Origin of the sequence: Paraburkholderia tropica (assembly GCF_900109265.1) — a bacterium.
Classification (GTDB): domain Bacteria; phylum Pseudomonadota; class Gammaproteobacteria; order Burkholderiales; family Burkholderiaceae; genus Paraburkholderia; species Paraburkholderia tropica.
In genome coordinates, this window is the sequence record NZ_FNZM01000001.1 from 1 (window position 1) to 230,686 (window position 230,686).

Annotated in this window: 199 protein-coding genes and 1 tRNA gene (1 of these 200 cut by a window edge); 97 read left to right on the forward strand and 103 right to left on the reverse strand. The window is 66.0% G+C overall.

Going from position 1 to position 230,686, the window contains the following annotated elements; genetic code table 11:
• Together sdhC and BMY06_RS00010 are read right to left on the reverse strand one after the other, a co-directional pair.
• Positions 1-406: succinate dehydrogenase, cytochrome b556 subunit (sdhC, locus tag BMY06_RS00005; protein WP_074981342.1), on the reverse strand; the 406-nt coding region annotated here is incomplete at its 3' end.
• Between the two features lie 148 nt (positions 407-554).
• Positions 555-1,358 (reverse strand): GntR family transcriptional regulator, encoded by an 804-nt coding sequence (locus BMY06_RS00010; protein ID WP_373681571.1) that lies wholly within the window; start codon positions 1,356-1,358, stop codon positions 555-557.
• A 554-nt stretch (positions 1,359-1,912) separates the two neighbouring features.
• On the opposite strand from BMY06_RS00010, the gene BMY06_RS00015 reads away from it, so the two are divergent.
• From BMY06_RS00015 to acnA, 5 genes are all read left to right on the forward strand, one after another.
• Positions 1,913-2,896 carry a malate dehydrogenase gene (locus BMY06_RS00015; protein ID WP_074980945.1) on the forward strand — a complete coding sequence of 328 codons (984 nt, stop codon included), beginning with the start codon at positions 1,913-1,915 and terminating at the stop codon, positions 2,894-2,896.
• A 239-nt stretch (positions 2,897-3,135) separates the two neighbouring features.
• Positions 3,136-4,152, forward strand: coding sequence for an HpcH/HpaI aldolase/citrate lyase family protein (locus BMY06_RS00020; RefSeq protein ID WP_074980947.1), 1,017 nt, complete (start codon positions 3,136-3,138; stop codon positions 4,150-4,152).
• Between the two features lie 314 nt (positions 4,153-4,466).
• Complete coding sequence (locus BMY06_RS00025; RefSeq protein ID WP_065065352.1) at positions 4,467-5,003, forward strand: hypothetical protein; 537 nt, start codon at positions 4,467-4,469, stop codon at positions 5,001-5,003.
• Between the two features lie 19 nt (positions 5,004-5,022).
• On the forward strand, positions 5,023-6,477 hold the full coding sequence (locus BMY06_RS00030) for a bifunctional 2-methylcitrate dehydratase/aconitate hydratase (RefSeq protein ID WP_074980949.1): 1,455 nt from the start codon (positions 5,023-5,025) through the stop codon (positions 6,475-6,477).
• Between the two features lie 87 nt (positions 6,478-6,564).
• Entirely contained in the window at positions 6,565-9,282 is a 2,718-nt protein-coding gene (acnA, locus tag BMY06_RS00035) for an aconitate hydratase AcnA (RefSeq protein ID WP_074980951.1), read from the forward strand.
• A gap of 214 nt (positions 9,283-9,496) precedes the next feature.
• Here acnA and BMY06_RS00040 read toward each other — a convergent pair whose 3' ends face one another.
• Entirely contained in the window at positions 9,497-10,099 is a 603-nt protein-coding gene (locus tag BMY06_RS00040) for a response regulator transcription factor (protein ID WP_065065349.1), read from the reverse strand.
• A gap of 270 nt (positions 10,100-10,369) precedes the next feature.
• On the opposite strand from BMY06_RS00040, the gene BMY06_RS00045 reads away from it, so the two are divergent.
• Genes BMY06_RS00045 through BMY06_RS00065 form a run of 5 tightly spaced genes read left to right on the forward strand, consistent with a single transcriptional unit; the run spans position 10,370 to position 15,716 of the window.
• Positions 10,370-11,110 (forward strand): TetR/AcrR family transcriptional regulator, encoded by a 741-nt coding sequence (locus BMY06_RS00045; RefSeq protein WP_080180863.1) that lies wholly within the window; start codon positions 10,370-10,372, stop codon positions 11,108-11,110.
• Positions 11,107-12,111 (forward strand): HlyD family secretion protein, encoded by a 1,005-nt coding sequence (locus BMY06_RS00050; protein WP_065065347.1) that lies wholly within the window; start codon positions 11,107-11,109, stop codon positions 12,109-12,111. The genes BMY06_RS00045 and BMY06_RS00050 overlap by 4 nt, the downstream gene beginning before the upstream one ends.
• A 26-nt stretch (positions 12,112-12,137) precedes the next feature.
• A complete protein-coding gene (locus tag BMY06_RS00055) occupies positions 12,138-13,091 on the forward strand; it encodes an ABC transporter ATP-binding protein (RefSeq protein ID WP_065065357.1) in 954 nt (317 codons plus the stop codon).
• Complete coding sequence (locus BMY06_RS00060) at positions 13,088-14,230, forward strand: ABC transporter permease (protein WP_074980957.1); 1,143 nt, start codon at positions 13,088-13,090, stop codon at positions 14,228-14,230. Before BMY06_RS00055 ends, BMY06_RS00060 begins: the two co-directional genes overlap by 4 nt.
• A 7-nt stretch (positions 14,231-14,237) precedes the next feature.
• Positions 14,238-15,716 (forward strand): efflux transporter outer membrane subunit, encoded by a 1,479-nt coding sequence (locus BMY06_RS00065; RefSeq protein WP_074980959.1) that lies wholly within the window; start codon positions 14,238-14,240, stop codon positions 15,714-15,716.
• A gap of 22 nt (positions 15,717-15,738) precedes the next feature.
• On the opposite strand, the gene tcuC is transcribed toward BMY06_RS00065, so the two are convergent.
• The 6 genes from tcuC to BMY06_RS00095 all read right to left on the reverse strand — a co-directional run bounded on the left by tcuC (position 15,739) and on the right by BMY06_RS00095 (position 22,142).
• Entirely contained in the window at positions 15,739-17,049 is a 1,311-nt protein-coding gene (gene tcuC, locus BMY06_RS00070) for an MFS transporter (RefSeq protein ID WP_074980961.1), read from the reverse strand.
• A gap of 82 nt (positions 17,050-17,131) precedes the next feature.
• Complete coding sequence (tcuB, locus tag BMY06_RS00075; protein WP_074980963.1) at positions 17,132-18,394, reverse strand: tricarballylate utilization 4Fe-4S protein TcuB; 1,263 nt, start codon at positions 18,392-18,394, stop codon at positions 17,132-17,134.
• Positions 18,381-19,862 carry an FAD-dependent tricarballylate dehydrogenase TcuA gene (gene tcuA, locus BMY06_RS00080; protein WP_080180843.1) on the reverse strand — a complete coding sequence of 494 codons (1,482 nt, stop codon included), beginning with the start codon at positions 19,860-19,862 and terminating at the stop codon, positions 18,381-18,383. Before tcuA ends, tcuB begins: the two co-directional genes overlap by 14 nt.
• A 141-nt stretch (positions 19,863-20,003) precedes the next feature.
• Positions 20,004-20,927, reverse strand: coding sequence for a LysR family transcriptional regulator (locus tag BMY06_RS00085; RefSeq protein WP_065065341.1), 924 nt, complete (start codon positions 20,925-20,927; stop codon positions 20,004-20,006).
• Positions 20,928-21,118: 191 nt separating this feature from the next.
• The gene (locus BMY06_RS00090) at positions 21,119-21,418 is read right to left on the reverse strand and encodes an AzlD family protein (RefSeq protein WP_065065340.1); all 300 of its coding nucleotides are present in this window, start codon (positions 21,416-21,418) and stop codon (positions 21,119-21,121) included.
• Complete coding sequence (locus tag BMY06_RS00095; protein ID WP_065065339.1) at positions 21,411-22,142, reverse strand: AzlC family ABC transporter permease; 732 nt, start codon at positions 22,140-22,142, stop codon at positions 21,411-21,413. The genes BMY06_RS00090 and BMY06_RS00095 overlap by 8 nt, the downstream gene beginning before the upstream one ends.
• A 393-nt stretch (positions 22,143-22,535) precedes the next feature.
• On the opposite strand from BMY06_RS00095, the gene BMY06_RS00100 reads away from it, so the two are divergent.
• Positions 22,536-24,011, forward strand: a complete 1,476-nt coding sequence (locus BMY06_RS00100) for an amidase (RefSeq protein WP_074980965.1) — start codon at positions 22,536-22,538, stop codon at positions 24,009-24,011.
• Between the two features lie 65 nt (positions 24,012-24,076).
• On the opposite strand, the gene BMY06_RS00105 is transcribed toward BMY06_RS00100, so the two are convergent.
• The 4 genes from BMY06_RS00105 to BMY06_RS00120 form a co-directional block, all read right to left on the reverse strand.
• Complete coding sequence (locus BMY06_RS00105; protein WP_065065337.1) at positions 24,077-24,916, reverse strand: ABC transporter permease; 840 nt, start codon at positions 24,914-24,916, stop codon at positions 24,077-24,079.
• A gap of 13 nt (positions 24,917-24,929) precedes the next feature.
• Positions 24,930-26,207, reverse strand: a complete 1,278-nt coding sequence (locus BMY06_RS00110; RefSeq protein WP_065065336.1) for an ABC transporter permease — start codon at positions 26,205-26,207, stop codon at positions 24,930-24,932.
• Positions 26,208-26,320: 113 nt separating this feature from the next.
• Positions 26,321-27,346, reverse strand: coding sequence for an ABC transporter substrate-binding protein (locus BMY06_RS00115; RefSeq protein WP_231957773.1), 1,026 nt, complete (start codon positions 27,344-27,346; stop codon positions 26,321-26,323).
• An 87-nt stretch (positions 27,347-27,433) separates the two neighbouring features.
• The gene (locus BMY06_RS00120) at positions 27,434-28,537 is read right to left on the reverse strand and encodes an ABC transporter ATP-binding protein (RefSeq protein ID WP_065065334.1); all 1,104 of its coding nucleotides are present in this window, start codon (positions 28,535-28,537) and stop codon (positions 27,434-27,436) included.
• Between the two features lie 177 nt (positions 28,538-28,714).
• Between BMY06_RS00120 and pdxR the strand changes: the two genes are divergently transcribed.
• The 4 genes from pdxR (at position 28,715) to ubiT (ending at position 32,929) form a co-directional block, all read left to right on the forward strand.
• Positions 28,715-30,253: a MocR-like pyridoxine biosynthesis transcription factor PdxR gene (gene pdxR, locus BMY06_RS00125; protein ID WP_110325665.1), complete on the forward strand. Its 1,539-nt coding sequence runs from the start codon at positions 28,715-28,717 to the stop codon at positions 30,251-30,253.
• 232 nt (positions 30,254-30,485) lie between these two features.
• A complete protein-coding gene (ubiU, locus tag BMY06_RS00130) occupies positions 30,486-31,520 on the forward strand; it encodes a ubiquinone anaerobic biosynthesis protein UbiU (RefSeq protein ID WP_110325667.1) in 1,035 nt (344 codons plus the stop codon).
• Positions 31,521-31,554: 34 nt separating this feature from the next.
• Positions 31,555-32,442, forward strand: a complete 888-nt coding sequence (gene ubiV, locus BMY06_RS00135; RefSeq protein ID WP_074980968.1) for a ubiquinone anaerobic biosynthesis protein UbiV — start codon at positions 31,555-31,557, stop codon at positions 32,440-32,442.
• A 25-nt stretch (positions 32,443-32,467) separates the two neighbouring features.
• Positions 32,468-32,929 (forward strand): ubiquinone anaerobic biosynthesis accessory factor UbiT, encoded by a 462-nt coding sequence (ubiT, locus tag BMY06_RS00140; RefSeq protein ID WP_065065330.1) that lies wholly within the window; start codon positions 32,468-32,470, stop codon positions 32,927-32,929.
• Positions 32,930-33,047: 118 nt separating this feature from the next.
• On the opposite strand, the gene BMY06_RS00145 is transcribed toward ubiT, so the two are convergent.
• On the reverse strand, positions 33,048-36,887 hold the full coding sequence (locus BMY06_RS00145; RefSeq protein WP_074980969.1) for a DUF748 domain-containing protein: 3,840 nt from the start codon (positions 36,885-36,887) through the stop codon (positions 33,048-33,050).
• Positions 36,888-37,221: 334 nt separating this feature from the next.
• Positions 37,222-38,655 (reverse strand): DUF1254 domain-containing protein, encoded by a 1,434-nt coding sequence (locus BMY06_RS00150; RefSeq protein ID WP_065065328.1) that lies wholly within the window; start codon positions 38,653-38,655, stop codon positions 37,222-37,224.
• A gap of 287 nt (positions 38,656-38,942) precedes the next feature.
• Here BMY06_RS00150 and BMY06_RS00155 point away from each other — a divergent pair, with 287 nt between their 5' ends.
• Entirely contained in the window at positions 38,943-41,543 is a 2,601-nt protein-coding gene (locus BMY06_RS00155) for a heavy metal translocating P-type ATPase (protein WP_074980973.1), read from the forward strand.
• Between the two features lie 416 nt (positions 41,544-41,959).
• Complete coding sequence (locus BMY06_RS00160; RefSeq protein ID WP_074980975.1) at positions 41,960-43,990, forward strand: methyl-accepting chemotaxis protein; 2,031 nt, start codon at positions 41,960-41,962, stop codon at positions 43,988-43,990.
• 165 nt (positions 43,991-44,155) lie between these two features.
• On the opposite strand, the gene BMY06_RS00165 is transcribed toward BMY06_RS00160, so the two are convergent.
• Positions 44,156-45,037, reverse strand: coding sequence for a peptidylprolyl isomerase (locus BMY06_RS00165; RefSeq protein WP_074980977.1), 882 nt, complete (start codon positions 45,035-45,037; stop codon positions 44,156-44,158).
• A gap of 695 nt (positions 45,038-45,732) precedes the next feature.
• Between BMY06_RS00165 and BMY06_RS00170 the strand changes: the two genes are divergently transcribed.
• The 17 genes from BMY06_RS00170 to hypE all read left to right on the forward strand — a co-directional run bounded on the left by BMY06_RS00170 (position 45,733) and on the right by hypE (position 60,928).
• A complete protein-coding gene (locus tag BMY06_RS00170; RefSeq protein ID WP_065065356.1) occupies positions 45,733-46,779 on the forward strand; it encodes a HoxN/HupN/NixA family nickel/cobalt transporter in 1,047 nt (348 codons plus the stop codon).
• 163 nt (positions 46,780-46,942) lie between these two features.
• The gene (locus tag BMY06_RS00175; protein WP_074980979.1) at positions 46,943-48,061 is read left to right on the forward strand and encodes a hydrogenase small subunit; all 1,119 of its coding nucleotides are present in this window, start codon (positions 46,943-46,945) and stop codon (positions 48,059-48,061) included.
• Entirely contained in the window at positions 48,058-49,848 is a 1,791-nt protein-coding gene (locus BMY06_RS00180; protein ID WP_065065324.1) for a nickel-dependent hydrogenase large subunit, read from the forward strand. Before BMY06_RS00175 ends, BMY06_RS00180 begins: the two co-directional genes overlap by 4 nt.
• Before the next feature lie 20 nt (positions 49,849-49,868).
• Complete coding sequence (cybH, locus tag BMY06_RS00185; RefSeq protein ID WP_065065323.1) at positions 49,869-50,600, forward strand: Ni/Fe-hydrogenase, b-type cytochrome subunit; 732 nt, start codon at positions 49,869-49,871, stop codon at positions 50,598-50,600.
• A 1-nt stretch (position 50,601) separates the two neighbouring features.
• Complete coding sequence (locus BMY06_RS00190) at positions 50,602-51,288, forward strand: HyaD/HybD family hydrogenase maturation endopeptidase (protein WP_074980981.1); 687 nt, start codon at positions 50,602-50,604, stop codon at positions 51,286-51,288.
• Between the two features lie 5 nt (positions 51,289-51,293).
• A complete protein-coding gene (locus BMY06_RS00195) occupies positions 51,294-51,641 on the forward strand; it encodes a HypC/HybG/HupF family hydrogenase formation chaperone (protein WP_244144342.1) in 348 nt (115 codons plus the stop codon).
• Entirely contained in the window at positions 51,638-52,075 is a 438-nt protein-coding gene (locus BMY06_RS00200; protein ID WP_065065320.1) for a thioredoxin domain-containing protein, read from the forward strand. Before BMY06_RS00195 ends, BMY06_RS00200 begins: the two co-directional genes overlap by 4 nt.
• Entirely contained in the window at positions 52,072-52,950 is an 879-nt protein-coding gene (locus BMY06_RS00205) for a hydrogenase expression/formation protein (protein WP_065065319.1), read from the forward strand. The genes BMY06_RS00200 and BMY06_RS00205 overlap by 4 nt, the downstream gene beginning before the upstream one ends.
• On the forward strand, positions 52,932-53,168 hold the full coding sequence (locus tag BMY06_RS40035) for a rubredoxin (protein WP_237181397.1): 237 nt from the start codon (positions 52,932-52,934) through the stop codon (positions 53,166-53,168). Before BMY06_RS00205 ends, BMY06_RS40035 begins: the two co-directional genes overlap by 19 nt.
• Complete coding sequence (gene hybE, locus BMY06_RS00210) at positions 53,155-53,676, forward strand: [NiFe]-hydrogenase assembly chaperone HybE (RefSeq protein WP_244144341.1); 522 nt, start codon at positions 53,155-53,157, stop codon at positions 53,674-53,676. The genes BMY06_RS40035 and hybE overlap by 14 nt, the downstream gene beginning before the upstream one ends.
• On the forward strand, positions 53,673-54,758 hold the full coding sequence (locus tag BMY06_RS00215) for a hypothetical protein (protein ID WP_065065316.1): 1,086 nt from the start codon (positions 53,673-53,675) through the stop codon (positions 54,756-54,758). Before hybE ends, BMY06_RS00215 begins: the two co-directional genes overlap by 4 nt.
• On the forward strand, positions 54,751-55,092 hold the full coding sequence (hypA, locus tag BMY06_RS00220) for a hydrogenase maturation nickel metallochaperone HypA (protein WP_074980985.1): 342 nt from the start codon (positions 54,751-54,753) through the stop codon (positions 55,090-55,092). Before BMY06_RS00215 ends, hypA begins: the two co-directional genes overlap by 8 nt.
• Before the next feature lie 63 nt (positions 55,093-55,155).
• The gene (gene hypB / locus BMY06_RS00225) at positions 55,156-56,031 is read left to right on the forward strand and encodes a hydrogenase nickel incorporation protein HypB (protein ID WP_074980987.1); all 876 of its coding nucleotides are present in this window, start codon (positions 55,156-55,158) and stop codon (positions 56,029-56,031) included.
• 28 nt (positions 56,032-56,059) lie between these two features.
• Positions 56,060-58,450 carry a carbamoyltransferase HypF gene (gene hypF, locus BMY06_RS00230; protein WP_074980989.1) on the forward strand — a complete coding sequence of 797 codons (2,391 nt, stop codon included), beginning with the start codon at positions 56,060-56,062 and terminating at the stop codon, positions 58,448-58,450.
• Positions 58,451-58,462: 12 nt separating this feature from the next.
• Complete coding sequence (locus BMY06_RS00235; protein WP_065065312.1) at positions 58,463-58,702, forward strand: HypC/HybG/HupF family hydrogenase formation chaperone; 240 nt, start codon at positions 58,463-58,465, stop codon at positions 58,700-58,702.
• Positions 58,699-59,856 (forward strand): hydrogenase formation protein HypD, encoded by a 1,158-nt coding sequence (hypD, locus tag BMY06_RS00240; RefSeq protein ID WP_074980992.1) that lies wholly within the window; start codon positions 58,699-58,701, stop codon positions 59,854-59,856. Before BMY06_RS00235 ends, hypD begins: the two co-directional genes overlap by 4 nt.
• A gap of 7 nt (positions 59,857-59,863) precedes the next feature.
• A complete protein-coding gene (gene hypE / locus BMY06_RS00245) occupies positions 59,864-60,928 on the forward strand; it encodes a hydrogenase expression/formation protein HypE (protein WP_074980995.1) in 1,065 nt (354 codons plus the stop codon).
• 87 nt (positions 60,929-61,015) lie between these two features.
• Here the strand turns inward: hypE and BMY06_RS00250 are convergent, their stop codons facing one another.
• From BMY06_RS00250 to BMY06_RS00290, 10 genes are all read right to left on the reverse strand, one after another.
• Positions 61,016-63,601, reverse strand: coding sequence for a penicillin-binding protein 1A (locus BMY06_RS00250; RefSeq protein WP_390968673.1), 2,586 nt, complete (start codon positions 63,599-63,601; stop codon positions 61,016-61,018).
• A 92-nt stretch (positions 63,602-63,693) separates the two neighbouring features.
• The gene (locus tag BMY06_RS00255) at positions 63,694-63,990 is read right to left on the reverse strand and encodes a hypothetical protein (protein WP_065065309.1); all 297 of its coding nucleotides are present in this window, start codon (positions 63,988-63,990) and stop codon (positions 63,694-63,696) included.
• A 115-nt stretch (positions 63,991-64,105) separates the two neighbouring features.
• Entirely contained in the window at positions 64,106-64,720 is a 615-nt protein-coding gene (locus tag BMY06_RS00260) for a flavin reductase family protein (RefSeq protein ID WP_065065308.1), read from the reverse strand.
• 501 nt (positions 64,721-65,221) lie between these two features.
• Positions 65,222-65,491 carry a hypothetical protein gene (locus BMY06_RS00265; RefSeq protein ID WP_065065307.1) on the reverse strand — a complete coding sequence of 90 codons (270 nt, stop codon included), beginning with the start codon at positions 65,489-65,491 and terminating at the stop codon, positions 65,222-65,224.
• Positions 65,488-65,832, reverse strand: a complete 345-nt coding sequence (locus BMY06_RS00270; RefSeq protein ID WP_124263091.1) for a hypothetical protein — start codon at positions 65,830-65,832, stop codon at positions 65,488-65,490. Before BMY06_RS00270 ends, BMY06_RS00265 begins: the two co-directional genes overlap by 4 nt.
• A gap of 58 nt (positions 65,833-65,890) precedes the next feature.
• Positions 65,891-69,166 (reverse strand): type VI secretion system Vgr family protein, encoded by a 3,276-nt coding sequence (locus tag BMY06_RS00275; RefSeq protein ID WP_080180842.1) that lies wholly within the window; start codon positions 69,164-69,166, stop codon positions 65,891-65,893.
• Between the two features lie 8 nt (positions 69,167-69,174).
• Positions 69,175-69,429, reverse strand: coding sequence for a PAAR domain-containing protein (locus tag BMY06_RS00280; RefSeq protein WP_074981001.1), 255 nt, complete (start codon positions 69,427-69,429; stop codon positions 69,175-69,177).
• 541 nt (positions 69,430-69,970) lie between these two features.
• Positions 69,971-70,126, reverse strand: coding sequence for a hypothetical protein (locus BMY06_RS39420; protein ID WP_167371389.1), 156 nt, complete (start codon positions 70,124-70,126; stop codon positions 69,971-69,973).
• A gap of 226 nt (positions 70,127-70,352) precedes the next feature.
• A complete protein-coding gene (locus BMY06_RS00285) occupies positions 70,353-71,279 on the reverse strand; it encodes a hypothetical protein (protein ID WP_074981003.1) in 927 nt (308 codons plus the stop codon).
• Between the two features lie 331 nt (positions 71,280-71,610).
• The gene (locus BMY06_RS00290) at positions 71,611-72,297 is read right to left on the reverse strand and encodes an MgtC/SapB family protein (protein WP_065065691.1); all 687 of its coding nucleotides are present in this window, start codon (positions 72,295-72,297) and stop codon (positions 71,611-71,613) included.
• 193 nt (positions 72,298-72,490) lie between these two features.
• Between BMY06_RS00290 and BMY06_RS00295 the strand changes: the two genes are divergently transcribed.
• The gene (locus BMY06_RS00295; RefSeq protein WP_074981004.1) at positions 72,491-73,597 is read left to right on the forward strand and encodes an AGE family epimerase/isomerase; all 1,107 of its coding nucleotides are present in this window, start codon (positions 72,491-72,493) and stop codon (positions 73,595-73,597) included.
• Positions 73,598-73,679: 82 nt separating this feature from the next.
• Here the strand turns inward: BMY06_RS00295 and BMY06_RS00300 are convergent, their stop codons facing one another.
• Positions 73,680-75,305 (reverse strand): methyl-accepting chemotaxis protein, encoded by a 1,626-nt coding sequence (locus tag BMY06_RS00300; protein ID WP_074981348.1) that lies wholly within the window; start codon positions 75,303-75,305, stop codon positions 73,680-73,682.
• A gap of 277 nt (positions 75,306-75,582) precedes the next feature.
• Here BMY06_RS00300 and BMY06_RS00305 point away from each other — a divergent pair, with 277 nt between their 5' ends.
• On the forward strand, positions 75,583-76,020 hold the full coding sequence (locus tag BMY06_RS00305; protein ID WP_065065688.1) for a PaaI family thioesterase: 438 nt from the start codon (positions 75,583-75,585) through the stop codon (positions 76,018-76,020).
• Positions 76,021-76,123: 103 nt separating this feature from the next.
• Here the strand turns inward: BMY06_RS00305 and BMY06_RS00310 are convergent, their stop codons facing one another.
• The 9 genes from BMY06_RS00310 to BMY06_RS00350 form a co-directional block, all read right to left on the reverse strand.
• Entirely contained in the window at positions 76,124-76,972 is an 849-nt protein-coding gene (locus BMY06_RS00310) for an ureidoglycolate lyase (RefSeq protein ID WP_074981006.1), read from the reverse strand.
• 102 nt (positions 76,973-77,074) lie between these two features.
• Positions 77,075-77,818 carry an SDR family oxidoreductase gene (locus BMY06_RS00315; RefSeq protein WP_074981008.1) on the reverse strand — a complete coding sequence of 248 codons (744 nt, stop codon included), beginning with the start codon at positions 77,816-77,818 and terminating at the stop codon, positions 77,075-77,077.
• A 246-nt stretch (positions 77,819-78,064) separates the two neighbouring features.
• The gene (locus BMY06_RS00320; protein WP_074981010.1) at positions 78,065-78,934 is read right to left on the reverse strand and encodes an amidohydrolase family protein; all 870 of its coding nucleotides are present in this window, start codon (positions 78,932-78,934) and stop codon (positions 78,065-78,067) included.
• Positions 78,931-79,980, reverse strand: a complete 1,050-nt coding sequence (locus tag BMY06_RS00325) for an aldo/keto reductase (RefSeq protein ID WP_074981011.1) — start codon at positions 79,978-79,980, stop codon at positions 78,931-78,933. Before BMY06_RS00325 ends, BMY06_RS00320 begins: the two co-directional genes overlap by 4 nt.
• Before the next feature lie 66 nt (positions 79,981-80,046).
• Positions 80,047-81,393: a UxaA family hydrolase gene (locus BMY06_RS00330; RefSeq protein WP_065065683.1), complete on the reverse strand. Its 1,347-nt coding sequence runs from the start codon at positions 81,391-81,393 to the stop codon at positions 80,047-80,049.
• Positions 81,394-81,407: 14 nt separating this feature from the next.
• Positions 81,408-81,737: a UxaA family hydrolase gene (locus BMY06_RS00335; RefSeq protein ID WP_065065682.1), complete on the reverse strand. Its 330-nt coding sequence runs from the start codon at positions 81,735-81,737 to the stop codon at positions 81,408-81,410.
• A gap of 15 nt (positions 81,738-81,752) precedes the next feature.
• Positions 81,753-82,793 (reverse strand): ABC transporter permease, encoded by a 1,041-nt coding sequence (locus BMY06_RS00340; RefSeq protein WP_065065681.1) that lies wholly within the window; start codon positions 82,791-82,793, stop codon positions 81,753-81,755.
• A complete protein-coding gene (locus tag BMY06_RS00345; protein WP_074981350.1) occupies positions 82,783-84,318 on the reverse strand; it encodes a sugar ABC transporter ATP-binding protein in 1,536 nt (511 codons plus the stop codon). The genes BMY06_RS00340 and BMY06_RS00345 overlap by 11 nt, the downstream gene beginning before the upstream one ends.
• 59 nt (positions 84,319-84,377) lie before the next feature.
• Entirely contained in the window at positions 84,378-85,325 is a 948-nt protein-coding gene (locus BMY06_RS00350; RefSeq protein ID WP_231957798.1) for a sugar ABC transporter substrate-binding protein, read from the reverse strand.
• Between the two features lie 461 nt (positions 85,326-85,786).
• Here BMY06_RS00350 and BMY06_RS00355 point away from each other — a divergent pair, with 461 nt between their 5' ends.
• Together BMY06_RS00355 and BMY06_RS00360 are read left to right on the forward strand one after the other, a co-directional pair.
• Complete coding sequence (locus BMY06_RS00355) at positions 85,787-86,653, forward strand: IclR family transcriptional regulator (protein WP_080180841.1); 867 nt, start codon at positions 85,787-85,789, stop codon at positions 86,651-86,653.
• Between the two features lie 157 nt (positions 86,654-86,810).
• Positions 86,811-87,287, forward strand: coding sequence for a VOC family protein (locus BMY06_RS00360; protein ID WP_074981013.1), 477 nt, complete (start codon positions 86,811-86,813; stop codon positions 87,285-87,287).
• Between the two features lie 19 nt (positions 87,288-87,306).
• On the opposite strand, the gene BMY06_RS00365 is transcribed toward BMY06_RS00360, so the two are convergent.
• Positions 87,307-89,352, reverse strand: a complete 2,046-nt coding sequence (locus BMY06_RS00365; protein ID WP_074981354.1) for an O-linked N-acetylglucosamine transferase, SPINDLY family protein — start codon at positions 89,350-89,352, stop codon at positions 87,307-87,309.
• A 204-nt stretch (positions 89,353-89,556) separates the two neighbouring features.
• Here BMY06_RS00365 and BMY06_RS00370 point away from each other — a divergent pair, with 204 nt between their 5' ends.
• Positions 89,557-90,102, forward strand: coding sequence for a hypothetical protein (locus BMY06_RS00370; protein ID WP_065065678.1), 546 nt, complete (start codon positions 89,557-89,559; stop codon positions 90,100-90,102).
• 100 nt (positions 90,103-90,202) lie between these two features.
• Here BMY06_RS00370 and BMY06_RS00375 read toward each other — a convergent pair whose 3' ends face one another.
• Together BMY06_RS00375 and BMY06_RS38340 are read right to left on the reverse strand one after the other, a co-directional pair.
• Complete coding sequence (locus BMY06_RS00375; RefSeq protein WP_074981014.1) at positions 90,203-92,563, reverse strand: bifunctional acetate--CoA ligase family protein/GNAT family N-acetyltransferase; 2,361 nt, start codon at positions 92,561-92,563, stop codon at positions 90,203-90,205.
• A 54-nt stretch (positions 92,564-92,617) separates the two neighbouring features.
• Positions 92,618-92,797 carry a hypothetical protein gene (locus tag BMY06_RS38340; RefSeq protein ID WP_124260685.1) on the reverse strand — a complete coding sequence of 60 codons (180 nt, stop codon included), beginning with the start codon at positions 92,795-92,797 and terminating at the stop codon, positions 92,618-92,620.
• A 117-nt stretch (positions 92,798-92,914) separates the two neighbouring features.
• Here BMY06_RS38340 and BMY06_RS00380 point away from each other — a divergent pair, with 117 nt between their 5' ends.
• Positions 92,915-94,105, forward strand: coding sequence for a GGDEF domain-containing protein (locus BMY06_RS00380; protein WP_074981356.1), 1,191 nt, complete (start codon positions 92,915-92,917; stop codon positions 94,103-94,105).
• A 126-nt stretch (positions 94,106-94,231) separates the two neighbouring features.
• On the opposite strand, the gene BMY06_RS00385 is transcribed toward BMY06_RS00380, so the two are convergent.
• From BMY06_RS00385 to BMY06_RS00395, 3 genes are all read right to left on the reverse strand, one after another.
• A complete protein-coding gene (locus BMY06_RS00385) occupies positions 94,232-95,833 on the reverse strand; it encodes a peptide chain release factor 3 (RefSeq protein ID WP_065065676.1) in 1,602 nt (533 codons plus the stop codon).
• Positions 95,834-96,312: 479 nt separating this feature from the next.
• On the reverse strand, positions 96,313-96,609 hold the full coding sequence (locus BMY06_RS00390; protein WP_065065675.1) for an H-NS histone family protein: 297 nt from the start codon (positions 96,607-96,609) through the stop codon (positions 96,313-96,315).
• 141 nt (positions 96,610-96,750) lie between these two features.
• Entirely contained in the window at positions 96,751-96,978 is a 228-nt protein-coding gene (locus tag BMY06_RS00395; RefSeq protein ID WP_074981360.1) for a hypothetical protein, read from the reverse strand.
• Between the two features lie 378 nt (positions 96,979-97,356).
• On the opposite strand from BMY06_RS00395, the gene BMY06_RS00400 reads away from it, so the two are divergent.
• The gene (locus BMY06_RS00400) at positions 97,357-98,595 is read left to right on the forward strand and encodes a helix-turn-helix transcriptional regulator (RefSeq protein ID WP_074981016.1); all 1,239 of its coding nucleotides are present in this window, start codon (positions 97,357-97,359) and stop codon (positions 98,593-98,595) included.
• Between the two features lie 67 nt (positions 98,596-98,662).
• Here the strand turns inward: BMY06_RS00400 and BMY06_RS00405 are convergent, their stop codons facing one another.
• Together BMY06_RS00405 and BMY06_RS00410 are read right to left on the reverse strand one after the other, a co-directional pair.
• On the reverse strand, positions 98,663-98,986 hold the full coding sequence (locus BMY06_RS00405) for a hypothetical protein (RefSeq protein ID WP_231957797.1): 324 nt from the start codon (positions 98,984-98,986) through the stop codon (positions 98,663-98,665).
• A gap of 55 nt (positions 98,987-99,041) precedes the next feature.
• Entirely contained in the window at positions 99,042-99,545 is a 504-nt protein-coding gene (locus tag BMY06_RS00410) for a BON domain-containing protein (RefSeq protein WP_065065694.1), read from the reverse strand.
• 285 nt (positions 99,546-99,830) lie between these two features.
• Between BMY06_RS00410 and BMY06_RS00415 the strand changes: the two genes are divergently transcribed.
• Entirely contained in the window at positions 99,831-101,231 is a 1,401-nt protein-coding gene (locus tag BMY06_RS00415) for a GntP family permease (RefSeq protein ID WP_065065672.1), read from the forward strand.
• Positions 101,232-101,671: 440 nt separating this feature from the next.
• Positions 101,672-102,130, forward strand: coding sequence for a DUF2846 domain-containing protein (locus BMY06_RS00420; RefSeq protein ID WP_074981018.1), 459 nt, complete (start codon positions 101,672-101,674; stop codon positions 102,128-102,130).
• Positions 102,131-102,133: 3 nt separating this feature from the next.
• Here BMY06_RS00420 and BMY06_RS40600 read toward each other — a convergent pair whose 3' ends face one another.
• From BMY06_RS40600 to BMY06_RS00435, 4 genes are all read right to left on the reverse strand, one after another.
• The gene (locus BMY06_RS40600; RefSeq protein ID WP_373681575.1) at positions 102,134-102,226 is read right to left on the reverse strand and encodes a hypothetical protein; all 93 of its coding nucleotides are present in this window, start codon (positions 102,224-102,226) and stop codon (positions 102,134-102,136) included.
• A gap of 12 nt (positions 102,227-102,238) precedes the next feature.
• Positions 102,239-103,771, reverse strand: a complete 1,533-nt coding sequence (locus tag BMY06_RS00425; protein WP_074981020.1) for a filamentous hemagglutinin N-terminal domain-containing protein — start codon at positions 103,769-103,771, stop codon at positions 102,239-102,241.
• Entirely contained in the window at positions 103,771-103,905 is a 135-nt protein-coding gene (locus tag BMY06_RS40605) for an ESPR-type extended signal peptide-containing protein (RefSeq protein WP_080180839.1), read from the reverse strand. Before BMY06_RS40605 ends, BMY06_RS00425 begins: the two co-directional genes overlap by 1 nt.
• Before the next feature lie 435 nt (positions 103,906-104,340).
• Positions 104,341-106,050: a dihydroxyacetone kinase family protein gene (locus BMY06_RS00435; RefSeq protein WP_074981022.1), complete on the reverse strand. Its 1,710-nt coding sequence runs from the start codon at positions 106,048-106,050 to the stop codon at positions 104,341-104,343.
• 256 nt (positions 106,051-106,306) lie between these two features.
• Here BMY06_RS00435 and BMY06_RS00440 point away from each other — a divergent pair, with 256 nt between their 5' ends.
• Both BMY06_RS00440 and BMY06_RS00445 read left to right on the forward strand, forming a co-directional pair.
• Positions 106,307-107,989 carry a hypothetical protein gene (locus tag BMY06_RS00440; protein ID WP_074981024.1) on the forward strand — a complete coding sequence of 561 codons (1,683 nt, stop codon included), beginning with the start codon at positions 106,307-106,309 and terminating at the stop codon, positions 107,987-107,989.
• Positions 107,986-109,482, forward strand: coding sequence for a hypothetical protein (locus BMY06_RS00445; RefSeq protein ID WP_202035001.1), 1,497 nt, complete (start codon positions 107,986-107,988; stop codon positions 109,480-109,482). The genes BMY06_RS00440 and BMY06_RS00445 overlap by 4 nt, the downstream gene beginning before the upstream one ends.
• A gap of 57 nt (positions 109,483-109,539) precedes the next feature.
• Here BMY06_RS00445 and BMY06_RS00450 read toward each other — a convergent pair whose 3' ends face one another.
• The 7 genes from BMY06_RS00450 to BMY06_RS00480 all read right to left on the reverse strand — a co-directional run bounded on the left by BMY06_RS00450 (position 109,540) and on the right by BMY06_RS00480 (position 117,575).
• A complete protein-coding gene (locus tag BMY06_RS00450; protein WP_074981365.1) occupies positions 109,540-110,424 on the reverse strand; it encodes an alpha/beta fold hydrolase in 885 nt (294 codons plus the stop codon).
• Between the two features lie 61 nt (positions 110,425-110,485).
• Complete coding sequence (gene mhpT, locus BMY06_RS00455; RefSeq protein WP_244174693.1) at positions 110,486-111,733, reverse strand: 3-(3-hydroxy-phenyl)propionate transporter MhpT; 1,248 nt, start codon at positions 111,731-111,733, stop codon at positions 110,486-110,488.
• 149 nt (positions 111,734-111,882) lie between these two features.
• The gene (dmpG, locus tag BMY06_RS00460) at positions 111,883-112,908 is read right to left on the reverse strand and encodes a 4-hydroxy-2-oxovalerate aldolase (RefSeq protein WP_074981028.1); all 1,026 of its coding nucleotides are present in this window, start codon (positions 112,906-112,908) and stop codon (positions 111,883-111,885) included.
• Between the two features lie 12 nt (positions 112,909-112,920).
• Positions 112,921-113,871: an acetaldehyde dehydrogenase (acetylating) gene (locus tag BMY06_RS00465; protein ID WP_074981030.1), complete on the reverse strand. Its 951-nt coding sequence runs from the start codon at positions 113,869-113,871 to the stop codon at positions 112,921-112,923.
• A gap of 25 nt (positions 113,872-113,896) precedes the next feature.
• On the reverse strand, positions 113,897-114,685 hold the full coding sequence (gene mhpD, locus BMY06_RS00470) for a 2-keto-4-pentenoate hydratase (RefSeq protein WP_065064299.1): 789 nt from the start codon (positions 114,683-114,685) through the stop codon (positions 113,897-113,899).
• Between the two features lie 62 nt (positions 114,686-114,747).
• The gene (locus BMY06_RS00475; RefSeq protein WP_065064301.1) at positions 114,748-115,707 is read right to left on the reverse strand and encodes a 3-carboxyethylcatechol 2,3-dioxygenase; all 960 of its coding nucleotides are present in this window, start codon (positions 115,705-115,707) and stop codon (positions 114,748-114,750) included.
• A 17-nt stretch (positions 115,708-115,724) separates the two neighbouring features.
• Positions 115,725-117,575 (reverse strand): bifunctional 3-(3-hydroxy-phenyl)propionate/3-hydroxycinnamic acid hydroxylase, encoded by a 1,851-nt coding sequence (locus BMY06_RS00480; protein WP_074981032.1) that lies wholly within the window; start codon positions 117,573-117,575, stop codon positions 115,725-115,727.
• Positions 117,576-117,815: 240 nt separating this feature from the next.
• Here BMY06_RS00480 and BMY06_RS00485 point away from each other — a divergent pair, with 240 nt between their 5' ends.
• Both BMY06_RS00485 and BMY06_RS00490 read left to right on the forward strand, forming a co-directional pair.
• On the forward strand, positions 117,816-118,613 hold the full coding sequence (locus BMY06_RS00485) for a DNA-binding transcriptional regulator (RefSeq protein WP_074981034.1): 798 nt from the start codon (positions 117,816-117,818) through the stop codon (positions 118,611-118,613).
• A gap of 95 nt (positions 118,614-118,708) precedes the next feature.
• Positions 118,709-118,785 (forward strand) — tRNA-Val (locus tag BMY06_RS00490).
• A gap of 154 nt (positions 118,786-118,939) precedes the next feature.
• Here the strand turns inward: BMY06_RS00490 and BMY06_RS00495 are convergent.
• The 3 genes from BMY06_RS00495 to BMY06_RS00505 form a co-directional block, all read right to left on the reverse strand.
• Entirely contained in the window at positions 118,940-119,857 is a 918-nt protein-coding gene (locus BMY06_RS00495; RefSeq protein ID WP_065064439.1) for a glutamate/aspartate ABC transporter substrate-binding protein, read from the reverse strand.
• Between the two features lie 47 nt (positions 119,858-119,904).
• Positions 119,905-121,161 (reverse strand): D-amino acid dehydrogenase, encoded by a 1,257-nt coding sequence (locus tag BMY06_RS00500; RefSeq protein ID WP_074981036.1) that lies wholly within the window; start codon positions 121,159-121,161, stop codon positions 119,905-119,907.
• 170 nt (positions 121,162-121,331) lie between these two features.
• Entirely contained in the window at positions 121,332-122,969 is a 1,638-nt protein-coding gene (locus BMY06_RS00505; RefSeq protein WP_074981038.1) for a methyl-accepting chemotaxis protein, read from the reverse strand.
• Positions 122,970-123,549: 580 nt separating this feature from the next.
• On the opposite strand from BMY06_RS00505, the gene BMY06_RS00510 reads away from it, so the two are divergent.
• Both BMY06_RS00510 and BMY06_RS00515 read left to right on the forward strand, forming a co-directional pair.
• Positions 123,550-125,184 carry a hypothetical protein gene (locus tag BMY06_RS00510; protein WP_124263089.1) on the forward strand — a complete coding sequence of 545 codons (1,635 nt, stop codon included), beginning with the start codon at positions 123,550-123,552 and terminating at the stop codon, positions 125,182-125,184.
• A gap of 4 nt (positions 125,185-125,188) precedes the next feature.
• Positions 125,189-126,322, forward strand: a complete 1,134-nt coding sequence (locus tag BMY06_RS00515; RefSeq protein WP_065064313.1) for a coiled-coil domain-containing protein — start codon at positions 125,189-125,191, stop codon at positions 126,320-126,322.
• A 96-nt stretch (positions 126,323-126,418) separates the two neighbouring features.
• Here the strand turns inward: BMY06_RS00515 and BMY06_RS00520 are convergent, their stop codons facing one another.
• Positions 126,419-127,327 carry a LysR family transcriptional regulator gene (locus BMY06_RS00520; RefSeq protein ID WP_065064315.1) on the reverse strand — a complete coding sequence of 303 codons (909 nt, stop codon included), beginning with the start codon at positions 127,325-127,327 and terminating at the stop codon, positions 126,419-126,421.
• Between the two features lie 147 nt (positions 127,328-127,474).
• Between BMY06_RS00520 and gltP the strand changes: the two genes are divergently transcribed.
• Positions 127,475-128,800, forward strand: a complete 1,326-nt coding sequence (gene gltP, locus BMY06_RS00525) for a glutamate/aspartate:proton symporter GltP (protein ID WP_074981042.1) — start codon at positions 127,475-127,477, stop codon at positions 128,798-128,800.
• Between the two features lie 57 nt (positions 128,801-128,857).
• Positions 128,858-130,147 (forward strand): aminotransferase class V-fold PLP-dependent enzyme, encoded by a 1,290-nt coding sequence (locus BMY06_RS00530; RefSeq protein WP_065064319.1) that lies wholly within the window; start codon positions 128,858-128,860, stop codon positions 130,145-130,147.
• Positions 130,148-130,231: 84 nt separating this feature from the next.
• Here the strand turns inward: BMY06_RS00530 and BMY06_RS00535 are convergent, their stop codons facing one another.
• The 10 genes from BMY06_RS00535 to BMY06_RS00580 form a co-directional block, all read right to left on the reverse strand.
• Entirely contained in the window at positions 130,232-130,744 is a 513-nt protein-coding gene (locus BMY06_RS00535) for an HPP family protein (RefSeq protein WP_074981044.1), read from the reverse strand.
• A 6-nt stretch (positions 130,745-130,750) separates the two neighbouring features.
• Positions 130,751-131,953, reverse strand: coding sequence for an NAD-dependent formate dehydrogenase (locus BMY06_RS00540; protein WP_065064322.1), 1,203 nt, complete (start codon positions 131,951-131,953; stop codon positions 130,751-130,753).
• A gap of 156 nt (positions 131,954-132,109) precedes the next feature.
• Positions 132,110-133,054 (reverse strand): LysR family transcriptional regulator, encoded by a 945-nt coding sequence (locus BMY06_RS00545; RefSeq protein WP_074981046.1) that lies wholly within the window; start codon positions 133,052-133,054, stop codon positions 132,110-132,112.
• Positions 133,055-133,313: 259 nt separating this feature from the next.
• A complete protein-coding gene (locus tag BMY06_RS00550) occupies positions 133,314-133,901 on the reverse strand; it encodes a BPSL1445 family SYLF domain-containing lipoprotein (protein WP_065064326.1) in 588 nt (195 codons plus the stop codon).
• 210 nt (positions 133,902-134,111) lie between these two features.
• Positions 134,112-135,074 (reverse strand): DUF2950 domain-containing protein, encoded by a 963-nt coding sequence (locus BMY06_RS00555; RefSeq protein ID WP_065064328.1) that lies wholly within the window; start codon positions 135,072-135,074, stop codon positions 134,112-134,114.
• A gap of 20 nt (positions 135,075-135,094) precedes the next feature.
• Positions 135,095-136,543 (reverse strand): DUF3300 domain-containing protein, encoded by a 1,449-nt coding sequence (locus tag BMY06_RS00560; RefSeq protein ID WP_065064330.1) that lies wholly within the window; start codon positions 136,541-136,543, stop codon positions 135,095-135,097.
• Positions 136,544-136,832: 289 nt separating this feature from the next.
• Positions 136,833-138,191, reverse strand: coding sequence for a TAXI family TRAP transporter solute-binding subunit (locus BMY06_RS00565; protein ID WP_074981048.1), 1,359 nt, complete (start codon positions 138,189-138,191; stop codon positions 136,833-136,835).
• A gap of 161 nt (positions 138,192-138,352) precedes the next feature.
• Positions 138,353-138,784: a MarR family winged helix-turn-helix transcriptional regulator gene (locus BMY06_RS00570; RefSeq protein ID WP_065064334.1), complete on the reverse strand. Its 432-nt coding sequence runs from the start codon at positions 138,782-138,784 to the stop codon at positions 138,353-138,355.
• Between the two features lie 119 nt (positions 138,785-138,903).
• Positions 138,904-140,136: a thiolase family protein gene (locus BMY06_RS00575; protein WP_074981050.1), complete on the reverse strand. Its 1,233-nt coding sequence runs from the start codon at positions 140,134-140,136 to the stop codon at positions 138,904-138,906.
• Positions 140,137-140,354: 218 nt separating this feature from the next.
• A complete protein-coding gene (locus BMY06_RS00580; RefSeq protein WP_065064337.1) occupies positions 140,355-140,891 on the reverse strand; it encodes a carboxymuconolactone decarboxylase family protein in 537 nt (178 codons plus the stop codon).
• Between the two features lie 159 nt (positions 140,892-141,050).
• Between BMY06_RS00580 and BMY06_RS39425 the strand changes: the two genes are divergently transcribed.
• Positions 141,051-142,019, forward strand: a complete 969-nt coding sequence (locus BMY06_RS39425) for an AraC family transcriptional regulator (RefSeq protein ID WP_234775079.1) — start codon at positions 141,051-141,053, stop codon at positions 142,017-142,019.
• A gap of 40 nt (positions 142,020-142,059) precedes the next feature.
• On the opposite strand, the gene BMY06_RS00590 is transcribed toward BMY06_RS39425, so the two are convergent.
• The 7 genes from BMY06_RS00590 to BMY06_RS00620 form a co-directional block, all read right to left on the reverse strand.
• Positions 142,060-143,535, reverse strand: coding sequence for an efflux transporter outer membrane subunit (locus BMY06_RS00590; protein WP_074981053.1), 1,476 nt, complete (start codon positions 143,533-143,535; stop codon positions 142,060-142,062).
• Positions 143,536-143,598: 63 nt separating this feature from the next.
• A complete protein-coding gene (locus BMY06_RS00595; protein ID WP_074981366.1) occupies positions 143,599-145,134 on the reverse strand; it encodes a DHA2 family efflux MFS transporter permease subunit in 1,536 nt (511 codons plus the stop codon).
• Positions 145,135-145,252: 118 nt separating this feature from the next.
• Positions 145,253-146,344 (reverse strand): HlyD family secretion protein, encoded by a 1,092-nt coding sequence (locus BMY06_RS00600; RefSeq protein WP_074981368.1) that lies wholly within the window; start codon positions 146,342-146,344, stop codon positions 145,253-145,255.
• Positions 146,345-146,417: 73 nt separating this feature from the next.
• Positions 146,418-146,945 (reverse strand): MarR family winged helix-turn-helix transcriptional regulator, encoded by a 528-nt coding sequence (locus tag BMY06_RS00605; protein ID WP_074981055.1) that lies wholly within the window; start codon positions 146,943-146,945, stop codon positions 146,418-146,420.
• 124 nt (positions 146,946-147,069) lie between these two features.
• Positions 147,070-148,029 (reverse strand): LysR family transcriptional regulator, encoded by a 960-nt coding sequence (locus BMY06_RS00610; RefSeq protein ID WP_080180861.1) that lies wholly within the window; start codon positions 148,027-148,029, stop codon positions 147,070-147,072.
• Between the two features lie 100 nt (positions 148,030-148,129).
• The gene (locus BMY06_RS00615; RefSeq protein WP_080180837.1) at positions 148,130-148,477 is read right to left on the reverse strand and encodes a helix-turn-helix domain-containing protein; all 348 of its coding nucleotides are present in this window, start codon (positions 148,475-148,477) and stop codon (positions 148,130-148,132) included.
• An 11-nt stretch (positions 148,478-148,488) separates the two neighbouring features.
• The gene (locus tag BMY06_RS00620) at positions 148,489-150,015 is read right to left on the reverse strand and encodes an aminotransferase-like domain-containing protein (RefSeq protein WP_110326008.1); all 1,527 of its coding nucleotides are present in this window, start codon (positions 150,013-150,015) and stop codon (positions 148,489-148,491) included.
• A 224-nt stretch (positions 150,016-150,239) separates the two neighbouring features.
• Between BMY06_RS00620 and BMY06_RS00625 the strand changes: the two genes are divergently transcribed.
• The gene (locus BMY06_RS00625; protein ID WP_074981059.1) at positions 150,240-152,561 is read left to right on the forward strand and encodes an FdhF/YdeP family oxidoreductase; all 2,322 of its coding nucleotides are present in this window, start codon (positions 150,240-150,242) and stop codon (positions 152,559-152,561) included.
• Between the two features lie 127 nt (positions 152,562-152,688).
• On the opposite strand, the gene BMY06_RS00630 is transcribed toward BMY06_RS00625, so the two are convergent.
• The 5 genes from BMY06_RS00630 to BMY06_RS00650 all read right to left on the reverse strand — a co-directional run bounded on the left by BMY06_RS00630 (position 152,689) and on the right by BMY06_RS00650 (position 157,862).
• A complete protein-coding gene (locus BMY06_RS00630; protein ID WP_065064350.1) occupies positions 152,689-153,054 on the reverse strand; it encodes a response regulator in 366 nt (121 codons plus the stop codon).
• 41 nt (positions 153,055-153,095) lie between these two features.
• A complete protein-coding gene (locus BMY06_RS00635; RefSeq protein WP_074981061.1) occupies positions 153,096-154,100 on the reverse strand; it encodes a chemotaxis protein CheX in 1,005 nt (334 codons plus the stop codon).
• 78 nt (positions 154,101-154,178) lie between these two features.
• Positions 154,179-154,721 (reverse strand): hypothetical protein, encoded by a 543-nt coding sequence (locus BMY06_RS00640; protein ID WP_074981062.1) that lies wholly within the window; start codon positions 154,719-154,721, stop codon positions 154,179-154,181.
• Positions 154,718-155,488, reverse strand: a complete 771-nt coding sequence (locus tag BMY06_RS00645; RefSeq protein WP_074981064.1) for a methyl-accepting chemotaxis protein — start codon at positions 155,486-155,488, stop codon at positions 154,718-154,720. Before BMY06_RS00645 ends, BMY06_RS00640 begins: the two co-directional genes overlap by 4 nt.
• Positions 155,489-155,507: 19 nt before the next feature.
• Positions 155,508-157,862: a HAMP domain-containing protein gene (locus tag BMY06_RS00650; RefSeq protein ID WP_074981065.1), complete on the reverse strand. Its 2,355-nt coding sequence runs from the start codon at positions 157,860-157,862 to the stop codon at positions 155,508-155,510.
• Between the two features lie 241 nt (positions 157,863-158,103).
• Between BMY06_RS00650 and BMY06_RS00655 the strand changes: the two genes are divergently transcribed.
• Positions 158,104-158,946 (forward strand): AraC family transcriptional regulator, encoded by an 843-nt coding sequence (locus BMY06_RS00655; protein WP_074981067.1) that lies wholly within the window; start codon positions 158,104-158,106, stop codon positions 158,944-158,946.
• Between the two features lie 13 nt (positions 158,947-158,959).
• On the opposite strand, the gene BMY06_RS00660 is transcribed toward BMY06_RS00655, so the two are convergent.
• Positions 158,960-159,547 (reverse strand): LysE family translocator, encoded by a 588-nt coding sequence (locus tag BMY06_RS00660; protein WP_074981069.1) that lies wholly within the window; start codon positions 159,545-159,547, stop codon positions 158,960-158,962.
• On the opposite strand from BMY06_RS00660, the gene BMY06_RS39430 reads away from it, so the two are divergent.
• Together BMY06_RS39430 and cobF are read left to right on the forward strand one after the other, a co-directional pair.
• Complete coding sequence (locus BMY06_RS39430; RefSeq protein ID WP_146229917.1) at positions 159,534-159,776, forward strand: hypothetical protein; 243 nt, start codon at positions 159,534-159,536, stop codon at positions 159,774-159,776. The two genes, BMY06_RS00660 and BMY06_RS39430, sit on opposite strands and share 14 nt — an antisense overlap.
• Positions 159,773-160,543: a precorrin-6A synthase (deacetylating) gene (gene cobF / locus BMY06_RS00665; protein ID WP_074981071.1), complete on the forward strand. Its 771-nt coding sequence runs from the start codon at positions 159,773-159,775 to the stop codon at positions 160,541-160,543. Before BMY06_RS39430 ends, cobF begins: the two co-directional genes overlap by 4 nt.
• A gap of 9 nt (positions 160,544-160,552) precedes the next feature.
• Here the strand turns inward: cobF and BMY06_RS00670 are convergent, their stop codons facing one another.
• The gene (locus tag BMY06_RS00670; RefSeq protein WP_074981073.1) at positions 160,553-161,476 is read right to left on the reverse strand and encodes a DMT family transporter; all 924 of its coding nucleotides are present in this window, start codon (positions 161,474-161,476) and stop codon (positions 160,553-160,555) included.
• A gap of 139 nt (positions 161,477-161,615) precedes the next feature.
• On the opposite strand from BMY06_RS00670, the gene BMY06_RS00675 reads away from it, so the two are divergent.
• Positions 161,616-162,527, forward strand: coding sequence for a LysR family transcriptional regulator (locus tag BMY06_RS00675; RefSeq protein ID WP_074981075.1), 912 nt, complete (start codon positions 161,616-161,618; stop codon positions 162,525-162,527).
• 33 nt (positions 162,528-162,560) lie between these two features.
• Here the strand turns inward: BMY06_RS00675 and BMY06_RS00680 are convergent, their stop codons facing one another.
• The 3 genes from BMY06_RS00680 to BMY06_RS00690 form a co-directional block, all read right to left on the reverse strand.
• Entirely contained in the window at positions 162,561-163,244 is a 684-nt protein-coding gene (locus tag BMY06_RS00680) for a PepSY-associated TM helix domain-containing protein (RefSeq protein ID WP_065064368.1), read from the reverse strand.
• Positions 163,241-163,924, reverse strand: a complete 684-nt coding sequence (locus tag BMY06_RS00685) for a Fe2+-dependent dioxygenase (RefSeq protein ID WP_074981077.1) — start codon at positions 163,922-163,924, stop codon at positions 163,241-163,243. The genes BMY06_RS00680 and BMY06_RS00685 overlap by 4 nt, the downstream gene beginning before the upstream one ends.
• A 312-nt stretch (positions 163,925-164,236) precedes the next feature.
• Complete coding sequence (locus tag BMY06_RS00690) at positions 164,237-166,468, reverse strand: TonB-dependent receptor (RefSeq protein ID WP_074981078.1); 2,232 nt, start codon at positions 166,466-166,468, stop codon at positions 164,237-164,239.
• 933 nt (positions 166,469-167,401) lie between these two features.
• On the opposite strand from BMY06_RS00690, the gene BMY06_RS00695 reads away from it, so the two are divergent.
• The 5 genes from BMY06_RS00695 (at position 167,402) to BMY06_RS00715 (ending at position 174,369) form a co-directional block, all read left to right on the forward strand.
• Entirely contained in the window at positions 167,402-169,051 is a 1,650-nt protein-coding gene (locus BMY06_RS00695) for a methyl-accepting chemotaxis protein (protein ID WP_074981080.1), read from the forward strand.
• A 575-nt stretch (positions 169,052-169,626) separates the two neighbouring features.
• Positions 169,627-169,872 (forward strand): hypothetical protein, encoded by a 246-nt coding sequence (locus tag BMY06_RS00700; RefSeq protein WP_065064376.1) that lies wholly within the window; start codon positions 169,627-169,629, stop codon positions 169,870-169,872.
• Positions 169,873-170,216: 344 nt separating this feature from the next.
• On the forward strand, positions 170,217-171,206 hold the full coding sequence (locus BMY06_RS00705) for a DedA family protein/thiosulfate sulfurtransferase GlpE (RefSeq protein ID WP_065064378.1): 990 nt from the start codon (positions 170,217-170,219) through the stop codon (positions 171,204-171,206).
• 111 nt (positions 171,207-171,317) lie between these two features.
• Entirely contained in the window at positions 171,318-173,105 is a 1,788-nt protein-coding gene (locus tag BMY06_RS00710; protein WP_080180836.1) for an FAD-dependent oxidoreductase, read from the forward strand.
• Positions 173,098-174,369 (forward strand): winged helix-turn-helix domain-containing protein, encoded by a 1,272-nt coding sequence (locus BMY06_RS00715; protein ID WP_080180835.1) that lies wholly within the window; start codon positions 173,098-173,100, stop codon positions 174,367-174,369. Before BMY06_RS00710 ends, BMY06_RS00715 begins: the two co-directional genes overlap by 8 nt.
• A gap of 49 nt (positions 174,370-174,418) precedes the next feature.
• Here BMY06_RS00715 and BMY06_RS00720 read toward each other — a convergent pair whose 3' ends face one another.
• A complete protein-coding gene (locus BMY06_RS00720) occupies positions 174,419-174,694 on the reverse strand; it encodes a hypothetical protein (protein ID WP_065064380.1) in 276 nt (91 codons plus the stop codon).
• A 622-nt stretch (positions 174,695-175,316) separates the two neighbouring features.
• On the opposite strand from BMY06_RS00720, the gene BMY06_RS00725 reads away from it, so the two are divergent.
• Positions 175,317-176,120: a class I SAM-dependent methyltransferase gene (locus BMY06_RS00725; protein ID WP_065064382.1), complete on the forward strand. Its 804-nt coding sequence runs from the start codon at positions 175,317-175,319 to the stop codon at positions 176,118-176,120.
• A gap of 83 nt (positions 176,121-176,203) precedes the next feature.
• The gene (locus tag BMY06_RS00730; RefSeq protein ID WP_221415612.1) at positions 176,204-176,515 is read left to right on the forward strand and encodes a thioredoxin family protein; all 312 of its coding nucleotides are present in this window, start codon (positions 176,204-176,206) and stop codon (positions 176,513-176,515) included.
• A 34-nt stretch (positions 176,516-176,549) separates the two neighbouring features.
• On the opposite strand, the gene hpaR is transcribed toward BMY06_RS00730, so the two are convergent.
• Positions 176,550-176,945: a homoprotocatechuate degradation operon regulator HpaR gene (gene hpaR, locus BMY06_RS00735; RefSeq protein WP_074981377.1), complete on the reverse strand. Its 396-nt coding sequence runs from the start codon at positions 176,943-176,945 to the stop codon at positions 176,550-176,552.
• A 214-nt stretch (positions 176,946-177,159) separates the two neighbouring features.
• Here hpaR and BMY06_RS00740 point away from each other — a divergent pair, with 214 nt between their 5' ends.
• Genes BMY06_RS00740 through hpaI form a run of 7 tightly spaced genes read left to right on the forward strand, consistent with a single transcriptional unit; the run spans position 177,160 to position 183,159 of the window.
• Positions 177,160-177,936 carry a fumarylacetoacetate hydrolase family protein gene (locus tag BMY06_RS00740; RefSeq protein WP_074981082.1) on the forward strand — a complete coding sequence of 259 codons (777 nt, stop codon included), beginning with the start codon at positions 177,160-177,162 and terminating at the stop codon, positions 177,934-177,936.
• Entirely contained in the window at positions 177,933-178,715 is a 783-nt protein-coding gene (locus BMY06_RS00745; RefSeq protein ID WP_074981083.1) for a fumarylacetoacetate hydrolase family protein, read from the forward strand. Before BMY06_RS00740 ends, BMY06_RS00745 begins: the two co-directional genes overlap by 4 nt.
• A 7-nt stretch (positions 178,716-178,722) precedes the next feature.
• The gene (hpaE, locus tag BMY06_RS00750; protein ID WP_074981085.1) at positions 178,723-180,180 is read left to right on the forward strand and encodes a 5-carboxymethyl-2-hydroxymuconate semialdehyde dehydrogenase; all 1,458 of its coding nucleotides are present in this window, start codon (positions 178,723-178,725) and stop codon (positions 180,178-180,180) included.
• 38 nt (positions 180,181-180,218) lie between these two features.
• Positions 180,219-181,082 (forward strand): 3,4-dihydroxyphenylacetate 2,3-dioxygenase, encoded by an 864-nt coding sequence (gene hpaD, locus BMY06_RS00755; protein WP_074981087.1) that lies wholly within the window; start codon positions 180,219-180,221, stop codon positions 181,080-181,082.
• Between the two features lie 30 nt (positions 181,083-181,112).
• Entirely contained in the window at positions 181,113-181,514 is a 402-nt protein-coding gene (locus tag BMY06_RS00760) for a 5-carboxymethyl-2-hydroxymuconate Delta-isomerase (protein WP_074981089.1), read from the forward strand.
• A 25-nt stretch (positions 181,515-181,539) separates the two neighbouring features.
• Positions 181,540-182,343 carry a 2-oxo-hept-4-ene-1,7-dioate hydratase gene (gene hpaH, locus BMY06_RS00765; RefSeq protein WP_074981091.1) on the forward strand — a complete coding sequence of 268 codons (804 nt, stop codon included), beginning with the start codon at positions 181,540-181,542 and terminating at the stop codon, positions 182,341-182,343.
• A 39-nt stretch (positions 182,344-182,382) separates the two neighbouring features.
• Positions 182,383-183,159: a 4-hydroxy-2-oxoheptanedioate aldolase gene (gene hpaI / locus BMY06_RS00770; protein WP_074981093.1), complete on the forward strand. Its 777-nt coding sequence runs from the start codon at positions 182,383-182,385 to the stop codon at positions 183,157-183,159.
• Positions 183,160-183,188: 29 nt separating this feature from the next.
• Here the strand turns inward: hpaI and BMY06_RS00775 are convergent, their stop codons facing one another.
• Positions 183,189-183,632: a MarR family winged helix-turn-helix transcriptional regulator gene (locus BMY06_RS00775; protein ID WP_065064395.1), complete on the reverse strand. Its 444-nt coding sequence runs from the start codon at positions 183,630-183,632 to the stop codon at positions 183,189-183,191.
• 175 nt (positions 183,633-183,807) lie between these two features.
• On the opposite strand from BMY06_RS00775, the gene BMY06_RS00780 reads away from it, so the two are divergent.
• Together BMY06_RS00780 and BMY06_RS00785 are read left to right on the forward strand one after the other, a co-directional pair.
• The gene (locus tag BMY06_RS00780; RefSeq protein ID WP_074981095.1) at positions 183,808-184,581 is read left to right on the forward strand and encodes a class II aldolase/adducin family protein; all 774 of its coding nucleotides are present in this window, start codon (positions 183,808-183,810) and stop codon (positions 184,579-184,581) included.
• Positions 184,582-184,593: 12 nt separating this feature from the next.
• Complete coding sequence (locus BMY06_RS00785; protein ID WP_080180833.1) at positions 184,594-185,619, forward strand: 2-dehydropantoate 2-reductase; 1,026 nt, start codon at positions 184,594-184,596, stop codon at positions 185,617-185,619.
• Between the two features lie 37 nt (positions 185,620-185,656).
• On the opposite strand, the gene BMY06_RS00790 is transcribed toward BMY06_RS00785, so the two are convergent.
• A complete protein-coding gene (locus tag BMY06_RS00790) occupies positions 185,657-186,988 on the reverse strand; it encodes an MFS transporter (RefSeq protein ID WP_074981098.1) in 1,332 nt (443 codons plus the stop codon).
• Positions 186,989-187,370: 382 nt separating this feature from the next.
• Between BMY06_RS00790 and BMY06_RS00795 the strand changes: the two genes are divergently transcribed.
• The 5 genes from BMY06_RS00795 (at position 187,371) to BMY06_RS00815 (ending at position 195,104) form a co-directional block, all read left to right on the forward strand.
• Positions 187,371-188,564 (forward strand): CaiB/BaiF CoA transferase family protein, encoded by a 1,194-nt coding sequence (locus tag BMY06_RS00795; protein WP_065064403.1) that lies wholly within the window; start codon positions 187,371-187,373, stop codon positions 188,562-188,564.
• Positions 188,552-189,853, forward strand: a complete 1,302-nt coding sequence (locus BMY06_RS00800; RefSeq protein ID WP_065064405.1) for a CitMHS family transporter — start codon at positions 188,552-188,554, stop codon at positions 189,851-189,853. The genes BMY06_RS00795 and BMY06_RS00800 overlap by 13 nt, the downstream gene beginning before the upstream one ends.
• Positions 189,854-189,895: 42 nt before the next feature.
• The gene (locus BMY06_RS00805; RefSeq protein WP_074981100.1) at positions 189,896-191,062 is read left to right on the forward strand and encodes an acyl-CoA dehydrogenase family protein; all 1,167 of its coding nucleotides are present in this window, start codon (positions 189,896-189,898) and stop codon (positions 191,060-191,062) included.
• 69 nt (positions 191,063-191,131) lie between these two features.
• Entirely contained in the window at positions 191,132-191,884 is a 753-nt protein-coding gene (locus BMY06_RS00810; RefSeq protein WP_074981102.1) for an IclR family transcriptional regulator, read from the forward strand.
• A 469-nt stretch (positions 191,885-192,353) separates the two neighbouring features.
• Complete coding sequence (locus tag BMY06_RS00815; RefSeq protein WP_074981103.1) at positions 192,354-195,104, forward strand: mechanosensitive ion channel family protein; 2,751 nt, start codon at positions 192,354-192,356, stop codon at positions 195,102-195,104.
• Between the two features lie 298 nt (positions 195,105-195,402).
• On the opposite strand, the gene BMY06_RS00820 is transcribed toward BMY06_RS00815, so the two are convergent.
• The 7 genes from BMY06_RS00820 to BMY06_RS00845 form a co-directional block, all read right to left on the reverse strand.
• A complete protein-coding gene (locus BMY06_RS00820; RefSeq protein WP_124260649.1) occupies positions 195,403-196,170 on the reverse strand; it encodes a hypothetical protein in 768 nt (255 codons plus the stop codon).
• Between the two features lie 283 nt (positions 196,171-196,453).
• A complete protein-coding gene (locus tag BMY06_RS00825) occupies positions 196,454-197,788 on the reverse strand; it encodes an ABC transporter ATP-binding protein (protein WP_065064415.1) in 1,335 nt (444 codons plus the stop codon).
• Positions 197,789-197,804: 16 nt separating this feature from the next.
• On the reverse strand, positions 197,805-199,556 hold the full coding sequence (locus tag BMY06_RS00830) for an ABC transporter permease (protein WP_065064417.1): 1,752 nt from the start codon (positions 199,554-199,556) through the stop codon (positions 197,805-197,807).
• 208 nt (positions 199,557-199,764) lie between these two features.
• Positions 199,765-199,938 (reverse strand): hypothetical protein, encoded by a 174-nt coding sequence (locus BMY06_RS39435; RefSeq protein WP_161495606.1) that lies wholly within the window; start codon positions 199,936-199,938, stop codon positions 199,765-199,767.
• Positions 199,939-200,820: 882 nt separating this feature from the next.
• Positions 200,821-201,285: a hypothetical protein gene (locus BMY06_RS00835; RefSeq protein ID WP_065064419.1), complete on the reverse strand. Its 465-nt coding sequence runs from the start codon at positions 201,283-201,285 to the stop codon at positions 200,821-200,823.
• Positions 201,286-201,507: 222 nt separating this feature from the next.
• Entirely contained in the window at positions 201,508-201,960 is a 453-nt protein-coding gene (locus tag BMY06_RS00840) for a zinc-finger-containing protein (RefSeq protein WP_074981106.1), read from the reverse strand.
• 416 nt (positions 201,961-202,376) lie between these two features.
• A complete protein-coding gene (locus BMY06_RS00845; RefSeq protein ID WP_065064423.1) occupies positions 202,377-203,645 on the reverse strand; it encodes an MFS transporter in 1,269 nt (422 codons plus the stop codon).
• 274 nt (positions 203,646-203,919) lie between these two features.
• On the opposite strand from BMY06_RS00845, the gene BMY06_RS00850 reads away from it, so the two are divergent.
• Both BMY06_RS00850 and BMY06_RS00855 read left to right on the forward strand, forming a co-directional pair.
• Entirely contained in the window at positions 203,920-204,522 is a 603-nt protein-coding gene (locus BMY06_RS00850; RefSeq protein WP_074981108.1) for a hypothetical protein, read from the forward strand.
• Positions 204,523-204,758: 236 nt separating this feature from the next.
• Positions 204,759-206,093 carry a DUF2325 domain-containing protein gene (locus BMY06_RS00855; RefSeq protein ID WP_074981110.1) on the forward strand — a complete coding sequence of 445 codons (1,335 nt, stop codon included), beginning with the start codon at positions 204,759-204,761 and terminating at the stop codon, positions 206,091-206,093.
• Between the two features lie 32 nt (positions 206,094-206,125).
• Here the strand turns inward: BMY06_RS00855 and BMY06_RS40610 are convergent, their stop codons facing one another.
• The 3 genes from BMY06_RS40610 to BMY06_RS00870 form a co-directional block, all read right to left on the reverse strand.
• Complete coding sequence (locus BMY06_RS40610) at positions 206,126-206,449, reverse strand: winged helix-turn-helix domain-containing protein (RefSeq protein WP_065064456.1); 324 nt, start codon at positions 206,447-206,449, stop codon at positions 206,126-206,128.
• Positions 206,450-206,679: 230 nt separating this feature from the next.
• Positions 206,680-207,315 (reverse strand): nitrogen fixation protein NifQ, encoded by a 636-nt coding sequence (locus BMY06_RS00865; RefSeq protein ID WP_244144340.1) that lies wholly within the window; start codon positions 207,313-207,315, stop codon positions 206,680-206,682.
• A 75-nt stretch (positions 207,316-207,390) separates the two neighbouring features.
• The gene (locus BMY06_RS00870; protein WP_065064460.1) at positions 207,391-207,819 is read right to left on the reverse strand and encodes a TOBE domain-containing protein; all 429 of its coding nucleotides are present in this window, start codon (positions 207,817-207,819) and stop codon (positions 207,391-207,393) included.
• Positions 207,820-208,025: 206 nt separating this feature from the next.
• On the opposite strand from BMY06_RS00870, the gene BMY06_RS00875 reads away from it, so the two are divergent.
• Positions 208,026-208,910: an extracellular solute-binding protein gene (locus tag BMY06_RS00875; protein WP_065064429.1), complete on the forward strand. Its 885-nt coding sequence runs from the start codon at positions 208,026-208,028 to the stop codon at positions 208,908-208,910.
• Positions 208,911-208,920: 10 nt separating this feature from the next.
• Complete coding sequence (locus tag BMY06_RS00880) at positions 208,921-210,774, forward strand: ABC transporter ATP-binding protein/permease (RefSeq protein ID WP_074981112.1); 1,854 nt, start codon at positions 208,921-208,923, stop codon at positions 210,772-210,774.
• A gap of 646 nt (positions 210,775-211,420) precedes the next feature.
• Here BMY06_RS00880 and BMY06_RS00890 read toward each other — a convergent pair.
• Positions 211,421-212,455 (reverse strand): hypothetical protein, encoded by a 1,035-nt coding sequence (locus BMY06_RS00890; protein WP_074981116.1) that lies wholly within the window; start codon positions 212,453-212,455, stop codon positions 211,421-211,423.
• A gap of 809 nt (positions 212,456-213,264) precedes the next feature.
• Between BMY06_RS00890 and BMY06_RS00895 the strand changes: the two genes are divergently transcribed.
• The 11 genes from BMY06_RS00895 to BMY06_RS00945 all read left to right on the forward strand — a co-directional run bounded on the left by BMY06_RS00895 (position 213,265) and on the right by BMY06_RS00945 (position 226,832).
• Positions 213,265-214,632, forward strand: a complete 1,368-nt coding sequence (locus BMY06_RS00895; RefSeq protein ID WP_074981118.1) for a DUF2957 domain-containing protein — start codon at positions 213,265-213,267, stop codon at positions 214,630-214,632.
• 123 nt (positions 214,633-214,755) lie between these two features.
• Positions 214,756-216,030, forward strand: a complete 1,275-nt coding sequence (locus BMY06_RS00900; RefSeq protein WP_065064437.1) for a DUF2957 domain-containing protein — start codon at positions 214,756-214,758, stop codon at positions 216,028-216,030.
• A 193-nt stretch (positions 216,031-216,223) separates the two neighbouring features.
• Positions 216,224-217,048: an OmpW/AlkL family protein gene (locus BMY06_RS00905; protein ID WP_080180860.1), complete on the forward strand. Its 825-nt coding sequence runs from the start codon at positions 216,224-216,226 to the stop codon at positions 217,046-217,048.
• Positions 217,049-217,177: 129 nt separating this feature from the next.
• On the forward strand, positions 217,178-218,089 hold the full coding sequence (locus BMY06_RS00910; RefSeq protein WP_080180832.1) for a MerR family transcriptional regulator: 912 nt from the start codon (positions 217,178-217,180) through the stop codon (positions 218,087-218,089).
• A gap of 351 nt (positions 218,090-218,440) precedes the next feature.
• Positions 218,441-219,997 (forward strand): flavin-containing monooxygenase, encoded by a 1,557-nt coding sequence (locus BMY06_RS00915; RefSeq protein ID WP_074981122.1) that lies wholly within the window; start codon positions 218,441-218,443, stop codon positions 219,995-219,997.
• 29 nt (positions 219,998-220,026) lie between these two features.
• Positions 220,027-220,965: an SDR family NAD(P)-dependent oxidoreductase gene (locus BMY06_RS00920; protein ID WP_074981124.1), complete on the forward strand. Its 939-nt coding sequence runs from the start codon at positions 220,027-220,029 to the stop codon at positions 220,963-220,965.
• Complete coding sequence (locus BMY06_RS00925) at positions 220,962-221,864, forward strand: metal-dependent hydrolase (RefSeq protein ID WP_074981126.1); 903 nt, start codon at positions 220,962-220,964, stop codon at positions 221,862-221,864. The genes BMY06_RS00920 and BMY06_RS00925 overlap by 4 nt, the downstream gene beginning before the upstream one ends.
• 6 nt (positions 221,865-221,870) lie before the next feature.
• Positions 221,871-222,791: an alpha/beta fold hydrolase gene (locus BMY06_RS00930; RefSeq protein ID WP_074981128.1), complete on the forward strand. Its 921-nt coding sequence runs from the start codon at positions 221,871-221,873 to the stop codon at positions 222,789-222,791.
• Positions 222,792-222,875: 84 nt separating this feature from the next.
• The gene (locus BMY06_RS00935) at positions 222,876-223,931 is read left to right on the forward strand and encodes an alpha/beta fold hydrolase (RefSeq protein ID WP_074981130.1); all 1,056 of its coding nucleotides are present in this window, start codon (positions 222,876-222,878) and stop codon (positions 223,929-223,931) included.
• Between the two features lie 140 nt (positions 223,932-224,071).
• The gene (locus BMY06_RS00940) at positions 224,072-225,832 is read left to right on the forward strand and encodes an AMP-binding protein (protein WP_074981131.1); all 1,761 of its coding nucleotides are present in this window, start codon (positions 224,072-224,074) and stop codon (positions 225,830-225,832) included.
• Between the two features lie 58 nt (positions 225,833-225,890).
• Entirely contained in the window at positions 225,891-226,832 is a 942-nt protein-coding gene (locus BMY06_RS00945; protein WP_074981133.1) for a DUF1571 domain-containing protein, read from the forward strand.
• 320 nt (positions 226,833-227,152) lie between these two features.
• Here the strand turns inward: BMY06_RS00945 and BMY06_RS00950 are convergent, their stop codons facing one another.
• Together BMY06_RS00950 and BMY06_RS38345 are read right to left on the reverse strand one after the other, a co-directional pair.
• The gene (locus BMY06_RS00950) at positions 227,153-227,767 is read right to left on the reverse strand and encodes a thioredoxin fold domain-containing protein (protein ID WP_065061689.1); all 615 of its coding nucleotides are present in this window, start codon (positions 227,765-227,767) and stop codon (positions 227,153-227,155) included.
• Positions 227,768-227,775: 8 nt separating this feature from the next.
• Positions 227,776-228,039, reverse strand: a complete 264-nt coding sequence (locus BMY06_RS38345; protein WP_124260641.1) for a hypothetical protein — start codon at positions 228,037-228,039, stop codon at positions 227,776-227,778.
• A gap of 444 nt (positions 228,040-228,483) precedes the next feature.
• Between BMY06_RS38345 and BMY06_RS00955 the strand changes: the two genes are divergently transcribed.
• From BMY06_RS00955 to BMY06_RS40040, 4 genes are all read left to right on the forward strand, one after another.
• The gene (locus BMY06_RS00955; RefSeq protein ID WP_065061688.1) at positions 228,484-229,161 is read left to right on the forward strand and encodes a Crp/Fnr family transcriptional regulator; all 678 of its coding nucleotides are present in this window, start codon (positions 228,484-228,486) and stop codon (positions 229,159-229,161) included.
• Positions 229,162-229,259: 98 nt separating this feature from the next.
• On the forward strand, positions 229,260-229,814 hold the full coding sequence (locus BMY06_RS00960) for an RNA polymerase sigma factor (protein ID WP_065061687.1): 555 nt from the start codon (positions 229,260-229,262) through the stop codon (positions 229,812-229,814).
• Between the two features lie 144 nt (positions 229,815-229,958).
• Entirely contained in the window at positions 229,959-230,195 is a 237-nt protein-coding gene (locus tag BMY06_RS00965) for a RebB family R body protein (RefSeq protein ID WP_065061686.1), read from the forward strand.
• A gap of 22 nt (positions 230,196-230,217) precedes the next feature.
• Positions 230,218-230,686, forward strand: the 5' portion of a protein-coding gene (locus BMY06_RS40040; protein ID WP_065061685.1) for a hypothetical protein. It continues 242 nt past the right edge of the window; the window shows 469 of its 711 coding nt (coding positions 1-469); the start codon lies at positions 230,218-230,220; the stop codon falls past the right edge of the window.

The following is a 230,686-nucleotide window of genomic DNA, read 5'->3' on the forward strand; positions in this document are numbered from 1 at the left end:
CGAAGAGTTTTGCCGCGAAGGCGATCGTGAGGATCGTGGAGATGACGACGACGACGAGCGAGGTCGACTTGCCCTTTTCTTTGGCCGCGAGGTCATGGTTGAAGTCCATGAACAGGTGGCGCACGCCGGCGCAGAAGTGAAAGAGGAAGGCCCAGCCGAGCACGAGCACGACGAGCTTGACGATGATGTTCGAGAGGAAGCCCTTGAAGACCTCGAAGCTGAGTTCGGAGGTAAGGCTCTGGTCAAACAGGAACAGGATGAAAGGGAGGAACAGGAATAGAAGTGCACCGCTCACGCGGTGACCGATCGATACGCGACCGGCCAACGGCAGGCGGTATGCGAACAATATCTGCCCAATCCCGATGTTCCGGTATTCCGGCCTCGGTTTTTTTGCGGCTTCTGCCATGCTAGACCCCTACTATGTGTTAACACTAATACGCAATTTTACCGCCTTTTCATTTCGCGCTGCAGCGAAATCCGCCTTCGGAAACCGCAGTTGCGCGCGAACGCAGGCACGTGGGGAAGGCCGCCCGCACCGGTGCGCGGGCATCCTTTCAACTCAAATCATTGTGATAGTAGTACCCGGTTGTGACATACCAACCGCGGCGCACTTCGACTGGCCGGTCCCCATAGGTATAGGACACCCGATCAACCGATAGCAAAGGAAAACCTGCCGGAACATTGAGCAGATCGGCCACCGCAGGCTCGGCGCCCACCGCGCGGATCTTCTCAGTTGCCCGAATCATGCGCGTGCCGAAGTCCGCTTCGAACATGGCGTAGAGCGGTCCTTTATACTCGGCGAGGCGCTCGGCCGTCAGACCGCGGAACACGCCGCCGGGCAGCCAGATTTCGTCGAGCACGGTGTTTTCGCCGTCGAACTGCAGCAGGCGCTTGATCAGCACCACCGGGTCGGCGGGCTTGAGGTCCAGCTGGCGGGCGATCTCGGCCGACGCGCGCAGCCGCCGGCACTCCAGCAGCCTGCTGATGTGCGGATGTTCGGCGCCGTCATCGGCCAGCAATCTGAGAAAGCGAAACTGGGCGCGATCTTCGTTGTGCGTCGCAACAAACGTGCCTTTGCCCTGGCGGCGCACTAGCAGGTTGTCGGCGGCCAGTTCGTCGATCGCCTTGCGTACGGTCCCCTGGCTCACCTTGTAACGGGCGGCCAGTTCGACTTCGCTAGGGATGATTTCGCCGGGCTTCCATTCGCCGGACTCGAGACTCTGGGTAATGAGCCCCTTGATCTGCTGATAAAGCGGACTGAAGGTCGGGGACGGCGAAGCGGGCGCAGACGCCGAAGGGCCGCTCTCTGGAGCGGTGGAATTCGCGTTGCTGACCGGGTTCGCACTCATGGCGCGCATTTCAACATAAAGCCCCCCGGAAATCTACCCTTTCGCTTCAATAGATATGTCTTATATAAGACATAAGATACTGTTGACTTTGGCCCTTACGGCTCCTACACTGCCGATCGAGCAAGGGTTTGCGGGCGACTCATGGGAGCCGCCGGCAGCATCCACCTCGTGGCCAACTGCGCCGCGGGCCGCCTTGCACATGCTGTTCCTTCATGCAGTAGAGGTTTCGATCCGCCCCGCCCGCGCCGCTGCCTGATTCAATAGCGCCCGCGCCGCGCCCGCGGACCTTCCGAAGCGAGCTGTGGCAGGAGCCGGCACACGCGAAGCGGCCAGCGTCAGGCGTCCCTGTCCAGGGTGTCCCCGTCATTCCCTTGAGCATTGTCGCACCGGTAACGGTCCGCGGCCCCGCCTCCCGGCGTGCGGTGCGGCGCTTGCAACCCGCTTGCATCCGCCGCGCGCGTGCGTTCGGCAAAAGGACCGCCTGATTCCTGAACGCTTCGCGTAACGCGCATATAGAATGGCGTTTTACCCTGGCGTCTAACGCATCTTCCTGGAGATTTTCAATGGCTAAGCCCGCAAAGCGCGTTGCCGTCACCGGCGCCGCAGGTCAGATCGCATATTCCCTGCTGTTCCGCATCGCGAACGGCGACCTGCTCGGCAAGGACCAGCCCGTCATCCTGCAACTGCTCGACCTGCCGCAGGCACAAGCCGCCGTCAAGGGCGTCGTGATGGAACTCGACGACTGCGCATTCCCGCTGCTCGCGGGCGTGGTCATCACGGACGATCCGAAGGTCGCGTTCAAGGACGCCGACGTCGCGCTGCTCGTGGGCGCACGTCCGCGCTCGAAGGGCATGGAGCGTAAGGATCTGCTGTCGGCCAACGCCGAAATCTTCACGGTTCAGGGCAAGGCGCTGAACGACGTCGCCAGCCGCGACGTGAAGGTGCTGGTCGTCGGCAACCCGGCCAACACGAATGCGTACATCGCCATGAAGTCGGCGCCGGATCTGCCGAAGAAGAACTTCACGGCCATGCTGCGTCTGGACCACAACCGCGCGCTGTCGCAACTGGCCGCCAAGTCGGGCAAGCCGGTCGCGTCGATCGAAAAGCTCGCCGTGTGGGGCAACCACTCGCCGACGATGTACCCCGACTTCCGAGTCGCAACCGCCGAAGGCGAGTCGCTGACGAAGCTGATCAACGACGACGTGTGGAACCGCAACACGTTCATCCCGACGGTCGGCAAGCGCGGCGCAGCGATCATCGAAGCGCGCGGCCTGTCGTCGGCGGCTTCGGCTGCCAACGCGGCGATCGACCACGTGCGTGACTGGGTCCTCGGCACGAACGGCAAGTGGGTCACGATGGGCATCCCGTCGGACGGCTCGTACGGCATCCCCGAAGACATCATCTACGGCGTGCCCGTCACCTGCGAAAACGGCGAGTACAAGCGCGTCGAAGGCCTCGAAATCGACGCGTTCTCGCGCGAAAAGATGGACGGCACGCTCAACGAGCTGCTCGAAGAGCGCGAAGGCGTCGCTCACCTGCTCAAGTAATCGGGCAGACCGGCCGGCCTCCCGTCGCCACGCGGCGGGCACCGGCCTCGCGCGCGCCATGCCACATGGCGCGCGAGCGTGAGCGCGGCGCGGTTCGTCGCGGGTCGCATGCGGCGCACGCCGCCGCGCACCCGTACCCCGCCGCCTCGCGCCCCAGATCCGCACGCGCCTTGCCTCGAGTTTCGCAGGACGCATCCGAATCCGGTTCCCCCTCCAATATTCGACACCCGCCGCCGAAGATGCGCGCCATCACACCCGCCGAAGTGCTGTTTGACGGCGAAGCGCCGCCGACCATCCTGCCCGCGTGCGACCACTACGCCGGCAGCGAGAAGCTGATGCTGAAATCGCTCGCGCTGCAGCAGCAGCTCGGCCCGGTATTCGACATCACGCTCGACTGCGAAGACGGCGCCCAGGTGGGCCGCGAGGCCGAACACGCCGAACTCGTCGCCTCGTTCCTCGGCGGCGAACACGACCGCTTCGGGCGCGTCGGGGTGCGCATCCACGACTTCCACCATCCGCATTGGCGCGACGACGTCCGCCTGATCCTGCGCGCCGCCCGCCGGGCGCCGGCGTTCATCATGCTGCCGAAGGTCCGCGCTGTGGGCGACGCGGCGGAAATGACGGCGTTCATCGAAGCCACGCGCGTCGAGATGGGCATCGACCAGCCGATTCCCGTGCAGTTGCTGATCGAAACGCATGGCGCGCTCGCGCGCGTGTTCGATCTCGCGGCGCTGCGCGGCGTGCAGTCGCTGAGCTTCGGTCTGATGGACTTCGTCTCCGCGCACGACGGCGCGATCCCCGACACCGCCATGCGCTCGCCCGGCCAGTTCGATCACCCGCTCGTGCGGCGCGCGAAGCTCGAAATTTCGGCGGCCTGCCACGCGTTCGGCAAGGTTGCGTCACACAATGTCAGCACGGAAGTGCGCGATATGGAGGTCGTCGCCAACGACGCTCGTCGCGCGCGCAACGAATTCGGCTACACGCGCATGTGGAGCATTCATCCCGCGCAGATTCCGGCCATCGTGGCGGCCTTCGCGCCGCGCGACGAGGAAATCGCCACCGCTGCCGAGATCCTGCTCGCCGCGCAGAGCGCGCAGTGGGGTCCGACGCGTCACGGCGACACCTTGCACGACCGCGCGAGCTACCGCTATTACTGGTCCGTGCTGCGCCGCGCGCGCGCGACGGGCCGCGCCGTACCGCAGGACGCCGCGCCGCTGTTCGCGCCGGGCGAGCTGGCGCAGGCCGCCGCGTCGTGAGCGCGGCCCGGGCTCGGGTTAAGGTCAGGCTTGGGGCCTGAAAACGTTTTCGGCGGCCGCGCACGCCTCTTGCGCGCCGTGCCGCCCAGTGAGTCATCGAGGAGATGCTTTGCGATGAGCAACACAGTCGACGGAAGCCTGACAAGAGCCACGGCAAGGCAATTTGCAACAGACCGCAAAATCTGCAGTTCGTACCGATAAATAGGTGAAAATAGCGTTCGCTGCGTGCTTTCGGGGCGCGCGCAGTGCATCCGGCGGCTGCAAGGCGCAGCCGCGCACTGTTCAACCGATTTGAGAGATAAAGGTCTGACTCCATGAAGAAATTGCTGATCGCTGCCGTTATCGGCGCGCTGTCCTCGACGATGATGCTGGCTGCGACCGACGCCGCCGCACAAACCTCGTCGACCACGGCCAAGAAGGCTACGCCGAAGAAGCCGGCTCCGAAGCATCGCATCATCAAGCGCAAGGCCAATCCGGCCAAGGAAGCGAAGGTCGACCCGATCCCGGAAGGCTCGGAACACTGGAACTGCGCGGAAGGCATGCAGTTCGACCTGAAGGGCGACATGGCGCGTGACCAGATCGTCACGGTTCACTGGGCGAACAAGAACTACAACCTGCCGCGTCAAACGACGACGACGGGCGCCGACCGCTTCCACGATGCCGCCACCGGCCTCGACCTGGTCGTGATCCCGACGAAGGCCATGCTGTTCTCGGACAAGGACAGCTCGCGTCTGGCCGACGAGTGCAAGACGACGGCCATGCAGCAAGGCGCACCGGCGCCGACCCAGGCTAACGCGCTGAACCGCAACGCCGCTCCGGCTGCGGGCGCGAGCGCCGCTTCGGGCCAGTAAGAACGGCCGGGACGCCTCGATGTCCGCGCCGAATCCCCATGTCAGGCCACAGCCGGATCAGGTCCTCGTCGATATCGTCGACTACGTCCTGAACGGCTTGCCCGGCGACAGCGCCACCGCGCTGACGACGGCGCGCTACTGCCTGCTGGACACCCTCGGCTGCGGACTCGAGGCGCTCTCCTATCCCGCCTGCACCAAGCTGCTCGGGCCCATCGTGCCGGGCACGATCGTCCCGCACGGCGCGAAGGTGCCGGGCACCGCACTCCAGCTCGACCCGGTTCAGGCCGCCTTCAACATCGGCGCCATGATCCGCTGGCTCGACTTCAACGACACCTGGCTCGCCGCCGAATGGGGCCATCCGTCGGACAACCTGGGCGGCATACTCGCGACCGCCGACTGGCTCTCGCGCACGGCTGTCGCCGCGGGCAAACCGCCGCTCACCATGCAGCACGTGCTTGAAGGCATGGTGAAGGCGCACGAAATCCAGGGCTGCATCGCGCTGGAAAACGCGTTCAACCAGGTCGGTCTCGACCATGTGCTGCTCGTCAAGCTCGCCTCGACCGCCGTGGTCGGCCAGTTGCTCGGGCTCACGCGCGACGAACTCATCAACGCCGTGTCGCTGGCGATGGTCGACGGCCAGGCGCTTCGCACCTATCGCCACGCGCCCAACACCGGCTCGCGCAAGTCTTGGGCCGCCGGCGACGCCACCGCGCGCGGCGTGCACCTCGCGCTGATCGCGAAGACCGGCGAAATGGGCTATCCCTCGGCGCTCACGGCGAAAACGTGGGGCTTCTACGACGTCTCGTTCAAGGGCCGCCCCTTCACGTTCCAGCGCCCCTACGGCACGTACGTGATGGAGAACGTGCTGTTCAAGATCGCGTTTCCCGCCGAATTCCACGCACAGACCGCCGCCGAAGCGGCCATGACGCTGCACGCCCTGCTCGTTCAGCGCGGCAAGAGCGCCGAAGACATCGCGCGCATCACGATCCGCACGCACCAAGCGGCGATCCGCATCATCGACAAAACCGGCCCGCTGGCGAATCCGGCGGACCGCGATCATTGCATCCAGTACATGGTGGCCGTGCCGATCCTTTTCGGACGACTGACGGCCGCCGATTACGAAGACGATGTCGCGCGCGACCCGCGCATCGACGCCCTGCGCGCGAAGATCGTCTGCGTGGAAGATCCGCAGTTCACGCGCGATTATCACGATCCCGACAAGCGTTCGATCGCGAATGCGCTGACCGTCGAGCTGAACGACGGCACGACGCTCGACGAAATCGTGGTGGAGTATCCGATCGGCCACAAGCGACGCCGCGAAGCCGGCATCCCGCTGCTGATCGAAAAGTTCAGGACCAACCTCGCGCGGCGCTTCGCCGCGAAGCAGCAGCAGGCGATTCTCGATGTCTCGCTGGATGCGGCACGGCTCGAAGCCATGCCCGTGCACGAGTACGTCGACTTGTATGTGACATGAGCGTGATCCGATCAGTCTTGTACCTGTAAGTACCCGCAGCAAACGTGCAGTAAGCGTTATTTCCGCGATTAAACGAAGGAAAATACCATGGCCCACAACCTCCACAAAACGCTAAAGGAATTCGACAGCGGTTCCGGTAAAGGCAAGTTCTACTCGCTGCCGCAACTCGGCAAGCAGCTCGGCGTGAAGATCGACCGCCTGCCGGTGTCGATCCGTCTCGTGCTTGAGTCCGTGCTGCGCAACTACGACGGCAAGAAGATCGCGGAAGAGCACATCGAGCAGCTCGCGAACTGGAAGCCCACGGCTGCGCGCGTCGATGAAATCCCGTTCGTCGTCGCCCGCGTCGTGCTGCAGGACTTTACCGGCGTGCCGCTGCTCGCCGACATCGCGGCCATGCGCGGCGTCGCCAAACAGGTCGGCAAGGACCCGAAGGTCATCGAGCCGCTGGTGCCGGTCGACCTCGTCGTCGACCACTCGGTGCAGATCGACTACTTCCGCCAGAAAGACGCGCTCGACCTGAACATGAAGCTGGAATTCCAGCGCAATAACGAGCGCTACCAGTTCATGAAGTGGGGCATGCAGGCGTTCGACACGTTCAAGGTCGTGCCGCCGGGCATCGGCATCGTTCACCAGGTGAACCTCGAATACCTCGCGCGCGGCGTGCACAAGAAGGCCGACGGCGGCGACACGGTCTACTACCCGGACACGCTCGTGGGCACCGACTCGCACACCACGATGATCAACGGCATCGGCGTGGTGGGCTGGGGCGTGGGCGGCATCGAAGCGGAAGCCGGCATGCTCGGCCAGCCGGTCTACTTCCTCACGCCCGACGTGGTGGGCGTGGAACTGAAGGGCAAGCTGCGCGAAGGCTGCACGGCCACCGACCTCGTGCTGACGATCACCGAAATGCTGCGCAAGGAGAAGGTCGTCGGCAAGTTCGTCGAGTTCTTCGGCGAAGGCACGGCGTCGCTCTCGCTGCCGGACCGCGCGACCATCGGCAACATGGCGCCGGAATACGGCGCGACCATGGGCTTCTTCCCCGTCGACGACAAGACCATCGACTACTTCAAGGGCACGGGCCGCACCGAAGCCGAAATCTCGGCGTTCGAGAACTACTTCAAGGCGCAGGAACTGTACGGTGTCCCGAAGGCCGGCGACATCGACTACACCAAGACGCTCACGCTCGACCTCGGCACGGTGGCGCCGTCGCTGGCCGGTCCGAAGCGCCCGCAGGACCGCATCGAAATCGGCAACGTGAAGTCGACCTTCAGCGACCTGTTCTCGAAGCCGGTCGCCGAAAACGGCTTCAACAAGAAGTCCGCCGACCTCGCCGCCGAATACTCGGCGGGCGAGAAGGTCAAGCTGCATAACGGCGACGTGCTGATCGCCGCGATCACGTCGTGCACGAACACGTCGAACCCGAGCGTGCTGCTCGCGGCCGGCCTGCTCGCGAAGAAGGCCGTGGAAGCGGGCCTGACGGTCGCGCCGCACATCAAGACCTCGCTCGCGCCGGGATCGCGCATCGTCACCGAATACCTGACGAAGACGGGCCTGCTGCCGTTCCTCTCGAAGCTCGGCTTCGAACTCGCGGCTTACGGCTGTACGACCTGTATCGGCAACGCGGGCGACCTCACGCCGGAGCTGAACGAGTCGATCGTCAAGAACGACGTGGTCGCGGCGGCGGTGCTCTCGGGCAACCGCAACTTCGAAGCGCGGATTCACCCGAACATCCGCGCGAACTTCCTGGCCTCGCCGCCGCTGGTGGTTGCGTACGCGATCGCGGGCACGATCACGCGCGACCTGATGACGGAACCGGTCGGCAAGGGCAAGGGCGGCCGCGACATCTATCTCGGCGACATCTGGCCGACGAGCGAGGAAGTCAACGCGCTGCTCAAGTTCGCGATGGACGCCGACGTCTATCAGAAGAACTACGCGCAGCTCACGAAGAAGGGCGACCTGTGGAGCAAGATCGAGGGCGAGGAAGGTCAGGTCTACGACTGGCCGAAGTCGACCTATATCGCCGAGCCGCCGTTCTTCGGTTCGGACTTCTCGATGACACCGTCGTCGACGGTGGCCGAAGTCAAAGGCGCGCGCGCGCTGGGCATTTTCGGTGACTCGGTCACGACCGACCACATCAGCCCGGCCGGTTCGATCAAGGAAGACTCGCCCGCCGGCAAGTGGCTCAAGGAAAACGGCGTGCAGAAGGCCGATTTCAACAGCTACGGCTCGCGCCGCGGCAACCACGACGTGATGATGCGCGGCACCTTCGCGAACGTGCGGATCAAGAACCTGATGATCCCGGCGAAGGCCGACGGCACGCGCGTGGAAGGCGGTCTGACCATTCATCAGCCGAGCGGCGAACAGCTGTCGATCTACGACGCCGCCATGAAGTACATCGACGCCGGCACGCCCACGATGGTGCTCGCGGGCGAAGAGTACGGCACGGGCTCGTCGCGCGACTGGGCGGCCAAGGGCACGCAGTTGCTGGGCGTGAAGGCCGTGGTCGCACGCAGCTTCGAGCGTATCCACCGCTCGAACCTCGTGGGCATGGGCGTGCTGCCGCTGCAGTTCAAGGGCACGGACAGCGTGCAAACGCTCGGCCTGACCGGCGAGGAAACGTTCGACATCGAAGGTCTCACCGACGACTTCAAGCCGCAGCAAGACCTGACGCTCGTGATCCATCGCAAGGACGGCAAGGACGAACGCGTACAAGTGCTGCTGCGTATCGACACGCCGATCGAAGTCGACTACTACAAGCACGGCGGTATCCTGCCGTTCGTGCTGCGCTCGCTGCTGGCCGCGTAAGCAGGCCGCGACGCATCGCAGTTTTTGCAGGTACCGCGCCCGGCAACGGGTGCGGTTACACTTGGAGCCCGACGCGAGTCGGGCTTTTTTTTCGGCTGGATTTGCGCTGCGTGGTGTTCCGGACCGGGTTCCGGACCGGCTTCGCGCGGCCAATAAAAAAGCGCGCCACACGCGACGCGCTTTGCCCTCCATGCGCCTGAACGCGCACAGCGACTCAATCGATCAGTTTGTTCAACGTAGCAAACTCGATCAGCGCCGCCAGCGACGACACGCCCAGCTTGTCGAGCACGCGCGTCTTGTAGGTGCTCACGGTTTTATCCGACAGACCGAGCCGCGCCGCGACGCCCTTGTTGCTCATGCCGCGCGCGAGATATTGCAGCACCTCGACCTCGCGCGGCGACAGCCCGTTGAGCGCGACGTCGCGGCCGCCGCCGCAACTGCCCGCCGGGAAGCAGTCGTAACCGAGCAGCACCGCCTTGACCACGCCGCACAACTCCTCCACGCCCCGGCTCTTGCTCACATAGCCGTTCGCGCCCGCGATGCGCGTGTGGTTCGCCATGACCTGCTCCGGCTTGGCCGACAGCACGATGATGCGCGTGGCGGCCTGCTTCGCGCGGATGCCGCGAATGACCGACAGCCCGTCGAGCTTCGGCAATTCGAGGTCGAGGATCACCAGGTCGGGTTGCAGCGTCTGGACGAGATGGAGGCCCTCTTCGCCGTCACCGCATTCGCCCACGAGCGCGTATTCGGTGTTCAGCACGTTGGCGAGCATCTTGAGGACGATTGGATGATCGTCGATGACCACGATGCGCTTCATTTGTTGTTCCATTTTCTTTTTGGGGCGTGAACCGGGCGTACCTTGCGGCACAAACCCACAGACTGAACGACACCCTCTTCTTTTTGTATAGGAAAGTTCCGAAAGGGGGCCCAATTCGATAAACGGGTTAACCCCTTGCGCTAACGCATTGGATTTAACTAATGCGTGAATTAGACTGAAACGATGAAGACGCGTGCCGTCACCGCCGCATCGCCCAGCCGGGCCGCCGTGAAACCACGCGGCCGGCGTCGCCATGATCCCGACCTGCATATGCGCGAGCGCCTGCTGGCCGGCGCCACGCAACTGTTCGCCGACCAGGGCATCGCCACCACCACCATGACGCAGATCGCCGCAGCCGCCGGCGTCACGTCGGCCATGGTGCATTACTACTTCACCAATCGCGAAAAGCTGCTCGACGCCGTGGTCGACGAGCGCATCGCGCCCGCCATCGCTTACGTGTGGGGCGGCGAAGCCAGCGAGGTCGGCGAGATCAGCGGAATCAGCGGAGGCGGAGAACGCCCCGCCCATCCACAGGCGCTCGTGCAGGCGCTCGTCGAACGGCTATTCGACGTCACCGCGCAACTGCCGTGGCTGCCGCCGCTCTGGCTGCGCGAGATCGTCAACGAAGGCGGCCTGCTGCGCGAGCGCATGCTCAAACGCCTGCCCATCGAGCAGTTGCAGCGCTTCACCGCGCAGATCGGCGCGGCGCAGCAGGCGGGCGCCGTGAATCCTGGCCTCGAAGCGCCACTGCTGTTCATGTCGATCCTCGCGCTCGTCATGCTTCCGCTCGCGACTTCGAAGCTCTGGCAAAGCACGCGCGGCCTGCCGAAAGTCGAGCGCGAGGCGCTGCGCCGTCACGTCACCGCGCTGCTCGCGGGCGCGATGCGCATGCCGGAAGGCGCAGGCGCGCCGGCGGCCGACCGCGCGAACCTCGAACACGGCGGCCCCGAAGCCGCCACCCGCACGAGCACGCGCGCGCGCTCACGCCGCGCGCCGGGAGCACGCTCATGAGCCCGCGCATCGCCATCGCCCATCGCCGGGCAGCCCATCGCCGGGCAGCGCGCGCCGCGGCCGTCGCCCTCACTCTCGTTGCGGTCGCTGCGCTGCCCGCCTGCTCGCGCCACGAAGCGCCGGTCTATCAGGGTTATGTCGAAGGCGAGTACGTCTATCTCGCCTCGTCGCAAGCCGGCACGCTCACGGAACTCGACGTCCGGCGCGGCCAGCAGGTCGCCGCCGCCGCGCCGGTATTCGCGCTCGAATCCGTCAGCGAAACCGCCGCGCTCGACGAGGCGCGTCACCGGCTCGTAGCGGCGCAGGCGCAGTTCGCCGATCTGCAAACGGGCAAGCGCCCGCCCGAAGTGCGCGTGACCGAAGCGCAGCTCGCGCAGGCCGAAGCCAACGCGCACAAAGCCGCGCTCCAGCTCACGCGCGACGAGGCGCAGTGGCGCGCGGGCGGCATCGCCCAGGCACAGCTCGACGACTCGCGCGCGCAGGCCGCCAGCACCGCCGCGCAGGTGCGCGAGCTGCGCAATCAGGTGCGCGTCGCCAACCTGCCCGGCCGCACGGCGCAGATCGCCGCACAGGCCGCCGACGTCAAGGCCGCGCAAGCCACGCTCGCGCAGGCGCAGTGGAAGCTCGACCAGAAGCGCGTGGCCGCGCCGCGCGACGGGCTCGTCTACGACACGCTCTATCGTGTCGGCGAATGGGTGCAGGCGGGCAGTCCGGTCGTGCAGATGCTGCCGCCGCAAAACGTGAAGCTGCGCTTTTTCGTGCCGGAAAGCGCGGTCGGCGCGCTCGCGCCGGGCCGCAAGATACTCGTGCATTGCGACGGCTGCGCGGCCGACGTGCCCGCCACGCTCAGCTATGTCTCGAACGCCGCCGAGTACACGCCGCCCGTCATCTACAGCAACGAGAGCCGCAGCAAGCTCGTGTACATGATCGAGGCACGCCCGAGCGCCGCCGACGCGCCGAAGCTCCATCCGGGCCAGCCGGTGGAAGTGCGGCTCCAATGAACAGAATGAGCAGCAATGAGGCGGCGATGAGCGACCCGGCCCGCTACGCGATCGACGTGCGCCATCTGAACAAGCGCTTCGGCGACAAGCACGTGGTCAACGACGTCTCGCTGCGCGTCGCGCCCGGCGAGATTTTCGGCTTTCTGGGGCCGAACGGCAGCGGCAAAACCACCTCGATCCGCCTCATGTGCGGTCTGCTCACGCCCGACTCGGGCGAAGGCACCTGCCTCGGCTACGACATCGTGCGCGAGAGCGCGCAGATCAAGCGGCGCGTCGGCTATATGACGCAACGCTTTTCGTACTGGGACGACCTCACGATCCGCGAAAATCTCGACTTCGTCGCGCGCATCTATCAGATGCCGAACCGTCGCGAGACCGTCGACCGCGCGCTCGAATCGCTCGGCCTCGCCAGCCGCGCGAGCCAGCTCACCGGCGCGCTCTCGGGCGGATGGAAACAGCGTCTCGCGCTCGCGGCGTGCATGCTGCACGAACCGCAACTGCTGCTGCTCGACGAACCCACGGCAGGCGTCGATCCCACCGCGCGCCGCGACTTCTGGGAAGAATTGCATCGACTCGCCGCGCGCGGCATCTCCGTGCTCGTGAGCACGCACTACATGGACGAGGCCGAGCGCTGCCACAAGCTCGCCTATATCGCCTACGGCAAGCTGCTCGCGCAAGGCACGGCCGCCGAGGTGATCGCTTCGCAGAACCTCGAAACCTGGGCGATTCACGGCGACAAGCTCAGCGAACTCTCCACGCAATTGCGCGCGCAACCCGGCGTCGATCAGACGGTGGTGTTCGGCTCGTCACTGCATGCGAGCGGGCGCGATCACGCCGCGCTCGCCGCCGCCATCGAACACGCCGTCAAGCACGCCGCCGCGGGCAAGCCGCTGCGCGCGGAGCGCATCGACACGGGACTCGAAGACGTCTTCATCTACATGATGAGCCACGCTCAGGATAACTATGGAGGCGCGACATGAAGTTCGCGCCCGTGTTCTCCGTCTCGCGCTGGTGGAGCATCGTGCTCAAGGAGTTTCTGCAACTCAAGCGCGACCGCGTGACTTTCGCGATGATCGTCGGCCTGCCGATCATCCAGTTGACGCTGTTCGGCTATGCGATCAACACCGACCCCAAGCATCTGCCCACGGCCATCGTGATCCACGACGACAGTCCGTTCGCGCGCAGCTTCGTCGCGGGCATGAAGAACTCGGCCTATTTCGACGTGATCGAAACGCTGCCCGACGAAGCCGCCGCGCAACACGCGCTCGCGCGCGGCAGCGTGCAGTTCGTACTGAGCGTTCCCGTCGACTTCTCGCGGCGTCTGCTGCGCGGCGAGCGCCCTGCGCTGCTCGTCGAAGCCGACGCCGCCGATCCCACCGCCATCACCACCGCGCTCGCGGCGCTGCCGGGCCTCGTCGCGCCCGCCGCCGCGAAGGATCTCACGGGACCGCTCGCGCGCCTGAACGGCACGCCCGCCGCCTTCGACGTGCGGATCCACCGCCTTTACAACCCCGAGGGCATCACGCAGTACAACGTCGTGCCCGGCCTGATGGGCGTGATCCTCACGATGACGATGGTGATGATGACCGGCCTCGCCATCACGCGCGAGCGCGAGCGCGGCACCATGGAGAATCTGCTCGCGACGCCCGTGCTGCCCATCGAAGTGATGACGGGCAAGATCGTGCCTTACGTGGCGATCGGGCTGGTGCAGGCGAGCATCATCGTGCTGGCCGCGCGCTACGTGTTTCATGTGCCGTTCGCGGGCAGTCTCGTCGCGCTGTATCTTTCGGCGCTGCTGTTCATCGCCGCCAATCTCACGGTGGGCATCACGCTCTCCTCGCTCGCGCAGAACCAGTTGCAGGCCATGCAGCTCACGGTGTTCTATTTTCTGCCGAGCCTGCTGCTGTCCGGCTTCATGTTCCCGTTCGCGGGCATGCCGCGCTGGGCGCAGTGGATCGGCGGCGTGCTGCCGCTCACCTACTTCAACCGCCTCGTGCGCGGCATTCTGCTCAAGGGCAACGGCTGGGCCGATCTGTGGCCGTCGGTGTGGCCGCTCGCGGTCTTCACGGCGATCGTGATGGCGATCGCCGTGCGCTTCTACCGGCGCACGCTCGACTGAGACGACGATGACGACGCCCGCCCGCTCTCTTGTCCTCGCGTCGAGTTTCGTGCTCGCGGCGTGCGCCGTCGGTCCCGATTTTCACGCGCCCGCCGCGCCCGATACACCGACCTACACGCGCGAGGCGTTGCCCTCCGCCACCGCCTCCGCGCCGGGCACGGGCGGCGCGCCGCAAACCTTCGCGAGCGCCGATCACGCGCCGCGCGCCTGGTGGACGCAGTTCGGCAGTCCCGCGCTCGACGCGCTCGTCGACGAAGCGCTGCGCGCGAGTCCCACGCTCGAATCGGCGCGCGCGAAGCTCGTCGAAGCGCGCGAGAACTACAACGCGCAAGCGGGCGCGACGCTGTTTCCTTCCATCGACGCCAAGCTGAGCGGCACGCGCCAGAAGATCGACCTGGCCGCGTTCGGCATCACGCAGGTGCCGAATCCGGGCCCGTTCACGCTCTACGATGCGTCGGTCAGCATCTCCTATGTGTTCGATATTTTCGGCGCGAACCGGCGCGCGCTCGAAGCCACGCTCGCGCAAGTGAATTATCAGGAATACGAACTGCAAGCGGCGCAGCTGAGCGTGGCGGGCAACGTCGTCGCTGCCGCGCTGCGGCGCGCGTCGCTGCGCAGTCAGATCGACACGACGCAGCAACTGATCGACGCGCAAACGCGTCAGTTCGCGATCATCGAAGCGCGGCTCGCGGCGGGCGGCGTCGCGCGCCTCGACGTGCACAGCCAGCGCACGCTGCTCGCGCAAACGCGCGCCACGCTGCCGCCGCTCACGACGCAACTCGCGCAGACCGATCATCAACTGGCGATCCTGCTGGGCGCGCCGCCGTCGAGCGATGCCTACGCGCAAGCACGCGATGCGCTCACGCTCGACGCGCTGCATCTGCCCGACACCGTCGCGCTCACGCTGCCCGCCACGCTCGCGCGCGAGCGGCCCGACATCCGCGCGTCGGAGGCGCTGCTGCATCAGGCGAGCGCGAATATCGGCGTGGCGACGGCGAATCTCTTTCCGCAGATTTCGCTCTCGGCGAGCGTGGGTTCGGAGCGCACGCGCGTCGCCGATGTGATCGGCGGGCTGAATATCTGGAACGTCGGGCTCGGTCTCACGCAGCCGATTTTTCACGGCGGCGAGTTGCGCGCGAAGCGGCGCGCGTCGCAAGCGGCTTACGACGCGGCTTTCGCCGATTATCGGCAAACCGTGCTGCTCGCACTGCAACAGGTCGCCGATACGCTGCACGCGCTGCAGGACGACGCGCTCGAGCTGCAGGCGCGCGACACGGCCGCGCGCGAGGCGCAGGCGAGCGCCGATATCGCGCGCGCCAGATATGCGGCGGGCGGCGTGAGCGAGTTCGATCTCGTCGATGCGCAGCGCCAGGCGCTGCAAACCGCGCTCGACCGCACGCGCGCGCAGGCCACGCGTCTCGCGGATACCGCCGCGCTCTATCAATCGCTCGGCGGCGCGGCGCTGCCTGGCGACGCCGCGCCATAACGCCCGTCGTCGCGATCAATATCTACGATTGTGCGACCGCGAGCGGCGCGCCGCGCCGGTACAGCGCCAGCGTCGCGCCCAGCCCGCACGCCGCCGCGAAACACAGCCAGTAACCGGGTGCGGCCTTGTCGTGCGTGACCTGAATCAGCCACGTCGAGACCGCCGGCGTGAAGCCGCCGAACAGCGCCGTCGCGAGACTGAACGCGAGCGAGAAACCTGCCACCCGCACCTGCGCGGGCATCACTTCCGTGAGCGCCGCGACCATCGCACCGTTGTACATGCCGAAGAAAAACGAGAACCACAGCAGCACCGCGAGCATGCGCGCGAAGCTCGCGCTCGCCACCAGCCAGGACAGCGCCGGATACGCCGTGAGCAACGCGAGCACGGTGATGCCGATGAGAATCGGCTTGCGGCCGATGCGATCGGAAATCGCGCCGCCCACCGGCAGCCAGAAGAAGTTCGAGACGCCCACGCACAGCGTCACGATCAGGCTCTCGGCGGTCGTGAGCTTGAGCACGGTCTTGCCGAACGTCGGCGTATAGACGGTGATCAGATAGAACGTCGTGGTCGTCATCGCGACGAGCAGCATGCCCGCGATCACGATGCGCCAGTTGGCGAGCAGCAGCGCGAACACTTCACGCGCGCGCGGATGATGCGTGCGCGCCGCGAACGCCTCGGTTTCCGCGAGCGTGCGGCGCAGCAGAAACAGGAACGGCACGATCGCGCAGCCGATCAGGAACGGAATGCGCCAGCCCCACGCGGCAATCGCGCTCGCGCTAAGCCACGAGTTGAGCGCATAACCGAGCGCTGCCGCCACGACGATCGCCACCTGCTGACTCGCCGACTGCCAGCTCGTGTAGAACCCTTTGGTGCCTGGCGTCGCGAGTTCGGCGAGATAGACCGACACGCCGCCCAGTTCCGCGCCCGCCGAAAAGCCCTGCAGCAAGCGCCCGAGCAACACGAGCAAAGGCGCGGCCACGCCGATGGCCGCGTAGCCCGGCACCGCCGCGATCAGAATCGTGCCGCTCGCCATGATCGCCAGCGTGACGATCAGGCCGCGTCGGCGGCCCACTTTGTCGATATACGCGCCAAGAAAAATCGCCCCGAGCGGCCGCATCAGAAAGCCCGCGCCGAATACCGCGAACGTGAGCATCAGCGAGGCGAACTCGCTGTCGGCGGGAAAGAACACGCGTGAGATCGAGGTCGCGTAAAAGCCGAACAGAAAGAAGTCGAATTGCTCGAGGAAGTTGCCGCTCGTCACGCGCAGCACGGCGGCAGCCGTCGATGCGCGCGTGCGGGCCGGGCGCGTCCCGGCGACGGTGGACGGGGTCACGATGCGTGTCTCCTTGTGGTTTTGTGGGGTGCTGCGGGTGCTGCGGGTTTTGCTTGTGCTGCTTGTTTTTCGGGGGCTCGCGTCAGTCCGATGCCGTGGCGGGCGCCTTCGCCGTACGCCTTTCGATGGCCGCTTTCACGAGCGCCGCGCTGCGAAAAATGCCGTGCGCGAACTTGCCGTAGGGCATGGTCGCGAACAGCGCCATCACCGCGCCCAGATGCACGACCAGCAGCCCGGCCATCGCGGCGGTGTCGCGCCAGGCAAGCAGCGCGAGTCCGCTTGCGCTCGTCATGATCAGCAGGGCGATGAACGCGCGGTCCATCGGACGCTGACGCAAGTCCGTGCGCGCCGGATCGCGATGCAGATTCAGCCACAGCAATCCCGATGCTCCCGCCAGCAGGCTCACGCCGCCCACCGTGCCGAGCAGCACCGGCGCGCTCAGCAACGGATACGGCGCTTCCAGCCCGAACGCGTAGTGATAGAGCGTGGCGACCGCCGTGGCCGCGAAGCACAGCATGAAGCCGTAGAACGTCAGATGATGGAAGCGGCGGCGCGCGAGCGTGAAGCGGTCGTCGGCCTCGTTGCAGCCTTCGCCGTGGCCGCCGTCGAGATACTTGAGCGTGAGCGCATCGTGCGCCGCTTCGACGAGTGCGCCCGGCGTGGCGTCGCCGGTCGAGACGTCGCGCAGAAAACGCGTGACGCCGACGCCCAGCGCGAGCATCGCGAACAGAAACACCGCGCCGAACAGCGTCGCGAGCACGTTGTGCGGAAAGATCGCGTAGAAGTTGGCGCCAGGAGTCGCGCTGCCGAATGCGCGTCCGAGTGTGCGTCCGACTGCGGGACCGCCGAGCACCGCGCCCAGCGCGATGAACAGCGCAAGGCCGAGCGCCAGCGCGAACGCGACCGTTAAACCGTTGCGCTTGTAGAGCGCGCCGAACGCGCGCGGCCACGCATATTCCGTGTAAGTGTCCATGCGCACCTGCGCCATCGCCTTCGGCATGTTCACGGCGAATTCGTGCGGCGGCGCGTACTGGCACGCGTGATAACACGCACCGCAGTTGTGGCAGAGATTGGCGAGATAATTGACGTCGGCTTTCGCGAACGAGAGGCGCTTCGTCATCGCCGGAAAGACCGCGCAAAATCCCTCGCAATAGCGGCACGCGTTGCAGATCTGCATCTGCCGCGCGACTTCGCTTTCGTGCGCGGTCATGGCTTGCGGCGCGAAGCGGATCGCCTGTTCGCGCAGCGCCGGTTGCGGCGCGCCTGCGTTCGTTGCCGTGTCGGCGCGCGCGCCGGACGCGGCCAGTTCGCGCGCCTCGCGCGTCAATGCTTCAAGCTGCTGCACGTGCTGCTCCCTTCGATTCGAATGCGGCCCGCGCCGCCTGCGTGCCCGCGATGCGCCCGAACGCGGTGCCGATCGACATCCCCACGCCCGCCGCATAGCCCTTGCCGAGCACGTTGCCCGCCATCATTTCGCCCGCCACATAGAGGTTCGCGCTCGGCTCGCCGCCGAAGTGCACCTGCGCGTGCGCGTTCACCTTGAGCCCGAGATACGTGAACGTGATGCCGGGCCGCAGCGCATAACCAAAGAACGGCGGCGCGTCGAGCGGCAGCGCCCAGTGCGTCTTGGGCGGCTGCAAGTGCTCGGTGTGACAGTCGTCGAGTGTCGTGTGATCGAACGTGCCTACGCGACACGCCGCGTTATAGCGCTGCACGGTCTCGACGAAGCGCGCCTCGGGCAAGCCGAGCTGGCGCGCGAGTTCGGGCAGCGTGTTCGCCTGCACGCCCGGAAACACCGGCGGCATGAAGCGGCCCACGGCCTTCGAGTCGATAATCGAATAGCCGATCTGGTCCGGCTGCTGCGCGACGAGACGTCCCCAGATCGCGTAACGCTTGGGCCAGAAGTCCTCGCCTTCGTCGTAGAAGCGTTCGGCGTCGCGATTCACGACCACGCCCAGCGACACGCAGTCGATCCGCGTGCAGATGCCGCCATCGTAGAGCGGCGCGCGTGCGTCGATGGCCACGCAATGCGATTGCGACGGGTCGCCGATCGCGTCCGCGCCCGCCTCGATCATGTGCTTGAGCAGCACGCCTTCGTTGAAGCGCGTGCCGCGAATCAGGAAGTTGTCGGCGGGCCATTCGCCGCGTTCGTTTTGCCCCCACGCTTCGCGCAGCCACGCGCGGTTCGACTCGAAGCCGCCCGCCGCGAGCACGCAGGCGCGCGCCGCGAAACGCTGCGCGCCGCTGTACGCCGCGACGAAACGCGTGCCATCCATCTCGATGCGATCGACGGGCGTTTCATAGCGGATCTGCACGCCGAGCGCTTCGGCGCTGCGGTAATACGCGTTGACGAGCGCCTTGCCGCCGCCCATGAAGAACGCGTTGGTGCGCGCCACATGCAGCGCGCCGGAAAGCGGCGGCTGGAAATGCACGCCATGCTTGCGCATCCACGGACGACACGTCGACGACGCGCGGATCACGAGGCGCGCGAGCGGCTCGTTCGTGATGCCGCCCGTGACCTTGAGCAGGTCCTGCCAGTATTCTTCCTCGGGATAGGCGTCGACGAGCACGTCTTGCGGCGCGTCGTGCATGCAGCGCAGATTGCGCGTGTGCTGCGAATTGCCACCGCGCCATTCACGCGGCGCGCTTTCGAGCAGCAGCACCGAGGCGCCGGCTTCGCGCGCCATCAACGCGGCGCATAGCGCGGCATTGCCGCCGCCGATCACGAGGACATCGGCGACGCTATCTGCGGGGGTCGCGGTGGGGATCGCGCGGTGGGTCGCGCTTTGGATCGCGTTGGATACTTCGGCCATCTTCGTATGTCTCCTTCGAGACGCACTCTAGAGGGCACGCGCCGCGCGCGCCAGCAGGCCCACGGCAACAGGGCTTCACGATTCGTGAAGGGTCGCGGCGAAGCGCTGTGACGAACCGCTGCGGCAACCCCGACCGCGACGTTATGCGCGCAACGCAGCGCCGGGCCAGCGCCCGGCCTGCACGAGTTCGCGCGCAACGTCGGCGAGCACGACGCGGGCCGCAAGCGCGGCGGGCGAGAGTTCGTCGTCGGAAACACTGGCGAGCAGATTGGGGCGCAATGCGTCGCGGTCCGCAACGCGCACGCTCGCGAGCGCGCCTGGCGCGACGCGCGCGAGGGCCGCGCCAGGCTGGATCGTCGCGGCGAGGCCGTGGCAGACGGCGTCCATCAGCACGGCGAGACCGTCGACTTCCGCGACCACGTTCGGTGCGCTGCGCGCGCGCTCGAACGCCTTCGAGAGCAGGCTGCGCAAACCATGCGACCCGCTCGGCAAGATCAGCCGCAGATCGCCGAGCTTCGCGAGCGCGACGCGCGAACCCGTCGGCATGCCCGCGAGATCCTTCGCGCCGATCACGAACAGACGCTCGTCGAGCAGCGGCATCACGCTCCAGCGCTGCGCGGGCTCCTCGCGGAAAATCACCGCGAGATCGATCTGCCGCGCGCCGAGCATCGACCCAAGATAACCCGAGAGACTTTCGACGATACGCAGACGCACATCGGGATAGCGCTCCTGCATCGCGCGCATGAACGGCACCGCGAGCACGCCGCTCGTGCTGGGCGCGAGGCCCACGCTCACCTGCCCCGAGAGGCGCTTTTCGCGCGCGGCGGCCGCGGCGGCATCGACGTGACGCAGCGCGAGCTGCGCCTGACGCCAGAATGCGAGACCCGCGTCGGTGGGCACGACGCCGCCCGAAGTGCGCTGCAGGAGACGCGTCGAGAGTTCGCTTTCGAGCCGGCTGATCTGCTGGCTCAGCGCCGAGGTGACCATCCCCAGTTCGAGCGCCGCACGGCCCATGCTGCCGTGCTCGATCACGCTGACGAAATAGCGCAGTTGGCGTAGCTCCATGTTCTCTCCGCTCGCGGCTCCGGTGGCGACAGACGCTATTGTCGATAGCGACGCCGCAAAACGCAAACACGGCGCGCAACGAAGCTGCTATGCGGACGCATCAGCAATCATTTGGCATCCGAACTATCTTGCTCGAACGGCGAGTGATTCAAGGACGGCGCGCGCTCAGCGCGACGACGCTCCCCTCACGATCAGCCGACGAAGTGCCGCAACAGCCCCGTCGCCACTACGCCGATCACCACGGTCGGCAGCAGCGAAAGCCGCATGGCGGCGGCGAGCGTGACCGCGAGGCCGAGCAGATCGGCGGGACGGCTGGAAACAAACGCGGGCGCGATCACCGAGATCAGCACGCAGCCCGGCACGTTCTGCATGATCGCCTGCATGCGCGGGCTCAGCGTGCGATCGCGCAGCACCACGAAGCCGACCACGCGCGTGGCATAGGTCGATGCCGCCATCAGCACGATGACAAGTACGGTGGTCCAGTCAAGCATCGCGCTTCTCCATGGCAACCGCCGCGAGCAGACCGGCGCACGCGCCCGCCGCAACATACCACGCGCCCGGCACGAGGCGGTACGTGACGCCCGCCACCACGAGGCTCACGAACCACGGGCTCGACGCCCGCGCGCCCTTCCACATGCCCTTGAGCAGCACGAGGAAAACGGCCGTGAAGGCCATGTCGAAGCCGTAGCGCTCGACATCGCCGAGCACCGGGCCGAGCACGGCGCCAAGTGCCGTGAACGCGACCCACGTGAGCCACAGGTTGACGGCCGCGCCGAGGTAGTAAGCGAGGCTGATCGAGTCCTGCTTGCGGCCGTTGGCGTCGGCGAGCGCGAGCGCCCAGCTCTCGTCGCACATCAGGAACAGCGCGGCCAGCGCGCGCGGCAGCGGCACGTGACGCAGGCGAGGCGCGAGCGCGGCGCCCATCAGGATATGGCGCGCGTTCACGAGCAACGACATCAGGACGATCAGCGCGATATGCGGCGGCGAGGTCCACAGACGGACGGCTGTGAACTCCGAGCCGCCCGCAAAGTTCATCCCCGTCATCATGGGCACTTCGAGGACGCTGAGGCCCTTCTGGGCGGCCTGCGCGCCCAGCACCAGCGCGAACGGCACGAAACCCAGCATGACGGGCAGCGCGGCGCGCATCCCTCGGGCCATTTCGGCGCGGACCTGCGAGCCGCGCGACGCCATCGAGGGCGAATACAAACTGCTCATTACCTTTCCTTCAACCAGATCTTCAATCAAGCGACGAGCACGAAGCCTACCGCGCCAACCGGGCGTCGGGCTTGAACGTTCCTGCGGTCGGCGTGTGGCCGTACGGCGCTCGGGGCGGCGCATATCCGGCGCATATCCGGCGCATGGTCGGCACGAATGCGCCCTGAATACCGCCGACATGCACCCCGGCGCGCGAGAGGCGCTATTGTCGTCATCGCGCTTACAAAAAGCAAACGCCGCATATCGACGACGCACAAGCAACGCACCCAAGGCGGCAACCGCTGATTCACGCGGCAACCAGCCGTTCGCTTTCGCGCGCGCGCAGGCCAGGCGACAATAAACCGGAGCCCGCTCCAGCCGCCCATCCGTCACCATCTTCACCGAGAGTCACGCATGAATCAGGCATTGCCCCCGTCCGCCCCGCTCGCGCCCCACGACATCGTCGCCGCCGACGCGCTCGAACTCTCGCAGTGGATCCGCCTGCGCAAGGTCTCGTGCCGCGAAGTGATGCACGCCTTCCTCGACCACATCGCGCGCGTGAACACGCCGGCCAACGCCATCGTGTCGCTGCGCGAACGCGGCGCGCTGCTGGCCGAAGCCGACGAACGCGACGCGCAACTCGCGCGCGGCGAGTATCTCGGCTGGCTGCACGGCATCCCGCAGGCGCCCAAGGATCTTTCGGCGACGGCCGGCCTCGCCTCGACGCAAGGCTCGCCGATCTTCCGCAACGAAGTGCCGAAGACCGACGCGCTGATGGTCGCGCGGCTGCGTGCGCAAGGCGCGATCTTCATCGGCAAGACCAACTCGCCGGAGTTCGGACTGGGCTCGCACACCTACAACACGGTGTTCGGCACCACGCTCAACGCGTACGATCCTGGCCGCAGCGCGGGCGGCAGCAGCGGCGGCACGGCCGTGGCGCTCGCGCTGCGCATGCTGCCGGTCGCCGACGGCAGCGACATGATGGGCTCGCTGCGCAATCCCGCGGGCTGGAACAACGTGTTCGGCTTCCGGCCTTCGCAGGGCCGCGTGCCGGCCGCGCCCGCCGTCGATCTCTTCTACAACCAGCTCGGCAGCGCGGGGCCGATGGGCCGCAGCGTGCCCGACCTCGCCATGCTGCTGGCGACGCAGGCGGGCTACGACGCGCGCGCGCCGCTCTCGCTCGGCGACGATCCCGCGCAGTTCACGGCGCCGCTCGCGCGCGAGTTCGGCGGCACGCGCATCGGCTGGCTCGGCGACTACGGCGGCTATCTGGCGATGGAAGACGGCGTGCTCGCGCTCTGCGAGACGGCGCTCGGGGACTTCGGCGCGATCGGCTGCTCGGTCGAGGCCGCGCGCCCCGACTATCCGATGGAGAAGCTCTGGGAATGCTGGCGCACGCTGCGCCATTTCTCGGTGGCGGGCACGCTCGGCGCGCTCTGGCGCGATCCCGCGAAACGCGCGCTGCTCAAGCCGGAAGCGCAATGGGAAGTCGAAGGCGGCCTCGCGCTCTCGGGCGAGGACGTGTGGCAAGCCTCGGTCGCGCGCAGCCAGTGGTACAACGCGCTGCTCGCGCTGTTCGAGCAGTACGACTACCTGGCGCTGCCGAGCGCGCAGATCTTCCCGTTCGATGCGAACGAGCATTGGCCGAAGTCGATCGCGGGCCGCGCGATGGACACCTATCACCGCTGGATGGAAGTGGTGATCGGCGCGAGTCTCGCCGGGCTGCCCGTGGTGAGCGTGCCGGCCGGCTTCAACGCGCAAGGGCTGCCGATGGGTCTGCAACTGATCGGCAAGCCGCGCGCGGACTTTTCCGTGCTGCAACTGGCGAACGCCTATGACGAGGCGACGCGCTGGGTGAAGCGGCGCGTGCCCGCGAGCGTCGCGGTTTAAACACAACGAGTGGACAAGAAAAAAGCGGCGCAGATGCGCCGCTTTTTCATTTGAGCCGAAGGACTTCAGGCCTTGATCGCACGCGCCGCATTCCTGCCGCGCAGCCATTCGAGCGCCAGCAGCAGACAGGTCGAAAACACGATCAGGATCGTCGCGAGCGCGGCAATCGTCGGACTGATGTTTTCGCGGATGCCGGTGAACATCTGGCGCGGCAGCGTCGTTTGATCGGCGCCCGCGAGGAACAGCGTGACGACCACTTCGTCGAACGACGTCGCGAACGCGAACAGCGCACCCGAAATCACACCCGGCGCGATCACGGGCAGCGTGATGCGGAAGAAGGTCGTGACCGGATTCGCGCCCAGCGAGAGACTCGCGCGCACGAGATTGTGATTGAAGCCCGCGAGCGTCGCCGACACCGTCGTCACCACGAAGGGCACGCCCAGCGACGCGTGCGCGAGAATCAGCCCGATATACGTGTTGGCGAGGCCGAGCGGCGCGAAGAACAGATACATGCCCACGCCCACCACCACCACGGGCACGATCATCGGCGAAATGAGGATCGCCATCAGCAGCGACTTGCCGCGGAAATCAGCCTTGTTCAGACCGATGGCCGCGAGCGTGCCGAGCACCGTGGCCACCACCGTCGCGAGCGGCCCGACGATGAAGCTGTTCTTCGCGGCCATGCGCCACTCGTCGGACATCACGAGGTTTTCGTACCAGCGCAGCGACCAGCCCGGAATCGGATAGACGAGAAACGTGCTCGACGAGAACGACAGCGGCACGATCGCCAGCACGGGCAGGATCAGATACAGCAGCGTGAGCACGGCAAGGCCGCGCAACGTGAAGTACCAGATGCGTTCGATGCCCGAGGTATGCGGCGCAAACAGCGGTTTCGCGAATTTCATGACGTGGCCTCCGTTAGCCGAGGCTCAGGTTCGTGCGCGTGAAGCGCACGTAGACGAAGTACAGCACGGTCGTGGCGGCGAGCAGCAGCGCGCCGAGCGAGCACGCCATGCCCCAGTTGATCGACACGTTCGTGAAGTACGCCACGTAGTAGCTCACCATCTGGTCGGCCGGACCGCCGAGCAGCGCGGGCGTGATGTAGTAGCCGATCGAGAGGATGAAGACGAGCAGCACGCCCGCGCCGATGCCCGGATAGGTCTGCGGCACGTACACGCGCCAGAAGGCCGCGAACGGATGGCTGCCGAGCGAGACGGCCGCACGCTGAAACGTCGGCGGAATCGATTTCATCACGCTGTAGAGCGGCAGCACCATGAAGGGCAGCAGAATGTGCGTCATCGAGATATAGACGCCCACGCGGTTGAACAGCAGCGCGAGCGGCGACGAAATGATGCCGGTGCCGATCAGCGCCTTGTTTACGAGCCCTTCGCTTTGCAGGATCACGATCCACGCGGCCACGCGCACGAGAATCGACGTCCAGAACGGAATCAGCACGAGGATCATCACGAGATTCGCGCGGCGCTCGGAGAGCGTCGAGATCCAGTAGGCGAGCGGATAGCCGAGCGCGAGCGCGAACAACGTGACGAACACGCTGATCACGAAGGTGCGGCCGAAGACGGCGAGATAGATCTGCTGCTCGGGATCGGCGGCCACGATGCTGCCGAATGCGTCCTGCTTGTGATCGAGCGACGCGAGCAGATAGAACGGCGAATAGCGGCCGCTGTTCTTCGCGATGGCTTGCCAGTACGCGACGTCGTTCCAGCGGTCGTCGAGTTCGACGATTTTGGCGCGCGTCTGTGCGGGCGTGAGTGTGAGCGGCTTGCCGTCGTCGTCGGCGAGCGGCATGGCGCGCGCGGTCTTGGCGACGAGCGAGCGGTAGCCCGCGATTTCCACGTTCAGGCGGCGCGCGAGCGCGCCCATGGCGTCGCCGTCCTGCACCGCGGTGAGGTCCTGCGCGAGCGCGGCATACGCCGCGTCGGGCGGCGCGCTCTTGCGATCCCAGCCGTGCAGCGCCGCGACCGTGTGCGGCAACGCGGTGGCCACTTCGGGATTCTGCACGGCGCGCGTGAGCAGCGCCGCGATCGGCACGACGAAAATCAGCACCAGAAAGATCGCCAGCGGCGCGATCAGCAGCAGCGCCATCGTGCGTTTCTTCGCCTGCGCGAGGCGCAGCTCGCGCTTGAGGCGCGCGCTCGATTCGCCTGCGTTGTCGGCGACTTGGGTCGCGGTCGTCATCGTTGTCACATCAAGTCTCCTGCACTGCCTCCGTTGCCGCGCGGCGCGCCCCGCGAAAAACGAGGCGCGCCGCGCAACGGATACTTCAACGGTTCATGCGTTGATTCAGGCGCTTACTTCGCGGCCCACGATGCGAAGCGCTGCTCCAGTTCGTCGCCGTGGTCGGTCCAGAACGTGAGGTTCTGCTGCACCGCGTTCTTGCCGTTGGCCGGCGAGTTCGGCAGGTTTTCCAGCGTCTTCTCGTCGAGCGCCTTGATGGCGTTCTGGTTCACCGGACCGTAGGCGATGTGCTTCGCGTACTCCTGCTGCGGCTTCGGCGAGAGCGTATAGGCGATGTACTTGAGCGCGGCGTCCTTGTTCGGCGAGCCCTTCGGAATCGCCCAGTAGTCCAGATCGTAGATGCTGCCGTTCCAGACGACCTTGAGGTTCTTGCCTTCGCGCTGCGCGGCGTCGATGCGGCCGTTGAAGGCCGTGGACATCACCACGTCGCCGGCCACGAGGAACTGCGGCGGCTGTGCGCCCGCTTCCCACCACTGGATGTTCGGCTTCAGTTCGTCGAGCTTCTTGAACGCGCGGTCCTGACCCGCCTTCGTCGAGAGCACCTTGTAGACGTCCTGCGGCGCGACGCCGTCGGCCATCAGTGCGAATTCGAGGTTGTACTGCGCGCCCTTGCGCATGCCGCGCTTGCCCGGGAATTTCTTCGTGTCCCAGAAGTCGGCCCAGCTCGTGGGCGCGGTCTTGAGCTTGTCGGCGTTATAGGCGAGCGCCGTCGACCACACGAAGAAGCCCGCGCCGCACGGCTGCTGCGCGGCCTTGATGAAGTCGCTCTTGTTGCCGAGCTTGGACCAGTCGAGCTTTTCGTACAGGCCTTCGTCGCAGCCGCGCGCGATGTCGCCCGTTTCGACTTCCACCACGTCCCAGTTGACGTGCTTCGCCTCGACCATCGCCTTGACCTTGGCCTGCTCGCCGTTGTACTCGACGGTGGTGATCTTGGTACCCGATTGCGCCTGGTACGGCTCGTTGAAGGCCGCCTTCTGCGCGTTGCCATTCGCGCCGCCGAAGTTCACGACCGTGAGTTCCGCCGCGTGCGCCGCGCCGAACGAGAGTGCGAGCGTGGCCGCGACCGCCGCAACGCGCATGTTGCCGATCTTCTTCATGGTGAGTCCCTTCTCCTTGGTGGTTGTCTTGCCGGGCCCTTCAGCACGCAAGGCGTGGCCCGGTCGTCTTCACGCGAACACGCGCAGATGTTCGGGCGCAAACTCGAGCGCGACCGGCTGACCGGGCGCGAAACCGGCGAGCGCCGCGGTGCCGAGCGGCACCTTCACGAAGCACTCGTCCTGCTGGGGCAGACCGCAGCGCATGCGCACGTGGTCGCCGTAATAGATCAGACTGCGGGCCTCGCCCGCGATGGCGTTCGCACCGTTCAGCGCGCCATTCGACAAGCCGTTCGCGGCGAGCTTCATGCGCTCGGGACGGATGCACGCGATGGCGTCGGCGCCCGCCTGCGCGCCCGCAACGTTGCGGCCCTTGAGACGCGTGCCGTCGGCCAGATGGATTTCGCAGAACTCGCCTTCGACGGAGGCGATCTTGCCGCGCAGGCGATTGCTGTCGCCGATGAAGTTCGCGACGAACTCGTTGCACGGCGACTCGTACAGGCGGTCGACGCTGTCGAGCTGCTGCACGATGCCTTTGTCGAACACCGCGACGCGGTCCGACATCGTGAGCGCCTCGCCCTGATCGTGCGTGACGTAGACGAAAGTGACGCCAAGCTTCTCGTGCAGCGACTTCAGTTCGTACTGCATATGTTCTCGCAGTTGCTTGTCGAGCGCGCCGAGCGGTTCGTCCATCAGCACGAGCTTGGGCTGGAACACCAGCGCGCGCGCCAGCGCGATACGCTGCTGCTGACCGCCCGACAATTGCGCCGGGTAACGCTTCGCGAAGCTTTCCATGCGCACCATCTTGAGCGCATCGTTCACGCGCGCGGCGCGCTCGCCGGCGGGCACCTTGCGCACGCCCAGCGGATACGCCACGTTCTGCTCGACCGTCATGTGCGGGAACAGCGCGTAGTTCTGAAACACCATGCCGATGTCGCGCTTGTGCGGCGGCACGTTGTTGAGCAGCTTGCCTTCGAGACGGATCTCGCCGCCGGTGGGAAACTCGAAGCCGGCGAGCATCATCAGGCACGTGGTCTTGCCCGAGCCGGACGGCCCCAGCAGCGTCAGGAACTCGCCCTGATAGATGTCCAGATCGAGTTGCTTCACGACCAGCGTTTCGCCGTCGTAGGTCTTGCGCACGCCGCGAAAGCTGACGATCACGTCCGAGTGCTTCATCGCCCAGTCTCCTGTCTCTATTCCCGTATTGCCGCGAGCCCGTATTGCCGCGAACCGCCGATCCGGCGCGATTAAATAAATTCTGTCGCTTGCATTAACCAGATCTGACGTGCGGATTACTATAGTCTGTCCCGGCTCTATCCAATGGAGCCATTTCATTATTCCTGATGGAACCACTTGGTCATGGTCATCTTGTCCGACTGGCTGGCCGCGCAGCTTGACAAAAACGACGTCGAACCCGTCTACCGGCAGCTCCTGCGCCTGATGCAGCAGGCCATTCTGACCGGAAAACTCGCGCCCGGCACCAAGCTGCCCAGCTCGCGCACGCTGGCCGGCGATCTCGGCATCGCGCGCAATACGGTGCTGCACGTCTACGACCAGTTGAGCGCCGAAGGCTACGTGCTCTCGACCACCGGCAGCGGCACCTATGTGGCCGACACGCGCCCGGATTCCGCCGCGGTCGGCCCGCGCGCGACCGCGGCCACGCCGGACGGCGCCGACGCGTCGGCCGCGAATGCCGCGAATGCCGAACCGGCGGCGTGCCCGCGCGGCGACATGTCGGTGCGCGGGCAGCGCCTGATCGACGAAGCGGGCGTCTCCGCCAAGCAATGGGGCGCGTTCATGCCCGGCGTGCCGGACGTGGCCGAGTTTCCCGCGCGCACCTGGAGCCGCCTGCAATCGCGGCTCTGGAAGTCGGCGAGCCACGATCTGCTCACCTACGCGCCGGGCGGCGGCTATCGGCCTTTGCGGCGCGCCTTGTCGGACTATTTGCGCGTCGCGCGCTCGGTGCGCTGCACGCCCGACCAGATCATCATCACCACGGGCATTCATCAGTCGATCGATCTCGCCGTGCGGCTGCTCGCCGACCACGGCGACCGCGCGTGGGTCGAGGAACCGTGCTACTGGGGCGCGCGCAGCGTGCTGCAGGCCTCGGGCATCAAACTCGCGCCGATTCCTGTGGATGCCGAAGGATTGAATCCGCGCGAATCGGACCTGCGCCATCCGCCGCGCATGGCGCTCGTCACGCCGTCGCATCAGTATCCGCTCGGCATGGTGATGAGCCTCGCGCGCCGCCGCACGCTGCTCGAATACGCGCGCCAGCACAAGGTCTGGATCATCGAAGACGATTACGACAGCGAGTTTCGCTACGGCAGCCGGCCACTTGCGTCGCTGCAGGGGCTCGACGAATCGGATCGCGTGATCTATGTGGGCAGTCTCGGCAAGCTGCTGTTTCCGGGTTTGCGCGTGGGCTATATGGTGGTGCCGGAACGACTCGCGGCGACCTTTCGCACCGGTGTGGCGGAACTGTATCGCGAAGGTCAATTGATGCAGCAGGCCGTGCTGGCCGAATTCATCATGGACGGCTATCTGACTTCGCACGTACGCCGCATGCGCACGCTCTACGGCGAGCGTCGGCAATTGTTGATCGATGCCGTGACGCGGCATTTCGGCGACGCGCTGCCCGTGATGGGCGACGAAGCCGGTCTGCATTTCGTGCTCAGACTGCCGGATCATTGCGACGACCGCGTGGTGACGGCGGCGGCCTATGACGCGGGCGTGATCGTGCGGCCGCTTGCTTCGTATTATCTCGGCAAGCAGCAACGCAAAGGATTGCTAACCGGTTACGCATGCGTGCCGCACGAGCACATCGAGCCAGCGTTCGACACGCTCGCGCGCGTGATCGAGAAACATGCGTTCGGGAAACGCGCGGCGTGAAGCGAAGCGAAGTGAGGTCAGAAATCGCGGTATATCTATACCGTTTTGTCTTTTCATCGATATCAAAACGGTAATTTCCCTTCGTGCCGTAGTTGCCTATATTCATTTTCAACCCAACTCCATAAAAGCATTCGTCGATTACGCGGCGCCGCTCGTTGCCACTGGAAATCAAGTGTCGACGTGACGCACCGCACTGAATTCACGACTGCTTTTGCCTTGAGTGAAGTCGAAAATGCATTTCCCCAAAGACGCTCAACCGGACCCGTCGCCGATCGAACTGGTCTGCCCCGCCGGCAATCTTCCCGCACTGAAGATCGCGGTCGACAATGGCGCCGACTGTGTCTATCTCGGCTTTCGTGATGCGACAAACGCACGCAACTTTTCCGGGCTGAATTTCACGCGCGAAGCGATAGAAACCGGCATTCGCTACGCGCATGCGCTCAAGCGCAAGGTCTTTCTCGCGCTCAACACCTATCCGCAACCGGACTCGATCGCGAACTGGCACAGCGCCGTGGATGCCGCCGCGGATCTCGGCGTCGATGCCGTGATTCTCGCCGACCCCGGTCTCATGCGTTACGCCTCGCGACATCACCCGGGGTTGCGATTGCATTTATCGGTGCAGGGATCGGCGACCAATCATCAGGCGGTCAACTTCTATCACGAGCAATTCGGCATTGCGCGCGCGGTCTTGCCGCGCGTGCTGTCGCTGTCGCAAGTCGAGCAGTTGATCGGCGAAACGCCGGTCGAAATCGAGGTATTCGGTTTCGGCAGTCTGTGCGTGATGGCGGAAGGCCGTTGTGCGCTGTCGTCGTATGTGACCGGCGAATCGCCGAATCTGAACGGCGTGTGTTCGCCCGCGAAAGCCGTGCGCTGGTTGCAGACGGCGGCGGGACTCGAATCGCGGCTCAACGGTCTGCTGATCGACCGCTACGACGTCAATGAAAAGAGCGGCTATCCGACGCTGTGCAAAGGACGTTTCGTGGTCGAAGGCGAAGCGTATTACGCGATCGAAGAACCGACCAGCCTGAACACGCTCGAACTGCTGCCGAAGCTGATCGAGATGGGCGTACGCGCGGTGAAAATAGAAGGACGGCAACGCAGTTCGGCGTATGTCGAACAAGTCACGCGTGTCTGGCGCGAAGCGATCGACCAGTGTTTGCGCGACCCGCTGCGCTTTCGCGTTCAACCCGACTGGCAGACGGATCTTTCGCGGCTTTCCGAAGGACATCAGCAGACTTTGGGCGCACTGCATCGCCCCTGGAAATGAGTCATTGCCACGCGCATCGCACGGAGCGTCAATCTTGAAGATCTCGCTTGGACCCGTTCAATATTATTGGCCGCGCACGACATTGCTCGCGTTCTACGAGCGCGTGGCGACCCTGCCGGTCGATATTGTCTACCTCGGCGAAGTGGTGTGTTCGCGCCGCCACGAAATGCGGTTTTCGGACTGGATGGACGTTGCCGCACGCTTAACCGATGCGGGCAAGGAAGTCGTACTGAGCACGCAAACCTTGCTGGAATCCGGCAAGGACATGCGCGTGCTTGCGGACATCGCGGATAACGGCTGCTACGGCGTCGAGGCCAACGACGTGGGCGCCGTGCAGCGTACGCGAGGAAAGCCCTTCGTTGCAGGCGCATCGCTGAATATTTTCAATCCGCCGACACTCGACATCTTCGCGGAGGCAGGTGCAAAACGCTGGGTGGCGCCGCACGAAATGCATCAGTTCGATTTGCGCGCGTTGCAGCATGCGCGACCGGCCGGCATGCAAACCGAGGTGCTGGCTTATGGACGTTTGCCGCTGGCGTATTCCGCACGCTGTTTCAGCGCACGCAACCGCAATTTCCCCAAAGACAATTGCCAGTATGTGTGCAAAGACTATGCCGACGGCATGCTGCTGGAAACGCGCGAATTGCAGCCGCTTTTCGTGCTCAACGGCATCTCCACGCAGACCGCGCATATCTACACGCTGATCGACGAAATCGGCACGATGAAAAACATGGGCGTCGATATCGTGCGCATCAGCCCGCAGCAGCATCACACCGAAGAACTTGTGTCGCTCTTTCACCGCGTCATTCGCGAGCCGTCCGAATCCGCGGATGCCTTGGCGCACATGCTCCCCTTGATGCCCGCCGCGCCGTGCAATGGCTATTGGCATTCGAAACCCGGCTTCGAATTCGTTCGATCCTGAATGGATGCCGTGCAGAGGACCTGAAATGAATGAACTGTTTCATCGCATTCCGTCGCCCGTCAAGCGCATGCTGTCGCTGTTACCCGCGTATCCCGGCACGATACTGTTCGCCAGAGCGCTGAATCTCGCACTTCGCCCCCATCTTCCCGGCGATCTGAAATCGTCGATCGAGGGGCGCGCGCTGCGCATCGACGTGAAAGATGCGGGCCTCGTGCTCGATTTCATGTTTCGGGCGAACGCCTTTCATGCGTTGCGCTCGTCCGGGCAACCCGATCTCGTCATTAGCGCCGTTGCGCGCGATTTTTTCGCGCTCATGCGCCGTAAAGAAGATGCCGATACGCTTTTTTTCAGCCGCCGTCTCGTGATGGAAGGCGATACGGAACTGGGCGTGTGCATCAAGAGTTCGCTCGATTCGATCGAATGGCCGTGGTTCGAATTTGAGCGAGTGTTGGGACGCATTCGCGGCAAGGTGGCGGGAAGCCCGTGAAGGTTCGAAATGCAGTGACGTGGTGTATTGCTGCAATGGCGCAAACCCGGCCCATTGCACGCACAGGAATAAAAAAGCGCGCCTCACAAGGGCGCGCCTTTTTTGCATCGTCAGCCGCTTACTTCAGGCCGAAATCCACCCGCGTCGTCGCGCCCTTGTCGTCGATACCCTTGGCATCGAGCTTGGGCGCCACCACGAACACGCGGCTCGGATCCACCTTGCCCTCGAAATACTGCTGCACCGCCTGCGCGCGCCGCTGCGCCAGATCGCGCAGCGTCGCGTCGTCCACGGGCGCGTGTTCGGCGAGCGCCTGCTTCATGTCGTCCTCGGGCAAGCTCTTGGTCAGGCCGATCATGTTGCGCGGCTTCTTGAAGTCGCCCGACTTATAGGCCTTCTCGAGATACTTGTTGTACTCCTTCGGATCGACCTTCACTGCCGAGGTGTCCACGCTTTCGCCGTTGCCCACGGTGTCCTTCACCTTCTGCTGACGCACGAGACGATCCACGTATTGCTCGCGCAGCGCAGGCGTATCCACGGCCGGATCGACGCGGCCGATCAGATCGATCTTGATCGACGGCTTGTCGTCGAGCGCCTTGGCGATGGTGTCGAGCTTCTTCGTATCGGCGTCGGTGAGCGTCGCCGTGCCCGGCGCGAATTCCACATAACCGAGTTCTTCGCCGCTGCCGCCGAACGCATTCGCGAGCAGCGAGAACGGCGCGGTCACGGCCTTTGCGATCAGGTTCAGCACCGCTTTCCAGATCAGCCCGCCAATGCTGAACTCCGGATTCGAGAGCGAACCCGACACCGGAATGTTCACGTCGATTTCGCCGCGACGGTTCTTCAGCAGCGAGATCGCGAGGCGCACCGGCAGCTTCGTCGCCGTGTCGTTGTCGACGTGATCGCCGAACGTCAACTGGTCGATGAAGATGTGGTTGTTCGCCGTGAGCTGATCGTCGGCGAGCTGATAGTGCAGGTCGACGTTGAGCTTGCCCTTCGTGATCGGATAGCCCGCGTACTTCGCGGAGTACGGCGTGAGATTGGTCAGTTCGATGTCGTGCGCGCTCGCGGTGAGATCGAGCGACGGCTTGGCGATCAGCGGATTCACCGTACCCTTGATCGTGATCGGGCCGTTGGCCGCGAGCTTCGCCGAGACATCGACGGGCGCGGGCGTGGTCGACTCGGTGCCGAACGCGCCCACGGTCCCCTGGATCTGCACGAGGTCGGCGGTGTAGTTCGGCTTGATGAAGTTGTCGGTGTAGTTCACGCGGCCGTTTTGCAGCACGAGCTGGCCGAAGTGCAGGCGCACCGGATTCTTCGGCGGCTGCGCGGCCGTCACGGTCGCGCCCGCGCCCGACGCGGCGGCAGGCGCCGAAGCCGTCTGCACCGGCGCGGCTGCGGGTTCGCTTGCGGCCTGCGGCGTGAGCGGCACCGGCTCGCGGCCGCCGCGCTGCGCGGCGCCGGTGTCGCGCGTGAGCGACTGCGCCTGACCGCTCTCGTGCGCCACCACGTCCTTGAGGTTCAGCTTGCCCTGCGAGTCGAGCAGGACGCGCCCGTAGAAGCCCGCGAAGGTCACGCGGCTCGCGTCGACGTCGGTGCCGCGCGCCTCGTCGTAATTCGCCTTGAGGTTCGTGAGCGCGAGCGAGCGCCAGCCCGCGAACGGGTCCGAGGTCGCCTTGTCGAGCATGCGCACGTCCACGAGCGCCGCGTCGCCGCGATAGTTCGCCCGCATCGCCTTGCCCTGCTCGACCGACAACTGCCCCTTCATGTTGAGCAGCGCGCTCGCGATCACCGCGTTCAGCTGGTTGCCGAAATACGGCTCGAACGCGGCGGCATCGAGCCGGTTCGCGTCGATCTTCAACTGCGCTTTCAGCGGCGTGGGATTCACGTTGCCGTCGAGCGCGAGCGTGCCCTTCTTGTTGACGGTCGCCTTCAACTCGATCGGCAGCGCGTGTTTCATGTCGTCGCTGATCTGCTGGACCTTGAGGTCGAGCGGCGCGATCGAGAGCTTCACGGGGCGCGGCGTGGTGCTGTCGGTGAAGTTGACCGAGCCGTCGTTCACGCTCACCGCGTCGATCTTGAAGCGCCACGTCGGGCCTTCCTGCACCGACTTCTGCGCCGCGTGAATCGCCGTGCGCTGCGGCGCGGCTTCATGCGTGGCCGCCAGCTCCATCAGATCGATCTTGCCGTTCTTCAGGCGCTCGGCGTTGACGGCCAGACCCGTGGTGTCCACCGAGGCGACCTGCGCCGTGCGCGCCGCCAGATCGACCTGGGTCAGCTGCACGGTGCCCTTCGCGAGCGCGAGCGCGGGCGCCTTCGCGCCGCGCGCGGCGACCTTCAGGGCGTCGAGCGTCAGCGTGCTCGCGCCGACCGTCACGGCGGCGGGCTGCTTCGCCCAGTTCGCGTTGACGAGCGCATCGAGGCTCAGCTTGCCGTCGACGATCTGCGCGGCCGTGACGTTGTCGATATAAGGCTGCAGCGCCGGCAGCGCGAGCGCGTTGAGCGCGATCTTCGCGTCGGCGCTTTGCGCGGCCATGCCGAAGTTGCCCGAGACCTGCGCCGTGCCGCCTTCGGGCGCGGCGAACGCGAGCGTGTAGGCGGCGGGCTGCTTCGCCGTCGACGAGAAGTTGGCAAGCGTCGCCGTGAGGTTGTTCAGGTCCAGTTGCACGGGCCGCGCGGCGGCCTCGTCGTGCACATGCACCGTGCCGCCCGTGAGTGCGAACTGGCGAATCGAGAGGTCGAGCGGCGGCGCTTTTTCGGCGGGCGCGGCCGGAGTGCTCGCGGTAGCCTGTGCGCCGGACGCCGCCGACGCCGACGCCGCAACCGGCGGCATCGCCGCGACGCCCGCCGACGCGCCGCTCGCGGCGGCGGCAGCTTCGGCCTTCGCGGCAGGCGCGTTGGCGAGCTTTTCGAAGCTCAGCACGCCGGCCTTGTCGCGCGCGACCCAGACCGTCGGCGCATCGATCCTGATCTGGTCGAAGCGATAGCTGTTGCTGAACGGTTCGAGCGAATTCGCCGCCACGTGCAGGCTGCGCGCGTTGAGCAGCGGCGCGCCCGCGTTGTCGCTGGCATCGATGTCGTTCAGGTCCGTCGTGCCCGAGACGCGCAGCGTGGGCTTTTCGCCCGACATCACGAAATCGAGCTTCAGATTGGTCGAAAGCTTGCCGCTCTTCAGCGTGACCGGCAGCTTCGACGGCGCGTACGTGAGCAGCTTCGGCACGTCGAGATCGGCGAGATGCAGTTCGACTTCCGACTCGCGCGAAACGGCGAACGGCTTGGTCTTGCCGTCAATGGCGAGCGTGCTCGCGCCGTCGATGCGCGCGCGCAGCATCGGCTGCACGAAGATATCGGTCTTGGAAGGCAGCGTGGCGATGAACGGAATGCCCAGCGTCCAGCGGTCGATCACGCGCTTCTCGTTGAGCAGGCGGTCGTCGAACGTGATCTGGCCGTTCTCCACGCGGATATTCGAGACGGAGAACTCGGCGGGCTTGCTGCTCGGCTTGTCGGACGGCTTCGAGAACTTGTCGATCAAATCGGAGAAGTTGAAGCGCTGCGCGTCGAGCCGCACGATGGTCGCGCGCGGCGAGTCGAGCCGCACTTCGTCGACGATCGGCGCGAGGCGGAACAGCGACGACCACGACGGCTTCACCACGAGTCGTTCGACGTCGAAGAAGTCGCCCTGACCGCCGCGCTCGCCGATATGCACGCGATCGGCTTCGAGCCGCAGCGTGTACGGATTGAGCCCGATGCGGCCGATCGTGACGGGGCGGTCGAGCTGCTTGCTCAACTGCTGTTCGGCGATGTGGCGGATCAGCGGCGGCGCGGCGAAGAAACCGAGCAGGCCGAACACCACGAGGAAGATCAGGACGCCCGTGAGGATGCGTCGTGTGCGGGGCGCGCGCGCGACGGCGCGTACCGATTGCAGGGAAGTCGTCAGCGATGCTTTGTTGATGCTTGCCATGCTTGCTGGCCAATGACGCGACAGTACGTTGTCGCAGAGTGAAAGACTGGGGCGTTTTGTCGGAAAAGTCCGACAGCCGGAAGTATAGGCCCGATGCCGTTTTGCGCGGCAGTAAAACGCCCGGCGTCATGGGCTTCGCAGCCGGCGCGCGATGACGCGGCGGCACATCCGCGCGCGCGGCGACCCGCGTGGTGAGCGGTTTGCTGGCGTCGGCGCGCGCGGTGGCGGCGCATGTCCGTCAGGCGCACGGCATCCGCTCCGACAAAAAAACAGCGGCGCACATCCGGGGAGGATGGCGCCGCCGCTCTATGCGCGTTTCATCGACGCGTCGATGTCACTGACGCTCGACCGCGGGCGGTTGCCACGAGCCGTCGGTGGCTTGCGGTTTCGGTGCGTACAGACGCAGCACGAGGCGGAAATCGCCCTTCGGCACCGGCACCCAGTTGGCGCCGCCGCGCGGACGCTCGGCGCTCACGTGCACGTCGAGCGAGCCGTCGCGGTTGCGGCGCGCACCGTTGCGGTCGCCGAACGCGACGCGCACCGGGCCGTCGCTGTCGAGCGCGCCGTCGGTCGTGTAGGCCGTGATCGACCAGAAGCCGCGCACCGGCGGCAGTTGCTTCGCGGTGAAGTGGATCACGTAGCGGTTCGCGCCGTTGAGCGTGTGGCCGTCGCTGTCCTGGGCGACGCGCGCCCGCACTTCGTCGAGACTCGTCGGCAGACCCGGCGAGGTGTAGGCCGCGTAGGCGCGCAATGCGTAGTCGGGGCCGTAGTTGCCCGCGTCGTCGCCGATCCAGAGCCAGCCGTTGCCCGCCAGCAGATTCGCGGGCGGCGTGGCGACGCGCGCGCGGCCGTCCTCGAAACCGGCCGCGACGAGCGCGGCGTCCTTCGAACCGGACGGCAGTTGCGCCGTCTCGCCCGCGTGCACGCCGATGTCACCGAGAATCTTGATCGCGTGCGGATCGTCGGGCATCGACGGGTTGTCGTCGATCGCCTGCGCGAGACGCGTGAAGAAGCCGTTGGCGTCGAGCGCCGCGACCTGCGCGCCCGGCGCGCCCGTGGCGACGGGGTCGCCGCTCAGGCCCGCGCCCGAGGACGCATCGGCTTGCGCGCCGCGCTTGCCGTGTTCGTCCCAGGCCGACAGCGGCGCGACGCGGATGCCGCGTTGCAGGCGGCGCACCGCCGCGATATCGCCGCCGCCGCGCGTCTGGATGCGCGCGAGGAACCAGACGTAGCGCGTGCTCACTTCGATGCGCTTCACGCGCGCGGGCAGCGTGCCTTGCCAGCCGGCCGGCACGAACGCAATCGTTTGCGCCTTCTGACCGGCAACGCGTTCCTTCGGCGGCGCGGCCGTCGACCAGACCACATTGGTCCACATGTCGAGCGCGCGGGCGTCCATATAGCGGCCGTGGGTGTCGGGCAGCGCGACGATGACCGGCTCGCGGCTCACGTCGAACCAGCCGGACGAGGCCAGCGTGTCGAGATTCGGCTCGGGCGGGCTGGAGGCGCCGACGGGCGGCAGCGATTGCGCGTGGCGCAGCGTGTTCGTCTCGGCCTGGCCGGGCGCGCTGCCGGTGGCGGCTTCACGCGAGACGTCCATCAGCACGAGCGGATAGCCGAACACGTAGGAATCCGACACCTCGTCCTTGACCCAGCCATTGCTCCTGGGCGCGACGCCCGCGGGCGCGGACGCGCAACCGGCAATCAGCGCAATCCCCGCCAGCGCGGCGCAGGTGCGGAAAAAGGGAAACTCTCGGCGTTTTCTTTTCATTTCTATATAGGTGCGAAGCAGGGGCGGTCCATGAAGTGACGTCGACCGGCTTCCGACGCGGCGCGCGGCCCCCCCAGGGCCGTGGTCTCGTGCGCGCAGCAAGGTGCCAATGCCGCCGGGTGGTATCGTATCGCCCGCGCCTTGCCGTGAAAAGTCTGACGGAAGTAAATCTGCTTTACCCGGCGTGAGGGGGATCGAGAGAGCCCTTGACCTTCCCATCATGGGAACGTAGATACTGCGTGAAGTCGAATCGTCATTGCGCGCGTTCACGTTCGCGCCCCAACATCATGAACGAACCTCTCGTTGCCGACAGCGCCGCCGCCAGCCGCGTCGCCGAGCTTGAAATTCACGGCATGACCTGCGCCTCGTGCGCGATGCGCGTGGAAAAAGCGCTCGCGAAAGTGCCGGGCGTCACACGCGCGTCGGTGAATCTCGCGACGGAAAAAGCCACCGTCGAAGCCAATGCCGACGCCGAAGGCGCTCAGGTTGCCGCCTCGGCCTTCGTCGATCGCCTCGTGGCCGCCGTCGAAAAAGCCGGCTACGAAGCCGCGCCTATTGTCGACGAAAATCTCGCATCGGCCGATAACGGCGCCGATTCCCCGGCAATCGCGCATTTCGCCATCGGCGGCATGACCTGCGCCGCCTGTTCGAACCGCGTCGAGAAAGTGTTGGCGAAAGTGCCGGGCGTGGCGAGCGTCAGCGTGAATCTGGCGACCGAGGAAGCCGCCGTCACGCTGAACGGGCCGCTTTCGGGCCAGATGAGCGATCAACTCGTCGCCGTCGTGAAAAAGGCCGGCTACGAGGCCACGCCGATCGTCAAGGACGCGCCCGCCGGGTCCGCGGCTCACGCCGCCACGGATTCGGCCGCCCACGGCGGCGCGCCGTCACGCGCCGCGGCCGCCGAAGACGCCGCGCGCCGCGAACTGCGCGCCGTGCTGATCGCCGCCGTGCTCACCGCCCCGCTCGTCGTGCCGATGTTCGGCCACTGGCTCGGCCTGCACTGGATGCTGCCCGCCGCCGCCCAGCTCGTGCTCGCGTCGATCGTCCAGTTCGGCTTTGGCGCGCGCTTCTATCGCGCCGCCTGGAAGGCCGTGCGCGCGGGCGCGGGCAACATGGATCTGCTGGTCGCGCTCGGCACTTCGGCCGCGTGGGGCGTCAGCGTCTACGCGATGCTCGCGCATCCGGGCGACACCGCGCATCTCTATTTCGAAGCCTCGGCGGTCGTGATCACGCTGGTGCGCTTCGGCAAGTGGCTCGAAGCGCGCGCCAAGCGCCAGACCACCGACGCGATCCGCGCCCTCAACGCGCTGCGCCCCGAACGCGCGCGTCTGCGCGAGAACGGCGCGGAGCGCGACGTACCGCTCGCGCAGGTGCGCGTGGGCGCGATCGTGGTCGTGCGGCCGGGCGAGCGCCTGCCGACCGACGGCGTCGTGCTCGAGGGCCGCAGTCATGTCGACGAATCGCTGATCACCGGCGAAAGCCTGCCGGTGCCGAAGGAGCCCGGCGAGCCCGTCACCGCCGGTTCGATCAACGGCGAAGGGCTGATCGCGGTGCGCACGACGAAAATCGGCGCGGAAACCACGCTCGCGCGCATCATCCGTCTCGTTGAAAGCGCGCAGGCGGAAAAGGCGCCGATCCAGCGTCTCGTCGACCGCGTAAGCGCCGTGTTCGTGCCCGCGATCCTCGTGATCGCCGCGATCACGCTGGGCGGCTGGCTGCTCGCGGGCGCGTCCGCCGAAACCGCGATTCTCAACGCGGTCGCCGTGCTGGTGATCGCCTGTCCGTGCGCGCTCGGGCTCGCCACGCCCGCCGCGATCATGGCGGGCACCGGCGTGGCCGCGCGTCACGGCGTGCTGATCAAGGACGCTGAAGCGCTCGAAACGGCGCACAACGTCGGCGTGGTCGCCTTCGACAAGACCGGCACGCTCACGCTCGGTCAGCCCTCGCTGACGGCGTTCGAGCCCGCCGGCGGCTTCGTGCGCAACAAGACGCTCGCGCTCGCCGCCGCCGTGCAGCAGCACAGCGATCATCCGCTTGCGAAGGCCGTGGTGAAGGCCTACGACGACGCCTCGCAGGGCGCGCCGCTGCCCGCCGCCGCCGACGCGCGCGCGGTGCCCGGACGCGGCGTGCAGGCGCAGGTCGAAGGCTGGCAGCTCGCCATCGGCAGCGCGCGCTGGGTCGCGGAACTCGCGCTCGACGTGCCGTCCGCGCTCGCGGCGCGCGCCACGGCGCTGGAAGCCGAAGGCAACACGATTTCGTGGTTGATCGGGACGCAGTCCGGCGCAGAGCCAAACGCGAAAACCAACGCAAAACCCGACACCGTGCTCGCCCTGCTCGCATTCGGCGACACCGTGAAGCCGACCGCGCGCGACGCCATCGCGCGTCTGAAGTCGATGGGCATCCGCAGCGTGCTCGTGACCGGCGACAACGCGGGCAGCGCTCATGCCGTGGCCGCCGAACTGGGCATCGACGAAGTCCACGCGCAGGTCCTGCCCGACGACAAGGCGCGCACGATCCGCGACCTCAAGATTCGCAGCGGCGCGATCGTCGCGATGGTCGGCGACGGCATCAACGATGCGCCCGCGCTGGCCGCCGCCGACATCGGCATCGCCATGGCCACCGGCACCGACGTGGCGATGAACGCCGCCGGCATCACGCTGATGCGCGGCGACCCGGCGCTCGTCGCCGCGGCGATCGACATCTCGCGGCGCACGTGGCGCAAGATCCAGCAGAACCTGTTCTGGGCCTTCGTCTACAACCTGATCGGGATTCCGCTCGCCGCTTTCGGGCTGCTCAATCCGATGCTCGCAGGCGCGGCGATGGCGTTCTCCAGCGTGAGCGTCGTGACCAATGCGCTGCTGCTGCGCACCTGGCGCGACAAACGCTAAAGCGCCCGCCTCAGCGCACGATCCTTTTTCAAACACATTGTTCAAACTGAGCGCGCGACGGTCACCGCCGTCGCGCGCTTTTTTTGTTGCGCCGTGCATTCCCATTTATTGCGCGGATCGGAATGCATTATTTTCGTGTGCGAAGTATTGAGTGCATGCTGCTAACGCGTGGCTAACGCGCAATTATTGCGGTTGATGCATCGTGCGCACGCGCGCCGCGAGCGATATTCATCCGAAGATATAACGCAAAAATCGCGATGTATCGCGGATTTTCTTGTCTGTGCCGCGCGTTTCGTTGCATCGCCGCACATTTTTTCGCGTACCCCTCAAGGATTCACGAAGCTGGCCGTAAATCGTTTGCCAGCGCTTCGAAAGCGCCCGGTCCCTCCGCATTATTCTTTTCAGGAACCGCTTCAATGATTCCATCCGTCCAGCGACGCACGAGCGTCGGCGTGCGGCTCGCGCTACTTTCGTGCGTGCTCGTCGCCGCGATCTTCGCGGCCTTCACATGGGCGCTCACGAACAGCGCCGCCAACCAGGTCGGCGACCAGGTGCGCGCGCGCATCGCCGAGAAAGACCATTCGGTCGCCTCGACGATCGCCCTCATCGACAGCGCACTCGACGCCGAAGTCGACCGCTCGATGTCGCTCTTCGCGAGCTTCCTGCCCGGCGAGTTCGCGCTCGATCCCGCGCAGACCGTCGACATCAACGGCAAGGCCACGCCGACCTTCAAGGTCGGCGACCACGTGCTGAATCTCGACTTCTCGATCCCCGATCAATTCCTCGCACGCAGCGGCGCCATCGCGACCGTGTTCGCGCGCAGCGGCGACGACTTCGTGCGCGTGACGACCTCGCTCAAGAAGCAGGACGGCTCGCGCGCGATCGGCACGCTGCTCGACCGCAAGGGTCCGGCTTACGAGCCGATCGTCGGCGGACGCAGCTACGCGGGCCTCGCGCAACTGTTCGGCAAGCAATACATCACCGAATACCGGCCGATCACGGACGCCGGCGGCAAGGTGATCGGCGCGCTGTTCGTGGGCGTCGACGTCGACAAGCAGATCGACGCGATCAAGTCGGAAATCGGCAAGCTCAAGCTCGGCCAGACCGGCTATTACTTCGTGCTGGATGCGTCGAACGGCGCCACGCGCGGCAATTTCATCGTCCATCCGGCCGACGCGGGCAAGCATTACGACGACGCCAACGCGCCCTACACGCGCATGCTCGAAGCCGGCGAAGGCACCTTCGAGTTCACGGGCGCGGACGCCTCGCTCGGCGAGCGCGACTCACGCGCGAAACTGGTCTCGTTCGTGAGCGCGCCGCAATGGCAATGGCTCGTGGGCGGCGTGGTGCCGCGCGACGAGATCATGGCCGAAGTGAACGCCACGCGTAACCGCTTCGCCGCGATCGGCTTCGTGCTCGTGGTGCTGTTCGCCGCGCTTTCGATCTACGCCGCGCGCCGCATGGTGAGCCAGCCGCTCGACGCCGCCGCGCACGCCGCCGGCCGGCTCGCGGCGGGCGACCTCACGGTGCGCATCGGCGCGTCGCTCGATCCGCGCGGCGCGCAGTCGATGCAAGCATCATCCGTATCATCCCCCTCGCTCGACGACGCGCAGAACCAGGGCGCCGACGAAATCGGCCGCCTCACGCGCGCGATCGACGGCATCGGCGTGGGGCTCGCGCAGATCGTCTCGCAGGTGCGCAGCGCGAGCGCGCAAATGAGCGACGGCACCTCGCGCATCGCCCAGGGCAGCGGCGAGATCGCCGAACGGATCGCGAGTCAGGCGAGCAGCCTCGAAGAAACGGCCGCGAGCATGGAAGAGATCACCTCGACCGTGCAGCAGAACGCCGACCACGCACAACGCGCCAACACCGTGGTGACGGGCGCCGCCGAGGCCGCGCTCGAAGGCGGCCGCGCCGTCGAACGCGTGGTGGCGACGATGCAGGACATCAGCCGCGCCTCGCAGAAGATCGGCGACATCACGAGCGTGATCGACGGCATCGCGTTCCAGACCAACATCCTCGCGCTCAACGCCGCCGTGGAAGCGGCGCGCGCGGGCGAGCACGGCAAGGGCTTCGCCGTGGTGGCGAGCGAGGTGCGCGCGCTCGCGCAGCGCAGCGCGGCAGCGGCCAAGGAGATCGCGGAACTGATCACCGAATCGACCTCGACCGTCGATACCGGCTACCGTATCGCGGGCGAAGCGAGCACGACGATGCGCGCGATCGTCACGCGCGTGGAAGAGGTGCGCTCGATCATCGCCGAGATCAGCGTAGCCTCGCGCGAACAGTCGGGCGGCATCGAGCAGGTGAACATCGCGGTCTCGCAGATCGGCGAGGCCACGCAGCAAAATGCCGTGCTGGTCGGCGACGCCGAGCGCGCCGCCGCCGCTTTGTCCGAACAGGCCGCGACGCTCGCGGAACTCGTGAGCGTGTTCAAGGTGCGCGGCTAGGCGAAAGTTGGTGCGCTTCGGCGCGCGGGCCGCAACGAAAAAGCCGGACGGCGTATGGCGCGCCGTCCGGCTTTTTTTATCGACTGCGAATTTTGGAATACGAAATTCGGCATGCGAAGTTGGCCGCGAATATGGCCGCAAAGCACGCGGCTTCGCGCAAAGGTTTTAACGCACGATGGTCGCGCGGCTCGCGAGCGACTGCACGCGCTGGTTCACAGCGGCGTCCAGCGCTTCGGCCTTCAGTTGACGACGGATTTCGTCCTTCACTTCGGCGTAGCTCTGCACCTTCATCGGACGCTTGTCCTGCAGCTTGACGACGACCCACGCGTCGTCCGACTTGACCGGCTGCGGCGCGACGCCGCCCACCTGCAACTGCGCGAGGGCTTGCGCGACGTCCGTCGGCACGCCGCGCGTCTTGCCGTCGACCACGGGCGTCTTGAAGCTCACCCACGGCATCTGGCCGCCGTTCGCCTTCGACGGCGCCAGGCTGACCTGCTTCGCCACGGCGTCGAACGTCTGCCCTGCCTTCAATTGCGCGATCGCGTTTTGCGCTGCGGCCTGATCGGCAACGACGATCAGTTGCGGCTTGAACTCGTACTGGCCGAGTTCGGCGTTCACGGTGGTGTACCGCGCCTTGATCTGGCGCTCGGTCGGATCGGCGGCGCGCACGTTCGCTTCGAGCCACGCGCGGATCGCCATGTCGGTCTTCTCAGCCTCTGGCACCTGGGCGACTTCGGGACGCTTGTCGAAGTGGTCGTGGACGGCTTGCTGACGCAGCAGTTCGCGGGCGATCAGACCGTCGCGCAGCGCTGCGCGCAGTTGCGGCGCGTCGGGTGCGCCGTTGGCGGTGACTTTGCGGACGGTGTCGTCGAGCGCGGACTGAGGAATGGCCACGCCGTTGACGACGGCGACCGCGCCGGCCGGCAACGCCGCCGACTGCGACGTCGCGCCGGATTCGCCGGCCGCGTGGGTGAGCGTGGGCAGCACGGTGCTGACAGCCACGGAAGCGAATGCGGTCACGCACAGCGTGCGGATCAGGTGGGACATGCGGATCACTGCGGGGAACTCCAAGGTTTGAATGCGTGTGCGCTTCGCGGCGGAAGGCCAATCGAGGGAATCTAGCGGAACTTCGCTCAGGAATGCGTCAGCAAGTGTCAAAGCTAAAAAGTAGTCACCCGGGATGTGACTTAGGTCAGCACATGAATGGAGCTGCTGAGGTGGCTTACTGAGTGTCCGTTGCGAGGAATCGCTGCCAGATCAACGGCCTGGCAGAGATGCAGACAGCTTGTCCACAGGGCTGCCAACAATTTCTGTGGACAAGATGGTGCCTGTTTTTGCGGCACACGGCGGGGTGTGCCAAAACGGGGCATCGCGGGGGAAAACGCTTATTCATCAGCAAGTTGGCGCACTCACCCCAAGGTTACTCACAGGGCTATCAACGAAAACTGTGGAAAACTTTGGGGTGCTGCGCAGGGGCTGCGAAGCGGCGGCGAAGTTCGCGCCAGACTTTCGGCGAGCACCGCACACGCCGGCGAATCCATCCGCTCACACTGTCCGCTCATCATCCTCCGGCACCCCGCCAAAATCCGCGCGCACCGCCCCCTTGCGCCCGATCAACCATCACGCAAAACCCGCGCTCGCAATCACTCGATGCTGTTACCGTGCGCGCTCAATTTCGCCTGAGCGCCGATTCGCCAACGCGCCAGGCGCCCGGCACCCCGCACCAGCCCGAGCACCGCTTCATGACGCCCGCCTCCCGGCCGCCTTTGCGCCACAAGATCGCCGCCCTCTACGCCTTCCTGCTGGCCCTGAATACGGGTGCGTGGCTGTGGGCCATCTGCGTTTTCCGCGATCATCCCGCGCTGCTCGGCACGAGCCTGCTGGCCTGGTCGCTCGGTCTGCGCCACGCGTTTGACGCCGATCACATCGCCGCCATCGACAACGTCACGCGCAAGCTCATGCAAGCCGGACAGCGTCCGCTCGAAGTCGGCCTTGCGTTCTCGCTCGGCCACTCGACGATCGTTGTCATCGCCACCATGGCGATCGCCGCGACGGCCGCCTCGTTTCAAGGTCCTCTGGAGCGCTTTCGCGACACCGGCGCGCTGATCGGCACCTGCGTTTCGGCGGCGTTCCTGTTCGCCATCGCGCTATTCAATCTGCTGATCCTGCGCTCGGTCCTGCGCACCTACCGGCGCGTACGGCGCGGCGAGGCCTGGAGCGAAGCCGATCTCGACGTGCTGCTCGCGGGCCGCGGTCTGATCGCGCGGCTGCTGCGTCCGCTCATGCGGCTCGTGACGCGCGGCTGGCATATGTATTTCCTCGGCTTCCTGTTCGGTCTGGGTTTCGACACCGCGAGCGAGATCGGCCTGCTCGGCATCGCCGCCGCGAGCGCCACGCAGGACCTGCCGATCTGGGCGATCCTCGTGTTCCCCGCGCTTTTCACCGCGGGCATGACGCTCGCCGACACCACCGACAGCCTGCTCATGCTGGGCGCCTACGGCTGGGCGCTCGACGACCCGTTGCGCAAGCTGCGCTACAACCTGTCGATGACCGCGCTCTCGGTCGTCGTGGCGGTCGTCGTGGGCGGCATCGAAGCACTCTCGCTGATCGGCCAGCGTCTCCATCTCGAAGGGGGCGTCTGGCGCGCCGCCGATACGCTCGGCGACCAGCTGGGTCTCGGCGGGTTCATCGTGGCCGGTTTGTTCGCCGCCGGCTGGCTCGCCTCGATGGCGCGCTTTCGCGCCCGATCCGGCACGCCCGCATCGCGCACGCCGGCCGGTCATTCCTGACGAATTCTGACAGTCCCGCATCTCGGCGTGCCGCTGAATAAGCCCTCACGCATCGGAATTATCCGATAGCCAATCTGAATTGACTCCGGTCAAAACAAGATGGCCACCCAGGCCAGATCATTCCAATTTTTCGCAGCCCACACGGTCCATCAAGGAGGCCATCTTGGAGACGTTCTACGACGCCATGCGCGCACAGGGTGTGACGCGGCGCAGCTTCCTGAAGTTCTGCAGTCTCACGGCCACCGCGCTCGGTCTCGGTTCGGCGTTCGTGCCGCGCATCGCACACGCGCTCGAAACCCGTCCGCGCACGCCGGTGATCTGGCTGCACGGGCTCGAATGCACGTGCTGCACCGAATCGTTCATCCGCAGCGCGCACCCGCTCGCGAAGGACGCGATTCTCTCCATGATCTCGCTCGACTACGACGACACGATCATGGCCGCCGCCGGCCACCAGGCCGAGGCGATCCTCGAAGACATCCGCACGAAGTACAAGGGCAACTACATCGTCGCCGTGGAAGGCAATCCGCCGCTCAACGAAGACGGCATGTTCTGCTTCCCCGGCGGCGAGCCCTTCGTCGAAAAGCTCAAGCGCGTGAGCGCCGACGCCAAGGCCGTCATCGCGTGGGGCGCGTGCGCCTCGTGGGGCTGCGTGCAGGCGGCGAAGCCCAATCCCACGCGCGCCACGCCGATCGCCGACGTGATCCTCGACAAGCCCATCGTCAAGGTGCCGGGCTGCCCGCCCATTCCTGAAGTGATGGCCGCCGTGATCACCTACATGGTCACGTTCGACCGACTGCCGCCGCTCGACCGCCAGGGCCGCCCGAAGATGTTCTACGGCCAGCGCATCCACGACAAATGCTACCGGCGTCCGCACTTCGACGCGGGCCAATTCGTCGAAAGCTGGGACGACGAAGGCGCGCGCAAGGGCTACTGCCTCTACAAGATGGGCTGCAAGGGCCCGACCACCTACAACGCCTGCTCGACGGTGCGCTGGAACGACGGCGTGTCGTTCCCGATCCAGTCGGGCCACGGCTGTCTCGGCTGCTCCGAAAACGGCTTCTGGGACAAGGGTTCCTTCTACGACCGCGTGGTCGACATCAACCAGTTCGGCATCGAGCAGAACGCCGACCGCATCGGCATGAGCGTCGCCGGCGTGGCGGGCGCGGCCATCGCCGCGCATGCGGTCGTCAGCGCGATCAAGAGCACCGTGCTCAAGCGCACCGACCTCAAGCCGCTGCACGAGATCCACGACAACAATAACCATCAGGAGCCGCGGCAATGAGCTACGCAACCCAGGGCTTCACGCTCGACAACAGCGGCCGCCGCGTGATCGTCGACCCGGTCACGCGCATCGAAGGCCACATGCGCTGCGAAGTCAATCTCGACAGCAACAACGTCATCACCAACGCCGTCTCCACGGGCACGATGTGGCGTGGTCTCGAAGTGATCCTGCGCGGCCGCGATCCGCGCGACGCGTGGGCCTTCGTCGAACGCATCTGCGGCGTCTGCACGGGCACGCACGCGCTCACGTCGGTGCGCGCGGTGGAGAACGCGCTCGGCATCGCGATTCCCGAGAATGCGAATCTCATCCGCAATCTCATGCAGGCCACGCTGTGGGTGCACGACCACCTCGTGCACTTCTATCACCTGCACGCGCTCGACTGGGTCGACGTGGTGAGCGCGCTCAACGCGGACCCGAAGCGCACCTCCGAACTCGCGCAGAGCATTTCCGACTGGCCACTGTCCTCGCCGGGTTACTTCCGCGATCTGCAATCGCGGCTGAAGCGTTTCGTCGATTCGGGCCAGCTCGGGCCGTTCCGCAACGGCTACTGGGGCCATCCGGCCTACAAGCTGCCGCCCGAAGCCAATCTGATGGCGGTCGCGCATTACCTCGAAGCGCTCGATTTCCAGAAGGAAATCGTCAAGGTGCATACGGTGTTCGGCGGCAAGAATCCGCATCCGAACTGGCTCGTCGGCGGCGTGCCCTGCGCGATCAATATCGACGACGTGGGCGCGGTCGGCGCGGTCAACATGGAGCGTCTGAATCTCGTCTCGCAGATCATCGACCGCACGATCGAATTCGTGCAGCAGGTGTATCTGCCCGACGTCGTCGCCATCGCCTCGTTCTACAAGGATTGGGCCGCGATCGGCGGCGGCATTTCGGGGCAATCGGTGCTCTCGTACGGCGACTTCCCCGACCACGCCAACGACTACGGCGACAAGAACCTGCTGGTGCCGCGCGGCGCCGTGGTGAACGGCAACTTCAACGAGATCCTGCCCGTCGATCTGCACAACCCCGAGGAAGTGCAGGAGTTCGTCGCGCACTCGTGGTATCGCTATCCGGACGGCAAGCAGGGCCTGCATCCGTTCGAGGGCGTGACGGAGCCGCATTTCGAACTGGGTGGCGCGACCAAGGGCCATCGCACGAAGATCGAGCAGATCGACGAATCGGGCAAGTATTCGTGGATCAAGGCGCCGCGCTGGCGCGGCCACGCGATGGAGGTGGGGCCGCTCGCGCGCTATCTGATCGGTTATCACCAGAATCGCGCGGACATTCGCGAGCCGGTGGACGCGCTGCTCGCGAAGCTCGGCGCGCCGGTTTCCGCGCTCAATTCCACGCTCGGCCGCACGGCGGCGCGCGCGCTCGAAGCCGACTGGGCCGCCACGAAGATGAAGTACTTCTTCGACCGCCTGATCGGCAATCTCAAAGCCGGCGACACGGCCACCGCGAACGTCGACAAATGGGAGCCCGCGTCGTGGCCCGCGCAGGTCAAGGGCGTCGGTTTCACCGAGGCGCCGCGCGGCGCGCTCGGTCACTGGATCCAGATCCGCGACACGAAGATCGACAACTACCAGTGCATCGTCCCCACCACGTGGAACGGCTCGCCGCGCGACGAGCAAGGCCAGATCGGCGCGTTCGAGGCCAGCCTCATGAACACGAAGATGGCGAAGCCCGACGAGCCGCTCGAAATCCTGCGCACGCTGCACAGCTTCGACCCGTGTCTCGCCTGCTCGACGCATGTGATCGGGCCGGCGGGCGAGGAACTCGTCAACGTTCAGGTGCGCTGAGGCGCGCAAGCGAGGTCGCAATGTCCAGGCAAAAGCAACTCAAGACCTACAGTTTCGACGGCAACGCGCCCGCCGAATTCGAAGGCAAGCGCGTCACGTCGGTCTATGTCTATCAGGCTCCCGTGCGGCTGTGGCACTGGCTCACCGTGCTCGCGGTGATCGTGCTGACCGGCACGGGCTTTCTGATCGGCAAGCCGGTTTTTCCCACGCTCTCGGGCGAGGCGAGCGCGCATTTCATGATGGGCTGGCTGCGCTTCGCGCACTTCACGGCGGGTTACGTGCTCGCCGTGGGGCTCGTGTTCCGCGTGTGCTGGGCGTTCTTCGGCAATCACTTCTCGCGCGAGATATTTCTCGTGCCGGTCTGGGATCCGCAGTGGTGGCGCGAACTTTTTTACGAGTTCCGCTGGTATCTGTTCCTCGCGCGCTATCCGAAGAAATACGTCGGCCACAACCCGCTCGGTCAACTCGCGATGTGCGGCTTTTTCATCGTCGCGGTGCTGATGTGCGTGAGCGGTTTCGCGCTCTATGGCGAAGGCCTCGGCACGACGAGCTGGGCCTCGCACACGTTCGGCTGGGTCATCTCGCTCGTCGGCGGCAACAGTCTCGCGCTGCATAGCTGGCACCGTCTGGGCATGTGGAGCATCGTGCTGTTCGTGATGATCCACGTGTATGCGGCGATTCGCGAAGACATCATGTCGAAGCAAAGCATGATCTCGACGATGATCAGCGGCTTCCGCATGTTCAAGAACTGACATGCGCGACTCGATCTCTCATTCGCAAGACGTGCCGCAACGCGCGCCTCAAGCAGCGCCGCCGCACATCGTCGTGCTCGGCATCGGCAACGTGCTGTGGGCCGACGAAGGCTTCGGCGTGCGCGCCGTCGAGGCGCTCAACGCGCAATACGCCTGCGCGCCGAACGTCGAACTCGTCGACGGCGGCACGCAAGGTCTCGCGCTGCTGCCGCTCGTGGAGTCGGCGCACAAGCTGATCGTGTTCGACGCGATCGACTTCGGTCTCGCGCCCGGCACGCTCGACGTGCGCGAAGGCGACGAGGTACCCGTTTGCCTGCAGGCGCGCCGCATGAGCCTGCATCAGATGGGTTTCGCCGACGTGCTCGCCTGCGCGCAGCTCAAGGGCAACTATCCGCAGGAAATCGTGCTGATCGGCGTGCAGCCGGTCGAACTCGACGACTTCGGCGGCAGCCTGCGCGACGCCGTGAAAGCGCAGATCGAACCGGCTATCGCGCAAGCCTGTCGTTTCCTCGAACGCTGGCAGGCCGCGCCGCGCGCGCGGCCGGCTTCCTCCGCGTCACCTTCTGGCGCCGAGCCGCTGAACGCGGCGAGCCTCGCGCTCGCGGCCTACGAAAACGGACGCCCGAGCGAGCGCCTCGCGAACCGCGACGGCGACACGCGCTTCTGGCGCCCACAGGAGAACGTCTGATGTGCATGAGCATTCCCGCACGCATCGTCTGCGCCGAAGGTCTCGTCGCGCAGGCGGTCACGCGTCACGGCGCGTGCGCCGTCGATCTCGCGCTCACCGGCCCGCTGCCCGCGGGCGCGTGGGTGCTCACCTTCCTCGGCGCGGCGCGCGAGGTGATCGACGCCGACCGCGCGCGCGACATCGACGCGGCGCTCGACGCGCTCGAAGCCATCGCACGCGGCGAGATCGACAGCACGCAGGCGGCAGCGGGCCTCGACCGCTTTTTCGCCGACCTCACGAACCGCGAGCCGTCCCTGCCCGCGCATCTGCGCACGCGCGCCGGTTCACCGGACACTTCGGATACCCCATCATGACGCTCGCAACGCTTTCCGGCGGCCCGACCCTCGACACGCTGCGCGAACGCCTCGCGCGCCACGGCTACGTGGAAGTCGACGAGCACACGCTCGACGGCGTGGCCGCGCGCGCCGCGCAACTCGTGCTGCTGCCGCTCGACAATCCCGCGCAGCGCCCCGAATTCGCCGACCTGCTCGTGATCCTGCCCGAGCTGCTGCGTCAATTCGGCGACGACGCCTTCACGGTCGCCTACGCCTGCCCGCCCGCCGCCGTCGCGCTCGCGCGCCGCTTCGGCGTGCTGCGCCAGCCCGCGCTGGTGTTCCTCCACTTCGGCGCGCTCGCCGGCACGATCGAAGGTCTGCGCGACTGGCGCGAATACGTGCAGGCGTTCGCGCGACTGTGCGCCTCGGGCGCCGCCACAGGCGTCACGGAAACCAAGGGAGTCACGCGATGAACCGCGCCGATTTCATTCCCATCCTGCCGCTCGTGAGCGGCCCCGGCTCGCAGCCGCAGCAACCCGGCGACGAAGCCTGGTCCTGTCTGCCGCTGCCCGTCGAAGTCGAGACCTGGCGCGCGCCCGCGTTCCCCGAGCCGGGCGAGCCTGGCGCCGCCGCCGTATTGCATCTGCTGCACGGCATGATCGACGCGCTCGAAAGCCTGGCGTCGCCGGACAAAGCCATCCGCTTCCCGCTCGATGCGCTCGACGCCGACGCGCATCGCCTGCTCGCGCAGGTCTTCGGCGAAGGCGAAGTCTCGGCGCGCGTCGCACTCGACGACGGCGCGACCGTGCAGATCCAGGAAGCGCGCTACGCGGGCGTCTGGCGCGTGATCACGCTCGGCGCGCAAGGCGAGCGCATCGCCGATTACGTCGAGATCGCGCCCGCGCCGTCCGTCGTGTTCGAAGCGTCGGCGCGCGGCGCGGCGCACGCGGCCATTCCGCCCGTCGGCGAAGCCACGCTGATGAACGCGCCCTCGCTCGCCAGCGAAATCGCCGCCATCCACGCGCGCGCCGTGCAAACCGGCGGCGCGGGCCAGCACACCATCAACTTCAGTCTGCTGCCGGTCAGCCCCGACGATCTCGCGTGGCTCGAAGGCATGCTCGGCGAAGGGCGCGTCGGGTTGTTCTCGACCGGCTACGGCAAATGCATGGTGATGGCCACGGCGCTGCGCCACGTCTGGCGCGTGCGATATTTCGACGGCACGAGCAAGGTGCTGCTCGACACCGTCGAGATCACGCGCCTGCCCGAAGTCGTGCTCGCCGCGCCCGACGATCTGCGCGATTCGTTGCAGCATCTGCGCGAAATCGTGCAATGGCTGGAGTCGCACTGATGTTCGAAGGCAGCTACCTCGGCGACAACGGCGCGCTGCGCCCCGCCAGCCGGCTCGAATGCAAGATCTGCTGGTGGGTCTACGATCCCGCGCTCGGCGATCCGGTCTGGGACATCGCGCCCGGCACGCCGTTCGCGGCGCTGCCCGCGCACTGGAAATGCCCCGTCTGCGACGGCGCGCGCGAGCAATTCATGGTGCTCGACGATGCACGCGCCTGACGTCGTTCGCCGCGCCGCCACCGATCCCGCGCACGATCCGTCGCGCCGCGTCGAAGCCGCGTTCGCGCAGATCGCCGCCACGCGCATGCGCGATCTGCCGTATCTGAATCCGAGCCTTGCGGTCGCGGCCGTGGGCTTTCGCCTCTGGCAGTCGAGCTGGATCGGCGTGCTGGTCACACCGTGGGGCATCAATCTGCTGCAACTGCCCACGGACGACGCGCCGTTCGCGGCCTGGCGCGCGGCGGACGCCATCGACGTGACGCTGCCCGGCGCGATGCTCGCGTTCGTGCCCGCGCGGCTCGATGCGCTCGGCGAGTATCGGCAATGCTCGCTGTTTTCGCCCGCCCAACAATTCGCCGATCAGGCCAGCGCGCTCGCCACCGCGCATGAAGTGCTGCGTCTGCTGTTCGAGCCGGAAGCGTCGGCCGATGCCACCGTCGCTGCCGTCGCCACGCCCGCGCCGCCCGCCGACCCGCGCCGCCGCCGTTTGTTCGGACTCCGGCCATGAACCGCAGCCACGTTCTCACGCTGACACTGCGCGGCGACAGCAAATGCGTCCGCGACGTGAGCGCCGAATGGCAGCCGCTGCCTGTCGAACGCCTGCTGATCGGCGCGCGCGTCGCCGAAGCGGAAGCGCTCGTGCCCGCCGCGCTCGCCTTGTGCCGTCATGCGCACTGCGCCGCGGCTCACTGGGCGCTCGCGGCCGCGCAACCGGGCCCGCTGCACGCGCTCGACGCCCGGCGCGATGCGCGCGTGCGCCTCGAAGCCGCGCGCGAAACGCTGCGCCGCTGGCTCATCGATCTGCCCGGCGAACTCGGCGAACAATGGGCGCCCGGCACGCTCGCGCTCTGGCCGCAGCTCGACTCGCACGCGGCCATTGCGGCCTGGTGCGCCGACCACGTGTTCGGCATGCAAGCCGCGCAGTGGCTCGCGCTCGATAGCCGCGGCCAACGCGCCTGGGCCGCGCGCGGCACGCGCGTCCCGGCGCGCTGGCTCAACACGCTGCTGCACGATGCCGACCGCGCGTGCATCGCGACGTCGGCGGGCGTGCTGCATTACGTCGATCGCGCGGGCGTCGCGCTGCTTGCGGGCGCGCCGTGCATACCGTGTGCGCCGGGTTCATCGTCGACAAGACCCGCCGACGCCGACGCGCCGCCGCACGCCGACCTCTGGGACACGCCCACGTGGATGCCCGATCTCGCAACCGGCCTGCTGATCGCGCGGCTACAACGCCTCGCGCACTACTGCGCTCACGGCGACGACGCACCGCCCGTCTCCGGCGGCTGGCGCGCGGGCGCGCTCGGCATCGGCTGGGCGCGCGGCGCACGCGGCCTGCTCGTGCACGTGGCGCGCGTCGAGCACGGCGTGATCGCCGCGTGGCGCATCGTGCCGCCCACGCAATGGAATTTCGGCGCGCCCGCCTTGCTGCGCCAGGCGCTCGCGCAGCGTAGCTGGGACGACGCGCAACGCCGCGCCGCCCGTCTCGCGCTGTTGCTCGACCCCTGCGTGGCGCACGAGATCGTCGTGCAGCGCGGCGCGGCGCACGTCATCGATTCGGGAGCGTTACAAGGAGCCCAGCCGTATGCATGAAATGGCCATCGCGCACAGCATTCTGGACCTCGTCGAGCACGAGGCCGCGCGCCAGCACGCCACGCGCGTGCGCACGCTCGAACTGGAAATCGGGCAACTGGCCAATGTCGATGTGGGCGCGCTGCGTTTCGCGCTCGACGTCGTGCTGCGCGACACGATCGCGCACGGCGCGCGCCTGGAAATCGCCGAACCGCCGGGCCAGGCGTTCTGCCTGCGCTGCGGCGACGAGGTGGCGCTCGCGCGCCGCGGCGAACCCTGCGCAGCCTGCGGCAGCTACCAACTGGCCGTGACCGGCGGCGACACCTTGCGCGTCGCCGGCATGATCGTCGACTGAGTGCGTCGGCGCGAAATCCAACGCGTCCGGTTCGCGCCGGACGCATCTAGAAAGGACATCATCATGTGTACGACCTGCGGCTGCGGCCCGGACAACGTGCGAATCGAAGGGACGCAGATGCGCGAGCATTCGCACGAACACGAACATGCGCACGGGCACGCGCATCCGCACGAACACGAACATGCGCACGGGCACGCGCATCCGCACGAGCACGAACATGCGCACGATCACGATCACGCGCACGAACACAACCACGCGCCCGGCCGCCGCGTCCGCATCGAGCAGGACATCCTGCGCGAGAACGACCGTTACGCGCTGGCCAATCGCACGCGTCTGCGCGCGCACGGCGCGTTCGCGCTGAACCTCGTTTCGAGTCCCGGCTCGGGCAAGACCTCGCTGCTGGTGCGCACGATCGAAGCGCTCAAGGACGAACTCGCGATCGCCGTCATCGAAGGCGATCAGCAGACCTCGAACGACGCCGAGCGCGTACGCGCCGCCGGCGCGCCCGCCGTGCAGATCAACACGGGCAAAGGCTGTCACCTCGACGCGCACATGGTCGGTCACGCGCTCGACCGCCTGCCGCCGCTCGACAACAGCCTGCTGCTGATCGAGAACGTCGGCAACCTCGTCTGCCCCGCGTCGTTCGATCTGGGCGAGGCGCACAAGGTCGTCGTGCTCTCGGTGACGGAGGGCGAGGACAAGCCGCTCAAGTATCCCGACATGTTCGCCGCCGCCGACCTCATGCTGCTCAACAAGACCGACCTGTTGCCGCACCTCGACTTCGACGTCGATGCCGCGCTCGATTACGCGCGCCGCGTCAATCCGCGTATTCAGGCGCTGTGCGTGTCCGCGCGTTCGGGCGAGGGTTTCGCGCAATGGCTCGACTGGATTCGCGCAGGCTGCGGTGCGGCGCGGGCGCTGCGTCCCGACGCGCGCTAGGCGTACAACCGTCAAGGACATCACGGCGATGAGGCGAGAGCAACTGCGCGTGAGCGGGATCGTGCAAGGCGTCGGGTTCAGACCGTTCGTCTGGCGGCTCGCGCAACGCTTCGGCCTGACGGGCGAGGTGCGCAACGACGCGAGCGCCGTGCGGATCGACGTGCAGGGCACGCGCGCGGCGCTGAGCGCGTTTCGCGCAGCGCTCGCGCAGGAAGCGCCGCCGCGCGCGCGCATCGATGCGATCGATACCGAACGCGCGCAACCGCTCGATACGGCGGCGCGCCAGGGTTTTCGCATCGTCGAAAGCGGCGAGGCGCGCACGCGCGACGGCGAAATGGCAACCGATAGCGCGATCTGCCACGCCTGCCTCGCGGAGATCTTCGACGCGGGCGACCGCCGCCATCGCTACGCGCTGAACAGTTGCTGCGATTGCGGCCCGCGCTACACCGTCACGCGCACGCTGCCGTTCGACCGCGCCAACACGAGCATGGCGCCGTTCGCGCCGTGCGCCGATTGCGCCGCCGACTACGCCGATCCCGCGAACCGGCGCTTTCACGCCGAACTGATCGCGTGCCCCGCCTGCGGACCGCGCTTGCGTTTCGAAGCACCGCTGGGCGTCGCGCGCCGCGATCACGCCGATCACACCGATCCCGTCGCTGACGCGTGGCGAGCGATTGCGCGCGGCGAGATCGTCGCGGTCGAAGGACTCGGCGGCTTCCAGCTGATCTGCGACGCGACGCAGCCCGACGCCGTCGCGCGCTTACGCGCCCGCAAGCGGCGGCCCGCGAAACCGTTCGCGCTGCTCGCGCTCAACGCCGCTTCGGCGGCCCGCTGGATCGTCTGCGACGCCGCCACGCACGCGCTGCTCGACGCGCCCGCGCGACCCGTCGTCGTCGCCGCGCGATGCGACAACAACGCGCTCAGCGGCATCGCGCCCGGTCTCGCGCAACTCGGCGTGATGCTGCCGTGCACGCCGCTTCAATATCTGCTGTTCCACGAAGCGCTCGGCCGTCCGTCGGGCGACGCCTGGCGCGACGCGAACCAACCCACGCTGCTGGTCGCCACGAGTGCGAACGTCTCGGGCGAGTCGCTCGAAATCGATCCTGCGCACGCGCGCGACGCGCTCGCCGGTATCGCCGATGCCATGCTGTTTCACGACCGCGCGATCGTCGCGCGTTGCGACGACAGCGTGCTGCTCGCCGCCAACGCCGACGACGCTGACCACGCTGACGCCGCCGCCCCGCAAGCGCCGCCGCCGCTGCGGCGCGCGCGCGGTTACGCGCCGCAAGCGCTCGCGCTGCCGCACGCGGGGCCGTCCGTGCTCGCGCTCGGTGCGCATCTGAAAAGCACCGTCACGCTCACGCAAGGCGCGCGCGCGTTCGTCTCGCCTTACCTCGGCGACCTCACGAGCGCGGCGGCGTGCGCCGCGCTCGACGCCGCCGCGAACCGGCTCGTCGATGCCTGCGGCGCGCCGCCCGCCGCGCTCGCCTGCGACCTCCAGCCCGATCTTTACTCGACGCGCCTCGCTCATACGCTGGCCGCGCGCTGGAACGTGCCTGTCGTGCCGGTGCAGCATCACCACGCGCACATCGCCGCCGTGCTGGCCGAGCACGGTCACGCGGATGTGGCGCTCGGCGTCGCGCTCGACGGCTTCGGTCACGGCGACGACGGCACGGCGTGGGGCGGCGAGTTGCTGCGCGTCGATCCCGGCCGTGCGACGCGTCTCGGTCATCTCACGCCGCTGGCGCTGCCCGGCGGCGATCTGGCGGCGCGCTCGCCCGCGCGCATGGCGCTCGCGCTGCTCGATCGACTCGATCGGCTTGATCGTGCCGATGCACACGCCAGCACCGCGAACCGCACTCCGCCCGGCATCGACGCCGCCACGGCCGCACGTCTGCGCGCGCAACTCGCCAGCGGCTTCCACTGCCCGCCGACCACGAGCCTCGGCCGCTGGTTCGACGCCATCGCCGGACTCGCGGGCGTCTGCGCGGAGCAAAGCTATAGCGGCGAAGCCGCGCTGCGCCTCGAAGCGCTCGCGCGCCCGTGCGCGCCGCTCGTTGACGGCTGGCGTCTCGACGGCGGCAACCTCGATCTCCTGCCGCTCGCGCACTGGCTCGCCGCCCAAACTGAAGCCGCGACCATCGCGAGCGTCTGGCACGCCACGCTCGGCCATGCGCTTGGTGCGTGGATCGCCCAGGCCGCGCGCGCGCACAACCTGAACGTGGTCGCGCTCGGCGGCGGCTGCTGCGCCAACCGGCTGCTGATGCGCGCGCTCGCCGACGCGCTGCGCGCATCGAACCTCACTCTGTTCACCGCACGCGCGCTGCCCAGCGGCGACGATGCGATCAGCTACGGCCAGGCGTGGGCCGTCATCCAGCAACTCACATCGTCCGCCACCGTCACGCGGACGACACCCTAAGGAATCCGCATCATGTGTCTTGCGATGCCCGTCGAGGTCATCGAACTCTTGCCGGAACAGCGCGCGCGAGCGAGCGTCGATGGCGTCACGCGCGAGATCTCGCTCGCGCTCGTCGACAACGTCGTACCCGGCGACTTCGTCCTCCTGCACGTAGGTTTCGCGATCGGCAAGCTCGACCGCGCCGCCGCCGAAGCCACGCTCGCGCAACTGGCCGAACTGGGCCGCCAACCCGGCGAGGGCGCCACGCCATGAAATACGTCGACGACTTCCGCAACAGCGAAATCGCGCGCGGCATGGCGGCGCGCATTCACCGCGCCGTCGAACGCCGCCGCCGCTACCGGCTCATGGAGTTTTGCGGCGGTCACACGCACGCGATCGCGCGCTACGGCCTCACCGCGCTGCTGCCGCCGCAGATCGAGCTGATTCACGGTCCCGGCTGCCCGGTCTGCGTGCTGCCGGTCGGCCGCGTCGACAGCGCGATCGAACTCGCGCTCGACCACGGCGTCACGCTCTGCACCTACGGCGACACGCTGCGCGTGCCGGGCTCGAAGCGCATGAGTCTGTACAAGGCGCGCGCGGCGGGCGCGGACGTGCGCGTCGTGTATTCGGTTTCCGACGCGATCGCGCTCGCGAAAGCCGAGCCCGCGCGCGAGGTGGTGTTCTTCGGCATCGGCTTCGAGACCACCACGCCGCCCACCGCGCTCGCGCTCGCCCAGGCGCGCGAGATGGCGCTCGATAACTTCAGCGTGTTCGGCAACCACGTGCTCACGCCCGCCGCCATGCGCCATCTGCTGGCCGAGGACGCCGACCAGAGCGCGCGGCTCGACGGCTTCATCGGGCCGTCGCACGTGAGCACGGTGATCGGCGTGGCGCCTTATCGCGCCATCTCGCGCGACTTCGTGAAGCCCGTCGTGATCGCCGGGTTCGAGCCGCTCGACGTGCTGCAATCCGTGCTGATGCTCGTCGAGCAGATCAACCAATGTCGCGCCGACACCGAAAACCAGTTCACGCGCGCCGTGACCGAAGCGGGCAACACGCGCGCCCAGGCGCTCGTGCACGCGGCGTTCGAAACGCGCGAGAGCTTCGAATGGCGCGGGCTCGGCGCGGTGCCGCAAAGCGCGCTCGCGATTCGCTCCGAGTTCGCGCGCTGGGACGCGGAACGCCGCTATGCGCTCGTGCCGCGCGTCGCCGCCGACGTCAAGACCTGCCAATGCGGCGCGATCCTGCGCGGCTGCGCGAAGCCGAGCGACTGCAAGCTGTTCGCCACCGTCTGCACGCCCGCCACGCCGTTTGGCGCCTGCATGGTGTCGAGCGAAGGTGCGTGCGCCGCGCACTATCAATACGGCCGCTTCGTCGCGCCCGCCCTTTCCTCCGCACGCGCGCCGCGCGCCGTGACATCCGCATGAGATCCGCATGACTGCCTTGCCGACCTCTCCCCGTCAGCCCGAATTCGGCCGCAAACTCGACCTCAAGCAAGGCCGCATCGACCTCACGCACGGCGCGGGCGGACGCGCGAGCGCCCAGCTCGTCGCCGAGCTGTTCGCGCCCGCGTTCGCCAACGAATGGCTCGCACAAGGCAACGATCAGGCCATCGTGCCGATGCCCGCGGGCCGCCTCGCGCTCACGACCGACAGCCACGTGGTCGCGCCGCTTTTCTTTCCGGGCGGCGACATCGGCACGCTCGCCGTGAACGGCACCGTCAACGATCTCGCCGTGGGCGGCGCGACGCCGCTCTATCTGACGGCCGGGTTCATCCTCGAAGAAGGGCTCGCGCTCGCCGATCTCGCGCGAGTGGTGACATCGATGGCGCAAGCCGCGCGCGCGGCCAACGTGCGCATCGTGGCCGGCGACACGAAAGTGGTCGAGCGCGGCAAGGCGGACGGCGTGTTCATCACCACGGCGGGCGTGGGCGTGGTGCCGGAAGGCGTGCGGCTCGACGGCGCGCAGGCGCGTCCCGGCGACGCCGTGCTGGTCTCCGGCGCGCTTGCCGAGCACGGCCTCGCGGTGCTCTCGCAGCGCGAGAATCTGGGCTTCGACAGCAGCATCGTGTCCGATTGCGCGGCGCTCAACGGCTTGACGGCGGCGATGCTCGCGGCGTGCCCGTCGCTGCGGCTGATGCGCGACCCCACGCGCGGCGGCCTCGGCAACACGCTCAATGAGATCTGCGCGCAGTCGGACGTGGGCATGCGGCTCGACGAAACCGCGCTGCCGCTGCGCGCGCCCGTGCGGGCCGCGTGCGAGTTCTACGGCCTCGATCCGCTCTATATCGCCAACGAAGGCAAGCTGATCGCGGTGTGCGCCGATGAAGACGCCGACGCGCTGCTCGCGGTCATGCGCGCGCATCCGCTGGGCCGTGATGCGGTGCGTATCGGCACGGTCATCGACGACGCGTATCGCTTCGTACGCCTGACGACGTCGTTCGGCGGCGAACGTCTGGTCGACTGGCTGCACGGCGAAATGCTGCCGCGCATCTGCTGAAAAGGAAGCGAGCCGGGCGCGGTGGCTTTGCGCCGCGCGTCCGCTTCATCGTGTGCGGACGCGCGGCCGAGCCGCCTGGTCAGATCGTCAATTGTTCTGCGGCGGCGTGTACTGCGCGGGCGCGCCGCCGCTCGAATCGGAATCGTCGGGCGTGGGCGTCGGCGCGAGCGAGGGCTCCTGCGGCGGATAAGGCGGCAATTGCTGCGACGCGCCCGACGGCCCGAGAATCGGCGGCTCGCTCGACGACGGCGTTTGCGGCGCGGTGCCGTTGAGAATCGCCGCCGCGCGCGCCGCATCAGACGCGGCAGCCGCCGATGCCGGCGAGATCGCCGAAGCCGACGACGCAGACGAAGCCGCCGCCACGCCGCTCGACGGCGGCACTTCGGCGGGCTCCGGCGCAGGCTCGGGCGCACGCTTGATCGGCGTACCCGGGCGCGGCGCCTCGGCCTTTTCCTTCGACGCAAACAGCGTATCCATCCACGCCTTGAGCTTGTCGCGGAACTGCTCGAACGCGCCCGGCGTCACTTCGGTATCGAAGCGCGCATGCGGATCAACGATGCGCGAGCGGAACGCGCGCTGGAAGAAGTCGCCGACGATCGGCAGCGCGCTGCGCGCGCCCTGGCCCCAGTAGTCGCTGTTGAGCGTCACGCGGCCGTCGTCGAAACCGACCCACGCGCCCGCCACCAGTTGCGGGTCCATGAGGATGAACCAGCCGTCCGCGTTGTCCTGCGTGGTGCCGGTCTTGCCCGCGACGTCAGCCCGAATGCCGAAGCGCGTGCGGATGCTCGAACCCGTGCCGCGATTCACGACGTCGCGCATCGTGTCGAGCAGCGTGCGGTCCGCCGACGCCGACAAGGCGCGCTCGGGCGAAGCGCTGCCGAACTGCGCGAGCACCTCGCCCTTGCTGTCCTCGATGCTCGTGACCATGCGCGGCTCCAGATACTCGCCGTCGTTCGCGATGGTGCTGTACGCCGAGACCATTTCCTTGAGCGTGACCGGACTCGTGCCGAGCGCGAGCGACGGCACCGCGTTGAGCTGGCTGTCGCGCACGCCCATCGCACGCGCGAGACGCGCGACCTTGTCCGGCCCCACCGCCTGCATCACCTGAGCGGTGATGCGGTTGCGCGAGAACGCGAGCGCGTCGCGCAGCGTCATCGGCTTGTTGCTGGGCGGCACGTCGTCGTTCGGACGCCAGATTTCGCCGCCTTCGAGCGGCATTTCCACCGCCTGGTCGATGACCGTGTCGGTCGGCTTCGCGCCGTTCGCGAAGGCCGCGCCGTACACGAAGGCCTTGAACGTCGAGCCCGGCTGACGGCGCGCCTGCTGCACGTGATCGAACGGCTCGTCCTGGAAGTCGCGGCTACCGACCCACGCCTTGATCTGGCCGTCGCGCGGATCGATCGCGACGAAACCGGCCTGCACGTCGGTCTTGTCCTTGCAGAGCGCGCGCATGAACGCGCGGTTGGCCGCGAGCTGCTTGAGCGCGTCGTCGTCGTTCGCACCGGCGTCGCGCGCGCTCTTGTAGTCGGGCGTTTCGCGCATGAAGGTCTTGAACAGATCGTTGCTCGCCGAACAGCCGTTACGGCCGCTCCACGCGCCGTTCGCGATGCCCTGCAACTGGTTCGCGTGCTGCTTGAGCGCGGCCGTCGCCATCGCCTGCAGACGCGAATCGATCGTCGTGTGCACGACGAGGCCATCGGAATAGATGTTGTAGTCGTTACGGTCGGCCCACGCGATCAGCCATTTGCGCAGTTGCTGCGCGAAGTGCGGCGCGGGGCCGGGCGGCTCGGTCTGACGCTCGAAGTCGAGGCGCAGCGGCTGCTTCGAGAGCGTCGCGGACTGCGCCGGCGTGAGCTTGCCGTACTTCACCATCTGGCCGAGCACGGTGTTGCGGCGCGCGAGCGCGCGCTCGGGATTGATCACCGGGTTGTAGTAGGCGTTGCCCTTGAGCATGCCGGTGAGCGTCGCGGCCTGGAGGACCGTGAGCTGATCCGCCGACACGCCGAAGTACGTGCGCGCCGCCATCTCGATGCCGAACGCGTTGTACAGGAACGGCACCGTGTTCAGATAGGTTTCGAGAATCTGCGGCTTGCTGTAGACGGCCTCGATCTTGAAGGCCGTGATCGCTTCCTTGATCTTGCGCGTGAGCGTGGGCGCGCGGCCGATTTCGTCGGGATAGAGATTGCGCGCGAGCTGCTGCGTGATGGTCGAGCCGCCCTGGCGGTCACCCGAGAAGGTGTGCAGCGCCGCGCCCGCCGTGCGCTTGAAGTCGATGCCGTGATGCTCGTAGAAGCGGTGGTCTTCCGTCGAGATCAGCGCGTCGACCATGTGCGGCGAAATCTGGGCGAGCGGCACCCATTCGCGGTTCGACGGCTTGAATTCGGCGAGCACCTTGCCGTCCGCCGACAGAATCTGCGCCGGCCGGTCGACGCGCGCCTTGCGGATGTCGCCGATGCTGGGCGTGAACGGAATCAGCACCAGCACGTAGAGCAGCATGGCCGCCGGCAGCGCGCCGATGGCGAACAGCACGCCGCGCCGCGTCGGATGGCGCAGGTGATGCAGCCCGCGCGCGAGGCGCGGACGCGCGAAGGCGCAGACGCTCGCCGCAGCGGGCTGGAGACGGGAGGACAACTTCGCGACGAGGTCGCGGATGAACGGCACGGAACGCTTCACGCGGGGCTTCGGGGTCGGCTGGCAAAGCGTGCATCGTACCAAAACTGCCGGACGCGGCTTTCATCGGGCCTGCGGGCGACGTGGACGCGCGCTCAGAAAATCAGCGACAGCGCGATAGCCATCCAGACCGCCAGCGCGCCCGCGAGAAAGACACGCCGGGCCAGCAGGAAGCGCGTTTCGTCGCCGGGCGGCGCGGGCGAGGTGGCGAGCCACGGCACGCTCGCGAGACAGGCGAAGCCCGCCAGCGCGATCACGACGACCATGCGGTCGGCGATCCGCCACGGCGTGGGCTCGTGCAAGCCCCAATATCCGAGGAAGACGATGCCGATCGAGAACATCGTCGACGCGGCCGAACTCAGTGCGACGACCGATCCGGTCGGTGATTGCATGGCGAACCTCCCGCGCGCCGCGCGATGGACGGTGCGGCCATTATCGGCGCGGGCGGCGGCAGGGGCAATGCGGGGCGGTCCCGCCGCCGAACCGGGCCCGGGTTCAGCTTCAGGCTCAGGCCTTGGGGCGCACCATCTGGAACATCTCGCCGATCTGCGCGTAGTCGGCGCGATAGCCCGCGCGCATGATCGGCTGGGCGGCGTGCGTGTCGAACAGGCCGTCCTTCAGGAAGCGCTGCTGGATATGCACGCCGACCACCTGGCCGAGCGCGAGCCAGTTGTCCATCGGCGTGCCGTCGAGCGTGTGCAGGCGGATGACCTGCAGCAGCTTGCATTCGAGCGCGGCCGGCGATTCGGCGACGTGCGGCACCGCCACGTTGCGGCCCGGCGCGGGTGTGAGGCCCGAGAGCGCAAATTCGTCGACGTCGGCGGCGACGGGCGCGGAACTGCGGTTCATCTGCTCGGCCAGCGGACGCGAGGCGAGATTCCAGACGAATTCGCCCGTCGCCTCGATGTTGGCGATGCTGTCCTTACGGCCCTCGCTGCTGAATCCGATGATCGACGGAAACGAGGAAAACGCGCCGAAAAAGCTGTAGGGCGCGAGGTTGAGCACGCCCTCGGGCGAGCGGCTCGAGATCCAGCCGATCAGACGCGGCGCGACGATCGCCTTGAACGGATCGTGCGGCAGCCCGTGGCCGGCGGCGGGGTCGTAGAAGTAGGTGTCGGACATGGTCGTGTGGCGGGTTTGATGCGGCCCACACTATGACACGACGGGGCGGGGCTTGCTGGGCGGGGCTTATCCACAGTTTTTGTTCACAACTCCGTGTCTAAAGTCGGTCGGGCATAGCTCAAGTCCGTTCCGCAAGGCTCGGCAGGCGGAAGCAGAGAAAGAGATTTTTGCACCGGCGCTTCCGTTCGTCTATTCACCCAACGGTTTCCTAATCCGGCAGTGCAGCAGCTACGCCGCCCGTGAGGAGATCTCGCCGACCTATTAGACATCCGCTGTGTCTAAAATCCAACACAACGCCGATGCCCCAGTCAATTTTTCGAAACAGATGTCGAGTCAGTTACCAGACGGAATGCCCGTCAATGCTGCATCGCACGCACACAACGGAAGCAGCGTTCCATTCCCAGGCCCCCCGCAAAAAATCACACCCTGTGATTTTGGTACGTCATCGGCGCGTAGCCGTCATGCAGAGCTGCCTTAACTGTTGCCCGTCATTCTCCCACTTCAGTTCGGGCCGGAGCCGCTACTCAGCAGCAGAGCTCCCCCGTCAGGTTCAGGTGTGCGCAGGGAATAGATGTTCGTACCGCCTCGCAGCGCCTGCGTGTGCTGCTCCACTTCACGACGCGCCAGCGCGAGCCGCAGCACGGTCCGAACCGACGACGTGCTGTTGCCCGTCAGCGCCGCCTCCTGATGCGAGTGATACCGCTCGCCCTCGCGCATGGCACGGAGGACTTCCGCCAGCACGGCTTCTTCCGATTTCACCCTGAAATTCATCTGGCCGCTCCTTTGCCGAAAACCGTGGTGTCTGGAGGAAGGTCCACCAGATGCCACTGCCTCGCCTCGGGATCAAACAGCGCGAACTGGTTGCAATGTTCCACGCCCACCTCGGCAAGCTGTATCGACTTCACGGCGGCGCGCACCGTAACGTTCACCTTTTCGATATTCCAGTCCAGCACCTGTCTGTTGGTGTCGCGCCATGCGAACAGGCCCGCGCGTTCATGAACGCTGTCGAGCAGCATCATTCCGCGAGAATCGACTTCAAAGCGGTTCTCCTGGGTCAGTGGGCGCTCAACAACCAGCGAAGCGCTTGCAGGACTCCCATCGGCTTCCCGCACGATGCAGCCGTTCGCTGCGGGCCAGCCGAAGCGCAGGTTTGCGACCAGACCGAGCCCGTCACGCCGCCTGAAAAGGCACCTGGGTGCGTCTGATGCGTTGATGATCGTGTAGGTTCGGAAATGACGTTCGTTCGGCTAGCATCCTGATACTCTCCATTGCTACGCCAGAGAACATCGGCGCGATGCCCGGAAACTGCGTGTAGTCTTTGGGGTAGGTGTAGAAAAGTGACATCATCCAGAAGGTCTGCTGGCAGTGCCGCGCTTCGTGATAGATCGCCACTGCGATCGCCTTCAATTCTCCATCTAAGCCCCTTAGCGCGGCCTGCTTTCTGACTTCGCTTGGGGCTGCATCGACGGCGTCCAGAGCTGTGAAAAGACTGTTTATCCGCGCATCGGAAAGTGCCATTACCCACTGATAAGCAGCAAATACTGCCGCCTCCGTGCCGTCAAGCTCAAATCCGTACTGCTTTGTATTGCCACGCACAGCGACGACGAGTTTTGGCATCGCGGAGGCCGGTAGGCCAAACACGCCGCTTCCCAACGCGTCGTATAACGACTGTTTGACAGCCGCTGAAATTGCCCTGCCGATACCGAACACGACCGCATTACTCGTTACGACGCTCAATTCGCCGTGTTCGGTTGTCGTACCGGTTATGACCTGGCCATCGTCCAGTGTTATACGATAAGGTTGATTGGCAATCGCGAATCCGCCGCCGTGCTCCACCAGCACTGGATGCAGCACGTATTTTCCGGGGCTGTCCGGCGTCACCGGAAACTGCACCGGTTGACCTTGCGCGTCCGCTGTCGCATGTCCTGCCGCGTGAATCAGATGCTGTCCGTTGGTGTAGACGTAGAACCCATCCGGTCGCAGGCTCACAAGCGTGTTGTTGCAGCGGAGATTGATCCCCTTCGGCGCATTGATGTCGACACGCCCCTGGGTGCTCGTTACCGTCATGTCATCCTGCGACATCAGCGTCATCGTGCCGTTGCGCGACTCGGCATGGACCGGCCCGGTCGATATCAGCCGGATGGTCTCCTGTGCATAGAAGGCAATCTTCTCCAGCACCGACACCAGCAACGACTTGCCCGCCGCAAGCGACACGTGACCCGTGGCGCTTGCCGCCAGATGCCGCCCGCTCGACAGGTGCAGGTCGTCGGTCGCCGCTGCCTGGATGCCCGCTGCGCTCGCGAGCAGCAGGTGAGGCCGCTCGAACTCGGGGAAATCATCCGCGCCCGCGCGCGGGTTCGCGCTGCCGCGAAGCTCATCGTTGGCGGTCTTGATCGCCTTCACCGCGTCGCTCTGATCGCGCCCCGGCTCCTGTGCGCCGCGCTGCTGCGCGAGTTGCGTCACATTTTCGTGGATGTCGCGCGCCGCCGTCAGCAGCGCTATCGCTTCACCGTTCTCCTTGATCTTGCCCTTCGCCAGCAGACGCGCGAACGTGGTGAACATGCCACCGAGCGCCGCGCGCAACGCCATGAACCCGTCCGTGCGTACCTCGGCACCCAGGCCACGTGGTTCCTGAAGCCCCGTGTCGTCGTCAACGCGGCGGATATCGCCAAAATGCGCGCCGGTCTTTGCAGCATCAGTCGCAAGCTGCACCTGCTGCTTGCCGTGGGTGTCATCGAACACCAGATGGTTCGAACCGCTTCCACCGGACTCCCTCGTGCGTATGCCGGTCAGCCACATGTTCTTCGCCAGCTCCCAGGGCGGCGGATTGTCCCTGTTCCCCAGGCCGCCCGCAACGTAGGGCATGTCGGGGTTGCCGTTGATGTGCTCCACCACCACTTCACTGCCGACACGCGGCAGGAATACCGAGGACGCCCGGCCGTTCTGCCAGGGCTGCGCGGGCCATAGCCAGATGAACGAGTCGTTGTCGTATTTTCCCTGCCGGTCAGCGACGAGCTGTATACAGATACGCCCCTGGGCGTCCGTCCAGAGTTCACTTCCTTCGGGGCCGGTCACGATTGCCCGCTCGGCACCAATCACCGGCCACGGCGTGACAATCGGCAGGCGGAAGTGACAGCCTTTGGCGGGCTGCGCCTCGAACCCGCATTCGCAGCGAAAGGCCTGTTCCGTGCCGCTCGCCTGGTCGTTGCACTCGATATCGAGCTTCACGTAAACGACCAGCCATTCCTGATTGACCGTGGCGAGCGGATGTTCCGTCAGCTCGAAGGTGTAGCCCGGACGCAGACCCCGAAGATGACCCGAACCCCGGATGCGCATCCCCTGGCAACGGATGGACTGCATGCGCACCATCGCCGCCTGCCGTGCCTGCTCATCGTTATCGAGCGGCCTGCCGTTCAGCCCCATCGCACCTTGCAGGGGCTGGCTCACATTCACGCCGTACTCATAGAAATCCTGATCCGCCTCCGCTGTCTCGCGGGGATCGTGGTCAGTCTCCCGCAAGGGGGTGTTGGAGCGCCGCAGGCGCGGTGCCATGGGATCGTGGTCTACGACCGTCACCTTGCCCTCGGTCCAGTGACTGTCCAGCTCCAGCCACTCGATGCACTCCTCGTCAACGCGGTTCTCACCCGGCGCGTAGCGCAGCGTCTCGTACGCTTCGCCGTGCCGATGGAAAGCCCCCATCGTGTCTGCAATGATCAGCCGGTGGAATCCTTCCGAGTGCTCAAACCAGAAGAACAGACCCGCGCGCTCGCACCAGCGCCTGAAGCACGTGAAGTCGGATTCGAAGTGCTGCCGTTGCAGGTCGCGCACGGGATAGTGTTCGCCGTGGATCGGCCCCGCGATACGCCAGTCAATCGATACCGGGTAGTCCGCCAGCAGTTCGCGGATTGCATCGATCACGGTTTTGTTCTGGAATACGCGATAGTTCTGCCCCATCGCGGCCTTCTTCAGCGTCGGCTCCAGCACGAATTCGTAGACCATCACCCGGTCGTTACGCTCGATGAAGCGCGCCGTGCTCACCCGCCCGGTAATTTCGCGCACGTGAAAGCCGATGTTGCCCCGCCCCGTATCGCCTGGCATGCCGGGAATGAACGTGCCACGTCCGGGAATGTCGATGAACACCGTAACCTCGGTGCCGACGATGGCATCCAGATCGAGCGCGGTGTCGAGCGTCCACGGCGCGCGCAGATCGGTTTTTGCGCGCACGGTGTAGTGAAAAAGGCCGCCGACCGACTCCGTACCCTTCAGGCTGATGGGGACCAGCAGGGAATGCGTCACTTCCTTCGGCGGCACGGTGGGGTTCAGACGCCAGTACCAGTCCTCGCGCGGCGTGAGCGGTGTAAATCGCGGAATGGCCGCGCCGTCCATCTCCATCGGCCTCCCGGGGGCACGATAGCGTTCCTGGCTGAAATCGCTGTGGTTTTGCATGGAATGCCTCACGCCCCGATGAGCGTGGCACCGCACGCGGTTGTGTCGCCAATGAACATCACCTTCACGCCGTTATGCGTGCGCGAGCCCGATGCCTTCCCCGGATAGTCGCCGCCGCACTTCGGACAGCGCACCAGATGCCCTTCCAGCATCACCGGCACGCCGTGGTGTTGCAGATTCGGCGCGGCTTCGATGACCTCGCCGCCATGATCCGTGGCGTCGCCCAGGCGGGCGACTTCGCGCCCCGTTATGTCGTCTCTCATCTGCCGTTGCTTTCCGTGAAATCCACTAAACACGCATTGGCGCATGGGGGATAACAGGGGCGATATGAGAGCAATCCGAATAGCGAATGCGCGGTGCCTGGTTTGGGGGCGTTTTGATCTGGGCCAGGATCCCGGGATCGTTCGCTATCCAAATTCTTTCTGCGACACGAGCGAACAAGCCGACTTGCTGGCACTTCGCGCCGCAAGAGAACGGATCGATCAACACTGCCGGCGCAACGGTAGTTCAGCGCAATCGCGGAAGACTTATCCCCAGTTTTTGTTCACAGCCCTGTTGATAACACCGGAGCAGATGACACAACCCTTTGTCGCCAAAGCAAAAACCTGCGCTGCATCCCACGCGCGTCCGGCGCTTGCCTGGACATTGCCCCGAGCATTGCGCCAAGCCCCAACGCAACAAGGCCGACTCTCTTTCGAGAGCCGGCCTTGTTCGGCGTATTCGGTGCAGATGAGGCGCGGACTGCGGACGGCGGCGTGTTACCGCGCCATGCGCTGCGCCTCGATTGCCTTCGGTCCGGTCGACTTAGTCGCGCGGCAGGCCGAAAGGCGTGTACTGCGAGCGGCGGATGCGTTCGGCTTCGCGGTGACGCGCTGCGTACGAATAGTCAGCATCCATCGGCAGATACGGCGACGCGAAGAGGTCGCTCACCTTTTGGATCAGTGCGAGGATATAGCTCATTGCGACTCCCGGTTAGTTGGCGTTTAAGGGATTTCCCAGATCAATTTAAGGGTTTTCCCTGACCAAACCGATTATAGGGTTTTCCCTAGGCCAACGCTAGTGCAATGCAGCAAAAAAACCGCGGCAGCGCGTCGCAGACACGCGTTCACAGCCTATGCGTTGCATCAAGGCAACACATAGGCATCCTGTGATTTAGGGGGTCGAAACGATTCAGCCGCGAACGGGCCTAGCGCGAGGTCTGCTGGGAATGCGCGTGCGCTTTGGTCTTGCTTTTGGTCGCGGCGTGTTCGGCGGCACGCTCGGTCGGCTTCGCCGCGCGCTTGACGTGACGCGGCTCGGCGGGCGCAACCGGCTTGCTGACCGGGGCGGCAACCGGAGCAGGCGGCGCGATTGCGGCGACCGGAGCTGCCGCTGCGGCGGCGAGCTGCGCCGACATGGCGTCCAGCGAAGCCTGCTGCTTCTGCATCAGCACCTCGATGCGCTGCTGCTGCGCCAGCGAATCGGACGACAGCGTCGCGATCATCAGCGTTTGCGCAATCGCCACGAGCACCGTGACGACCAGCGCCGCGACCGCCACGATCAGCATCCACTTCGTGCGGCGCGCCTGCGCGCCTAGCGTCGCGACGGTGTCGGCGAGCGAGGCGGTCAGCGCGGGTTCGGGGTGCGCGGCGCTTTCAAATTTCGCGGCGGGTTCGAAACCCGATGCTGAACCGCCCGTCGCTGCGGCAAATGGCACGAACGGCTCCCAGCCGGGCGTCGTCGGTTTGGCCTGCGGCTCGGCTTGTTCCGACGATGCAGACAAATCGGGCGCAGGAGACAAAACGGAAGACACAGGCGGCGCGAAGTCGAACGGCTCGGCAGGCGCGGACAGAGGCGCCGGCGTCTCGGCCACTGCGGCCTCGGACACGGCTGGAGCCGCCGCAAACACCGGCTCGACTCTCGCCCCTTCCATGCCAAACGCGCCCGCTCCGGTCGCCTCGTCGCCTTCCGGCGTCGGCATGACCGGCGCTTTCTGGCGTGCGGCGCGGCGGGCGGCGGGCGCGGGCGACAGACGCGGCTCGCGCAGGTCCCCGGCATCCGGAGACGCCGAATGGGCCTCAGCCGATCCCAAACCAGCGTCCGGGCTGTCGCCGAACAGGTCGAGCGTGCTCACTTCGCGCGCGTCGGGCGCTTGCGGGTCGGGGGATTCGAGGGATGGCGCCGGGGTCCGGCGACGGGAAGGCGCGCTGCGTGACGCGCGCTCGGGACTCAACAGTCCGTTGTCTGCTTGATTGACGGATTCGGCCATGGATCAACGACAGGGCTTGCATCTTATTGACACTCGCGTCGCACGGCCGTCCCGCCTGGCCGCAGTGCGACAGCCGCGCTCGCTCCTCGGGCGCACGTGGTCTCGTTGGTCGCGCGCCCATGGGCAGCCATCTTATCCGCAAACGTTCGCCCTGTCCCCCTGGCCAATATGAAACATGCGTGACGCATGCGTTCGATCAGCTTTGCGGTCCGTCCTCGCGGAACTCTCTCACCACCTGCAGCTTCTTCAGCGCCTCGCAGATCGATGCATATTCGGGCGACGAGACGCGGCTCAGCACGATCATCACCTCGTCGAGTTCGGGCGAGTCGTCGCTCTGCTGCACCACGAACTGCTTGACGCGCGGGCTCGACACGCCCAGCGCGTCGTGCAGCGAATGGAACGTGAGCGCGCCGCGATCGACCAGTAGCGAGATGCGGCGGCGCTGCCGGAACGTGATGAAGCGCCGTTCGAGCGGCTTGATGCCCGCGAGGATGATGAGGATGATCACGGTCGCCGCAATCGACGCTGTATAGAGCCCGCCGCCCACCGCGAGGCCGATGGCGGCCACCGACCAGAGGCTCGCGGCCGTGGTCAGCCCGCGCACGATCTCGCCGCGCAGGAGGATCGAGCCCGCCCCCAGGAAGCCGATGCCCGAGACGACCTGCGCCGCCATCCGCGACGGGTCGAGCACGACGTGGTCGCTGTTGAGCACGTCCGCGAAACCGAATGCCGAGACGATCATGATAAGCGCCGAGCCCACGCACACGAGCATGTGCGTGCGCAGCCCGGCGGCCCACGAGAGGCGTTCGCGCTCGAAGCCGATCACGCTGCCCAGCAGCGCCGCCATCACGAGGCGCGCAATGATTTCCCAGTTATTGATCATGATGTTGCTCTCCGTTACGTCGTGGGCGCGCTCCGCTGCGCGACTTCCTGCATCGCGCGCGGGCCGCCCTGTCGTTGGTATTGCCGCGGCGCACCGCAGCCTGCTCCACCTGCCCGGCCCAATCTTCGAGACGCCGTGGCCGGGGCGTACAATCGCGGACACTGTCCGGCTCTGCGCGCCTCCTTGCGCGCCTATGCAATCTATGAACACCGCTACCGGCGCAGCCAGCCTGCGCAATCATTTCGACCGCGTCGTGCTGCCGTTGTGGCGCGGCCCCGGTTTCAACACGGCGCTGCGTCTGCCGCACGAAGCGCTCGCCGTGCGCGACGGCCACGCCGCGCCGCTGCCCGACACGCGCTATCGCGCCATGGCCTGCGCGCGCCAGCTCTTCGTGTTCTCGCAGAACGGCGACGCCGCGCATGCGCACACGCTGTTCGATTCGCTACGCCACACCTTTCAGGACCGCGCGCGCGGCGGTTGGTTCTATAGCGTCGATCCGGACGGCGCGCCGCTCGACACCACGAAGGACCTCTATACGCATGCGTTCGTGGTGTTCGCGTGCTCGGCGTACGGCCAGCGTTTCGGCGTGATGGAGGCGCTCGACACGGCGCGCGAGACCTCGTCGCTGATCGTCGAGCGCTTCGCCGCCCACGACGGCCTGCTCAACGGCGCGCTCGACGCCTCGTTCGCCACGGTCACCGGCACGCCGGTGCAGAACCCGCTGATGCATCTTACCGAAGCCTGGCTCGTGGCCCGCGAGGCGACTGGCGACGCCGCCTTCGACACGGCCATTACGCGGCTCGTCGAAGCCGTGGCGCGCAGTTTCCTGCACGCGCCCACGGGCTGTATCGCGGAGCTGCCGCTGGGCACGGCGGACAATCGCCTGGAGCCCGGTCATCAGTTCGAGTGGTTCTGGCTCGCGGCTCAGGCCGGTGCGGCGCGCCTCGGCGCTTCGGGCCTGCAGGAAGCGCTCGGGCGCGCGTTCGACTTCGCGGTGAAGCACGGCGTGGACCCGGTCACGGGCGCCGTGGCCGCCGCCACCGACGAACACGGCCGCGTGATCGACGCCACCCAGCGCATCTGGGCGCAAACGGAGTATCTGCGCTCGATCGCCACGCACGGCGAGTCCGTTGCGCGCGCAACGCTCGGCGAGCAGATCGGGAAGTTCGAGCAGCGCTTTCTCACGCCGCAGGGCTGGGTGGAATGCCGCGACGCGAGCGGCGCGGTCGCGCGCGCGGACATGCCGTCGACCACGCCGTATCACTTGCTGACGGCGTATCAGGCGCTGCCGCAAGGCTGAAAACGACAACGGCGCGGTGTGACCGCGCCGTTGTACTGGTTTCGATGCGCCGCCGCCCGAAAGGCGGCGGTCGATCCAACGATCAATACGCCCCGGCCATCGCCATGCCCGATGGCTCCGCGCGCGACGCCATCGGCGCCAGCGCACGGCCTTCCGCCAGCACCGAAGGCGAGATTTCGAACGCCGCCACGGCATCCGCGAGCTGACGCGTCTGCTGATGCAGCGACGAAGCCGCCGCCGCCGCTTCCTCGACCAGCGCCGCGTTCTGCTGCGTCATCTGGTCCATCTGCGAAACGGCCGTGTTCACCTGATCGATGCCCGCGCTCTGTTCGAGCGACGACGCGCTGATCCCCGCCATCATCTGCGTGGCGCGCGAGATCGACGCCGACACTTCGCGCATCGATTCGCCCGCGCGCTCGACCAGCTCCGCGCCGCCGCGAATCTGCGAAACCGATTCGCTGATCAACGTCTTGATTTCCTTCGCCGACTGCGCGCTGCGTTGCGCGAGGCCGCGCACTTCGCCCGCCACGACCGCGAAGCCGCGGCCCTGCTCGCCCGCGCGCGCCGCTTCCACGGCGGCGTTCAGCGCGAGGATGTTAGTCTGGAACGCGATGCCGTCGATCACGCCGATGATCTCGGCGATCTTGTCCGAACTCTTCGCGATGCCGTGCATGCGCTCGACCACTTCGCCCACGACATGGCTGCCGCGCGACGTGGCGTCGAGCGCCGCTTCGGCGAGCTGGTTCGCCTCGCGGGCGTTGTCGGCCGTGTTGCGCACCGTGCCGGTCAGCTCTTCCATGCTGGCCGCCGTTTCTTCGAGCGACGCGGCCTGCGATTCCGTGCGCGCCGACAGATCGGCGTTGCCGGTCGCGATTTCGTCGGCGCCCACGTTGATCGAGCCGGCGGTCTCGCGCACCGTATGCACCGTGCGCGCGAGGCTCGCCTGCATCACCGAGAGACCGCGGAAAAGGCGGCCGATTTCATTGTCGCCGCGCGCGACGATGACTTCGTCCAGACGGCCGCGCGCGATGCGGTCGAAGTGACGGCCCGCTTCCTCGAGCGGCGCGACCACGCCGCGGCGCAGCGCGTAATGCACGCCGGTCGCCAGCGCGATCAGCCCGAGCAGAATGATGATGCCGACGGTCTGGAACACCGCGAGGCGCGTGTCGATCGAATCGAGCGACGCGTGGCTCGCGGCGGACGTAAAGCGCGTGAACGCCTGCAGTTCGGCGAGGTAGGCGTCCTGATACGACTGCGTCGGCTGGTCGAGGAACGCCTGGATGTTGTTCGCGTTGAGGTCGTCCACGAGTTCGGCGAGCGCCTTGTGATAGACCTGATAACGCTGGCCGAGCGCGGCCACGCGCGCGCGATCTTCATCGTTGATCGACTCGACGGCGCTCAGCTGCGCGTACGACTGCTCGGCGGCCGTGAGCTGCTCGTTCGCGTGGCCGATCATTTCCGTCGGCGCCGTGCCGCCGCGAATCAGGCGGGTGCCCGCGCGCGACAGGTTGATGCGCGCGTCCATCAATCGCTGCGTGATGTCGTTGGCGGCGCTCGCCTGGCGCAGCGCCACCTTGGAGAGGTCCTTCACGTCGTCGTGCGTGCGGGTCAGCGCCCAGAAACCGAGCCCTTCGGTCACGAGCTGGAGCACGCAGAACGCGACGAGAACACATAGCAGGCCGGATGCGACCTTGATCTTGCTGAACATCTTGAACACCCTGGTATGGCAGTGAGTAGGTTCGGCGCTCGCATGTGATCGCTCGCGCCCGCACTGCATTTACGGCCTGGCAAACGTTGTATTAAGGCCAGTTTCATGAAATTTCCGCGTCAAACGCGCAATTCAGCATTGCAGAAAAAACCGCCAGATCATTGACGCTGTTTTTCGCAACAATATCGGGGGTCGACCCTCCGATTTACCTTGCGCCGCCGCAAGACGCTTCCTAGAGTGGTTAGGAAACCACGGGGCGCGGGCCCAGGGGACAGTGATGACAGATCTGGTGGATCGCGCGCGCGGCGCGCTGCACGCGCAGCCGTTCAGCGTGTTGCTGGGTACGGAGCTGATGCACGTCGGCGCCGACGAGCTCACGCTGCGCCTGCTCGTGCGCGACGAACTCAAGCAGCAGCACGGGTTCGTGCACGGCGGGGTCATCAGCTATCTCGCCGACAACGCCCTCACGTTCGCCGGCGCGCTGGCGCTCGGGCCGCGCGTGGTGACGGGCGAATACAAGATCAACTATCTGCGGCCGGCGCTCGGCGGCACGCTCATCGCGCGGGCGCGCGTGGTGCACGCGGGGCGTCAGCAGGCCACCTGCCAGTGCAGCGTGTTCGTGATGGAGGACGGCGGCGAGCGGCTGGTGGCGCTCGCGCAAGGCACCATCAACCGCATGGGCGATAACGGCGACAACAACGGCCACGCCGCCTGACGCCGTCGGCACGGCACGCCTTACGGCCCCGAAAGACAAACGGCCGCGGATTTCCCGCGGCCGTTTGCTTGTCGCCCGAGGTGCGGCGACTACACGTTCGCCGTCATTCGGCGGCGCGCGTCTTCTGCGTCTGCTCGCCCAGACCTTCGATGCCGAGGCGCACCGTCTGTCCCGGCTTGAGATACACCGCGTTCGGCTTCACGCCCATGCCCACGCCCGGCGGCGTGCCGGTCGAAATCACGTCGCCCGGTTGCAGACTCATGCACTGCGAGAGATACGACACGAGCTTCGCGACCGTGAAAATCATCGTGCGCGTGTTGCCGTTCTGATAGCGATGGCCGTCCACTTCGAGCCACAGCGAGAGATTCTGCGGATCGGGCACCTCGTCGCGCGTCACGAGCCACGGGCCGGTCGGGCCGAACGTATCGAACCCCTTGCCCTTGTCCCACTGGCCGCCGCGCTCGATCTGCCACTCGCGCTCCGACACGTCGTTGATCACGCAGTAGCCCGCCACGTGATTCAGCGCCTCGGTCTCGCTCACGTTCTTCGTGGGCTTGCCGATCACCACGCCCAGTTCCACTTCCCAGTCGGTCTTGACCGAGCCGCGCGGAATCTCGATGTCGTCGTTCGGGCCGACGATCGCGCTCGTCCACTTGTTGAACACCACGGGCTCGCCCGGCACCGGCATGTTCGATTCGGCGGCGTGATCGGCATAGTTCAGGCCGATACACACCATCTTGCCGATGTGGCCCACGCACGGACCGAGACGCGGATTGCCTTCGACGAGCGGCAGCGTTTCGGGATCGATCGTGCGCAGTTGCGCGAGGCCCGCGTCGGAAAGCACGTCGCCGGCAATGTCGGCGATCGCGCCCGAGAGCGCGCGAATGCGGCCTTCGGCGTCGAGCAGACCGGGCTTTTCGTGGCCCTTGGGGCCGTAGCGGAGCAGTTTCATCGTGAGCGTTCCTTGTCTCTTGGGTGTCTCTGTTGTCTCTGGTGTCCTGCGCGCGGCGTACTGGCGTCGCGCGCGAATAGCTGGCGCCGCGGCGGCCGCGGACTAGTTCGACCAGCCGCCGTCGATCACGTGCGCCTGGCCGGTCGTGAAACCCGACTCGTCCGAGGCCAGATAGAGCGCGAGCGCCGCGATTTCCTCGGGCTTGCCCACGCGGCCCATCGGCTGGCGCGCGACGAACGCGGCGCGCGCCGCATCGACCGTGGTGCCCTGCGCCGCTGCCTGCGTGGCGATGCGCTCCTCCAGCGAGGGCGACGCGACGGTGCCGGGACAAATCGCGTTACAGCGGATGCCGCGCGTCACGAAGTCGGCGGCCACGGCCTTCGTCAACCCTATCACAGCCGCCTTCGACGCGCCGTAGACGAAGCGGTTCGGCACGCCCTTCACGCTCGACGCCGCCGACGACATGTTGATGATCGAGCCGCCGCCCGCCTCCAGCATCGCGGGCAAAAACGCGCGAATCGTGCGGTACATGGCCTTGGCGTTCAGATCGAAGGCGAAATCCCAGTCTTCCTCGCTCGCTTCCAGAATCGAGCCCGCATGCACGTAGCCCGCGCAATTGAACAGCACGTCGACCTGGCCGATTTCCTCGGCGAGCGCGCGGATCGCCGGGACGTCGAGCACATCGAGCTTGCGCGCCTCGACCGGCAGCGTCTTGAGCGCGTCGATGCGCAGGTCGGTCGCGATGACGCGGGCGCCTTCACGCGCGAACAGTTCGGCGGCCGCGTAGCCGATGCCCTGGCCCGCCGCGGTGATCAAGGCCGTCTTGCCGGCCAGTCGTTGTCCCATCTGCCACTCCCAAAGAAAGCGCGATTGATATGAAGCCGAAGATGAAGCCCGATCGAGGCGATGCCGCAAACGGCCATTATGGCCAGAGGCACGCCCATCATGCGATTTGCGCGGATGTTTTCTAACCGGCTGGATCGGCGCGGCGCGCGAGACAGCCTCGCGCCAGATTGCCGCCAGCCTCAAGCCAGTTTCGGGCGAGCTTCAGGCGAGATGCAAAGCGAAACGCACACGCCATTCACACGCCACTTACACGCGGTCGAGACGATAAAACGCCGCCGCGTTGCCGCCGAAGATCGCGGCGCGCTCGTCGTCGGTGAGATCCGCGAAAAGATGCTGCGCGCAGTCGTGCCAGCGCGCGTAGTCGCCGTTGAGGTTCAGCACCGGCCAGTCGCTGCCCCACATCAGGCGGCGCGCGCCGAAGCAGGCGAGCAGATGTGCGATCCACGGACGCAGCGTGTCGTCGCGCCAGCCCGGCGCGGCTTCGGTCGCGAGCCCGGACACCTTGCAAAACACCTGCGGAAAGCGCGCGAGCCGCGCGATGGCATGCGACCACGCCGCGTAGCCAGGCGACGCCGCGCCGCCGTCGCGAATCGGCGGCTTCGCACCATGATCGATCACCACGCGCAGCGCCGGATGCCGCGCGAGAAACGTTTCGAGCGCGCGCGCGTGGCGCGTGAAAATCAGCGCGTCGAAGGCGAGGTCGTGGGCGATCAGCGCATCGACGGCGCGGGCGGTATCGGCGTTCGCGATCCAGTCGTCATCGGGCAGGTCTTGCAGCATCGGGCGCACGGCGCGCAGTTTCGGCTCGCGCGCGAGTTCGGCGATCAACGCGGGCGCGCGCGCGTCGTCGAGCGGCACCCAGCCCACGACGCCCGCAATCGACGCGTCGTCGCGCGCGAGGTCGAGCAACCAGCGCGTTTCCTCGACGGTCTGCGCCGCCTGCACGAGCACCGTGCGCGCGACGCCGCACGCGGCGCGCAACGGCGCGAGATCGGCGGATAAAAACGGACGATAAAGCGTGCGCGACTCCGGCGTGAGCCAGCCGTAATCGCCGCGCGCCGGGTCCCAGTAATGCTGATGCGCGTCGATCGCTTCGTGCCAGACGTGCTCGCTCATGATGCGACCTGCGTCGGCAGCGGCGCACGCGCGTCGATAAGCCCCTCGTCGCGCAACGCAAGCCAAAGCTCGCGCGGCAGCGACGTCTCGAACGACGCGACGTTCTCCTGCAATTCCGCCGCGCTGCGCGCGCCCGTGAGCACCGTCGCCACGGCCGGATGCGCATACGGAAACTGCAAGGCCGCCGCCGCGAGCGGCGCGCCAAACGAGCCGCACACCGCTTCGAGCCGCGCCACGCGCTCCACCACTTCGGCCGGCGCGTCGCCGTAATTGAACTTGCGATCGCCGGCCACGCCGCGCGCGAGAATGCCCGAATTGAACGCGCCGCCGAGCAGAATGCTCACGCCGCGCTCGACGCACGCGGGCAGCAGATCGTCGAGCGGTTGCTGTTCGAGCAGCGTGTAGCGGCCCGCGAGCAGCGCGCAATCGATATCGAATTCGCGCATCGCGTCGAGGATCACCTCGCGCTCGTTTACGCCGAAACCGATCGCCTTCACCGCGCCCGACGCGCGCAATTCGTCGAGCGCGCGAAAGCCGCCGCCCTCGCTCAGTTGCCGCCAGTAATGCGCGTTGCGCTCGCCGTGCGTGAAGCGGCCAATGTCGTGCACGAGCAGCATGTCGATATCGACGATGCCCAGACGCATCTGGCTATCTTCGAACGAACGCAGAATGCCGTCGCGCGTGTAGTCGTAAATCGCCTCGAACGGCAGCGGATTCTGCCAGCCTTCGCTGCCGTCATACGCGTGCGTGCGCGGCACGAAACGGCGCCCGACCTTGGTCGACAGCACGTAGGCCTCGCGCGGATAACGGCGCAGCGCGTCGCCGAGTCGATGCTCCGCCTTCGTATGGCCGTAGTGCGGCGCGGTGTCGAAGTAGCGCACGCCCGCGCTCCACGCGGCGTCGACGGTTGCGCGCGCCTCGTCTTCGCTGAGATCGCGATACAGGCCGCCGAGCGGCGCGGTGCCCAGACCCAGCGCGCTCACTTCGAGCGTCGTGCGCCCGATGCGCCGACGCTGCGTCACCTGCGGATGAAATGCCTGCGTCATGCGGCTCGTCTCCAGAAGTCGCCGATCAATGCCCTGTTCGATTCGAAACGCGATTCAAATCCCGCTTCAATGCTCGACCGCCACATGCACCGGCACGCGCGCATTCGCGGGCAGACACGCGGGGCCGACCGGCTCGAAGGTCTTGTACGTGAGAATGAATTCCTGATGCCCGAGCGATTCCGACTTCGAACGCGCGCCCTGCGCCACCGCGAGCGTGACGTCGAACACTTCGCGGCCCACCTCGTCGAGCGTCGCGCGGCCTTCGAGAATGCGGCCCGCGTCGATATCCATGTCGCCCGCGAGATTGCGATACGTGAGCGGATTCGCGCATACCTTGATGACGGGCGACAGCGCCGATCCCACCACCGAACCGCGCCCCGTCGTGAACAGAATCACGTGCGCGCCGCAGGCGATCAGTTCGGCGATCTCCGCGTTGTCGCTGATATTCGGGAATCCGAAACGTGGTTCGCCGTCGGGCACCACGTCGAGCAGATACAGGCCGCCCGTGGGCGGCACGTCGCCCGGCTTCACGATGCCGACAATCGGCGACGCGCCGCTTTTGGCATACGCGCCCAGCGACTTTTCCTCTTGCGTGGTCAGCCCGCCATCCGCGTTGCCGACCGCGAACGAACCGTGCCCGAGAATCGAGTAATAGCGCGCCGCCTTCGCCACGCATTCGACGATGGCATCGCCGAGTTCGGGCCGCGCCGCGCGGCTTTTCATGTGATATTCGCAGCCCACCAGCTCGCCGGTTTCCTCGAAGATGCACGCCGACCCCGCCTCGATCAGATGATCGAACGCGCGCCCCACGGCTGGATTCGCCGTGATGCCGCTCGTGCCGTCCGAGCCGCCGCAGATCGTGCCGACCACGAGTTCGTCGAGCCGCATCGGCACCTTCGTTTGCTGCGCGAGTTCTGCACGCGCGCCACGCACCCAGTCCACGCCGTATTGAATCGTGCTGCGCGTGCCGCCCTTTTCCTGGATCGTCAGCACTTCGACGGGGCGTCCGCTCGCGCGCACCTGCTCGACCAGATAATGCTTGTTCATGCTCTCGCAGCCGAGCGAGACGAACAGCACCGCGCCGACGTTCGGATGCGTGGTGAGGCGCGTCATCATTTTCTCGGCATAGCTGTTCGGATAGCAGCCCGGAAAGCCGATCAGATGCACGGGCGATTCGTTCGATTCGTGCGATGCTTTCGAAGCGCGCGAAACGTCTGCATCGTCGAACGCGTGCGCGTCGTCGTAAAGCGGTTCGCGAAACTGCGCGACGATCTCGCGCGCCACGTGATGCGCGCACTCGACCAGATACGCCACGGCGACCACGTTGCGAATGCCCTTGCGGCCGTCGCTGCGCGGCCAGCCTTCGAGCATCGGCGCATCGGCGCGCGCGGCTTCGGCGTTGAATGAAGTCATGGCAATGTCCCTTGCTAGCGGTGCGGCACGAACTCGTGGCCCGCGTCGTGCGTGTACGTCGGCAGATAATCGCTTTCGAGGTTGTGCGTATGCAGATGCGCGCCGCGCGCCACGTCCTCCGTCACGTGGCCGATGCGCGCGCCGTAGCGCAGCACTTTTTCGTCCTTCGCGAGCGCGCGCCGCGCGATTTTGTGGCCCAGTTCGATGGTCTTCGCAAGCGTCACGCGTTCGCCTTCGATCTCCAGCGTCTCGCCCGCCGCGAGACGCGCGGCGGCGATCAGGCAGTTGTCGTCGGGGGCGAGCAGGATGAGGCGCGCATCGGTGTGTCCGGAACGGCTGTTCAAGTTCTCTCTCCGCGTTCAGTTCTGCGCTTCGCCGCCCGCCAGCCGCGCCACCATCAGCGAGCCGAGGATGATCGCGCCGTAAATCGCCTGCACCCAGAACGACGGCACCTGCGCGAGCGTCAGCAGGTTCTGCACCACGCCGAGCAGCAGCACGCCCAGCAGCGCGCCGAACATCGTGCCCTTGCCGCCGTCGAGCGAAATGCCGCCGATCACCGCCGCCGCGAACACCGTGAAGATCATGCCGTTGCCCTGGTTAGCGTTGATCGCGCCCACGTAACCGGTCACGATCAGCCCGCCGATCGCCGCGAGGATGCTGCCGAGCACGAACACGCCCCACGTGATGCGCTCGACGCGAATGCCCGCCGCGCGCGCCGCGTCGGGATTGCCGCCGATCGCGTAGAGCGCGCGGCCCACGCGGTGATAGCGCAGCATGAAAGCCGCGACCGCGAACGCCGCCGCCGCGAGCCACACGGAAAGCGGCAGACCGAGCACGATGGTGGTGGCGAGCGCGAAGAACGACGGCGGCATGTCGAACAGCGTGCCGCCCTTGGTCGCGCCCACCAGCATGCCGCGCAGCACGATCAGCATCGCGAGCGTGACGATGAACGCGTTCAGGCGCAGCCGCACGACCAGAAAGCCGTTGACGAAGCCGATCAGCGCGCCCACCGCGACGATCGCGATCAGGCCTGCAAACGCGGGCCATTGCAGGCCGAATCCCGCCGACGCCGCCGGCATCACGAGCATCGCGCCGATGGCAGGCGCGATGCCCACGGTCGATTCGAGCGAGAGATCGAACTTGCCGGTCAGCACGATCAGCGACTCGGCGAGCACGACGAGCGCGAGCGCCGCCGACGCGCCCAGCACGCTGATGAGATTCGCCTTCGTCAGAAAACTCGGGCTCACGAAACCGCCGATCACGAGCAGCAATACCAGCGCCGGCAGCAGCGCGAGGTCGCGCAGACGCGCGAACTCGATACGCGGACGCGCGCGTTTGCCGGTGGCGGCGAGGTCGCCTTGCGCGGCCGCGAACGCGGGCGTCGAAACACTATTCTTCATGGAGATCGACTCCTTCGACCGATGCAATCAGTTCATGGTCCTGCCAGCCCGCCGCGAATTCCTGCACCACGTTGCCGCGAAACATCACGAGCACGCGGTCGCAGGTGCGCAGATCGTCGAGTTCGCTCGACACCACGAGCACAGCCTTGCCTTCGTCGCGCACGCGGTCGACGACCGAGAGCAGCGCCTCTTTCGATTTCACGTCCACGCCCGCGGTGGGATCGATCAGCACGAGCACATCGGGATTGCTCGCCAATGCGCGCGCCATCACGACCTTCTGCTGATTGCCGCCCGATAGCCCCGACACCACGTGATCCGGTCCCTGCGCGACGATGCCGAGCGCCTCGATCATGCGTCGGCCGACCTGCTGCTTCTTCGCGGGCGGCGCAAAACCGAGACGGCCGAGCAGGCCCGCGATCGTCATCGACGCGTTCTCGGCCACCGACTGCGTGAGCACGAGTCCTTCGTGATGGCGATCCTTCGGCACGCAGCCCACGCCGCTCGCGAGCGCGTGCGGCACGTCGCCGGGCTTGAGCGCCGCGCCGTTCACGCGGATCTCGCCCGACTGCTGCGCCGTGAGCCCGGCAATCGCCTCGCCCACGCTCGTGCGTCCGCTGCTGGTCGCGCCCGTGAGGCCCACGACTTCGCCGCGCCTCACCTGCAACGAAACATTCGCGTAGTCGGCGCCCGTGATGTTGCGCACGTCGAGCGCAAGCGCGGCGTCGGCGGGCAATGCGGCGCGGGCCGCGGCATCGGCGACGTTGAGGCCGCCGCGTTCGCCCGTCATCGCTTCGATCAGGCGTTCGCGCGGCAACTCGGCAACCGGCGCGCTCACGATATGGCGCGCGTCGCGCAGCACCGTCACGGCCTGGCAAATCTCGTACACCTCCTGCAAATGGTGCGAGATGAACAGGAACGTCACGCCTTCGCGCTGCAATTCGTCGATGCGGCGAAAGAGCCGTTTGATCTCTTCGCCGTCGAGCTGCGCGGTGGGTTCGTCGAGGATGATGAAACGCGCGCCGTACGACAGCGCCCGCGCAATCTCCACAAGCTGGCGCGCCTCAACCGTGAGGTCGCCCGCCCGCGCGTCCTCGCGCACATCGATGCGCCAGTGGTCGAGCAGCGCGCGCGCGTCGCGGCGCATGCTCGTCCAGTCGATCACGCCGCGCTTCACCGGCTGACGGTTGATGAAAAGATTCTCCGCGACCGTGAGATCGCGGATGATCGTCGAGTGCTGATAGACGCAGGCCACGCGCTCGCGCCACGCATCGCGCTCGGCAATGGGCGGCGCGGGCTCGCCGTTGAAATACACCGCGCCTTCGTCGGGCTTGCGCAGTCCCGTGAGGATCGACACGAGCGTGGACTTGCCCGCGCCGTTGCGCCCCACGAGCGCGTGCGATTCGCCCGCCGTCACGCACAGGCTCACGTTCGCGAGCGCCGCCGTGGAGCCGAAGCGTTTGGTCACGCCGCTCGCTTCGACCACGGGCGGCTGCGAGCGCGCCGCGCGCTCGCGTGACAGCGTCATCGTCTGCGCAGGCGGCGCGGTGTCAAGCCGATCGCGGGTTCGATCGCTCATTTGACGGCTCATTTGACTGTATTGCCCCAGAGGTTCTTGTCGTCGACGTTCTGCTTCGTCACGAGCGGCGCGGGCAACTGGTCTTCGAGCACGCCGGGCTGCAACTGCACGATGTTGCTGTCGTGATCGGTCTTGCCCGGCTTGAACGTCTTGCCCTCCAGCGCGGCCTTGATGTAATAGAGGCCGTATTTCGCGTAGAGATCGGCGGGCTGCGAAATCGTCGCATCGATCTCGCCCTTGCGGATCGCTTCGTATTCCTGCGGAATGCCGTCATTCGAGACGATCACGATATGCTTCGCGTCGCCCGCCGGAAACAGCAGTTGCTTGCGGCGCAGCGTCTGCAGCGTGGGCGAGAGATAGACGCCGCCCGCCTGCATGTAGATCGCCTTGACGTCCGGGTTCGCGGTCAGCAGGCTGTCGAGCGCGCTCGCCGCCACGTCGCCCTTCCAGCCCGCCGGAATCTCCAGCAGCGAGAGCGACGGATACTGCTTCAGGCAGGCGCGGAACGCCTCGGAGCGGTCGCGCCCGTTGACGGAAGCCAGATCGCCCATGATCTGCACGACCTTGCCCGACTTCACGTGCTCGCCGATGTACTTGCAGGCTTTTTCGCCGTAAGCGTGATTGTCGGCGCGCACGACCATCGCCACGTTGCCCTGGGTGGGCGCGACGTCCACGGCCACGACCTTCACGTTCTTCTGCGCGGCGTTGTCGAGTGCGCGGCTGATGGCGGCCGAATCGATCGGCCCGACCACGATGCCCTTCGCGCCCAGATTCACCATGTTGTTCATGTCGGTGATCTGCTGCGCGGGGTCGTTGTTCGAGTTGACGGGCGCGAGAATATCGATGCCCATCTGTTTCGCGTACACGCCGAGGTAGTTGTTGTACGACTGCCAGAACGGCGACGTGAGCAGCGGCAGGCCGAGGCCGACCTTGCCCGCGTCCGCGGCCTGCGCCATGCCCGACACGCCGAACGCGGCCGCGCAGACGGCCGCCGCGCCCAGGGTCTTCGCGGCGAGGCGCAGCGACGCGCGCGCCTTGCGCGTTTGAATCAAGCGGCGGGCCGCGTGCGGCCCGGTTGCGAACGCCATGTCAGTCTCCAAAGTTGTCGTTGTTGAACCATCATGTGCGCGACGCGTCCGCCTGAAAAAGCGACACGCGCCCGCGGCGCTGCGACTGCCTTTCCCAACCCTTCCCGTTGCCTTTTTCCTTCCCGACGCCACTGGCACATATTCACCAGTGAACCTATTATTCATATACGCACGATCCAAGGTCAAGGAATGTGCAGTGCAGCAAGGCTCCGGAATTTCCCTGGGCACGTCAGGGTTTTGTCGCTGTTTGTGTCGGCAAGGCGCTTTGAAATAATCGCGGGAGGCGCGCTGCGCAAGGTGGCGGCGCGCAGGCAAGGAACAAGGACACGATGAAAGCGAACGCACGTACGCGGCGGCCGGCGGCGCCGCCCGAAGCCATCGAAGCGGAGATCGGCGATCTGCACGACGAAAAGCACGACGAGAAAGACGACGGCGACCGCTACCGCGCGCCCGCGCTCGACAAAGGTCTCGACATCCTCGAACTGCTCGCCGAGCAGCGCGGCGGCCTCACGCGCGCCGAGATCACGAAGGCGCTCGGGCGCAACGCGAGCGAGATCTACCGCATGCTCGAACGGCTCGTCGCGCGCCAGTACGTGATGCGTTCGGAGGCCGGCGACCGCTACGCGCTGAGCCTCAAGCTGTTCGCGCTCGCGCATCGTCATCCGCCGATGGAGCGTCTGATCGCCGAGGCGCTGCCGCTCATGCAGCGCTACGCGAACGACGCCGAGCAGTCCTGCCATCTCTCCGTCTACGACCGCGGCAATCTGCTCGTGATCGCGCAGGTGGACGGGCCGGGCACGTGGGGCATCGCGGTGCGCCTGGGTTCGCGCGTGGGTCTCGTCGATACGAGTTCGGGGCGCACCATGCTCGCGTTCCAGTCGCCGGAGCAGCGCGCGCACATGCTCGCGGAACACACCAAGGTGAAGGGCGAGATCGCCATCGATCACGCGGCGCTGGAAAGCGCATGCGAGCAGATTCGCGCGGCGGGCGTCTCGCGCACGGACAGCCAGCAGATCTTCGGCGTGACCGACGTGACGTTCCCGGTGCTCGGACCGTCGGGTCAGGCGATCGCGGCGCTGACCTGCCCGTTTCTCAAACGTATCGACGACTACGTCGCGCCCTCGCTCGACGAAGCCACGCAGATGCTCGGCGCGACCGTGCAGGCGCTGTCGATGTTCCGCGAAGGCAATGCTTAGGAATCCGCTCAATCCGCGCGGTTGCGAAGGCGGCTGCACCGACCGCTGCAACGCCCGCAGCGACGTCGAGTGAACGCGCTGGCCGCCTCGCGCATCCGGTGCTACGCTCGAAAGCCCTGCGTGCAATGCGCGCCAGTGTTTCAGCGAGGAGACAACGATGACCGATCTCGTGACATGCGTCTGGTTCGATCAAGGCCAGGCGCGCGAAGCAGCGCAGTTCTACGCCGCCACGTTCCCCGACAGCCACGTCGATGCGGGCCATGTCTCGCCGATCCCCGGCATTGGCGTGGGCGCGGAACTGCTGGTGGATTTCACGGTGCTGGGCCGGCGTTTCGTCGGTCTGAACGGCGGCCCGAACTTCAAGCCGAACGAGGCGGTGAGCTTCATGGTGCTCACCGACAGCCAGGAAGAAACCGATCGCTATTGGAACGCGATCCTCGCGAACGGCGGACAGGCGTCCGATTGCGGCTGGTGCAAGGACCGCTGGGGCTTTTCGTGGCAGATCACGCCGCGCCGTCTGCTCGAATTCGTCGGCGGCGCCGACCGCGAAGCCGGACGCCGCGCCATGGAAGCGATGATGACCATGCAGAAGATCGACATCGCCGTTATCGAGCGCGCGGCGGCGAGCGAATAGCGCTTTCAACCGCAGTTCATCAACCGGCGACGACGAACGGCGCGCGATCGCCCGCGTCCTGCGCCTCGCGCGCCATGATTGCCACGTACAGGCGCTCCAGATCGCGGGTGAAGCGCTTCGTATCGAACAGGGGCGCGTCGTTGCGTGCTTGCACGAGCCGCTCGCGCACCTGCGCGTGCCACGCCGGATCGTTCGCGAGCGCCAGCGCGATCTGGAAATAGGCGTCGAGATCGCGCGCGATCAATTCCTCCAGCCCGACCGCGCGCAGCAGGCTCGCGCCCACGCGTCCCGCGAGCAGCATGCCCGGCGCGCTGACCATCGGCACGCCCGCCCAGAGCGCGTCGCTGCCCGTGGTGTGCGAGCCGGTCGGCAAGGTGTCGAGCGCGAGATCGGCGAGTTGCAGACGCGCGAGGTGCAGGTCGTGCGACACGCGCGGCGCGAAAATCACGCGCGCCGCCGCCACGCCCTGCTCCGCGAAGAACGCGTGCAGATGCGAGCGCGCGCGCGCCTCGCCCGGATCGAGCAGCCACAGCACGCTGCCGGGCGTGGCCACGAGCAGGCGGCGCCAGATCGACGCAATGCGCGCATTGAGCTTGAAGATCTGATTGAAGCTGCAAAACACGAAGCCGCTCGCGGGCAGGCCCGCTTCGGCGCGCGTGGGGCGCGGCCCGCATTCGCGGCGGTGGTCGTGAGGCTGATAACAGTGCGGCATCAGCGCGAGCGTTTCGCTGTAGTGCGCCGCCGTGACGGGCGGCGTCACCACGACATCGCCGATCAGATAGTCCGCCAGACGCGGCGCGCCGAGCGAGCCCGGATAACCGAGCCAGCTCACGATGACCGGCGCGGGCCGCAGCGCCGTGATGCCGAGCCGCGTGCCGGTCGTGTAGCCCTTGAGATCGACGAGCAGATGCACGCTGTCCTGCGCGATGCGCGCGGCCGCCTGCGCGTCGCTGAGCGCGCCGATCTCGTGCAGCGTGGCCGGGCACCGCGCAAGACGCTCGCGCCACGCGTCGTCGGGCGCGATGTCGCCGTACGCGTACAGATGGATGTCGAAGCGCGCCGCGTCGTGCAGTTCGAGCACGCCCGCCAGCAGACGCAGCGTGGCGTGATCGTAAAAATCCGCCGACAGATAGCCGATGCGCAAACGCGCGCCCGTCTCCCGCGCCTCGCCCGCCTCGAACGCCGCCAGCGCCTCGGCCAGTCCCGCGCCGCGCGCGACGAGCGGCGTCGCCGCCAGTTCGCCGCGCCAGCGCGATTGCGCGAACCGCCTGCCTGCCTCGCGGTGCAGCTCGGGCGTGAGCGCCGGGATGCCGAGCAACCCCCACGGCGTGAGCTGCTCCGCCTCGCCCGACGCGATCATCGCGAGCGCCGCCTGATCGATCGGCTCCAGGCCTTCCCAGTGCGCGAGACGCCGCCGCACGGACTGCACCGCCTCCCAGCGCCCGCCGCGCGCGTAGGCCGCCTCGGCTTCGTCGAGCCGGTTCTGGCGCTCCAGCAGGCCGCCATAGCATTGCCACGCATGCGCGGCCTGCGGATCGAGTTCGAGCGCGCGGCGCAAACACGCTTCGGCTTCCTCGTCGCGGCCCGTTTCGGCGAGCAGCACCGCGAGGTTGCCGAACGCGAACGCGTAGTGCGGATCGGTTTCGATGGCCGCGCGATAGGCGGCTTCGGCATCGGCGAGATCCTGGCGCTTCTTCAGCAGGTTGCCGAGATTGTTGAACAGGCGCGCCTCGCGCACGCCTTGCAGGACCGCCGAGAGATACGCCTCGACCGCCGCTTCGTCGCGGCCTTGCCAGAGCAGCGTCCACGCCAGATCGCGCCGGTACGCGCCACCCTCGCGCACGGCCAGCGCGCGGCGGATCGCCTGCTCGCCTTCGGCGTGACGCTGCTGGCGCGCGAGCGCGACGCCGAGCTGATGCCAGGCGTCGGCGTGACGCGGATCGGCGGCGACGGCCTCGCGCAGCAGCGCTTCGGCGTGCATGATGTTATCGGCGTTCAGACGGTCGAGGCCGCGCTTGAACAGCGCGTCGGAACGGGCGGACGGAGTGGGGACGGATGAGTTCATCCCGCGAGGATAGAAAGCGCGGGCCGCCGCGACCATCAGAGCCGTCCTGGTTTCGCGCGCGACACGCGCACGACGTTCCGTCCCCTTGCGCACGCGCGGCGCGACTGGAACCGCGCCGCGCAAAACGGTTAGAATGGCGGCCCTCTTCAATTCCGTCCGGCGCACGATCTCGCGGATCGCACCCCGGACGCGTACTCCGATCTCATGGCGAAACTTCTGACCGATCAAGAATTCCAGCGCTTTTCCGAGCTTCAGCAGAAACAGGCGAGCTTCACGATTTCGGCCGAGGAAGCCGACGAGCTGCGCGACATCGTGGCCCGCGCGCAGCAGAAGCGCGACGACCGTGCCGACGCGATGAAGACCGTCGAAACCGCGATCGCACAATTCGAGATCACGCCCGACGAGCTGTTCACGGCGGAGCAGATCGCCGAAGCCGCGCGCAATTTCGGCCTGATTCCGGCCACGCGCAAGGAGCGCGTGCTGCCGCCGTCGCTGACGTTCAACGGCAAGACGCATCAGTGGACCACGCGCGCGCTGCCCGACGAGATCCGCCTGCCGCTGTTCGAGGCGTTCCAGGGCGGCCAGTCGGTCAAGCCGTTCATCGCCACGCCGAAGGACGGCGCGCGCTGCGCGGCGACCATCGCGCGTCTGGAAAAGGAAACCGGCGCGCAGTACGCCGAGGCGTGGCTCGAAGAACTGTCGCTCTCGCGCGCGCAGGTGGACGAAGCGCTGGCGAAGATCGCGGCGTGAGTTTGGCGTCGATGCGTGTGCGGTGACACCTCCGCACGCACCATGAAAAACGGCCGCATAAAGCGGCCGTTTTTATTTCCCCCTCGCCTGATCCGCCGCCTCAATCCAGCGGCATCCGGAAACCCACCACGCCCGGGTCATCCGTCGGCGTAACCGTGAAGCCCATGGCGCGCGCCAGTGCGATCATCGGCGCATTCTCGCGCAGCGCCTCGCCCAGCAGCCAATGCGTCCCGCGCGAGCGCACGTAGCCGATGATGCGCTCCATCAGCAGCCGCCCCAGCCCGCGTCCCTTCAAGGTGGAGAGCACGGTGACCGCGAACTCGGCGGTTTCGTTGTCCGGGTCGGCGACCGCGCGCACCACGCCCAGCGTGTGCGGACGGCCGTCCTCGCCCGGCACGCTCGCGACGAGCGCCATCTCGCGGTCGTAGTCGATCTGCGTCATGCGCGCGAGCTGCGTGTGATCGAAGCTGCGCACCGCCGAAAAGAACCGCAGACGCAGATCGTCCGGCGACATCGACTCGACGAATGCGCGGTGCATTTCCTCGTCCTCGGGCCGGATCGGGCGGATCGTCAGGCGCTCGCCGTGCCAGTCGATCGTCTCTTCGAGACGGCGCGGATACGGCATGATCGCGAAACGGCTGCGCTTGTCCGCCAGCTCGATGCGCGGCGCGACCACCACGGCGGCGTCGGGCAGCACGCGCAGCGTGAGCCGCATGCCGACGATCTCGCGCACCTCGCAGACCGCCTGTGACAGCGCCGTGAGCGCCGCGAGCGTGGGCGCGGGCGACGCACGGCGCGCATACGGCGATTGCGTGACGATGTCGCGCGAGAGCACCGGGTTCAGCGGCGGCAGGCTGTAGACGCGCATCGGCGGCGAAAAGCCGTCCGGCGACGGCGCCTCGAAATGAAATACGGGACCGAAGTTTTCGTCGTCGCGAAACGTCACCGTCACGTCGACGACGGCGGTCGCGCTCGCCTGCTGCGGCGCCGTCTCGAGCCCGAACGCCTTGAGCAATTGCGTGGCTTCCTCGCCTTCGAGCGCCGCGCGGCCCGCCGCCAGCGCGCCGCGCGCGATGCCCAGCGCCACGTCGATGGCCGCCTTGCCTTGCGCGGGCAGGCTCTCGGGCGTCTGCATCAGCAGCTCGCGCCCGAGCCGGTAATCGACGAGACGCGCGAACGCGCGCGCCAGCCGCCGCGGCGTGGTGTGCACCGGAATGCCGTGCGCATGCAGCGCGTCGCGCGTGGCCTCGTCCACGCCGCCGAAAAAGCACGCGAGCATGCCGCGATACGCAAAACGCTGATGCTCGATGAGCGTGCGCGCCACCTGCTCCACCGGCGCGCTGTGCGTGGGCGCGTGCACGACGAAGGCCGTGCCGGTGCTGCGCTGCGAGGCCAGCGTCTGTAGCGCGAGGCCGAAATGCTCGGGCCGCGCGGTGTCGCCGAGCACGAGCGGATTGCCCGCCTGCGCGTGCGGCAGCGCCGCCGCCACGGCCGCGCGCGCTTCGTCGCTCCAGGCCGCGAGCGTGTCGCCGGCCTTGTTGAAGGCGTCGCGCGCGAGCGTGGCCACGCCGCGGTCGCTGGTGATGAGCGTGGCCGAGTCGCTCGCGGCCACGCGGCCCACGCCGAGCGTTTCGATTTCGTCGAGCAGATCGTCGAGCGTATCGACGCGCACGAGGCCCGCGCGCCGGAACGCCGCCGAATAGAGCGCGTCGCCCGGATCGTCGCGGCCGCTGCGCAGCGCCAGCACGGGCTTGTTGCGTGCCGCCGCGCGCGCCGCCGACATGAACTTGCGCGCCGCGCGGATGCCGTCCACTTCGAGCAGGATCGCACGCGTGGTGGGATCGCTCGCGAGATAGTCGAGCACGTCGCCGACATCGACATCGGCTTCGTCGCCGAGCGCGATGACGTGCGAAAAGCCGAGGCCGCGCGCGCCCGCCCAGCGAAGCACGGCGTTGGTCAGCGCGTTGGACTGCGAGACCCACGCCACGCCGCCCTTGCGCGCGACCGTGGCGGCCGCGCCGAGCTGCGCGTTGAGCGCGGGCGTCAGCGCGCCGAGGCTGCCCGGCCCGACGATGCGCAGCAGATGCGGACGCGCCGCCGCGAGCGCGTGGCGCAGGTCGGCGCGGTCTTCGTCGTTCTTCACCTCGCCGAGCATGATGGCCGCGCGCGTGCCCATGCCGCCGAGCCGGTGCACGAGCGCGGGCCAGGTGGACGGCCGCGTGCAGATCAGCGCGACGGTGGGCGCTTCGGGCAGATCGCCCGCGTCGGCCACCACGGGACGGCCGTCGAACTGCGCGAAATCGCCCGCGTGACGCGGATTGACCGCGAACAGCGGGCCGTCGAAGCCGCCTTCGATCAGGCGCTGCCACACCATGTTGCCGATGCTGCCGGGCCGCTGCGAAGCGCCGATCACGGCCACCGATTTCGGCTGGAACACCGCGTCGAGATTGCGTACGGTCACTGCTCCTCCTGTTGTGCGACGGCGCGCGCCGCGTGCGCGGGCGGCCGGAAATCCCTACCGATCGACACGAATGAGAATAGGCGAATCGGCCTCGCGCTGCGCGCATTTCGCCCGCCGCGCTTGCGTTCGCGCGGCGGCGGCACGGCGTCGCAGACCGCGGGATACGGCGCGGCGCGCACCGGCGATCGATTCGCGCGCTTCGACGTGCATCTCGACGTGCATCTCGACGTGCATCCGGCATGCATCGTGTCGTGGTCCGGAAGAAAAATGACACGCATTGTCTGGCAGTCATTTCGGCGTAAAATGCCCCACGCCGCCGTGAAGTACCGGCGTAGCACCTTTACGCCCGCGATGCACGTCGATCTATTCACCCTCTATCTCCTCGCGATCGGAACTCTTTTCGCCAGCGCCGGCATGACGCTCTGGGAGCATCGCACGCACCCCGGGCGCAGCAAGGAACTGAAAATCCTCACCGCCGGCTATGCCACGCTGGGCGTCGGCGTCGGCGCCGCGATCTGGCGCAGCGCGCTGCCCGGCGCGTGGGGCGCGGCGCTGAGCAATCTGGTCATTGTTACCGGTTATCTGCTGATCGCGCACGGCCTCGCCGTCATGAACGGCCGCCAGAACCGCGCGTTGTCGGCCGCGATTCTCGGGGTGCTCGCCATCGCCTGGATCGTTGCGGGCACGCGCGGCGAGTCCGTCATGTGGCTCTATCTCACGGCCATTCCGATCTCGCTCGCCTCCGCGATGGCCATGCGCGAGCTGCTGCGCAATCACGCGCTCAAGTGGTCGCAGGCGCATCGCATCGCCGTGATCGCGACGGGCGTCCATACCTTCGTGTATGCGTTCCGGGCCGCCGTGCTGCCGTGGCTCGCGACGCGCTACGGTCAGGCGCTGCTGCCGGTCGTCAGCAAGGTGACGATGTATGAGGGCGTGCTGTATTCAGTCGTGCTGCCGATGACCTTGCTGCGGCTCGTGCGCGACGAAACCCACGGGCAGCTTTTGCAGGAATCCCAAACGGATTATCTGACCCGGCTCGGCAACCGCCGCTGGTTCTTCGAGGAAGGCGCGCGCGTGCTGAGCCGCGCCGGCACGCGCGAGCGCGTGGCGCTGCTGGCGTTCGACCTCGACCAGTTCAAGGCGATCAACGACCGTTACGGCCATCAGACCGGCGACGACGTGCTCAAGACCTTCGCGAGCATCGCGCGCGCGGCGCTCGGCGACGACACGCTGCTTGCGCGCATCGGCGGCGAGGAGTTCGCCGCGCTGATCGCCGGGCGCGACAGCGATCAGGTGCAGGCGCTCGGCGAAACCATCGCGGCCCGCTTCGCCCGGAGCGCCGCGCAGCCCGTCGACGGCACGGGCATCCGCACCACCGTCAGCATCGGTCTCGCGCTCACGCACGGCGCGCAGGCGCACGCCGAAGCGGCCGCGCTCACCGACCTGCTCGCCGCCGCCGATTCGGCGCTGTATCGCGCCAAGTCGCTGGGCGGCAACCGGCTCGAACTCGCGCAGGGGCTCGAACGCTCGTCGCGTGTGTGAACGCTGGATACGCAGCGCGCTTCCAGCAATCCAGAAAGAAAGCGCACATGAAAAAAGGCCGCTCGGAAGCGGCCTTTTTCTTTGCTGGCAGCGGACCGGCGAATCGCCCGGCCCGCGCGCCGCGCGTTACATCGACTTGCGGAACGGCGCGCCCGAATGTTCGCGCAGCTCGTTGAAGACGATCTTCGGCCACGCCTTCTGCGCGACTTCGATTTCCGACACGTGCGAGGCCAGATAGGTCGGCGCGTTCGACGCGTCGTAGGCCATGCGGGCTTCGTACGAATCGGTGAAACGGCGCAGTTCGGCGGGATCGTCACAGGTGACCCAGCGCGAGAGGCGATAGCGCGCGGGCAGCAGGCGCACGGCCACCTTGTACTCGGCCGACAGACGGTGCGAAACCACTTCGAACTGCAGCTGGCCGACCGCGCCCAGAATCGTCGCGCCGCCGTGGATCGGGCGGAACACCTGGATCGCGCCCTCTTCGCCGAGCTGCTTGAGCGCTTCGCCCAGCTGCTTCGCGCGCATCGGATCGACGACTTCGACGGTCTGGAAAATTTCCGGCGCGAAGAACGGCAGCCCCGTGAATTGCAGGTCTTCGCCTTCGGTCAGCGTGTCGCCGAGACTCAGCGTGCCATGATTAGGAATACCGATGATGTCGCCAGGGTACGCCTCGGCCACGGTTTCGCGGCGCTGCGAGAGGAAGCTCACGACGTTGTTGGCGCGGAAGGTCTTGTTGTTGCGCGTGACCTTCAGCTGCATGCCGCGCTCGAAATGGCCCGAGCACACGCGGATGAACGCCACGCGGTCGCGGTGCGCGAGGTCCATGTTGGCCTGCACCTTGAACACGACGCCCGTGAACTTCGCTTCTTCCGGCGAGACCGCGCGCTGCACGGCCATGCGCGGCGACGGCGGCGGCGCGAGATCGACGAGCGCGTCGAGAATTTCCTTCACGCCGAAGTTGTTGATCGCCGAGCCGAACAGCACCGGCGACTGCTCGCCGGCCAGGAACGCGTCGCGGTCGAACGTGGGCGTCGCGCCCGTGATCAGCTCGACCTCTTCCTTGGTGCGCTTCCAGTGATAGCCGAAGCGCGCTTCGCCGTCGGCGTCGCTGATGTTCTGCAGCGTTTCCACCGCGCCGCCGAGCGACTCCTGGCCCGCGCGGAACACGCGCACCTGATCGCGCTGGATGTCGTAGACGCCCTGGAATTCCTTGCCCATGCCGATGGGCCAGGTGAACGGCACCGCCGCCACGCCGAGATGCTGCTCGATTTCGTCGAGCAGATCGAGCGGCTCGCGCACTTCGCGGTCGAGCTTGTTGATGAACGTGAGAATCGGCGTCTTGCGGCTGCGGCAGACTTCGAGCAGCTTGAGCGTCTGCGCTTCCACGCCGTTCGCGCCGTCGATCACCATCACGGCCGCGTCGACGGCCGTCAGCACGCGATACGTGTCTTCCGAGAAGTCCTCGTGGCCCGGCGTGTCGAGCAGGTTGATGACGGCGTCGCCGTACTCGAACTGCATGACCGAGCTGGCGACCGAAATGCCGCGCTGCTTTTCGATCTCCATCCAGTCGGAGGTCGCGAAGCGGCCGCTTTTCTTGCCCTTCACGGTACCGGCGATCTGAATCGCGCCCGAGAACAGCAGCAGCTTTTCGGTGAGCGTGGTCTTGCCCGCGTCCGGGTGAGAAATAACCGCGAACGTGCGGCGGCGTCTGAGTTCAGCAACTGACATGGATGGAGCGGGTATACGGATGAATTCGGGCAACCGGCCGCACGGCGGGGGTTACGGGGACGGCCTGAGCGGCGAATAGCACGAGCGGTCGGAAAAACCGGGGCCGGCGTGCGCGCAGAAAGGCGCCAGGGGACGAATGATACACGTCATTACAGCCCCCGACTAAAAGTTCGACGCAGCTCGCGACAGCGCAATCCTGCACGGATTCGCAACGGGCGGCGGCGGCGCATCGCCGGACGCGCGCGGGTGAGCTTTTACGGGAGACGCGCGGACACGGTTGCGACGTCCACGAACCGCGCAGGCGAGACGCAATCGAAATGCAAGCGCGGCGCGCGAAGCACGCGGCGGTGCGGCCGCGCAAGGCGGCGCACGGCATATGAGCAGTCGACGGGATCGCGCCGGAGGGTGCGCGCGGCGCGTCCGCACTGAGTCGACGGTGAGCCTTTACGGGAAGCGCGCTGCCGGCTTCCCGCGCCCGCTCATTCCTTGATCAGGAAACGATCGCGGTTCTTCAGACCGGACAGCCAGCCCGGTGCGCGGCCGCGGCCACTCCAGGTTTCGCCGGTCTTGGGATTCTGATAACGCGCCGGCAACGGCTTCTTGCGCGGCGCGGGTGCGCGCTTCGCGCTAAAACCCAGTTCTTCGGGCGTAATGTCGTACTCGGCGATCTTTTCCTTGATCTCGGCGATGGCCAGCTCGATTTCCTTTTCGCGAGCCGCCGCAACTTCCTTATGGAGTTTTTCGAGTTGCGCGGTCAATTGCTTGTAGCTCGGCATAAAAAATAATCTCCGGTTCGGTCAGACACGGCCATTGTGACCGTTCTGGCGCCAAAGAGTGCCGGTTATCGCGCATTTTTCTCGCACTTCACCGATTTTCATTGCGATTTATTACATAAACGCCCCAAAAACAGGCAAAGACTAACGCACCGATTCGTGTGAAGAACACCCCTTGGCGCGGCGCTCCAACGCGCACAGAGCCTCGGAAAGACGCTTCACGCGCTGCATTTGCGAAGGCACCAGAATCGCCACCTGCACCGAATCGAGACGGCCTCGCCAATAAGAAAGTGGAATGCGGTCCTGACCTGAAAGCCTTGCAATCACATGTTCGAGATGTTCTAAATCCTTTTCAAGTTGGTGGTGATTCATTACTGCCCCCGGCATGAACTGTCTTTATGGAAGACGTCGATTCAAAACGCGTCCGCGCATTCGATGATTTATCGCCCGATTTCGATTAATATTCGTCACCGCCTTAAATGTCGTGCTGCTTCTCCGCTATCTGCCCAGGATAGCGAACATTCAAATCGCATTGCTTCTCAAGAATAAAGTCGGCGCGCCCGCCAATCCGTTGCCTACCGCACGGAACCCCATGGACAGGGCGCTCACGATGATGACCGTTCGGTCAGCTTTACGGACCGAAGATTAACGGCGGCTATTCAATCTGTATATTCCTCAATTGTGGAAGAAATATGCATTGCGCATTTTCCACGACTGGCGGGCCGCGGCGGGTATCAAAATGAGAACGGCGTGAAATCGAACGAATTGCAATACGACCGGCTGCTGAATGTTATTTACGAAACCCTCGAGCACCCTTCCGCATGGAAGGATTTTTGCGCGGAATTGAGGAAATCGACGGGGGCCGCTTCGGTGCATCTTTGCGCATTCGAGCGGCAGCGTGAATTGTTTTCCTGGGCCGACGGTTTCAGCCTGCTCGAAACGGAGCCGCTGGAACGCATCGGCCCGCTCTATCGCGACGACCCGCGGCTCGAGTGGCTGCGCAGCGCGGCGCCCGGGGAATGGCAGCACTGCGGGCCGCAATCGGCGCTGCAGGACGCGGCGAACAATGTAAGGAACGAACCGGATGGCGCACGGCATCCGGTGCTGGAGCCGTGTCTGCTCGCGGCGGGTTCGCGCTGCGTTTCGCTGTGCAAGCTGATCGACGGCGGCGCGCTCACGGCGATGCTCGCCCTGCGCGGCGAAGCGGACAGCGGCCCGTTGTCCGACGAGGCCCGCGCGCTGCTGGAGCGCATCACGCCGCATCTGATGCGCGCGGTGCGCGTGACGGCGCGCCGCCACGTGCCGGACGCCGACGCGCTCGCGAACCGCGCACGCGTGCCCGCCATGCTGGTGAACGCGAGCGGCGAAGTGCTCGACAGCAACGACGCCGCGCAGCGTCTGCTGCGTGCGACCTTGCTGGTGCGCGTGCGCGGGCGGCGGCTCGCACTGGCCGCGCCGCATCAGGCGCGCTTTCTGGAGGACGTGGCGATCAGCGAGGCGCGTCTGAAAAACCGCGTGAGCGGCGCGCGCGCGGCGGCGGCGCGGCTGCGCGCGCTGCGCATCGTGGCCGGCGAAGGGCCGGAGGGCGTGGAGCCGGATTCCGCAACGGAACCGCTGTCGCCCGGCGCGCCGGGCGCTGGCGGACCCGAAGTGCTCTACGCGTTCTACAACGTGCTGACGCCCGGCGATGCCTCGGCGGCCGAGCCGCACGCCGTCGCCGCCCTGATGTTCTATCACCCGCGTTCCGCGCCCGCCGTGGACGAGCAGGTGCTCGCCGAAGCGTTCGACCTCTCGCCGGCCGAATGCCGGATCGTGCATCTGCTGGTGGAAGGGCACACGCAGAAGGAGATCGCCGCGCGCGTGGGCGTGCAGCACGACACGGTGCGCAAACAACTACAGTCGATCTTTCAGAAGACCGCCACGCGCCGTCAGCCCGATCTCCTGCGTCTGCTGATGAACCTGCCGTCCTGCGCGCCGCCGGGCGGCTGACGGACGCGAACGGCGCCCGGACGTCGAGGCGCTCGACACGCTCCGGGCGCGGACCGCACCGCCGCGCTTACTTCGCGTGGCAGGCGAAGACGAGCGTGTACACGTCGCCGTTGGTCGAATTGTCGACGGTGTCATACGTGCCGCCGCAGCGCGCACGCGCCTGCTGCACGCAGGAATCGCGGTCGCCGGCGGCAGGACACTGGACCTGGACCGTCGGACGGCCATCGGACAGAAACAGCGGCGGGCCGCTGCTGCACGCGGACAGCGCCGCGAGCAACGCGCAAGCGCCTGCCGCGAAAGGCAGCCTGCGAAAACGGAACAACGACGAACCGAAACGAGTCATGGAGTACCCCGGGGGCTTTCTAGTTTTTCGACGATGCGATTGTGCCATGCCCGCTCGCGCCTGCGCGGCATCCGGGGCGCATCGGCGTGCGCGCGGGCGACGTTCAGTGCACCGGAGTGGACGACGCAGCGGGCGCGGTCGTCAGCGTCTTGTAGGGCAGCGGCGCGCGCGGATCGGCCGCGAGGCGCACGAACACCTGCTCGACATCGGCGATCGCGGCCAGCCGACGCTCCAGCGCCGCGCGGTCGAACGCGGCGGGCGCGCAGCCCTCCGCATAGACGAAGCGCCGCTGCACGGTGATCCAGATGCTGGTGCCCGCGAGCGAGGCGTCGCCGGAGAAGGCGGCGCGGACGGCGTTCGCGATGTCGGCGTCGTAGAGGTAGGAGTTCGGCTTCGTGCACTTGTGCGCGAGCCAGCAGGTCGTGCCGCGCTCGACGCGATAGTGCGCGTCGTCGTCGGCTTCGGCCTTGCTCATGCGCGGGCCGAGCGGCTGCGGACATGCGCTCGACGCCGCCGACAGCGCGAAGAACGGATCGTTGTACCAGTTGCGCATGTCGCCGTCCTGCGCCCATGCCGACGTCGGCGACGTTGCCAAAATCGTCGACATCGCCATCACTATCGATGCCGCCGCAAGCGTGCGTCGACACGCATCGCGCGCGCCGCTTGCCGCCCTCGCTGACCGTCCGCGCATCGCGCTCTCCTTGCCCCGCTCCTTGCCGTGTCCGATGCTCGCCGCGCTAACCGCGCGCGTCAAGGCGCGCCGCGCAATCTCCTCTCGCGGGCGCGAGCCGATTCGGTACAATCGCTGCGGCGCACCATGAACGGCCGGTGCAGCCAAAGATATGCAATAGAAGTGCATCGACGAAGTGCAACACGCATTGCAGGAGACTCCATGTCGTTCATTATCGTTCTCGCGGCCCTGGCATTTCTGATGCTTGCGGCCTATCGCGGTTACAGCGTGATTCTGTTCGCGCCCGTCGCCGCCCTCGCAGCTGTGCTGCTCACCGATCCCGCGGCCGTCGCGCCCGTGTTCTCCGGCATCTTCATGGAGAAAATGGTGGGCTTCGTGAAGCTCTATTTCCCGGTGTTCCTGCTCGGCGCCGTGTTCGGCAAGGTCATCGAGCTTTCGGGTTATTCGGAGTCGATCGTCGCGGCCGCCATCCGCTATATCGGCCGCTCGCGCGCCAACGCGGTGATCGTCGCGGTCTGCGCGCTGCTCACTTACGGCGGCGTCTCGCTGTTCGTGGTGGTGTTCGCGGTCTATCCGTTCGCCGCCGAGCTGTATCGCCAGAGCGGCATTCCCAAGCGGCTGATGCCGGGCGCGATCGCGCTCGGCGCGTTCTCGTTCACGATGGATTCGCTGCCCGGCACGCCGCAGATCCAGAACATCATCCCGACGACGTTCTTCAAGACCACCGCGTGGGCCGCGCCCGCGCTCGGCGTGATCGGTTCGCTGTTCATCATCGTGGTGGGGCTCACGTATCTCGAATGGCGCCGCCGCAGCGCGATGGCCAAAGGCGAGGGCTACGGCACGTCGCTCGTGAACGAGCCCGAACACGTGCAGACCGACCACCTGCCGAATCCGCTGCTGGCCGTCACGCCGCTCGTGCTGGTGGGCGTCGCAAACTTCTTCCTGACGCGCTGGATTCCGCAGTGGTATGGCGACACCTACACGATCGCCCCCGACGTGCTGCCCGGCATCCACGCGCCCGTGACCACGACGGTCAAGCAGGTCGTGGCGATCTGGTCGGTCGAAGGCGCGCTGCTGCTCGGCATCGTGTTCGTGGTCCTGACGGCGTTCTCGCGCGTGAAGGATCGCTTCGCGATCGGCACGAAGGCGGCCGTCGCGGGCGCGCTGCTCGCGTCGCTCAATACGGCATCGGAATATGGCTTCGGCGGCGTGATCGCGGCGCTGCCCGGTTTTATCGTGGTCAGCGACGCGCTCAAGAGCATTCCGAATCCGCTCGTGAACGCCGCCGTTTCGGTGAGCGCGCTCGCGGGCATCACGGGGTCGGCGTCGGGCGGCATGAGCATCGCGCTCGCGGCCATGTCCGATCTGTTCATCAAGAGCGCGCAGGCCGCGCATATTCCGCTCGACGTACTGCATCGCGTGGTGGCGATGGCCAGCGGCGGCATGGACACGCTGCCGCACAACGGCGCGGTCATCACGCTGCTGGCGGTGACCGGGCTCACGCACCGCGAGTCGTACCGCGATATTTTCGCGGTCACGGTGATTAAAACGCTCGCGGTGTTCTTCGTGATTGCCGTGTTTTATACGACGGGGATCGTTTAAGTCCTTTGTCGCGTTTTTGTTGTGCTCGCGATCGTTGCTGAAGCAACGACAGTTTGACGCTGACGCACAAACTCTGCTTTTAAATTCTCCTGCGAAACGTACGGCGCCAGCCTCGGCGCTGCTACGTTTCGCTCACTCCCGTCGCAAGCTGTCTTCCTCAAGACCTGAAAATATCAACGCCACCGCAGTCGCCTTCCTTTGCATTCAGAGCGGAATAAATTCAATGCAAATCGCATTTATGTAATACATAAGAATGTAACTTGAAGGCATTTTGAATCAATTTCCCACCTCGAATTTCTGTAGTTCCACGACAGCTCGAAAAACAATAAAGAATTGAAGCCGGCTGCCGTAAATCAACCATGTCTGTGTTGGGTAAGCCGTGTTTAGCAAGCAGACATCTTGGTGTTTCAAACAATTGAAAACCTACCGGGGATAATGAAATGACGAAGTTCTATCGAACCCTGTCGCTCTCTGTCGGCGTCGCGATGCTTGCAGCAGGATGCGCATCGGGACCGCAGTACAAAGACGTGGCATCGTCGATACCGACGCTCGCTGCCGATCATGGCCGCATCTACTTTTTCCGCTCGGACAGTTTCGGCGGCGCCATGATCCAGCCCGAGATCAAGCTTAACGACAAGGTCGTCGGGCACTCCGTTCCGGGTGGATTCTTCTACGTCGATGAAACGCCTGGCGACTATACGGTGTCGACCACGACGGAGACGAAGAAAGAAGTAACGTTCGCGCTCCACGCGGGCGATACGAAATACGTGCGGACGTCGATCAGCATGGGCATTCTGGTGGGGCATATCACGCCGACACTGGACGATCCGGACACTGCACCTCACGAGATCGAGCAGCTCAAATACATCGGCGCACCGGCGACTACCGCCGCCCGATAAAACTCATGAGTTAAACCGGCCGGACAAGCACTCTTCTGTATAGAGCCGGTAGACGCGGTTACGATTCACGCCCAAGCCTTGGTGTTCAAGCACCAGATGTACCCGACGTTATGGGACGCTCAGGTCCTGCGCATTGGTAGCGATCGTGCCACCCGTATCGTCGAGCGTGCCGCCCGCGCTGATCGCCTGATCGGCGGTTCCCGTCTGCACGATCTTGCCGCTACGGTTGACGAGGTTGCCCGGCGTGGCAACGCTCACTTGCGCGGCCGATATCTGGCCGCTGGTGTTATCAATCGACGCGCCGCTCACCGTCGCCGTACCGGTCGCGCCAAGCGCGCCGCCGACGTTGGTCAGCGCGCCGGTTGCCTGTGCGCTCAGGTTGCCGCCTGCCGTCGCCGTGCCGCCGTCGTTCCCAAGCGTCTGCGCCTTGAGAGTCGCGTCGCCCTGCGCCGAAACGGTGGCGGCATTCTGCAACGTGCCCGCGCTGATGCTCACGTCACCGTTGCCACCGATCACGCCGCTCGAGGCGTTCAGCACCTTGCCGGTGGCATCGAGCGTCAGGCCCTCCGTATCGAGCGAGACGATATGGCCTGCCGTGTTGTCTACCGACCCGGCCTTTACCGATGCTGCGCCTGCGGCCTGCAAGCTACCTTGCTGGTTCGCAAGCGCACCCGCTGTCTGCACGTTAAGCGTGCCGCCCGCAGCGACCTGGCCGCCATTGTTCGTGATTTGTGCGCCCGAGAGCTGGGTGTTGCCACCGCTGCCGATCTGCGCCCCGCTCGTATCGAGCGTACCAGCCGCGCTGGCTGTGAAAATCGTCCCGGCACCCGCCGTTGCGCCAGTCAGCGCGAGATTGCCGCCTGTTGCAGTCAACGCGAGCGCGGATCCGGCGGAAGTCTGCGACCCCGCCAGATTGAGCGACACGCCATAAAGCGTGACCTGTCCGGTTGCCGCGTTCGTACCGGTCGCTGCGAGCGAGCCCGCCGACACCACTTTCAGGCTGCCGCTGCCCGTCAGGTTGCCGCTACTGTCCAGGGCCGCCGCGAGCACGCCTGACGATTCCACACTACCCGCGTTGAGGTTCAGGTCCGACTGCGCGGCGAGGGTAAAGCCATCGCCCTGAACAGCGATATTGCCCTGAGTGACGTTGAATCCAGTGAGATTGCCATTGGCGTCAAACAACGGATTGCCGGTCGTGAGAATGCCGCGCGAGGTATTGATGAAACCGCCGCCGTCAACGACGATTCCCGATGGGTTCGCCACGACCACATCCGCCTTCTTGCCCGCGACCTCGATATAGCCTCGCAGTTGAGAAGGGTTATTGCTATTGACCTGGTTGACAATGATTTTGGCGGCGTCATTCGCACCGAAATTCGGATTACCGCTAATCTGACCTGCGAGCTGGGTCGACGTAATAACCGACGAATTGTTCAGAATTGCGCCACTACGCGATACGTCGAATTGCGAATAGGTGTTTAGCGATACGCCGGCGCCTGAAGGCTTCTGGATGTTCACCTGCGGCAGCCCATTGGCCGTGCTGATGACGCCCGGCGCGTGCGCGCCCGAAGGCACGATCTGCGCAATCGATAATGCAGGACTCAGCCCGAGCAGCGTGAGCGCGGCGAGCGCCGCGTGACGCATTACGCGCTTCGCGATGGCCCCGACGATTTTGTTTTGACTCGGCCCGCACTGCCGTTTGCGATCGCCGTTTCGGCGACGGCAACCACCATTCCCCGCGACTTGCTGAACACAAGCCGGTGACAACCGCTATTCATTTTTCTGGTACCCGTCACGCTGGAAGAGGTCTCGCCCGCTCCTCAAGGCGTCTTCCCATTGCTACACACGACACCCGCGCACCGTGGCATCGCCCCCGAATTGCTTTTTATATATTTCTAGTGATTTCAACCTGTTACGGGGCGCAGGCTAACAGATTTGCAACTGTGTCGGTTGATTTTTTTAAATGTTTAACAAAAAATGCAGATTGGGCAAAAAATCGACGAAGCAAAGCGTCATTCTCTTTTGCTGAAGATGCTATGAAAATGAAAAGGCCTAGCGTCGTCAATAGCCGAATTGCGCGTCATGCCGGAATATCTAAACAGCGCGTCTGCGGCATCTTGTCATCGCGCCAAAGTCCGCACCGGAAATCGAAAATACGCTAAACATTCCGGCGCGAGTATCAAACTTGAACGCTTGAGCGATCCCAAACCCCATCACTTCCCCACATGCGGCCGCAGCGCCGCCAGCCAGCAGACCACCGCCACCGCGCCCGCATCGGGCGACCCCACGGCGCGCGCGCCCAGATAACTCGCTCGCCCCACGCGCGGAAGCATATGCGCCGTCGCCTGCGCGCCATGTTCCGCCGCCGTCACCGCTTCAGCCCACGCGCGTTGCGTGTCGAGCCCTTGTTTCAGGGCCGATTCGAACGCATCGCTCGCGGGAATCAGCGCATCGAGCATCGTTCGGTCTCCTGCCTTTGCGCCGCCGAGTTCGCTGATCGCGTCGATCGCGCCGCGCAGTGCCTGCGCCCATTCTTGCGCCGCCGGTTGCGCCGATCCCTGCAGATGACGCGACGCGCGCAGCAGCGCCGTCGCGTAGAACGGCCCGGAACTGCCCGCGATCGCCTTGTGCAAACTCACGCCCAGCGACGACAACGCATCGGGCGCCGTCGCGAGCGCGTGCATCGGCGTGGCGTTCATGGCGTCGGCCGCGCGGCGCATGCTCGCGCCGAGGTCGCCGTCGCCCGCTTGCGCGTCGAGTTCGGTGAGCCGCGATTCGTTGTCGGTCAACGCCTGGGCCACGGCATCGAGCACGGCCTTGATGCGCGTCGCGCGTTCGGTGCCTGCCGCATCGAGCACCGGCGCGGCATGGTCCTCGCGCTGCACGCCGGACGTGTCGAGCCGTACCGTGCGATTCAGGCAGCCCTTGCCGGGCCACGCATGTGCTTCGGTCGCGGCGTCGAGCAGCGCGAGTTTGCCGTCGTCGACACGCATCAGCGAAATCGAACAGCCCGGCATGTTCAGCGCCGATAGAAACGTTCCCGCCCACGCGCGCTCCACGCGCAACTCGCGGCGCGTGAGGCTCGCGCAGGCCGCGCGCAGCACGATGGCGAGTTCCATCTGCGGCGTGGCACCCAGACCGTTGACGAGCAGCGCGACGCGCTCGCCGCGCGTGATCGCGAGTTCGTCGAGGACGTTCACGAGCAGCGCTTCGGTCAGTTCGTTCGCGGGCAACGGCGCGCTGCGCTCGACGCCTTTTTCGCCGTGGATGCCGAGGCCCAGCTCGATTTCATCGTCGGCGAGCGTGAAGCTCGATTGCGCGACGCCCGGCAGCGTGCAGCCATCGAGCGCCACGCCCATCGTGCCGAGATTGGCCACCGCGTCGCGCGCGACGGCGGCCACCACTTCGAGCGTCGCGCCGCGCGCCGCCGCCGCGCCCGCGATCTTGTGGATCAGCACCGTGCCCGCGATGCCGCGCCGCTGGCTGCGCTCGGCGTGGCCGCGCAAGGCCACGTCGTCGGCCACGGTCACGACTTCGACGGGAATGCCCTCGGCGCGCGCCAGTTCCGCCGCGAGGCCGAAGTTGAGGCGGTCGCCCGTGTAGTTCTTGACGATCAGCAGCGCGCCTTTCGGCCCCGCCGTCGCGCGGATGGCCGCCAGCACGGCGCTCGTGGGCGGCGACGTGAAGACCTCGCCGCAAACGGCCGCGCTCAGCATGCCCGCGCCCACATAGCCCGCATGCGCGGGCTCGTGGCCGCTGCCGCCGCCCGAGATCAACGCGACGGGCCGCGACGGCGGCTCCGGAATGTCCCTGCGAATAAGCACGTTTTCGTCGCCGAGGATGACGACGTTGGGCGCCTGCAACGCAATGCCTTCGAGCATTTCGTGCACGACGTCGGACGGGTGATTGACCAGTTTCTTCATGACGACCCTGTCGAAAGCGGTTGGACATCCCGGGTGCCATGCAGCGCGCATCGCGCGCCGCCGGGTTCAGCCAGTGTACGCCGCTCGGGGTGGGCGTGGGCAGACGTCGCGACAGCCTCCATCGCTTGCCGCATATCGGGCAATCCCTAAAGCGGCGTGGTCTGATGCCGTTAACTCGCGGATAACGCCAAAGACACCCGGCGCCGCGCGCAATCGCGGCGTCATCGACCTGCACCGTGCCCTGCTGGAGACCTGAGTGAGCAACATCAACGTATTCCTGCGCGAAAATCTCGCGGCCGTATCCGCCAAAAATCTTCACGTCGCGCCCAACATTCCCGAAAAGAAACTGAACAACGCCGTTAAGTCGTTCGACTATGCGGGCAGCGTCGCGCATGTCGTCGCGCTGTTCGACAACACGATGTTCGGCAGCGGGAAAGACGGTCTGCTCTTCACCGGCGAACAGCTCATCTATCGCCCCTCGTTCTCCGATCCCGTGAAGATCAACTACGCGATGATCGAGGCGGTCACTCACGAAGTCGAATTCACCGGCAGCAAGAACGACAAGAAGGTCGAGCGCGTCGATATCCGCCAGCAAGGTGGTGGCGTCGTCGCCCTCAAGGATCTGCTCGAATGCGACTACGCGGAACTCGCGCGCGTGTTGCAGGCCGCGACGCAATCGTTCGAGGACTTCACGGAAGAGGCCCAGTTCATTGCGATCAGCGAGATGAGCGAAGCGCTGAAGACGGCCTACGTGAAGATCATCGTCAACATGGCCTATGCAAACGATGGCACGATCGACCAGCACGAGTTCGCTGAAATCCTGATGCTGATGACGCGTCTCGATCTCGATTCCGATTCGCGCCTCGCGTTGCGCACCTATATGTCCGGCGCGGAATCGCTCGAGCCGGTTCAGGCACTGATCGGCGCGCTCGATGCAGCGGTTCCTGCGGGCCAGTTGCGCTCCGTGCACGTCTCGCTCGTCAAGGACCTGCTGAACGTGCATCTGAGCGTGGGCGGCAAGAGTCTCGCGGACTTCGGCTTCCTGCGCGAGCATCGCGCGTTGCTGCAAGTCTCCGACGAGGAGATCGACCTCGCGCTCGACGTGATCAACAACGACCGCGCGATGCTCAAGGACGATTGCACGGACGATCAGATCGTCGCGGCCATCAAGGTGATCTCGGCGAAGGCGGCCGCCGTGGGCACGCCGCTCGCCGCCGTCTATCTCTCTGGCTCGGTCATCGGCATGTCGGCGGCCGGCATGACCTCGGGTCTCGCCGCACTCGGCATGGGCGGCGTGCTCGGCATGTCGAGCATGGCAACGGGCATTGGCGTGGCGATTCTCATCGGCGTGGGCACCTATGCGGGCGTGCGCAAGCTCACGGGTGCCAACGAGCTCACGCGCGCCAAACGCCGCGAACTGATGCTCCACGAAATCATCAAGCAGACGCAACGCACGCTTTCGCTGCTGATCGAAGACATCAACTACCTGACGATCCGGCTCAACGGCCTGATCACCACGCAAGGCGTTCAGGACGAAAAGATTCGCAAGCTCACGATGCTGATGGCGCAAATGACCGCCGCCGGCACCGTGCTCGCAAGCCGCTCGGACGAAGTGCAAAGCAGCGCGACGAAGTTGCGTTGCGCGCAGTACCTGGACCTCGACAAACTGCGCACGCTCACGCGCGAACCGAGCAAGGCGGACTTCCTCGACTTCATCTCGGGCTATTACGAAGCACGCGATTTCCAGGTGGAAAAGGACGGCGAAAAGCAGACGGTTTCGCGCCTTGTCATCAAGAGCGGCGTCACGACGCGCGATCTCGAGAGCCTCGCGAAAGCGTTCGAAGTGGTGGGCTATTTCAATGTCGGCGACGTGCTCAAGGGGTCGGCGCTCGACGTCGCGGGCAAGGCCAAGGATCGCCTCACCGGCATGTTCTCGTGAAGCGGGCCGACTCGCTGGAAGCCGAGGCGCGAGCGATGCTCGCGCAACAGGATCAGGCCGCGCGCGCCGGCGCCAAGCTCGGCGAAATCGGTGCAACGCTCGACGCGTTGCAGCACGCGCAAAGTGCTGCAACGACGTCGCTCGACGACCTGATCGCGCAGGCCGAGCGCGCAATCGCCACCAATACGGCGCCGTCCGCAGCGGCGCATGTGCATGCCATCGTGCAATCGATCGAGATCGACATTGACGTGACCGGCACATCGCCCCATTCTTCGATCGCGCGTATCGACACGCTCGAATCGATTCGCGTCGATCGCGAGGCGAGCTGGGAAGCCTATATGGTGCAGGTCGAGTCGTATTGCGCGCGCCAGCGCGTGCAAGGCGTCGACTCGCCATTCCAGCAGCTGATGACGCCGTCGCAGCGCGTGGCATTCGAGCGCCGCGTCGAGCAGGACTTCGCGATCAGGAACGCACGCTGCGACAAGTACGATTACATGATTGCCGGCACCTGCGGGCTGATCGGCGGACTGATCGACATTCTGCTGGTGGGCGCGCCCGGCGAAGGCCTGCTCACGCGCGCCGCGGACGACTGGACCGACTCGGCGGTGCAAAAGTTCGCGCGGCTGGTGGGTTGGAAAGGCCCGAAGGAAGGCAGCGACCCGACGCACAGCGCTATCGGTTTTCTCGAAGGCAAATACAAGGTCAATTACGACCATCGTCACGGCGTGGATGTCGGCGGTGCGTTCAAGATGAGCACGAAGAACCACCACATCAAGAGTCTTGGACACTCGCCCGATCTGGTCGGATTGTTCTTCTCCATTCTCGATCAGTTTTGCAGCACCGCGCATTTCGTTTCCGACGGAAAGCTCATTTCCATCGACACGGATACGTTCGAATTGCGGGGCGGCACGTTCGCGGCGAAGCTGTTCGCCGGCTTTGCGAACTGGCTCGGCCATTTGTTTTCGGACGTCGCCGGGTCGTCGGGAGCGCAAGGCCGCGGCTCGGGCATTCCGATTCCGTTTTACTCGCTGCTGCAATTCGTGAACGTCGGCGAATTCGGCCAGCACCGGCAGACATTCGCCACCGTGGCGGTGCAGGTATTCGAACGCGGCTACGATATGCGGCACGGGATTGCCATGTCAATTCCGGTGATCGTCGCCGAACTCTTCACGCGGCTCGCCTGGACCGTCAAGCAGCGTTGCTATCACGAGCGTCCGTGGCGCGAATGCCTGCCGGTCTCGAACGCTCCTGAGTTGCGGCGCATGTTGCTGGTCGCGCACGGCACGCTATGCATCGTCGATGCCACCGATGCCGGTCTGCGCTCGGGCGGTGAAATGATCCAGTTCCTGCTGCGCAGCAATCTGATCGCCTGGGCGCGGTTCGGCTCGCTCGCGTTGCGCGAGGTGCTCGCGCTCGTTCGGGAAGGGCAACTGGATCATGCGGCTGTCGACGAATACCTCGACGCGGAATATCGGCGCATGCTCGTTGCGTAAACGCCGCGCGGCGCGCCGGTTGTAGAGCCGACGCGCCGCGACTCGCGCATTGCAGCCTCAATGCGCGAGAAAATCCACCACCATGCGATTGAACGCGTCCGCATGTTCCCATTGCGCCCAATGGCCGCAACGATTGAACACGTGCAGCTGCGCGTTCTGCATGCCCGCAAGCAGACGCAGCCCCGTATCCATCGGCACGAAGCGGTCGTCGCGGCCCCAGATCACCAGCGTGGGCGCGGCGATTTCGCCCAGACGCGGACCATAATCGTTGAACTGCTTCGGATTCGCCGCGAGGCTCTTCACGAAATTCTCGAGGTGATCGCGGCGCGCGAGCATATTGTCCAGACGCGCCTGCATCAGGTCCTCGGTCAGCGCGCTCGCATCGTAGACGAACACGTTCATCATGCGCTTGAGGTTCTCGATGGTCGGCTCGCGATACAGCCCTTGCAGCAGTTTGATGCCTTCGGTGGGCATCGGCGCAAAGTTGCTCGGACCGCCCGTGCCGCCGCCCATCAGCACGAGTTTGCCCACGCGCTGCGGATTGCCGAGCGCGAACGCCACCGCGCTATGGCCGCCCATCGAATTGCCGAGAATATGCACGCGCTCGATATCGAGCGCGTCGAGCAGGCCTTTAAGAATACGGCCATTGAGTTCCGAACGCGAGGTCGTGCAGACGATCGGATCGCTTTTGCTCCAGCCCGGGCAGTCCATCAGGATCACGCGATAGCCCGCCGCCACGAGGGGTTCGACATTGCGATTGAAGTTGGCCCAGCCGCTCGCGCCGGGGCCCGAGCCGTGCAGCATCACCACCGTTTCGCCGTTCGCGTTGTCGTTCGGCGCGCCGGTGTCGTTATAGTGAATCCGCAGCGTTTGATCGCCGTCTTTCACGTTCGCGAAGCGGCTCGTCGCGGTTTCCGTAATCGCTGATGCAGTTGCAGTCATGATGTTGTCCTTGCTGTAAAAGCTCGTCACGGAGAAAGCCATGCTTTCTCCGTTAAATTAGTTAGACACCCTGAATTTCAGGCGATTGCTTTTCCATCGACTCTCGCCGCGCGAATCCGCCCACCACGGTCAAGGCTGCGATCGCTGCGATCACGACGAGCGGAATGCTCGACGCCACCAGCATCGACGGGCTTTGTCCGATCGCGAACAATTGGCCGGCGACGAGCGGCCCGAGAATCGAGCCGAGCCGCCCCACCGCCACCGCCGCGCCCACGCCCGTGCCGCGCACTTCGGTCGGATACGCGTGGCCTGCGAGCGCGTAAAGCACCGACTGGCCACCCACGAGAAAGAGCCCGCAGAGCAGGCCGCCGCACGCCATCGCGGTCGCGCCGCCCGCGCTCGCGAGCGCCGCCAGCGCCACGGCGATCCCCACGTACATGCCGATCACCGTGCGCCGACGGCCGAAGCGGTCCATCACAGTCGCGATCGTCACCGCGCCAATGCCGCCGCCGATGTTGAACATCATCAGCACGATGTTCGATTGCACGCGCGTGAGGCCGCGCGCAAGCACCATCGAAGGCAGCCAGTTCATCAGGAAATACAGCACGATCAGCGTGCCGAGATAGCTGATCCATAGCGAGATCGTCGTGCGTGCGCGACCCGCGCGCCAGAGCGCTTCGCCGATACCCGGCACCTCGTCGCGCGCGGCGCTGGAGACGCGCGATGCACGCGCCGCCACGAATTGCTGCGACTCGCGCAGGAACGCGCCGAGCAGCGGCAACATCACGATCGGCCCGAGGCCGCCGACGTAAAACACGTCGCGCCAGCTCGTCGGGCTCGCGCCGAGCATGCCGATCAGCGCCGCAATCGCCGCGCCGAACGGCATGCCGCAGTACATCGCGCCCACCGCCGTGCTGCGCTGCTGCGGACCGGCCGCTTCCGAGCACAGCGCGATCAGGTTCGGCATGGCCGCGCCGAGTCCGAGCCCCGTCATCAGGCGCGCGATCAGCAGGCTTTCGAAGTTCCAGACCAGCGTGGTCGCGAGCGAGAACACGCCGAACAGCGCGACCGACACCATCAGCACACGCTTTCGGCCAAAGCGGTCCGCGAGCCGTCCACCGCACGCCGCGCCCGGCAGCAAGCCGATCGCGCCCGCACTGAACGCCCAGCCCATCTGCGCAACGCTCAGCGCGAACTCCTTCGCCATGCGCGGTCCCGCCACGCCCGCCGATTGCAGATCGAGTCCTTCGAGCAGCGCGATCGCAAGACACAGCCCGATCGTCACCTTGTTGCTCGCCGAACTGCCCATGCTTCCTCCAGCACCACCGATTCGCGACGTCATGTGAAAAGTCTCCAAAGTTGTCTTCAGCCGATCTTGTTCGCCGGCTATGGTTTGAATATCGAATCGCCCATCGCAACAACGCCGCGTATCGCTCGATGTCGATACGCGGCGTTGCATTACGGCTGACGCGCGGCGGCGCGCTGCTTCAGATCGAGCGCGACATCCACGATCATGTCCTCCTGTCCGCCCACCATTCGGCGCTTGCCCAGTTCGACGAGAATATCCACGGTTTTCAGGCCGTATTTCTTCGCCGCCACTTCCGAGTGACGCAGAAAACTCGAATACACGCCGGCATAACCGAGCGCGAGCGTTTCGCGGTCCACGCGCACCGGACGATCCTGCAACGGACGCACGATATCGTCGGCGGCGTCCATCAGCGTGTAGAGATCGGTGCCGTGATGCCAGCCCATGCGTTCGGCCGCGGCGACAAACACTTCGAGCGGCGCGTTACCCGCGCCGGCGCCCATGCCCGCCAGCGATGCATCGATGCGATCGCAGCCTTCTTCCACCGCGACGATCGAATTCGCCACGCCCAGCGAGAGATTGTGGTGCGCGTGCATGCCCGTTTGCGTTTCGGGTTTCAGCACCTGTTTGACGGCGCGAAAGCGATCACGCACGTCGTTCATCGTGAGCGCACCGCCCGAATCGACCACGTAAATACAGGTCGCGCCGTAGCTTTCCATCTTCTTCGCTTCGACGGCGAGATTGGCGGGCGTGGTCATATGGCTCATCATCAGAAAGCCGACCGTGTCCATGCCGAGTTCGCGCGCATATTCGATGTGCTGCTTCGAAATATCGGCTTCCGTGCAATGCGTGGCCACGCGCACGACGCGCGCGCCTGCCTCATAAGCAGCCTTCAAATCGTGAATCGTGCCGATGCCGGGCAACAGCAGCGTGGCGATCTTCGCGTGCTGCACCACGTCCGCGACGGCTTCGATCCATTCGAGATCGCTATGCGCGCCAAAGCCGTAGTTGAAGCTCGATCCTTGCAGACCGTCGCCGTGCGCGACTTCGATCGAATCGACTTTCGCCTTGTCGAGCGCGCGTGCAATGTCCTGCACGTTCTGAATCGAGTATTGATGACGAATGGCGTGACTGCCGTCGCGCAGCGTCACATCGGAGATATAGAGTTTCTTGCTCATCGCTTGTGCTCCTTACGCGCCTTGCACGCTCAGCAGCGTGTGCGCCATGCGCTCGGCGGTCGCGAGCGCGGCGGACGTCATGATGTCGAGATTGCCTGCGTAGGCGGGCAGATAATGGGCGGCGCCTTCCACTTCGAGAAACACCGAGGTTTTCAGGCCGCTGAATGTGCCGAGGCCGGGAATCGTCAACGGTGCGTTCGCCGGAATTTCGTCGAATTGCACTTTTTGTTTGAGCCGATAACCGGGCACGTAGGCGTTTACTTTCGCCACGGTGTCTTCAATCGATTTTTCAATCGCGTCCCGGTCGGCGAGTTCGGAAAGCGTGTAGACGGTATCGCGCATCATCACCGGCGGTTCCGCCGGATTCAGCACGATGATCGCCTTGCCTTTTGCCGCGCCGCCGACCACTTCAATCGCCTTCGAGGTGGTTTCGGTGAATTCATCGATATTCGCGCGCGTACCCGGCCCCGCCGATTTGCTGCTGATCGACGCGACAATTTCCGCGTAATGCACCTTCGCCACGCGCGAGACCGCCGCCACGACGGGAATGGTCGCCTGGCCGCCGCACGTGACCATATTCACGTTGGGCGCGTCGATCTGCGCATCGAGATTCACCACTGGCACGCAATATGGACCGATCGCGGCGGGCGTCAGATCGATCATGCGAATCGACGGCTTCAGCTTGCGCAACAACGCGTCGTTCTTCACATGCGCGCTCGCCGATGTTGCATCGAACACGAAGTCAACATCGTTGAAAACGGGCAGACGCGTAAGTCCTTCCGCACCTTCGTGCGTGGTCGCCACGCCGAGCCGCGCGGCGCGCGCGAGGCCATCGGAGTTCGGATCGATGCCGACCATCGCCGCCATCTCCAGATGCCGGCTGTTGCGCATGATCTTGATCATCAGGTCCGTGCCGATGTTGCCGGAGCCGATAATCGCTGCCTTGAGTTTTTCGGAAGCCATGTTAATTCCTGTTTCGGCCTGTCAATCAGGCAGTGAAAGTCGCGCGAACGCCGCCGAGGCCTTCGATCTGCGCGGTGTAGGTGCCGGGTTCCTTCACGGCGACCATCGGGCCGAGCGCGCCCGTGAGCACCACGTCGCCGGCGCGCAGCGGCGTGCCGAGCTGCACCATGCGATCGGCGAGCCACACGGCTGCGTTGAGCGGATTGCCGAGGCACGCGGCGCCGTTGCCGCGCGAGAGCACTTCGCCGTCGCGCGACAACTCCATCGCGCACGCCGTCAAGTCGATCTGCGCGAGCGGCACGGGGCGGCTGCCGACCACGAAACGCGCGCTCGATGCGTTGTCGGCGACCGTATCGACGAAGCGAATATCCCAATCACGAATCCGGCTATCGACGATTTCGATCGCCGCGAGTGCATACGCACTCGCATTCAGGATGTCGACGAAGGTGTGCTTTTCATGCGTGAGATCGCGTGCGAGCACGAGCGCGATTTCCGCTTCCACTTTCGGCTGGATCAGTTGCGCGAGCGAAATGGCTTCGCTGTCGCCGTGCGCCATGCTCGCGAACAGCGCGCCAAAATCGGGCTGATCCACGCCCAGCTGCTTTTGCACCGCGAGCGACGTGAGGCCGATCTTGCGGCCCACGATGCGCTCGCCGTTCTTCACACGCAGGTCCACGTTCGCCTGTTGCACGGCATAAGCCGTGGCGATGTCGTCGAGCGCGATCTCGCCGCGCACGGGCTCGACCACGTTGCGTGTACGCTCCGCTTCGCGCAGTTGCGCGGCGAGCGTCGCGATGCGATGCTGATCGGTCATGCAAACTCTCCTTGTTTCTATGAATCGCGATCGATTGCTTTGATCGTTTCGATCGGCGTCGATCAGGCCGCCGCACGCCATTCGCTTGCGGGCGACGCGTGCATGGCGGCGAAACCGGCGATCCACTCGGGAATCTCGCGGTAGTAATCGAGCGACGCGCGATAGTCGCCATACGCGGCGAGCGTGCCGAACGCGGCCACCCAGGTGCGGATCTCGTGCGCCGACTTGCCGCCGTCGCGCGTGATGGCGGCGTTGGTCATGCCGTCCACCGCGGTCAGCTCGCCCGATGCGAGCTGCGCGAGAAACGCCCGATCCCATTCTGGATTGAGCGGATGCAGCGGGCTGTCGCCTTGAGAAAACGCGCGCGCCGCCGCCACGGTGCGCGCCTGACGCGCCTCGCGCGATTCGGCCGAGGGATTGCGGCCCGCGATCAAACGCTCGGCCACTTCAGGCGTCGCGCCGATCAGTTCGGGCACCGGCGGCTCATGCGAGATGCCGCCGGAACCCACCACGAGTACGCGCCGATCCGTGCGCGACAGAAAACGGCCGATCGCATCGCCGAGCAGACGCGCGCGGCGCAGCGTCGCCATCGGCGGCGCGACGGAATTGATGAACACCGGAATCACCGGATAGCGATCGAGACCGCCCGTCAGCACTTCGAGCGCCTGCGCGCAACCGTGATCGACCTGCATGCGATACGAAAGCGCGACGTCGATATCGGCGGCCAGCACGTGCTCCGTGAGTTCATGCGCGAGCACCGACGGCACCGGCAAGTCGCCTGCGAGGCTCTTGAAATCGCCGATCGCCTGCGCCTTCGCGCCGATGCAGAACGGCGGCATCACATCGTAGAAAAAGCCGTTGAAGTGATCGGGCGCGAACACCACGATCAGATCGGGATTGAAGGCATCGACGCGCGCACGCGCCGCTCGACCCACGCGTTCGACTTCCTCGACCACGTCGGGACGCGGATCGAAGTAGCCGTGCAACGGCGTGTGCGAGAGACATTCGAGGTGAATGGGCATGGTCGTGAGGCTCCTGCTCAAGCTTCGGCGACGCGCGCGACGGCAACGTCGGCAAGCGCGGGGCGCGATATCGGTGCTGCGGCTCGCGCGTCGTTCACGGCGGCGGCGCTCATGCCGAGCTTGCCCGCAAGCTCGACGATGGCGTCCGAGACCTGCTGTGGCGCGCATACGCCCGCCACGAAACGATCGGGGCGCAGCAGCACGACCGACTCCGGCAGACGGCTGAACCAGTCCTTGAGGCGGCCCTGCACGTCGCCGATCGCGAGCACGTCGGGCGGCACGTCGTCGCCGTAGTCGAGTTGCACGTCCGGCTTCACGACCACGAAGCGCGCGCCCAGGCGCGCCCACAACGCACGCGCCTGCGGCGTGAGGCCGAAGGTCGGGTCCGCGCCCCAGGCGAGCAGCGCGAAACCGTTGCCGATCGCATCGTCCAGACGCACGACGCGGCCATCGGCCAGACGCACGCGCGGCTGCACGAACATGCGGCCCACCGGCGACGCGGCATGCGGATCGCGGCCATACGCAAGACGCCCGAGCAGCGAATCGCGCTTCTGGCTCATCAGTCCGAGCAGGCGACCGACCGGTCCGCTGCCTGCGCCTTCGAGCGTGCGCGCGAGCCAGCCGCCCTGCGCTTGCGGCGGCGGCAACAACACGACGCCCGCTTCGTATCGCGGCATCGGCTTGAAACGCATTTCGACGAAATAGCGCTTCACAGAAGGGAAAACGTTCATCGACTTCACGAACGCATCGCGAAAGCGCGCGCCGAAACGCGTGGTCGGCGCGAAGATATCGCCGGCGACTTCGGAGAGGTGAATCATCGAGCGTGCATGCGCGCGGCGCTCGACCGTATAGGTGTCGAGCAAACGGCCATCGGCGAGACCCTTTGCAACCATCGCGAGTTTCCAGCCGAGATTGTTCGCGTCGCGAATGCCGCTGTTGTAGCCCTGCCCTTGCCACACCGGCATGATGTGCGCCGCGTCGCCCGCGAGCAGCACGCGATCCACGCGAAACGTTTCGGCGAGCCGCGCATTGTGCGTATAGACGCGCTTGCGGATGTAGTCGACCTTGTCCGGGTCCGCGACCACCTTGCGGATCAGCGCGGCCATGTTGGCGGGCTGCGAAAGTTCTTCCTCGGTTTCGCCCGGCATCACCATGAATTCGAAACGGCGAATGCCGTGCGGCAGCGCCGCCGACACGTAAGGCCGCGTGTGATCGCAATGCATGTAGATGTGCGGCGAGCCGATCGGATCGTTGCGCACATCCACCACGATCCACTGATTCGGTTTCGTGCGGCCTTCGAACGGCACGTTCAGCGCGCGGCGCACGAAGCTGTTGCCGCCGTCCGCGCCCACCATGTACGCGGCGCGAATCGTGCGCTGCTCGCCGCTGGCGTCGCTCACGTCGATCGACACGCCTTGCGCGTCCTGCACGAAGCCATTCACGTCGTGGCCAAACAGCACGTCGACGTGCGCGAAGCGCGCGAGCCCTTCGTAAAGCACGCGATCCGCGAGCGGCTGAATAAAGGCATTGCGGCGCGGCCAGCCGAATTCGTCGGTGCGCGGTTCGATCGACGCGAAACAGTGGCCGTCTTTCGTCACGAAGCGCATCCAGTGATCGGGCGTGGTGTGCGGCGCGAGTCGATCGGCGAGACCGATCGACTGAAACACGCGCAATGCTTCGTCATCCAAACCAATTGCGCGCGGATAGTCGATAATCTGATCGAGCTTTTCGATGAGCGTGACGCGCACGCCTTGCAGACCGAGAATATTGGCGATCGTGAGGCCGACCGGACCCGCTCCGATGATGGCGACGTCGGTAACGTGCTGGCGCGGGCGGACGGAATCCACCTGATGAGGCGTGGTGTGCATGGTGTCTCCTGTTCGGATCGCGCGGGCGTTCGTGCGCCGCGTGCGATCCCATGCAGATCTGTCGCGCGGCTCGGCGGCCGCTGCGGGTGCTGACAGGTTTTGCCTGAAACGGATCACCGCCGTGGGCGTTTTGCCGCAGGCCGGTGAATGAAAGCGAGTCTAGGGGCGCGCCCACGCCCGCTCAACAATTTCGCAGAAATGTGCATAGAATGCACACAGTTGATTTAAAAGAGATTTTTTATGACGAAGTATGCAAACGTGCGAGGTCTCGCGCGCGGTCTGCAGGTGCTCCGGGCGCTCAACGCGATGGAGAACGGACGCGCGACGAGCCAGCAACTGAGCGAGGCCACGGGCCTGCATCGCACCACCGTGCGGCGTTTGCTGGAGACGCTGGTCGAAGAAAACTTCGTGCGGCGTAGCGCCTCCGACGACAGCTTCCGGCTCACGCTGAACGTGCGCGAGTTGAGCGAAGGCTTCACCGACGACGAACTGATCGCCACCGTCGCGCCGCCGATCATGGGCCAGCTGATGCAACGCATCGTGTGGCCGTCCGACCTCACGACGCCCGACGGCGACGCGATGATCGTGCGCGAGACCACGCATCGTTTCAGCCCGCTGTCGTTTCACCGCTCGATGGTCGGGCGCCGCTTGCCGCTGCTGCTCACGGCGGCGGGCCGCGTCTATCTGGCGATGTGTCCCGAGGCCGAACGCGAGGACATGCTCGATCTGTTGCGCGCGGGCGCGGGCGGCGAGCAGCAGCAGAAGCTCGCCTCGGACCCGGCCTTCATCCGCAATCTCGTCAAGCAGACGCGCGCGGACGGCTTCGGCTCGAATCACGGCGACTGGGCCGACCAGCGCAAGATCGGCGCCGTTGCGGTGGCGATCGAAGCGCATGGCCGCGTGCTCGCGAGCCTTAACGTGATTTATCTGGAGCAGGCCATGCAGCCGCAGGAAGCGGTGCGCCGGTTCGTGCCCGAGTTGCAGCGCGCGGCGAAGGAAATGGTGGAGGCGATGGAGCGGCAGGACGGCGAGGCGTGAACGCGCCCGCCCACGCGCTTTTCAATAATTTTCGCGATTTGTGAAAAGGGGGCTTGCGCACCTGCGAGAGTGTCTCTATAATTCGCGCTCTCTACAGGCTCGTAGCTCAGTTGGTTAGAGCACCACCTTGACATGGTGGGGGTCGTTGGTTCGAATCCAATCGAGCCTACCAACGAATATAGTGGTATCGCGTAGCGGCTTTATCATGCTTACGCAGTGAATATGGCGCATTCCCTCACGGGTCTGCGCCATTTTCTTTTGTGCCTTCATACGCGCACATCAGCACGCTATTCAGCACGCGCCAATCGGCGCATCACACTCGCCATTCAATCGAGTGCCTTGTCGTTCGGATGCGCGAACAGTTCCTTCATCTGCTGCGAAAGCGGATAGTCGAGATTCATGCCATTCGGCGGAATCGGCTGCGTGAACCATTTCGTATAGAGCTTCGCCATCTCGCCCGAGGTCTGCATCTTCGCGACGGTTTCGTCGACGAGCGCCTTGAATTGCGGATCGTCGCGACGCAGCATGCACGCGTAGTTTTCCGACACCGGCGGCGTGCCCGTCACCACATAATCCTGCGGACTCTTCGTCTTCGCGCGCTCGCCGTACAGCAGCGGCTCATCCATCACGAATGCGATTGCGCGGCCCGTCGTGACGTTGAGGAACGATTCGGCGTGGTCCTTCGCGCTGATGATCGTCATGTTCATATGCTTCTCTTCGTTCATCTTGCGCAGCATGCGCTCGTCGGACGTGCCCGCCGTGGTCGCCACCGTCTTGCCCGCGAGATCCGCGAAATCCTTCACGCCCGAATCCTTGCGCGTGATAAAGCGAATGCCGTACAGAAAAATGCTGTTCGAAAACGCGGCCTGATTCTGGCGTTCGAACGTATTCGTGGTCGAACCGCATTCGAGGTCGATCGTGCCGTTCTGCACAAGCGGAATGCGATTTTGCGAGGTGATGGGAATCGTGCGCACCTTGAGGTTCGGCGTGTCGGTTTTCTGCTTCACCGCTTCAACGATCTTCAGCGCGATTTCCTGCGAATAGCCAATCACGTTCTGATTCTGGTCGTAATACGAAAACGGAATCGACGACTCGCGCGTGCCAAGCACGATGACGCCCGTATCGTGCACTTTCTTGAGCGTGCCCGTGAGTTCTTCCGCTTGCGCCGCGCTCGCGAACAGCGTTGCCGCCAGTGCGCTTGCTCCAATCGCACCGATCACACCGACCACCCCGATTTTTCTCATGCCGATCATCGTCCTGTTCTCCCGACTGGTGTAGTGAAACAAATCGTTCAACGCGTCCAACGCGCCGGCACGAAGGCGTCGCCGTCGAGCGGCAGCGCGCGGTTCGCGAGCCGATCCGCCAGCAGTTGCGCGCTGCCGCACGCGAGCGTGAAGCCCAGCGCGCCATGCCCCGTGTTCATCCAGAGATTGCGAAAGCGTGTCGTGCCGATCAGCGGCTTGCTGTCCGGCGTGGCAGGCCGCATGCCCGTCCACGTTTGAATTGCGTCATAATCGCCGGCTTGCGGAAACGTCTCGCGCGCCTGACGCGTGAGCAACGCGATACGCTCGCGATCGGCGTGCGCGCTCATGCCCGTGAGATCGACCATGCCCGCAATGCGCAGACGTTCGCCGAGCGGCGCGTAGACCACCTTGTGATGCGCATCCGTGACCGACACGCGCGGCGCGCCGTGTTCGCGCGCGTCGGGCAACGTGAGGCTGTAGCCTTTGAGCGGATAAACCGGCACGCTCACGCCGAGCGAGGCCAGCATCGGCTGACTCTGGAAGCCGAGGCACATCACGAAGGCATCGGCTTCGATATCGCCTTGCGACGTGATGGCTGCCTGCACATTCGATTCATTGATACGGAGTCCGGATAATTCAGTCGCGAGTTGCAGTTGCACGCCGTCGCGCTGCGCGGCACGCGCCAGATGACGCGTGAAGCTGTCGCAATCGCCGGCTTCTTCACCGGGCGTATGAATGCCGCCTGCAATATCGCCGCCAATATGCGCGAGCGCCGGTTCCAGCGCCACGCACGCCGCGCCGTCGAGCGCGTGCTGTTCGCAGCCGAATTTCGCCTGATACTGCGCCTGGCGGCACGCGCCCTCAAAACCTTCGCGATCGCGAAACACAACAAGTTTTCCGTTGCGCACATAGTCGAAATCGAGCGATTCGCGCGCGACGATTTCGTGCATCAGACGCTGGCTCAGAAAGCCGAGACCAAGCAATTCCGCCGTGGTCTGCTGGCTGCGCGCACGCGTGCAGGCGCGCAGAAACTCCACGCACCAGCGCCACTGATGCGGATCGAGACGCGGCACGAAACGCAGCGCCGCATCGCGTGAAAACAGCCATTGCGGCAGCTTGGGCAGCACCGAGGGATCGGCGAGCGGCGCCACGTAGCTGTAGCTCAGCTGACCGCCGTTGGCGTGGCTGGTCTCCTGCGCCACGTCCGCGCGACGCTCGACGAGCGTCACCTGATGTCCATCGCGAGCAAGAAAATAGGCCGTCGTCACACCGATGACGCCGCCGCCCAACACGCAAATTCGCATAACCCGTTATTCAGTCCACTGGTTTTGACCGGGTCACGCGAGGCTTTCGCTGCCACGCTCGCGAGACCGACCACACCAGTCTTACCGGGCAAAAAACGGAACTCAATTGCGAATTGCGCGGGGGATATAACCTCAGGTTAAGTCCCGATGACGCGGCGCGCCCGGCGAATTCAGGCCAGCGCCGGCTCCGCACCCGCATGCCGTGCGCCTTCCAGGGCTGGCGCGCCCGGTTCGCCCCGGCGCGCGGCATGCCCTTGCGCAGCGCCGAGATTGAATACCGACACCGCCTCGCGCAGCGTGTTGGCCTGCGCTTCGAGCGACTGCGCGGCAGCCGCGGCCTCTTCCACGAGCGCCGCGTTGCGCTGCGTGACCTCGTCGATCTGCGCGACCGCGCGATTCACCTGCTCGATGCCGTCGCTCTGCTCGTGCGTCGCCGCCTCGATCTCGCCCATGATGCTGCTCACGCGCGCCACCGCGTCGCGCGCCGCGCCCATCGTGTGACGCGCTTCGTCGACGAGACGCGCGCCCGCGCCCACCGTCGCGACCGACGCCGTGATCAGCTCCTTGATCTCCTTGGCGGCCGTGCCCGAGCGCTGCGCGAGGCTGCGCACTTCGGCGGCGACCACCGCGAAGCCGCGCCCTTCCTCGCCCGCGCGCGCGGCTTCGACCGCCGCGTTCAGCGCGAGGATGTTGGTCTGGAACGCGATGCCTTCGATGATGCCGGTGATTTCCTCGACCTTGCGCGACGACGACGAGATGTCGTTCATCGTCTCGTTCACGCGCGCGACCACGTCCGCGCCGCGCGACACGGTGTCGAGCGCGCCTTGCGCAAGCCCGCTCGCCTCCTTCGCCGCCGACGTGTTCTGGCGCACCGCCGATGCCAGCTCCTCCAGGCTCGCCGCCGTCTCTTCGAGCGCCGCCGCCTGCTGCGACGTGCGGCTCGACAGATCGGCATTGCCCGACGCGATCTGATCCGCGCCCAGCGTGATCTCGTGCGTGCTGCCGCGTACGCGCGCGACGGTGCCCATCAGCCCTTCGCGCATCTGCGCGAGCGCGCCGAGCAACTGGCCCATTTCATTGTTCGAGCGCACGCGCACGTCCACGGTCAGATCGCCGGCCGCAATGCGCTGGAAGTGGCGAATCGCCTGATCGACAGGCTTCACGACGGCCGCCGCGAGCCCCTTTCGAGCGAACAGACCGAGCACGACGCCAATCACGGCAATCGCGCCGAACACGATGACCGACACCTGGAAGCGCTCGGCGGCGATCTCGCCGTCGCGCTGTTCGCGGGCGGTCTGCCATTGTTCGAGCGCGTCGATCGCTTTCGCGTAGATGGCGTAATAGCGGTCGGCCGTCTCGCCCTGGATGGTGCGGAAGGTGTTGAAGTCGTTGTCGACGAGCGCCTTGTACTCCGGCTCCAGCGCCTGCTCGACGAGCGCCGTACGCGCCTGCGCGACCGCTTTGGCGAGCCGTGCTTCTTCGTCGTCGGTGAAAGGGCCCGCGCTGTAGCCCGCGAAATCCTTGTTCGAATCGACGAGCACCTTGTGCGCCTGTTCGAGCAGGCCCTCCGTGGACTTGCCCACGCTGAACAGCGTCTCGTAGCCGCCCAGCGCGAGGCGCACCTGCAGAAGCCGCTCCGAACTCGTCTTGAGCGCGGCGAGCGACTGGGCGCTGCGCTGCGTATCGACGAGACTCTCGTTGGTCAATTTGAGGGCCCCGTACGCCACGCCGATCACCACCAGCAGAAAGGCGACGAATAGGCCAATGACGAGGGTAAGCCCGCCGCGAATAGTGATATTCCTGAGCATCTGGTCGGTCTCCTGGCTTTTTATCGCGGCGCGTGGCCGCCCGCGCAATCTCGCGCTTCGCAGGGACTAACGGCAGGTTTAATTCACTCCCTTATAGGGGATATCCATGAGGAAAGCGGAACATTCGCGACGTTCGTTTCAATTATTGGGAAATTCGTGGAATTACCACTCTAATTAAGCATTGGCGATGGCCGATGTGGCCGGCGCGTCGTCCGGCCACGCGCAAGAGCAGGCATTGCGGTAAATGGTGTTTTACCTGCCGGGCAATAATCACCCAGGCATGCTCAATGTATTTTCTAGCGATCTTTTTCCGCCCTTCCAAATGGGCTTTCTTTTGCAATTGATCGCAGCAAACGTTTCCTTTTATCGAAATTTCTCTAAATCTCGATTTGTTTAAAACATGCCTGAATTCATTGACACGAATTCAGACACCAGCACTGGGCTTTATCGACTTTTAACGCCCCTCAAGAATGACAACTCGCCGCCGATATCCCGACGGTATTCCGTCCGACTGGCTTCATCGTAATTCGGACGTTGCCTGACTAAAGCAGGCTTTTATTGACCCGGATTGCGTTCCGATATGACAACATTAGAACCCGTCGCGGCTTTATCGAGCCGCACCGCGCTTTCCACGGAGACATCGGCACCGAGTTCGCGCGAATTGCGCGAGCGGCGTCTCGACGAACTGCTCGAAAGCTGCAAACAGCAAACGCTGCAACAGATCATCGGTCCGTTCGGCCTCACGCCCGCCATGTTCGACGACAAGACCGGCGGCAATGTCACCACGCTGCGCAATTTCGAACAAGGCATTACGGCGACGCAAAACGATGCCGCGGCCTATACGGAATGGCACGACAAGCAGTCGAATCCCATCGACCGCACGGCGTACGGCAAGACGTTTCCCGCAAAGCGCAAGGCGATGTTCCAGAATGACGAGCCCATCATCAGCGCTTATACGGGCAAGGAACTGCCGCGCGATGGACGCACGCATCTCGATCATGTGAATTCGGTCAAAAGCATCGAGATCGACCCTCGCGCCAATCTCTTCATGAACGAAGCGCAGCGCGTGGAGATGGCGAATGCGCCGGAGAATCTCGTTCCGGCCGAGCACGATATCAATCAGTCGATGCAGGACAAGGTCAAGCTCGACTGGGCGAATGCGGAGCGCAAGAAAACGCCCGGGCAAACCAACGCGGAGTCGTTCGGCGTCGACGTGGAATTGCTCAAGAGAACGCAGGATAAAGCCGATCGTCATCGCAAGATCGAAACGCTCAAGGCTCAGGCAAAGAAGCAAGGCGCGGAACTCGCCTCCACCTGCGCCACGGAAGCGGGCAAGAACGCACTGCGCCAGGCGATGGGCGTGCTGCTGCACGAGTTCGTCAACAGCAGCTATGTGGAAGTCGCCACGCTCGTGCGCACGCCGGCGCCCACGGAGAATCTCGTCGACCGCGTGACCGAGGCGCTCAAGCGCACGCTCGATCGCGTCACGGCGAAGCTCGGGCATGCGTTCGACGCGCTCATCGAAGGCGGCGTTCAAGGCGCGGTGAGCAATCTGCTCACGTTCATCATCAACAATGTCGTCACGACGTCGGCGAAGATCGTCACGGTCATCCGTGAAAGTTTCAAGGGACTCTGGCAGGCCATCAAGATCGTCTGCTTCCCGCCCAAGGGTCTCTCGGCGATGGACGCCGCGCGCCAGGCCACGAAGATCATTGCGGGCGTGATCACGACCAGCGTCGGGCTTCTGTTCGAGCAGTCCATCAAGGGCTTTCTGGTCAGCATTCCCTTTCTCGCGCCGCTGGCCGCTTATGTCGCGCCCGTCATCACCGGCATTCTGACCGGGCTAATGACCGCGTTGACGGTCTATGCGATCGACCGCCTGTTCGACTGGCTGTCGCAAACCGGCACCGAACATCTCGAAGCGCAGATCGACACGCTCGAAGCCGATGCGGCGCTCGGCGAGCGTCTTGCGACCTTCATCGAGCAGCAGTATCAGCACTCGCAGCGCTACCAGGAAATGCTCGCCTGTTACGAGGCAATGGCCGAAGACCTGGAAAAAGCCGAACACCACTTGCTGGCTGCCGTGGATACGGCCGCCGCCACCGTCGAGATCGGTGCCAGCACGCACAAGGCGCTTGGCACCGGCCTCGCAAACATGAAGCAGATGGACGACGAACTCGAGCGCCTGCTCGCAGACTATTGCACCAAACCTTGAAACCATGAACGACCTGATCCAGGACATTGCCAAGATTGAAGTCCCGCACGATCTGCTTTCGCAGATCGACGTGAACGACGTGCTCTTGAAGTTCCGCAACAACTTCAAGCGGCTCGACGAACTGAAGCGCGCGCGTAACGAACATGAGCAGCGCAACGCGCTCATGCGCTGGTGGCACAACGACAAGCTGAAGGACGCGCAACTCGATGCGCAGGAGTTGCAGGCCGAGTTCTCCAAGAGCCTCGCGCAACTGATGGTCATCAGCATGATGCAGTCGCAGAAGCTCGCGCATCAGCAAGATCAGATCGGCTCGCAGCAACGCGACCTCAAGCGTCAGACCGAACGCCTCGAATCGCATACAGTGCAGCTCGATCAGCAGCAACAGAAGCTGCATATTCAGGCTGTCGAACTGAAAAATCTGATCAACGATTTCTTCGAGCTGCGCGGTTTGACGCAAGAAGGTGCGAAGCAACTTATCGCCATCGCGTCGGAGGTGAAAGGCACGCGCAACGAGCTGATTCAATCGGTGCAGGCAACCGCCGCCAGCATGCGCGACGACCACGCCGCGCTCGAACAGTTCGTGAAGGACGTGGCGGCTTCGCTCAGCGCGTCGGTGATGGAGAAAACCGGGCAATTGAGCCAGCAGGTTGACGCGCAGTGCGCCGCATTGACGAGCCGTCTCGAAACCGCGCAAGCGCACGGCGCCGCGCGTCTCGACGAGATCGCCGCAACGCTCGGCGGCCATATGAGCCATACGCAGGCGCAGGGCGAAGCGCTCGTGGCGCGCATCGAAGCGACGGACGGTCGTCACGCGCAAGCGCAACTCGCCATCGACGCTCTGAGCGCGCGCCAGCAAGCGATGAATGCGGGTATCGAGGCGAACGGCACGCGTATCGGCGTGCATGCCGATTCGATCGCCCAACTCAAATCGGAACTCGACGCGAGCAAAAAGCAGTCGCATGAATTGAAGGCGCAACTGGAACAAGCCGAAAACACGGCCAATCTGAATGCGGCGAAATTCAACGATGCGAACGTGCGTGTCCAGCGTCTCGCGCGAATCAGCGCGGCATGCTCGGTTGTCGCGCTGGTGGGCGTCGTGGTCAGTCTCGCCAACGCGGCACACTGGATTCACTTCTAGAATCGGTTAGCGAGCGAGCGCGCCTGCGCCATGCCCGCTCCTCGCGGGAAGGCGGCAAGCGTGCTCGCGTTGCGGCATCTCGCTGCGCTTTGCGCTTCAACTCCCCGGATCAAGCAGGTTCGACGAGAAGTCACACGACTGCGCCGCGAGCCGCGCCACCGCGGCGCTCAACGAATGCGCCCGCTCCGCGCGATGCATCGCGACGTATTTAACCGGCGGCAACTCGGGCCGCGTCGGGACAACCACTAGCGCGCGCCGCTTGAGCATGCGTGCAAGACACGCCCGCGGCAAATAACTGACGCCCAGCCCCGAAAGCGTGAGCCCGATTTGCGCGATCAGGCTGTTGCTCGCGAGCACCTTCTGCAAGGCCACGCCTTGCTCTTCCAGAAACCGGCTATACACATACCCGGTGCCCGACAATCCGCCCTGCAGAATCAGCGGATATTTCGCGATCTCCGCGAGCGCGATCGCACGCTTGCCCGGCGCGAGGCTCGCCGCGCACATCCACGCGTTCTGCACCTCGCCCACGAGCGTCGACGCATACGGCTCGACCTCATGCGTCTGCGGCACGATGATGACGTCCACCGTCGCCGCCGCCAGCCGTTCGCGCAGGGTCGCGTTGAGATCCACCTCCGCTTCGACCTTCACCTTCGGATACTCGGCCTGAATCGCCCCGATCAAACGCGGCAGCCAGGTCAGCGCCGTGAGTTCCGTGACGCCGATGCGAATCTGCCGAACCAGCGCTTCTTTCGAGCTCATGCGCTCGACAATCTGATCGCGCCGCTCCAGCAATTCCTTCGCGTGCTCGAAGAATTCCGTGCCCTTCTCCGTGAGACGCGCGCTGCGATTCGCGCGGTCGAACACGGCCACGTCGAATGCGCGTTCGAGTTCCTGCACGCGCTTCGAAATCGCCGATTGCGTGGTGTTCAGGCGCGTGGCCGCCGCCTCGAAGGAGCCAAGCTGAACGATCCAGTACAAGGCTTCCATTTGTTTGAACGTCAGCATGGCCCGAATTTCACATCACTAAAAGTGATAGTTTCTCATAGAAAAAAATCGCTTTTTTAGTTCATTTTGGCTGGTTAATTTTTCTCTCGACGAGTCCCGGACGAGGCTCGGTTTATCCAAATCAATCGATACGTGTCTGGAGAACGCATGGAATCCGTCATGGAAACACCTCAACCCGAGCGCGCGGCGCGCAAGCCGCGCGTCGGGCTCGCGTGGCAAATCGTTATCGGGCTTATCGTCGGTATTGCGGTGGGGCTGGTGCTCAACCGTCTGCCCGGCTCGCGCGAATCGGTCATCAACGGCTTTCTGCAACCGGCCGGCGACATCTTTATCCGTCTGATCAAAATGGTTGTCGTGCCGATCGTGTTTACGAGCATGGTGATGGGCATCGCGGGGGTCGGCGACGGGCGTTCGCTCGGGCGTATCGGCCTGAAAACGCTGATCTATTTCGAAGTCGTCACGACCATTGCGATCGTGCTGGGCCTCGTGCTCGGCAACGTGCTGCATCCGGGACTCGGCACCGATCTGTCCCAGCTCGGCCACACCGATATCTCGCGCTATCAGCAGACCACGCAGCAGACGCAGGGCCATCACGGCTTCATGGCGCTGTTGCTGAGCATCATTCCCGACAACATCGTCATGGCGATGGGTCGCGGCGATCTGTTGCCGGTCATTTTCTTTTCCGTGCTGTTCGGTCTCGGCCTGCAAACCGTGCCCGCCGAATATCGCCAGCCCGTGCTGGCTATGTTCAAAGGCATGAGCGATGCGATGTTCAAGGTCACCGGCATGGTGATGCGTTACGCGCCGTTCGGCGTGTGCGCGCTGATCGCGGTCACGGTGGCGAGTTTCGGCTTTGGCTCGCTGCTGCCGCTTATTAAACTCGTTGCGGTGACGTATCTCGCGATCATTCTGTTTGCAGTGTTCGTGCTCGGCCTGGCGGCGCGGCTGTTTGGTTTCAGTATCTTCACGCTGCTGCGCGTCATCAAGGACGAATTGATCATTGCGTTCTCCACCTGCAGTTCGGCAACGGTCCTGCCGCAATTGATGAAAAAGATGGAGGACTACGGCGTGCCGAAAAGCATCACGACGTTCGTGGTTCCCACGGGTTACACGTTCAATCTCGACGGCGCATCGATTTACCTCGGCATCGGCACGCTGTTCGTTGCGCAGCTTTATGGCGTTCACCTCGGCCTGCAAGAACAGATCGTGCTCGTCCTGACGATGGTGGTGACGTCGAAAGGCGCGGCCGGTGTGCCCGGCTTCATGTTCGTCATTTTGCTGACCACGCTCGCGAGCGCCGGATTGCCGCTCGAAGGGCTCGCCTTTATCGCGGGCGTCGACCGGATCATGGATATGGGACGCACGGCGCTCAATGTCGTGGGCAATGCGCTCGCACCGCTCATCATCGCAAAGTGGGAAGGCCAGTACGACGCGGAAAAAGGCAAAGCCTATGTCGCGTCGCTGGACGTATGAGATTCAAAAAGAACCGATCAGTCAGGAACAGCAATCATGGAACGAGGAACCAAAGAGATGAGCAGCCATCGCGGACAGTTGTTTTCCGATTCGCTCATGGAGGCCATCAAGGGCCGCTTTCATTATGTCGATCACGATATCGACGGCAAAGCGCGCCTCTTTTTCGATAATGCCGGCGGTTCTTTCAGATTGAAATCGGCGCTTGAAGCGTTCGCGCAAGTCGATGCGCTGCCCGATTGTCCCGAGCGCATTCACGAACGCGCGCTCGTTTTGCAGGACATTCAGGCACGCGGCGAAGACGACGTTCGCCGTATGCTCAACGCGCGCAACGGCAGTGTGTATCTTTCGCTGACCGCGTCCGCGGCGATGTTCGAGATGGTGCGCGCGGTCATGGAGAACGTGCCCGGCACGAACGCGGTCACGACCATACTCGAACATCCGTCGTCGTTCGATGCCATGACGATGTATTGCGAGCGCACCGGTAAAACGCTGCGCGTCGCGCCGAGCAACGTGGAAACCGGCGGTATCGATGTCGATGCCATCGTCGCGCTCATCGACGACGACACGGCGTTATTGAGCGTGATGTACGCGTCGAACATTTCGGGTGCCAAGCTCGATATTGCCGAGATCGTCGAACGGGCGCGCGCGCGCAAGCCGGATATCTTCATCATCGTCGACGCGGTTCAGCATGCGCCGCACGCCGCAATCGATCTGCAAAAGACGCCGGTCGACGGTATCAACTTCGCGCCTTACAAGTTTTTCGGCTGCCGGGGTTCGGGCGTGACGTGGCTTTCCGAACGGCTCGCTGCGCTTCCGCATCATCGGCTCGCCGCGAAGGAAAAAGGTGTCTGGGAACTCGGCAGCCCCGCGCCCGCGCAATTCGCGGTGGTGAGCGCCATCGTCGATTACGTGACGTGGATCGGCGCACAATTCAGCGACGCCGACGACCGGCGAGAATTGTTCGTGCACGGCATGCAACGTATCGAAATGCACGAGCGAGCCTTGCTTGCGCTATTGCTCGACGGCGTAGACGGTCAGCGCGGACTGCGGGCAATCGAAGGCGTGCACGTATTCTGGGATCACGACGACCTTACGCGCCGAGATCTGATCGCCGGCATCGGCTTCGATCATCTCGATCCGACCGCCGCCGTGCGCGCTTATGAAGAACGCGGTGTGATCGTCTATGAACGGATCGCGACCAGCCTGTATTCCGGGCGCATGCTGAAATCGTTCAATCTCGACGGTGCGGTTCGCATTTCGCCGTTGCATTGTCACGCGCCCGGCGATATGGCGAAGTTTCTCGCCGTGACGGAAGAGATTGCCATTGCGAACCGGCGCAGCCAATAACGCAAAATGAAATGCAGACGCGCCGGGATTCGATTCGCTGACCCGGCGCGTCTGCATACCAACCCGCACGATCCCCTTCGCCAATCATTTCGGCCGATGCGGCCACGCTCCCCGCTTGACGACCGACCAATAAATCCAGCCGATCAGCACCAGCGCGACGGCGCCCAACATGGTTGGGAGTACCAGGAAAGACCAGCCCGGCTGCGCGGCGAAGATAATCACCGGATTGCTGCCCGCAGGCGGATGCACCGTGCGCGTCAGCATCATCAGCATCAGTGCGGATGCGGCCGCAATCGCCATCGGCATATAGCCGGGACCGAACAGATGCAAGCAGACGAGTCCCGTTAGCGAGGTCAGCACATGGCCGCCGATGATGTTTCTCGGTTGCGAAAACGGGCTGGCCGGAAAACCGAACAGCAACACGCAGGTGGCCCCGAATGAACCGAGAATCCACGGTTCCGAGGTCTCTTGCGCCAATACGCCCACGAGAGCCAATCCAACGAACGCGCCCAGGCCGGCGAGCAGAATACCGCCGGCCTGGGTGCGCCACGTCGAGGCTTCGTTAGCGCTTGCAGAAGCAGCGGACGGAGTCGTCATAAGCGATCAGGCCGCCTTGAAGCGGGCGGCTTCTTCCGAACCCTTCGTCGCGTTGCCCGCGCTGTATGAATGCGCGCCCACGCCGGCGAGTTTGCCGCCTTGCACGATCAGATACTCGTCGCGAATCGGACGGCCCTCGAAATAGCATTCGAGAATTTCGCGCGTGCCCGCCGCATAACGCGCCTGCGCGGACAGGCTCGTGCCGGAGATGTGAGGCGTCATGCCCTGATGCGGCATGCTGCGCCACGGATGATCCGCGGGCGCGGGCTGCGGGAACCAGACGTCGCCGCCATAGCCCGCGAGTTGACCGCTTTTCAGCGCATCGACAATCGCGTCGCGATCGCAGAGCTTGCCGCGCGCCGTGTTGATCAGATACGCGCCGCGCTTGAAATTTTTGAGCGTTTGCGCATTGATCATGTGTTCGGTTTCGGGATGTAGCGGGCAATTCAGCGTGACAACATCGCACACGCGCGTCAGGCTTTCGAGGCTCGTGTGATGCGTGAGATTCAGTTCCTTTTCCACCGACTCCGGCAAACGGTGGCGATCGAGATAATGCAGCTTCATGTCGAACGGCTTGAGCAGACGCAGCACGCGCAAACCGATGCGGCCCGCCGCCACCGTGCCCACGTGCATGCCCTCGATGTCGTACGAGCGCTCGACGCAATCGGCAATATTCCAGCCGCCGCTATTGGCCCAGTTATGCGAGGGCATGTAATTGCGCACGAGCGCCAGCGTCGTCATCACCACATGCTCGGCGACGCTATTGCTGTTGCAGTACGTGACTTCCGCCACCGTGATGCCGCGATCCATCGCGGCCTGCAGATCGGTGTGATCGGAGCCGATGCCCGCGGTCACGATCATCTTGAGTTTCGGCGCCTTCGCGATGCGCTCGGCCGTCATGTACGCGGGCCAGAACGGTTGCGAGATCACGATCTCGGCGTCGTGCAGTTCGCGGTCGAGCACGCTGTCCGCGCCGTCCTTGCTCGATGTCACCACGAGTTGATGATCCTTCGATTCCAGATATTTTCGCAGGCCCAGTTCACCCGATACGCAACCGAGCAAATGACCCGGCGTGAAGTCGATGGCGCGCGGCGTCGGCGTGGTTTGTCCGTCGGGATAACGCGTGATTTCGGGAATCGTGTCGCGCGCGTACTGCTTCGGCATACCGTTGACCGGATCGTCATAAAGCACACAAACAATTTTAGCCACGATGGTGTCTCCACTCTGATGGACGGGAATCCGGCGGCTCTGGGCGCCGCCGGTTGTACGACCGCGCTGCATGCGATCGATCGACGGACAGAGTGTCGACGAGAAGCTCGATGGCGATCCAATTCTTTCGACGTATGAACTGATAAACGCGACTTATCAAACGGCGGGCAACGCTTCTCGCGGTGCGTGTGGCCGCGCTATGAAAGCGTCGAAACGCGTTTGCATGTCGAGGTGTTTCGCGACCTTCCACAAGGCCGCAACGAGTGGCGGACGCGACGGCAGATCGCGCGCGATCAGACCGATCTCGCGCGTGAGTTCGGGTTCGAGCGGCGTCACGGCATCGCGCCGCGTGCTGTCCATCACGCTCAGCACGCTATGCGGCAGCACCGTGTGCAAACCGGCGTGCTGCACATTCGACATCAGCGTGAGCAGCGAATCGGCTTCGAGCACGACTTTCGGTTGAACGCCCGCGCGGCGAAACGCAGCGTTGATCACCTGCCGGTTCTGCATTGAGGAATCCAGAAGACCGAATTGCAGATCGCCGAGCGCGTCCCAGCGACGCGCGCCCGAGCACGAGCTCTCGCCCGCGCCGGACGGCGAAACCAGCACGTAGCGTTCGCGATACAGCGAATGCACTTCGAAACCGGCCTGGGTGTGATCGTCGAGATAGGTGAAGCCGATGTCGAGTTCGTAGTCGTCGAGCTGGCGCAAGATGGCGTCCGAACTCAGCGAGCGCACCGCGAAACTCAGCTTGGGATGCGCCGCGCGGCACGTTGAGATGAGCATGCTCACGACCGGCATCGTCGTGGGAATCACGCCGATTCTGACCGTGCCGGTCAGCAGGTTCGACGCGGACACGTCCTGCCGCATGTGATCGAGCGCGGCGATGGTTTGGCGCGCCCAGCCGAGCACGCGTTCGCCCTCCTCGGTGAGGCCGAGAAAGCGGCGCCCGCGGCGTACGATCACGAGCCCGAGTTCGTTTTCGAGGCTGCGTATCGCCGACGACAGCGCCGGCTGCGTGACGTTGCATAGCTCGGCGGCGCGCGCGAAGTGCTGCTCGCGGGCCAGCGTCACCAGGTAGTTGAGTTGCCGGATGAACATCGCCTGTCTCCCGATCCGGTGGGCGCCGCGCATCTTTTTTCATGACGCGTCCGCGACGTTCCGCCCGTTATGTCCGCTGATATATTACGCTAACTTTGTACGTCATCGCAGCGTGTTCCTCTGCCGGCGTCGTAGAGAGGGGAAATATCGACAGAATCGGGCGTGTAAAAAAGAAAGGGCAAGACGTTTCGTCTTGCCCTTTCTACATCGAGTGACACCGGCCCGGCGGCCGGCGCGGTCATGGATCGCCTGCGTCAGCTCAGATCTTCAGACGCGAGACCTTGGTGCCCGCGAGCGAGACGTCGGCCATCAAACCGGCGTTGGTCATCACGAACACTTCGACCGGATGGGTCGCCGTGTTGGTGTCGACCGCACCGTTCGCGCCGATCGTCACGAGCGCGACCGAGGCGTCGGCGCCTGCGGCCCAGCCGTCGGTTGCGCGGAATTTCTCGAGCGACTCCTGCGTCATGAACGCAAAGATGATGGCCTTCGACTGCGCACCCGCCTGCAGGCCGAACGAGCCCGACACCGTGCTGTAGTAGCCCGAGGTCGAGCCGCCCACGCGCAGCGCGCCTTCGCCGTACTGCGCGCCGACGATGAAGCCGGCCTGCAGCACCGACGGGAACACCAGCACGCCGCGCGACTTGGCGATCAGTTCGCGCGAGCCCGGTACCGTCGAGTACAGCTTGGTCATGGCGTTGTCGACGCTCGCGTCGATCGACTGGCGCTTCGACATATCAGTCGCCGCGTTCGAGTTGTTCGTACCCGTAGTCGTACAGCCCGCGAGCGCGAAACCGCCGGTGGCGAGCGCCGCGGCCGCCGAAAGCATGAAGTTGCGTCGTTGCATGTCGTTATCTCCACACGAATAAGAATTTGCGCAGTGGTACAGCAATCCGCGTGCCCGACGTCTGACGGGCGCCACGCCTGTCCTGTCCGCAGGCGCAAGCAGGGCGACGCTCGCGCGCCGCACCCCGCTCGGCAACGATTCTGCCCGATTTATCGTGACCGGGCGTTGAAGGCCGACACGCGCGCCCTCGCCGCCCGCCCGCTCAGCCGCTCAAGGCGTCGCGGGCTGCCACGACGGATCGGGATCGAAAGCCTTCAGCGACGCCGCCACGCGCGCCCCATTCGGCCCAAGATTCTTCTGATACAGCTTGCCGTCCTGATCGACGATAAAGCTCATTACCCCGGTCTTGCCGTACTGCGCGGGCCACGCCACCAGCGCGAAGCCGCCCGTCAGTTCGCCGTTCTCCACGTAATTGCGCGCGCCGCCGCTCGCATGCGCGCCCTGCGCCGTGAGGATGCGGAAGTGATAGCCGTGATAGCCCTCCTGCGGCGTGATCTTCGCGTTGTGCGGCATGGTTTCGGCAAGCGGGCCGAGCGGGCTTTCGGTATCGCCGGGACCGGCCGGCCAGTAAAGGCCGTCGTGCGTGCCGGGCGTGCTCACGAAGCGCTGCGCGTAGTGCTGCGTGAGACCTTTGTAGTCGTTCTGGGCGTCGACGTAGGCGAGCGCCGTGAGCATCGCCGAGCGCTCGTTGCGGCCGATGCGGCGAGTGAGCACTTCACTCGCGCCTTCGCGCGGATCGAAGCGCCAGCCGCCCGCGCCCTGCACGATCGGGATCGGCAAGGTCCAGCCGCTGTCGCCCACGGCCAGATGCGCGCTGGCCTTGCCCGCAACCGGCGGCGAGTCGGGCACGATCTCGTGGCCCTTGGACCAGGCGCCGAGGAAGTCGTCGATGTCCTCGCGGCCAATGTTCTGCGTGGGAATGAACTGCTGGAAGTCGCTGCCGAGCACGTGCTTCATCGCGTCGTGGTCGTTGGTGGCGAGCGCGTTCGTGAACGCCTCGGCCGCAGCGTCGGGTGTGGGATAGACGGCCTGCGCGAATGCAGCGGGTGCGGCGCCCAGCGCGAACGCGAGCGCGGCGGCAGCCGACACCCCGGCGCGTATCCACCCGCAGGAGCGGGGCTGCGCGCGGCGCGGCGCGCCTTGCGGCAAACGGCGTGCTTGATTGCGGATCATCGCGAGTCTCCTGTCGGGGTTCAACGGTTGCGGCCAAAGTGGCGTTGGCCGCCACCGCCTGCGCCGACCCGGCCGCCACCACCGCCGCCGCCGCCGAACGAGGGACGCGCGCCGCCGCCCGCCTGAGCGCCTCCGAAGCCCCCGCCGCCGCGGTTCTGCAGCGCCTGGCGGCTTTGCTGACCGCGCTGCGAATCGGCGCGCGCCGCGCCGCCGTCGCCCGCGCCGCGCAACGCGTTGTCGCGATTCGCGTTTTGCGCGCGATTGCCGATCTCGTTCTGACGATTCGCGTTCTGCGCCCGATTGGCGGCGTTGTTCTGCGTGCCGCCCTGGCCACCGATGCGTCCGCCTTGCGCACCCTCGCCGCGATTGCTGCGATTGTCGCGATTGTTCAGCGCGTTGGCCCCGCCGTTCGGCCCGTTCCCGCCCGGCCGGTTCGCGCCGTTCGCGCCAGGCCGGTTGCCGCCCTGCTGAATGTCGTGCAAACGCTCGCTCGCATTGCCGCCCATGTTCTGCCCGGTGCGGTTCTGCAAGGTCTGCATGGCCTGCGAACGCGACTGGTCGTAGCCGCGGAAATTATTGCGCTGGCCATTCATATTCGCGTTGTTGAAATTCTGGTTGCGGCGCTCGACGTTGGTGTTGCGATTCCAGTTCGCCGTGCTGGTGTTGGCGTTGATGCGGTTATTGACGTTGATGTTGTTGTAGCGATTGACGTTGATATTCACGTCGTGGGTGCCCCAGCCGAAGCCGCCCCACAACGAATTCGCCACCGCCACGCCCGCGCCGAACGCGAGCCCGCTCACGAAACCGGTGGCGAGCGCGTAACCCGGAGGCGGCGGCATGTAGACGGGCGGATACGCCGGATACGGCCACGCGCCGTACACCACCGTGGGGTTATAGGTCGGCACGTAGACCACCTGAGGATTCGCCGGCTCGATGATGATCGTCTGCGTGCTGCTGCTCGGCGCCTGCTGCACGACCACCTTCTGCTGCTCGTTCGATTTGAGGTTGCCCGCCTTCTGCGCCTGCGTGCGCAGACGCTGCACCGAATCCATCACATCATTGGGCTGCGCGAGAAACGCATTGCCGATCTGCGCGACCCAGTCGGGCTTCGACTCCATCGTCGCCAGCACCTGCGGAAACGCGACCAGCGACTGCACGCTCGGGTCCCACGGCTGCGAGGCCACGGCTTTCACGGCGTCGTCGCCCTGCAGTTTCGGGTTGGCCTTCGACCATGCGGCCGCCGCCTGCACGTCCTGCGCAAACGTGGCGGCCATCAGCACCTGCGCGAGCAGCGCGTCCGGATAAAGCGCGATGGGCGCCGTGAGCGAATCGAGTTGCTGGCTCGACAGGTGCGCGGCATTTTGCGCGAGCGCGGAACGCGGCCCGGACGGGCCAATGAAGAGCGGTGCGGCCGCGAGCGCGGCGCACAGGAGCCAGGCAGCACGCTGGCGTACACCGGACGAGTTCACGTAACGGTCCTCCTGATTGCTGATGGGCGCGATGGTGTGTGTTCTGATGCGCTCTGCAAAGTGCGACGCGTGCGAAGTGCGTCAAGAACATGAAGCACGCGACGTACTGTTATATAGCGCACTTGTGCATATCCCTGCGCGCAAAACGTACCCGCCAAAATACGAGCCGCGCAGCCGCGGTGTCAACCGCGCAGCCGCGAAAGCGCAGCGTTTCAGGAGACGCATCAATGAAGCGCGCAAATGCGCGGAACGCAACAATGCGCAGGACATCGAAGCGCGCTTCGCCGGATCAGTGCTCCGCGTTGGCCGTGCGGCGCTCGGTCGGCGCGAGATGCATGCGCACGAAGCCGAGGTGCTCGCGCAGCACGTAGAACGCATCCGCATACGCAAGCGGCATGCGCAGCGTATTGAGCGAACGTTCGATCTCGTCGAGTTCGTCGATCAGCGCATGGCGTTCCTCTTCGTTGGTGTGCTTGAGCGCGTCGCGCTCGATGGCGATCAGCGCGCCGTAATAGCGATAGATGCGCGAACGCACGCGCCAGCGGTACAGCGCCGGAATCGCACGCAGCGCCGGAAACACCAGCACCGCGAGCGGCAACAGCAGCACGAGCAGCCGATCGGTCACGCTCGCGAGCCAGAACGGCAGGTTGCGATAGAGAAAACTCTTGCCCGACTTGTAGTAACGCGTGGCGTCTTCGCTGATGCGGAAATCGTGCGCCACCGGGCTCGGAAATTCGCCCGAGCGCTGCAGCAGCCCCGGCACGCCGTTCACTTCGCTCGCGGCCTCGATCAGCAGATCGGAGATGGCCGGATGCAGCGTGTCGCGCGCGACGATCTCCACGGTCGGCCCGATCAGATGCACGGTCTGCGGCGGCACGCGGCGGCGCAGATCGAGCACGCCGGTCGGCAGGTCGATGGCCTCCAGATACGGGAAAAGCCGCGTATACGCCGACGATTCCTCGAAGCTCATCACCGAAATGCCGGGAATGTTCAGCAGGCGCAGCATCAGCGTGCGCGTGGTGGAATCGCCGCTCAGCATGGCGGCGTCGACGCGGTTCGAGACCAGCGCCGTGGCCGCCTCCATGCCGTCGAGCGGCAGGAAGGTGGCGTCGCCGCCCGGGTCCATGCCGTTCGCATCGAGCAGCTTGAGCGACAGTTCGCGCGTGCCGCTCCCCACGCGGCCGATGGCGATGCGCTTGCCGTCGAGATCGGAAAGCTGCGTGAGTCCGGAGCCGCGATAGAACACCACGATCGGCAGATATGCCACGCTGCCGAGCGACATCAGCGAGCGCGTGTCCTGGCCGTCGGCCACGCCGCCCTGCACGAACGCGAGATCGACTTTCGATTTGGGATCGAGCAGACGCTGGAGATTCTGCACCGAGCCGTCCGATTCGAGGATCTTCAGCTTCACGCCGTTGCGCGCGAGGACCGTGCGATACGCCTCGGCCATCTGCATGAACGAGCTGTCGCGCGGACCGGCGCTGAGGGTGATGGCGCGCGGCGGCGCCGGATCGACGAGCCACACGACCAGGCCGATCACGACGATGCAGAACAGCGCGACCGGCAGCGTGGAGAGCGCGATGTCGCGCCACGCCGGATGCGACGGGTCACGCATGAAATGCGGCAAAGGTGGACGGTGGCGTCTCATGAGAACCCGGCGGCGATGCGTCGATCTCTGGAAGCCCCATCATGCCATTTTCGCGCCGGATCGGGACGCAGGCGGATACTCGGGGATGCCCGTGCTGGCGAGTGGTTGCGAGGCTGCCCGCGCGCTGAAAGCTACGTAAGCGCGCGCCTACGCACAACGCATCACGCCGCCGCTTTGGTGAGCGCGAACAGTTCGGCGCGCAGCGCCTTCGCGCGATCGCGCTTCATATGCTTTTCGAATTCCGCCTGGGCGTCCTGCCAGAGCGCGTGCGCCTTGTCGTAGCGGCGCAAGCCGCTCGCGGAGAGCCGGTAGACGAGCGTGCGCGTATCGTGCTCGGCGGCGGCCGTGAGCACGAGGCCGTCGCGCTGCAGCGGCTTGAGCGCGCGCACGAGCGTGGTGCGGTCCATCACGAGGTCGTCGGAAAGTTCGGCGGCGGTGGCGTCGGGGCGGCCCGCGAGGCGCGAGAGAATGGTGAACTGCGCGGCCGTCACGCCCGCCTGCGCGAGATGGCGCTCATAGAGCTGCGTGACGAAGCGCGCCGCCTGCCGCAGTGCAAAACAGTTGCATTCCTCGCGCGTCACTCGCTTCGTCATTGCCGGTCACCTTCTCGTGCTTCGTTCGCCATCACGTGAATCTCGTGAATTTCGTGGATCTGGAGCGCGCGCGCCGTTTCGTCGATCACGTCGATCACGTCGATGCGCGCGCCCGGCCATCATACTTTCTGGAGCGCGAGCGCGATACCCTGGCCGCCGCCGATGCACAGCGTCACGACGCCCCGGCGCACGCCGTCGCGCTGCATCGACCAGGCCAGACGCGTGGTCAGAATCGCACCCGTCGCGCCGATCGGATGACCGTGCGCGATCGCCCCGCCTTCCACGTTGACGATGTCGTCGGGAATGCCCAGTTGCTTGATGACCGCGAGCGGCACCGCCGCGAAGGCCTCGTTGATCTCGAAGCGCTCGACGTCGCCGAGCGACCAGCCCGCACGCCGCAGCGCGAGCTGCACGGCGGGCACCGGGCCGAGGCCGAACAGACCCGGCTCGACCGCCGCCACGCCCCACGCCACGAGCCGCACCATCGGCGCGAGACCGTGCGCCTCGGCGAAACCGCGCTCGGCCACCAGCATCGCCGACGCCGCGCTGTTCAGTCCCGGCGCGTTGCCCGCCGTGATCGTGCCGTCGGGGCGGAACGCGGGCTTGAGCTTCGCAAGCACCTCGAAGGTGGTGTCGGGGCGCGGCGCTTCGTCGGTGTCGAAACGCTCCACGCCATTCTTGCCCTTCAATTCCACGGCGACGATCTCCTCCTTGAGACGCCCCGCCGCCTGCGCCGCCGCGAAACGCTGCTGCGAACGCGCGGCCCAGCGGTCCTGCTCGTCGCGCGTGAGTTGCGCCTGCGTCACGAGGTCTTCGGTGTGCCAGCCCGAATGCTCGCCCGAAAACGCATCGACAAGACCGTCGCGCAGCATGCTGTCGTGGATCTGCGCGTTGCCCATGCGATAGCCCCAACGTCCGCCGTCGAGCAGATAGGGCGCGCGGTCCATGTTCTCCATGCCGCCCGCGAGCGCGACATCGGCGAGACCGAGCAGCACTTCCTGCGCGGCGCTCGCCACCGCCTGCGCGCCCGAGCCGCACACGCGGTTCACGGTGAGCGCGGGCACCTGCACGGGCACGCCGCCGCCCAGTTCCGCCTGGCGCGCGGGATTCATCTTGTTGCCCGCCTGGATCACGTTGCCGAGCACGACCGAGCCCAGCAGCGCGGGATCGAGCTTCGCGCGCGCGAGCGTTTCGCGCACCGCGATCGCGCCCAGTTCGGTGGCGGGCACGCCCTTGAGCGCGCCGTTGTACGCGCCGATCGCCGTGCGCACGGGATGGCACAGCACGATCTCGCGCGCGGCGTTCGCGCCCGTATTGAGGGGGGAATTCGGGGTGGAATTCGACAGGCTCATCGTGTTCTCTCCAGAGTTATTCGATGGAACAGCATGGACACTCACAATCGCTGCATGCACCGTTTCATTCTATGTATGCATATGCACACATCCAAGGCGTTTCCTCGAATCGATACTCATGATTCGTGGCACGTTTTATGTCGGCGGCGCATGCGGCGCACGTGGCCTGTCGCCGGGTTCGACGCCCTCGCCTCGCGGCGAAAGGCGCGTGAACCCGCTTACGCGACGGCCGGAAAATCGAGCGTCGTATCGTTGATGCGGTTCACGAGGTTCGTGAACGTGATCGACGCAATCGCCAGCGCAATCTCCACGATCTGGCGCTCGGTATAGCCCGCGGCGCGAATCGCCTGCACCTCGGCTTCCGCGACCGTGCCGCGCGTTTGCACGAGCAGGCGCACGAAGTGGACGAGCGCGTCGCGCTTCGCGTCGCCGCTGGCGTCGCCCGCGCGGATCTGCTTCATCGTTTCCGGTGCGAGGCCCGCGAACTTGCCCGCCAGCGTGTGCGCGGCGAGACAGTAATCGCAGCCCGCCACTTCGCTCACGGCGAGTTTCACGGCTTCGATATCGGGCTTCGACAACGCGCCGCCCGCGAGCACGGCTTCCACGCCGAGTATCGAGGCAAGCGCTTCCGGGCTGTGCGTGCCGATGGTCGCGTAGGCGTTCGGCACCTTGCCGACGGCCTTGCGGATCTTCGCGAAAACGTCGGCGGCGACGCCGGTGGCTTCTTCGGGCTTGATGGAGGAAAGACGGGACATGATCGACTCCTGGTTCGTTGAATTCGCTGCATTCGTGGATCAAGCGCGCCGCGCGGAAGTGCGCCGGCATCGCGTTTCTGCTGCACCGCCATCGTCGATGGCATGACGCCAGTCTAGACGCGCACGCCGACGCTTTTAATGCCAGAATGGCGCGAATTCATGCTCGATCGTCTCACCGCCCCTCCACTTACGCCGCCGATCATGGACATCCTCAGCCGCTTGCTCTCGCTCATGCCCGTCGCGGGCCGACTCGACGTGCGCTGCCACTTCGGCGCGCCGTGGCGTATCGACGAGCCCGGCGCGGGCCCGCGCGAGATCCGCTATCACGTGCTGATCGCGGGCTCGGCCATCGTCGAGGACGCGCACGGCACGCCCACCGCGCTGCATGCGGGCGACATCGTGCTGTTCCCGGCGGGCGGCGCGCACGTGCTGCACGACGGCAGCGGCGAAGCGCCCTCGGCGGTCGAAAAACGTGTGGAAAACGGCCTCGAAGTGGCGACCAACCAGACCGACGCGCATCGCACCGACGTGCTCTGCGGCCGCTTCCTGCTGCCCGCCGTGCCGCAACGGCTGCTGCGCGAGAACCTGCCGGGCCGCCTCGTCGTGCACAGCGCGCCCGCGGGCGGCCATGCGCCCGAGCGGCTCGTGCGCCTGATCGCGCTGCTGCGCGACGAGGCGCTCGAAGCGGGGCCGGGCAGCGATTCGCTCGTCAACCATCTCTCGGGCGCGCTGTTCGCGCTCACGCTGCGCTACGCGAGCGGCACCGACGCGCCGCCGCGCGGCCTGCTCGCGCTGGCCCGGCAACCGCGTCTGCAACCGGCGATCGACGCCATGTTCGAGACGCCGGGCCGCCCGTGGACGCTGCCCGATCTCGCCGCGCTCTGCCACATGTCGCGCGCGACCTTCGCGCGTCATTTCGATGAAGCGATCGGACGCTCGGCCGCCGACGTGCTCACCGACATCCGCATGACGCTCGCGGGCCGTCTGCTCGCGCAGGGCAATCAGCCGGTGGCGGAGATCGGCGAATTCGTCGGCTATCAATCCGATGCCGCGTTCCAGCGCGGTTTCAAGCGCCACGTGGGCATGACGCCCGCGCAATGGCGCGCCGCCGCGCGCGCCGAAGCCTGAACGCGCGGACGCCGACTGAGCCAACGACTCATCCAGCGACTCAGCCGCCGCGCGCCGCGACCGGCGACGATGCGACCACCTCGCCGCTTTCGCTCCAGCCGCCGCCGAGCGAGCGGTACAACGCGACCGCCGCGAGCGCGCGCTCGCGCTGCGCGTCGTTGAGCAGATCGGCATCGGCGAGCCAGGTTTGCTGCGCGCTCAGCACATCGAGAAAATCCGTCGCGCCGCCTTTGTAAAGCTGATTCGCGAGCTTGAGCGATTGCGCCGAAGCCGTCACGGCGTCGTGCAACTGCTGCGTCTGCGCGGCCGTGCTCACGAGGTCGGTGCGGCTGTCCTCCACTTCGCGCAACGCCTGCAACATCGTCTGCTGCAAATTCAGCTGCGATTCGCGCATGCGGCTTTCGCTCTGCGCGATATCGGCGCTGATGCGGCCCGCGTTGAAGATCGGGCTCGTCGCGCTCAGCGCCGCGCTGAAGAGGTTGTCGGTGAGCGTCGGCAGCCCGAGATACGAAGCCGCGAGCACGCCATCCGCGAGATTGAGCGAGAACTTCGGATACCGCTCCGCGCGCGCCACGCCCACTTCCGCCGCGCGCTGCTCGACCGTCGCGTAAGCGGCCTGCACGTCGGGGCGACGCAGCAGCGCTTCGGAAGGCAGCAGTTGCGGCACGCTCGCGGGCGCGGCCGGAATCGGCGCGGGCGTCGCGAGCGCGAGTTGCGCGACCGATTCCGGCGTGCGGCCCGTGTACACCGCAAGCAGATTCAGTTGATGATCGATGCTCGCCTGCGCGCGCGGAATCCGCGCCTGTAGTTCGCTCAACTGCGTTTGCGCACGCGTGACGTCGAGTTGCGTGGACAGCCCGTATTTCAGGCGATCCTGCGTGAGCTGCAAGGTGCGCTGACGTATCCCGACGTTGTCCTGAAGAATCTTCAGTTCCGCCTGCGCCCAGCGCAGATCGACATACGCTGACGCCGTATCCGCCGCCAGCGCGAGACGCACGGCGTCGAGCGCGTGTTGCTGACCGACGAGATTCGCCTGCGCCGCCAGCAGATCGAGCCGCTCGCCGCCGAACACATCGGGCGACCAGCTCAGCGCGAGGCCCGCGCCCGCCTGCTTCACATAACCAAGCGGCGGCGGCGTGTTCTGCCGCGCATACGCACCCTGCGCCGTGAAGTCGAGTTGCGGCAGCAGCGCCGCGTGCTTCTGCGTCGTGATCGATTGCGCCTGCTTCACGCGCTCGGCGGCGGCCTGCAAGTCGAGATTGCCGCCCAGCACCGTGGCGAGCAGCGCGTCGAGCGTCGGGTCGTCGAATTGCGCCCACCAGGCGCGGGCGTCGATGGCGTCCTGCGGGGCGTCGATGCGCCACGCGGCGGGCGCGGTGACGTGCACCGTCGCGGGCAGATCGGCGTGTTGCGCGGGCTGCACGGCGCAGGCCGCGAGCGCGGCGAGCGCGAGTGCCGAAAGCGTCGACCGCGCAAGACGGATCGGCTTTAGAGGAGAAAGCGTCGAACGTGACATGGTGAACCTCGGAGATTCAATGCAAACTTCAGTGCAAACTTCGGTGCGAACTTGATTGCGGACTCAATGCGCGTCCGGCGGCGGCGCGGCGGTCGTGATAGGCCGCGAAAACGCCACGCAGACAATCGCCACCACGAAGCACAGCGACAGCACGAAGAACGTATCGGAGAACGTCATGACGAGCGCTTCGCGCAGCACCAGCGCGTGCAGTTGCGCGAGTCCCGTTTGCGCGGCGTCGAGCGTGTTGCCCGCCATCGTCGACCAGTACGCGGTGCGTCCGGCGAGCAGGAGTTCGACTTGCGGCACGCCGTGCGTCACGCTCTCGTTCAGGCGCAGATAGTGAAAATTCAGGCGATCGTTGAGCATCGTCGCGCTCACTGCAATGCCGATCGCGCCGCCCAGATTGCGCATCAGATTGAACAACCCGCTCGCCGATTTCAGCCGCGAAGGCGGCAGCGAGCCGAGCGACATCGTCACGATGGGCGGCACCGCGAATTGCTGGCCGATGCCGCGCAGCGCCTGCGGCAGCAGGAATTGCTGCCAGCCCCAATCGTGCGTGAGCGGCACGTAGAGATAACAGCCGAGCCCGAAGCACACGAGCCCGAACAGCAGCAGCGCACGCATGCTGAAATAGCGCGTGGCGAACGCGTAGAAGCCGAGCGCGATCAACTGGAACGCGCCCACCGAAAGCAGCGACAAACCGATCTGCAACGAGCTGAATCCGCGCACTTCCGCGAGAAACAGCGGCGTGAGAAACACGGCCACGAAGATGCCGATGCCGGTCACGAACGACAGCACGCTGCCGATGCCGAAGTTGCGCACCGAGAGCGCGCGCAGATCGACGATCGGCTCTTTCGCGGTGAGCGCATGCACGATGAACAGAAAGCCGCCGATGGCCGCGATCCACGCGCAGAACACGATCGCGTCGTCGCCGAACCAGTTCTTGCGCGGCCCTTCTTCGAGCACGTATTCGAGGCAGCCGAGAAACGCGCTCATCAGCACGATGCCGAGATAATCGCCGCGCTTGATCAACGAGAGATCGGGTTCGTCGATATGCACGTACTTCGGCACCAGTGCGGCCACGGCGATGCCGGGCACGAGGTTCAGATAGAACAGCCAGTGCCACGACCACTGGTCGGTGATCCAGCCGCCGATCACGGGGCCGAGCGTGGGCGCGAGCGAGGCCAGCGCGCCGATGGTCGTCGAGGCCACGATGCGCTGTTTGCCGGGAAACAGCACGAATGCCGTGGTGAACACGGTGGGAATCATCGCGGCGCCGAGCGCGCCTTGCAGCGCGCGGAAGATGATCATCGAGTTGATGTCCCACGCGAGGCCGCACAGCATGCTCGTGATCGTGAACCCCACCGCCGAGCCGACGAACAGCCAGCGCGTCGAGAACACTTTCGAGAGCCAGCCCGACATCGGAATCACCATGATTTCGGCGATCAGATACGCGGTCTGCACCCACGAGAGTTCGTCCTGGCTCGCGGACAGTCCGCCGCCGATATCGCGCAGCGACGAAGCGACGATCTGGATATCGAGCGTGGCCATGAAGAAGCCGATGCACATCAGCGCGAACGCGAAAGCGCGCTGCGCCATCGGCTGTTCGTGCGGCTGAAGCGGGCGCGGCGCGGCTGCGTTCAGAGTCTCGCTTGCGGCCGCTGTGGGGCGCACTTCGAGTTCGGTGGTCGGGGCGTTCATGTCGGGTCCGTGGCGGTCATTGCGCGGCGGCGTGCTGCGCGCCGCTGTCCAGATGCACCTTCACCGTCGCCGAGAGGCCCGGACGCAGCACGCCCTCCATGCCCGGCGGCACCTGCACGCGAATGCGCACCGGCACGCGCTGCACGATCTTCGTGAAGTTGCCGGTCGCGTTCTCGGGCGGCAGCACGCTGAAGGTCGCGCCCGTGGCCGGCGCAAGACTTTCGACGCGGCCATGCAGCGTGCCGCTCGCGGCGTCGAGTTCGACGTCGGCGGCATCGCCCGCGTGCATCTTGCGGAGCTGATCCTCCTTGAAATTCGCGTCCACCCAAAGGTCCGACGCGGGCACCACGGTCAGCAGCGGCGCGGCCACGTTCGCGAGCATGCCCACCCGCGCCGTGCGATTGCCGATGAAACCGTCCACCGGCGCGCGGATCGTCGTGTAATCGACGTTGAGCGCCGCGAGACGGCGGCTCGCTTCGGCGGTCGCCACGCGCGCCTGCGCGTCGACGATCTGCGCGGCCAGCACGTCGAGCTGACGCTGCGCGGCCAGCACCGCCGCTCCGCTTTTCGCGACCGAGGCCTGGGCTTTCGCGGCGTCGGCATCGGCGCGTTCGACGAGTTGATTCGACACCGCGTCGTCCTTCACGAGCGCGCGGTAACGCGTCTGGTCCTGCGCGCTGCGCGTGAGTTCGGCGTTCGAGGCGCGCGCCTCGGCCTGGCTCTGATTGATGACGGCGGCTTGCAGCGTGCGGCGCGCATCGAGTTCCGCCACGGCGGCGCGCGCGCTCGCGAGTTCGGCGTCGGCCTGCGCGAGCTTCGCGTCGTAGTCGCGCGCGTCGAGACGGATCAGCACCTGGCCGGCCTTCACGCGCTGGTTGTCCTGCACGTCGATTTCGGCGACAAAGCCGCTCACGCGCGGCGCCATCACCGTGACGTTGCCGCCCACGTAGGCGTCGTCGGTGGATTGCACAAAGCGCAGCACGAGGAACCAGTAGCCCAGCGCCGCCGCGAGCGCGAGCGCCACGGCGCCGACTGCGAGGCGCATCCAGGGCAGACGCGCCCGTTCGCGCGGCGCGGCACCCGTGGCAGGAGTGGAAGGACTCGACATGACGTTCACCTGTGTATATGCACTAATGAGAATAAAAAAATGCCGCAGCGTGATGAAACCGATGCGTACCAACTCACACCGCCCGCGTGATGCGCAGCAATTCGCGCCTGAGCCACGCGGCGCGCTGCGCGCCGAAACGGCGCTCGAATTCGTCCTGCGCGGCGCGCCAATGCACGCCCGCTTCGTCCAGCCGCGCGCGCCCCGCCGCCGTGAGCGCAACCTGGCGGCGACGGCAATCCGCGCCTTGCGGCGCGTGCTCGCCGTCCGTTGCCGAATGTTTTGCCACCGCCAGATCGGCGACCAGACCGCTGCGCAGCAAGGGCCGCAGCGCGCGCACCAGCGTCGTGCGTTCCATCACCATCGTGCGGGCGAGTTGCGCCATCGTCAGCGAGGGTTGGTCTTGCGCCGGGTCGGCCGGGTCCGTCGCGCCGAGCGCACCGAGTAGGCTGAACTGCGTGGGCGTGAGCCCCGCCGCGCTCAGATGCCGCTCGTAAAGCTGCGAAAGATGGCGCGCCGCCTGACGCACCGCGAAGCAGTCGTCGTGCTCCAGAGCGAGGGCGGAAAACGACTGCGCCGGCGAAGAACGGTCGGATGTGTGCATACGCACAGATTAGACGGCCTGGCGGGCCGCCACAACTGCCGCGCGCGGCATCAATTTATGACCGCGGCGGCAACAATCGCTGCGCAACGCGCTATGAAGCGGCTATGAAGCGCACGCTGAATTCTCAACCGACTTGCTGTGCCTGCGCATCGGCGAGCGCCTGAGTATGCGGCTGGGCGTGCGTGACACCGCCGAAAAACTCCGTCGCGTGATCGATGAAAGCGCGCACCTTGGCGGGCAGCAGCGTGCGCGAGGTGTACGCGAGACGGATCTCGATCTGCATGTCGCTGATCGGGAAGTCGTCGAGCAGCGTGACGAGGCGGCCCGCCGCCAGATCCGCCTGCACCAGCGCGACCGGCAGAATGCCGATGCCGAAGCCTTCCAGCACCATCGCGCGATTGAACTCGGGATTGTTCGACGCGATCTCGTACTTCAGTTGCACGGTCACGTCGTCCTCGCCTTCGGGGCCGCGAAACGTGAGCGAGGGCTTGCGCAGCGACGGCGGCATCGGCACGAAGACGTGCTGCGCGAGATCGGCGGGATGGCGCGGCGTGGACGTGGCCGCGAGATACGCGGGCGAGGTGACGAGCGCGAGCGGAATGCGTTCGAGCAGCTTCGTCACCGTGGTGTCGTTGTTGAGCATGAACGGCAGCACGAGGCCGAGGTCGTAGCCGTCCGCGACCAGATCGACCTGGCGCTCGGTCAGCATCACGTCGAGCGTGACTTTGGGATGCGCGCGCTTGAAGCTCGAAATGAGCGGCACGAGCCGGTTCACCGTGGCCGTGGTGTGCGCGACGAGACGCAGCACGCCGTTGGCTTCGCGCGTCTGCTCGGTGGCGCCCGCCTCCAGCGCGTCGAGGTCGTCGAGCACGCGGCAGCAGCCGTCGTAGAAGCGCTCGGCGGCCTCGGTCAGCGACACCGCGCGCGTGGTGCGGTGAAACAGGCGGCTGCCGAGCCGCTTTTCCAGCCGCGCGATCGCGCGCGAGACGACCGGCGTGGCGAGGCCGTGCATGTCCGCGGCGCGCGTGAAGCTGCGCGCCTCGACCACGGAACGGAAGATCCGCAAGGTGTCGATATAGTCCATGGCGATGACGATGAAGTTCGAGCGAGTGTAATGCGCCGCGCGCAAACGCGCTTGACGTACTCGGCATACGCGACTTACGCGGCGCGTTCGTCCGCCGGGCTCAGTTCGCCCCTTCCGCGTCGCCGAACACCTCCAGACAGAACGCGCAGCCGTCTTCCGAAAGGCTCGCCCGGCCCGTGCCGTCCTCGGCGAGCGTGGTCACCACGAGGCCGCTGTCGACGAGTCCGGTCAAGTGGCGGCGCAAACCGCTCATCGGCACGCCCGCCTGCTTCGAGAGCTTGGCGAGCGACCACTCGCGTCCGGGCGTCTCGCGATGCGCGCGCCAGAGCTGTTCGAGGATCGAGACCAGCGCGGGATCGACATCGCCGTCCGCGCTGTCCTCCTCGTCGCGCGCGCCGTGGCTGCCGTTGCCGTTATGCAGATCGTCGTCCTTGTCTTCGTCGTGCATCGTGCGTCTCCTCAGGCCATCTTCGCGGCCAGCTCGCCGAGCGTCTTCAGCGCCGCCTCGGTCTGCGCGGTCCACGGATAGCTATAGTTCAGGCGAATGTAGTGGTGAAAGTCGTTGCGCATCGAAAACATATATCCCGGCCCGATGGTGATGCCCTGCGCGAGCGCGGCCTGATAGAGCCGCATCGAATCCACGCGCGGCGGCAGTTCGACCCACAGCACGTAGCCGCCCTGCGGATCGGACGTGCGCGTGCCCGCCGGAAAGAAACGTTCGACCATCGCCTTCATGAGCCGTGCCTGCTGCCGGTAGAAGCGCCGCAGACGACGCAGATGACGGTCGTAGCCATCATGGCGCAGATAGTCCGCGAGCGCCACCTGCGGCACCGACGGCGTGGTGAGCGTGTTGAGGAACTTGAGCTTTTCGACCTGCGCGCGATAGCGGCCCGGCATCGCCCAGCCGATGCGGTACGAGGCCGAGAGACTCTTCGAGAACGACGCGCAGTGCAGCACCAGCCCGCGCGTGTCGAACTGCTTGAGCGACGATGGCCGCGTATCGCCGTAATACAGCTCCTGATAGACGTCGTTCTCGATCACGGGCAGATCGTGCGCCTGCGCGATCTCCACGAGCCGCGCCTTGCTGGCGTCCGGCATGCGAAAGCCCAGCGGATTCTGGAAGTTCGGCATCACCATGCAGGCCGCGACCTTCTGGCGCGCGAGCACGCGTTCGAGCGCGTCGAGGTCGATGCCGGTGTCCGGGTGCGTGCTCACTTCGATGGCGCGCATGCCCAGACGCTCGATCGCGTGGAGCATCGCGTAGTAGGTGGGCGATTCGACGGCCACCGTGTCGCCCGGACGCGCCACGGCCTGCAGGCTCAGGTTGATGGCCTCGGTCGCGCCCACGGTAATGACGATCTCGTCCGGGTCGATGGTCGCGCCGTTCTCCGCGTAGCGGCGCGCGATCTGGCGGATCAGCTCGGGATTGCCGGGCGGCAGGTCGTCGATCAGGTTCCAGCTCGCGTGACGCCGCGCGATAGCGTTCGCGTACTGATTGATGCGTCGCCACGGATACAGCGCCGGGTCCGGATACGGCGAGCCGAGCGGCACCGCGTCCTGCGCGCCGATGGTGCGCAGGGTGGAGAGCACGAGGCGGCTTACGTCCACGGGCGCGGGCGCCGAGGCCGGCGGCAAAGCGGGCGTCGCGGCCGCCGCGGCAGCGTTCCGGGACGCGCCGCCCGGACGGCGCGCGCGGCCGTCGTGCGCCGCGCCGCCGCCTTCATGGCCCGCTTCGCCGCCGTTCTCCCGCCCGGCCTCGCCCGTCCCGCGCGCCAGCGGCCGCGCGCGCACGAAAAAGCCCGACTGCGGCCGCGACTCGATCACGCCCCGGCTTTCCAGCAGCGCATAGGCGTGCAGCACCGTCTTGATGCTGACGCCGTGCTGCTGGCTCGCGCGCCGCACCGACGGCACGCGCTCGCCCGGCCCGAACACGCCGCGCCGCACGGCGGCCTCGATGTCGTCGGCGAGTTGTTCGTAGCGGGTAATCGAGGAAGACGGCGAGGAAGGCGGCGCGGGCATGGCAGAGGCAAACCAGGGCAAACGAAAGGCAAGGAAAAGGAAAGGACGGGCAACACAAACCCCACCAGTCTATGGCAAATCGTCGCAACTGTATCCCTCGGCTTTCCGGATTTCTGTGATCACCGGGAGCACAGGAACACAGTAGTCTCGCCTCATCGGGCGAACCGCCCTCACGAATCCGAAGCCGAAGCATGAAGAAGCCGCAAGGTCGCATCGAACCGTATCACCACCCCGCCGCAGGCTGGGGCGCACTCAAGCAGGTCGCGATCAACCTGATCAAGGAGAAGGTGTCGGGCGGCAACTACCGCACGCTGCTCAAGCAGAACCAGCCGGACGGCTTCGACTGCCCGGGCTGCGCGTGGCCGGACCGCGAACACGCGTCGACCTTCGAATTCTGCGAGAACGGCGTGAAGGCCGTGGCCGCCGAAGCCACCAGCAAGCGCGTGACGCCGGCCTTCTTCGAGCAGCACACCGTCACCGAACTGATGGCGCAATCGGACTACGAGCTGGAGCAGCATGGCCGTCTGACCGATCCGATGGTCTACGACGCGCAGCGCGACCGTTACGTGCCGATCGAATGGGACGACGCGTTCAGGCTGATCGCGAAGCATCTCAACGCGCTCGACAACCCGGACCGCGCCGCGTTCTACACCTCGGGCCGCGCGAGCAACGAAGCCGCGTTCCTGTATCAGCTGTTCGTGCGCATGTACGGCACCAACAACTTCCCCGACTGCTCGAACATGTGCCACGAAGCCACCAGCCGCGGCCTGCCGGGCACGGTCGGCATCGGCAAGGGCACGGTCACGCTCGACGACTTCGAGCACGCCGACACGCTGCTGATCTTCGGCCAGAATCCCGCGACGAATCATCCGCGCATGCTGGGCGAACTGCGCGAATGCGCCAAGCGCGGCGCGACCATCGTCTCGATCAATCCGCTCAAGGAACGCGGGCTGGAGCGCTTCGCGAGCCCGCAGCACACGCTCGACATGCTCTCGCCCAAGGGCGTGGAGATCAGCTCGGTGTTCATCCGTCCGCGTATCGGCGGCGACTTCGCGCTGATCAAGGGCATGGCCAAGCGCGTGATCGAACTCGACGATCAAGCCGCGGCGCAAGGCACGGAACGCATTCTCGACGTCGCCTTCATCGCCGAACATACGGTCGGCTTCGACAGCTTCGCCGCCGATCTGCGCGCGGAATCGTGGGACACGATCGTCGCCGAAGCGGGCGTGCCGCTCGACGAAGTGCTCAAGCTCGCCGACATCTACGTGAAGGGCAAGGCCGTCATTTCGACGTGGGGCATGGGCATCACGCAGCACAAGAATTCGGTGGCGACGATTCAGCTGCTCTCGAATCTGATGATGATGCGCGGCAATATCGGCCGCCGCGGCGCGGGCCTGTGCCCGGTGCGCGGTCACTCGAACGTGCAGGGCGACCGCACGGTCGGCATCGAGGAAAAGCCGACCCAGGCGTTCCTCGACCGTCTGGGCAAGGCCTACGATTTCGAGCCGCCGCGCGAGCACGGCTACGACGTGGTCGAAACCATTCACGCGATGCTCGAAGGCCACGTGAAGGTGTTCATCGGTCTGGGCGGCAACTTCGCGATCGCCACGCCCGACACGCCGCGCACCTTCGACGCCATGCGTTCGTGCGCGCTCACCGTGCACGTGACGACCAAGCTCAACCGCAGCCATCTTGTGCACGGCGAGGACGCGCTGATCCTGCCGACGCTCGGCCGTACCGAAATCGACCTGCAGAACGGCGTGCCGCAAGGCGTCTCCGTCGAGGACTCGATGAGCATGGTGCACATCTCGTACGGCATGAACCGTCCGGCGTCGAACAATCTGCTGTCGGAAATCGCGATCGTCGCGCGCATGGCGCACGCCACGCTCGGCAGCGAGAAAGTGGACTGGCTCGATCAGGCGAGCGACTATGCGAAGATCCGCGACGGCATCGAGCAGGTGTTCGACGGCTTCCAGAACTACAACGAGCGCCTCAAGCATCCGGGCGGCTTCCACCTCGGCGTCGCGTCGCGCGACCGCGTCTGGAAGACGCCGAGCGGCAAGGCGCAGTTCGTGGTGCACGCGATCGCGCTCGACACGCCGATCCATCGCGCGCGCGCCGAACACGGCCAGAAGCTCATGACGCTGATGACCACGCGCTCGCACGATCAGTACAACACCACGATCTACGGTCTCGACGACCGTTATCGCGGCGTGTACGGCCTGCGCCGCGTGCTGTTCGCGAACCGCGAGGACATGACGATGCTCGGCTTCGAGCCGGGTCAGTTCGTGGATATCACGAGCGTCTGGGACGACGGCATCGAGCGTCACGTCACCGACTTCATGCTCGTGGAGTACGACATTCCGCGCGGCTGCCTCGGCGCGTACTATCCGGAAACAAATCCGCTCGTGCCGCTGGAATCGATCGCCGATGGCGCGGGCACGCCCACGTCGAAATCGATTCCGGTGCTGCTGATGCCCGCGAAGGCGGGCGCGGCGGCGCTCGCCGCGTAACGATTCGAAGCGCGTTCGACACGCCGCGCCGCTTCACGCGGCATCGATAGAAAAGGCCTGCAAACGCAGGCCTTTTTTCATTTTCGCGAGACGCTAACCGAGCGCGAACCAAGCGCTAAACGAGCGCTCAGCCCGCCATCTTCCTGAACGTCTCCAGCACCGCCTCGCCCTTGAACGGCTTGACGATCCAGCCGCGCACGCCGGCCGCCTTGCCACGCTCCTTCATCGCCGGGCTGCTTTCCGTCGTGAGCATCACCACGTTGACGGCCGTGTTCGCGAGTTCGCTGCGGATCTTCTCGACCATCGTGAGGCCGTCCATGTTCGGCATGTTCACGTCGCTCACGACGAGCTTCACGCCCGGATTCGCCTTCAGCTTCGCGAGGCCGTCCTTGCCGTCCACCGCCGTGTCGACGTCGAGGCCGTTCTTGCGCAGAAAGCCCGCGACTTCGTCACGCACCGTGCTCGAATCGTCCACCACCAGAATCTTAGCCATGTTGTCTCTTTCCTTTGCGCCGTGCACGGCGCATCTTGACGTCAAAACAGTTCGAGTTCGCCGCTCACCGGTTCCGGCCCGGCGGCGGCCGCGGCCAGTGCGGCCGTCTCGTCGAAACCTTCGCGCGACCAGCCGAGGCTGAACACGAAACGCTGATCGATCACCGCCTCGCGGCCCGTCTTCGGGCACGTGAGCCGGTACTTGATGCATAGCTGCGGATTGTCCGAGCCGAACGACAGATAGCGCCGCCGATGATTGATGAGCAGCGGCACCTGCACCTGCGCGCGAACCCAGCCGCCGTCGCCCGCTTTATCGCCCGCGCCCGCATTGCGCGCGTTCCCGAGATAGCGGTTGCGAAACGCGCCCCATACGAGATTCGTGAGTTCGCCGAGCACGCCGTTCAGATCGCGGAAATCGCTCGCTTCCTCGCGCGCGCCGCGCCCTTCGCGCGGCGGCAGCATGTCGATGAGCGGCGTCTCCTCGGTCTGCATCAGCAGCCAGCCGCGGCACCACGCGGTCTCGATCGGGATCAGCGTAAGCACCTCGCCGAAGATGATGCGGTCGCGCACGATGCTCGGCGTGTCCCAGTTCACTTCGCGGTCCGGAAACAGCCCGCGCAGACGGCCGAGCGTCATGTCGGCGATACCGTCCACGAGCGGGTCCGGGTAATCCTGCGAAAACACATGCGCGTCGAGCGCCGCCTGCAACGACTGCGGCTCGCGCTCGTTCCAGCTCGCGCGCGGCACGCGCCGCAGCGCTTCGGGCAATTCGCCGTCGGTGGTCCGGCGCAGCACGATCGGCAACTCCGGGCGCGCGACTTCGAGCGCCACGGCCACCGCCGCCGCCGCGTCGGGCGAGCCGCCGAAGTCCTCGCCGAGCAGCACGCCGCCGAGGTCGTAATGCGTGTGCAGCGCGGCCGCGAGCGCGTCGCGGCGCACCGGCACGCCCATCAGGCGTTGCCCGGCATCGGGTTGCGCCAGCGCGAGCGCGCGGGCGGAATCGCTTTCGAGCAGCAACACCTTGCTCACCGGCTTGTTCGTGTTCATACGTCTCTTTCCGACTTCCCTGCGATACGAAACTGCACGACATTGCACGACACTACATGCCGACGCGCGCGCGGCGCGTCAGAAGAATTCGAGTTCGCCTGCGCTTTCGCTCGCGTCCGCCATGTCGGCGGCCACGAAATCGAGCGGCGCGCGCGTGCAGATGCACAGCGTCGCGCCGAGGCGCACCGAACCGTCGATCGTCAGCGCCCAGGACTTCACGCTATCGGGCTTCAGCTCGCGCAGATACGGCAAACACTGACCCGACAGCGCATACGGCGTGGACATGCCGAGGTCCGGAAAATGCTCGACGAGCTGCTGGTTCATCGACCCGCAGCAGAGATTGCCGAACTCCGTGAAGGTCTCGATGAGCGGACGTCCCGCACCGGCTTCCGTTTCGCCCGTGTAGTACGCGCGCGTGGCTTCGTCATCCTTAAGATGAATCAATAGCAGCACGCGAAACTGCATCGACGAGATCGTCAGCACGATCACGTGTTCGCCTTGCGCCACCTCGTTCGAGGCGGGCGAGAACTCGCACGCGTGCTGCGCATCGGTCACGAGCCGCGAGCGCGCCGCCGCGAAGAAAATGCGCTCGAAACTGTCCTGCGCGTTCGTGCCGATCATGCGTGCGCCTGCGTGTGCGACTGCGTGTGCGTATCGGCGCGCGATTCGCCGAGTTGCGCATACAGTTGCTGCGTCAGCGAATCCACACTCGCGAGCGAGGCCGCGATCATCTTGCCGCCCGCCTGCACGTCCTGGAACGTCGCGGCGGTGATCAGATCGTTGCGATGCAGGCTGTCGCGATAGCTCTTCGACAACTCCTGCGAACGCGTGGCGAGCGTACGCACTTCGCCCGCGACGATCGAAAAGCCCCGGCCCGCCGGGCCCGCGCGCGCCGCTTCGATCGACGCATTCAGCGAAACGATCAGCACGTGGCTCACGATCGACGACAGCTCCTGGTTCTTCTGGTGCATGTCGTGGTTCTGCGCCATCAGCGAGATCATCTGCTCGTGCCAGCGCTCGAAAGTCATCGACATCTGCCTGAGACGCGCCGCTTCGGCAGCGATGCGCTCGACGCGCTGCAAGGCATCGGCGCCACGCGAACGCTCGGCGGCCAGCGCCGCTTCCATCGCGTCGGCCACCGACTTGCGCTGCGCGAGTTCGGCGCGCAGCGTCTCGATCTGCGCCGCCAGCGCGTCATGCTCTTCGGCGGCGCGCGATTGCGCGTCGTCAGCTTGCGCACTCGCCTGGGCGAGCTGTTCATCGTGCTGCGCGCGTTGCGATTGCAGCGCCGCGTTCGTACGCGCACGCGCGCGCAGATGCAGCACAACCGCGCCAATCGCCACGATCACGGCGCCCGCCAGCGCGCCTGTCAAATACGGAAACACCACAGCCACCTCCGAACCGCGCCTAGCTCAGCGCTTCCTCTTCCTGCTGCGTGGCGCGCGCCGGTTCGCCTTCGACGGCGCACGCGCGCGGCAGATACACGATCGTTTCGAAGTGCCGGTAATCGGCGCCTTCGCGGTTGTCCGTGAAGCGCAGTTCGATGCGGCCGCCCTCGCGTTCGAGGAAGTCGCGCACCGCGTCCATGCCCACGCCGCGCCCCGACACTTCGGTCACCTGTTGCGCCGTCGAAAATCCCGCACGGAAGATGAAGGCCGCGATGGCGTCGTCGCTCGCCATTTCGTCTTCGGCGAGCCAGCCGCGCTCGACGGCGATGCCGCGAATGCGTTCGAGCGCGAGGCCGCGTCCGTCGTCGGCGAGCGCGAGGCGCAGCGCGCCGTCGATCACGTTGACGTCGACCTGAATCCGGCCCGCGTCGTCCTTGCCTTGCGCGCGTCGCTGCGTCGGCATTTCAATGCCGTGATCGAGCGAGTTGCGCAGCAGATGCGTGAAGACGTCACGGACCGTGCCCGCCGCTTCGCTGCGCAGACGCCAGCCGTGATCGTCGATGCGCACGACCGGCGCGACCTTGCCCAGCTCCTGCGCCAGCGACGGCAGCGAATCGAGCACGCCCGCGAGCGCGTCGTGCACGCTCTCGGTGCCGAACGCGCCCAGCACGCGGCGCAGCTCGGCGCGCATCGCGCGCAGCGAGGCAAGATCGTCGTCGCGGGTGTTGTCGATCAGACGCAGGCTCGCGTCGATCTGCTCGCGGCCGATCGCGATGCTGCCGTCCTGCGTGCGGCCGCCGCGACCGAGACTTTCGGTGTTGATCGACGCATAGTGATCGACCGCTTCGCGCACGCGATGCAGGTCGGCGATCAGCGCCTGCTGATCCCACACGTGATCCGGATCTTCGCGGCGCAGCGCGTCGTAACGCTGCTCGACTTCGTGCACCACGCCCGTGAGATGCTGGAGGCTGTACGTGCGCGCGTTGCCCTTCACCGTGTGCATGTTGCGGAACAGCGCCGCGACGGCGTCCATGTCCGCGCAATCGTGCTGGCGAATGATGCGTTCGTTTTCGTGGATGAAGGTCTTCGAGCTCTCCACGAAGCGATGGAACTTCTCTTCGCTGACCGCGAGAATTTCGCCGATCATCTGCAGACGGCGCTTCTGCTCGCCCGCTTCCGCCGCGAGTTCGCGCAGCTCGGTCACGTCGCGCACGCAGAGCATCAAACGCACGACGATGTCGTTCTCGTCGGTAATCGCCGACCACGACAGATCGAGCACCTTGGTGCGGCCATCAGGCATCGCGCGCGTGATTTCGTTCACGAGCAGATGCTGGTTGAACGCGAAATTCACGTCGTCTTCGCCGAGGCACGCGTGCACGGCGGCGTCGATCTGCGAGAGCGTATCGGCGTCGAGTTCCGTGTTCGAGAACACGAGGTCCATCAGCGAGCGGCCCGCGATCTCGTTCGTTTCGAAAATCGCTTCCAGATAGGCCGAATACTCGTTGTGGATGGTCGCGCCTTCGACCACCGTGAGAATGCCCTGCTGCATGTTCTGCAGCATCGCCTGAATGTCGGCGGTCTTGCGCTTGAGCTGCGCCGAGCTGTGCTGGATCTTCTCGATCATGCCGTTGAACGCGACGATCGAATGGCCGATCTCGTCGAGACGGCCCACCGGCACGCGGCGCGTGAAGTCCTGGCTCGACGCGATCTCGCTCATTTCCTGCTGCATGCGCGAAAGCGGGCGCGTGATCTGGCGATACAGCAGCAGGCCGATCGCCGTGAGCAGCAGCACCGCGCCGCCCGTCACGCCGGCGATCGCGCTGGTGGTCGTGTCGAGCATGCCGTTGAGCGCGCTGATCGCGTCGTCCTTCTGGCGGTTCTTCTCGACGCGCATCGTGGTGACGATGCCTTCGAGTTCGTCGCGATACTGCGCCACGTTCGCGAACAGATAGGCCTGCGCCAGTTCGTTCTTGCCCGCGGCCTTCATCTTCGCGGTGTCGTCGATGGCGTTGAAATAGTTGGTGATGCTTTCCTGCGCCTGCGCGACGAGGCCGTCCTGCGCGTGGCTCGCGGCGGCCTTGCGCTGCACGTCGAGCGCGGCGCGCAAGTCGGCTTCCCTCTTCTTGAGATCGTCCTGAGCCAGTTGCGCGGTGGTCGCGTCGGGCGCGTAGACGAGCGTCATCGTCGCGAGCTGCACGTCCTTGACGAGCGAGACGAGGTCCGAGGAAGCGAGTGCGCTCGGCACGACGCCCTGCGTGACCTGGTGGACGTCGGTGGCGCTGCGGCGCGTCTGATAGACCGCGTAGCCGCCGATGGCGGACAACGCGACGAACATCAGCACGATGAGAAGCGTGATGCGGTGACGAATGGTCATGTTGAAATCCCCGAGCCGCGCCGTGCCGGTCGCGCTATCGTTACGCGACTCGTGACAAGGCAGGCCAATTTATTCAACGCGAATTATCGGCGCATCCGTATGACGAAATGATGAACGTACTTAATTAGTGCGTTAGCGCACGGACTCTAATTGTTTATGATGCTTGCCGCGCGGCGCGTGACTGCCACCGCGTTTGCGCTACCATCGAGCTTCACGCTGTTTCGTTTCCGCGAGCCCATTCATGCCGTCCACGTCCGCCATCGCTGCAGGCACCCCGAGCTTCTGGCGCGACGACGCCCTGCCTTTCATCGAAGTGCGCGCCATCGCCGATGGCCGCAAGGTCAGCTATGGCCGTCACGCGCACAGCACGTTTTCGATCGGCGCGGTCACGGGCGGGCACAGCACCTATCTGAACGGCAATACGTTGCAGCATATCGGCGCGGGGTCGGTCGTCATCATCAACGCGAACGTCGTGCACGCGTGCAATCCGGCCGCCGATGAAGCGTGGGCGTATCGCATGTTTTACGTCGACGTGGACTGGCTCGCGAAGCTGCAACGTGAACTGGGCTGCGGCGCGCAGGACGGCCTGCGTCCCTTCGAGCAGACGCTCACGCGCGATCCCGCCTTGTTTGCGGGGCTCAACGCGCTCTACGACACGCTCGTCGATCCGCATGAAGATAACGCGCGCAAGGAATACGCCGTGAAAGCGTATTTCACGGCGCTGCATCGGTCGCTGTACCCGGCCATGCAGCCCGCGCCGCTCGCCGCGCGCGAACCGGATGCGCGTCTTGCGCGCGCCGCCGAATTCATCGACGGCAATTACACGCGCGCGCTCAAGCTCGACGAGATCTGCGCGGCAGCCGACCTGTCGCCGTCGCATCTGATCCGTGCGTTTCGCGAGCAGTACGGCATGACGCCGCACGCGTATGTCGTGAACCGGCGCATCGAGTTCAGCCGCGCGCAATTGCGGCGCGGTCACGCTATCGCCGACGTCGCCGCCGAAGCGGGTTTCGCCGATCAGGCGCATCTGCAACGCGCGTTCCGGCAATTCGTCGCGGCCACGCCGGGTCAGTATCGCGGCTGAAGCTTCGACGCAATCAGCCCAGCAGCAGCCACAACGCGCTCGCCGCCAGCAGCGCGGCCATCAGCCGGTTCACGAAGCGCACGCGCGACGGCTCGCGCAGCGCCTGACGCAGCGACGCGCCCGCCCACGCCCAGCACGCAATCGACGCGTAGCAGACCACGAAATAGATCGCGGCGAATTGCCAGACCAGCGCCTTCTCGCCCGAGGCCGCATACGCGCCCATGCCCGCCACCGACGCGAGCCACGCCTTCGGATTGAGCCATTGCATCGCCGCGCCCGTCATCAGCGAGGGGCCGCGTGCTTCGCGCGAGGCGTCGATACGGCCGTCGTCGCTGGCGAGCCGCCACGCCACGTAAAGCAGAAACGCCACGCCCGCCCATTCGATCGCGCGCGTGAGAAACGGCCATTGCGCGAGCAGTTCGTGCAGGCCGAGGCCGATCAGCAGCAGCAGCAGCGCGAAGCCCACGGTCGCGCCCGTCACGTGGCGCAGGCTCGCGCGCAAGCCATAGCGCGCGCCCGCGCCGAGCGCGACGATATTCACGGGTCCGGGGGTGATGGAAGTGGCCAGCGCGAAGGCGGCCATGGACATGACAGTGCTCACGATTCTCCTCGATACGCCAGACGGCGATGATTCAGCGTCGAGCGTACGCAGCGCGCGAGCGCGCGTATTGAAGAAAATGACCGTGTACACACAGCCCGCGAAATGGGCGCGCGCGCCAACTCGCGCTATCATTTCCGGCCTTCCGCTCGCCCGGCGCGGCCCTTGGCAGCGCTTCTGCGGCCCTTTTGAGGCCCGCCTGGACGACGCACTCACCGGACTATCGACGTGAAAAAGATCCTCATCATCGGCATCGGCGCGGGCGATCCCGACTATCTGACCATGCAGGCCGTCAAGGCGCTCAACGCCGCCGACGTGTTCTTCGTGATGGACAAAGGCCCCGCGAAAGACAAGCTCGTGGCGCTGCGCAAGGAGATCTGCGCGCGCTTCATCGAGAACCCCGATTACCGCATCGTCGAGGCGACGAGTCCCGAGCTGCGGCGCGACGGCGTCGAATACAAGGCGGCTGTCGACGAACTCAATCGCGACAAGCAGCGCGTATTCGAAGGGCTGATCGAGCATGAACTCGCCGACGGCCAATGCGGCGCGTTCCTCGTCTGGGGCGATCCCGCGCTCTACGACAGCACGATCCGCATTCTCGATGCGATCCTCGGCGAAGGGCGGCTCGCGTTCGAGTTCGAGGTGATCCCGGGCATCAGCAGCGTGCAGGCGCTGGCCGCGAAGCATCGCGTGCCGCTCAATTTCATCGGCAAGCCGGTGAGCATCACCACGGGGCGGCGGCTCGTCGAAAACGGCTTTCCGCGCGACGCCGACAGCGCCGTCGTGATGCTCGACGCACAGAACGCCTATACGCAGCTCGATGGCGGGGAGCTCGACATTTACTGGGGCGCGTATGTGGGCACGCCCGACGAAATTCTCGTCGCGGGCAAGCTCGACGACGTGAAGGACGAAATCGTGCGCGTGCGCGGCGAGGCGCGCGAGGCGAACGGCTGGATCATGGATACGTATCTGTTGCGCAAGCGCGGCGTGAAGGACTGAACCGAGCGTTCATGCGTTGAGCGCTTCGCTCACAGCCTTCGCTGCGGCACGCCGCCACGGCACCACCGCGAACAGCGAGGCCGCGACGATCAACGCGCCGCCCGTCCACGCGGCCACGCTCAGGCGCTCGCCGAGCCACACGCAGGCGAACAGCGCGCCGAACGCCGGTTCGCTGCCCATCAGCAAGGCCACGCGCGTCGGGCTGCTGCGGCGCACGGCGTAGTTCTGGATGAAGAACGCGAACAGCGTGCACGCGCCGACGAGCCACGCCACGCTGCCCCAGAACGGCAGATGCGCGGAGAACGTCGGCAGCGGCTGCCACTGGCCGTGCGCGGACACCAGCGCGAGCACCGCGCTGCCCCCCGCCACGCAACCCGCCTGCACCGCCGTCACGGCGAGCGGCGCGATGGCGGCGTCGCGCATCACGCGCCGCGTGACGCAGACGGAGATCGCGCGCAGGAGCGCCGCCAGCAGGATCAGCGCATCGCCGGCGTTGGGCCGGTAGTCGCCGCCCGCCAGCAGCCACGCGCCCGCGAGCGAGACCGCCACCGCCGCCCATTCGGCGCGCGACGGCCGCCGGCGCAACATCGCCCATTCCGCGAGCGGCGTGAGCACCACGCACAGGCTGATGAGAAACGCCGCATTCGAGGCGCGCGTCAGCATCACGCCGAAGGTCTCGCACAGAAAAATCCCCAGCAGCAGCATGCCCGCGCACAGCACGCCGCCGAGCGCGCGGCGCGACGCCGTGCGCAGCGTCCGCAGCGCGGGCGAGAGGAGCACGAAGGTCAGGCCGAAGCGCAGCGCCAGCAGGCCCAGCACCGGATAGAACACGAGCGCGTCCTTCACCACGCCGTAACTCGTGCCCCAGACGAAGGCGACGGCGAGCAGGAGCCAGTCGGCGAGATGCATCGATGGGTGACGGGCGGCGGACATGGCGTGGACCTCTCTGGCGGGCGTTCGCAGCGGAAATCTGCGGAGAGCGCCTATTGTCCATCCTTGCATTCGTCGCGATAATCGGGTCGTCGCGCACAGCTTTTATGTCGCAAACGCACAAATTGCATCGTCCATCCCGATGAATCCGACCACGCTTTTCGCGCTGCTGCCCGATCTCGCCGCCTTCGCGCGCGTGGTCGAAGCGGGCAATTTTTCGCTGGCCGCGCGCCAGCTGGGCAGCACGCCGTCGACGGTCAGCCGCCAGATCAAGCGTCTCGAAGAGGCGCTTGGCGCACGCCTGCTGGAGCGCTCGACGCGCCAGGTGCGCGTGACCGAATCCGGCGAGGAGGTGTATCGGCACTGCCGCGACATGGTGAGTGCGGCTGCGGGCGCCGTCGACGCGGCGGGCCAGCTCGCGGCGAAACCGCAGGGACGCGTGAGCGTCAGCGCGCCCACGGCCTACGCGAAAACCGTGATTCATCCGCTGATTCCGGGCTTTTTGCGCGACTACGCCGACGTGGACGTGCAGCTCGTGTTCGCCGATCACGAAGTCGATCCGCTGCGCGACGGCCTCGATCTCGTGATCCGCCCGACGCGCACGCCGCCACCGGGGCTCGCCGCGCGTCAGCTCGGCGAGGTGCGCTGGCTGCTGTGTGCGTCGCCCGCGTATCTGAATGCGCGCGGCACGCCGAAGACGCCGCGCGATCTGGCGCAGCACGACTGCCTGTGGCTGGGAGAAACCGCCGACGATCATCGCTGGCGCTTGCGTCAAGGCACGCACACGCAGACCGTCGAGGTGAAGGGCCGCTATGTGGCGAACCACGCGGGCGCGCGGCTCGAAGCGGCGCTCGACGACTGGGGCATCGCCTGCCTGCCCGAATTCACCGCCGCCGACGCATTGCGCGCCGGCGGCCTTGTACAAGTGCTGCCGCAGTGGACCTTCGAAGCGCGCGCCTACTCGGGCCCGGTCTGGCTGCTCTATCCGCCGAACCGGTTTTTACCGCCGAAAGTACGCGCGTTCGTCGACTATCTCGCGCGGCATCTGGGCTAGCCAGGATCAAACGGGCAGAACAACCCGGCAGGATCAACCGAGGCCCACGCACACGCCCACGACGATCGAGCCGATCAGCAGCAGCGCGCCGATGGTCTTGCGCTTGTTCAGCTCGGTCCACAGCAGCACGCCCGTGAGCGACAGCAGAATGAGCGCGCCCGCGAAGGTGTCGATGAACAGCACCCAACCGACGCTCATGCCCACGCCCTTGTGCAGATTCGTGATGGTCGCCATCAGCGAATTGTCGGTGCGCTTGAGCGTGACGACATCGTTGCCCACCCAGTATTCGACGGCCACGGTTTCATGCGGCGCCGTGAACATCATCTGCCAGTGCTCGGGCTGCACGGTCTCGCGATCGCCCCAGGCCACCTTGTGCTCGGGTTCCTTCTGCACGCGCCCCATGCGCTGCGGCAGCTTCAGATCGGGCTGCGACTTGAGCCACTTCGCCATTTCGCGCGGCGTTTCCGGCGCGGGATCGGGCACGGGAAGCTGCATCGACGAAACCTGCGGCGCGCCCGGCGAAATGCGCAGCGGCTCCATGCGGTGATTGAGCACGAAGCCCGTCACGCCGAACAGCAAGCCGAGCGCCGCGCCCCACAAACCCACCCAGCCGTGCACCTTGCGCAGCCACTTGATGAAAGTGGCGCGGCGCGAACGTTTCGCACGTTCGGCGCGTTGGCTATCGTCGATCAATACTGCCGCTTCGGTAGAACTCACGTCTCACTCCAGATACGCAAAAGATTGTGGTAGCAACCCACGAGACTGCGCCGCGCCTGGGCGTCGGCGTCGCTCGCGTTCAAACGTTGGATGGCCGTATCCACGTCGAAAAGCAGCGCGCGTTTCGTGTCGTCGCGCACGAGGCTCTGCACCCAGAAGAAGCTGCCCATGCGCACGCCGCGCGTGACGGGCTTCACCTGATGCAGACTCGTGGCCGGATAGACGATCATGTCGCCCGCGGCCAGCTTCACTTCCTGCACGCCATAGGTGTCTTCGATCACGAGCTCGCCGCCGTCGTACTCCTCGGGCGCCGAGAGAAACAGCGTGGCCGAGACGTCGGTGCGCAGCTTCAGGCCGTTGGGCAGCACGCGCACCGCACCGTCGACATGCGAGCCAAACGTCATGCCGCCTTCATAGCGATTGAAGAGCGGCGGATACACCTGATTGGGCAACGCGGCGCTGATGAAGAGCGGATTGCGCTCGATGGCCGCCAGCACGACGTCGCCGAGTTCGCGCGCGATCGGCGTGTGTTCCGCGATCTGCTGATTGCGCTTGACGGGCGCGCCCTGCCAGCCGGCCGTTGCACGGCCGTCGACCCAGGCATCGCCCGCGTTGTCGAGCCGTGCGCGCAGCGCGCGGACCTGCTCGTGTGTCAGTACGTTGGGGATGTGAATCAGCATTATCGCTTCCTTCTTCGCTGGCTTACAGGTTGACAGCACGGCGCGCATGTTACGCGGTATTTCAGGCCTTGTTTCAGGCGCTATTCTGAACTTCGGGCCAGGCTCACTTCGGACTCTTCGCACTGCATGCGCGCCGGACGCGCCAAAGCCCGCATGATGATGCGGGCTTTGCGTGACATGCGCGTTGCCGCGCGCGTGTGCATCCAAACGTAGTCGAAGCGGCATCGAATCGTCGCCGAAGCAACGATGATCGATGCGCGCGCACGCTTTTCCGTTCACACGACTGCGCGGCGACGCTGCTCGCCGAAGCGATCAGAGCCGGTAGTCGAACGTCGCGAGCACCGTGCGGCCGACGCCCGGCACCGAGCGTCCGCCATCCGACTGGATCAGCGCGTCGTAGTAGAACTTGTTGGTGATGTTCAGCACGTTCAGACGCACGTCCCACTTCTTCGCATGGTATCCCGCCATCGCGTCCCAGCGCGTGTAGCCGCCCACTTCGACGTAATTCGTGTTGGCCGCATAACGCGAGGACATATAGGTCGGACCGCCGCCCACTTCCCAATGCGGCGTGAGCGCATACGTGGTCCACAGCGTGAAGGTGTTGCGCGGCGTGTTCGCGGGCGTGTGGCCCTGCGTGCCGTCGGCGGCCTGCAGCACGACGCCGTCCATATAGGTGTAGCCCGCGAACACCTGCCACTTGTCGGTGATATGGCCGGTCGCGCCCGCCTGGAAACCGCGCACGCGAATATCGCCTTCGAGCGTGTATTCGCCCGTCGACGTCTGCGTGCGCGCGTTATCCATTTCCTGCTGGAAGAACGCCGAGGTCAGCGAAAGATTGCCGCCGAGCAGATCCCACTTGCCGCCCACTTCATACGATTTGGTGTGCTCCGGCGCGAGATTCTGCGTGTTGTTCGTGACCGTCAGCGCCTCGAGCGACGGATCGAACGAGGTGCCATACGAGAAGTAATACGACTGCCAGTCGGTCGGCTGATAGATCGCGCCCGCGCGCACGCTCGTGAACGTGTTGGTCTGATCCGCGTAACTCGGCGCGCTGATCGTATTCGCGATGTGCGCCTGGAAGCGATCCCAACGCACGCCGCCAATCAGTTTCCAGTGCTCGCCGATCGACATGGTTTCGTTGAAATACGCCGCGAACGTGGTCGCGCCCGACTCCGCGTGATTGCCGACCGTCTGCGTGACGTTCGAAGGCGTCGGCACATAGACCGGATCGAGCAGCGACAGAATCGGCAGGTTGTTGCGCGTATAGGCCTGATTCGTATAACTGTCATGGCCGATCTCGATGCCCGCGAGCATCTCGTGCCGCAGCGGCCCCGTGTTGAACTTGTACGTGGCCATCGTATCGTTGTAGATCGAGTGATTCTCGATCACGCGGTCGTGGCTCGCGAGCTTCACGTAGAGATCGGACAGCGGCAGCGTCGTGTAGTTGCCGTTCTTGAGCGCCGTGCTCGACGCGAGCGGCCCGGTCAGCACCGCGCCCGCCGCGGTCTCGCGCGCATCGGTGAGCGAGTGCGAGAACTGCGTCTGGTTGCTGATCTTGAACTGATCGTTGAACTTGTGATCGACGCGCGCGGACACGGTCTGCACGTCCTGAATCGTGCGGTCGTCGGTGAGACCGTAGTACGTGCCCTTCGACGGCGAGAACGGATGACCGTTGATCGACTGCACGCCGTAATCGGGCTGATCGTAGTTGTGCTGGATGAGCGCGGAAAGCGTGACTTCCGTGGGCGTGCCGATGCCGAAACGCAGCGTCGGCGCGAAGCCGTAGTCCTTGTTCTTCATCTGGTCGCGCGTGGAGCCGAGCGACTGGCCGAACGCGTTCAGGCGGAACGCCGCGTGGTCGCCGAGCGGACGATCGACGTCGACGGTCGCGCGATAGCGGTCGCTGGTGCCGACCGTCGTCGAAACTTCGGTGATCGGCTTGAGACCGGCCTGCTTGCTCACCTGATTGATCACGCCGCCCGTGGAGCCGCGCCCGAACAGCATCGACGAGGGGCCGTACAGCACGTCGATCGATTCGAGGTCGAAGGTGTCGCGATAGTACTGGTTGCGGTCGCGAAAGCCGTCGAGATAGATGTCGTTCTGGGCCGTGAAACCGCGCAGGTTGATGTTGTTGCCGATCTGGCCGCCTTCCGCGCCGCCAATGGTGATGCCGGGCGCGTTACGCAGCGCGTCCTGGAACGAGGTCGCGCCCTGCGACTGCAGCAGCGCCTTGTTGATCACCGTGACCGACTGCGGAATGTCGCGCAGCGCCGTGGGCGTCTTCGCGCCGACCGACGATTTTTCGGCCTGAAAGTCCTGCGAGGGCGCGTCGGCGGACACCGACACGGCGGGCAGCGTGGCGCCGTCCGTCGTGGCGTTCGTCGTGGCGTTCGTCGTGGCGTTCGAGCCGGCGTTCTTGCCGGCGGGCGCGGCGGCGCTCACCGCCGAAGCGGCGACGGGCGCGCTCTGCGCGAACGCGGGCGAAGCGATAGGTACGGCAAAAGCCAGCGCGAGCGCACTCGCGAGCGGCGTCCTGTTCAACATGGGGGTCCCTGTGCGGCGAAAAGCCAGTCGATGGAACGCGCGAAGGAGGCGCGATCGACGTGGATTCAGGTGGCTGGCTGGCCGCCCCTTCATGCAGACGAAGGCTCGGCGACAGGCTGGCTAGGTTGGATTTAACAAGCCCGAAACGGCCTGGATCCGTGCGGGCGAATGAGAATCAGTATCATTCCAGATATTTCTGTTTATTTCAAATGATTGATGCGTTTCAGCTACACCGTGTGGGGTTTTTGCCGATTCAGCCAAAATAATGAAAATGTAATTTTTTGGATTGGCTTGTGTAATTTTCTGTTTGCTGGCGGGTATTTGTCTGATTTATTCTAGTGAGCGGGTTTTAATTCGACGCGCAACGTTCATCCAATTCTTTTGCATTCCTCTTTATTTTTTAGAATTTAAGACCGCGACAAAGCGGCTTTTCTTTCGCGTCAAATTTGATTAGCGATACGAACTGTTTAATTTTTCCGCATTTCCATTTCGACTGACCTCGTTGCGTCCCGGCGAAGGATTGACCGCCCGCTCCCCGCCCAACCTTATCCACAGAAATTGTTCAAAGCCCTGTGCGTAACTTCGGGACATCGACGCTAACTGGCTGATGCGAATCGGATTCCACGCGGGACACTCGCGATTAGCACCGAATCCGTCAACACACTCTGCCGCCCCGCGCATTTATCCACAGAAATCTTGAGCAACCCTGTGCATATCTCGCCGACACATTCGGCAGGTCATTGAACGCACAGCGAATTTCTGGCGCGCCTGCGCGTCCGACACGCGACCGTTTTCGCCGTGCGCCACGCCGACGTCGATGCGCCATGACTCGCACAGCCAATCCCCTCGCCAAAAGCCCTAAAGAAATGATGGGAAATGCCGTTATTCCCGGCATGTTGTTGGGTCAGCGTAGACCCCCCTGGAAGGAATCCCATGCGCAACAATCAACCCGTCACGCAGCAGGAGTTCGACTATCCTGCTTCGCAGATGCTTGTCTCGGCCACCGACCTCAAAGGCCGCATCCAGTATTGCAATCCCGCTTTCGTTGCCGTTTCGGGTTTTACGAAAGATGAGCTGATCGGCAAGCCGCACAACATCATCCGCCATCCCGACATGCCAGCCGAGGCGTTCGCCGACCTGTGGGAGACCGTTAAAGCCGGCCGGCCCTGGACCGCGCTCGTCAAGAACCGCCGCAAGTCCGGCGACCACTACTGGGTGCGCGCGAACGTGACGCCCGTGTCCGAGCAAGGCACCGTGGTCGGCTATCTGAGCGTGCGCGTGAAGCCCACGCGCGACGAAGTGCGCGACGCCGAAGCGCTCTATGCGCAGATGCGCGAGGGCCGTCTGCGCGGCGTGCGTCTGCTGCACGGCGAGCTCGCGCGCACCGGCTTCATCGGCGCGGTGAAGTCGGTGATGCGTCTGCCGATCGCCACGCGCATCGCCATTGGTTACGCGCTCGTGCCCGCCGCGCTCGCCGCCGCGGGTTTCGCGGCGTATCAAGGTCTGCCGCCCACGCCGTTCTGGTGCGCATTCGGCGCGGCCGCCGTGTGCAGCGTCGCGGCCTGGCGTCTCTCGACGCGTCATCTCGGCGAGCCGCTCGCGCAGATGTCGGCGGCCTCCACGCGCATGGCCGCGGGCGACCTCACCGCCACGCTCGCGATCGCATCGAAGGACGATCTCGGCGACGTGCTGCAGGCGCTCAACCAGCTTCAGGCCAATCTCACGGCCATCGTCTGCGACGTGCGCTCGCAGATCGACGGCATGCTCGACGCCGCGCACGAAATCTCGACCGGCAATCTCGACCTCTCGCGCCGCACCGAATTGCAGGCCGCCTCGCTCGAAGAAACCGCCGCCACGATGGATCAGTTGACGACCACCGTGCAGGCCAACGCGGAAGCCAGCACGCGCGCGCTCGATCTCGCGCGCGAAGCGCAGGAAGCGGCCGCCGAAGGCGGTTCGATCGCGGGCCGCATGGAACGCACGATGTCGGGCATCACCGACGCCTCGAAGCGTATCGCCGACATCACCGGCGTGATCGACGGCATCGCGTTCCAGACCAACATCCTCGCGCTCAACGCGGCCGTCGAGGCGGCGCGCGCGGGCGAGGCGGGCCGCTCGTTCGCCGTCGTCGCGGGCGAGGTGCGCATGCTCGCCCAGCGTTGCGCGGCATCGGCGAAGGAAATCAAGCAGGTCGTCGATGCGAGCGTCCACGAGATCGCGCGCGGCACCGAGCTGGTCGGCCACACGACTTCGCAGATGCGCGCCATCGACGAAGCCGTGAGCCGCGTGCAATCGATCATCGTCGAAGTCGCGAACGCGAGCGGCGAGCAGGCCGAGGGCATCCGCCAGGTCAACCAGGCGGTCGCGCATCTGGACAGCGCGACGCAGCAGAACGCCGCGCTCGTCGAGCAGGCCGCCGCTACGGCGCAGCGCCTCGCCGAACAGGCCGACGTGCTCGACGAAGCCGTGCGCCTCTTCACGGTCGCGGGCAGCCAGTCGACCTTGACCACCGCGGCGGCGCGCAACAACGCGCAGCGGCCGGTCCACGCCCGCACGCTGGAGGACGAAGCCGTCGAGGTGTGAGCGCGGAGCGGGCGCCGCCTGTCGCCGATCTCGCGCAACGCGCGCGTACCGTAATTCGCATGCGCGCTTGCGGATCGATCACGCAACAGGCAAACGCAGATTGTTCAGATAGATCGGCATTAGTCCCATCTCGACAGCGCATGCGCCACGCCTCACACTGAACTTGTCAGCGCTCACCCAGTGGGTGTCTGATCCGAGTAACAACGGCGTTTCAACGGCTCGCCCGGCCTCTACCGGGCGAGCCGTTTTTTCTTGCCCGCATGGCGGGGACGCTCGCGAGCCGGTAGAGCCGCATTGCGTCATAACCATGACAATGCCGTGCGCCGCAATACGTGCCGCATCCACCGTTGCAAGACGCGCAAAAATGCGTGAAAACCCGCGCAGTCGCGTTACACTCACCAGACGGCAGGGAGGCGAGCGCGCTTGTGTGCGCCCGCGCTCACTCGGTCGAGACGCCGCGCGACCGAGACCGTACAATGAACTGGCCACGTATCGCACGTCGCCCGCGTACCACGTAACTGGCTCGACCACGCTTCGACCACAGTTCGACCACCCAACGCACGAGGACAACATCAATGCGCATGACCGGGTCTTCTGGAACCATGACCCTGCTCACCGAGCATGACGAAGCCACCGGACGCGAGCTGCGTTCGCTGCGCCTCGAATCGGCGGCCGACGGCAAGAGTCTTTTGCTGATCGAAGTCGACGAGCGCAAGGCAGGTATCCACCGCGAAGTGCGTTACGAGATCACGCCCGCGGAGCTGATTGCGGCCATCCGCGCGCAAGGCGCCGAGATACCCGGGGAATCGCATAACCGGTAAGCCGGAAAGTCGGTCTATCACGGGCGTTTCGCCCTCGCCCACCGGCGCGTTCGCGCGGCGTCGTGGGCACGACGCGCGTCGGGTTTCCGTCGCGCGTTTTCGTTTGGCGGGCCGACGTTTGATCGACAGTTAAGTCGATGTTTAAGCCGATGTTTGATGCATCGTCTCGCGCGTACAACGCAGCATTCGGCGCGCCGCCGGTTAAACGCACCCGAACCGCATTCGGCGTATGCTTTGGCGCTCGCTTGCACGCCTTCGAAATGCGTCCATAATCGTTACGTTACCCTTCCCATTGCGCCGCTCCGGCCCCACCGGCGCGGCATTCAGGCGACGGAAGTAAGCCGATGCTACATGACCTGATCGCGCAGTACGGGCCTGCGCTCGTGTTTCTGAACGTGCTCGCCGGCTCGCTCGGCTTGCCCGTGCCCGCCATGCCCGCGCTCGTCCTGTTCGGCGCGATGGCCGCCATGCATCCCGGCTCGGTTGGCCAGCAGGTCGCGCCGGTGCTCGGGCTCTCGATCGTCGCCATGCTGATCGGCGACAGCGTCTGGTTCCTCGCCGGCCGTCTCTACGGCGGCAACACGCTCAAGACGCTCTGCAAGCTCTCGCTCTCGCGCGACACCTGCGTAAAAAAGACCGAACGCTTCTTTGGCCGCTGGGGCGTGCGCGTGCTCGCCATCGCCAAGTTCGTGCCGGGGCTGTCGCTCGTCTCGGTGCCGCTGGCCGGTGCGATGGGCACGCCGTATCGACAGTTTCTGGGTTTCGACGGCATTGGCGCCGCGCTCTGGTCGGGCACCGGTCTGCTGATCGGCGTGCTGTTCGCACCGCAGATCGACATGATGCTCGCCGGCGCGAGCCGCCTCGGCCGTTTCGCGGCGGTCGTCGTGCTGGTCCTGCTGCTGCTCTACGCGATGTACCGCTGGACGCGCCGCCGCCAGCTCATCAAGAAGCTCGCGAACGCGCGCATCACCGTGGACGACCTCTATCGCGCGATGGCGAACAAGCCGCCGCCCGTGGTGTTCGACATTCGCTCGGAGGAAAAGCGCAAGCTCGATCCGTTCATCATTCCGGGCGCGCTGTTCGCCGACGAGCGTCAGCTCGAAGAGATTCTGAGCCGGTATCCGCGCGAGCAGAAGCTCGTGATCTACTGCTCATGCCCCAATGAAATTTCCGCGGCCTGGATGGCGAAGAAGCTCGTCGAGGCCGGTTTCGTCGACGTAGTGCCGCTGCTCGGCGGCCTCGACGCCTGGCGCGACGCAGGCCGCACGCTCGAATCGCTGCCCATGGCGCCGCATCCCGAGGTTCCGGTCAGCATCACGCCGAAAGCGATCTGATTCACGCGATTCACGCGTTCTTTCCCGCGCGCATCCGGTCCGCTTTCTGTCTGCATCGTGTCCGTTTCGCGCGCGGCGCCGCGGCATCGCGCGCACGAGGAGAAACGCCTGATGGGCTCACTTGCCACCGAGCCGCCTCGCTACGAGGCTGCGCCGTCCACGCCTGAATCCGCCTCGCATTCCACGCTGTCCGACACCCAGCCGCAACCCGCCGAGGCGCCGTTCTCGACGCTCGCGACGCGGCGTCACCAGATGTTCCCCGAACTGACCGAAGACGAAATCAAGCGCCTTTCGCGTTTCGGCGAGCAACGGCATTGGGAAGCCGGCGAACTGCTGTTCCACACCGGCGACACCGGCCCCGGCATGTTCGTGCTGCTCTCGGGTTCGGTGAAGGTGTTCCAGCGCGACGGTCTGGGCCGCGAACGGCTGATCGTCGAGCACGGGCGCGGCCATTTTCTCGCCGAAGTCGGCCAGCTCTCGGGCGGCCCGGCGCTGGTGGACGGCATCGCGCTCGAACCCGTCGATGCGGTCCTGATTCCACCCGAGCGTCTGCGCGCGGCCATCGTCGCCGAAGCCGAGCTGGGCGAGCGCATCGTGCGCGCGCTGATCCTGCGCCGCGTCTCGCTGATCGAAAAAGGTGCGGGCGGCCCGATCCTCGTCGGCAAGCACGACGACCCCGCGATGCTCTCGCTGCAAGGCTTCCTCTCGCGCAACGGCCATCCGTATTCGGTGCTCGACGAGCGCGACGAAAGCAGCATGATCTGCGTGATCGAGCGCTTCGCGGCGCGCTGCGAAGACCTGCCGCTCGTGATCTGCCCCGACGGCTCGGTGCTGCGCCATCCGTCCGCGCCCGAACTCGCGACCTGCCTCGGCCTGCTGCCCGAACTGAACGGCGAACGCGTCTACGACGTGGCCGTGGTCGGCGCGGGTCCGGCGGGACTGGCGACGGCGGTGTACGCCGCGTCCGAAGGGCTTTCGGTGATCGTGCTCGATTCGCGCGCGCCGGGCGGCCAGGCGGGCGCGAGTTCGCGCATCGAAAACTATCTGGGCTTTCCGACCGGCATTTCGGGCCAGGCGCTCGCGGGCCGCGCGTTCGTGCAGGCGCAGAAGTTCGGCGCGCACGTGGCGATTCCGGTCAGCGTGAAAAAGCTCCATTGCGACGAGCAGCCGCGCCGCCTCGAAACCTGCAGCGGCGACGTGCGCGCGCGCAGCGTGGTGATCGCGAGCGGCGCGATCTACCGCCGCCCGACCATCGCCGGACTCGATCGCTACACGGGGCGCGGCGTCTACTACTGGGCCTCGCCGGTCGAAGCGAAGCTCTGCAAGCACGAAAACGTCGTGCTGGTCGGCGGCGGCAATTCGGCGGGCCAGGCGATCGTCTATCTCTCCACGCACGCGCGCCAGATCGACGTGCTGATCCGCAAGGCCGGTTTCGAATCGACGATGTCGCGCTATCTGATCGACCGCATCGCCTCGCTGCCGAACGTGAACGTGCATCCGCTCAGCGAGATCGGTGCGCTCGACGAGGACGAAGCCGGGCTCGCCGCGATCCGCCTGAAGTCGGCGTGTCCTGCGGGCGTCGACCACTTCGACGCGCGCCATCTGTTCCTCTTCACGGGCGCCGATCCGAACACGAACTGGCTGCAGGATTGCGGCGTGGCGCTCGATGCCAACGGCTTCGTGCTGACCGGCGCGGGCGACGAATCGTGCAGCCTCGCGACCTCGGTCGAAGGCGTCTACGCGATCGGCGACGCGCGCGCGGGCTCGACCAAGCGCGTCGCGGCCGCCGTGGGCGAAGGCGCGGCCGTGGTCGCGCAGATCCACCAGATGCTGGGCGCCGCGCCTGCGCCGAACGCGAGCGTCACGCCCGTGGCGGCGATGGCGGGCCTGCATGCGTGACGAAGACGGCTGCGATACCGCAAACGCGCCGGATGCGCCCGTCGCGAGCGGCGGCCTGACGCTGCCGCTCGCCGCCGTGCGCACGTTGCATCTCGCGGCGCAGGGTCTGCTCGCGCCGCCGCGCCGCAAAGCCACCCAAGACGACGTGCTCGACGCGATCCGCCGCATGGCGCAATTGCAGATCGACACGATCCACGTGGTCGCGCGCAGTCCGTATTTCGTGCTGTTCAGCCGCGTGGGCGCGTACGATCCGCGCTGGCTCGACGCGCATCTCGCCGAAGGGCGGCTGTTCGAATACTGGGCGCACGAGGCCTGTTTCGTGCCGATCGAAGACTACGGGCTGCTGCGTCATCGCATGCTCGACCCGTCGGATATGGGCTGGAAATACGCGGGCGAATGGCACGCGAAGCATCGGCGCGAGATCGACGCGCTGCTCGAACGCATTCGTGCGAGCGGCCCGGTGCGTTCCGCCGATTTCGCGCGCGCGGCGGGCGAAAAAAACGACGGCTGGTGGGACTGGAAACCGGAGAAGCGCCACCTCGAAGTGCTGTTCGCCATCGGCGCGCTGATGGTGGCCGAGCGGCGCAATTTCCAGCGCGTCTACGACCTGACCGAGCGCGTGCTGCCGCATTGGCGCGACGCGCGCGACCTGCCCTCGCGCGCCGACGCCGAACGCGCGCTGCTGCTGCGCACCTGCAAGGCGCTGGGCGCGATCCGCGCCGACTGGGCCGCCGACTATTACCGCCTGCCACGTCGCCCGTACACCGAAGCGCTGCACGCGCTCGCCGACGCGGGCGAACTCGTGCCCGTGCGCGTGGAAGGCTGGAAGCACGACGCGTTCGTGCACCGCGATTACGCGACGTTCGCCGGCGACGCCGCAAATGGCGCGCTCGCCTCGACGGTCACCACGCTGCTCTCGCCCTTCGATCCCGTGGTGTGGGACCGCAAGCGCGCGGTAGCGCTGTTCGACTTCGATTACGCGATCGAATGCTACGTGCCCGCGCACAAGCGCAAGTACGGTTATTTCGTACTACCGATATTAAATCGCGGCAAGCTTGTCGGACGCGTCGATGCGAAGGCGCATCGCACGCAAGGCATATTCGAGGTGAAGTCGCTGCATCTGGAACCGGGCGTGCGCACGAGCGGCCGTCTCGTGACCGACTTGCGCCGTGCGCTACAGCGTTGCGCCGACTGGCACGGCACGCCGGAGTTGAAGATCGGCGACGCGCCAGGCGAACTGGCCGCGGCGCTGCTCGCCGAGTGATGCTTGACGCAAGCGACGCAAGCGCGAAATTGCGCGAGTGCCGCCTGCGTCAGCGCTCGATTTTCACGCGCAATTCGCGCGCCGCTTCGAGCAGGCCGACATAGCCCGAGCGGGCATGTTCGGGCAGATCCGGGTCGCCCACCAGCGCGCCCAGCGTTTCGATCAGGCTGTACACGAGGCCCTTGGCCGCGCCTGCCGCGATATTGCCGCTCCGCACGCCTTCGTCGACGTGCGAGAACGCCGCGTTCAGATGTTCCAGATCGGGTTGCGGCGTGGCCCCGGAGGGCGTTTGAGCGTCATGCTTTTGCGTGTCGTCGCTCGTCATGATGAACAGGTTCCTCTTGCTGAAACGAAATCGAAAGAATGGCTTAATGCAGTTATATACCCATCGCGTGCAGCCGTCCAATGGGCACCCCGTGACCGCCCGGGCGTCGCGCAGGCGGCTCCCGAATCTTCTCACCTTTGGGCGACGCACGGCGCGCAAGTCGGCAGGATGATTTGACGCCGTCGTGGCGCGTGGGCGCGAATAGCCCTTAAAAGCAGGCGTCGATAGATCGATCCGGTGTGCGCAGCCACGGTGCAGGATGCGCGTCTTGCCCGCTCGCCGCGCGGTATCGGCGTGCTCCCGCAAACGCTCACCTTAACGCCTGCGATCGCCCGAAACGCCGTGAAGTCTGTCGCACGAAACGTGCCGCGTCCGTTTTCCGCCTGGCGTTGGAAACGCGTTTTATCCCTTGTTTTAAGGCATAAAGCTTCTCCTCGACGACAACCGGCGTTGCGCGCCGCCAATCGAACGGTGCGCGTTTTCTGCGCTCCATGCTCACTCCCGGAAAGGCTCACCTTTCGCTGATTCACCTGGCTTGAACCCTGCCTGGACCCTGCTTGACGCCGCCGCCGCGCATCCGCAGACTGGGCGGACTCTTCCCACCGCCCTGCCCGTCCGCGCCATGAACCAGATCACGCCCTTCGTGCCCGACCGCTTCCGCAACGCCGCGCCGCATTATCTGATCGGCCGCCCCGCGTACTCGCCCGCGCTGATTCGCCGCGTCGCGCAACGCGCCGGCCTCGACGGCTCGCAGCGCCTGCTCGATCTCGGCTGCGGCCCCGGCCAGCTTTCGCTCGCCTTCGCAAGCTGGGTGGCGAGCGCCGTGGCCATCGATCCGGAACCGGCCATGCTCGAAGTCGCCGCGCAACTCGGCGCGGGCATCGCGCCCAATATCGACTATCGCCAGGGCAGTTCGTACGACCTCTCGCCGGACCTCGGCCGCTTTCATCTCGCGGTGATCGGCCGCGCGTTTCACTGGATGGATCGCGTCGATACGCTCGCGCGGCTCGACGCCTTGCTGGACACGCGCGGCGCGGTCGCGCTGTTCAACACCACGCATCTCGACGATCCGCAGCGCCCCTGGGCCGCGCAATACCGCGACCTGCTCGACCGCTACGCGAACACCGACGCCGCGCGCGAAATGCGCCGTTCCGCCGATTACGAAAGCCATACCGACGTGCTCGCGCGCTCGGCGTTCAACGCCATCGAGCGGATCTCGGTCATCGAATATCGGCGCGTCAGCGCGGAGCAATTGAAGGCGCGGCCCTTGTCGATGTCGAGTCTCTCGCGCGAACGGCTCGGCGACCAACTCGACGTGCTGCTCGCGGACATCGACACGCTCGTCGCCACGCAAGGCAGCGACGGCTGGCTGACCGAGCGCATCGAATCGAGCGCCACGTTCGCCACGCGCGCCGAACTGAGCTGACGCCGCGCGGCCGATGCACGCCAGCGCGCGCGGCCCGGTTGCGGTATCGTATGACGATGCACGGACACGCCCCTGGAGACGCGATGAGCTATGCCACAAAAGCCCCCGCACGCAACGAGATCGACGCGCTGAGCGGCCCCGCCGTACTCGAATTCGGCACCGACTGGTGCGGCTATTGCCAGGGCGCGCAGCCCTTGATCGGCGACGCGTTCGCGAAGCACCCCGCCGTGCAGCGCATCCAGGTCGAAGACGGCCCGGGCCGCGCGCTCGGCCGCTCGTTTCGCGTGAAGCTCTGGCCCACGCTCATCTTCCTGCGCAACGGCGCGGAAGTCGCGCGCGTCGTGCGTCCGACCGACGCCGCCGAACTCGACGACGCTTTCGAAACGCTCGTCTGAACCCCGGCCGTTCAGATCATTCCCCGCGCCGGGTTCATTCGAGCCCGGCCAGCAGATCGTCGATGGCGCGATAGACGCGCTCGACCACTTCCGGCCCCACCTCCGCTTCAAGCGCCGCGTAGCGCGCCTCCAGTTCCTTCGAAATCGCCTTCACGAGCTGTTGGCTCTTTTTCGTGAGCGTAACGAGCACGCGCCGCTGATCGTCGGCGAAACGTTCCTTCGTCACGAGGCCGAGCGCCTCCATGCGCGCGAGCACGCCCGCCATGCTCGGGCTCGAAATCGTGCAGATATCGGAAATCTGCCGCGGCTCCAGCGGCCCGCTTTCGTTGAGCGCGCGAATCACGCGCCACTGCTGCTCGGTGAGTCCGTGCGCGGTGATCAGCGGACGAAAGCGCTCCATCATCTTTTCGCGCGCACGCAGCAGCAGCATGGGCAGATTGCGATGCGCGACGCGCGTGGACAGGCGTGAGGAATCGGACATGGTGGCTTCGTTGAAGGCGCGGAATCGAAAAGTCGGAAAGTCGGTTGCAGCAACCAACGAGGCCTGGGGGAAACCCGCAAAATCCTCGTCGACGGTTGACGCTCGATGCTCGCCAGCGCAAACTCACTCACATATTAGCATTTTCGGGAAAGCACGACACGCCATGTTTGCCGTTGCCGATCATCTGCTGCATCTCGAAGGCGAAGCGCTGCCGCGCGACGTGAGCGCCGAAGCCGTTCACGCGCTGCTCGCCGATGGCGTCCGTGGCGTCCGTGGCGTCCGTTGTCGCGCGCCGGTCTCGGGCGCGGTCTACGGTACGCTGCTCAACGACCGTCACGCGCTGGACGCGCTCGGCGACGCCGTGCATGCGCCACCGTACAAAGCGCCGCCGCGCGCGCCCATTCTTTACCTCAAACCGCGCAACACGCTCGCGGGCCACGGCGCACGCGTGAGCGTGCCGGACGCGAACGGCGTGCAGGTGGGCGCATCGCTGGGCATCGTGATGGGCCGCACGGCTGCGCGCATTCAGGCGCGCGAAGCGTTCGATTACATCGCGGGCTATACGCTGGTCGCCGATCTGAGCGTGCCGCACGCGAGCGTCTATCGTCCTTCCGTGCGCTTTCGCGCGCGCGATAACTTCTGCGTGATCGGCCCGGCGGTTCTCGCTCGTCGATATGTTAGCAATCCTGATGATTTGGCGATTCACGTCGAGCTTTCCGGCGAACCGCGCTTCAGCGCCTCGACTTCCACGAACGTGCGCGGCGTCGCGCAACTGCTCGCCGACGTCACCGATTTCATGACGCTCGCGCCCGGCGACGTCATCACGCTCGGCGTACCGCACGGTGCGCCCATCGCGCACGCGGGCCAGCGCGCCGCGCTCACCATCGGCGGCTTTCCCGCGCTGAACATCGACTTCGTCGCTGAAGGAGACGCAGCATGATGCGCGCCCGCGTCGCCTACGCAGGCGCGATTCACGAAGCCACGCCCATCGTCACCGAGCACGGCCCGCGCTTGCGTCTCGCCGACGGCCGCGTGCGCGACGAGCGCGACGTGGTCTGGCTCGCGCCGTTCGAAGCGGGCACGATCTTCGCGCTCGGCCTCAATTACGCCGAGCACGCGAAAGAACTGCAATTCACGCAGCAGGAAGAGCCGCTCGTCTTTCTCAAGGGACCGGGCAGCGTGATCGGTCATCGCGGCGTCACGCGTCGCCCCGACGACGTCACGTTCATGCACTACGAGTGCGAGCTTGCAGTCGTGATCGGCCGCACGGCGCAACACGTCAAGCGCGAAAGTGCCATGCAGTATGTCGCCGGCTACACGATCGCGAACGACTACGCAATCCGCGACTATCTGGAGAACTACTATCGACCGAATCTGCGCGTGAAGAATCGCGACGGCGGCACCGTGCTCGGCCCGTGGTTCGTCGATGCCGCCGATATCGCCGACGTCAACGCGCTCGAATTGCGCACCTACGTGAACGGCGAACTGAAACAGCGCGGCAACACGCGCGATTTCGTCACGGGCATTGCGGAACTGATCGAATATCTGAGCAGCTTCATGACGCTCGCGCCCGGCGACGTCATTCTCACCGGCACGCCCGAAGGCGTCTTCAACGTGAATGCGGGCGATGAAGTCATCTGCGAAATCGACGGTCTCGGCCGCCTGATCAACACAATCGCGTCCGATGCCGAATTCGGCCGCGCCTCCACCACGGAATAAGCACGCCATGCGTATCGACCATCTGATCGACGGCCGCGCCCACCCGGGCCGCGACTACTTCGAGACCGTGAATCCCGCGAATCAGGACGTGCTCGCCGAAGTTGCACGCGGCGGCGCCGAGGAAGTCGATCTCGCTGTGCAGGCCGCGAAAAACGCCTTTCCCGCGTGGGCCGCGCAACCCGCGAGCGAACGCGCGAAACGCGTGCGCAAGCTCGGCGAACTGATCGCGAAGAACGTGCCGGAAATCGCGCAGACCGAAACGAAAGACACCGGCCAGACGATTTCGCAAACCGGCAAGCAACTCGTGCCGCGCGCCGCCGACAACTTCACGTATTTCGCGGAGATGTGCACGGCCGTCGACGGTCACACTTATCCGACGAACACGCACCTGAACTACACGCTGTTTCATCCGGTCGGCGTGTGCGCGCTGATTTCCCCCTGGAACGTGCCGTTCATGACGGCCACCTGGAAAGTCGCGCCGTGCCTCGCGTTCGGCAACACGGCGGTGCTCAAGATGAGCGAACTGTCGCCGCTCACGGCGTCGATGCTCGGCCAGCTTGCGCTGGAAGCGGGCATTCCCGCAGGCGTTCTGAATGTCGTGCACGGCTATGGCCAGGAAACCGGCGAACCGCTCGTCGCGCATGCCGACGTGCGCGCTGTCTCGTTCACGGGATCGACGGCCACCGGCAATCGCATCGTGAAGAGCGCGGGCCTCAAGAAGTTCTCGATGGAACTGGGCGGCAAGTCGCCGTTCGTAATTTTCGACGACGCCGACTTCGAGCGCGCGCTCGACGCCGCCGTGTTCATGATCTTCTCGAACAACGGCGAACGCTGCACGGCGGGCTCGCGCATTCTGGTGCAGCGCTCGATTTACGCCCAATTTGCCGAGCGCTTTATCGAGCGCGCGAAACGCATCACGGTCGGCGATCCGCTCGACGAAAACACGCTGGTCGGTCCGATGATCAGCCCCGGCCATCTCGCGAAAGTGCGCAGCTATATCGAACTCGGACCGAAGGAAGGCGCGACGCTCGCCTGCGGCGGCCTCGACGCGCCCGATCTGCCGGAGACCCTGAAACAAGGCAATTTCGTGCGTCCGACCGTGTTCGTCGATGTCGATAACCGCATGCGGATCGCGCAGGAAGAAATCTTCGGGCCGGTCGCGTGCCTGATTCCCTTCGACGACGAAGCCGACGCCATCCGTCTTTCCAACGACATCGCCTATGGTCTGTCGAGCTATGTGTGGACGGAAAACACGGGCCGCGCCTTGCGCGTGGCCGCCGCGATCGAAGCCGGCATGTGCTTCGTGAACAGCCAGAACGTGCGCGATCTGCGCCAGCCGTTCGGCGGCACGAAGGCCTCGGGCGTGGGCCGCGAAGGCGGCACGTGGAGCTACGACGTGTTCCTCGAGCCGAAGAACGTGTGCGTGTCGATGGGCGCGCATCACATTCCGCGTTGGGGCGTTTGAATCGGGGCGTTTGAGCGAGTCACAACAAGGAGACCGCGATGGGCAAACTCGCGTTGGCCGCAAAGATTACCCACGTGCCGTCGATGTATCTTTCCGAACTCGATGGCCCACACAAGGGCTGCCGCCAGGCCGCCATCGACGGACATAAGGAAATTGGCCGCCGTTGCCGCGAACTCGGTGTCGATACGATTGTGGTGTTCGACGTGCACTGGCTGGTGAACAGTGAATATCACATCAATTGCGCGCCGCATTTCGAGGGCAATTACACTAGCAACGAGTTGCCTCACTTCATCAAGAATCTGCAGTACGCGTATGCGGGCAATGCCGCGCTCGGCCATCTGATCGCCGACGTGGCCAACGAAATGGGCGTGAAAACGCGCGCGCATAGCGACACCACGCTCGGACTCGAATACGGCACGCTCGTGCCGATGCGCTATATGAACGCCGATCAGCACTTTAAAACGGTGTCGATCGCGGGCTGGTGCAACTGGCATGATCTCGCCAGCAGCGCGCGTTTCGGCCTCGCGGTGCGCAAAGCGATCGAGGAACGCTACGACGGCACGGTCGCGATACTCGCGAGCGGTTCGCTGAGCCATCACTTCGCGAACAACGGCAGCGCCGAGCCATTCATGCACAAGGTCTGGGACCCGTTTCTCGAACAGACCGACCGTCATGTGGTGTCGCTCTGGGAACGCGGCGACTGGAAAACGTTCTGCGGCATGCTGCCGATGTACAACGAAACATGCTGGGGCGAAGGCGGCATGCACGACACGGCCATGCTGCTCGGCGCGCTCGGCTGGGACCGCTACGAAGGCCACGCGGAAATCGTCACGCCGTATTTCGGCAGCTCGGGCACCGGCCAGATTAACGCCGTGTTGCCAGTCACGCCGTTGCCCGCCTGATGCTGCGTTCGATCTCCGGAGACACGCACCGTGCCCCATCTCACGCTTGAATACAGCGCCAATCTCGCCGATGGCGCGAGCATCGGCACCCTCTGCGCCACGCTCGCGCAGGTGCTCGACGCGCAGCGCGACGCCCACGGCGCGCCCGTTTATCCGCGCGGCGGCATTCGCACGCGCGCACTGCGTTGCGAACAGTATTTCATCGCCGATGGCGATCCGCATCACGCCTTTCTGCACGGCTGCCTGAAGATCGCCGCCGGGCGCAGCGCCGACGTGCGCCGCGCAACCGGCGACGCGCTGTTCGCCGCGATCAAGCAGCATTTCGCCGAGGCCTTCGAGGCGCACGGGCTCGCGCTTTCGCTGGAGATCGTCGAGTTCAGCGAGGAAGGCGCGTGGAAGCACAACAATCTGCACGCGCGGCTCAAGACCTGAGCACGCGGGCGAACGGGACATCATCATGCTCGATCCGCAACGCATTCGCGAACTGGCCGCGCAACTCGACGAAGCCGAACGCACGCGCACGCCGCTACGCCACTTTTCACGCGTGCATCCCGAGATGACGATCGACGACGGTTATGCGATCCAGCGCGAGTGGGTCAAGCTCAAACTCGCGGCGGGACACGTCATCAAAGGTCGCAAGATCGGCCTCACATCGCGCGCGATGCAGCGTGCCTCGCAGATCGACGAACCCGATTACGCGCCGCTGCTCGACAGCATGTTCATCGCGCAAGGCGCCGATATTCGCGCAGATCGCTTTATCGCGCCACGCGTGGAGGTGGAACTCGCGTTCGTGCTGAGCCGTCCGCTGCAAGGCCCGGACGTCACGCTGTTCGACGTGCTCGACGCCACGTCTTACGTCACGCCCGCCATCGAAATCATCGACGCGCGCATCGAGCAGTTCGACCGCGAAACCAAGGCGCCGCGCAAGGTCTTCGACACCATTTCCGATTTCGCCGCGAATGCGGGCGTGGTGCTCGGCGGCCGCCCCGTGAAGCCGCTCGACGTGGATCTGCGCTGGGTCGGCGCGCTGCTCTACAAGAACGGCGCGGTCGAGGAAAGCGGACTCGCCGCCGCCGTGCTCAATCATCCGGCAACGGGTGTGGCGTGGCTCGCGAACCGGATTGCGCGCCACGACGAGCGGCTCGAAGCGGGCGATGTGATTCTCAGCGGCTCGTTTACCGCGCCGATTGCGGCACGCGCGGGCGATACGTTTCATGCCGATTATGGTCCGCTGGGCGGCATCGGTTTTCATTTCGTCTGAATGCACCGCCTCACAATCATCAGGATATCGAACTGATTTATGCCCGTTATCGTCAATCCGTTCAAACAGGCGCTGACTGAGAACCGCCCGCAAATCGGCCTGTGGGCCGCGCTCGCCGATGCCTACGTGACCGAACTGCTCGCGACCACCGGCTTCGACTGGCTGTTGATCGACGGCGAGCACGCGCCCAACGATCTGCGCAGCACGCTTGCGCAATTGCAGGCCGTCGCGCCTTACGCCACGCATCCGATCGTGCGTCCGGTTCGCAACGACAACGCGCTCATCAAGCAGTTACTCGATATCGGCGCGCAAACGCTGCTCGTACCGATGATCGAGAACGCCGACGAAGCACGCGCCGCCGTCGCCGCCACGCGCTATCCGCCGCATGGTGTGCGCGGCGTCGGCAGCGCGCTCGCGCGCGCCTCGCGCTGGAACGGCGCGGCCGATTATCTGCGTGGCGCGGCCGAGCAATTGTGCGTGCTCGTGCAGGTGGAAACGGCCCACGCGCTTGCGCAACTCGACGACATCGCCGCCGTCGAAGGCGTGGACGGCGTGTTCTTCGGTCCGGCGGATTTGAGCGCGTCGATGGGCTTGCTCGGCCAACCGGGCGCGCCGGCGGTGCGCGCGGCGATCGTGGAAGGCCTGCGCGCCGTGCGGGCGCGTGGCAAGGCGGCGGGCGTGCTGGCCGCCGATCACGCCATCGCGCGCGAGTATCTGGAAGCGGGCGCGACCTTCGTCGCGGTCGGCAGCGACGTGAGCCTGCTCGCCCGCAGCGCAAGCGAACTGGCTAGCCGGTTCCGCCAGCCGCAAAGCTGAACGTTAGCAAATCAGGCCTGAATTCAGGCTCAATCTTGCGCGCCGCCCTGTTCGACCAGCTTCGCCAGCGCCGCGTGCAGCACTTCGCGCTCATGCGCGCTGAGCACGCCGAGAATCGCTTCGTTGCCCGACTTCGAGATGGCCGACGCGCGCCGATACGTATTGCGCCCCTGCGCCGTGAGTTTGATGAGCACGCCGCGCGCATCGGCGGCATTGGTGGTTTTTTCGAGCAGGCCGCGACGCTCCAGCACGTCGGTGGCGCGGCTCGCCTGACTGCGGTCGAGATTCGACGCGCGCCCGAGATCCGACACCGAAATCGGCCCGAACGCGCCGACGCTGATCAGCAGCCGCGCCTCCGTGAGCGACAGCGCGAGCGCCGACGCAAACGCCTCGTTCATCGTGCGGTCGGTTTGCTTCTTCAACACGTGCAGCCGGTAAGTGAACAACTCTTCGATTGGGTGTTTGCCCGTCATGTCCGTCTCGCACAAAGGTTCTCGACACCTCATCAACGCAACCTGAAGGCGTCTTCGTCGCTAGCATACCATTTCATAAAGCCTTTAAAACACGGTCGTTCTCACAGTATTTGATGCTTGCACACGCATTTATTTGCGCGTAGCATCAGCCTATCGACGAGGAGACGGAGACACCATGAGCGCAGTCCCCGAAGCATCCGCGCGTCCCGCCTGGTGCGAGCCGCAGGAGTGGGCCGCCCGCGTGAAGCTCGCGGCCACGTATCGCGTGTTTCATCAACTCGGCTGGACCGAGTTGATCTTCAATCACATCACGCTGCGCGTGCCCGGCTCGCAGCCGCATTTCCTCATCAATCCGTTCGGGCTCACGTATGACGAAATCAAGGCGTCGAATCTCGTCAAGATCGATCTCGGCGGCCGGATCCTGAGCCCGAGCGACTATCCGATCAATCCCGCCGGCTTCGTCATTCATAGCGCGATCCACGCGAACGTGGCCGACGCGCATTGCGTCATGCACACGCACACCACGGCGGGGCTCGCCGTCGCGTGCATGGAAGGCGGGCTCGCGCCCACGAACTTCTATTCGGCGCAGTTGCACGACATGGTCGCGTATCACAACTTCGAAGGCATCACCGTGCACGACGACGAAAAACCGCGTCTGCTGAAGTCGATGGGCGATCGCCGTCTGCTCATCCTGCGCAATCACGGGCTGCTTGCGCACGGCGTGAATCTCGCGCACGCTTTCGCGCTACTCTGGACGCTCAATCGCGCCTGCGAAATTCAGCTCGCCACCGATTCGATGCGCGGCCAGGCCATTCCGATCGATCCCGCCATCACCGCGCGCGCCACGCGCGACGCGTTGCAGTTCTCGCCCGAGCATGGCGCGGGCGAGAACGTGCTCGCGGCACTGATCCGCCGCGTGGAGCGCATCGATCCCTCGTACAAGGAGTAAGCCGTGAGTCTTTTGCAGTCCAGTCCGCGCTCGATCGCCGTGGTCGGCGCAGGCGCGATCGGCGGCCTGATCGCCGCCCGTCTGTGGCGCGCGCATCGCGACGTGCAGATCAACGTACTCGCGCGCGGCGCGCATCTGCAGGCCATGCGCCGCGACGGTCTCACCATCGTCGAAGGCCGGGACGACGCCACGCGCTACACGGCCCACGTGAATACCGCTGACAACGCCGCCGATCTCGGCGTGCAGGACATCGTGTTCGTCTGCCTCAAGGGTCAGGCGCTGGTGCAGGCGGCCGCCACGCTCGCGCCGCTCGTAGGGCCGCGCACGCATATTGTCTCGGCGATGAACGGCGTGCCGTGGTGGTTTCTGCACGCGTTCGGCGGCGAGTACGCGAACGGGCGGCTCGAGTCGGTCGATCCGGACGGCGTGGTGTCGGCGGCGCTGCCGCCCGCGCAAACGTCGGGCTGCGTCGTGCATCTGTCGTCGGCGATTGCGGGGCCGGGCGTGATCCGCAAGGGCAACGGCAACGGGCTGATCCTCGGCGCGGCGTCGCCGCAGATGGCGGCGCGCGCGGACGAAGCGCGCGCGCTGCTCGCGCAGGCGGGCTTCGACGTGCAGGCCAGCGAGCACATCCAGCACGATATCTGGGCCAAGCTCTGGGGCAACATGACGATGAACCCCATCAGCGCGCTCACGCGTTCGACCGCCGACGTGATCCTCGACGATCCGCGCACGCTGGCGCTCGTCGCCGCCGTGATGGCCGAAGCGCGCGGCATCGGCGAGGCGCTCGGCATTCATCTGGCGATGACGATCGAGGAGCGCAACGCGATCACGCGCAAGCTCGGCGCGTTCAAGACGTCGATGCTGCAAGACGTCGAAGCGGGCCGCTCGCTCGAAGTGGAAGCGCTGCTCGGCGCGCCCGACGAACTCGCGCGGCGCACGGGGATCGCCGCGCCGTCGCTCGGCATGCTCTACGGGCTCGCGCGGCAGCTCGACGCGAATCTCGAAGCGGCGCGCCAGGCCAACGCGTCGCGCTGATTGGCGCTGATCCGCGCGAGGTCCGCGATGCGTTCGTTCAATCTTCCAGCGGCTTGCCCGTGAGGTCGCGAATGAACGGCAGCGCGAGGCACGAGATCGCCACGCACGCCATCACGTACCACGCGGGCGCGAGCAGATTGCCCGTCGTCTTGATGAGCCACGTGGCGATCGCCTGCGCGAAGCCGCCGAAGATCGCCACGCCAATGCTGTAGACGATCGCCATGCCCGTCGCCCGCACGGCGCGCGGGAACATCTCGGGCAGCATGGTGATCGACGGCGCGGCCTGCAACGCGAGCAGCACGCTCAATCCGCCCACCGTGATCAGCAGACGAGCGGCATCGGGCGCGCTCGACAGCCACAGAAACGCGGGATAGATCAGCACGACCACGGCCACACGCGGCCAGAAGATCAGCGCGCGGCGGCTCAATCGGTCGGACAGCCAGCCCGCCAGCGGCCCGACCAGAAACGTCACCACGCCCGACACGAGGCCCGCGAGCAGCGCCGTGGGCGCGGGCACCTTCAGTTCGTGAATCGCGCAGGTCGGCATGTAGAACGTGACGACGTAGGCCGTCACCGTCGAGCCGATCGTCAGCAGCGTGCCGAGCGCCGCACGCGCACCGTGATCGCGCAGCACGGCGAGCACGGGCGCACGCGCGGCGTTTTTCGTCTGCGCGCTTTTCATCTGCGCGTTGGCATCGTGATGCGCACGCGGCGCCGCCTGTTCATCGATGCGGCGGCGTATCCACATGCCGATCGGCGCGATCGCGATGCCGAGCAGAAACGGCACGCGCCATCCCCATGACATCAGCGCGGCGGGTGTGAGACACGTCGTCAGCACGGCGGCGGTGAGCGCGCCGAGCGACACGCCCACGCCCTGGCTCGCGAACTGCATACTGCCGAGCAGGCCGCGATTCGCGGGCGTGCCCGCTTCGATCAGCAAGGTGGTGGACGCACCCACCTCGCCGCCCGCCGAAAAACCCTGCAACAGCCGCGCGAACACGATGATGACGGGCGCGGCGAGGCCGATCTGCGCGTAAGTGGGCGCGAGACCGATCAGCGTGCAGCCGAGCGCCATCAGGAAGATCGTGAGCGTCATCGCCGGTTTGCGGCCCGCGCGGTCGGCATACGCGCCGATCACGACGCCGCCGAGCGGCCGCATCACGAAGCCCACGCCGAAGGTCGCCACCGACGCCAGCAACTGGCCGTAGCTCGACATCGTCGGGAAGAACAGCTTGCCGATGGTCAGCGCGAAGAAGCTGTAGACGGTGAAGTCGAAGAATTCGAGCGCATTGCCGAGCGTGGCTGCGACGATCAACTGCGCGCGGCTCAATTGGCCCTTCCGCACTCCGGCGACGCTGACGCTGTTCATAGGCACGCGCTCCGATGGCCGCCGCGCGGCCCGTGTGTGTTGGCTGCCGAGCGAATCGACTGGCGCATTCGCTGGAGGACAGCTTGGGGACAGACGGGCTAACGGTAGCATCGGCGCCGTCGCGCGCGCCACTGATCAAAACCCCGCACCAGGGACAGTCCTGGGCTCACCGAGGGCGTCTTGCCTTGACCTGTAAATTCATGTGTGTGAATATTAATTCATGCACATGAATTTATGATCTGCGGTTCGTGGCCACAAGCTGGGGACTTATGGGTCTTTGTGAGTTCCGCGAGACATCCACTTCGTGGATGCGTCTTTCGATTGGCTGTTAGTTGCGATTTAAGTCGATGATCGCGCAGCCCGCCATCGATCAGCAGTCCCTATGAAGGAGACAAGCGCCGTGTCGTTCATTCCCGGTTCCCTGCATGGCCTGCGCGTGGTCGATCTGTCGCGCGTGCTGGGCGGTCCGTATTGCACGCAGATCCTCGCCGATCACGGCGCGGAGGTCATCAAGATCGAGCCGCCGAACGGCGACGAAACGCGCACCTGGGGGCCGCCCTTCGACGGCGACACGGCCGCCTATTTTCAGGGCGTGAACCGCAACAAGCTCGGCGCGGTGCTCGATCTCTCGCAGCCCGCGGATCGGGAACGTCTGCTCGCGCTGCTCGACAGCGCCGACGTGCTGGTCGAAAACTTCAAGATCGGCACGCTCGAACGCTGGGGTCTCGCCTACGAGGCCACGCTCGCGCCGCGCTTTCCGCGCCTCGTGCATTGCCGCATCTCGGGCTTCGGCGCAGACGGCCCGCTCGGCGCGCTGCCCGGCTACGACGCCGCGATCCAGGCGCTGACCGGCCTCATGAGCGTGAACGGCGAAACGGGCGGTGCGCCACTGCGCGTGGGCGTGCCGGTTGTCGATCTCGTGACGGGACTGAACGCCGCGCTCGGCATCATGCTCGCGCTGCGCGAGCGCGATACGAGCGGACGCGGCCAGTTCGTCGAATCGACCTTGTTCGATTGCGCGCTCTCGATCCTGCATCCGCATTCGACCAACTACTTCTATTCGGGCAAGGAGCCGCAGCGCAGCGGCAACGCGCATCCGAACATCACGCCCTACGACATGTTCCATACGGGCAGCACCGATATCTTTCTCGCGGTCGGCAACAACGCGCAGTTCGCCACGCTGTGCCGCGTGATCGCCGCGCCCGAACTCGCCGACGACGCGCGCTACGCCGACAACAAGCTGCGCAGCCAGCATCGCCGCGAATTGCGCGAGGCGCTCGAAGCGCACTTCGCCGCCTGGGACGGCGCGCAACTTGCCGACACGCTGATCCGCCAGGGCGTGCCGTGCGCGCCCGTGCTCGGACTCGGCGCGGCGCTCGCGCATCCGCACACGGCGCATCGCGCGATGCGAGTGGAGATCGCGGCGGAGCACAACCCTGGCCGAACGTATAGCGGCATCGCCTCGCCGATCAAGCTCGGCCGCACGCCCGCCACCTATCGCAGCGCGCCGCCCGCGCTCGGCGAACACACGGCGCAGGTGTTCGGCGCAGCGGAGGACCCGTCGTGCTCGCGCTAATCGGAACGCTCGCCATCGTCGCGCTGTTCACGCTGATCATCACAAAGCGGCTCTCGCCGCTCGTGGCGCTGATCGCCGTGCCGATCGTCGCCGCGCTCGCCGCCGGTTTCGGCCTCTCGACGGCGAAATTCATCGTGCACGGCGTGCAGACTATCGGCCCGGTGGCCGGCATGTTCGTTTTTGCGATTCTTTTCTTCGGTATCCTGACGGATGCAGGCATGCTCGACCCGATCATCAACGGCGTGCTGCGCATCGTCGGCTGCCATCCGACGCGTATCGTCATGGGCTCGGCGCTGCTCGCGCTGCTGATCCATCTCGACGGCTCGGGCGCGGTGACATTTCTCGTCACGCTGCCCGCGATGCTGCCGCTCTACACGCGCCTCGGCCTCGATCGCCGCATTCTCGCCTGCGTGGCGTCGATGGCGGCGGGCGTCAACTTTCTGCCGTGGGTCGGGCCGATGCTGCGCGCGAGCGCCGCGCTGCACATTCCGGGCACCGTCATTTTCTATCCGATGATACCGGTGCAGATCGTCGGCCTCCTGTTCGTGTTCGGCACCGCGTACTGGCTCGGCAAGCGCGAGGAAAAGCGCCTCGGCCTCACGCGTGCCCACGCCGCCTCGATCGCCGCCACGCCGCGCGCGCTCACGCCGGAAGAAGCCGCGCTGCGCCGCCCGCAACGCTTCTGGATCAATCTCGCGCTCACCTTCGTCGTGCTCGGCACGCTGGTCTCGGGCATCGTCGATCCGATGGTGATGTTCATGATCGGCACCGTGCTCGCGCTCGTCATCAACTATCCGGACGTCGCCATGCAACGCGAACGCGTCGACGCGCACGCCAAAGCCGCGCTGATGATGGCGAGCGTGCTGCTCGCGGCGGGCGCGTTCACGGGCATCATGTCCGGCACCGGCATGCTCAACGCGATGGCCGAGGTGGTCGTGCGCCACGTGCCCGCCGAACATGCGCGCCATATGCCGTTCGTGCTCGGCCTCGTGTCGATGCCGCTGAGCCTGCTGTTCGATCCCGATTCGTTTTATTTCGGCATCCTGCCTGTTCTGGCGCAGAGCGGCCAGATGCTCGGCGTGCCGCCCGTGCAGATGGCGCAGGCCGCGCTGCTCGGGCAGATGACCACCGGTTTTCCCGTGAGCCCGCTCACGCCCGCGACGTTCCTGATCGTCGGCATGACCGGCGTGGAACTGGCCGAACACCAGAAGTTCACGATTCCGTTTCTGTTCGCCGCCACCGTGCTGATGGTGTTCACCGCAGTGCTGTTCGGCGTGTTTCCGCTCTGAACGCCGTCGATTTCGTTTTTTCGTTTTACGAGGATGTCCGCCATGCAATTCAATCTGACCGATGACCAGCAAGCGATCGTTGCCGCGATCGAAAAAATCTGCGCGCGTTTCGACGACAGTTACTGGCTCGAACGCGACCGCGAAGGCGGTTTTCCGCACGACTTTCACGGCGCGCTCGCCGACGCGGGCTGGCTCGGCATCGCCATGTCGCCGGAGCACGGCGGCTCGGGACTCGGCATGACCGAAGCCGCGCTGATGATGCGCACGATCAGCGGCTCGGGCGCGGGATTGTCGGGCGCGTCGGCGGTGCATATGAACATCTTCGGGCTCAATCCCGTGCAGGTGTTCGGCAATGACGAACAGAAGCGGCGCTTCCTGCCGCCGCTGATCGAGGGCCGCGACAAGGCCTGTTTCGCCGTGACCGAACCGGACGCCGGTCTCGACACCACGCATCTCAAGACCCAGGCCGTGCGCGACGGCGATCATTACGTGCTGTCCGGCCGCAAGATCTGGATTTCGACGGCGCAGGTCGCCAACAAGATGCTGATCATCGCGCGCACCACGCCGCTCGATCGCGTGGCCAAACCCACCGACGGGCTGAGCCTCTTCTACACCGACCTCGACCGCGCGCGCGTGGAAGTGCGCGAGATCGAGAAAATGGGCCGCAAGGCGGTCGATTCGAACATGCTGTTCATCGACAATCTGCGCGTGCCGGTGGAGGACCGCATCGGCGAGGAAGGCAAGGGCTTTCACTATCTGCTGCACGGGCTCAATCCGGAGCGCATCCTGATTGCGTCGGAGGCGGTCGGACTCGGCCGCGCGGCGCTCGCGCGCGCCACGCAGTATGCGAAGGAGCGCGTGGTGTTCGGCCGGCCGATCGGCCAGAACCAGGCGATCCAGCATCCGCTCGCGCAGGCGTGGATGTCGCTCGAAGCCGCCGATCTGATGGTGATGAAAGCCGCCACGCTCTACGATGCGGGCCAGCCCTGCGGCGCCGAAGCGAACTCGGCCAAGTACCTCGCCGCCGAAGCCGCGTTCCAGGCGTGCCAGACCGCCATCGCCACGCTCGGCGGCATGGGCTACGCGAAGGAGTATCACGTCGAGCGCTATCTGCGTGAGTGTATGATTCCGAGGCTCGCGCCCGTCAGTCCGCAGATGATTCTCTGCTTCATCGCGGAGAAGGTGCTCGGGTTGCCGAAGTCGTACTGAGTTGCGCCTCGCGGTTTGGGGCGCGGCCGCACACGCAGGCGCGCGCCGCCTCGCTTTCATCGCGTATTTATGGACGTCAAACTCGTTGCCCGCACGCTCGACCTGTTCGAGCTTTTCGCCGCCGAACAGCGGCCGCTGCCGCTCGTCGAAATGGCGCGGCTGCTCAACGTGCCGTCGTCGAGTTGTCTCGCGCTCGCGCGCACCCTCGTGAGCCGCGGCTATCTCTACGAGGTGCGCAAGCGCGGCGGCTACTATCCGACGCGGCGTCTGCATCTGCTCGCCAGCGCGATCGACGCCGTCGATCCGGTCGTGGAGATGCTGCATCCGACGCTCGTCGCGTTGCGCGACGCCAGCGGCGAAACCATCGTGCTCGGCAAGATTCACGGCGCGGCGGTCGTGTACCTCGACGTGGTCGAATCGGAAAAGTCCGTGCGCTACGCGTGCCAGCCCGGCGCGCTGCGGCCGCTGCACGCGAACTCCATCGGCAAGGCGATCTTCGGCGAACTCGCGCCCGACGCGCAGGCCGCGCTCGGCGCGAAGCTCGATTTCGAGCGCTATACGGAAGCGACCGCCACCGATCTGCCGACGCTCGTCGAACAGGCCGCCGCCGCGAAAGCGCGCGGCTGGTACGCGAATATCGGCGAAAGCGCGCCCGAGTTGTCTGCCGTGGCCGTGGCCCTCGACTTCGGCGGTGACTGTTACGGACTCTCGATTGGCGGGCCGACCGAGCGCATCCGCCAGCAGCTCGACACGCACGTTGCCACGTTGCTCGATGCCAAGGCGCGCATTCTCGCGCATTGGCGCGAGAGCGAGGCGGGCTAAGGTCGCCGCGCTTTCTCTTTCTCCTCCTTGACGCACGGACTTACCCATTGCCGTCGCGACTGCGCCAGTGTTAGCCTGGCGACACACAATCGCCATCCGGCGCATACTTTGGGGCCTCGCGCCGCGCTGATCGCTTCGATGGTGTGCTCGCCTGGCTGCGTCCCTTGTTGTGCCCATGTTTCGCTCCGCGTTAGCGCCCGATTTCAGGCCCTGATTTCCTACCCGTTTTCACCCCCGTTTTCACGCTGCGGGGCACGAGATTTGCGGCGCGGCGTCGAATGTTCCGACGAAACCTTGCCGCGCGCATCGTAAGCCGGAGGCGGCGCCCGACGCCGGCAGCGACGTTACCTGAACCGGCCAACCGGCACGCTGTCCGACATCCGGCCATCGCCGCCAATCCTTGACGCTCATCGACCGTCACCGACGCCCGACTCCGTATTTGCCTATGCCCAGGATGCTCCTTTCTTCCGTGTTACGAACGCTGCGCCTGCCGCGCTGCGCCGCCCTGCTCGCCGCGTTTGTCTGGATAACGGCGCTCGCGTGGACACCGTGCGCGTCGGCTGCTGCCGCTGCACCGGCCCCGGCCGCGACGCCCGCCAATCCCGCCGCACCGGTCGTGCTCACGCCTGCGCAGGCGCACGCCGCGCTGCAGGTCCTCGACGATCCGGTGCAGCGCAGCCACATCGAAGACACGCTGCGCGCCATCGCCGCCGCCGGCGCGCTGGCCACGCCCGCGTCGAGCGCAACGCCCGCGAGCGCGCCCGCGACTGCATCGGCGGCCACCTCGGCTTCCGCGCCGCTCACCGACGCGCTGCGCTCGAACGGCCTTGTCCTGCAACTCGCCGATCACGCCGCGCACAGCGCGCGCCTCATCGGCGATCGGCTCGTGCACGCGCGCACGGCGCTGTTCGACACCGGCTCCGCGCGCGGCTGGTGGCGCGAGCGCCTGAGCACACCTGAAGGTCACGCGATGCTGCTCGGACTGCTGCGCGTGCTGCTGCTCACGCTCGTGCCCGCGCTGGCGATTGAAGCGCTGCTGCGCCGCGCGCTCGCCAAGCCGCATCGCTCGATCGTGGCCCACGCGGCCGCCACGCTCGACGACGCCAGCGACGCTGCCGCGCCCGCCCAGCCGCCGCAAGCGCAACCTCAGACACCCGAAGCGACCGGCACGGCCACCGCGCTCAAAGCCGCCGCGCAACCCGGCGACGATGACGGCGCCCTGCGCGTCGCCGCCGGCATGGAAGCCGCCGACGCGCCTGCTACGGGCACGGCAGACGCGGCGGACGCGAAAGCCGCAAACGTCACGACCACAGCAAAAGCCACAAAAGCGGCCGACGCCGATCCGAACGCCGGCCCCAACGCGAACCCGGCCGCCAACGCCGCAGCACGCGAGACCGTGAATGCCGCCGCAGCCGACGACGCCGCGCCCGACGAGGACCCGCTCTCGCGCGCACGCGAAGCGCGCCATCGCAGCCGCGGCGCCCATCACTGGCGCCTGCTGCAACGCCTGCCCGCCGCACTGCTCGTGACGCTGCTCGACCTCGTGCCCGTGATGGGCTTCGGCCTGATCGCAGCGGGCGTGCTCTCGCTCTTTGGCGCCGACGACGCCGCACCCGCCGCCGCCGTGGGCGAGCTCGTCGACACGTGGGTGATCTGCCGCGTCGTGATCGCCCTGGGCGCCCTGCTGTTTGCGCCCGACTCGGACGCGCTGCGCCTCACGCGCATGAGCTCGACCTGGGCCGCGTTCACGCAGCGCTGGGTCGTGCGCATCGTCGCGATCGGCGGCGTGGGCGGCGCGCTCGCGGGCGCAGTGCCGCTCGGCATGACCGAGGACGCGCACCTCGCGCTCGTGAAGATCGTCACGCTGGTCGGCCACCTCGCGCTCGCCGTCATGATCCTGCAATGCCGCAAGCCCGTGGCCGCCTGGCTGCGCAACGTGGCCGCGCAGCGCGGCTCGCTGGCCTGGCTCGCGCACTGGTTCGCCGACATCTGGGCCGTGGCCGCGATCTTCGTGGTCATGGCGCTCTGGTTCGTGTGGGCGCTCGACCTGCGCGGCGGCTACCGCGAACTCATGCGCGCGGGCGGCCTCTCGCTCGCCGTGCTGCTGGCTGCGCGCGTGGCCGCCATCGTCGCGCTCGGCGCGCTCGGACGCGTGTTCGATCCGCTCGGCAACCGCGCCGACATGACCATCTCGCAGCGCCGCGCCTACCGCTACTACCCCGCCTTGCGCCGCGTGGTGATCGCCGCGCTATGGATCGTGACGATCGACGTGCTGCTGCACGTATGGGGCCTGCGCCCGGCACGCCTGCTCATGAACGCGCCGATCGGGCACCTGCTCGGCTCCGCGCTGCTCACGATCGCCGTGGCCGTGGCCGTCGCCATCGTGATCTGGGAAGTCGCGAACGGCGCAGCCGAACGCCGCCTCAACGCCTGGACCGACGCCGGCGACTACGTACGCGCCGCACGTCTGCGCACGCTGCTGCCGATGTTCCGCACCACGCTGTTCGTCGCGATCTTCGTGATCGTGGGCCTCACCGCGCTCTCGCAGCTCGGCGTGAACACCGCACCGCTGATCGCGGGCGCGAGCATCTTCGGCGTGGCGCTCGGCTTCGGCTCGCAGAAGCTCGTGCAGGACTTCATCACCGGCATCTTCCTGCTCACCGAAAACGCGATGCAGGTCGGCGACTGGGTGACCGTAGCGGGCGTCTCGGGCACGGTGGAGTTCCTCTCGATCCGTACGGTGCGTCTGCGCGGCGGCGACGGCTCGCTCTACACCGTGCCCTTCAGCTCGGTGACGACCGTGAACAACACGAATCGCGGCATCGGCAACGCCGCGGTCAAGGTGGTGATCGCGCACGGCAACGACCTGCAACGCGCGATCGACACGCTCAAGGATATCGGCGCTTCCATCCGCGCCGACGACGCCTTCAAAAACGGCATACTCAGCGACTTCGCCTACTGGGGCGTGGATCAGGTCGACGGCGCCAGCGTCACGCTCGTGGGCCAGATCCAGTGCAAGGACTCTTCGCGCTGGGGTGTGCAACGCGAATTCAACCGACGCGTGCTCGCGCTTTTCACGGAGCGCGGCATCGAACTGGCAAACCCGCAGCGCAACTTTGTGATCGGGGTGCCGCACGACAGCGATGTGGAAGGCCATGTATTCGGCAACGACGAACGCGACGACGACTCGCGCACGACACCGCGCCGCAAACCGTCGTGATCCCGTAAAAGCTCACCTTCGTGCACGCACACTCGCTGTGCGGCGCGCGAAGCGTGATGGGATTTCACGCAACGGCGGGGCTTTGCGCGTGATCGCATCTTGCGAATCGCGCGCAAAACACGCGCGATTCGCTCTCTCCCGAAGAAGCTCACCTTTGCGCTTCCTGCGTTGTCGATTCGCAGCGCGCGCCGATTGATCGTGGCGTTCGCGCACGACGGGACCGCGCGACGCCTGTCGGCCTCGCGCGCCGGTTCGAGCGACAGACGCCCGGCTGTATCGATGCACGCCTGCGCCGACATCAGGCCGTCTCCCTCTCTGCAAGATCGATCACGAAGGCGGCGAGCGGATAAGCCTCCACGGCATCGGACAGTGCCTCCGCCAACGCCTCATCCAGCTGCGCGACCTCGTCGTGCTCTCGCGCAATCTGAACGGTTACATACACGGTCTCCTCCCCCGGACCGTCGTCGACGAATTCACACGCTGCAAGCGCGCGCACGCGGCGCGTGGCGAGAAAACCATAGAGCGCGTCGTGCAACGCCTCGACCGCCGACAGCGGCACCGCGTGGCGTTCCAGAATCGCCACCGCCTTGCGCCGATACGCCTCGGTTTCGCGATCCGTGGCATTCGAGCGCGGACTGAGTGCCTGCATGAGTTCCAGCGCACGCGCCCAGCGCCCCGCCTGCCACGCCATGTCGATTGCGCCGCGCAGCGCAAGCAGGCTGGACGGCTGCGCCTGCCACGCACGCTCGGCCACTTCCGCGGCTTCGCCGAAACGATTGCAGGCCGCGAGCGCCACCGCACAGTTGATGCCGGCCTGCACCCCGCGTTCGCAGCGCAACGCGTTCGCGTACGCCACTTCGAGCGCCTCGCTGTCCCAGCGCTCGGCGGCGAGCATGCCCAGCGTTTGCCACGCAAGCGCCGGATGCGCTTCCATGCTTTCCTTCGCAATGCGTTCCAGGCGCTTGCGCGTGGCCGCGTCGAGCTCGCCCGCGTCTTCGTCGAGATGCGCGCAGATCTGGTTGAACGCCGCCGTGACCGCTTCCGCGGAGAGTGTCCTTCGATCCATCGACATAATCGTGTTCTCCCTTCCGATGACCGCAAAAAATGCAACCGATTCGATGCTCATTCGATTTCAAATCGAGGCGCATCTCGCGTGCGAGGTGACGTACGTCGTGCACCGCTCGCGTCGAAAAAATACTAGCAGCGGAGAATCGTCACTTCTTTGAGGTTCGTACTGCGAAGTTGTCGATGGCACGAAAAAAAACGCTGCGGTCAACGGCACAATTGAGCCGTCATCCACAGCGTTTTTTTCAGGAGGAGCGCCGCGTGCGCTGCGTCCCTTGCGAACCTTAAGCTTCCACGTCCTCGAGACTGAAAATTTCCGACTGGTCGTTATACGAAAAAATCTCGCCGTAGCGGCCCCAGTCGATCACGGTATCGAGCGTTCCTTCGGCCGCCGTATCCGAGAGGAAATCTTCCAGTTCCTGCTCGAAGCGCACGCGCGGCGCGCGGTGGCCCGGGCGTTCGTTGAGCACCTTCTTGATCCGCGCCGCGAGCGGCACGTTGCGCAGCAAATGATCGGCGAACATCAGCTTGCGCGCCTGCGTGCCCATCTCGGCGAATACGCGCGCGGGCGGCGTGAGCAGCAGGTCGCCGTCGCGCACGTCGGCAAAGCCGAGCAGTTGCATCATTTCCGCAATCGGAAACAGGTCGTCCACTTCCAGATGCAGCGAGCGCGCGATTTCCGGCATGTCCGCGCGGCCGTGGTACGGCGCGGCCGCCAGCGTTTCGATCAGGCCGGCCATCAGGTTGGTCGAGACGTCGGGCAGGCGGCTGCCCACTTCGAGACGGCGCGTGGTCGTTTCGGCGGCGTCGCGCGCGGTCATCTTCGCGTAGATCTCGTCCACGAGCTTGCGGAACGCAGGGTCCAGACGATTGCGCGGGTGCTTGAACGGCACCTTGATGTCGGCCACCAGGCGCCCCGGGTTCGACGAGAGCACGAGAATGCGGTCGCACATGAACACCGCTTCCTCAATGTTGTGCGTGACGATCAGCATCGACTTGATCGGCATGCGGCCCTGCGTCCAGAGGTCGAGCAGGTCGGTACGCAGCGTTTCGGCCGTGAGCACGTCGAGCGCGGAAAACGGCTCGTCCATCAGCAGCAGCGCCGGGTCGACCACGAGCGCGCGCGCGAAACCCACGCGCTGGCGCATGCCGCCCGAAAGTTCGCGCGGGTAGGCGTTTTCAAAGCCGTCGAGACCGATCAGGTCGATCGCGGCCAGCGCGCGTTCGCGGCGCTCGCGCGCGGGCACGCCCTGCGCTTCGAGGCCCGCTTCCACGTTCTGCAGCACCGTGAGCCACGGAAACAGCGCGAAGGTCTGGAACACCATCGAGACGCCTTTCGCCGGGCCGTCGAGCGGCTTGCCGAGCCAGTTCACCTCGCCCGCGCTCGGTTCGATGAGGCCCGAGATGATGCGCAGGAGCGTCGATTTACCCGAGCCGGAGCGGCCGAGCAGCCCAACGATTTCACCTTCGCGCAGCGAGAGGTTGACGTCGTCGAGCACGAGGCGCTCGTCGTCCTTTTTCGCGAAACCGCGTGACATGTGCTTGACCGACAGCACTTCGTCGCCGAGCGTGGGCCGTGCGGGCAGCAGGTCGGATGAGACGATTTTCGGATTCAGCATGATGTATTACTCCATCTCAATCGAGCCGCAGCCTGGACTCGGCGTGGGTGTACAGCGGACGCCAGAGCACGCGGTTGAACAGCGTCACGAACAGGGACATCATCGCGATGCCCAGAATGATCTTCGGGAAATCACCGGCGGCAGTCGTTTGCGCGATGTACGCGCCAAGGCCGTGCGCCTCGAGCTTCGTATCGCCCCACTGCACGTATTCGGCGACGATGCTCGCGTTCCACGCGCCGCCCGAGGCCGTGATCGCGCCCGTGATGTAGTAGGGAAAAATGCCCGGCAGGATCGCCTGACGCCACCACTGCCAGCCGCGAATGCGGAAGTTTTTGGCCGCTTCCTTGTAGTCGTTCGGATAGGCGCTTGCGCCCGCAATCACGTTGAACAGGATGTACCACTGCGTGCCGAGCACGATCAGCGGCGACAGCCAGATGTCCGCGTTCAGATGGAAGCGCACGATCACAATCACGAACACCGGGAACAGCAGGTTCGCCGGGAATGCTGCGAGGAACTGTGCGAGCGGCTGGACCTTTTCGGCAAGCGCCGGACGCAGGCCGATCAGCACGCCGAGCGGCACCCAGATCACCGAGGCAATCGCGATCAGCACGATCACGCGCAGCAGCGTGATGAGGCCGAGCACGAACACGTGACCCACTTCGTCGAGCGAGACGCCTGTGCGCACGTAGGCCACCACGCGCCAGACCACGAACAGCGTGAGCGCGATCACGAACACGGCCCAGATCGCGTCGCCGAAACGCGAGCGCTTGCTGAGCGTGAGGTTCACGGCAGGCATCGCCTTCGGCAATTGCACGCGGAACGGAATACGTGCGAACGTCGCGAGCAGGAAGCCCATCGGCACCAGCAGGCGGTGAATCAGATGCGTGCGGCGGATCAGGTCGAGCAGCCAGGATTCGGGTGCGTCGCCGGAACTCGTGTTTTCCATGCGGAACTTGTCGGCCCATGCCACGAGCGGACGGAACAGCAACTGGTCGTAGGCGAGAATCACGACCGTCATCGTCAGGATCACCCAGCCGATGGCGTGCAGATTCTTTTCGGAAATCGCCTGCGCCAGATACGCGCCGATACCCGGCAGCGTGATTGTGTTATTGCCCACCGTGATTGCTTCGGAGGCCACCACGAAGAACCAGCCGCCCGACATCGACATCATCATGTTCCAGATGAGGCCCGGCATCGAGAACGGCACTTCCAGTTTCCAGAAGCGCTGCCAGCCAGTCAGGTGGAAGCCCTTCGAGACTTCGTCGAGATCGCGCGGCACCGTGCGCAGCGACTGATAGAAGCTGAAGGTCATGTTCCACGCCTGGCTCGTGAAGATCGCGAAGATGGCCGCGAGTTCAGCGCCCAACACGCGCGAGGGAAACAGCGCGAGGAAGAATGTGACCGTGAACGAAATGTAGCCCAGCACCGGCACCGACTGCAGGATGTCGAGGATCGGCACCAGCACGAGACTCGCGCGACGGCTCTTGGCCGCGAGCGTGCCGTACACCAGCGTGAAGATCAGCGAGGCGACCATCGCCGCCAGCATGCGCAGCGTCGTGCGCATCGCGTACTCCGGCAGGTTCGACGGATCGAGCGAAATCGGCTGCGCCTTGAGCGTGGCGATAGGCGCCATCGTTTCGTGGAAGCCCACGGCCGCCATGGCGATCAGGCAGATGATGAGCGGGAACGCTACAAAGTCCCAGCGGTTGGGCAGCACGCGCCACGCCGAAGCGTTGGCCGTACGGTTCAGGTTGAATCTGAACTCCATTAGCGGCCTCCCAGGGCGATGGCATGCGCGACGCCGCCTGCACGCGCGGCGCGGCGGGTCGTTCGCATGGAGCGGTTGATCTGATTCATGTCTTGTTGCACCGGCGATCTGGATGATGCGCGGCTCGCGCGTCGAGCGCGCCGCCATTCGGGCGGCGACGCGTTCGGGCGGGGGCCGTTCTTTCTTGTCTTACTGCGTTCAGCCCCGGTCAACCTCGCCCCGACGCGCGGAACACGCGGGCGCGCAAATCGCGCCAGCGCGCGGCAAGGCGCGACGGCGGGCACGGCGGCGTGTCGCTCGTGCGCTCGCGGGCGCCGAGGTGGTCGGGATGAAGGGTGTGCTGCGTTTGCGGCAGGTACGGCAGAAGAAGGCCGAAGTTCATGCTGGATCTCCTCACGTCGCTCAGGGAGCGAACGCGGTTGCGAGGAAAGCCAGCAGACCCGGCTGCGCGCGGCGTACGCGCGTCAGCGGCTCACGTCTGCGCGCTTTCCTCAGGGAACGAAAAAAGGAAGCGGCATAACGGATAACTGTCACTGTCGGACATCGGAACTCCTTATCGTCACGGCGGCGCGCTGGAAACCGGTCCCAGGCGGCGCATGTGGCGATCCGTGCGTCGCGCGAATTCCGCAAGGCGGATGATCGGCGTGACGAACGGACCGTGCCGCGAGCGAACAGGGCTCACGGCGCGATATCGGCCTGGCGCGCTGCGCATACGACGCTGCGGCGCCTGGTCGACGCTAAAAAGAGTGCACGAGAATGTACTGCTGGACGCGCACCATCTGCCTGGCTGGCAAGACGGCGGCTGAGAGAAAAGGGAGCGCGGACGTCCTGCCGGTCAGGCAGCGAAACTGTTCGAAGATCGACTACTGCTACTGTCCAAGGCGTCAGCCCCTTTTGTTAAGACGGGCGAATTTTAGTCACGCACGCTGTCGGAAGTCAACACGATTCGCGCCGCGCGTCAAATCCCGTGCCAATGCCGCCACAGCGCCGCCGGACGGCGCATTGGGCGCGATCGGGCTGAATGCTTCACTGCGCACCGTGAACCCGTTGCGTGGCACGGTCGGCCGGGGGCCGAATCATCGCGTCGCGTCTGCGTCATCACTGCGCGCTGTGGCTGCTTTGCTTACATTTTGCTTCGTGCTGTCTGGTACATCTGCCGGGCCGGGCCGGGCCGGTCCGCTTCGTACGCCGCCTGGACGTGCGAGCGTCGACTTCCGCGTTGTCACCCGCAATCGACATGCCCACCGGACACGTCACGCGCACGTTACGCACGCTTGCGTGCCTGCGCGGCTTCGCCCGCGCGCATGCGCTCGAGCCGCTCGCTCGCGTCGGTCAGCACCCACATCGGCGCACTTTGCAGTTGCACGTCGTAGACATTGATGACCGGGCGCACGGCTTCGAACTGCGCATCGTCGAGACGCCACTCGCCTTGCGCGCCGCCGCGCGAGAAGCACGCGATGATCGCTTCGTCGGCGGGACGGACCTGCTCGGGCGTCAGATCGCCGTAACCGGCATCCGCGATCGATTGCGCCAGCACATGCGCGTGCAGGAGCGCCTGGGCGTCATGCTGTGAGCCGCCCGCGCGCAACGCGGCCAGCGCCAGATGCACCTGGAGCGCCAGTTCATCCGCGCTTGCACGCGGCATCGGCAGCAACTCGGCTTTGGCCTTGTGGCGCCGTGCGCGCGTGGCCTGGATGTGTTGCGCCGGAAAGGGGATCGTCTTGGCCATGGCACAGGAAAGAATCAGTTCAGGTGCAATAACGGCACGTGGCGGCCAAGGTTGAGCGCCGTTTTGCGACGAGGATGTAACTAAAGGTGTCCGCGAGGTCGTGAACGGGCGCGAATGCGCGTCGATTTGCGGATATTCGCGGCGATACGCGGATGCGGGCGGAAACTGCGGAATCGGCGGAATCCGGCGAGCGGCGGATGGTTGCGCGCGTTCGCCGACGCGTCAGCGCTCGTCGTCGCTGGCGCGGCGCGCGGCCATGAAGGCCTCGACGTGGCGGATTGCCGCTTCGCACTGATCGAGTGTCAGATGATGGATCGACGGATTGGGCAGGTCGAAGCCCAGTTCATCGGCGAGCCAGCGCAGCGCGCGGCCGCGCGCCTCGAAAATATTGACCTTGTCGCGCCGCACCTTGGCCGCGACGAGCGGTTCGAGCGCGTCGTGCAGGCGGCTCTTGGCGTCGCGCAGCGCGCCGTTGGCGAGGCGGCCGAGCGGCACGTTGCGCGTGCTGCGCGCGGGTACGCCGATCCACGCTTCGCAGGCGGCACAGACCCAGAGCGTGCCGTGATCGTCTCGGTACGGGTAGGCTTCGTCGCCGAAACGCGCGAGTACTGCCTTCGCGCCGCAGTAGTCGCAGAGCGGTTGCGGCAGCGCCTTGACCGGACGGCCTACGCGCATGGCGTGCTCCGGGAAGCGGACATTGGCGATGGCTGACGGGATGACTGGGACATGCGGGTGACGGGTGTGACCTGGGTGTGGCTGGACAGAACTGGACGCGGCGACGCGAACGCGACGCTTCGGCGAAAGGATACCGGGAATTGACGCGTTTGCCTGGTATCGGCGAGCAGAATAGGGGCGAAAAGGGACCGAAAGGCGTCGAAACTGGCTTCAAAGAGGCAGCAACGAGGCCAGATCGACGTGAAATGAGACAGGATGACGCGCCAGGCCGGCGGCGGCGCGCGGGCTTTTCTTCAGCACTTCAGCGCAAGACCGAGCGGCGACGTACGCCGCAGTTAGTTGCGTCGATCGCCGCCGCTAGTCGCCGCCGCTAGTCGCCGCCGCTAGTCGCCGCCGCTAGTCGCACCCTCTCCCGCTCAACCCGCCGCGCTCGCCGTCGCGTGCGCATCCTCGCGTTCGAGCGAGCGCGTGTCGCGCAATCCCGGAAACAGCTTCATCCACAGCAGCGCGACGCCGATGGTCGCGACGCCACCCACCAGCACCGCCGGTTGCGCGCCCCACCATCCGGCGGTCAGGCCAGACTCGAATTCGCCGAGCTGGTTCGACGTGCCGATGAACAGCGAATTCACCGCGCTCACGCGGCCGAGCTTTTCATCGGGCGTGCGCAACTGGACGAGCGACGTGCGCACGACCACGCTCACCACGTCCGATGCGCCCAGCACCGCCAGCGCAATCAGCGAGACGACGACGTTATGCGACAGCCCGAACACGATCGTCGCGCAGCCGAACAGGATCACGCCGCCGAACATCGACAGCCCCGGGCGTCGGCGCAGCGGAAAGTGCGCGAGCCAGATCGTCCCGGCAAGCGCGCCCGCCGCGGTCGCCGAGCGCAGCAGCCCCAGTTCGAGCGGCCCCGCGTGCAGGATGTCGCGCGCGAACACCGGCAGCAGTGCGGTTGCTCCGCCGAACAGCACGGCGAACAGATCGAGCGACAGCGCGCCCAGAATCACCGGCTGCGAGCGGATGAACGCGATGCCCGAGAACACCGATTCGAGCGTGACGGGCGCGCGCGACGGCGGCCGCGCCTTGAGCGGAATCGTCGCCGAAAGCGTCGCCGCGATTGCGAACGACACCGCGCAGGCCAGGAACGCCGGCCCCGCGCCGAGTCCGTACAGCAGGCCGCCCAGCGCCGGACCGACGATCTGCGCGGTCTGCGTCGCCGAGGTCGACCACGCGGTGGCGTTCGGCAGTTGCGCACGCGGCACCACGCCCGGCAGCAGCGACGAGATCGCCGGCGACTCGAACGCGCGCGCCGCGCCCACGCAGGCCGCCAGCACGTAGATCATCGGCGCGCTGAGCCAGCCGCCGAAGGTGCCGAGCGCGAACGTCAACGCGGCCACGCATTCGATGCTCTGGCAGACGGCGGCGATGCGCCGGCGGTCGTAGCGATCGGCGACATGGCCGACGACGAGCGTCAGCAGAAACATCGGCAAAAATTGCGCGAGACCGAGCAGGCCGAGCGCGAACGCGCTTTTGGTGAGCGCGTAGATATGCCAGCCCATCGCGACGGCCAGCATCTGAAACGACATCGAGGCGAGCACGCGGGCGCCCCAGAAACGCTGGAAACCGCGATTGCGCGCGATGCTCTGCGGCGCGTCGCCGGGAGCGGGAGAAGGTGTGTTCATGTACGGCGGAAGGCGAAAGGGCGCGGCGAGGGCCACGGCGGCGCGGTGACGTTACCGGGTCATCGGGGCTTCACCGGAGCTTCATACAAAGCGGCTGATTTTAGTCGATTGGGCACGACGTCACCGAAGCGCGTCGGATTCATGCACGCAGGCCATTATCGGCATCGATATATACATTAGAATATAACGACTGCGCCAGCGATCCTTGCCGGGATCCGCACGGCGACGATTTCCGCAGATGACACGAGGTGGGTAAGTGAGCAGTCGGCCACGGATGATGAATGCAGTTGCGCGCTCCGCGCCGCCGCGCGTAACGGCGAGCATGGCCGCGACGATCACGGCGCTGCGCCCCGCTTCGGGCCACGAGCGCGCCGAGCGCATGCGCGACGTGATCGACGCGTTCCGGCGTCTGCGCGAGAGCGTCGAGCGCTTCAACCGCTCGCTCGCGCCGGACGCCGACGCGCCGTCCGCAAGCGCCGACGCCGCGACCTCGCTGCAACCGCTGCTGACCTCGCTGGCGCGGCGCGCCGAACTCGCCGGCTTCACGCGTCAGCGCGAACTGAAACGCGCGATCCGCGACGCGCGCCGTCTCGACAAAACCCGCGACGCCATGTTCTCCGACGCCTTCTGCCTCGACACCGAGGCGATGCGCGCGACGGCCGCCGAACTGGAGCATACCGATACGGCCCTCGTGGCGCTGTGCGTCGAGCACGTCATGGCGCGCCATGCGCAGTCCGCGAACGGCTCGGCCAGCGCGACGCCCGCGCATCGGGTCATACGTCCGACGTCCGCGACCACCGCGACGCGACGCATGCAGACACTCGCCAATCCTGACACCCGCGCCGACGCCGCGACCGAACACCGCGACGCGGCCTGACGATCGCCGAAAACCGCTGCTGCAACACGCAAGGGATGCGGACAAGCAGGCTGCGCGCCGTCCCGATGACTGGACGGACCCCGCTATATTCCGTGATATATTGCGCTGACGGTGCGCGGCAGCGTCTGAAGTGAACCTGAAGTCACGTAGACGTCACCCTGAACGTACCCTGCGCGAACCCGGACGCCGCGCCACGCGCTGCGCCCTCGCGCGCTCCTAACCGGACAGAGGTCACCATGCACGCACCGCCGTTTCGCCTCGCCCGCACGCCGGGCACCGCGACGCCGGACGACGCGCCGCATCTGCGCGCCTTCGCCCCGTCCGCCGACTGCTGCGGCCCGTCGCAGGACGAACTCGACCGTTCGCGCCGCCGCACGCGTCTCGCCGAACTCGACGCGCATCTGCACTGCTCGATCATCGGCACCTGTCTGTCGACGCATGAACTGCGCAAGCTCGTGCCGAAGTTCGCGCCGCTCGACGCACGCCACGCGAGCGATCTGGAGATTCATCACACGGCCGTCGAACTGGCGATCCAGGGCGGCGCGGGCGGCAAGGCGCTGCAAAAGGCGCTCGACACGCGCTATGCCGGCGCGCTGCGGCGCTTTGCCGGCGCGCGCGACGCCGATGCGGTGCTCACGCTCTGGAACGAGGCGCGCGCCAACGGCGACATTCCGCCCGCCTACTGGGCGCTGATGAGCCATCCGGCCACGACGATGGAAGTGCGTCAGGCCGCGTTCGGCGAATTGCACATGCTGTCGCATCTGGTCGGCGCGGCGAATCGCGCGGATCTGCGCCGCCTCGTCGCGCTCGAAGAGGACAACGCCGAACTGCACGCGAAGATCGAACGCCAGCAGGCGCGTCTGCACGACATGAGCCGCGAGCGCGACGCCGCACGCGATGCGCTCGCCGAGCAGACCTCGCGCGCGGCCGCCCAGCGCATGGACCGCGATGCGTCCGCGCTGCACGCAAAACACGCCGCGTTGCAGGACGCGCTGGCCGCGCGCGACGCCCGCCTTGCGCTCGAAACAAGCCGTCGCGAAGCCGCCGAACAGCGCGCGAACGCCGACGAAATCGCACTGCACGCGCTACGCACGCAACTGGACGACGCGCTCGCACTGATCGACACGTTGCGCGCGGAAGCGCAGGCGCTCGAAGACGCCGCGCAACCCGACGACGACGCAGTCGCAACCCGCGCCCTGCCGCGCGACGCGCTCAAGAACCGGCGCATCGTCTATGTGGGCGGACGGCCGGGATCGAATCACGCGCTACGGCGCTGGGTGGCCGCGGCGGGCGGCGAATTGACGGTGCACGACGGCGGCATCGAAGACCGCAAGGGTTTGCTCGCGGCGGCGCTCGCGGGCGCGGATCTCGCGGTGTTTCCCGTCGACTGCATCGACCACGATTCGATGAACACGCTCAAGCGCGTGTGCGAACGGCATCAGGTGAGCTATCACCCGCTGCGCACGGCGAGTCTCGCGAGTTTCGTCGAACTGATGACACGCCTGCATACGAACACGGTGCCCACGCTCACCGCGGTGCCGCTTTCGCGCTTCTGTCTGCGGCACGGTTGAAAGCGTCCCGCTGACGCGCCGTGACGGCGCGCTCAGCCCTTCACGAGCTTCCTGAGCGCGGCGATTTCGGGCGCACAGGCTGCGGCCGCGCGCTCCTCGATGCCGCGATAGAGACGGATGATTTCCTCGCCGACGGGCGTGAGCATGCTGCCGCCGCCGCTCTGGCCGCCGTGCTCCGACACCGTGGCCGGCGATTCGAGCGCGCGATTGAGTTCGTCCATGAGCAGCCACGCGCGCCGGTACGACATGTTCAGGCTGCGCGCCGCCGCCGAAATCGAGCCGTGCTCGCGCACCGCTTCGAGCAATTGCACCTTGCCCGGTCCCAGCGCGATGGTGTCGTCCTGCATCACGCGCATACGAAAACGCACGCGCGGTTCGCGGCGCACGCCGCTCGCGGCTTCGGGCGTTTCGGCTGCGGTTTGCGGCTTCGATTTCGCTGTTTCGCTCGTCTTCACGGTCGCTGTTACGTTCGCATTCACATTCGGGTTGGCAAGGGGCAAAGCGCCCGTCTGCACGCGGTCTTTTGCGGGTCTGGTCATGCGCGCAAGCATACACGATGGCCTCGCGCGCGAGCCTGGCCGATTGGCTAACGCGCGTGGCCGAAGCAGAAGCCGAAGTCCTCGCAGCCGGGACAGCCCGGCGCGGGTCCCGGCACGCCGCCGGTGGCCAGCGCGAGTTCGCGCGCCAGCAGCTTTTTCCAGCGCAGGCCTTCGGTATTGCGCGCGACCATCGCGGGGAAAAAACGCGTGAGCATCTGCGTGACGTCGTCGCGTCCGCTCAGGCCGAGATCGCGCCACAGGTGGTCGGGACGCAGACACGCATGCGCGAGTATCGCGGCGAGGCAGCGTGCGTCCTCGCCGTCGACATCGGGCGCGGCCAGGCCGAGCAGAAAGCTGTGCATCGCGGCGACGAACGACGCATGCGTGTCGTCGGTCATCGTGACGATCGCGAGGTTCGCAACATTCGACAGCGGCGCATCAGGCGCGCTGTCGAGCGATCCCGCCACGAAATGCCGCCTCGCGAGCTCGGCGAGTTCGGACGCCGATAAACCGAGCAGCGCGCATTCGCCGCGCACGGCGCGCGCCGCCACGAGTCGCGCGAACAGCCATGCGTCCGCCGTGGGCGCGCCGCCGGGCATGCCCGTCAAGCGGTCGCGGCACGCGGCGGCCAGGCGCTCGACATCCGGGGCTGCGCTCGCGGCTTGAACCGCGGGTTGATTCACGGGCTGATCCGCGGATTGGCGGTGCGCCGGATTGCCCGTTTCGCGCTGCGTCATGCTGCGGTGAAACCGCTGCGTTCAGTCGTCCACGCCGACGATCACGCTCGACGCCTTGAACAGCGCCGACGCCGCCTTGCCCGCCGCGAGACCGAGGCGGTCGACGCTCTCGTTCGTGACGATGGCCGCGATCTGCGCACCGCCCGGCGCCGCGATCACGACTTCGGCGTTCACCGCGCCCTTCGTGACCGACGCCACGCTGCCCGCGATCACGTTGCGCGTGGACACCTTGCTCGCATCACCGTCGACCATGACGATCACCGACGAGGCCTTCACGAGCGCGAACGCGCCCTTGCCCGCCGCGAGACCCAGCGACGCCGCGCTGCCGTGCGTGATGATCGCGACGATCTCCAGGCCGCCGTCGGCGCGCAGCGTGATCTCGTCGTTGACGGCGCCGGGCTTGACGGCGGCGATCTGACCGGTGAAGTGATTACGGGCGCTCGTACGCATGTTGGTCTCCATGAAGATACGCGGCGCGGTGACGGCCGGGGCCAACCGCGCAGGCGATGCAAAGGGCGAAATAAAGGAGCCCAGTGTAGTCGTCCCGATGCCTCCCGCACAGGGCCAATACTAAAAATTGGCCGTTCGGCCAGGTATATAAACGCAGCACGCCTGTCGTAATATAGTGGCCTTTATAACGGAACGGGGTAGAACAGATGATCCGCAAGCTGATCGCATCGGTCGTGATGATGTCGGGCGTGCTCGCCGCAAGTTCGAGCGCATTCGCCGCCGATGACAACGACGTGAACGTGCTCTATGCAGGCTCGCTCGTGAACCTGATGGAGAAAAGCGTCGGTCCCGCGTTCGAAAAGGAAACCGGCCTGCATTTCAAGGGCTACGCCGCCGGTTCGAACAAGATCGCCAATGAGATCAAAGGCAAGCTGCGTCGCGGCGACGTGTTCATCAGCGCGAGCCCCAAGGTCAACGCGAGCCTGATGGGCGAAGCGAATGGCAATCACGTTTCGTGGTACGTGAATTTCGCCGAATCGCCGCTGCTGATCGGCTATAACCCCAAGAGCCGTTTCGCCAACGACTTCAAGACGAAGAAGTGGAGCGACGTGCTGCAACAGGACGGCATTCGTCTGGGACGCACCGATCCGAAGCTCGACCCGAAGGGCGCCTTCACCGTCGAACTCATGACGAAGGCCGCGCAGGCGTATAACCAGCCGGACCTCGTCGAGAAGACGCTGGGCGCGCCCGAAAATCCCGCGCAGGTGCTGCCGGAAGAAACGCTCGTGGGCCGTCTGCAATCGGGTCAGCTCGACGCGGGCTTCTTCTACTCCACCGAAACGTCCGACCTGAAGATTCCGTCGATCCACCCGGCGCCCGAACTGAAGATCAAGGCGAACTACACGCTCACGATCCTCAACGACGCCCCGAACAACGCGGGGGCCGCGCGCTTCGTCAACTTCCTGCTGTCGGCGGAAGGCCGCAAGCTGCTCGCCGAACACGGCGTCGACGTGACGAAGCCCGGCGTGAACGGCAACGGCCAGGCGATTCCGCCGTCGGTGCAAGCCGTGATCGACGCCGCGCAGCAGTGATCGCGCCGTCATGACCCAACCCGTGCAGCGCGCCGCGAGGCCGCTCTGGTGGCTCGGCGCGCTGCTCGCGGTATATCTGTGCGCGCCGTTTCTCGCCAGCATTCCGCAGATCGGCCAGGCCGACTGGGCCGGCGTCGACTGGCATCAGACCTGGTCGGCGGTCGCCGTCTCGGCCGCGAGTGCGAGCGTCGCGTCGCTCGTGATTCTCGTGGGCGGCGTGCCGCTCGGTTACTGGCTCGCGCGTTCGCATGCGCGCGGCGTGGCGCTGCTCGGCTTCGTCGTGCAGTTGCCGCTCGCGTTGCCGCCGCTCACGAGCGGCGTGCTGCTGCTGTTCCTGATCGGCCCGTATAGCGGCATCGGCCAGTTGTTCAACGGTACGCTCACCGATTCGTTCACGGGCATCGTGCTCGCGGAAACCTTCGTGGCCGCGCCCTTTCTGATCGTCGCCGCGCGCTCCGCGTTCGCGGCCGTCGATCCCGTTTTCGACGACGTCGCGGCCACGCTCGGCCATCACGCCGCCAGCCGTTTCTTCCGCGTCACGCTGCCGATTGCGTGGCCCGCCATCCGCGCGGGGCTCGCGCTCGCGTGGCTGCGCGCGTTCGGCGAATTCGGCGCGACCGTGATGGTCGCGTATCACCCGTATTCGCTGCCCGTCTATACCTATGTGGTGTTCGGCGGTCAGGGCCTGCCCGCGATGATGCCGCTGCTGCTGCCCACGCTCGGCATCGCGATCGTCTGCGCGATGCTGTCGGTCTACACGCGCGGCGCGCGCGCCACGCTGCCGGTGAGCACCGACAACGGCGACGAACTCACCGCCATCACGCCCGCCGCCGCGCCCGAACACGCCGGCCTGCGGCTCGCGTTCACCGCGCGACGCAAGCTGGGCGCGTTCACGCTCGACGTCGCCTGGCAGCCGCGCACGCGGCGGCTCGCGATCATCGGACCGTCGGGCTCGGGCAAGTCGCTCGCGCTGCGCATCATCGCGGGGCTGGAGCCGAACGACGCCGGGTCGGTCACGCTTGGTGCGACCGACCTCGGCGCGCTGCCGCCGGAGCGTCGTCAGATCGGCTACATGCCGCAAGACTACGGCCTCTTTCCGCACATGACGGTGGCGCAGCAACTCGCGTTTCCCGTCGACGCCGACGCCGCCAGCGCGCGTTACTGGCTCGCGCATCTGGGCCTCGACGCGCTCACGCAGCGACTGCCGCGTCAGCTTTCCTTCGGCCAGCGTCAGCGCGTCGCACTCGCGCGCGCGCTCACGCGGCACAGCCAGTTGCTGCTGTTCGACGAGCCGTTCGCGGCGCTCGACACGCCGCGCCGCCGCCGCCTGCAACAGTCGCTGCGCGCGCTGCAACGCGAGATCGGCGCGGTCACGGTGATCGTCACGCACGATCCCGACGAAGCCGCGCTGCTCGCCGACGAAGTCCTCGTGATCGAACACGGCCGCGCGCTCCAGGCAGGCGCCGTGGACGCGGTGTTCGCGCAGCCCGCGAGCGTGCGCGTGGCTGAACTGCTCGGACTGCACAACATCGGCGAGGGGATCGTGCGCGCGGTGGGCGAGATCGAAACGGCGTCCGGGCTGCGGCTGCGTTTCGCGGACGGCGCAGGCGCGCCGCTTGAGGTGGGCGCGCGCGCGATGTGGCGCGTGTCGTCGCGTGCGCTGCGCGCCGCGTCCGATGGCCGTTACGAAGGACGGCTCGCGGGGACGTCGCTGCGTCACGGGGATCGCTATGTGACAGTCGAACTGGGCGGCGAAACGTTCGACATCGCCGCCGACGATGCGCCACATGCGCCCCAGGCGCAGACGCTGCGTTTCGATATCGACGAGGCGGGCGTGTCGGTGTGGACGGCGGACGGGTCCTGAAAAGGCTCACCTTTAGTGTCCGCGCCGGACCTGAACTGTCAGGCCGATTCGTAAAAAAAGCCCTGTTTTCAGGGCTTTTTCTTTTTGGTCGCTGCTGAAATACGGCTGGGAATGCGGGTCCTGAAAAGGCTCACCTCAACGGCGTTCGTTCGGATTCGCACGCGATCGACATCGTGATCCGGATCGCTAAGCGCATCGATCGTCATCGGCAAAATTCGCATCGCTTAACCTGGGACTACCAGGAAAAACTCGCGAAATACGCTGGAAAACGCGGGTTTCCGCGCCTTCTGCACGCGGAAGCGACCGGCGAATCCGCTCGCATGTACGGTGATGAACAAGCGGTTCACCGACCTCACCAGGCACACCTGAATCTCGACGCGGCGCGTGCCCCCGTAAATCCTCACCTTGATCGATCGGCATGCGTGCGCGCGTCGGATCAACAGAACGCTTCGCTTCGAATCGCGTGACCTGGGACTCCCAGGAAATTTTCTGCCTTGTTTTACGCGCTCAACGCGTCATGTCTTGCCGACGCGCGCGAGACAAGGTGAGCATCGCCTTCACGCTCAGCATCACCTGACGTCATCCACGTTGGAGTGCGTAACGATTCACCGCACTCCCGAAAAGCCTCACCTTTCGCGTACGGCGTTCAAATCACGAAGCGGCTGTCCTCGTCGAGCACGCGCGGCAGCGGCTGCAGATCCTTGCGCGCGAAACGCACCAGCGAGAACGCACGCACCCCCGCCGGGCTCGCCGGAATATGCGCGAGCGGCACGACGATCGGCGCGCCGCTGACGCCGCCCGCCTCGGCCATGCCCGGTTCGATCAGCACGTTCATCGGGCTCAACCGCAGTTGCCGCATCTCGACGTTCGCGTGCTGCGCCGGATGCGCGAGCACCTCGCAGATCACGCTCAGTTCGTGCTCCAGCGCGTCGGTTTTGAGTCCCAGCGCCGCCAGCGCCTGCTCGTTCGCGGCGATCAGCGCCTCCAGCCGCGCAAGCTCCGCTGCGTCCGCCACCGCCCGCTCGCCGACCATCCGGTGCGTGCCCGCGCCGTGACGCGTGAGCAATTGCAGTCGCGTGCGCAGCAGCGCGCGCTCCTGCTCGAGCGCGTCGCGGCGCGTTTCGTCGGCGCTGATCTGCGCCAGCCCTTCAAGCGCGATCTGCTCGACCACGCGCTGCACGATCAGCGCGCGCAGATCGGCTTCGGTCTCGCCGCACACGCGCACCTGATGGTCGTCGAAGCTCAAGGTCGTCTGCGCGACGTCCGCATGCACCTGATCGCCATGTTGCGCGACGCCGAACGAGCGCCGCTCGCTCATCGCCATGCCGAGCACCGCGTAGGTTTCGTTCGCGAGCGGATGGCTCTCGAACCACGCATGCAGTTCGGCCGAGCGGCTGAGCACATGCGCGATCTCGTCGGGCGCGGCGAAAAACGCGTGGATATAGGGATCGGCGAGCCAGTTCGCGGCGCTCGCCTCGTGCGCGGGCGGCAAGGTCCGCACCACATCGCTCACATAGCTCAGCGATTGGGCGAGCGCGGGCGTGAGCCGCGCGCGCCAGTCGCGCGCGAGCTTCAGCGGCGGGCTCAGCTCGGTCAGCCGGTCCGCCAGCGCGCGTGTCTGTTCGGTTTGCGGGTCGGGCCGCGCGGGCTTGCGCGGCCACAGTCGATCGAAAAAACCCATGAGACGGCTCCCGTAGCGCCGCGCCGGCCGGTGGATTCGAGTTGCCGCCTGGCCGGCGCGCATCGTCGTCGACTATACCGCGTCGGGCCTCGCGCTCCCTGAAAGGCCGGCAACGAAGCGTGTGCGCGCCGCGCGCCTGTGCTCCTGAAAACGCTCACCTTTGGATTTTCTTCCAGACACTTGATGTTAAAAAATCCGCGAAGCAACTTGACGACATCAAGCTACAAAACGCGATTGGGTGTCGATCCCGTGAATAATGGCTCCCGCAAACACTCACCTTTACGGTTCGCGGGCGGTTCGATCGTGCAGTTGGGTGGATCGGTGAGTGCGGCGACACACTCGCCTTCACGTTTCCTGGCACTCCCCAGGTCTGGCTCCCGAATGTCCTCACCGTTGGCATCCGGTCGAGCGCAAACGTTTCCCGTATTCCCTCACCTTCGGATTCGCGGATAAGCGTGGCTCCGCTTCAGAACGCGTCGCCGATTGCCAGGCATATGCCTGGCATATCGAATCATTGCGCGAACATCCAACCGTAAGCGATCCGCTTTCCCACACCGTTTCGTGCACCGTGCCCCCGGCCAGATCGCGCCTCCGGGCCGCGTTTTCTCCGGGAATACGCTTTGCTCAGCGACGCCGGCGCGTCTCAATCACACATCAGGACAAACCCGCGTTGCATCCGCCCCGGCCGCGACGGAGCAAGCGGAAGCGCCCTGATGGCGGCTTTTAGAGTGATTCGTTCAATTGACAGCGGTCAATGTAATGATCCAATCTTCACCGCACAAATTATTACGAGACAGGGAGGCAGACACATGTTGGAGAGCATTGTCCGCTGCGTCGCGCTGGCCGCAGCCGCAACGCCGTTACTCGTCGCTTGTGGTGGAGGCAACGCCAGCGACCCCGCGCCGATCACGCCGGCGCAATGTTCGGGCTCGACCTGCACGAACCAGGGCGCGCCCACGAGCCAGCCGGCCGCCACGGCGCTCTGCCCCGCCGATGCCGACATCGCGAAGAACACCTATCTCGGCGGCGCGGGCAGCGGCGAGGTCGTGAGCCTGAACATCGATCCGACGAAGATGACCTACACGCTGACCTATCTCGCTTCGCCGATACCGGCGCAATCGAGTTCGGTGTCGGCCACGCGCGCGGGCCTCACGGTCACCGGCGCGGTCCAGCATCCGCCGAGCGGCGCGCTGCCCACGGCCGCGCAGATCGCCTGCGCGTTCCAGCTCCAGGCGGGCACCGGCACGCTCAACGGCAACAGCTACACCACGGCCTATAACGCGGACAATCCGCCCACGATCTACGTGGGCTACGGCGTGGCGGGCGGCGGCATTCCCGGCGCGACGGTCAACCTCCAAGGCGACAGCCTCGCCGCGCTGCTGTTCCCGAATGTCCAGTCGCGCACCTTCGACTTCTATCCGTTTCTCGCCTTCTCGTCGGTCAGCACGAACATCGCGGATCTGCAGGGCAACTGGAACGCGCTGCTGTATCACATCGTGCCGACGCAGAGCTTCGCGGCGGCCGCGACCACGGCGCAGGAGACCTACGACGCGAGCGGCAATTGCAGCGTGACGAGCGGCGCGACCAACACGCAATGCGATACGTCCTCGTCGCAATGGGCCACCGATCCCAACGGCAGCTATTTCACGAGCAGCAACGCGCCGCACATCATCACGCCGCAGTTCTCGGGGCTGGCGACCGGCGGCGCGAGCCACCTGATTCTCGGCAAGCTCAACGGCAAGATCGTGCCGGTCGTCGTGCGCACGGGCTACGTGAACGAGAACCTGCTGACGATCGCCATCGACGACGAATCCGGCATCGCGATGATGGCGCCCGCCACGTCGCTCACGTCCGGTTCGTTCGACGGCAGCTATATCGGCGCCGACTCGAACTTCGCCTACACGGCCACGCTCATCAACGGCCAAACCGCCGGCTTCCTCAAGCCCTCGACGATGACGACGCAGAGCACTTTCACGCTCGATTACACGCAAACGCATCCGGGCCTGATCGGCGCGACCGACAACAACGGCAATGCGGGCAACGTGATCGCCGTGGGCGGCCTGTACGGGATCTTCCTGAACGGCGAGGAGAACGGCGGCGTGACCTCGACATCCGCGAACAGTCAGACGTCCAACTCGCCGTACTTCGGTGTGGGCGCACTGATCCAGCCGCAGTAAAGCCGCCGGCGCGCCTCCTCGAGCCATCGCTCAGGAGGCCGAAATAGCAGCAAGCAAGCTCGAAAAGGGGCGCAAGGACAGGGAGCCTGCGCCCCGCCAACAAGAATATTCCGGAGACGCGGTATGACATTGAAGCATTCCGTAAAGCACCTCGCGAAGCTCTCGGCGCTCGGCGCGCCGCTGCTGCTCACGCTGAGCGCCTGCGGCGGCGGGGGCAGCGGCAGCCCGCCGCTGGTCGAAACCGCCCTGTGCCCGACCTCGCTCGACTACAACACGGTCTACACGGGCGGCGGCGGCGACGGCGAACTGGTCAAGCTCCAGCTCGACACCACGAAGAAGACCTGGCAGATCACCTACGTCGAATCGCCGATTCCGGCCACCACCGGCACGGTCACGCCCACGCGCAAGGGCCAGGTGGTCTCGGGCACGATTACCCAGGAGACCGCGCTGCCCACGGCGAAGCTCAATCAGTGCGCGTTCCAGCTCAACGGCGCGAGCCTCGATGCGAGCCGTCCGGCGCGCGTGTTCATCGGCTTCGGCGTCGCGGGCGGCACGATTCCCGGCGCGGAAATCCAGTTCGCGGGCTCGGGCGGCATCGGCGTGGTGCCGGACACGAAGTTCCCGTACTACCCGTTCATCGGTTTTTCGACGCTCGAAACCAATATCGCCAACGTCGCGGGCACGTATAACCAGCTCGGCTATCACCAGGTGCCGTCGCAGAACTTCCTGCCGGCCGCCGTCGACGCGAAGATCACCATCAACGCCGACGGCACGTGGCAGGAGTGCGACAACAGCGGCGTGAACGCCGGCACCTGCCAGCAGCCCGGCACGAATTTCGTGCAGTCGAGCGACGGCAGCGGCGCGTTCGAAACCGACAACTTCCAGGGGCAGGTCAAGCCCACGCTCGTCACCGGCAAGAACGCGGCGAAGGGCTTCATGATCGTCGGCAAGCTGCGCAATCAGCTCGTGCCGGTGCTCGTGCGCACGGGCGTGGCGTATCCGCAGGTCGGCGTCGATCCGCAGAGCGGCGCCACCGGTCCGGTCGCCGACGACGAGTCGGGCATCTCGGTGCTCGCGCCGCAGACGGCCGTCGCGCAGGGTTCGCAGGACGGCGAGTACATCGGCGTGGACAGCCAGTTCGATTACCGCACGCTGGCGCTGTCGGGCACGCAGGGCACGCTGCTCGATCCGTTCAACGCGTCGCAGGCGGCGCTGGCCACCGCGCTCGATCTGAACTTCACCGAGAGCGTGCCGGGTCTCGTGACCACCACGCACGTGAATGCGTCGACCGGCACCACGCCGACCGGCAAGATGATTTTCACGGGCGGCGTGTTCGGCTTCCTCGACCTGACGAATGCTTCGTCGCCGTACTTCACCGCGGGCGCGTTCGTGCAGTAATCCGCACGCCCGCCACGCGCATCGATCGACACATGACGATGCCGTGCCCATGAGGCAACCGCTCTCCGTGTGCGCGCCGCCGGCAACGCGCACACGGGCCGCAAGGCACGCGCAGGACCGGCCGTTCATGAGACGGCCGCCGCGCGCAGGCAGGTTTGCCCGAACCTGAGAGAAACAGGGAGGAACAACAATGATGAGACGTCTTGCGCTGGCGGCGATGGTCGCCGGCATGTCCACGGCTGCGCATGCCCAGCATGCGGGCGACAACGTCGCCGTACTCGGCTGGTTCCACGTCGCGCCCCAGCAATCGAGCACGCCGCTCACCACCACGGTCGCGCCCACGCCGATCAACACGCCGCTGCGTCTGCCGAACTCGTTCACCTCGCCGGGCACGAGCCTGACGACGAACAACGCGAACACCGTGGGCCTCGTCTTCAGCCACTTCCTGACCGATCACATCGCGGTCTCGACGGTGGCGGGCGTGCCGCCGAAATTCAAGCTCTACGGCCACGGCACAATCAAGCCGCCGGGACCGGCGGGCGCGCTTGGCAGCCAGAATCTCGACGATCCGGCCACCAATCCGATCGTCCAGAGCGTGCGGCAGTGGAGCCCGGCGGTGATCTTCCAGTACTACTTCCGCGACGCCGATGCGAAGTTCCGGCCGTTCGTCGGGATCGGCGTGTCGTACAACTGGTTCTCGGACATCCAGCTCAACCCGAACTTCGTGAAGGCGACCCAGGACAATCTGGGTTCGGTGCTCGCGGCGGGCGCGGGCAAGACGGGGCAGACGCAGATCAGCGCGAAGGCGTCGTCGTCGTGGCAGCCGGTGTTCAATATCGGCGCGGAATATCAGATCACGCAGCATCTCGGGCTGGTGGCGTCGTTGACGTATATTCCGCTGAAGACCACGTCATCCGTGATCATCAAGGCCGCCGACGGCACCGAACTCGGCGTGAGCCGCGCCGAACTCAAGGCCGACCCGATCATTTCGTTCCTCGCGGTCTCTTACAAGTTCTGACCGGCGCTTACGCATGCACGCCGCGTTGCGCGTGCATGCGCACACTTGCAGCAATATAAGGCGGATAGCGGGACGATTTCGGCGGACATCGGCTCGCGCGAGCACGGCGGCTCGCGCTAAAATCGGCGCATGCCGAAAACGCCCACGACTCCCGTTCCCGATTCCGCGCCCGAGCGCCCCGACGACAGCGAGTACACCGTCGACGAACTCGCGCGCGTGACCGGCACCACGGTGCGCAACGTGCGCGCCTATCAGGACCGCGATCTGCTCATGCCGCCCGACAAGCGCGGCCGCGTGGGCATTTACAACGACTCGCACGTGGCGCGGCTCAAGCTCATCAATCACCTGCTCGCGCGCGGCTACACGCTCTCGAATATCCAGGACCTCATCAAGGCCATCGACGACGGCGGCGATCTGCGCTCGATCCTCGGCCTCGAAAACGCGATCGGCGGTCCGTGGTCGCATGCGCGGCCCAAAACCTATTCGCTGCCCGAACTGATCAAGCTGTTCGGCCCGCAGGCGCCCAGCAGCCTCACGCGGCTCGCCGAATTCGGCCTGCTGGAACGCAAGGGCCTGTCGTTCGTCGCGCGCAATCCGGCCATGCTCGACGCGGCCGCGGCCACCGTGCGCGAAGGCATTCCCGCGCGCGACCTGCTCGACGTGCTGGAGAAGGCGCGTCCGCATTTCGACGCCATCGCGCGCGTGCTGGTGGAAATGGTCGTGCGCCATCTCGACCGCTACGACGCCGGCGCGCTGCCGCCCGCGACCGACATGCCGGGACTCGTCGAGGCGATCTGGCGGCTGCGTCCGCTCTCCTCGGTGTTCGTCGAGAACGAGATCCTGCGCGCGCTCGAAGCGCAGTCGAGCGAGTATCTGGGCGGCCGCGTGGCCACCATCCTCGACGCCAAACTCGGCCAGCGCGCGAGCGCCGATCCCCATGCCGATGCGGATGGCGACGCCGATGCGCCGCCGGCCGCGAGCAAAAGCGCCTCGCGCACGGCAAAGAAACCTTCGCTCAAGTCCGCGCTGAAGAAGCGCTGATCTCCCGCCGATCTCACGCCGATCCGGCTTCTGACGCGCGCCGCCACGGCTCGCGTTTCGGCTTTTGCGCGGCTTTCGCGTGCCTTGCGCTCGACGCCTGAAAACGCCCTAAACACGCTCCCGCGTTTTCGGCCCCGTTTTTTCCTCTCCGTTTTTTCCCGCTCCCACGTCCGTCCGAGTCGCGCCAAATCCGCCTGAAACCCATGCCAGGCAGGCGTTTTCGCGTATTCGCAGCCGCCGCGCGTTGTGTCCCGAATGCTCCCTCTAGCCCCTTGCGCGATCTCGCCGCGCGCACTATGTTTACATCATTCAATGTAACAGTTAAAAATGAACCATAGGGAGACGATCCGGATGAACGCATCCACCCGGTCTTTGGGCGAGCCGCTTGGCGTCGCCATCATCGGCACCGGTTTCGCGGGGCTGGGCATGGCGATCCGTCTGCTGCAGCGCGGCCACACCGATTTCGCCGTATTCGAGAAGGCCGGCTCCGTGGGCGGCACCTGGCGGGACAACCATTACCCCGGCTGCGCGTGCGACGTGCAATCGCACGTCTACTCGTTTTCGTTCGCGCCGAACCCGCGCTGGACGCGCATGTTCGCGCCCCAGCCCGAGATTCGCGCGTATCTGAACCGCTGCGTCGACAAGTTCCGTCTCTCGCCGTGGCTCAACTTCGACCACGAGCTCCAGAGCGCGCAATGGGACGACGCCGCGCATTGCTGGCGCCTTGCCTTCGCGAACGGCCGCCGCATCAGCGCGCGCGTGCTGATTTCGGCGATGGGCGGTCTCTCGCGCGCCGCGCTGCCCGCGATTCCCGGCGTGGAAAGCTTCGCGGGCAAGGCCTTCCACTCGCAGCACTGGGACCACGCCTATGCGCTCGAAGGCAAGCGCGTGGCCGTGATCGGCACGGGCGCGAGCGCGATCCAGTTCGTGCCGCAGATCGCGCCGAAAGTGGCGAAGCTCGACCTGTTCCAGCGCACGCCGCCGTGGATCATGCCCAAACCCGACCGCGCGCTCTCGCCGTTCGAGCAGTGGATGTTCCGCACGCTGCCGTTCACGCAGAAGATCATGCGCACGGGCCTGTACTGGCTGCTCGAATCGCGCGTGCTCGGCTTCGCGATTCATCCCTCGCTGATGAAGAACGTGCAGAAGATCGCGCTGCGCCACATCCGCCATCACGTGAAGGACCCGGCGTTGCGTGCGGCCGTCACGCCCGACTACACGATCGGCTGCAAGCGCGTGCTGATCTCGAACGACTACTATCCGGCGCTCACGCGCGAGAACGTCGACGTGGTGACGAACGACATCGCGCGCATCGACGCCACCGGCGTCATCACCGCCGACGGCCGGCATCGCGAAGTCGACTGCATCATCTACGGCACCGGTTTTCAGGTCGCCGATCCGTTTCCGCGCGGCGCGATCATCGGGCGCGACGGCGTGGATATCGTCGATACGTGGCGCAACGGCGCGCATGCGTATCTGGGCACCGCGCTGCCCGGCTATCCGAACTTCTTCATGCTGGTCGGCCCGAACACGGGGCTCGGCCACAACTCGATGGTGTTCATGATCGAGTCGCAGATCGAATACGTGCTCGGCGCGCTCGACGCCATGAAGAAGGACCGCGCCGATTCGATCGAGGTTCGTCCGAGCGTCGAAGCGCGCTTCAACGAGCGCATCCAGCAGAAGCTCGATCGCGCGATCTGGTCGGTGGGCGGCTGCAAGAGCTGGTATCTCGATCCGCGCAACGGCAAGAACACCACGCTCTGGCCGGGCTTCACCTGGCGCTTTCGCCAGGCCACCGCGAGCTTTTCGATCGGCGAATATCAGGTGTTCCGCAAAACACATCATCAGGATGCCGAACTACCGTTGAGCGTCGCGGCGCACACGACACACACGACCGAGGCCGCCTGAGCGGCCCAACAGGGAGAGGGAGCACTGACATGAAACACTTCGACAACAAGGTCGCCGCCATCACGGGCGCAGGCTCGGGCATGGGCCGCTCGCTCGCGGTGCAGCTCGCGGGCGCGGGCTGCCATCTCGCGCTCGCCGACAAGAACGCCGTGGGCCTCGCCGAAACCGAGCGCATCGTGCGCGCGCTCGCGCCGAGCGTGCGTGTGACGACGCGCGTGCTCGACGTGGGCAAGCGCGACGCGATGTTCGCGTGGGCCGACGAAACCGCCGCCGCGCACGGCCGCGTGAACCTCGTGTTCAACAACGCGGGCGTGGCGCTCTCCAGCACCATCGACGGCATGTCTTACGACGATCTCGAATGGATCGTGAACATCAACTTCTGGGGCGTCGTGCACGGCACGAAGGCGTTTCTGCCGTATCTGAAAGCGTCGGGCGACGGCCATATCGTCAATACGTCGAGCGTGTTCGGCCTGTTCGCGCAACCGGGCATGAGCGGCTACAACGCCACCAAGTTCGCGGTGCGCGGCTTCACCGAATCGCTGCGCCAGGAACTCGACATGATGAAGTGCGGCGTCTCGGCCACCTGCGTGCATCCGGGCGGCATCCGCACCAACATCGCCCAGGCGAGCCGCGTCGCGTCGAACATGGTCGGCTTCATGGTCGCGAGCGAGCAGCAGGGCAAGGACGAATTCGAGAAGTTCTTCATCACCACCGCCGACGACGCCGCGCGCACGATCCTCACGGGCGTGCGCCGCAACGCGCGCCGCGTGCTGATCGGGCGCGACGCGCGCGCCGCCGACTGGCTCGCGCGCGTGCTGCCGTCCGCGTACCAGGCGCTCGTCGTGATGAGCGCGCGCCGCGAAGCCGCCAAGGCGAACCGCCGCGCCCGACGCGCCGCGCGCGAAGCCGCGCTCAACGGCGGAGCAAGAAACAACAACGCAGGCAATAATCAGGGAGAAACAGCATGATCATGCCGGTCCGACGCGATATCCGCTTCGCGCTACCGCCCGAACGGGCTTGCGACTGGCACGTCGAAGGCGTGCCGGTCACTCACTTCTTCAACGCGCTGTCGCTGCTTTTTCCCGCGGGCGAGCGCTTTTTCATGGACTCCGTGCGCCACTATCGCGACCAGATCGACGACCCCGACCTCAAGAAGCAGGTGATGGGTTTCATCGGCCAGGAAGCCATGCACACGCGCGAGCACGTCGAGTACAACGACCTGCTGCAAGCGGCGGGACTGCCCGCGCACAAGCTCGACAAGCGGCTGTGGGCGATCCTCAACTTCGCGCGCAAGGTGTTGCCGCCTTCGCTGCAACTCGCGCAGACGGTCGCGCTCGAACACTACACGGCCATGCTCGCGGATCTGCTGCTCGCCGAAACCGGTTCGCGCATCGAAGGCTCGGTCGATGGCTACAAGCAGATGTGGCTCTGGCACGCGCTCGAGGAAACCGAGCACAAGTCGGTCTCGTACGACGTGTGGAATACGGTCATCAAGCCGGGCCCGAAGCGCTATCTGATGCGCACCGGCACGATGCTCGCGACCACCGTGCTGTTCTGGCTCATCGTGTTCGACTATCACCTCGCGCTGATGCGCCGCCACAAGCGTCGCATCGGCAAATTCAGCGGCTGGTGGAAGCTGTTCAAGTTTCTCTACGGTCCGCGCCACGGCGTGTTCCCGAGCATCGCGATGGAATGGCTGCGTTTCTTCAAGCCCGGTTTTCATCCGTGGGATCACAACAACCGCCAGCATCTCGAACGCATCGACGGCCTGATCTCGCAGATCGACGCCACTAACGCGCAGTACGCCTCGCAGGCCGCGCCGCGCCGTGTGCCGCTGCATCCGGCGGGCTCGCCGCGCGCGGCCTGACGCATCATGGCCGCGATCGAAACCTTCGAAGTCGATGCCGGCGACGTGCGGCTCGCGGTCTATGCGAGCGGCCCGCGCGACGCGCCGCCGCTCGTGCTCGTGCACGGCTATCCCGATTCGGCGCGCGTGTGGGACGCGTTGCGGCGCGAACTGGACGCGCGCTATCGCGTGATCGCGTACGACGTGCGCGGCATGGGCGCGTCGAGCGCGCCGTCGAATCGCGCGGGTTATCGGCTCGAACGGCTCGCGCACGATCTGATGACGGTCGCCGAGGCGACGTGCGGCGCGCGGCCGTTTCATCTCGTTGCGCACGACTGGGGCTCGATTCAGTGCTGGGAAGCTGTCACCAATCCGGCCAACGCGGCGCGCCTCGCGTCCTATACGTCGATTTCGGGGCCGTGCCTCGATCACGTCTTTCGCGCGCCGACGAATTTCCGCCAGACGCTCAAGTCCTGGTATATCGCGTTCTTTCATCTGCCGCTGGTGCCGCAGCTCGTCTGGCGGCTCGGCGGCGCGGCGCTCTGGCCGTGGTGGCTGCGCAAGACCGAAGGCGTGCGCGCCGAACGCGATCCGCAGCAATTGCGCAACTGCCTGAACGGTTTGCAGCTGTATCGCGCGAATTTCATCGCGTGCGCGCGGCGGCCGCGCGAGCGGCGCACGCAGGTGCCCGTCCAGTTCATCGTGCCGCGCTTCGACCGCTATGTGACGCCCGCGATGTCCGAGCACGTCGCGCAGTGGCTCGGACGTTACCGGCGCGAGCTCATCGACGCGCCGCACTGGACCGTGGTGCGCGACGCGCCGCTGATTGCCGCGCGCGTGCATCGCTTCATCGCGTGGGTGCGCAACGAGGCGTCGCCGCCGGTGCAGGCCGTGGAGGCTTCGCAGACGAGCGACGCCCGCGCGAGCGTGCTGCCTGAGAGAACTTGAACAGCGTCGTTACCGCGCGCATCGCCACGCAGCAACGCGCGGTCATGACAACATCGAGACACACCCCTTCGGAGAGGTCCGCCGGTGAACGCCATCGCCCTGCCCCTTGCAACCGGAATCGCCGTGATCGTGGCCGCGTGCGCCGCGCTCGCGCTCTATACGCGACGCGCCACGCGCCGCATCGAAACCGCCGTGCCGATGGACGGCCGTCACATCGAGATCGACGGCGAGCGCCTGCATTACGTCGAATTCGGCAACCCAGACGGTCAGCCCGTCGTGTTCGTGCACGGTCTGTGCGGCCAGTTGCGCAACTTCGCGTATCTGCCGCTGGAAGCGCTCGCGCGCGACCATCGCGTGATCCTGCTCGATCGCCCCGGCTCCGGCTACTCGACGCGCGCGCCGAACGGCCCGGCGAATATTCGCGCGCAGGCCGATAGCGTCGCGCACTTCATCGCCGCGCTGGGGCTCGAACAGACCGTGCTCGTGGGGCATTCGCTCGGCGGCGCGCTCGCGTTGTCCGTCGCGCTCGATCATCCGGAAGCGGTGGCGCGTCTCGCGCTGATCGCGCCGCTCACGCACGTGCAGACCGAGGTGCCGAAGGCGTTTCGTCCGCTCGTGCTGCGCTCGAATGCCGTGCGCCGCTTCGTGTCGCGCACGTTCGCGACGCCGTTCGGCCTCGCCACGAGCGCGAGCACGTTGCGCGCGGTGTTCGCGCCCGAAGCCGTGCCGCGCGACTTCCGCACGCGCGGCGGCGCGCTGCTGAGCCTGCGTCCGCAGGGCTTCGTGAACGGTTCGCGCGACCTCGTCGCCATCGAGGACGCCGACGATCTCGACCGGATGACGCAGCGTTATGCGCAGCTGGGCGTGCCCGTCGACGTGCTGTTCGGCCGCGACGACATCGTGCTCGACTGGACGCGTCACGGCGAGGCGCTGCGCCGTGCGTCGCCGCGCGTGTCGCTCAAGGTCGTGAACGGCGGCCACATGTTGCCCGTGACCGCGCCGTCGACCACGTACGACTGGCTGCGCAGCGCGATCGCGGGCACGGCGCACGCGAGCGCCGAACGCGCGATCGCCGTCGATCAGCGTGACGAACGCGAGTTGCCGCTCGACGCGCCCATGCAAGGACGTCCGGCGATCTGAACGGCGCGCGGCCACGCGCCGCTAGAGTGACTGCTCGGTACTGATGCAAGCGTTTTGCGAGGCGTCGTTGTTATCGTAAGGGCGGCCGTGTCGATCAGCACGCGCGCGGCGCCCAAAACAAAGACAGACTGGAGACGACCATGGCAGCCCAACTGCAAGCGCAGACGACGGCTCGCGGCGCGCAGCATGCCGCGCCCGACACCGACGGCATCTGGTACGCGTCCTATCCCGCCGGCGTTCCGCCCGAGATCGACGTTACGCAATACGAAACAATTTCGCAGTATTTCGACGAGTGCGTCTCGCAGTTCAGCGAACGCGTGGCCTATGTGAGCGTGGGCGCGTCGCTGACTTATGGCGCGCTCGCACGCAAGGCCGAAGCGTTCGCGGCGTGGCTGCAAGGCGTGGGCATCGCGCCCGGCGAGCGCGTCGCGATCATGCTGCCGAATACGTTTCAGTATCCCGTCGCGCTGTTCGGCGCGCTCAAGGCGGGCGCGGTGGTCGTCAACGTCAATCCGCTCTATACGCCGCGCGAACTCGCGCATCAGTTGAAGGACAGCGGCGCGCGCGCGATCGTGGTGTTCGAGAACTTCGCGAAGACGCTCGAAGAAGCGCTGCCCGGCACGCGCATCGAGCACATCGCGGTGACGGGTCTCGGCGATCTGCTCGCGGACGGCCTCAATCTCAAGGGTCGTCTGCTCAATTTCGTGCTGCGCCGCGTGAAGAAGATGGTGCCGAACTACACGCTGCCGAACGCGGTGCGTCTGCGCGCGGCGCTCGACATCGGCGCGCGGCGCACGCTCGCGAACGCGCTGCGCACGAGCGGCGACCTCGCCTTTCTGCAATACACCGGCGGCACGACCGGCGTGGCGAAAGGCGCGATGCTTACGCATCGCAACATTCTCGCCAACGTGCTGCAGGCGAAGGCGTGGTCGGCGTCGCAACTCAGCGGCGAAGTCGAGACGGTGCTCACGCCGTTGCCGCTCTATCACATCTATTCGCTCACGGTGAATGCGCTGATCTTTCTCGGGCTCGGCGGACGCAATATCCTGATCGCGAATCCGCGCGACACGAAGCGCATGATGATGATCCTGCGCCGCGAAACCTTCACCGGCATCACGGCGATCAACACGCTCTACAACGCGCTGCTCGACAGCGAGGCATTCCGTCGGCGCGACTTCTCCGCGCTCAAGCTCGCGATGGCGGGCGGCATGGCCACGCAGAAGGCCGTCGCCGACCGCTTCAAGGCCGTGACCGGGCAGCCGATCGTCGAAGGCTACGGACTCACGGAGTGCTCGCCGATCGTCGCGACCAATCCCGTCGATCTACAGAACATGCGCGATTTCGAAGGCTCGATCGGCTTGCCCGTGCCGTCGACGCAAGTCCGTTTTCGCCGCGAGGACGGCACGTGGGCCAACATCGGCGAACCCGGCGAACTGTGCGTGAAAGGCCCGCAGGTGATGCTCGGCTACTGGAATCGTCCCGACGAAACCGCGCAGGTGCTAGACGCCGACGGCTGGCTCGCGACCGGCGATATCGGCGTGATGGACGCACAGGGCTTCATCAAGCTCATCGACCGCAAGAAGGACATGATCATCGTATCGGGGTTCAACGTGTATCCGAGCGAGATCGAGGATGTGGTGGCGATGCATCCGGACGTGCGCGAAGTGGCCGCCATCGGCGTGCCCGACCCCGTGCAGGGCGAGCGCGTGAAGGTGTTCGTGGTCGCGCGCGATCCCTCGCTCACGGCCGATGCGGTGATCGCGCATTGCCGTCGTCAGCTCACCGGTTACAAGGTGCCGCGCGTCGTGGAGTTTCGCGAGGCGCTGCCGCAAACCAACGTCGGCAAGATCCTGCGCCGCGCGCTGCGCGACGAGGAAATCGCCAGGCAACGCGCGGCGTAGATCGCGCGGGCTTCACCGGCTTTTATCGAGCAGGCCAACATAAACAGGGAGACGCATCATGAACACCGCTTCAACGCTTGCTTCGCTGCCTCGCCAACCTCGCCGCGCATTCAGGGCGATCGCGTGCGCGGCGCTCGCGCTCGCGTGCGCCGGCGCGTTCGCGCAGGACGACAACGCCGCCAGCGAACAGACCGGCGCCGCCGCACCGCAAGGCGCCGCGCCGTCGGCCGCCGAAGTGAGCAAGCTTTCCGTCGATCAGCAGGTGCGCTGGCTGCAGAAGGCGCAAAAGAGCGGCGCGCTCGTGAAGATGGACGACGCGCAGCTCACCGCGCTGTTCCAGGCGCTCGATCCGCTCGTGGTGCCCACGGTCATCAAGCTCGGGCCGTCGGGTTATCCGTCGTACGAGTTCACGCTGTCGCGCTGGGAGCGCCTGAACGGCAAGTGGCCGAGCAAGCCCGCGCACATGCTCGTGAAACTCGATCACGACCCGCTGCGCATCTACGCGAAGTGGCTGCCCGACGGCGAGCATTCGGGCGAGGAAGTGATCTACGACGCTTCGAAGAAGTCCGATGAAATGTACGGCCACCTGGGCGGCCTGCTCGGCGTGATGCCGATGTGGACCGCGCTCGACGGCACGCTCGCGCACTCGCAGTCGAATCACAAGATCACCGATCTCGGGACCGAGTTCATCGTCAGCCAGTTCATGACCGACGCGAAGAAGTACGTGCAAGTGGGCGCGCCGTACAAGCCCGAAGTCGAGGTGAAGACGATGAACGGCGTGCGCGTGGTCGCGCTCACCTACACGTCGCCGAGCGGCAAGCCGCAGTTCTACGCGAAGAAGCAGACGCTCGGGCTCGATCTGCGTCATCCGTATTTCCGCACCGTGGAAGCGTACGGCGACGACGGGCAGATCTTCGAGAAGATCGTGATCGACAGCATCACGCCGAAAAGTTTCGATGCCGAAGCGTTCGATCCGAAGAATCCGGACTACAAGTTCTAGTTCGCGCGTGCGTCGCGATCAAGGTGAGGGTTTTCGGGAGAGTGGACGGGGTGAAGCGCGGGTTGCATCGCGCGCTCACCGGAAAATACGGCCTCTGACTCCTGGAATTCCTCACCTTTTGCGTTTTTGAAGCGCGTGGCCGACCGTTTCGGGTCATTCCAGGTGATTCCGAGTGCTTCGGGTGATAGATCGTCATGCCAGGCGACTCACCTTGATGGTTGATCGCCTGGAATTCCTCACCTTCAGCGCTTTTTGCCTGCGTGCGGTGAAGCGGCGATGCGCGCCGCGTCTCACCCTCGACGCGCATCTCCTGGAACGTCTCACCGATACTTCTGCAACTCCGGATCCGTGATCGGCTGCTCGGGCAGATTGAGCAGGCCCGGCAGCGCGCTCAGCTTCGGCACGCCGTCATAGTCGGCCCAGCGGCCGCCCGAACCTTGGTAGATGATCGACGGCGTGCCCTGAAAACCGAGGTCCTGGAACAACTGCATATTGCTGTCGAGTTGCGCTTTCGCCGCGGCGGGAATGGTGGCGAGCGGCGCGATGCCGCCCGATTCGTCCTTCTCGTTGTAGCGCGTTTCCAGCACCTTCAGGAGCGCCGCGCGGTCTTTCGCCTGCAATAGCGCAGCCGCCTTGCCCGGCGAATCGGGCTTGAGGAAGCCCATCGGAATCCAGTGCACCTGCAGGCCCGCCGCTTCATACGGTTGCAGCGCCTTCCACACCAGGTGACAGAAAATACAGTTCGGGTCCATGAAGACGTAAAGCGTCGACTTGACGTTCGCGCCGCTCGCGCCTTCGACGATCGCGCTCGCGCTCTGGAATCGCGCGGCTGCCGTGGCGGGCAGCCAGACGGTCGCGGGATCGTCCGCGGCCATGGTGGGCGCCGCCGCGCCGAATGCGCTCGCGGCGATCAGAATGCTGATCCACTTCTTCATTATTCACCTCAGGTTCGTTCCGCGCGCGTCGAATGCAGGCGCGTTGCCCGCGCGCGGAGCCCGTATCTTATGGCGCAGACGTGGCCCGCCCCTGACGCGAACCTGGCAGAAATGTCAGGAGGCGCGACCAGGCGATCGAAGGTGAGAGTTTGCGGGACGCTGCGCGACTCGAAATCGGCGAGCGACGAATTGGCGATGCGCAATGTTTGAATGCGCAATGCGCGCGATTTTCCGTCGCGACGACGGCCGGCAAATGCGTTGTGATTCTTCACCCAGATATCGCCCGGCAATTTAATCTGGAATGCAAATTAATTTGAAGTCAATCGATTCGATACCCGGTCTCGCGTTTCGGTAAGCCGACGCATCGCGCTTCCTTTCGCGATCGCAAACTTCGCTACCGCATTCGACCGATTCTTTCGCCGCCCTTTCTCTCGCGCGGCGGGCGATTTCTCGAATCCTGCCCTGAAACAAGGCATATTACGCATCCCGCATGACGCTCGCCTCGCGGCGGTCGGCCTATGCGCGATGCAATGCGCTCCGCATCATCCGCTCATCGCACACGTTCCGCACGTGCGACACGTGTCGCGCGCAGGCGCGGCGCGGGCGAGCGCAGCTATCAACATTGACAGGGTAAAGGGGCCTGCGCTTCACATCCGGCATGGCAGGACGTTTCCGCCAGTGAGTCGCCACACCACATCAAGAAAGGCAAGGACGTCATGCCAGCCGCCAAAGACCATTACGGGGTTCGCTCATTCGCGTTGCTACAGGGGCTGCCCGAATCACTCGTGCAGCATATCGACGAACGCCTCACGCCCTGGCCCGCTCAACGCAGCCGGCTGTTGTTCTTCAAGGGCGATACGGAGAATTTCGTCGCCTTCGTGCATCGCGGACACATCTATCACACGCTGCACGAGCCGGGCGGGCGCGAAATCATCCTCGACTACACGCTCGCGGGCGGGCTTGTCGGCGAGAGTGCGCTGCTGCATCCGCGTCGCCGCAGCTTCAATGCGCAACTGAGTCCCGACTGCGAGATCTCGCTGCTGCACGAAGCGCATTTCGCCGTGTTGCAGGCCAATCCGCTCTTCATGCTGCGCGTCCAGCAACTGCTCTGCAATCGCCTCGAGCAACTGAGCGACTTCGTGGAATCGGCCTGCCTGTACCGGCTCGAAGCGCGGCTCGCGCGCCATCTGCTCACGCGCATGGGCGACGGCGAGCGACACGAAGTCCGTCTGCCTGGCAATCAAAGCATCATGGCCGCGATGCTCAACGTGAGCCGGCCGCGCCTGAATTCGCTGCTGCAACGCTGGCAGCGCGAAGGGCTGATCCGACCGCAGGCACACATGCTGTGCATCGAAAATCCGGAGCGCCTTCGCCATATCGCCACGGCCGGATGAAGCACGCTGCATGGGCATCGCGCGCGTTGTTACGTACGCGACTGCTTTCTTCACACGATTGGCCGGATCCTGCTGATTCCACCCACGGAGGACGCAGAATGAACATCACAACTTGTGGCGGCGACGAGACCACGGCCTACCGCGAGCAATTCGATTGCACCTGGAGAGATGTGCAAGGCAAGTTGCGCCGACGCGCGCGTCTGCTATGCAAGGGCGATCCCTCGCGCGCCGACGATCTGCTCTCCGACACCGCGCTGAAAGTCCATCTCTACATGCAGCGCTCCCCGGATCGCGTGAAGAACCTCGCGGGCTTTTTCTTTCTCGCGCTCAACCATGCCTTTCTCGATCATGCGCGCCGACGCGGCCGCGAGGATCGCGTGATCGAGCACGGCGCCGAATGGGAAGACGAGCAGTGCATTGCCGTCGCCGATCGCGCGCTGCCCATCGATCAGCAACTCGCGCTCAAGCAGCAACTCGCGCGCATGGAGGCGGCCGTCGCCGAACTCGCGCCCGCGCAACGCACGCTGTTCGCCCTGAAATTCGAGGATGAACTGCCGTATCCGCAAATCGCCGACACGCTCGGCATCAGCGAGGCGCTCGCACGCAAGCGCGTCGAACTGCTGCGCAAAAAGCTGCGCCAGAAGCTCGACTAGGCGCGACGCGCATGCGCGTCGCCGGCCGGCTTCGCAGCCTTCACAAGCACGCCGGCGATGCGTCCGTATTCAGGCAAACCACGCAGCGCGATGCCAGTCGCCTCGCGCTTTCCGCCACCCCCATGCCGTACTTAAGGAGTCGTCATGGCAGACAACACCGCCGTCAACGGCCAGATCACCGACGCCGTCACCCAAACCAACGTCAAGGTCGTGGCCGAAGCCCCGGCCCAGGCGCTCGCTTCGCTCTATCAGTTCGCCAGTCATTCGGCGGGCCTGTCGTTGCAGAACGCCGTGCACAGCCAGCAGGCGCTGAACCAGATTTCCAGCGCCGTGATTTCCAAGGCCGTGACGATGATTCTCGCCGTCGGCGACAAGAGCTGACGCGCGTGCGGAGACCTGAACCATGAGCCTCAAGGACCTCTTTGGCGGCAAGTCCGCCGCGAGCGCCGCCAGCGCCGCGCCGCCCACACCGCCGCCCGCTGCGGCGTCGCCCTCATCGTCGGCCTCATCACCTGAGGCTGGCGCGACGTCAGGCGCGGACAACGCCGGCGCGACCGCCGCGAGTCAAAGCGCCACCGGCACGGCAAACGGCGGCGCGGCGACCGCCGGCCCGTCCACGGCACCGGCCACCCCGGCGAGCCCGCCCGCGAGTCCGCTTGCGGGCTTCACCGCGCAGATGCAAGGCGGCGCGGCCGCTGCGCCCGCCACCGACGCGCTCAACAGTCAGATCGTGCAGGCGGTCCAGTTGACCAACGCCGAGACGACCGCCTACGCGAGCAGCCAGATCGCCGCCGGTCCGAACATGATGATCAGCCAGGCGAGCGGACTCGTCGCGCAGTCGGCCGCGAACTACTTCGACGGTGCGAGCAAGC

What these genes read in the sequence shown, in the direction of transcription:
- BMY06_RS00010 (WP_373681571.1), bottom strand. Translation starts at nt 1,358, where the DNA reads ATGCGCGCCATGAGTGCGAACCCGGTCAGCAACGCGAATTCCACCGCT.
- BMY06_RS00015 (WP_074980945.1), top strand. Translation starts at nt 1,913, where the DNA reads ATGGCTAAGCCCGCAAAGCGCGTTGCCGTCACCGGCGCCGCAGGTCAG.
- BMY06_RS00020 (WP_074980947.1), top strand. Translation starts at nt 3,136, where the DNA reads ATGCGCGCCATCACACCCGCCGAAGTGCTGTTTGACGGCGAAGCGCCG.
- BMY06_RS00025 (WP_065065352.1), top strand. Translation starts at nt 4,467, where the DNA reads ATGAAGAAATTGCTGATCGCTGCCGTTATCGGCGCGCTGTCCTCGACG.
- BMY06_RS00030 (WP_074980949.1), top strand. Translation starts at nt 5,023, where the DNA reads ATGTCCGCGCCGAATCCCCATGTCAGGCCACAGCCGGATCAGGTCCTC.
- acnA (WP_074980951.1), top strand. Translation starts at nt 6,565, where the DNA reads ATGGCCCACAACCTCCACAAAACGCTAAAGGAATTCGACAGCGGTTCC.
- BMY06_RS00040 (WP_065065349.1), bottom strand. Translation starts at nt 10,099, where the DNA reads ATGAAGCGCATCGTGGTCATCGACGATCATCCAATCGTCCTCAAGATG.
- BMY06_RS00045 (WP_080180863.1), top strand. Translation starts at nt 10,370, where the DNA reads ATGCGCGAGCGCCTGCTGGCCGGCGCCACGCAACTGTTCGCCGACCAG.
- BMY06_RS00050 (WP_065065347.1), top strand. Translation starts at nt 11,107, where the DNA reads ATGAGCCCGCGCATCGCCATCGCCCATCGCCGGGCAGCCCATCGCCGG.
- BMY06_RS00055 (WP_065065357.1), top strand. Translation starts at nt 12,138, where the DNA reads ATGAGCGACCCGGCCCGCTACGCGATCGACGTGCGCCATCTGAACAAG.
- BMY06_RS00060 (WP_074980957.1), top strand. Translation starts at nt 13,088, where the DNA reads ATGAAGTTCGCGCCCGTGTTCTCCGTCTCGCGCTGGTGGAGCATCGTG.
- BMY06_RS00065 (WP_074980959.1), top strand. Translation starts at nt 14,238, where the DNA reads ATGACGACGCCCGCCCGCTCTCTTGTCCTCGCGTCGAGTTTCGTGCTC.
- tcuA (WP_080180843.1), bottom strand. Translation starts at nt 19,862, where the DNA reads ATGGCCGAAGTATCCAACGCGATCCAAAGCGCGACCCACCGCGCGATC.
- BMY06_RS00085 (WP_065065341.1), bottom strand. Translation starts at nt 20,927, where the DNA reads ATGGAGCTACGCCAACTGCGCTATTTCGTCAGCGTGATCGAGCACGGC.
- BMY06_RS00090 (WP_065065340.1), bottom strand. Translation starts at nt 21,418, where the DNA reads ATGCTTGACTGGACCACCGTACTTGTCATCGTGCTGATGGCGGCATCG.
- BMY06_RS00095 (WP_065065339.1), bottom strand. Translation starts at nt 22,142, where the DNA reads ATGAGCAGTTTGTATTCGCCCTCGATGGCGTCGCGCGGCTCGCAGGTC.
- BMY06_RS00100 (WP_074980965.1), top strand. Translation starts at nt 22,536, where the DNA reads ATGAATCAGGCATTGCCCCCGTCCGCCCCGCTCGCGCCCCACGACATC.
- BMY06_RS00105 (WP_065065337.1), bottom strand. Translation starts at nt 24,916, where the DNA reads ATGAAATTCGCGAAACCGCTGTTTGCGCCGCATACCTCGGGCATCGAA.
- BMY06_RS00110 (WP_065065336.1), bottom strand. Translation starts at nt 26,207, where the DNA reads ATGACGACCGCGACCCAAGTCGCCGACAACGCAGGCGAATCGAGCGCG.
- BMY06_RS00115 (WP_231957773.1), bottom strand. Translation starts at nt 27,346, where the DNA reads ATGCGCGTTGCGGCGGTCGCGGCCACGCTCGCACTCTCGTTCGGCGCG.
- BMY06_RS00120 (WP_065065334.1), bottom strand. Translation starts at nt 28,537, where the DNA reads ATGAAGCACTCGGACGTGATCGTCAGCTTTCGCGGCGTGCGCAAGACC.
- ubiU (WP_110325667.1), top strand. Translation starts at nt 30,486, where the DNA reads ATGCATTTCCCCAAAGACGCTCAACCGGACCCGTCGCCGATCGAACTG.
- ubiT (WP_065065330.1), top strand. Translation starts at nt 32,468, where the DNA reads ATGAATGAACTGTTTCATCGCATTCCGTCGCCCGTCAAGCGCATGCTG.
- BMY06_RS00145 (WP_074980969.1), bottom strand. Translation starts at nt 36,887, where the DNA reads ATGGCAAGCATCAACAAAGCATCGCTGACGACTTCCCTGCAATCGGTA.
- BMY06_RS00150 (WP_065065328.1), bottom strand. Translation starts at nt 38,655, where the DNA reads ATGAAAAGAAAACGCCGAGAGTTTCCCTTTTTCCGCACCTGCGCCGCG.
- BMY06_RS00155 (WP_074980973.1), top strand. Translation starts at nt 38,943, where the DNA reads ATGAACGAACCTCTCGTTGCCGACAGCGCCGCCGCCAGCCGCGTCGCC.
- BMY06_RS00160 (WP_074980975.1), top strand. Translation starts at nt 41,960, where the DNA reads ATGATTCCATCCGTCCAGCGACGCACGAGCGTCGGCGTGCGGCTCGCG.
- BMY06_RS00165 (WP_074980977.1), bottom strand. Translation starts at nt 45,037, where the DNA reads ATGTCCCACCTGATCCGCACGCTGTGCGTGACCGCATTCGCTTCCGTG.
- BMY06_RS00170 (WP_065065356.1), top strand. Translation starts at nt 45,733, where the DNA reads ATGACGCCCGCCTCCCGGCCGCCTTTGCGCCACAAGATCGCCGCCCTC.
- BMY06_RS00180 (WP_065065324.1), top strand. Translation starts at nt 48,058, where the DNA reads ATGAGCTACGCAACCCAGGGCTTCACGCTCGACAACAGCGGCCGCCGC.
- cybH (WP_065065323.1), top strand. Translation starts at nt 49,869, where the DNA reads ATGTCCAGGCAAAAGCAACTCAAGACCTACAGTTTCGACGGCAACGCG.
- BMY06_RS00190 (WP_074980981.1), top strand. Translation starts at nt 50,602, where the DNA reads ATGCGCGACTCGATCTCTCATTCGCAAGACGTGCCGCAACGCGCGCCT.
- BMY06_RS00195 (WP_244144342.1), top strand. Translation starts at nt 51,294, where the DNA reads ATGAGCATTCCCGCACGCATCGTCTGCGCCGAAGGTCTCGTCGCGCAG.
- BMY06_RS00200 (WP_065065320.1), top strand. Translation starts at nt 51,638, where the DNA reads ATGACGCTCGCAACGCTTTCCGGCGGCCCGACCCTCGACACGCTGCGC.
- BMY06_RS00205 (WP_065065319.1), top strand. Translation starts at nt 52,072, where the DNA reads ATGAACCGCGCCGATTTCATTCCCATCCTGCCGCTCGTGAGCGGCCCC.
- BMY06_RS40035 (WP_237181397.1), top strand. Translation starts at nt 52,932, where the DNA reads ATGGCTGGAGTCGCACTGATGTTCGAAGGCAGCTACCTCGGCGACAAC.
- hybE (WP_244144341.1), top strand. Translation starts at nt 53,155, where the DNA reads ATGCACGCGCCTGACGTCGTTCGCCGCGCCGCCACCGATCCCGCGCAC.
- BMY06_RS00215 (WP_065065316.1), top strand. Translation starts at nt 53,673, where the DNA reads ATGAACCGCAGCCACGTTCTCACGCTGACACTGCGCGGCGACAGCAAA.
- hypA (WP_074980985.1), top strand. Translation starts at nt 54,751, where the DNA reads ATGCATGAAATGGCCATCGCGCACAGCATTCTGGACCTCGTCGAGCAC.
- hypB (WP_074980987.1), top strand. Translation starts at nt 55,156, where the DNA reads ATGTGTACGACCTGCGGCTGCGGCCCGGACAACGTGCGAATCGAAGGG.
- hypF (WP_074980989.1), top strand. Translation starts at nt 56,060, where the DNA reads ATGAGGCGAGAGCAACTGCGCGTGAGCGGGATCGTGCAAGGCGTCGGG.
- BMY06_RS00235 (WP_065065312.1), top strand. Translation starts at nt 58,463, where the DNA reads ATGTGTCTTGCGATGCCCGTCGAGGTCATCGAACTCTTGCCGGAACAG.
- hypD (WP_074980992.1), top strand. Translation starts at nt 58,699, where the DNA reads ATGAAATACGTCGACGACTTCCGCAACAGCGAAATCGCGCGCGGCATG.
- hypE (WP_074980995.1), top strand. Translation starts at nt 59,864, where the DNA reads ATGACTGCCTTGCCGACCTCTCCCCGTCAGCCCGAATTCGGCCGCAAA.
- BMY06_RS00255 (WP_065065309.1), bottom strand. Translation starts at nt 63,990, where the DNA reads ATGCAATCACCGACCGGATCGGTCGTCGCACTGAGTTCGGCCGCGTCG.
- BMY06_RS00260 (WP_065065308.1), bottom strand. Translation starts at nt 64,720, where the DNA reads ATGTCCGACACCTACTTCTACGACCCCGCCGCCGGCCACGGGCTGCCG.
- BMY06_RS00265 (WP_065065307.1), bottom strand. Translation starts at nt 65,491, where the DNA reads ATGAATTTCAGGGTGAAATCGGAAGAAGCCGTGCTGGCGGAAGTCCTC.
- BMY06_RS00275 (WP_080180842.1), bottom strand. Translation starts at nt 69,166, where the DNA reads ATGCAAAACCACAGCGATTTCAGCCAGGAACGCTATCGTGCCCCCGGG.
- BMY06_RS00280 (WP_074981001.1), bottom strand. Translation starts at nt 69,429, where the DNA reads ATGAGAGACGACATAACGGGGCGCGAAGTCGCCCGCCTGGGCGACGCC.
- BMY06_RS39420 (WP_167371389.1), bottom strand. Translation starts at nt 70,126, where the DNA reads ATGAGCTATATCCTCGCACTGATCCAAAAGGTGAGCGACCTCTTCGCG.
- BMY06_RS00290 (WP_065065691.1), bottom strand. Translation starts at nt 72,297, where the DNA reads ATGATCAATAACTGGGAAATCATTGCGCGCCTCGTGATGGCGGCGCTG.
- BMY06_RS00295 (WP_074981004.1), top strand. Translation starts at nt 72,491, where the DNA reads ATGCAATCTATGAACACCGCTACCGGCGCAGCCAGCCTGCGCAATCAT.
- BMY06_RS00300 (WP_074981348.1), bottom strand. Translation starts at nt 75,305, where the DNA reads ATGTTCAGCAAGATCAAGGTCGCATCCGGCCTGCTATGTGTTCTCGTC.
- BMY06_RS00305 (WP_065065688.1), top strand. Translation starts at nt 75,583, where the DNA reads ATGACAGATCTGGTGGATCGCGCGCGCGGCGCGCTGCACGCGCAGCCG.
- BMY06_RS00310 (WP_074981006.1), bottom strand. Translation starts at nt 76,972, where the DNA reads ATGAAACTGCTCCGCTACGGCCCCAAGGGCCACGAAAAGCCCGGTCTG.
- BMY06_RS00315 (WP_074981008.1), bottom strand. Translation starts at nt 77,818, where the DNA reads ATGGGACAACGACTGGCCGGCAAGACGGCCTTGATCACCGCGGCGGGC.
- BMY06_RS00320 (WP_074981010.1), bottom strand. Translation starts at nt 78,934, where the DNA reads ATGAGCGAGCACGTCTGGCACGAAGCGATCGACGCGCATCAGCATTAC.
- BMY06_RS00325 (WP_074981011.1), bottom strand. Translation starts at nt 79,980, where the DNA reads ATGACGCAGGCATTTCATCCGCAGGTGACGCAGCGTCGGCGCATCGGG.
- BMY06_RS00330 (WP_065065683.1), bottom strand. Translation starts at nt 81,393, where the DNA reads ATGACTTCATTCAACGCCGAAGCCGCGCGCGCCGATGCGCCGATGCTC.
- BMY06_RS00340 (WP_065065681.1), bottom strand. Translation starts at nt 82,793, where the DNA reads ATGAAGAATAGTGTTTCGACGCCCGCGTTCGCGGCCGCGCAAGGCGAC.
- BMY06_RS00345 (WP_074981350.1), bottom strand. Translation starts at nt 84,318, where the DNA reads ATGACGCTGTCACGCGAGCGCGCGGCGCGCTCGCAGCCGCCCGTGGTC.
- BMY06_RS00350 (WP_231957798.1), bottom strand. Translation starts at nt 85,325, where the DNA reads ATGGCGCAGGCCGCGGACGCGGGCAAGGTCGGCCTCGGCCTGCCGCTG.
- BMY06_RS00355 (WP_080180841.1), top strand. Translation starts at nt 85,787, where the DNA reads ATGAAAGCGAACGCACGTACGCGGCGGCCGGCGGCGCCGCCCGAAGCC.
- BMY06_RS00360 (WP_074981013.1), top strand. Translation starts at nt 86,811, where the DNA reads ATGACCGATCTCGTGACATGCGTCTGGTTCGATCAAGGCCAGGCGCGC.
- BMY06_RS00365 (WP_074981354.1), bottom strand. Translation starts at nt 89,352, where the DNA reads ATGAACTCATCCGTCCCCACTCCGTCCGCCCGTTCCGACGCGCTGTTC.
- BMY06_RS00370 (WP_065065678.1), top strand. Translation starts at nt 89,557, where the DNA reads ATGGCGAAACTTCTGACCGATCAAGAATTCCAGCGCTTTTCCGAGCTT.
- BMY06_RS38340 (WP_124260685.1), bottom strand. Translation starts at nt 92,797, where the DNA reads ATGCACGTCGAGATGCACGTCGAGATGCACGTCGAAGCGCGCGAATCG.
- BMY06_RS00380 (WP_074981356.1), top strand. Translation starts at nt 92,915, where the DNA reads ATGCACGTCGATCTATTCACCCTCTATCTCCTCGCGATCGGAACTCTT.
- BMY06_RS00385 (WP_065065676.1), bottom strand. Translation starts at nt 95,833, where the DNA reads ATGTCAGTTGCTGAACTCAGACGCCGCCGCACGTTCGCGGTTATTTCT.
- BMY06_RS00390 (WP_065065675.1), bottom strand. Translation starts at nt 96,609, where the DNA reads ATGCCGAGCTACAAGCAATTGACCGCGCAACTCGAAAAACTCCATAAG.
- BMY06_RS00395 (WP_074981360.1), bottom strand. Translation starts at nt 96,978, where the DNA reads ATGAATCACCACCAACTTGAAAAGGATTTAGAACATCTCGAACATGTG.
- BMY06_RS00405 (WP_231957797.1), bottom strand. Translation starts at nt 98,986, where the DNA reads ATGGCACAATCGCATCGTCGAAAAACTAGAAAGCCCCCGGGGTACTCC.
- BMY06_RS00410 (WP_065065694.1), bottom strand. Translation starts at nt 99,545, where the DNA reads ATGTCGACGATTTTGGCAACGTCGCCGACGTCGGCATGGGCGCAGGAC.
- BMY06_RS00415 (WP_065065672.1), top strand. Translation starts at nt 99,831, where the DNA reads ATGTCGTTCATTATCGTTCTCGCGGCCCTGGCATTTCTGATGCTTGCG.
- BMY06_RS00420 (WP_074981018.1), top strand. Translation starts at nt 101,672, where the DNA reads ATGACGAAGTTCTATCGAACCCTGTCGCTCTCTGTCGGCGTCGCGATG.
- BMY06_RS00425 (WP_074981020.1), bottom strand. Translation starts at nt 103,771, where the DNA reads ATGCGTCACGCGGCGCTCGCCGCGCTCACGCTGCTCGGGCTGAGTCCT.
- BMY06_RS40605 (WP_080180839.1), bottom strand. Translation starts at nt 103,905, where the DNA reads ATGAATAGCGGTTGTCACCGGCTTGTGTTCAGCAAGTCGCGGGGAATG.
- BMY06_RS00435 (WP_074981022.1), bottom strand. Translation starts at nt 106,050, where the DNA reads ATGAAGAAACTGGTCAATCACCCGTCCGACGTCGTGCACGAAATGCTC.
- BMY06_RS00450 (WP_074981365.1), bottom strand. Translation starts at nt 110,424, where the DNA reads ATGACTGCAACTGCATCAGCGATTACGGAAACCGCGACGAGCCGCTTC.
- mhpT (WP_244174693.1), bottom strand. Translation starts at nt 111,733, where the DNA reads ATGGGCAGTTCGGCGAGCAACAAGGTGACGATCGGGCTGTGTCTTGCG.
- dmpG (WP_074981028.1), bottom strand. Translation starts at nt 112,908, where the DNA reads ATGAGCAAGAAACTCTATATCTCCGATGTGACGCTGCGCGACGGCAGT.
- BMY06_RS00465 (WP_074981030.1), bottom strand. Translation starts at nt 113,871, where the DNA reads ATGGCTTCCGAAAAACTCAAGGCAGCGATTATCGGCTCCGGCAACATC.
- mhpD (WP_065064299.1), bottom strand. Translation starts at nt 114,685, where the DNA reads ATGACCGATCAGCATCGCATCGCGACGCTCGCCGCGCAACTGCGCGAA.
- BMY06_RS00475 (WP_065064301.1), bottom strand. Translation starts at nt 115,707, where the DNA reads ATGCCCATTCACCTCGAATGTCTCTCGCACACGCCGTTGCACGGCTAC.
- BMY06_RS00480 (WP_074981032.1), bottom strand. Translation starts at nt 117,575, where the DNA reads ATGCACACCACGCCTCATCAGGTGGATTCCGTCCGCCCGCGCCAGCAC.
- BMY06_RS00485 (WP_074981034.1), top strand. Translation starts at nt 117,816, where the DNA reads ATGACGAAGTATGCAAACGTGCGAGGTCTCGCGCGCGGTCTGCAGGTG.
- BMY06_RS00495 (WP_065064439.1), bottom strand. Translation starts at nt 119,857, where the DNA reads ATGAGAAAAATCGGGGTGGTCGGTGTGATCGGTGCGATTGGAGCAAGC.
- BMY06_RS00500 (WP_074981036.1), bottom strand. Translation starts at nt 121,161, where the DNA reads ATGCGAATTTGCGTGTTGGGCGGCGGCGTCATCGGTGTGACGACGGCC.
- BMY06_RS00505 (WP_074981038.1), bottom strand. Translation starts at nt 122,969, where the DNA reads ATGCTCAGGAATATCACTATTCGCGGCGGGCTTACCCTCGTCATTGGC.
- BMY06_RS00510 (WP_124263089.1), top strand. Translation starts at nt 123,550, where the DNA reads ATGACAACATTAGAACCCGTCGCGGCTTTATCGAGCCGCACCGCGCTT.
- BMY06_RS00515 (WP_065064313.1), top strand. Translation starts at nt 125,189, where the DNA reads ATGAACGACCTGATCCAGGACATTGCCAAGATTGAAGTCCCGCACGAT.
- BMY06_RS00520 (WP_065064315.1), bottom strand. Translation starts at nt 127,327, where the DNA reads ATGCTGACGTTCAAACAAATGGAAGCCTTGTACTGGATCGTTCAGCTT.
- gltP (WP_074981042.1), top strand. Translation starts at nt 127,475, where the DNA reads ATGGAATCCGTCATGGAAACACCTCAACCCGAGCGCGCGGCGCGCAAG.
- BMY06_RS00530 (WP_065064319.1), top strand. Translation starts at nt 128,858, where the DNA reads ATGAGCAGCCATCGCGGACAGTTGTTTTCCGATTCGCTCATGGAGGCC.
- BMY06_RS00535 (WP_074981044.1), bottom strand. Translation starts at nt 130,744, where the DNA reads ATGACGACTCCGTCCGCTGCTTCTGCAAGCGCTAACGAAGCCTCGACG.
- BMY06_RS00545 (WP_074981046.1), bottom strand. Translation starts at nt 133,054, where the DNA reads ATGTTCATCCGGCAACTCAACTACCTGGTGACGCTGGCCCGCGAGCAG.
- BMY06_RS00550 (WP_065064326.1), bottom strand. Translation starts at nt 133,901, where the DNA reads ATGCAACGACGCAACTTCATGCTTTCGGCGGCCGCGGCGCTCGCCACC.
- BMY06_RS00555 (WP_065064328.1), bottom strand. Translation starts at nt 135,074, where the DNA reads ATGATCCGCAATCAAGCACGCCGTTTGCCGCAAGGCGCGCCGCGCCGC.
- BMY06_RS00565 (WP_074981048.1), bottom strand. Translation starts at nt 138,191, where the DNA reads ATGAGACGCCACCGTCCACCTTTGCCGCATTTCATGCGTGACCCGTCG.
- BMY06_RS00570 (WP_065064334.1), bottom strand. Translation starts at nt 138,784, where the DNA reads ATGACGAAGCGAGTGACGCGCGAGGAATGCAACTGTTTTGCACTGCGG.
- BMY06_RS00575 (WP_074981050.1), bottom strand. Translation starts at nt 140,136, where the DNA reads ATGAGCCTGTCGAATTCCACCCCGAATTCCCCCCTCAATACGGGCGCG.
- BMY06_RS00580 (WP_065064337.1), bottom strand. Translation starts at nt 140,891, where the DNA reads ATGTCCCGTCTTTCCTCCATCAAGCCCGAAGAAGCCACCGGCGTCGCC.
- BMY06_RS39425 (WP_234775079.1), top strand. Translation starts at nt 141,051, where the DNA reads ATGCTCGATCGTCTCACCGCCCCTCCACTTACGCCGCCGATCATGGAC.
- BMY06_RS00590 (WP_074981053.1), bottom strand. Translation starts at nt 143,535, where the DNA reads ATGTCACGTTCGACGCTTTCTCCTCTAAAGCCGATCCGTCTTGCGCGG.
- BMY06_RS00595 (WP_074981366.1), bottom strand. Translation starts at nt 145,134, where the DNA reads ATGGCGCAGCGCGCTTTCGCGTTCGCGCTGATGTGCATCGGCTTCTTC.
- BMY06_RS00600 (WP_074981368.1), bottom strand. Translation starts at nt 146,344, where the DNA reads ATGTCGAGTCCTTCCACTCCTGCCACGGGTGCCGCGCCGCGCGAACGG.
- BMY06_RS00605 (WP_074981055.1), bottom strand. Translation starts at nt 146,945, where the DNA reads ATGCACACATCCGACCGTTCTTCGCCGGCGCAGTCGTTTTCCGCCCTC.
- BMY06_RS00610 (WP_080180861.1), bottom strand. Translation starts at nt 148,029, where the DNA reads ATGGACTATATCGACACCTTGCGGATCTTCCGTTCCGTGGTCGAGGCG.
- BMY06_RS00615 (WP_080180837.1), bottom strand. Translation starts at nt 148,477, where the DNA reads ATGCACGACGAAGACAAGGACGACGATCTGCATAACGGCAACGGCAGC.
- BMY06_RS00625 (WP_074981059.1), top strand. Translation starts at nt 150,240, where the DNA reads ATGAAGAAGCCGCAAGGTCGCATCGAACCGTATCACCACCCCGCCGCA.
- BMY06_RS00630 (WP_065064350.1), bottom strand. Translation starts at nt 153,054, where the DNA reads ATGGCTAAGATTCTGGTGGTGGACGATTCGAGCACGGTGCGTGACGAA.
- BMY06_RS00635 (WP_074981061.1), bottom strand. Translation starts at nt 154,100, where the DNA reads ATGAACACGAACAAGCCGGTGAGCAAGGTGTTGCTGCTCGAAAGCGAT.
- BMY06_RS00640 (WP_074981062.1), bottom strand. Translation starts at nt 154,721, where the DNA reads ATGATCGGCACGAACGCGCAGGACAGTTTCGAGCGCATTTTCTTCGCG.
- BMY06_RS00650 (WP_074981065.1), bottom strand. Translation starts at nt 157,862, where the DNA reads ATGACCATTCGTCACCGCATCACGCTTCTCATCGTGCTGATGTTCGTC.
- BMY06_RS00655 (WP_074981067.1), top strand. Translation starts at nt 158,104, where the DNA reads ATGCCGTCCACGTCCGCCATCGCTGCAGGCACCCCGAGCTTCTGGCGC.
- BMY06_RS39430 (WP_146229917.1), top strand. Translation starts at nt 159,534, where the DNA reads ATGACAGTGCTCACGATTCTCCTCGATACGCCAGACGGCGATGATTCA.
- BMY06_RS00670 (WP_074981073.1), bottom strand. Translation starts at nt 161,476, where the DNA reads ATGTCCGCCGCCCGTCACCCATCGATGCATCTCGCCGACTGGCTCCTG.
- BMY06_RS00675 (WP_074981075.1), top strand. Translation starts at nt 161,616, where the DNA reads ATGAATCCGACCACGCTTTTCGCGCTGCTGCCCGATCTCGCCGCCTTC.
- BMY06_RS00685 (WP_074981077.1), bottom strand. Translation starts at nt 163,924, where the DNA reads ATGCTGATTCACATCCCCAACGTACTGACACACGAGCAGGTCCGCGCG.
- BMY06_RS00690 (WP_074981078.1), bottom strand. Translation starts at nt 166,468, where the DNA reads ATGTTGAACAGGACGCCGCTCGCGAGTGCGCTCGCGCTGGCTTTTGCC.
- BMY06_RS00695 (WP_074981080.1), top strand. Translation starts at nt 167,402, where the DNA reads ATGCGCAACAATCAACCCGTCACGCAGCAGGAGTTCGACTATCCTGCT.
- BMY06_RS00700 (WP_065064376.1), top strand. Translation starts at nt 169,627, where the DNA reads ATGCGCATGACCGGGTCTTCTGGAACCATGACCCTGCTCACCGAGCAT.
- BMY06_RS00705 (WP_065064378.1), top strand. Translation starts at nt 170,217, where the DNA reads ATGCTACATGACCTGATCGCGCAGTACGGGCCTGCGCTCGTGTTTCTG.
- BMY06_RS00710 (WP_080180836.1), top strand. Translation starts at nt 171,318, where the DNA reads ATGGGCTCACTTGCCACCGAGCCGCCTCGCTACGAGGCTGCGCCGTCC.
- BMY06_RS00715 (WP_080180835.1), top strand. Translation starts at nt 173,098, where the DNA reads ATGCGTGACGAAGACGGCTGCGATACCGCAAACGCGCCGGATGCGCCC.
- BMY06_RS00720 (WP_065064380.1), bottom strand. Translation starts at nt 174,694, where the DNA reads ATGACGAGCGACGACACGCAAAAGCATGACGCTCAAACGCCCTCCGGG.
- BMY06_RS00725 (WP_065064382.1), top strand. Translation starts at nt 175,317, where the DNA reads ATGAACCAGATCACGCCCTTCGTGCCCGACCGCTTCCGCAACGCCGCG.
- BMY06_RS00730 (WP_221415612.1), top strand. Translation starts at nt 176,204, where the DNA reads ATGAGCTATGCCACAAAAGCCCCCGCACGCAACGAGATCGACGCGCTG.
- hpaR (WP_074981377.1), bottom strand. Translation starts at nt 176,945, where the DNA reads ATGCTGCTGCTGCGTGCGCGCGAAAAGATGATGGAGCGCTTTCGTCCG.
- BMY06_RS00740 (WP_074981082.1), top strand. Translation starts at nt 177,160, where the DNA reads ATGTTTGCCGTTGCCGATCATCTGCTGCATCTCGAAGGCGAAGCGCTG.
- BMY06_RS00745 (WP_074981083.1), top strand. Translation starts at nt 177,933, where the DNA reads ATGATGCGCGCCCGCGTCGCCTACGCAGGCGCGATTCACGAAGCCACG.
- hpaE (WP_074981085.1), top strand. Translation starts at nt 178,723, where the DNA reads ATGCGTATCGACCATCTGATCGACGGCCGCGCCCACCCGGGCCGCGAC.
- hpaD (WP_074981087.1), top strand. Translation starts at nt 180,219, where the DNA reads ATGGGCAAACTCGCGTTGGCCGCAAAGATTACCCACGTGCCGTCGATG.
- hpaH (WP_074981091.1), top strand. Translation starts at nt 181,540, where the DNA reads ATGCTCGATCCGCAACGCATTCGCGAACTGGCCGCGCAACTCGACGAA.
- hpaI (WP_074981093.1), top strand. Translation starts at nt 182,383, where the DNA reads ATGCCCGTTATCGTCAATCCGTTCAAACAGGCGCTGACTGAGAACCGC.
- BMY06_RS00775 (WP_065064395.1), bottom strand. Translation starts at nt 183,632, where the DNA reads ATGACGGGCAAACACCCAATCGAAGAGTTGTTCACTTACCGGCTGCAC.
- BMY06_RS00780 (WP_074981095.1), top strand. Translation starts at nt 183,808, where the DNA reads ATGAGCGCAGTCCCCGAAGCATCCGCGCGTCCCGCCTGGTGCGAGCCG.
- BMY06_RS00790 (WP_074981098.1), bottom strand. Translation starts at nt 186,988, where the DNA reads ATGAACAGCGTCAGCGTCGCCGGAGTGCGGAAGGGCCAATTGAGCCGC.
- BMY06_RS00795 (WP_065064403.1), top strand. Translation starts at nt 187,371, where the DNA reads ATGAAGGAGACAAGCGCCGTGTCGTTCATTCCCGGTTCCCTGCATGGC.
- BMY06_RS00805 (WP_074981100.1), top strand. Translation starts at nt 189,896, where the DNA reads ATGCAATTCAATCTGACCGATGACCAGCAAGCGATCGTTGCCGCGATC.
- BMY06_RS00810 (WP_074981102.1), top strand. Translation starts at nt 191,132, where the DNA reads ATGGACGTCAAACTCGTTGCCCGCACGCTCGACCTGTTCGAGCTTTTC.
- BMY06_RS00820 (WP_124260649.1), bottom strand. Translation starts at nt 196,170, where the DNA reads ATGGATCGAAGGACACTCTCCGCGGAAGCGGTCACGGCGGCGTTCAAC.
- BMY06_RS00825 (WP_065064415.1), bottom strand. Translation starts at nt 197,788, where the DNA reads ATGCTGAATCCGAAAATCGTCTCATCCGACCTGCTGCCCGCACGGCCC.
- BMY06_RS00830 (WP_065064417.1), bottom strand. Translation starts at nt 199,556, where the DNA reads ATGGAGTTCAGATTCAACCTGAACCGTACGGCCAACGCTTCGGCGTGG.
- BMY06_RS39435 (WP_161495606.1), bottom strand. Translation starts at nt 199,938, where the DNA reads ATGAACTTCGGCCTTCTTCTGCCGTACCTGCCGCAAACGCAGCACACC.
- BMY06_RS00835 (WP_065064419.1), bottom strand. Translation starts at nt 201,285, where the DNA reads ATGGCCAAGACGATCCCCTTTCCGGCGCAACACATCCAGGCCACGCGC.
- BMY06_RS00840 (WP_074981106.1), bottom strand. Translation starts at nt 201,960, where the DNA reads ATGCGCGTAGGCCGTCCGGTCAAGGCGCTGCCGCAACCGCTCTGCGAC.
- BMY06_RS00845 (WP_065064423.1), bottom strand. Translation starts at nt 203,645, where the DNA reads ATGAACACACCTTCTCCCGCTCCCGGCGACGCGCCGCAGAGCATCGCG.
- BMY06_RS00850 (WP_074981108.1), top strand. Translation starts at nt 203,920, where the DNA reads ATGATGAATGCAGTTGCGCGCTCCGCGCCGCCGCGCGTAACGGCGAGC.
- BMY06_RS00855 (WP_074981110.1), top strand. Translation starts at nt 204,759, where the DNA reads ATGCACGCACCGCCGTTTCGCCTCGCCCGCACGCCGGGCACCGCGACG.
- BMY06_RS40610 (WP_065064456.1), bottom strand. Translation starts at nt 206,449, where the DNA reads ATGCGCGTGATGCAGGACGACACCATCGCGCTGGGACCGGGCAAGGTG.
- BMY06_RS00870 (WP_065064460.1), bottom strand. Translation starts at nt 207,819, where the DNA reads ATGCGTACGAGCGCCCGTAATCACTTCACCGGTCAGATCGCCGCCGTC.
- BMY06_RS00875 (WP_065064429.1), top strand. Translation starts at nt 208,026, where the DNA reads ATGATCCGCAAGCTGATCGCATCGGTCGTGATGATGTCGGGCGTGCTC.
- BMY06_RS00880 (WP_074981112.1), top strand. Translation starts at nt 208,921, where the DNA reads ATGACCCAACCCGTGCAGCGCGCCGCGAGGCCGCTCTGGTGGCTCGGC.
- BMY06_RS00890 (WP_074981116.1), bottom strand. Translation starts at nt 212,455, where the DNA reads ATGGGTTTTTTCGATCGACTGTGGCCGCGCAAGCCCGCGCGGCCCGAC.
- BMY06_RS00895 (WP_074981118.1), top strand. Translation starts at nt 213,265, where the DNA reads ATGTTGGAGAGCATTGTCCGCTGCGTCGCGCTGGCCGCAGCCGCAACG.
- BMY06_RS00900 (WP_065064437.1), top strand. Translation starts at nt 214,756, where the DNA reads ATGACATTGAAGCATTCCGTAAAGCACCTCGCGAAGCTCTCGGCGCTC.
- BMY06_RS00905 (WP_080180860.1), top strand. Translation starts at nt 216,224, where the DNA reads ATGAGACGTCTTGCGCTGGCGGCGATGGTCGCCGGCATGTCCACGGCT.
- BMY06_RS00910 (WP_080180832.1), top strand. Translation starts at nt 217,178, where the DNA reads ATGCCGAAAACGCCCACGACTCCCGTTCCCGATTCCGCGCCCGAGCGC.
- BMY06_RS00915 (WP_074981122.1), top strand. Translation starts at nt 218,441, where the DNA reads ATGAACGCATCCACCCGGTCTTTGGGCGAGCCGCTTGGCGTCGCCATC.
- BMY06_RS00920 (WP_074981124.1), top strand. Translation starts at nt 220,027, where the DNA reads ATGAAACACTTCGACAACAAGGTCGCCGCCATCACGGGCGCAGGCTCG.
- BMY06_RS00925 (WP_074981126.1), top strand. Translation starts at nt 220,962, where the DNA reads ATGATCATGCCGGTCCGACGCGATATCCGCTTCGCGCTACCGCCCGAA.
- BMY06_RS00930 (WP_074981128.1), top strand. Translation starts at nt 221,871, where the DNA reads ATGGCCGCGATCGAAACCTTCGAAGTCGATGCCGGCGACGTGCGGCTC.
- BMY06_RS00940 (WP_074981131.1), top strand. Translation starts at nt 224,072, where the DNA reads ATGGCAGCCCAACTGCAAGCGCAGACGACGGCTCGCGGCGCGCAGCAT.
- BMY06_RS00945 (WP_074981133.1), top strand. Translation starts at nt 225,891, where the DNA reads ATGAACACCGCTTCAACGCTTGCTTCGCTGCCTCGCCAACCTCGCCGC.
- BMY06_RS00950 (WP_065061689.1), bottom strand. Translation starts at nt 227,767, where the DNA reads ATGAAGAAGTGGATCAGCATTCTGATCGCCGCGAGCGCATTCGGCGCG.
- BMY06_RS00955 (WP_065061688.1), top strand. Translation starts at nt 228,484, where the DNA reads ATGCCAGCCGCCAAAGACCATTACGGGGTTCGCTCATTCGCGTTGCTA.
- BMY06_RS00960 (WP_065061687.1), top strand. Translation starts at nt 229,260, where the DNA reads ATGAACATCACAACTTGTGGCGGCGACGAGACCACGGCCTACCGCGAG.
- BMY06_RS00965 (WP_065061686.1), top strand. Translation starts at nt 229,959, where the DNA reads ATGGCAGACAACACCGCCGTCAACGGCCAGATCACCGACGCCGTCACC.